This window comes from Enterobacteriaceae endosymbiont of Donacia simplex, from assembly GCF_012568645.1.
In the GTDB taxonomy this organism is placed as follows: domain Bacteria; phylum Pseudomonadota; class Gammaproteobacteria; order Enterobacterales; family Enterobacteriaceae.
Map to the genome: position 1 here is coordinate 1,981 of NZ_CP046192.1, position 230,686 is coordinate 232,666.

194 protein-coding genes, 15 tRNA genes, 2 rRNA genes, 1 other RNA gene and 2 pseudogenes (1 of these 214 cut by a window edge) are annotated in these 230,686 nt (G+C 19.9%); 107 read left to right on the forward strand and 107 right to left on the reverse strand.

The genetic code is table 11. The features are described from left to right. The first annotated feature begins 25 nt into the window (after nt 1-25). The 3 genes from GJU00_RS00015 (at nt 26) to murB (ending at nt 4,213) form a co-directional block, all read left to right on the forward strand. Nucleotides 26-2,959: ribosomal RNA gene (locus GJU00_RS00015) — 23S ribosomal RNA — on the forward strand. Nucleotides 2,960-3,016: 57 nt separating this feature from the next. After that, nucleotides 3,017-3,133: ribosomal RNA gene (rrf, locus tag GJU00_RS00020) — 5S ribosomal RNA — on the forward strand. Nucleotides 3,134-3,151: 18 nt separating this feature from the next. Next, nucleotides 3,152-4,213: a UDP-N-acetylmuramate dehydrogenase gene (gene murB, locus GJU00_RS00025; RefSeq protein WP_168893291.1), complete on the forward strand. Its 1,062-nt coding sequence runs from the start codon at nt 3,152-3,154 to the stop codon at nt 4,211-4,213. A 20-nt stretch (nt 4,214-4,233) separates the two neighbouring features. On the opposite strand, the gene aroQ is transcribed toward murB, so the two are convergent. Further along, on the reverse strand, nt 4,234-4,692 hold the full coding sequence (aroQ, locus tag GJU00_RS00030) for a type II 3-dehydroquinate dehydratase (RefSeq protein ID WP_168893679.1): 459 nt from the start codon (nt 4,690-4,692) through the stop codon (nt 4,234-4,236). A 216-nt stretch (nt 4,693-4,908) separates the two neighbouring features. On the opposite strand from aroQ, the gene GJU00_RS00035 reads away from it, so the two are divergent. The 3 genes from GJU00_RS00035 to mreD are packed head-to-tail and all read left to right on the forward strand — an operon-like array spanning nt 4,909 to nt 7,295. Then, on the forward strand, nt 4,909-5,955 hold the full coding sequence (locus tag GJU00_RS00035) for a rod shape-determining protein (protein ID WP_168893292.1): 1,047 nt from the start codon (nt 4,909-4,911) through the stop codon (nt 5,953-5,955). Nucleotides 5,956-5,981: 26 nt separating this feature from the next. Beyond that, nucleotides 5,982-6,803, forward strand: coding sequence for a rod shape-determining protein MreC (gene mreC / locus GJU00_RS00040; RefSeq protein WP_168893293.1), 822 nt, complete (start codon nt 5,982-5,984; stop codon nt 6,801-6,803). Between the two features lie 3 nt (nt 6,804-6,806). Continuing rightward, entirely contained in the window at nt 6,807-7,295 is a 489-nt protein-coding gene (gene mreD / locus GJU00_RS00045; RefSeq protein ID WP_168893294.1) for a rod shape-determining protein MreD, read from the forward strand. 14 nt (nt 7,296-7,309) lie between these two features. Here mreD and GJU00_RS00050 read toward each other — a convergent pair whose 3' ends face one another. Further along, on the reverse strand, nt 7,310-7,603 hold the full coding sequence (locus GJU00_RS00050; RefSeq protein ID WP_168893295.1) for a TusE/DsrC/DsvC family sulfur relay protein: 294 nt from the start codon (nt 7,601-7,603) through the stop codon (nt 7,310-7,312). A 37-nt stretch (nt 7,604-7,640) separates the two neighbouring features. Further along, nucleotides 7,641-7,725: transfer RNA gene (locus GJU00_RS00055), tRNA-Ser, on the reverse strand. 97 nt (nt 7,726-7,822) lie between these two features. Here GJU00_RS00055 and rsmI point away from each other — a divergent pair. After that, nucleotides 7,823-8,683: a 16S rRNA (cytidine(1402)-2'-O)-methyltransferase gene (gene rsmI, locus GJU00_RS00060; protein ID WP_168893296.1), complete on the forward strand. Its 861-nt coding sequence runs from the start codon at nt 7,823-7,825 to the stop codon at nt 8,681-8,683. Nucleotides 8,684-8,717: 34 nt separating this feature from the next. Next, nucleotides 8,718-9,062: RNase P RNA component class A (rnpB, locus tag GJU00_RS00065), an RNA gene on the forward strand. Between the two features lie 22 nt (nt 9,063-9,084). Here rnpB and folD read toward each other — a convergent pair. Beyond that, nucleotides 9,085-9,942, reverse strand: coding sequence for a bifunctional methylenetetrahydrofolate dehydrogenase/methenyltetrahydrofolate cyclohydrolase FolD (gene folD / locus GJU00_RS00070; protein ID WP_168893297.1), 858 nt, complete (start codon nt 9,940-9,942; stop codon nt 9,085-9,087). Nucleotides 9,943-10,043: 101 nt separating this feature from the next. On the opposite strand from folD, the gene GJU00_RS00075 reads away from it, so the two are divergent. Next, nucleotides 10,044-10,117 (forward strand) — tRNA-Arg (locus tag GJU00_RS00075). Nucleotides 10,118-10,437: 320 nt separating this feature from the next. Here GJU00_RS00075 and GJU00_RS00080 read toward each other — a convergent pair. Together GJU00_RS00080 and GJU00_RS00085 are read right to left on the reverse strand one after the other, a co-directional pair. Continuing rightward, nucleotides 10,438-10,510 (reverse strand) — tRNA-Lys (locus GJU00_RS00080). 36 nt (nt 10,511-10,546) lie between these two features. Continuing rightward, a tRNA-Val gene (locus tag GJU00_RS00085) sits at nt 10,547-10,619 on the reverse strand. A gap of 141 nt (nt 10,620-10,760) precedes the next feature. Here GJU00_RS00085 and gltX point away from each other — a divergent pair. Then, nucleotides 10,761-12,167 (forward strand): glutamate--tRNA ligase, encoded by a 1,407-nt coding sequence (gene gltX / locus GJU00_RS00090; RefSeq protein ID WP_168893298.1) that lies wholly within the window; start codon nt 10,761-10,763, stop codon nt 12,165-12,167. A gap of 62 nt (nt 12,168-12,229) precedes the next feature. On the opposite strand, the gene hspQ is transcribed toward gltX, so the two are convergent. Further along, complete coding sequence (gene hspQ, locus GJU00_RS00095; protein WP_168893299.1) at nt 12,230-12,550, reverse strand: heat shock protein HspQ; 321 nt, start codon at nt 12,548-12,550, stop codon at nt 12,230-12,232. A 210-nt stretch (nt 12,551-12,760) separates the two neighbouring features. Between hspQ and alr the strand changes: the two genes are divergently transcribed. Then, nucleotides 12,761-13,840 (forward strand): alanine racemase, encoded by a 1,080-nt coding sequence (gene alr / locus GJU00_RS00100; protein WP_168893300.1) that lies wholly within the window; start codon nt 12,761-12,763, stop codon nt 13,838-13,840. A 52-nt stretch (nt 13,841-13,892) separates the two neighbouring features. Here the strand turns inward: alr and metG are convergent, their stop codons facing one another. The 6 genes from metG to ftsY all read right to left on the reverse strand — a co-directional run bounded on the left by metG (nt 13,893) and on the right by ftsY (nt 20,636). Beyond that, a complete protein-coding gene (metG, locus tag GJU00_RS00105; RefSeq protein WP_168893301.1) occupies nt 13,893-15,521 on the reverse strand; it encodes a methionine--tRNA ligase in 1,629 nt (542 codons plus the stop codon). A 66-nt stretch (nt 15,522-15,587) separates the two neighbouring features. After that, nucleotides 15,588-16,109, reverse strand: a complete 522-nt coding sequence (locus tag GJU00_RS00110) for a metal-dependent hydrolase (protein ID WP_168893302.1) — start codon at nt 16,107-16,109, stop codon at nt 15,588-15,590. Nucleotides 16,110-16,129: 20 nt separating this feature from the next. Beyond that, entirely contained in the window at nt 16,130-18,073 is a 1,944-nt protein-coding gene (locus GJU00_RS00115) for an exoribonuclease II (protein WP_168893303.1), read from the reverse strand. A gap of 44 nt (nt 18,074-18,117) precedes the next feature. Further along, nucleotides 18,118-18,636 carry a single-stranded DNA-binding protein gene (gene ssb, locus GJU00_RS00120; protein ID WP_168893304.1) on the reverse strand — a complete coding sequence of 173 codons (519 nt, stop codon included), beginning with the start codon at nt 18,634-18,636 and terminating at the stop codon, nt 18,118-18,120. A gap of 86 nt (nt 18,637-18,722) precedes the next feature. Then, the gene (gene rpoH, locus GJU00_RS00125) at nt 18,723-19,613 is read right to left on the reverse strand and encodes an RNA polymerase sigma factor RpoH (protein ID WP_168893305.1); all 891 of its coding nucleotides are present in this window, start codon (nt 19,611-19,613) and stop codon (nt 18,723-18,725) included. Nucleotides 19,614-19,685: 72 nt separating this feature from the next. Continuing rightward, the gene (ftsY, locus tag GJU00_RS00130; RefSeq protein WP_168893306.1) at nt 19,686-20,636 is read right to left on the reverse strand and encodes a signal recognition particle-docking protein FtsY; all 951 of its coding nucleotides are present in this window, start codon (nt 20,634-20,636) and stop codon (nt 19,686-19,688) included. A 123-nt stretch (nt 20,637-20,759) separates the two neighbouring features. Between ftsY and rsmD the strand changes: the two genes are divergently transcribed. Then, nucleotides 20,760-21,341, forward strand: coding sequence for a 16S rRNA (guanine(966)-N(2))-methyltransferase RsmD (gene rsmD / locus GJU00_RS00135; RefSeq protein ID WP_168893307.1), 582 nt, complete (start codon nt 20,760-20,762; stop codon nt 21,339-21,341). A gap of 6 nt (nt 21,342-21,347) precedes the next feature. Here rsmD and GJU00_RS00140 read toward each other — a convergent pair whose 3' ends face one another. Continuing rightward, nucleotides 21,348-21,602 (reverse strand): sulfurtransferase TusA family protein, encoded by a 255-nt coding sequence (locus GJU00_RS00140; protein ID WP_168893308.1) that lies wholly within the window; start codon nt 21,600-21,602, stop codon nt 21,348-21,350. A gap of 115 nt (nt 21,603-21,717) precedes the next feature. On the opposite strand from GJU00_RS00140, the gene recA reads away from it, so the two are divergent. The 5 genes from recA to GJU00_RS00165 all read left to right on the forward strand — a co-directional run bounded on the left by recA (nt 21,718) and on the right by GJU00_RS00165 (nt 25,950). Further along, entirely contained in the window at nt 21,718-22,713 is a 996-nt protein-coding gene (gene recA, locus GJU00_RS00145; RefSeq protein WP_168893680.1) for a recombinase RecA, read from the forward strand. Between the two features lie 72 nt (nt 22,714-22,785). Beyond that, nucleotides 22,786-25,425 carry an alanine--tRNA ligase gene (gene alaS / locus GJU00_RS00150; RefSeq protein WP_168893309.1) on the forward strand — a complete coding sequence of 880 codons (2,640 nt, stop codon included), beginning with the start codon at nt 22,786-22,788 and terminating at the stop codon, nt 25,423-25,425. An 82-nt stretch (nt 25,426-25,507) separates the two neighbouring features. After that, a complete protein-coding gene (csrA, locus tag GJU00_RS00155; protein ID WP_168867846.1) occupies nt 25,508-25,699 on the forward strand; it encodes a carbon storage regulator CsrA in 192 nt (63 codons plus the stop codon). A 78-nt stretch (nt 25,700-25,777) separates the two neighbouring features. Then, nucleotides 25,778-25,864: transfer RNA gene (locus GJU00_RS00160), tRNA-Ser, on the forward strand. A gap of 13 nt (nt 25,865-25,877) precedes the next feature. After that, nucleotides 25,878-25,950: transfer RNA gene (locus GJU00_RS00165), tRNA-Arg, on the forward strand. Between the two features lie 92 nt (nt 25,951-26,042). Here the strand turns inward: GJU00_RS00165 and dapD are convergent. The 8 genes from dapD to hisS all read right to left on the reverse strand — a co-directional run bounded on the left by dapD (nt 26,043) and on the right by hisS (nt 36,988). Further along, nucleotides 26,043-26,873 carry a 2,3,4,5-tetrahydropyridine-2,6-dicarboxylate N-succinyltransferase gene (gene dapD, locus GJU00_RS00170; RefSeq protein ID WP_168893310.1) on the reverse strand — a complete coding sequence of 277 codons (831 nt, stop codon included), beginning with the start codon at nt 26,871-26,873 and terminating at the stop codon, nt 26,043-26,045. 81 nt (nt 26,874-26,954) lie between these two features. Continuing rightward, a complete protein-coding gene (gene ligA / locus GJU00_RS00175) occupies nt 26,955-29,042 on the reverse strand; it encodes an NAD-dependent DNA ligase LigA (RefSeq protein WP_168893311.1) in 2,088 nt (695 codons plus the stop codon). Continuing rightward, complete coding sequence (gene cysS / locus GJU00_RS00180; protein WP_168893312.1) at nt 29,024-30,430, reverse strand: cysteine--tRNA ligase; 1,407 nt, start codon at nt 30,428-30,430, stop codon at nt 29,024-29,026. Before cysS ends, ligA begins: the two co-directional genes overlap by 19 nt. A gap of 119 nt (nt 30,431-30,549) precedes the next feature. After that, nucleotides 30,550-31,953 (reverse strand): replicative DNA helicase, encoded by a 1,404-nt coding sequence (gene dnaB, locus GJU00_RS00185; protein ID WP_168893313.1) that lies wholly within the window; start codon nt 31,951-31,953, stop codon nt 30,550-30,552. A 47-nt stretch (nt 31,954-32,000) separates the two neighbouring features. Further along, nucleotides 32,001-32,981, reverse strand: a complete 981-nt coding sequence (gene dusA / locus GJU00_RS00190; protein WP_168893314.1) for a tRNA dihydrouridine(20/20a) synthase DusA — start codon at nt 32,979-32,981, stop codon at nt 32,001-32,003. A gap of 76 nt (nt 32,982-33,057) precedes the next feature. Then, nucleotides 33,058-34,428 carry a ribosome biogenesis GTPase Der gene (gene der / locus GJU00_RS00195; RefSeq protein ID WP_168893315.1) on the reverse strand — a complete coding sequence of 457 codons (1,371 nt, stop codon included), beginning with the start codon at nt 34,426-34,428 and terminating at the stop codon, nt 33,058-33,060. 18 nt (nt 34,429-34,446) lie between these two features. Then, complete coding sequence (locus GJU00_RS00200) at nt 34,447-35,622, reverse strand: outer membrane protein assembly factor BamB family protein (protein WP_168893316.1); 1,176 nt, start codon at nt 35,620-35,622, stop codon at nt 34,447-34,449. A gap of 82 nt (nt 35,623-35,704) precedes the next feature. Continuing rightward, nucleotides 35,705-36,988: a histidine--tRNA ligase gene (hisS, locus tag GJU00_RS00205; RefSeq protein WP_168893317.1), complete on the reverse strand. Its 1,284-nt coding sequence runs from the start codon at nt 36,986-36,988 to the stop codon at nt 35,705-35,707. A 186-nt stretch (nt 36,989-37,174) separates the two neighbouring features. On the opposite strand from hisS, the gene tadA reads away from it, so the two are divergent. The 3 genes from tadA to GJU00_RS00220 all read left to right on the forward strand — a co-directional run bounded on the left by tadA (nt 37,175) and on the right by GJU00_RS00220 (nt 39,530). Continuing rightward, nucleotides 37,175-37,642, forward strand: coding sequence for a tRNA adenosine(34) deaminase TadA (gene tadA, locus GJU00_RS00210; RefSeq protein WP_168893318.1), 468 nt, complete (start codon nt 37,175-37,177; stop codon nt 37,640-37,642). 12 nt (nt 37,643-37,654) lie between these two features. Next, nucleotides 37,655-38,899, forward strand: coding sequence for a serine hydroxymethyltransferase (glyA, locus tag GJU00_RS00215; RefSeq protein ID WP_168893319.1), 1,245 nt, complete (start codon nt 37,655-37,657; stop codon nt 38,897-38,899). A gap of 64 nt (nt 38,900-38,963) precedes the next feature. Continuing rightward, nucleotides 38,964-39,530, forward strand: a complete 567-nt coding sequence (locus GJU00_RS00220) for a DJ-1 family glyoxalase III (protein WP_168893320.1) — start codon at nt 38,964-38,966, stop codon at nt 39,528-39,530. Nucleotides 39,531-39,616: 86 nt separating this feature from the next. On the opposite strand, the gene nusB is transcribed toward GJU00_RS00220, so the two are convergent. Genes nusB through ribD form a run of 3 tightly spaced genes read right to left on the reverse strand, consistent with a single transcriptional unit; the run spans nt 39,617 to nt 41,679 of the window. Next, a complete protein-coding gene (nusB, locus tag GJU00_RS00225; protein WP_168893321.1) occupies nt 39,617-40,036 on the reverse strand; it encodes a transcription antitermination factor NusB in 420 nt (139 codons plus the stop codon). Beyond that, the gene (ribH, locus tag GJU00_RS00230) at nt 40,033-40,533 is read right to left on the reverse strand and encodes a 6,7-dimethyl-8-ribityllumazine synthase (protein WP_168893322.1); all 501 of its coding nucleotides are present in this window, start codon (nt 40,531-40,533) and stop codon (nt 40,033-40,035) included. The genes nusB and ribH overlap by 4 nt, the downstream gene beginning before the upstream one ends. A gap of 33 nt (nt 40,534-40,566) precedes the next feature. Then, nucleotides 40,567-41,679: a bifunctional diaminohydroxyphosphoribosylaminopyrimidine deaminase/5-amino-6-(5-phosphoribosylamino)uracil reductase RibD gene (ribD, locus tag GJU00_RS00235; RefSeq protein WP_168893323.1), complete on the reverse strand. Its 1,113-nt coding sequence runs from the start codon at nt 41,677-41,679 to the stop codon at nt 40,567-40,569. A gap of 213 nt (nt 41,680-41,892) precedes the next feature. On the opposite strand from ribD, the gene leuA reads away from it, so the two are divergent. The 6 genes from leuA (at nt 41,893) to dapA (ending at nt 48,259) form a co-directional block, all read left to right on the forward strand. After that, a complete protein-coding gene (gene leuA, locus GJU00_RS00240; protein ID WP_168893324.1) occupies nt 41,893-43,437 on the forward strand; it encodes a 2-isopropylmalate synthase in 1,545 nt (514 codons plus the stop codon). Between the two features lie 26 nt (nt 43,438-43,463). Continuing rightward, nucleotides 43,464-44,555 (forward strand): 3-isopropylmalate dehydrogenase, encoded by a 1,092-nt coding sequence (gene leuB, locus GJU00_RS00245; RefSeq protein ID WP_168893325.1) that lies wholly within the window; start codon nt 43,464-43,466, stop codon nt 44,553-44,555. A gap of 18 nt (nt 44,556-44,573) precedes the next feature. Beyond that, complete coding sequence (leuC, locus tag GJU00_RS00250) at nt 44,574-45,965, forward strand: 3-isopropylmalate dehydratase large subunit (protein ID WP_168893326.1); 1,392 nt, start codon at nt 44,574-44,576, stop codon at nt 45,963-45,965. A 7-nt stretch (nt 45,966-45,972) separates the two neighbouring features. Continuing rightward, nucleotides 45,973-46,575 carry a 3-isopropylmalate dehydratase small subunit gene (gene leuD, locus GJU00_RS00255; RefSeq protein WP_168893327.1) on the forward strand — a complete coding sequence of 201 codons (603 nt, stop codon included), beginning with the start codon at nt 45,973-45,975 and terminating at the stop codon, nt 46,573-46,575. A gap of 17 nt (nt 46,576-46,592) precedes the next feature. Further along, nucleotides 46,593-47,264 carry an adenylate kinase family protein gene (locus GJU00_RS00260; protein ID WP_168893328.1) on the forward strand — a complete coding sequence of 224 codons (672 nt, stop codon included), beginning with the start codon at nt 46,593-46,595 and terminating at the stop codon, nt 47,262-47,264. Between the two features lie 116 nt (nt 47,265-47,380). Then, nucleotides 47,381-48,259: a 4-hydroxy-tetrahydrodipicolinate synthase gene (gene dapA, locus GJU00_RS00265; protein ID WP_168893681.1), complete on the forward strand. Its 879-nt coding sequence runs from the start codon at nt 47,381-47,383 to the stop codon at nt 48,257-48,259. Here the strand turns inward: dapA and glyS are convergent. Beyond that, complete coding sequence (gene glyS, locus GJU00_RS00270; RefSeq protein WP_168893329.1) at nt 48,251-50,323, reverse strand: glycine--tRNA ligase subunit beta; 2,073 nt, start codon at nt 50,321-50,323, stop codon at nt 48,251-48,253. The genes dapA and glyS overlap by 9 nt on opposite strands. 28 nt (nt 50,324-50,351) lie before the next feature. Further along, nucleotides 50,352-51,230, reverse strand: coding sequence for a glycine--tRNA ligase subunit alpha (gene glyQ, locus GJU00_RS00275; RefSeq protein WP_168893330.1), 879 nt, complete (start codon nt 51,228-51,230; stop codon nt 50,352-50,354). A gap of 175 nt (nt 51,231-51,405) precedes the next feature. On the opposite strand from glyQ, the gene GJU00_RS00280 reads away from it, so the two are divergent. The 3 genes from GJU00_RS00280 to rplY are packed head-to-tail and all read left to right on the forward strand — an operon-like array spanning nt 51,406 to nt 53,665. Continuing rightward, on the forward strand, nt 51,406-52,344 hold the full coding sequence (locus tag GJU00_RS00280) for a cation diffusion facilitator family transporter (protein ID WP_168893331.1): 939 nt from the start codon (nt 51,406-51,408) through the stop codon (nt 52,342-52,344). A gap of 40 nt (nt 52,345-52,384) precedes the next feature. Next, on the forward strand, nt 52,385-53,347 hold the full coding sequence (gene pfkA / locus GJU00_RS00285) for a 6-phosphofructokinase (RefSeq protein ID WP_168893332.1): 963 nt from the start codon (nt 52,385-52,387) through the stop codon (nt 53,345-53,347). 21 nt (nt 53,348-53,368) lie between these two features. Continuing rightward, the gene (gene rplY, locus GJU00_RS00290; protein WP_168893333.1) at nt 53,369-53,665 is read left to right on the forward strand and encodes a 50S ribosomal protein L25; all 297 of its coding nucleotides are present in this window, start codon (nt 53,369-53,371) and stop codon (nt 53,663-53,665) included. Between the two features lie 61 nt (nt 53,666-53,726). Here rplY and dapB read toward each other — a convergent pair whose 3' ends face one another. The 3 genes from dapB to ileS are packed head-to-tail and all read right to left on the reverse strand — an operon-like array spanning nt 53,727 to nt 57,780. After that, on the reverse strand, nt 53,727-54,503 hold the full coding sequence (dapB, locus tag GJU00_RS00295) for a 4-hydroxy-tetrahydrodipicolinate reductase (protein WP_168893334.1): 777 nt from the start codon (nt 54,501-54,503) through the stop codon (nt 53,727-53,729). 15 nt (nt 54,504-54,518) lie between these two features. After that, nucleotides 54,519-55,019 (reverse strand): signal peptidase II, encoded by a 501-nt coding sequence (gene lspA, locus GJU00_RS00300; protein ID WP_168893335.1) that lies wholly within the window; start codon nt 55,017-55,019, stop codon nt 54,519-54,521. Further along, nucleotides 54,994-57,780, reverse strand: a complete 2,787-nt coding sequence (ileS, locus tag GJU00_RS00305) for an isoleucine--tRNA ligase (RefSeq protein ID WP_168893336.1) — start codon at nt 57,778-57,780, stop codon at nt 54,994-54,996. Before ileS ends, lspA begins: the two co-directional genes overlap by 26 nt. A gap of 149 nt (nt 57,781-57,929) precedes the next feature. On the opposite strand from ileS, the gene rpsT reads away from it, so the two are divergent. Genes rpsT through gpmA form a run of 3 tightly spaced genes read left to right on the forward strand, consistent with a single transcriptional unit; the run spans nt 57,930 to nt 59,301 of the window. After that, nucleotides 57,930-58,193: a 30S ribosomal protein S20 gene (gene rpsT / locus GJU00_RS00310; RefSeq protein WP_168893337.1), complete on the forward strand. Its 264-nt coding sequence runs from the start codon at nt 57,930-57,932 to the stop codon at nt 58,191-58,193. A gap of 38 nt (nt 58,194-58,231) precedes the next feature. After that, the gene (erpA, locus tag GJU00_RS00315) at nt 58,232-58,567 is read left to right on the forward strand and encodes an iron-sulfur cluster insertion protein ErpA (protein ID WP_168893338.1); all 336 of its coding nucleotides are present in this window, start codon (nt 58,232-58,234) and stop codon (nt 58,565-58,567) included. A 35-nt stretch (nt 58,568-58,602) separates the two neighbouring features. Further along, the gene (gene gpmA / locus GJU00_RS00320; protein WP_168893339.1) at nt 58,603-59,301 is read left to right on the forward strand and encodes a 2,3-diphosphoglycerate-dependent phosphoglycerate mutase; all 699 of its coding nucleotides are present in this window, start codon (nt 58,603-58,605) and stop codon (nt 59,299-59,301) included. A 16-nt stretch (nt 59,302-59,317) separates the two neighbouring features. Here the strand turns inward: gpmA and pta are convergent, their stop codons facing one another. Both pta and GJU00_RS00330 read right to left on the reverse strand, forming a co-directional pair. After that, complete coding sequence (gene pta / locus GJU00_RS00325) at nt 59,318-61,441, reverse strand: phosphate acetyltransferase (protein WP_168893340.1); 2,124 nt, start codon at nt 61,439-61,441, stop codon at nt 59,318-59,320. Nucleotides 61,442-61,478: 37 nt separating this feature from the next. Beyond that, complete coding sequence (locus tag GJU00_RS00330; protein ID WP_168893341.1) at nt 61,479-62,684, reverse strand: acetate kinase; 1,206 nt, start codon at nt 62,682-62,684, stop codon at nt 61,479-61,481. 151 nt (nt 62,685-62,835) lie between these two features. Between GJU00_RS00330 and GJU00_RS00335 the strand changes: the two genes are divergently transcribed. Further along, nucleotides 62,836-62,907, forward strand: a tRNA-Cys gene (locus GJU00_RS00335). A gap of 30 nt (nt 62,908-62,937) precedes the next feature. Then, nucleotides 62,938-63,024, forward strand: a tRNA-Leu gene (locus GJU00_RS00340). Nucleotides 63,025-63,225: 201 nt separating this feature from the next. On the opposite strand, the gene GJU00_RS02285 is transcribed toward GJU00_RS00340, so the two are convergent. Together GJU00_RS02285 and truA are read right to left on the reverse strand one after the other, a co-directional pair. Beyond that, nucleotides 63,226-63,357, reverse strand: coding sequence for a hypothetical protein (locus GJU00_RS02285; RefSeq protein WP_281351900.1), 132 nt, complete (start codon nt 63,355-63,357; stop codon nt 63,226-63,228). Between the two features lie 284 nt (nt 63,358-63,641). Then, entirely contained in the window at nt 63,642-64,469 is an 828-nt protein-coding gene (gene truA / locus GJU00_RS00345; RefSeq protein ID WP_168893342.1) for a tRNA pseudouridine(38-40) synthase TruA, read from the reverse strand. A 153-nt stretch (nt 64,470-64,622) separates the two neighbouring features. Here truA and GJU00_RS00350 point away from each other — a divergent pair, with 153 nt between their 5' ends. From GJU00_RS00350 to lipA, 3 genes are all read left to right on the forward strand, one after another. Beyond that, nucleotides 64,623-65,837 carry a serine hydrolase gene (locus tag GJU00_RS00350; RefSeq protein WP_168893343.1) on the forward strand — a complete coding sequence of 405 codons (1,215 nt, stop codon included), beginning with the start codon at nt 64,623-64,625 and terminating at the stop codon, nt 65,835-65,837. 44 nt (nt 65,838-65,881) lie between these two features. Continuing rightward, the gene (gene lipB, locus GJU00_RS00355; RefSeq protein WP_168893344.1) at nt 65,882-66,514 is read left to right on the forward strand and encodes a lipoyl(octanoyl) transferase LipB; all 633 of its coding nucleotides are present in this window, start codon (nt 65,882-65,884) and stop codon (nt 66,512-66,514) included. A gap of 83 nt (nt 66,515-66,597) precedes the next feature. Next, nucleotides 66,598-67,467 carry a lipoyl synthase gene (gene lipA / locus GJU00_RS00360; RefSeq protein WP_168893345.1) on the forward strand — a complete coding sequence of 290 codons (870 nt, stop codon included), beginning with the start codon at nt 66,598-66,600 and terminating at the stop codon, nt 67,465-67,467. A gap of 185 nt (nt 67,468-67,652) precedes the next feature. On the opposite strand, the gene cspE is transcribed toward lipA, so the two are convergent. Continuing rightward, nucleotides 67,653-67,862 (reverse strand): transcription antiterminator/RNA stability regulator CspE, encoded by a 210-nt coding sequence (gene cspE, locus GJU00_RS00365; protein WP_168820769.1) that lies wholly within the window; start codon nt 67,860-67,862, stop codon nt 67,653-67,655. Nucleotides 67,863-68,073: 211 nt separating this feature from the next. Here cspE and GJU00_RS00370 point away from each other — a divergent pair, with 211 nt between their 5' ends. The 3 genes from GJU00_RS00370 to GJU00_RS00380 all read left to right on the forward strand — a co-directional run bounded on the left by GJU00_RS00370 (nt 68,074) and on the right by GJU00_RS00380 (nt 71,936). After that, nucleotides 68,074-68,847: an enoyl-ACP reductase FabI gene (locus GJU00_RS00370; protein WP_168893346.1), complete on the forward strand. Its 774-nt coding sequence runs from the start codon at nt 68,074-68,076 to the stop codon at nt 68,845-68,847. A 133-nt stretch (nt 68,848-68,980) separates the two neighbouring features. Then, nucleotides 68,981-70,522, forward strand: a complete 1,542-nt coding sequence (locus GJU00_RS00375; protein ID WP_168893347.1) for a Re/Si-specific NAD(P)(+) transhydrogenase subunit alpha — start codon at nt 68,981-68,983, stop codon at nt 70,520-70,522. A 13-nt stretch (nt 70,523-70,535) separates the two neighbouring features. After that, nucleotides 70,536-71,936 (forward strand): NAD(P)(+) transhydrogenase (Re/Si-specific) subunit beta, encoded by a 1,401-nt coding sequence (locus GJU00_RS00380; protein WP_168893348.1) that lies wholly within the window; start codon nt 70,536-70,538, stop codon nt 71,934-71,936. A gap of 87 nt (nt 71,937-72,023) precedes the next feature. On the opposite strand, the gene GJU00_RS00385 is transcribed toward GJU00_RS00380, so the two are convergent. After that, nucleotides 72,024-74,495: an Rne/Rng family ribonuclease gene (locus GJU00_RS00385; RefSeq protein WP_168893349.1), complete on the reverse strand. Its 2,472-nt coding sequence runs from the start codon at nt 74,493-74,495 to the stop codon at nt 72,024-72,026. 342 nt (nt 74,496-74,837) lie between these two features. On the opposite strand from GJU00_RS00385, the gene GJU00_RS00390 reads away from it, so the two are divergent. The 11 genes from GJU00_RS00390 to GJU00_RS00440 all read left to right on the forward strand — a co-directional run bounded on the left by GJU00_RS00390 (nt 74,838) and on the right by GJU00_RS00440 (nt 83,099). Continuing rightward, entirely contained in the window at nt 74,838-75,776 is a 939-nt protein-coding gene (locus GJU00_RS00390; RefSeq protein ID WP_246208888.1) for an RluA family pseudouridine synthase, read from the forward strand. Between the two features lie 98 nt (nt 75,777-75,874). After that, on the forward strand, nt 75,875-76,054 hold the full coding sequence (gene rpmF / locus GJU00_RS00395; RefSeq protein WP_168893350.1) for a 50S ribosomal protein L32: 180 nt from the start codon (nt 75,875-75,877) through the stop codon (nt 76,052-76,054). A 16-nt stretch (nt 76,055-76,070) separates the two neighbouring features. Further along, the gene (locus tag GJU00_RS00400) at nt 76,071-76,517 is read left to right on the forward strand and encodes an ACP S-malonyltransferase (RefSeq protein WP_168893351.1); all 447 of its coding nucleotides are present in this window, start codon (nt 76,071-76,073) and stop codon (nt 76,515-76,517) included. A gap of 182 nt (nt 76,518-76,699) precedes the next feature. Beyond that, nucleotides 76,700-77,026 (forward strand): ACP S-malonyltransferase, encoded by a 327-nt coding sequence (locus GJU00_RS00405; protein ID WP_168893352.1) that lies wholly within the window; start codon nt 76,700-76,702, stop codon nt 77,024-77,026. Between the two features lie 22 nt (nt 77,027-77,048). After that, nucleotides 77,049-77,789 (forward strand): 3-oxoacyl-ACP reductase FabG, encoded by a 741-nt coding sequence (fabG, locus tag GJU00_RS00410; RefSeq protein ID WP_168893683.1) that lies wholly within the window; start codon nt 77,049-77,051, stop codon nt 77,787-77,789. Between the two features lie 64 nt (nt 77,790-77,853). Next, a complete protein-coding gene (gene acpP / locus GJU00_RS00415) occupies nt 77,854-78,096 on the forward strand; it encodes an acyl carrier protein (RefSeq protein ID WP_168893353.1) in 243 nt (80 codons plus the stop codon). 88 nt (nt 78,097-78,184) lie between these two features. After that, nucleotides 78,185-79,429 (forward strand): beta-ketoacyl-ACP synthase II, encoded by a 1,245-nt coding sequence (gene fabF / locus GJU00_RS00420; protein WP_168893354.1) that lies wholly within the window; start codon nt 78,185-78,187, stop codon nt 79,427-79,429. Nucleotides 79,430-79,597: 168 nt separating this feature from the next. Continuing rightward, complete coding sequence (gene tmk / locus GJU00_RS00425; protein WP_168893355.1) at nt 79,598-80,218, forward strand: dTMP kinase; 621 nt, start codon at nt 79,598-79,600, stop codon at nt 80,216-80,218. A gap of 1 nt (nt 80,219) precedes the next feature. After that, nucleotides 80,220-81,236, forward strand: coding sequence for a DNA polymerase III subunit delta' C-terminal domain-containing protein (locus tag GJU00_RS00430; protein ID WP_168893356.1), 1,017 nt, complete (start codon nt 80,220-80,222; stop codon nt 81,234-81,236). Between the two features lie 41 nt (nt 81,237-81,277). Then, nucleotides 81,278-82,735: a PTS glucose transporter subunit IIBC gene (gene ptsG / locus GJU00_RS00435; protein WP_168893357.1), complete on the forward strand. Its 1,458-nt coding sequence runs from the start codon at nt 81,278-81,280 to the stop codon at nt 82,733-82,735. Nucleotides 82,736-82,748: 13 nt separating this feature from the next. Then, nucleotides 82,749-83,099, forward strand: a complete 351-nt coding sequence (locus GJU00_RS00440) for an HIT domain-containing protein (RefSeq protein ID WP_168893358.1) — start codon at nt 82,749-82,751, stop codon at nt 83,097-83,099. A gap of 64 nt (nt 83,100-83,163) precedes the next feature. Here the strand turns inward: GJU00_RS00440 and gap are convergent, their stop codons facing one another. The 7 genes from gap to GJU00_RS00475 form a co-directional block, all read right to left on the reverse strand. Beyond that, on the reverse strand, nt 83,164-84,162 hold the full coding sequence (gap, locus tag GJU00_RS00445) for a type I glyceraldehyde-3-phosphate dehydrogenase (RefSeq protein WP_168893359.1): 999 nt from the start codon (nt 84,160-84,162) through the stop codon (nt 83,164-83,166). A gap of 68 nt (nt 84,163-84,230) precedes the next feature. Beyond that, nucleotides 84,231-86,027 carry a signal peptide peptidase SppA gene (gene sppA / locus GJU00_RS00450; RefSeq protein ID WP_168893360.1) on the reverse strand — a complete coding sequence of 599 codons (1,797 nt, stop codon included), beginning with the start codon at nt 86,025-86,027 and terminating at the stop codon, nt 84,231-84,233. Nucleotides 86,028-86,059: 32 nt separating this feature from the next. Next, nucleotides 86,060-86,866: an exodeoxyribonuclease III gene (gene xthA, locus GJU00_RS00455; protein WP_168893361.1), complete on the reverse strand. Its 807-nt coding sequence runs from the start codon at nt 86,864-86,866 to the stop codon at nt 86,060-86,062. A 64-nt stretch (nt 86,867-86,930) separates the two neighbouring features. After that, nucleotides 86,931-88,403 carry a cardiolipin synthase gene (gene cls / locus GJU00_RS00460; RefSeq protein WP_168893362.1) on the reverse strand — a complete coding sequence of 491 codons (1,473 nt, stop codon included), beginning with the start codon at nt 88,401-88,403 and terminating at the stop codon, nt 86,931-86,933. Nucleotides 88,404-88,462: 59 nt separating this feature from the next. After that, nucleotides 88,463-89,512 carry a redox-regulated ATPase YchF gene (gene ychF / locus GJU00_RS00465; protein WP_168893363.1) on the reverse strand — a complete coding sequence of 350 codons (1,050 nt, stop codon included), beginning with the start codon at nt 89,510-89,512 and terminating at the stop codon, nt 88,463-88,465. Nucleotides 89,513-89,525: 13 nt separating this feature from the next. Then, entirely contained in the window at nt 89,526-90,110 is a 585-nt protein-coding gene (pth, locus tag GJU00_RS00470; RefSeq protein WP_168893364.1) for an aminoacyl-tRNA hydrolase, read from the reverse strand. Between the two features lie 23 nt (nt 90,111-90,133). Continuing rightward, nucleotides 90,134-91,081: a ribose-phosphate pyrophosphokinase gene (locus tag GJU00_RS00475; RefSeq protein ID WP_168893365.1), complete on the reverse strand. Its 948-nt coding sequence runs from the start codon at nt 91,079-91,081 to the stop codon at nt 90,134-90,136. 220 nt (nt 91,082-91,301) lie between these two features. On the opposite strand from GJU00_RS00475, the gene prfA reads away from it, so the two are divergent. From prfA to tyrS, 10 genes and pseudogenes are all read left to right on the forward strand, one after another. Beyond that, the gene (gene prfA / locus GJU00_RS00480) at nt 91,302-92,372 is read left to right on the forward strand and encodes a peptide chain release factor 1 (RefSeq protein WP_168893366.1); all 1,071 of its coding nucleotides are present in this window, start codon (nt 91,302-91,304) and stop codon (nt 92,370-92,372) included. 19 nt (nt 92,373-92,391) lie between these two features. Next, nucleotides 92,392-93,234 (forward strand): peptide chain release factor N(5)-glutamine methyltransferase, encoded by an 843-nt coding sequence (gene prmC / locus GJU00_RS00485; protein ID WP_168893367.1) that lies wholly within the window; start codon nt 92,392-92,394, stop codon nt 93,232-93,234. Between the two features lie 197 nt (nt 93,235-93,431). Further along, nucleotides 93,432-94,640: pseudogene (gene thrS / locus GJU00_RS00490) on the forward strand (threonine--tRNA ligase); the annotation flags it as partial. Nucleotides 94,641-94,652: 12 nt separating this feature from the next. After that, on the forward strand, nt 94,653-95,192 hold the full coding sequence (infC, locus tag GJU00_RS00495; protein ID WP_168893684.1) for a translation initiation factor IF-3: 540 nt from the start codon (nt 94,653-94,655) through the stop codon (nt 95,190-95,192). 31 nt (nt 95,193-95,223) lie between these two features. Then, entirely contained in the window at nt 95,224-95,421 is a 198-nt protein-coding gene (gene rpmI, locus GJU00_RS00500; protein WP_168893369.1) for a 50S ribosomal protein L35, read from the forward strand. 48 nt (nt 95,422-95,469) lie between these two features. Continuing rightward, complete coding sequence (gene rplT, locus GJU00_RS00505; RefSeq protein ID WP_168893370.1) at nt 95,470-95,817, forward strand: 50S ribosomal protein L20; 348 nt, start codon at nt 95,470-95,472, stop codon at nt 95,815-95,817. An 85-nt stretch (nt 95,818-95,902) separates the two neighbouring features. After that, on the forward strand, nt 95,903-96,898 hold the full coding sequence (gene pheS, locus GJU00_RS00510) for a phenylalanine--tRNA ligase subunit alpha (RefSeq protein WP_168893371.1): 996 nt from the start codon (nt 95,903-95,905) through the stop codon (nt 96,896-96,898). Beyond that, the gene (gene pheT / locus GJU00_RS00515) at nt 96,895-99,381 is read left to right on the forward strand and encodes a phenylalanine--tRNA ligase subunit beta (RefSeq protein ID WP_168893372.1); all 2,487 of its coding nucleotides are present in this window, start codon (nt 96,895-96,897) and stop codon (nt 99,379-99,381) included. Before pheS ends, pheT begins: the two co-directional genes overlap by 4 nt. A 91-nt stretch (nt 99,382-99,472) precedes the next feature. Further along, entirely contained in the window at nt 99,473-100,129 is a 657-nt protein-coding gene (locus tag GJU00_RS00520; protein WP_168893373.1) for a riboflavin synthase, read from the forward strand. Continuing rightward, complete coding sequence (gene tyrS, locus GJU00_RS00525) at nt 100,113-101,396, forward strand: tyrosine--tRNA ligase (protein WP_168893374.1); 1,284 nt, start codon at nt 100,113-100,115, stop codon at nt 101,394-101,396. Before GJU00_RS00520 ends, tyrS begins: the two co-directional genes overlap by 17 nt. Before the next feature lie 35 nt (nt 101,397-101,431). On the opposite strand, the gene GJU00_RS00530 is transcribed toward tyrS, so the two are convergent. Together GJU00_RS00530 and GJU00_RS00535 are read right to left on the reverse strand one after the other, a co-directional pair. Then, nucleotides 101,432-101,504 (reverse strand) — tRNA-Val (locus tag GJU00_RS00530). A 36-nt stretch (nt 101,505-101,540) separates the two neighbouring features. Next, nucleotides 101,541-102,887 carry an MATE family efflux transporter gene (locus tag GJU00_RS00535; protein WP_168893375.1) on the reverse strand — a complete coding sequence of 449 codons (1,347 nt, stop codon included), beginning with the start codon at nt 102,885-102,887 and terminating at the stop codon, nt 101,541-101,543. A gap of 117 nt (nt 102,888-103,004) precedes the next feature. Here GJU00_RS00535 and grxD point away from each other — a divergent pair, with 117 nt between their 5' ends. After that, entirely contained in the window at nt 103,005-103,319 is a 315-nt protein-coding gene (grxD, locus tag GJU00_RS00540; RefSeq protein ID WP_168893376.1) for a Grx4 family monothiol glutaredoxin, read from the forward strand. 19 nt (nt 103,320-103,338) lie between these two features. Here the strand turns inward: grxD and rnt are convergent, their stop codons facing one another. Next, nucleotides 103,339-103,977 (reverse strand): ribonuclease T, encoded by a 639-nt coding sequence (rnt, locus tag GJU00_RS00545; RefSeq protein WP_168893377.1) that lies wholly within the window; start codon nt 103,975-103,977, stop codon nt 103,339-103,341. 186 nt (nt 103,978-104,163) lie between these two features. Here rnt and minC point away from each other — a divergent pair, with 186 nt between their 5' ends. Genes minC through minE form a run of 3 tightly spaced genes read left to right on the forward strand, consistent with a single transcriptional unit; the run spans nt 104,164 to nt 106,061 of the window. After that, nucleotides 104,164-104,931: a septum site-determining protein MinC gene (minC, locus tag GJU00_RS00550; RefSeq protein WP_168893378.1), complete on the forward strand. Its 768-nt coding sequence runs from the start codon at nt 104,164-104,166 to the stop codon at nt 104,929-104,931. A gap of 34 nt (nt 104,932-104,965) precedes the next feature. Then, nucleotides 104,966-105,775: a septum site-determining protein MinD gene (gene minD / locus GJU00_RS00555; RefSeq protein ID WP_168893379.1), complete on the forward strand. Its 810-nt coding sequence runs from the start codon at nt 104,966-104,968 to the stop codon at nt 105,773-105,775. 1 nt (nt 105,776) lies between these two features. Next, nucleotides 105,777-106,061 carry a cell division topological specificity factor MinE gene (gene minE / locus GJU00_RS00560; protein WP_168893380.1) on the forward strand — a complete coding sequence of 95 codons (285 nt, stop codon included), beginning with the start codon at nt 105,777-105,779 and terminating at the stop codon, nt 106,059-106,061. Between the two features lie 9 nt (nt 106,062-106,070). Here minE and tsaB read toward each other — a convergent pair whose 3' ends face one another. Then, on the reverse strand, nt 106,071-106,751 hold the full coding sequence (gene tsaB / locus GJU00_RS00565) for a tRNA (adenosine(37)-N6)-threonylcarbamoyltransferase complex dimerization subunit type 1 TsaB (protein WP_168893381.1): 681 nt from the start codon (nt 106,749-106,751) through the stop codon (nt 106,071-106,073). 242 nt (nt 106,752-106,993) lie between these two features. Here tsaB and hslV point away from each other — a divergent pair, with 242 nt between their 5' ends. Together hslV and hslU are read left to right on the forward strand one after the other, a co-directional pair. After that, nucleotides 106,994-107,521, forward strand: coding sequence for an ATP-dependent protease subunit HslV (gene hslV, locus GJU00_RS00570; RefSeq protein ID WP_168893382.1), 528 nt, complete (start codon nt 106,994-106,996; stop codon nt 107,519-107,521). A 24-nt stretch (nt 107,522-107,545) separates the two neighbouring features. Then, nucleotides 107,546-108,865 (forward strand): ATP-dependent protease ATPase subunit HslU, encoded by a 1,320-nt coding sequence (gene hslU, locus GJU00_RS00575; protein WP_168893383.1) that lies wholly within the window; start codon nt 107,546-107,548, stop codon nt 108,863-108,865. Nucleotides 108,866-108,922: 57 nt separating this feature from the next. Here hslU and hisIE read toward each other — a convergent pair whose 3' ends face one another. The 9 genes and pseudogenes from hisIE to rnhA all read right to left on the reverse strand — a co-directional run bounded on the left by hisIE (nt 108,923) and on the right by rnhA (nt 116,629). Continuing rightward, nucleotides 108,923-109,531 carry a bifunctional phosphoribosyl-AMP cyclohydrolase/phosphoribosyl-ATP diphosphatase HisIE gene (hisIE, locus tag GJU00_RS00580; protein WP_168893384.1) on the reverse strand — a complete coding sequence of 203 codons (609 nt, stop codon included), beginning with the start codon at nt 109,529-109,531 and terminating at the stop codon, nt 108,923-108,925. Further along, on the reverse strand, nt 109,525-110,304 hold the full coding sequence (gene hisF, locus GJU00_RS00585) for an imidazole glycerol phosphate synthase subunit HisF (RefSeq protein ID WP_168893385.1): 780 nt from the start codon (nt 110,302-110,304) through the stop codon (nt 109,525-109,527). Before hisF ends, hisIE begins: the two co-directional genes overlap by 7 nt. Then, entirely contained in the window at nt 110,286-111,026 is a 741-nt protein-coding gene (locus tag GJU00_RS00590) for a 1-(5-phosphoribosyl)-5-[(5-phosphoribosylamino)methylideneamino] imidazole-4-carboxamide isomerase (RefSeq protein WP_168893386.1), read from the reverse strand. Before GJU00_RS00590 ends, hisF begins: the two co-directional genes overlap by 19 nt. Nucleotides 111,027-111,034: 8 nt before the next feature. Then, nucleotides 111,035-111,625, reverse strand: a complete 591-nt coding sequence (gene hisH / locus GJU00_RS00595; protein ID WP_168893387.1) for an imidazole glycerol phosphate synthase subunit HisH — start codon at nt 111,623-111,625, stop codon at nt 111,035-111,037. Next, nucleotides 111,622-112,689: a bifunctional histidinol-phosphatase/imidazoleglycerol-phosphate dehydratase HisB gene (gene hisB / locus GJU00_RS00600; protein WP_168893388.1), complete on the reverse strand. Its 1,068-nt coding sequence runs from the start codon at nt 112,687-112,689 to the stop codon at nt 111,622-111,624. The genes hisH and hisB overlap by 4 nt, the downstream gene beginning before the upstream one ends. A 28-nt stretch (nt 112,690-112,717) precedes the next feature. Then, nucleotides 112,718-113,845, reverse strand: a complete 1,128-nt coding sequence (gene hisC, locus GJU00_RS02275) for a histidinol-phosphate transaminase (protein ID WP_281351902.1) — start codon at nt 113,843-113,845, stop codon at nt 112,718-112,720. Next, nucleotides 113,840-115,129 (reverse strand): annotated as a pseudogene (gene hisD, locus GJU00_RS02280) (histidinol dehydrogenase); the annotation flags it as partial. The gene hisC and the pseudogene hisD, both read right to left, overlap by 6 nt. A gap of 5 nt (nt 115,130-115,134) precedes the next feature. Continuing rightward, nucleotides 115,135-116,034 (reverse strand): ATP phosphoribosyltransferase, encoded by a 900-nt coding sequence (hisG, locus tag GJU00_RS00610; RefSeq protein WP_168893389.1) that lies wholly within the window; start codon nt 116,032-116,034, stop codon nt 115,135-115,137. A 130-nt stretch (nt 116,035-116,164) separates the two neighbouring features. Then, nucleotides 116,165-116,629, reverse strand: a complete 465-nt coding sequence (gene rnhA / locus GJU00_RS00615) for a ribonuclease HI (protein WP_168893390.1) — start codon at nt 116,627-116,629, stop codon at nt 116,165-116,167. A 38-nt stretch (nt 116,630-116,667) separates the two neighbouring features. Between rnhA and dnaQ the strand changes: the two genes are divergently transcribed. Both dnaQ and GJU00_RS00625 read left to right on the forward strand, forming a co-directional pair. Further along, nucleotides 116,668-117,402 carry a DNA polymerase III subunit epsilon gene (gene dnaQ, locus GJU00_RS00620; protein WP_168893391.1) on the forward strand — a complete coding sequence of 245 codons (735 nt, stop codon included), beginning with the start codon at nt 116,668-116,670 and terminating at the stop codon, nt 117,400-117,402. A 57-nt stretch (nt 117,403-117,459) separates the two neighbouring features. Further along, a tRNA-Asp gene (locus GJU00_RS00625) sits at nt 117,460-117,533 on the forward strand. Nucleotides 117,534-117,571: 38 nt separating this feature from the next. Here GJU00_RS00625 and GJU00_RS00630 read toward each other — a convergent pair. The 4 genes from GJU00_RS00630 to tkt all read right to left on the reverse strand — a co-directional run bounded on the left by GJU00_RS00630 (nt 117,572) and on the right by tkt (nt 122,823). Next, nucleotides 117,572-118,405, reverse strand: coding sequence for a mechanosensitive ion channel domain-containing protein (locus GJU00_RS00630; protein ID WP_168893392.1), 834 nt, complete (start codon nt 118,403-118,405; stop codon nt 117,572-117,574). 62 nt (nt 118,406-118,467) lie between these two features. Further along, nucleotides 118,468-119,547, reverse strand: coding sequence for a class II fructose-bisphosphate aldolase (gene fbaA / locus GJU00_RS00635; RefSeq protein ID WP_168893393.1), 1,080 nt, complete (start codon nt 119,545-119,547; stop codon nt 118,468-118,470). Between the two features lie 74 nt (nt 119,548-119,621). Beyond that, nucleotides 119,622-120,776, reverse strand: a complete 1,155-nt coding sequence (locus GJU00_RS00640) for a phosphoglycerate kinase (protein ID WP_168893394.1) — start codon at nt 120,774-120,776, stop codon at nt 119,622-119,624. A 34-nt stretch (nt 120,777-120,810) separates the two neighbouring features. Continuing rightward, entirely contained in the window at nt 120,811-122,823 is a 2,013-nt protein-coding gene (tkt, locus tag GJU00_RS00645) for a transketolase (RefSeq protein WP_168893395.1), read from the reverse strand. 215 nt (nt 122,824-123,038) lie between these two features. Between tkt and metK the strand changes: the two genes are divergently transcribed. Beyond that, on the forward strand, nt 123,039-124,196 hold the full coding sequence (gene metK, locus GJU00_RS00650) for a methionine adenosyltransferase (RefSeq protein ID WP_168893396.1): 1,158 nt from the start codon (nt 123,039-123,041) through the stop codon (nt 124,194-124,196). 19 nt (nt 124,197-124,215) lie between these two features. Here the strand turns inward: metK and gyrA are convergent, their stop codons facing one another. The 3 genes from gyrA to GJU00_RS00665 all read right to left on the reverse strand — a co-directional run bounded on the left by gyrA (nt 124,216) and on the right by GJU00_RS00665 (nt 130,207). Further along, nucleotides 124,216-126,750, reverse strand: coding sequence for a DNA gyrase subunit A (gene gyrA / locus GJU00_RS00655; protein ID WP_168893397.1), 2,535 nt, complete (start codon nt 126,748-126,750; stop codon nt 124,216-124,218). A gap of 228 nt (nt 126,751-126,978) precedes the next feature. Continuing rightward, a complete protein-coding gene (gene mutS / locus GJU00_RS00660; protein WP_168893398.1) occupies nt 126,979-129,363 on the reverse strand; it encodes a DNA mismatch repair protein MutS in 2,385 nt (794 codons plus the stop codon). 109 nt (nt 129,364-129,472) lie between these two features. Next, nucleotides 129,473-130,207, reverse strand: coding sequence for a Bax inhibitor-1/YccA family protein (locus tag GJU00_RS00665; RefSeq protein ID WP_168893399.1), 735 nt, complete (start codon nt 130,205-130,207; stop codon nt 129,473-129,475). A gap of 125 nt (nt 130,208-130,332) precedes the next feature. Here GJU00_RS00665 and rsmH point away from each other — a divergent pair, with 125 nt between their 5' ends. From rsmH to GJU00_RS00705, 8 genes are all read left to right on the forward strand, one after another. Continuing rightward, a complete protein-coding gene (gene rsmH, locus GJU00_RS00670) occupies nt 130,333-131,265 on the forward strand; it encodes a 16S rRNA (cytosine(1402)-N(4))-methyltransferase RsmH (RefSeq protein WP_168893400.1) in 933 nt (310 codons plus the stop codon). A gap of 62 nt (nt 131,266-131,327) precedes the next feature. After that, nucleotides 131,328-132,830 carry a UDP-N-acetylmuramoyl-L-alanyl-D-glutamate--2,6-diaminopimelate ligase gene (gene murE, locus GJU00_RS00675; protein ID WP_168893401.1) on the forward strand — a complete coding sequence of 501 codons (1,503 nt, stop codon included), beginning with the start codon at nt 131,328-131,330 and terminating at the stop codon, nt 132,828-132,830. Continuing rightward, on the forward strand, nt 132,827-134,200 hold the full coding sequence (locus tag GJU00_RS00680; protein WP_168893402.1) for a UDP-N-acetylmuramoyl-tripeptide--D-alanyl-D-alanine ligase: 1,374 nt from the start codon (nt 132,827-132,829) through the stop codon (nt 134,198-134,200). Before murE ends, GJU00_RS00680 begins: the two co-directional genes overlap by 4 nt. After that, nucleotides 134,191-135,276, forward strand: coding sequence for a phospho-N-acetylmuramoyl-pentapeptide-transferase (gene mraY / locus GJU00_RS00685; protein WP_168893403.1), 1,086 nt, complete (start codon nt 134,191-134,193; stop codon nt 135,274-135,276). Before GJU00_RS00680 ends, mraY begins: the two co-directional genes overlap by 10 nt. 11 nt (nt 135,277-135,287) lie before the next feature. Continuing rightward, entirely contained in the window at nt 135,288-136,604 is a 1,317-nt protein-coding gene (gene murD / locus GJU00_RS00690; protein ID WP_168893404.1) for a UDP-N-acetylmuramoyl-L-alanine--D-glutamate ligase, read from the forward strand. A 68-nt stretch (nt 136,605-136,672) separates the two neighbouring features. Further along, nucleotides 136,673-137,731, forward strand: coding sequence for an undecaprenyldiphospho-muramoylpentapeptide beta-N-acetylglucosaminyltransferase (gene murG / locus GJU00_RS00695; protein WP_168893405.1), 1,059 nt, complete (start codon nt 136,673-136,675; stop codon nt 137,729-137,731). Nucleotides 137,732-137,767: 36 nt separating this feature from the next. After that, the gene (gene murC / locus GJU00_RS00700; RefSeq protein ID WP_168893406.1) at nt 137,768-139,225 is read left to right on the forward strand and encodes a UDP-N-acetylmuramate--L-alanine ligase; all 1,458 of its coding nucleotides are present in this window, start codon (nt 137,768-137,770) and stop codon (nt 139,223-139,225) included. A 44-nt stretch (nt 139,226-139,269) separates the two neighbouring features. Further along, entirely contained in the window at nt 139,270-140,193 is a 924-nt protein-coding gene (locus GJU00_RS00705; protein WP_168893407.1) for a D-alanine--D-alanine ligase, read from the forward strand. A 6-nt stretch (nt 140,194-140,199) separates the two neighbouring features. Here the strand turns inward: GJU00_RS00705 and GJU00_RS00710 are convergent, their stop codons facing one another. Further along, nucleotides 140,200-140,664 carry a DUF721 domain-containing protein gene (locus tag GJU00_RS00710; RefSeq protein WP_168893408.1) on the reverse strand — a complete coding sequence of 155 codons (465 nt, stop codon included), beginning with the start codon at nt 140,662-140,664 and terminating at the stop codon, nt 140,200-140,202. A 114-nt stretch (nt 140,665-140,778) separates the two neighbouring features. On the opposite strand from GJU00_RS00710, the gene secA reads away from it, so the two are divergent. Continuing rightward, entirely contained in the window at nt 140,779-143,526 is a 2,748-nt protein-coding gene (gene secA / locus GJU00_RS00715) for a preprotein translocase subunit SecA (RefSeq protein WP_168893409.1), read from the forward strand. A 55-nt stretch (nt 143,527-143,581) separates the two neighbouring features. On the opposite strand, the gene dnaJ is transcribed toward secA, so the two are convergent. After that, nucleotides 143,582-144,685, reverse strand: coding sequence for a molecular chaperone DnaJ (dnaJ, locus tag GJU00_RS00720; protein ID WP_168893410.1), 1,104 nt, complete (start codon nt 144,683-144,685; stop codon nt 143,582-143,584). Nucleotides 144,686-144,806: 121 nt separating this feature from the next. Next, nucleotides 144,807-146,717: a molecular chaperone DnaK gene (gene dnaK, locus GJU00_RS00725; protein ID WP_168893411.1), complete on the reverse strand. Its 1,911-nt coding sequence runs from the start codon at nt 146,715-146,717 to the stop codon at nt 144,807-144,809. Between the two features lie 311 nt (nt 146,718-147,028). Between dnaK and GJU00_RS00730 the strand changes: the two genes are divergently transcribed. From GJU00_RS00730 to aroC, 7 genes are all read left to right on the forward strand, one after another. Then, the gene (locus GJU00_RS00730; protein WP_168893412.1) at nt 147,029-148,519 is read left to right on the forward strand and encodes a leucyl aminopeptidase; all 1,491 of its coding nucleotides are present in this window, start codon (nt 147,029-147,031) and stop codon (nt 148,517-148,519) included. Nucleotides 148,520-148,572: 53 nt separating this feature from the next. Further along, nucleotides 148,573-151,347: a valine--tRNA ligase gene (locus GJU00_RS00735; RefSeq protein WP_168893413.1), complete on the forward strand. Its 2,775-nt coding sequence runs from the start codon at nt 148,573-148,575 to the stop codon at nt 151,345-151,347. A 45-nt stretch (nt 151,348-151,392) separates the two neighbouring features. After that, the gene (gene argF, locus GJU00_RS00740) at nt 151,393-152,421 is read left to right on the forward strand and encodes an ornithine carbamoyltransferase (protein WP_168893414.1); all 1,029 of its coding nucleotides are present in this window, start codon (nt 151,393-151,395) and stop codon (nt 152,419-152,421) included. A gap of 352 nt (nt 152,422-152,773) precedes the next feature. After that, nucleotides 152,774-153,799 (forward strand): extracellular solute-binding protein, encoded by a 1,026-nt coding sequence (locus GJU00_RS00745; protein WP_246208890.1) that lies wholly within the window; start codon nt 152,774-152,776, stop codon nt 153,797-153,799. 135 nt (nt 153,800-153,934) lie between these two features. Next, nucleotides 153,935-154,007, forward strand: a tRNA-Asn gene (locus tag GJU00_RS00750). Nucleotides 154,008-154,099: 92 nt separating this feature from the next. Beyond that, nucleotides 154,100-155,008 (forward strand): 50S ribosomal protein L3 N(5)-glutamine methyltransferase, encoded by a 909-nt coding sequence (prmB, locus tag GJU00_RS00755; RefSeq protein WP_168893416.1) that lies wholly within the window; start codon nt 154,100-154,102, stop codon nt 155,006-155,008. A 53-nt stretch (nt 155,009-155,061) separates the two neighbouring features. Beyond that, nucleotides 155,062-156,132 (forward strand): chorismate synthase, encoded by a 1,071-nt coding sequence (gene aroC / locus GJU00_RS00760; protein ID WP_168893417.1) that lies wholly within the window; start codon nt 155,062-155,064, stop codon nt 156,130-156,132. Nucleotides 156,133-156,137: 5 nt separating this feature from the next. Here aroC and GJU00_RS00765 read toward each other — a convergent pair whose 3' ends face one another. The 6 genes from GJU00_RS00765 to GJU00_RS00790 form a co-directional block, all read right to left on the reverse strand. Next, nucleotides 156,138-156,743 (reverse strand): peroxiredoxin, encoded by a 606-nt coding sequence (locus tag GJU00_RS00765; RefSeq protein ID WP_168893418.1) that lies wholly within the window; start codon nt 156,741-156,743, stop codon nt 156,138-156,140. Between the two features lie 925 nt (nt 156,744-157,668). After that, nucleotides 157,669-158,715, reverse strand: a complete 1,047-nt coding sequence (locus GJU00_RS00770; RefSeq protein ID WP_168893419.1) for a methyltransferase — start codon at nt 158,713-158,715, stop codon at nt 157,669-157,671. Between the two features lies 1 nt (nt 158,716). Further along, nucleotides 158,717-159,553, reverse strand: coding sequence for a symmetrical bis(5'-nucleosyl)-tetraphosphatase (locus GJU00_RS00775; protein WP_168893420.1), 837 nt, complete (start codon nt 159,551-159,553; stop codon nt 158,717-158,719). 25 nt (nt 159,554-159,578) lie between these two features. Then, nucleotides 159,579-159,959: a Co2+/Mg2+ efflux protein ApaG gene (gene apaG / locus GJU00_RS00780; RefSeq protein ID WP_168893421.1), complete on the reverse strand. Its 381-nt coding sequence runs from the start codon at nt 159,957-159,959 to the stop codon at nt 159,579-159,581. Nucleotides 159,960-159,963: 4 nt separating this feature from the next. Continuing rightward, nucleotides 159,964-160,764, reverse strand: coding sequence for a 16S rRNA (adenine(1518)-N(6)/adenine(1519)-N(6))-dimethyltransferase RsmA (gene rsmA, locus GJU00_RS00785; protein ID WP_168893422.1), 801 nt, complete (start codon nt 160,762-160,764; stop codon nt 159,964-159,966). 79 nt (nt 160,765-160,843) lie between these two features. Beyond that, the gene (locus tag GJU00_RS00790) at nt 160,844-162,133 is read right to left on the reverse strand and encodes a peptidylprolyl isomerase (RefSeq protein ID WP_168893423.1); all 1,290 of its coding nucleotides are present in this window, start codon (nt 162,131-162,133) and stop codon (nt 160,844-160,846) included. Between the two features lie 132 nt (nt 162,134-162,265). On the opposite strand from GJU00_RS00790, the gene djlA reads away from it, so the two are divergent. After that, nucleotides 162,266-163,156 carry a co-chaperone DjlA gene (gene djlA, locus GJU00_RS00795; protein ID WP_168893424.1) on the forward strand — a complete coding sequence of 297 codons (891 nt, stop codon included), beginning with the start codon at nt 162,266-162,268 and terminating at the stop codon, nt 163,154-163,156. Between the two features lies 1 nt (nt 163,157). Here the strand turns inward: djlA and acpS are convergent, their stop codons facing one another. The 11 genes from acpS to orn all read right to left on the reverse strand — a co-directional run bounded on the left by acpS (nt 163,158) and on the right by orn (nt 174,262). Beyond that, the gene (gene acpS / locus GJU00_RS00800) at nt 163,158-163,529 is read right to left on the reverse strand and encodes a holo-ACP synthase (RefSeq protein WP_168893425.1); all 372 of its coding nucleotides are present in this window, start codon (nt 163,527-163,529) and stop codon (nt 163,158-163,160) included. 46 nt (nt 163,530-163,575) lie between these two features. Further along, entirely contained in the window at nt 163,576-164,403 is an 828-nt protein-coding gene (era, locus tag GJU00_RS00805) for a GTPase Era (protein ID WP_168893426.1), read from the reverse strand. A 25-nt stretch (nt 164,404-164,428) separates the two neighbouring features. Next, entirely contained in the window at nt 164,429-165,109 is a 681-nt protein-coding gene (gene rnc / locus GJU00_RS00810) for a ribonuclease III (protein WP_168893427.1), read from the reverse strand. A 49-nt stretch (nt 165,110-165,158) separates the two neighbouring features. Next, nucleotides 165,159-165,956: a signal peptidase I gene (lepB, locus tag GJU00_RS00815; protein WP_168893428.1), complete on the reverse strand. Its 798-nt coding sequence runs from the start codon at nt 165,954-165,956 to the stop codon at nt 165,159-165,161. Nucleotides 165,957-166,035: 79 nt separating this feature from the next. Beyond that, nucleotides 166,036-167,826 carry a translation elongation factor 4 gene (lepA, locus tag GJU00_RS00820; protein WP_168893429.1) on the reverse strand — a complete coding sequence of 597 codons (1,791 nt, stop codon included), beginning with the start codon at nt 167,824-167,826 and terminating at the stop codon, nt 166,036-166,038. Between the two features lie 62 nt (nt 167,827-167,888). Next, complete coding sequence (locus GJU00_RS00825) at nt 167,889-169,931, reverse strand: M3 family metallopeptidase (RefSeq protein ID WP_168893430.1); 2,043 nt, start codon at nt 169,929-169,931, stop codon at nt 167,889-167,891. A gap of 103 nt (nt 169,932-170,034) precedes the next feature. Further along, nucleotides 170,035-170,790, reverse strand: a complete 756-nt coding sequence (gene rlmB / locus GJU00_RS00830; RefSeq protein ID WP_168893431.1) for a 23S rRNA (guanosine(2251)-2'-O)-methyltransferase RlmB — start codon at nt 170,788-170,790, stop codon at nt 170,035-170,037. Between the two features lie 65 nt (nt 170,791-170,855). Next, complete coding sequence (gene miaA, locus GJU00_RS00835) at nt 170,856-171,800, reverse strand: tRNA (adenosine(37)-N6)-dimethylallyltransferase MiaA (protein WP_168893432.1); 945 nt, start codon at nt 171,798-171,800, stop codon at nt 170,856-170,858. Nucleotides 171,801-171,808: 8 nt separating this feature from the next. After that, nucleotides 171,809-173,530 carry a DNA mismatch repair endonuclease MutL gene (gene mutL, locus GJU00_RS00840; protein ID WP_168893433.1) on the reverse strand — a complete coding sequence of 574 codons (1,722 nt, stop codon included), beginning with the start codon at nt 173,528-173,530 and terminating at the stop codon, nt 171,809-171,811. Nucleotides 173,531-173,571: 41 nt separating this feature from the next. Continuing rightward, a tRNA-Gly gene (locus GJU00_RS00845) sits at nt 173,572-173,645 on the reverse strand. A 68-nt stretch (nt 173,646-173,713) separates the two neighbouring features. Then, nucleotides 173,714-174,262: an oligoribonuclease gene (gene orn / locus GJU00_RS00850; protein WP_168893434.1), complete on the reverse strand. Its 549-nt coding sequence runs from the start codon at nt 174,260-174,262 to the stop codon at nt 173,714-173,716. A 108-nt stretch (nt 174,263-174,370) separates the two neighbouring features. On the opposite strand from orn, the gene asd reads away from it, so the two are divergent. Next, nucleotides 174,371-175,243 (forward strand): archaetidylserine decarboxylase, encoded by an 873-nt coding sequence (gene asd, locus GJU00_RS00855; RefSeq protein WP_168893435.1) that lies wholly within the window; start codon nt 174,371-174,373, stop codon nt 175,241-175,243. A gap of 19 nt (nt 175,244-175,262) precedes the next feature. Here the strand turns inward: asd and epmA are convergent, their stop codons facing one another. Beyond that, nucleotides 175,263-176,237 (reverse strand): elongation factor P--(R)-beta-lysine ligase, encoded by a 975-nt coding sequence (gene epmA / locus GJU00_RS00860; protein ID WP_168893436.1) that lies wholly within the window; start codon nt 176,235-176,237, stop codon nt 175,263-175,265. Between the two features lie 24 nt (nt 176,238-176,261). After that, a complete protein-coding gene (gene efp, locus GJU00_RS00865; RefSeq protein ID WP_168893437.1) occupies nt 176,262-176,828 on the reverse strand; it encodes an elongation factor P in 567 nt (188 codons plus the stop codon). 65 nt (nt 176,829-176,893) lie between these two features. Between efp and GJU00_RS00870 the strand changes: the two genes are divergently transcribed. Continuing rightward, entirely contained in the window at nt 176,894-177,871 is a 978-nt protein-coding gene (locus GJU00_RS00870) for a KamA family radical SAM protein (RefSeq protein WP_168893438.1), read from the forward strand. Nucleotides 177,872-177,970: 99 nt separating this feature from the next. Here the strand turns inward: GJU00_RS00870 and groL are convergent, their stop codons facing one another. Together groL and GJU00_RS00880 are read right to left on the reverse strand one after the other, a co-directional pair. Further along, on the reverse strand, nt 177,971-179,614 hold the full coding sequence (gene groL / locus GJU00_RS00875) for a chaperonin GroEL (RefSeq protein ID WP_168893439.1): 1,644 nt from the start codon (nt 179,612-179,614) through the stop codon (nt 177,971-177,973). Between the two features lie 75 nt (nt 179,615-179,689). Next, a complete protein-coding gene (locus GJU00_RS00880) occupies nt 179,690-179,980 on the reverse strand; it encodes a co-chaperone GroES (RefSeq protein ID WP_168893440.1) in 291 nt (96 codons plus the stop codon). Between the two features lie 298 nt (nt 179,981-180,278). Between GJU00_RS00880 and GJU00_RS00885 the strand changes: the two genes are divergently transcribed. After that, a tRNA-Phe gene (locus GJU00_RS00885) sits at nt 180,279-180,351 on the forward strand. 96 nt (nt 180,352-180,447) lie between these two features. On the opposite strand, the gene GJU00_RS00890 is transcribed toward GJU00_RS00885, so the two are convergent. The 10 genes from GJU00_RS00890 to GJU00_RS00935 form a co-directional block, all read right to left on the reverse strand. After that, a complete protein-coding gene (locus GJU00_RS00890) occupies nt 180,448-181,773 on the reverse strand; it encodes an OmpA family protein (RefSeq protein WP_168893441.1) in 1,326 nt (441 codons plus the stop codon). A gap of 87 nt (nt 181,774-181,860) precedes the next feature. After that, nucleotides 181,861-182,850, reverse strand: a complete 990-nt coding sequence (gene ygfZ / locus GJU00_RS00895) for a CAF17-like 4Fe-4S cluster assembly/insertion protein YgfZ (RefSeq protein ID WP_168893442.1) — start codon at nt 182,848-182,850, stop codon at nt 181,861-181,863. 63 nt (nt 182,851-182,913) lie between these two features. After that, a complete protein-coding gene (gene carB, locus GJU00_RS00900) occupies nt 182,914-186,138 on the reverse strand; it encodes a carbamoyl-phosphate synthase large subunit (RefSeq protein WP_168893443.1) in 3,225 nt (1,074 codons plus the stop codon). Between the two features lies 1 nt (nt 186,139). Beyond that, the gene (gene carA, locus GJU00_RS00905; protein WP_168893444.1) at nt 186,140-187,297 is read right to left on the reverse strand and encodes a glutamine-hydrolyzing carbamoyl-phosphate synthase small subunit; all 1,158 of its coding nucleotides are present in this window, start codon (nt 187,295-187,297) and stop codon (nt 186,140-186,142) included. 213 nt (nt 187,298-187,510) lie between these two features. Further along, nucleotides 187,511-188,998: a ketol-acid reductoisomerase gene (ilvC, locus tag GJU00_RS00910; protein ID WP_168893445.1), complete on the reverse strand. Its 1,488-nt coding sequence runs from the start codon at nt 188,996-188,998 to the stop codon at nt 187,511-187,513. Between the two features lie 248 nt (nt 188,999-189,246). Next, a complete protein-coding gene (gene ilvD / locus GJU00_RS00915; RefSeq protein WP_168893446.1) occupies nt 189,247-191,103 on the reverse strand; it encodes a dihydroxy-acid dehydratase in 1,857 nt (618 codons plus the stop codon). A gap of 35 nt (nt 191,104-191,138) precedes the next feature. Continuing rightward, a complete protein-coding gene (locus GJU00_RS00920) occupies nt 191,139-192,068 on the reverse strand; it encodes a branched-chain amino acid transaminase (protein WP_168893447.1) in 930 nt (309 codons plus the stop codon). Between the two features lie 45 nt (nt 192,069-192,113). After that, nucleotides 192,114-192,347, reverse strand: coding sequence for an acetolactate synthase 2 small subunit (ilvM, locus tag GJU00_RS00925; RefSeq protein ID WP_168893448.1), 234 nt, complete (start codon nt 192,345-192,347; stop codon nt 192,114-192,116). Continuing rightward, nucleotides 192,347-194,020, reverse strand: coding sequence for an acetolactate synthase 2 catalytic subunit (ilvG, locus tag GJU00_RS00930; protein ID WP_168893449.1), 1,674 nt, complete (start codon nt 194,018-194,020; stop codon nt 192,347-192,349). Before ilvG ends, ilvM begins: the two co-directional genes overlap by 1 nt. A gap of 148 nt (nt 194,021-194,168) precedes the next feature. Then, nucleotides 194,169-194,241 (reverse strand) — tRNA-Trp (locus tag GJU00_RS00935). Between the two features lie 266 nt (nt 194,242-194,507). Between GJU00_RS00935 and GJU00_RS00940 the strand changes: the two genes are divergently transcribed. Further along, on the forward strand, nt 194,508-195,257 hold the full coding sequence (locus tag GJU00_RS00940; protein WP_168893450.1) for an FAD-binding oxidoreductase: 750 nt from the start codon (nt 194,508-194,510) through the stop codon (nt 195,255-195,257). Nucleotides 195,258-195,283: 26 nt separating this feature from the next. Beyond that, complete coding sequence (gene tpiA / locus GJU00_RS00945; protein ID WP_168893451.1) at nt 195,284-196,066, forward strand: triose-phosphate isomerase; 783 nt, start codon at nt 195,284-195,286, stop codon at nt 196,064-196,066. Here the strand turns inward: tpiA and lysS are convergent. The 4 genes from lysS to GJU00_RS00965 all read right to left on the reverse strand — a co-directional run bounded on the left by lysS (nt 196,052) and on the right by GJU00_RS00965 (nt 200,403). Then, a complete protein-coding gene (gene lysS / locus GJU00_RS00950) occupies nt 196,052-197,572 on the reverse strand; it encodes a lysine--tRNA ligase (protein WP_168893452.1) in 1,521 nt (506 codons plus the stop codon). The genes tpiA and lysS overlap by 15 nt on opposite strands. Nucleotides 197,573-197,589: 17 nt before the next feature. Beyond that, nucleotides 197,590-198,691 (reverse strand): peptide chain release factor 2 gene (gene prfB, locus GJU00_RS00955; RefSeq protein WP_425482633.1). Its coding sequence is split into 2 segments (ribosomal slippage): nt 197,590-198,624 and nt 198,626-198,691, totalling 1,101 coding nucleotides; the frame shifts between segments, so codons are not numbered across the junction. A 121-nt stretch (nt 198,692-198,812) separates the two neighbouring features. After that, a tRNA-Ile gene (locus GJU00_RS00960) sits at nt 198,813-198,885 on the reverse strand. 66 nt (nt 198,886-198,951) lie between these two features. Beyond that, complete coding sequence (locus GJU00_RS00965) at nt 198,952-200,403, reverse strand: Do family serine endopeptidase (RefSeq protein WP_168893454.1); 1,452 nt, start codon at nt 200,401-200,403, stop codon at nt 198,952-198,954. Between the two features lie 256 nt (nt 200,404-200,659). On the opposite strand from GJU00_RS00965, the gene rpiA reads away from it, so the two are divergent. The 12 genes from rpiA (at nt 200,660) to lpdA (ending at nt 220,982) form a co-directional block, all read left to right on the forward strand. Continuing rightward, nucleotides 200,660-201,331, forward strand: coding sequence for a ribose-5-phosphate isomerase RpiA (gene rpiA / locus GJU00_RS00970; protein ID WP_168893455.1), 672 nt, complete (start codon nt 200,660-200,662; stop codon nt 201,329-201,331). 61 nt (nt 201,332-201,392) lie between these two features. Continuing rightward, nucleotides 201,393-202,217 carry a diaminopimelate epimerase gene (gene dapF / locus GJU00_RS00975; RefSeq protein ID WP_168893685.1) on the forward strand — a complete coding sequence of 275 codons (825 nt, stop codon included), beginning with the start codon at nt 201,393-201,395 and terminating at the stop codon, nt 202,215-202,217. Nucleotides 202,218-202,249: 32 nt separating this feature from the next. Beyond that, nucleotides 202,250-204,439, forward strand: a complete 2,190-nt coding sequence (locus tag GJU00_RS00980) for a UvrD-helicase domain-containing protein (protein ID WP_168893456.1) — start codon at nt 202,250-202,252, stop codon at nt 204,437-204,439. 89 nt (nt 204,440-204,528) lie between these two features. Further along, nucleotides 204,529-205,485 (forward strand): magnesium/cobalt transporter CorA, encoded by a 957-nt coding sequence (gene corA / locus GJU00_RS00985; RefSeq protein ID WP_168893457.1) that lies wholly within the window; start codon nt 204,529-204,531, stop codon nt 205,483-205,485. A gap of 733 nt (nt 205,486-206,218) precedes the next feature. Then, the gene (locus GJU00_RS00990) at nt 206,219-208,924 is read left to right on the forward strand and encodes a 2-oxoglutarate dehydrogenase E1 component (RefSeq protein WP_168893458.1); all 2,706 of its coding nucleotides are present in this window, start codon (nt 206,219-206,221) and stop codon (nt 208,922-208,924) included. Nucleotides 208,925-208,947: 23 nt separating this feature from the next. Next, a complete protein-coding gene (sucB, locus tag GJU00_RS00995; RefSeq protein WP_168893459.1) occupies nt 208,948-210,123 on the forward strand; it encodes a dihydrolipoyllysine-residue succinyltransferase in 1,176 nt (391 codons plus the stop codon). Nucleotides 210,124-210,247: 124 nt separating this feature from the next. Beyond that, nucleotides 210,248-211,816 (forward strand): cytochrome ubiquinol oxidase subunit I, encoded by a 1,569-nt coding sequence (locus tag GJU00_RS01000; protein WP_168893460.1) that lies wholly within the window; start codon nt 210,248-210,250, stop codon nt 211,814-211,816. Nucleotides 211,817-211,825: 9 nt separating this feature from the next. Then, nucleotides 211,826-212,968, forward strand: a complete 1,143-nt coding sequence (gene cydB, locus GJU00_RS01005) for a cytochrome d ubiquinol oxidase subunit II (protein WP_168893461.1) — start codon at nt 211,826-211,828, stop codon at nt 212,966-212,968. A gap of 356 nt (nt 212,969-213,324) precedes the next feature. After that, nucleotides 213,325-215,244, forward strand: coding sequence for a DNA topoisomerase IV subunit B (gene parE, locus GJU00_RS01010; protein WP_168893462.1), 1,920 nt, complete (start codon nt 213,325-213,327; stop codon nt 215,242-215,244). A 122-nt stretch (nt 215,245-215,366) separates the two neighbouring features. Then, nucleotides 215,367-218,030 carry a pyruvate dehydrogenase (acetyl-transferring), homodimeric type gene (gene aceE, locus GJU00_RS01015; RefSeq protein WP_168893463.1) on the forward strand — a complete coding sequence of 888 codons (2,664 nt, stop codon included), beginning with the start codon at nt 215,367-215,369 and terminating at the stop codon, nt 218,028-218,030. A gap of 13 nt (nt 218,031-218,043) precedes the next feature. Beyond that, on the forward strand, nt 218,044-219,516 hold the full coding sequence (locus GJU00_RS01020) for a 2-oxo acid dehydrogenase subunit E2 (RefSeq protein WP_168893464.1): 1,473 nt from the start codon (nt 218,044-218,046) through the stop codon (nt 219,514-219,516). Nucleotides 219,517-219,569: 53 nt separating this feature from the next. Beyond that, nucleotides 219,570-220,982, forward strand: a complete 1,413-nt coding sequence (gene lpdA / locus GJU00_RS01025; RefSeq protein ID WP_168893465.1) for a dihydrolipoyl dehydrogenase — start codon at nt 219,570-219,572, stop codon at nt 220,980-220,982. Between the two features lie 97 nt (nt 220,983-221,079). Here lpdA and dapE read toward each other — a convergent pair whose 3' ends face one another. The 6 genes from dapE to GJU00_RS01055 form a co-directional block, all read right to left on the reverse strand. Further along, complete coding sequence (dapE, locus tag GJU00_RS01030) at nt 221,080-222,237, reverse strand: succinyl-diaminopimelate desuccinylase (RefSeq protein WP_168893466.1); 1,158 nt, start codon at nt 222,235-222,237, stop codon at nt 221,080-221,082. Nucleotides 222,238-222,262: 25 nt separating this feature from the next. Then, entirely contained in the window at nt 222,263-224,596 is a 2,334-nt protein-coding gene (lon, locus tag GJU00_RS01035; protein WP_168893467.1) for an endopeptidase La, read from the reverse strand. Nucleotides 224,597-224,681: 85 nt separating this feature from the next. After that, nucleotides 224,682-225,935, reverse strand: a complete 1,254-nt coding sequence (gene clpX / locus GJU00_RS01040; protein ID WP_168893468.1) for an ATP-dependent Clp protease ATP-binding subunit ClpX — start codon at nt 225,933-225,935, stop codon at nt 224,682-224,684. 64 nt (nt 225,936-225,999) lie between these two features. After that, on the reverse strand, nt 226,000-226,632 hold the full coding sequence (clpP, locus tag GJU00_RS01045) for an ATP-dependent Clp endopeptidase proteolytic subunit ClpP (RefSeq protein ID WP_168893469.1): 633 nt from the start codon (nt 226,630-226,632) through the stop codon (nt 226,000-226,002). A 43-nt stretch (nt 226,633-226,675) separates the two neighbouring features. Next, nucleotides 226,676-226,951 carry a BolA family protein gene (locus tag GJU00_RS01050; protein WP_168893470.1) on the reverse strand — a complete coding sequence of 92 codons (276 nt, stop codon included), beginning with the start codon at nt 226,949-226,951 and terminating at the stop codon, nt 226,676-226,678. 66 nt (nt 226,952-227,017) lie between these two features. After that, nucleotides 227,018-227,803 carry an inositol monophosphatase family protein gene (locus GJU00_RS01055; protein WP_168893471.1) on the reverse strand — a complete coding sequence of 262 codons (786 nt, stop codon included), beginning with the start codon at nt 227,801-227,803 and terminating at the stop codon, nt 227,018-227,020. A gap of 170 nt (nt 227,804-227,973) precedes the next feature. Here GJU00_RS01055 and GJU00_RS01060 point away from each other — a divergent pair, with 170 nt between their 5' ends. From GJU00_RS01060 to GJU00_RS01070, 3 genes are all read left to right on the forward strand, one after another. Continuing rightward, nucleotides 227,974-228,549, forward strand: coding sequence for a NifU family protein (locus GJU00_RS01060; RefSeq protein WP_168893472.1), 576 nt, complete (start codon nt 227,974-227,976; stop codon nt 228,547-228,549). Between the two features lie 120 nt (nt 228,550-228,669). Then, nucleotides 228,670-229,560 (forward strand): homoserine O-succinyltransferase, encoded by an 891-nt coding sequence (locus tag GJU00_RS01065; protein ID WP_168893473.1) that lies wholly within the window; start codon nt 228,670-228,672, stop codon nt 229,558-229,560. Between the two features lie 29 nt (nt 229,561-229,589). Beyond that, nucleotides 229,590-230,686, forward strand: the 5' portion of a protein-coding gene (locus GJU00_RS01070) for a proline--tRNA ligase (RefSeq protein ID WP_168893474.1). The gene runs 658 nt beyond the window's last position; the window shows 1,097 of its 1,755 coding nt (coding positions 1-1,097); it begins with the start codon at nt 229,590-229,592; the stop codon falls past the right edge of the window.

A 230,686-nucleotide genomic window follows, 5' to 3' on the forward strand; every position in this document is an offset into this window, starting at 1 on the left:
TTTATTAAACGATTGTGGGTTGTAAGGTTAAGTAAATAAGCGTATATGACGGATGCCTTGGCAGTCAGAGGCGATGAAGGACGTGTTAATCTGCGAAAAGCATCGATAAGTTGATTTAAAACATTATTAGTCGGTGATATCCGAATGGGGAAACCTAATATATATAATTATATATTATCGTTGTTTGAATAAATAGAATAACGAAGTAAACCAGGAGAACTGAAACATCTAAGTATCCTGAGGAAAAGAAATCAATAGAGATTTCCTTAGTAGTGGCGAGCGAAAAGGAAAAAGCCCAGAGATATATATAATTATTATGTTAATAGAAATAACTGGAAAGTTATACAATATAGGGTGATAGTCCCGTATATTAAAATATAATAATTATAATCTCAACGAGTAAAACGAGACACGTGAAATCTTGTTTGAATATAGGGGGATCATCCTCTAAGGCTAAATACTACTGACTGACCGATAGTGAACTAGTACCGTGAGGGAAAGGTGAAAAGAACCCCGGTTAGGGGAGTGAAATAGAACCTGAAATCATATACGTACAAGCAGTAGGAGCATTTTGAAAAAAGTGTGACTGCGTACCTTTTGTATAATGGGTCAGCGAGTTATATTTTGTAGCAAGGTTAACTGTATAAGGAAGCCGTAGGGAAACCGAGTCTTAAAAGGGCGTTTTAGTTGCAAGATATAGACCCGAAACCCGGTGATCTAACCATGAGCAGGTTGAAGGTTTGGTAATGCTTACTGGAGGACCGAACCGACTAATGTTGAAAAATTAGCGGATGACTTGTGGTTAGGGGTGAAAGGCCAATCAAACCGGGAGATAGCTGGTTCTCCCCGAAAGCTATTTAGGTAGCGCCTCGTGTAATTCATATTCGGGGGTAGAGCTCTGTTTCGGTTAGGGAATCTTCCAGATTTACCAATCCGATGCAAACTTCAAATACCGAATAATGTTATCACGGGAGACACACAGCGGGTGCTAACGTCCGTTGTGGAGAGGGAAACAACCCAGATCGCTAGCTAAGGTCCCTAAGTTATAATTAAGTGGGAAACGAAGTGGGAAGGCAAAAACAGCCAGGATGTTGGCTTAGAAGCAGCCATCATTTAAAGAAAGCGTAATAGCTCACTGGTCTAGTCATCCTGCGCGGAAGATGTAACGGGGCTAAATTATACACCGAAGCTGCGACAATAAAGATTTATTTATTGGGTAGGGGAGCGTTCTGTAAATTGTTGAAGATAAATTGTGAAGTTTGTTGGAAAGATCAGAAGTGCGAATGCTGACATGAGTAACGATAAAATAGGTGAAAAACCTATTCGCCGAAAGACTAAGGGTTCCTATCCAACGGTAATCGAGGTAGGGTAAGTCGACACCTAAGATGAGGCTGAAAAGCGTAATCGATGGACAACAGGTTAATATTCCTGTACTCATTATTATTGCGAAGGGGGGACGAAGAAGGTTAAATTAGCCAAGTGATGGTAGTCTTGGTTTAAGCGTGTAGATGAATTATTTAGGAAAATCCGAATAATTATAAACATTGAGGCGTAATAACGAGATACTTTACTGTATTTAAGTAATTGATACCCTGCTTACAGGAAAAGCCTCTAAGCTCTAGATAATATTGAATCGTACTCTAAACCGACACAGGTAGTCAGGTAGAGAATACTAAGGCGCTTGAGAGAACTCAGGTGAAGGAACTAGGCAAAATAGTGCCGTAACTTCGGGAGAAGGCACACTGATTGTAGGTAGAGAGATTTACTTTCAAAGCTGAAATCAGTCTAAGATAATAGCTGACTGCAACTGTTTATTAAAAACACAGCACTGTGCAAACACGCAAGTGGACGTATACGGTGTGACGCCTGCCCGGTGCCGGAAGGTTAATTGATGGAGTTATTATTTTAATAAGAAGCTCTTGATCGAAGCCCCGGTAAACGGCGGCCGTAACTATAACGGTCCTAAGGTAGCGAAATTCCTTGTCGGGTAAGTTCCGACCTGCACGAATGGCGTAATGATGGTCAGACTGTCTCCACCTGAGACTCAGTGAAATTGAAATTGCTGTGAAGATGCAGTATACCCGCGGCAAGACGGAAAGACCCCGTGAACCTTTACTATAGCTTGATATTGAATAATAAATATTAATGTGTAGGATAGGTGGGAGACAATGAAATATTAGCGCTAGTTAATATGGAGTCATTCTTGAAATACCACCCTTTAATATTTATTATTCTAACCTTGGCCCGTTATCCGGGTCAGAGACAGTGTCTGGTAGGTAGTTTGACTGGGGCGGTCTCCTCCTAAAGAGTAACGGAGGAGTACTAAGGTCAGCTAATCACGGTCGGAAATCGTGAGGTTAGTACAAAGGCAAAAGCTGGCTTAACTGTGAGAATGACAATTCAAACAGATGCGAAAGCAGGTCTTAGTGATCCGGTGGTCCTGTATGATAAGGCCATCGCTCAACGGATAAAAGGTACTCCGGGGATAACAGGCTAATACCGCCCAAGAGTTCATATCGACGGCGGTGTTTGGCACCTCGATGTCGGCTCATCACATCCTGGGGCTGTAGTAGGTCCCAAGGGTATGGCTGTTCGCCATTTAAAGTGGTACGCGAGCTGGGTTTAGAACGTCGTGAGACAGTTCGGTCCCTATCTGCCGTGGGCGTTGGAAGATTGAAAGAATTTGCTCCTAGTACGAGAGGACCGGAGTGAACGTATCTCTGGTGTTCGGGTTGTTATGCCAATAGCATTGCCCGGTAGCTAAATACGGAAAAGATAAGCGCTGAAAGCATATAAGCGCGAAACTTATCTTAAGATTAATCTTCCCTGAATTTTTGTTAATTATTTACAAAAATTCCTTAAGGGACGTTAAAGACTATGACGTTGATAGGCTGGATGTGTAAGCATAGTAATATGTTGAGCTAACCAGTACTAATAAACACCCGTGAGTCTTAACCTTACAACACCAGAATCGTTTAGATTTAATTATTAATTATTTATAACTTAATTAAATATTCCTGGTATAAATAACGCAATGGTACCACCTGAATCCATTCCGAACTCAGAAGTGAAACGTTGTAGTGCCAATGGTAGTGTGAGGTTTACCTCATGTAAGAGTAGGTAAATACCAGGAATTAATATATATAAAAAAATGATTTTTTGTAAATATTCACTAAAAAAATTAAATACTTTTAACATAAATGTTAATGCAAGCAAAGTTGTAAAAGTTAAAGATTTAACACAACTATGTAAATTATGGAAAAAATATAAACAGAAAAAAAAACCTTGTCTAATTATAGGAGAAGGAAGTAATGTTTTATTTTTAAAAAATTTTTGTGGTTTAGTAATGATTAATAGAATAAAAGGTATTTATATAAGTGAATCTAAGAAATATTGGCATTTACATATAAATTCTGGAGAAAATTGGCATAAACTAGTAAAATTTACAATAAAACATAAAATTTATGGTTTAGAAAATTTAGCATTAATACCTGGACGTGTAGGCTCGGCACCTATTCAAAATATTGGTGCTTATGGTTCTAGTATACAAAATTTTTGTGCATATGTAGACATAATTAATCCAATTAATAAAAACATTAAAAGAATTAATAAGGAAAAATGTAATTTTAAATATAGAGATAGTATTTTTCAACATAGTTATAAAAGTTATATAATAATTTCTGTAGGTTTATTACTGCCTAAAAAATGGGTTCCAAATTTAAATTATTTTAATTTTAAAAAATTAAAAAATAATATTAATATTAATACTACTCCTAAAAAGATTTTTAATTATGTTTGTAATATTAGAAAAAAAAAAATTCCCTATCATAAAATTTATGGAAATGCAGGAAGTTTTTTTAAAAATCCAATAATTTCTCCTAAATTAGGAAAAAAATTATTAAAAATGTTTTCCAATATGCCTTACTCTTTAGAAAATAATTTTTTTAAATTATCAGCAGGATGGTTAATAAATAAGTGTAATTTTAAAGGATATATAAGAAAAGGAGTAATGGTTCATTCTAAACAATGTTTAATTCTTTTAAATAGATTTAATAACGCATCAGGTATGAATATACTTAATTTAGCTATTAAAATTTATAATTCAGTTGGAAAAAAATTTGGAATCTGGTTAGAACCAGAAGTAAAAATTATAGATAATTACGGAGAAATTAATCCTTATATTTATTTTAAAAAAATAAAAAAATTAAAATGATTTTTTTATTAAATAAAATTTTAGTTTAATAATCTTTTAAAAATCATTTTTAATGCTAAAATATAACCATATGTCCCTAATCCTAAAATTATTCCATTAGAAATATCAGAAAAAAAAGATTTATTTCTAAAAATTTCTCTTTTATATATATTTGTAATGTGTACTTCTATAAAAGGAATATTAATCCCTAATAAAGTATCACGTAAAGCAATACTAGTGTGAGTAAAAGCTCCAGGATTAAAAATAATATAATTAACTCTATCTTTATATGTTATTAAATAATTAATTAATTTATGTTCTGCGTTAGACTGAAAATGACTTAGTTTAAAATTTTTTTTTTTTGCTTTTTTTAATAAAATATTAATAATATCTTTTAAAGATTTATTACCATATTTTTCAGGTTCTCTAATACCTAAAAGATTTAAGTTAGGACCATTTAACACTAAAATATGATATTTTTTTTTTACTTGTTTATGCATAATCATTTCTTAAATTAATTAAATATATTTAAAACTAGTATATAATAATTTTACTTTAAATCTATAAAGGAAATAAAATTTTTTTTAAATATATTATTTATTATAAATAAATAATATATTTATTATAAATATAATGTTATTATTTATTAATAAAAGAATATAATAAATTACATTTAATTAAAATAACTATAAAATATAAAATCGGGTTTTTTTATCATGTTAAAAAAATTTCGGGGAATGTTTTCTAATGATTTATCTATAGATTTAGGAACAGCAAATACTTTAATTTATGTTAAAGGACAGGGGATTGTTTTAAATGAACCTTCTGTAGTAGCAATTAGACAAGATAAAGCAGGTTTTCCTAAAAGTGTAGCGGCTGTAGGATATAATGCAAAAAAAATGCTAGGAAGAACACCAGGAAATATTTCTGCAATTAGACCTATGAAAGATGGAGTTATCGCTGATTTTTTTATAACTGAAAAAATGTTACAACATTTTATTAAACAAGTACATAGTAATAGTTTTATGAGACCTAGTCCTAGAGTATTAGTATGTGTTCCTGTTGGGGCTACTCAAGTAGAAAGAAGAGCAATACGTGAATCAACACAAGGAGCTGGAGCTAGAGAAGTTTTTTTAATAGAAGAACCAATGGCAGCAGCAATTGGTGCTGGATTGCCTGTATCAGAAGCAACAGGTTCAATGGTTATTGATATAGGAGGTGGGACTACTGAAGTTGCTGTTATATCACTTAATGGAGTAGTATATTCTTCTTCTGTAAGAATAGGTGGAGACAGATTTGATGAAGCAATTATTAATCATGTAAGACGTAATTATGGTTCTTTAATTGGAGAAGCTACAGCTGAAAAAATTAAACATAGAATTGGGTCAGCTTATAATAATGAAGAAGAATTATTAGAAATAGAAGTAAGAGGAAGAAATTTAGCTGAAGGAGTTCCAAGAGGATTTACACTAAATTCAAATGAAATTTTAGAAGCTCTTCAAGAACCTTTAATGGGAATAGTTAGTGCTGTAATGATTGCATTAGAACAATGTCCTCCAGAATTAGCTTCTGATATAGCGGAAAGAGGTATGATTTTAACAGGTGGAGGTGCGTTATTAAAAAATTTTGATAAATTATTAATAGAAGAAACAGGCATACCAGTTTCTATTGCAGAAGATCCATTAACTTGTGTAGCAAGAGGTGGAGGAAAAGCTTTAGATATGATTGATATACATGGAGGTGATTTATTTAGTGAAGAATAAGATTATAATTTTAAGATAATATATTTATGAAATTAATTTTTAATAAAAAACCTATTTTTAAATCAAGAATAATTATTACTATTATTATTTCTATAATAATTTTAATTATAGATATATATTCAAATTTTTTTATAAAATTGAGATACTATATTAATAATAAAATTAGTCCAATTTATTTTATTTTAAATAAACCATTCTATATATATAGAAATACATTTGATTATTTTGTAAAAAATGATATTTTACAAAAAAAAAATAAAAATTTAAACAATAAAATCTTACAACAAAACATTAAATTATATAATTTACAAAAAATTAAATATGATAACGACAACTTAAGAAATATTTTACAATTACCTATTTTAAAAGAAAAAAAAAATATTTTAGCAGAAATAATACCTATCTATTTTCCTATAAATAAAGATATAATATTTATTAATAAGGGATTAAAAGATAATATAAAACCAGGTACAATAGTACTTAATAATCAAGGTATTGTTGGACAAGTAATATCAAGTAAAAATAAAAGTAGTCAAGTTTTATTAATTTGTAATAAAAATTTCTTTTTACCAGTACAAATACAAAATAGTGATATTAAATTCATAATTAATGGAAATGGATGTACAAAAAATTTAAAATCTGAATATATATCTACAGATATTAATCTTCATAAAGGAGATATATTAATTACATCTGGATTAGATACACAATATCCTATTGGTTATCCAGTAGGTATAATTACTAAGATATTTTTTGATAAAAGAAAAAATTTTAATATAGCATATATAAAACCATTTTTACAAATAGAAAAAATAAAATATTTAGTATTATTAATAAATTTAGAATAAAATATGAAAAATTATTTTTTAAAATTATTTATTTATATAACTTTTATAATATCATTATTTTTACAAATTTTATTTATTAAAAATAATAATATTATATTACATATATCATGGTTAATATTAATTTTAATATATTGGATTATAACATATCCTTATATTATTAACGTAAGTTCAAGTTTTTTTATAGGATTAATGATAGACTTTTTTACAAATTATATATTAGGAATACATAGTTTATTATTATGTATATTAACATATTTTATATCATACAATTATAGATTTATAATAAATTTACATATAATAAATAAATTATTATTTATAATATATGTGACATTTATTATAAATAGTATTATTTATTATATAAACGATATTAATTTTAATTATTTAGAATTACTTTTACAAAGTATTTTAAATAGTTTTATTTGGGTAATTATATATTTTTATATAGAAAAAATTTATTATAAATGTCAAAAATATTTTTTTAAGAAAATTTAGTATAAAAATAATTTTTATAAACAAATATTACTTGTTGGTAAACCAGCAATATTAGAAGCTTGTTTTATAGTACCATGAGGAAATAATTTAAAAAGAATAATGCTATCCCAATATACCTCTCTGTGTTTTTTTTTAAGTGTATTAATTAATATACGTAAATTAGGATGTATATTATATTTTATATATAAAAAACGTAACGTATATATTACTTTCCAATGATTGGTAGTTAAAATAATATTTTCTAAAGAAGAAATTTTTATTGCTAATTTTTCGTTCCATAAATTTTTTTTTTTTTTATGTAAATACATATTTATATGACTAATTTAAATTTAAAAAACTTTTAATAGGAGGAAGAGAGATTCGAACTCTCGAATAGTTTCCTATTTCCGGTTTTCAAGACCGGTGCCTTCAACCTCTCGGCCATTCCTCCATTTTATATTTATAAAACTATATATTACAGCTTGTATATTAATACATTTTATCAAATAATTAAAGTAAATATTTTAAATAATAAATTAACTCAAAATATGAAAAATAAAGACTTTAAATCAGGTAATTTGTATGTTATTGCTACTCCTATAGGTAATTATGATGATATCAGTAAAAGAGCTTTAATTATTTTAAATAAAGTAGATTATATTTTAGCAGAAGACACTAGAAAAACAGGAATATTATTAAAATATTTTAAAATAAAAAAAAAATTATATTCATATTATGAGTATAATGAAAAAAAAAATTCAAAAATTTTTTTAAAAAAAATAAAACAAGGATATAATATTGCATTAGTTTCAGATTCAGGAACACCATTAATTAGTGATCCTGGATATAGAATTGTTAAATTATGTAATCAAAAATACATTAATATTATACCTATTCCAGGACCATGTTCTGCTATTTTAGCATTAACTATATCAGGATTACCAACAAACAGATTTTGTTATGAAGGATTTTTATCACATAAAAAAAATAAAAGAATTCAAAGATTAAATGAACTAAAATTAGAAAATAGAACATTAATTATTTATGAATCAACACATAGATTATTAAAATGTTTATATGATATAAAAAAAATTTTTGGGAAAGAAAGATATATAGTTCTTGCTAAAGAATTAACAAAAAAATGGGAAAATATATATGGAAATAATATATCTAATTTAATTAAATGGATTAAATTAGATTTAAATAGAATAAAAGGAGAATTAGTATTAGTTATTAGTGGATATAATTATTCTAAATTAAATAATTATGAAATATCTCCTAAAATAATTAAAACATTTTTAAATTTAAAAAAAGAATTATCAATAAAAAAAGCAATACAAATAACTTCTGATATTTTTTCTATTAAAAAAAATTTATTATATAAATTTTATATAAAAAAAAAATATTAATTACTATTATTATGATATATAATCTATAATTCTTTAGTTAATTAAAACAGTCGCTTTTATTAATTAATAAAAGAGGAAAGTCCGGACTCCGCAGGGTATTGGTGCCAGATAATTACTGGGAAGTTAAAACTTACGAATAGTGCAACAGAAAAAATACCGCCATATTTAAAAATATGGTAAGGGTGAAAAGGTATGGTAAAAGCATACCGATATATTAGTAATAATATATGTCAATGTAAACTCCACCAGGAGCAAGGCTAAATAAGATTCGTATTTACCCGTACTATGAATCTGGGTAAGCTGCTTGAAATAATAAGCGATTATTATTCTAGATAAATGACTGTTCTAGACAGAATCCGGCTTAATAATTAACTTTATTATAAATATTAAGCATAATTTTTTTATAAAAAATTATGCTTTTCATAAGCATATAAAATATTTTTCATTAAAGTAGCTACAGTTACAGGACCTACTCCTCCAGGTACAGGTGTAATATATGAAGCTCTTTTTTTAGCTAATTGAAAATCAACATCACCTACTATTTTATTTTTACTTATTCTGTTAATCCCGACATCAATTATAATTGAACCAGTCTTAATCCAATTTCCTGGTATAAAATTAGGTTTTCCAACAGCTACAATTAATAAATCTGCATATTTTATATAATGTTTTAAATTTTTTGTAAAGCGGTGAGTAATAGTAATAGTACATTTATTTAATAATAATTCCATAGCCATTGGACGTCCAACTATATTAGAAGCACCAACAATTACTGCATTTAATCCACATGTATCAATATTATAATATTTTAATATTTCTAATATTCCTAAAGAAGTACAAGGACGGAATAAAGGAACTCTTTGACATAAACGTCCTATATTATAAGGATGAAACCCATCTACATCTTTTAATGGATGTATTTTCTCTAAAATTTTAATTTTATTAATTTTTTTAGGTAAAGGTAACTGAATTAAAATACCATCAATAAATTTTTTCTTATTTAAAAAATTAATAATATTAATTATTTTTTTTTCACTAATATTTTTAGACAAACTATATTTATAACAAAAAAATCCTAATTTTTTACAAATTTTCAATTTATTTTTAACATAAATTTCTGAAGCTGGATTATTACCTATTAAAATAATTCCTAAACCTGGTTTTCTTTTTTTATTTAATAAAATTATTTCCATTTTTTGATTAATTTTATTATATATTTTATTAGCAATAATATTCCCATTAATAATTTCAGCATTCATTTTACATACTCATTTTAAAATAAAATAACAAATAAAATTTATTTAATTAATTTGAATCTATATTGTAATAGTGATATCATTACTTACATATAATATATTTTGCGCCCTTAGCTCAGTAGGATAGAGCAATAGCCTTCTAAGCTATTTGTCACAGGTTCAAATCCTGTAGGGCGCAAAAATATAAAATATATGAGATTTTATTAATAAAATATATGTAAAATTTTTACAAAAATTTTTAAATTTTAATATTTTACCTTATAAAAATAAGCAAATATCTAATATTTTATTTATATATATTAATAAAAAATTTATAAATTTTTTATTAATATATATAAATAAAATATTTTATTAAATTTATTTTTTATTAATAATAAAAATACGTAAATAATTAAATATTAGTTTATTAATATTTATTAATATATAATATGTTATAAATTAATTTATAAAATTAATTAATATTTTAAATTTAAAATTTTTATAAAAAATATAATTTATTGGGTCGTGCAGGATTTGAACCTGCGACCAATTGATTAAAAGTCAACTGCTCTACCAACTGAGCTAACGACCCAAAATATATATTTTTATATATTACTTATAAATTTTATGGGTGATGACGGATTTGAACCGCCGACTCCCTCCTTGTAAGGGAGGTACTCTACCAGCTGAGCTAATCACCCAAAACATAACTCTTATATGCTATATTTTTTAATACTATAATGTCAATGTTTTTTATTAAAAATGTTTAAAATAAAAATAAAATAATTTATATTATATATTATATATAAAATTATTAATCTATATAAAAAAATTTTAAAATTATGAAAATAATAACTAGATTTGCACCCAGTCCAACTGGTTATCTACATATAGGAAATATTCGTACTGCTTTGTATTCATGGTTATTTGCAAGAAAAAATAAAGGTAAATTTATATTGCGAATTGAAAATACTGATTTTAAAAGATCAAAAACAATTTTTATTAAAAATATTATTGATACTTTACAATGGTTAAATATTGATTGGGACGAAGGACCTTATTTACAAAGTGAAAGAATAAATAGATATAATAGTATTATTAGTAAAATGTTACATAATAAAAAAGCTTATAAATGCTATTGTTCTAAACAAGAATTAGAAAAAAATAAAAAAAAACAAATAATGCATGGTGAAAAAATCAAATATAATGGTAATTGTCGTAATAATAAATTAATAAATAATAAAAAATTACCTTATACAATAAGATTACGTATACCTAAAAATAAACATATTACATTTATAGATACAATTAGAGGTAAAATAAAATTTAATAATAATGAATTAGATGATTTTATAATTCAAAGAACAGATGGAATTCCTACTTATAATTTTTGTGTAGTAATAGATGATTGGGATATGAAAATTACGAATATAATTAGAGGGGAAGAACATATAAATAATACTCCTAAACAAATACATATTATTAATGCTATTGGAGCAAATATTCCTATATACACCCATGTATCTATAATTACAGATAAATCAGGAAAAAAAATTTCTAAAAGAGATAATAATTTTGATATTTTAAAATATAAGAAAAATGGTTATTTAGCAATTACTTTATTAAATTATATTTTACGTTTAGGATGGTCTTATGGAAATAAAGAAATTTTTTCACAGGAAGAAATGAAAAAATTATTTAATTTAAAAAATTTAAATAAATCATCTAGTATTTTTGATATAAACAAATTAAATTGGTTAAATAAACATTATTTAAGTAAATTATCAAAAGATGATATGATTAATTATTTAAAAAAAATTTGTATTACAAATAATATTAATGTTAATAATGGACCTAAACTAAAAGATTTATATAAAATTTTTCATAAAAGATGTAATTCAATAAATGAAATAAATAATCTATTTTTTATTTTTTATAAAAATCCAGACTATAAAAATATTATTTTAATTAAAAATTATCTAAATATAAAAACTAAAAAAATTTTAAAAACATTTAAAAAAAAATTAGTTAATATTAACATATGGTCTATAGAAAGTATAAATAATGTTTTAAAAAAAATAATATTTATATTAAATATATCTCTTAAAGAAGTAGCTATGACTTTACGCGTAGCTATTACTGGATTAAAGAATAGCCCCCCTATTAATTATATAATTTATTTAATGGGTAAAAAAAAAATTGTATTTCATATTAAAAATGCAATAAATTTTATTAAATTTAATATATAATAGGGATATAAAACTATAATTTATAGTATATAATAATTAATATTTTTTCCCTATTATTTATATTAATTTCTTAATCTAGGTGTTATTAATTGTTTTTTTATTGCATCTGCTAATTCATCTAATGATGAATTTTCTGGATGTTCGTTTTCTAATGGTTCTCCTGATAATTGTGCTTCTGCTAAATATGTATGTATTGGTTGTCCATTATCATCTTCCATTACTACATGGTACCATGGTTTACTACGTAATGTTATACTTTCTGCAACTTCATCAATTTTAGGATCACTTAAAGAATATTCAGGATCAACATCAACTATAACTCCTAAAAAACCTAATAATTTATGTCTTACTTGTTGACCAATACCAAATTTACTGGTAATCATTATTAAGATCCTTTCTAAGAAATATTACAGTTCTCTATAATTAATTATATAATAAACTTCTCTTAAGTTAAATATTAATTTGTACTAAAATATAAAATTATATTAATTTTATATTAAAATATAATTTTTTATATATAAAATATATAAATAAAAAATTTTCTATTTTAATTTTAATATTTCAAAATTTTATTTTAAAAGAGTGATTAATATATGATAAGACCAATCTATGCTATTATTAATACTAATGCTGTAAAAAATAATTTTAAAATAATTAAAAATATTGCATATAAATCTAAAATTTGGTCCGTGTTAAAAGCAGATGCTTATGGACATGGTATTAAAAATATTTTTCCTATTATTAAAAATGATACTGATGGTTTTGCCGTTTTAACATTAGATGAAGCTATAATTTTAAGAGAAAATGGTTATAATAAACCTATTCTTTTATTAGAAGGTTTTTTTAATAAAGAAGAATTATCTTTAATTTATAAATATTTTCTAACTATTACTTTACATAATAAATGGCAACTTAATAAATTAATTAAATATAAAGCAAAATATCCTATTAACATATATATTAAAATTAATAGTGGAATGAATAGATTAGGATTTTCAGTAAAAGATATTACACAAATAATTAATATTATTAAAAATCAAATTAATATTTGTAAAATTACTTTAATGACACATTTTTCTGATGCATCAAAAAATTCTAATTTTATAAAAAAACAAATAAATAATATAAAAAAAAATATTCATAATTATTATAATTTTTCATGTTCATTTGCTAATTCGGCAGCAATACTATGGCATTCATATAGTCATTATAATTGGATTAGAACTGGAATTATTTTATATGGAGCATCGCCAACTGGTAATTGGAAGGATATTTCTAAAAAAAATATAAAACCTGTTATGACATTAAAAAGTAAAATAATATCTATACAAAAAATCTCCCAAGGAGAGACAATAGGATATAATTGCAAATATTATACAAATAAAAAACATAGAATAGGTATTATTGCATGTGGATATGCAGATGGTTATCCGAGGAATATTAATAATAAAACATATGTTTTAGTAAAAGGTATTAAAACATTAATATTAGGAAATGTATCTATGGATATGATTGCAGTAGATTTAACAAATATTCCAGCAGCAAAAATAGGTAGTTCAGTAGAATTATGGGGAGAAAATATTAAAATAGACGATATTGCTAAATCTTCTGGTACTATTGGCTATGAATTAATGTGTTCTGTTTCTAAAAGAGTACCTAGAATTTTAAAATAATTTTTTTATAATTTTAAAAATTAAAATATAAATAAAATAATAAATTTTACAATTACTTATCTATTATTTTATGTAAATCTTTTATATTTATTCTAAAAAATAATGGTTTAAATTTATTAATTTTTCTATTAATTAAAGGAAATATAATATTATTAATACATAATTTATATTTTAAAAATAACTCTGTATTTTTAGATAAAATAGGCATAATTGGTTTCATATATATCATTATTACACGAAACATATTAATACCCATAGAACAAATATTTTGAACTTGATTTTTTTTCAAATTATCTTTAATTAATATCCATGGTTTATATTTATCAATATAATAATTAGCTATATCTGATAAAACTATTATTTGTTTAATAACATGACTAAATTTACATTCTATAAAATATTTATGAATAATTTCTGATTTTTTAACAAATTTTAAATAAAAAGACATATCAATATTTTTAGATAAATTATCATCAAAATAATTATTAATAAAATAAGCATTTCTTGATGCTAAATTAACAATCTTATTAACAATATCTCCATTGATTTTATACGCAAAATCAGAAAAATTAAAATCAATATCATTGATATCAGATGATAATTTAGAAGCATAATAATAACGTAAACTATCAGAATCTAAAACATCCAACCATTTTTTTGCAGTAATAAAATTACCTTTAGATTTAGACATTTTATATCCATTTAATGTTACATGACCATGAACAAATAATTTAGTAGGTTTTCTAAAATTACTTCCTTCTAACATTGCTGGCCAAAATAAACTATGAAAATAAATAATATCTTTTCCAATAAAATGATATAATTCTGTATTAGAAGTTTTTTTCCACCACTCATAAAAATTTAACTGTTTATTATCACATAAATTTTTAAAAGTACTTATATAACCTATTGGAGCATCTAACCATACATAAAAATATTTATTAATAGTTTTAGGTATTTTAAAACCAAAATATGGACCATCTCTAGTAATATCCCATTTTTTTAAACCTAAAATAAACCATTCTTGTACTTTATTTTTTATTTTTTCATTTAAAACACCAGAATTAATCCAATTTTTCAAGAAATTAAAAAATTGAGGTAAATCAAAAAAAAAATGTTCAGAGTTAAATAATATAGGAGTTTTGTTAGATAAAATAGAAATTGGATTAATTAAATTAATAGATGAATATGTTGTACCACAATTCTCACAGTGATCACCATATTGATTTATAGAAAAACAATTAGGACATGTTCCCTTTACAAATCTATCAGGTAAAAACATATTATAAATAGAATCATATAATTGCTGAATAATTTTTTTTTTAATAAATTTTCCTTTTTTTAAACGATTAAAAATTAATTTAGAAAAAAAAAAATTTTCATTACTATGTGTAGTATAGTAATTATCGTAACTAATGTTAAACTGTTTTAAGTCAGTAATATGTTCATTATATATTTTATTAATCATATTTTCTGGACTTATTTTTAATTTTAAAGATTTTAACATGACAGGAGTACCATGTGCATCATCAGCACAAATAAAATATATTTTATTTCCATGCATACGATGATACCTAACCCAAATATCTGCTTGTATATGTTCTAACATGTGTCCTAAATGAATACTACCATTAGAATAAGGTAAGGCACAAGTAACTAACATCTTTTTTTTTAATAACATAATATTTTATTATCTTTATATAATTAAATAAAAAACTAAAAATTTAATTAATATTTTAAAAATATATTAATAGAAAAATTTTATTATAATATTATTACAAATAGGATACAATAAATACAAAGAAAATATTAAATATAAATAACAAAAAATATCTTCCTTAAGAAATTTTTTTGTAATAAGTGGTAATTTAAATTTTTTTTTATAAGGCCATAATAATGGAACACCAGATGGTGTTAATATATCTGCAATAATATGACTACAATAACCTATAATTAAACCTAATTTAACATCAAACACACAATTTAATTTTAAATGAATAGAAAAAATTATATAACTTAAACTTAAAACTGATAATAAACTATGTGTAAATCCTCTATGACCAAATATTTTGTTAATTAAATATGATAAAATTTTAATTTTACGTCCTAAAATAGATTGAGGATTATCAATATCAGGTAATAAACATGTAATAATAGAAACAGGAATAATACGCCACCAATCATCGTGATACATAAGATTAGAAAATACAAAATGTTGTATTAAAATACTACTAGCTATTGTAAATATTATATGTCCTTTAACTGTCATATATACTTACCTAATATAAATTAAATGATTTTAGCAATAATACCACTAATACTTACTTCTTTTATAATAACCTTTATTTTATCAGTAATTTTAAAAAATAATTTATTTTTATTAAAAATAACTCCTTTTTCTTGATTAATACTAATATTATCTATATTATTACACAAAAATTTTTTAGGAACAAAAGCATAAGCACCATTTTTAATTAATCTTATTTTTATACCATAATAAAATATATCAATTATCTCAGATATAAAAATTTTACTACGAATAGATATATTTTTAAAGTATTGTAAATATAAAAAATTAGATAAATCATTTTTTGCTTTTTTATGTAAATAACGTTTTTTATTCATATTAATAAATATATCATTAAAAGGTTTTTCTATATTATATTTTTTATTTATAACTGATTTAATTAATCTATGATTAATCATATCTCCAAATTTACGGATAGGAGATGTCCAAGTAGCATATCTTTTTAATCCTAAAGAAAAATGAGGACCTGGTTTTATATTAAATAACGTAATTAATTGATATTTCTTTATTCTATTTAAAATAAAAGACGCATTTAACTTATATAATTTATTATATATTTTTTTATAACCTTTTAAAGTCATCAAAAATAATTTATCATATTTAATATTATATTCATTTAATAATTCCATTATTTTATTTATTTTATTTATATTAAAACCATAATATATATTATATATTCCAAAACCTAATTTTTTATATAATATTTCGGATGCACATATATTTGCTGTAATCATTGCAGTTTCAATTATTTTATGTGCTATTCTTTTTTTTTCTATTATTACATCTATTATATGTCCTTTATCACCAAAAATAAATTTATAATTGGTATTATTAAAATATACAATATTTTGATTATTCCATTTTTTACGGTATAAATAAAATTTATATAAAAAAATAATTTGTTGTTTTATTTTATCATTATCAGGTTTCCAATTACCTATTTTTTCTAACCAATTAGAAACATCATGATAATTTAATTTTGCATTTGATTTTATCCAACCTGTAAAAAAAATTATTTTTTTAGATAAAACACCATTTTTATGAATTATCATTTTACAAATTAAAACAGGTCTTTTTTTATTAGGATTTAAAGAACAAAAATTTTCTGACAAAATTTTTGGTAATAAAGGAATTGTTAATCCTGGTAAATAATTAGTAAACATTCTTTTTGAAGCTATTTGATCTATTTCATTATCTTTTTTAATATAAGCAGTAGGATCTGCAATAGCCACATAAATTAATAATCTATCTTCAGATATTTGTTCTATATATAATGCATCATCTATATCCTTAGTATCTTTATTATCTATTGTAATAAAACATAATTTAGTTAAATCTTTTCTATATATATTATTATCTAGAAGTTTTATTTCTTTACATAAATTATTACTAGGAGAATTAATTGAAAGATTATATTTTAATAAAATAGTCCACCATGGAATTAAATATTTATTATCTTCATTTAATAATTCCGTTATTTCAGCTATGAACATATCATTTCCCCTTTTTAAGGGATGTTGAATAATTTTTGCAATTACTTTATCTCCATTTTTAATAATATTTTTTATATTTTTTTTTATATTACATTTTATTATATTTTTATATAAAATTTTTTTTTCTGGAATTATATAAATAATATCATTTTTTTTTTTAATTATTCCTTCAAAAACATTAATATTAGATTCTAGTAATTTAATTGGAATAACTCGTAATTTACCATTATCATCATTTTTTATATTAGCTAAAATATAATCTCCTTCCATTATATATTTTAAATAAATACAAGATATATAATATATATATTTTTGATCTGTTTCTAAAATTCCTGTTTTTTGATTTAAAATTTTAACAAAACCTTTAATAGGAGGTAAATGTTTTGTAAATTTTTTTTTGAGTTTTAAAAGTAAAAAATTATTATAAAGCATAATATTAATTATTAATTATTTTTTTTAATTATTTTTTTTAATTATTAAAATGGTATATCATCTTCAAAATCAAGAATATTTTCATTTTTATTAATAGATGATTCATCATCATTATTTTTCTCTATATTATTATCCATATTAATTTTCTTCTTCCAATTATTTTTAATTTCTTTAGAATTTTTTTCTTTATTTAATAAATTATTATCTTGTTGACGTAAATTATTTAACATTTGCATAGTACCTCCTACACTTACAATTATTTCAGTTATATAATTATCTTGACCATTTTTATTTTGCCATTTTCTAGTTTGTAAATAACCTTCAATATATACTTGAGATCCTTTTTTTAAATATTCATTAGAAATTTCTGCTAATTTTCCAAAAATTACAATACGATGCCATTCAGTTTTTTCTTTATTTTCTCCAGTATTTTTATCTTTCCAATTATTTGAAGTAGCAACTATAATATTTACAACAGGATTGCCATTAGGCATATAACGTATTTCAGGATCTTTACCTAAAAAACCAATAATAATTACTTTATTAATACCTCTACTAGCCATTTTAATCCTTTTTATAATTAAATTTAATATATTTTTAAAATTATTAATTAAATTATTATTACATAAAAATGTTAAAAAAATATAAATTATATTAAAAATAAATTTCCAATAATAAAACGTAACTTTTTCATTGCATTTTTTTCTAATTGTCTTATACGTTCTGCAGATATACCATAATAATTTGCTAATTCTTGTAATGTAGTTTTTTCTTTATTTTTATTTAACCATCTTAAAGTAATAATATTACGACTACGATAATCTAATTTTAACATAGCTTTATATAGTTTATTTGAAATAAATTTACTCCAATTATCTTTTTCAATTATATTTGCAAAATTAGAATTATGATCTTTAAGAAAGATATTAGAATTATCTTTTTTATTCTTAAAATCATCTTTAATATTATTATTATTATCATTACTCATGTCTTGAGCTGACATACGTGATTCCATTTCACAAACATCTTTTACAGATACTCCTAATTCTTTAGCAACCATTTTAATTTCATCTTGATTAAACCAACCTAATCTTTGTTTTGCTTTTCGTAAATTAAAAAATAATTTTCTTTGTGCTTTAGTAGTAGCAACTTTTACTATTCTCCAATTACGTAAAACGTATTCATGTATTTCTGCTTTAATCCAATGAATAGCAAAAGATACTAATCGTACCCCAATTTCTGGATTAAATCTACGTACAGCCTTCATTAAACCTATATTACCTTCTTGAATAAGATCTGCTTGTTGTAATCCATATCCTGAATAATATTTAGCTACATGTATTACAAATCTTAGATGTGATAAAATTAATTTTTTTGCAGCTTCTAAATCTCCTTTATAATATAATTTTTTTGATAAATCTTGTTCTTCATCAGAAGTTAATATTGGATAATTATTTGTAGCATATATATAAGAATCTAGTGTACCTATAGGTACAATAATAGAAGATCTTAAGTTAGAGGTAAATATATTTTTATACATTAATTCCTCCAAAAATAAAAAATTATTAATACATTGGTAATTAATTTAAAAAATAATATTAATAAAGATTAATTAATAATCTATAAAAATTGCATTAATAAAATCTTTTGCATTAAATAAATGTAAATCTGTTATTTTTTCTCCACAACCTATAAATCTTATTGGAATATTAAATTCATTTGCTAATGAAAAAATAATTCCACCTTTTGCTGTTCCGTCTACTTTAGTTAAAGTAATACCAGTTACTCCAATATGATTATGAAATGTTTTTAATTGATTAATAGAATTCTGTCCAATAGTTGCATCTAAAATTAACATAATTTCATCAACAACCATATTATTATTTTTTTTTATTACACGTACAATTTTTTTTAATTCTTCCATAAGAAAGATATTATTATGTAATCTTCCTGATGTATCAGCAATTAAAATATCTATTTGTTTTTTTTTAGCTTGTAAAATTGCATCAAAAATAACGGCTGAACTCTCTTTTTTTTTAGAATTATATATAAAACAACTATTACTTTTTTTACTCCAGGAAAATAATTGTTCATGTGCACCTGCTCTAAAAGTATCTCCAGAAGCTAACATTACAGATTTCTTTTTTTTATAAAAATAATATGCTAATTTTCCTATTGTAGTTGTTTTACCTACTCCGTTAACACCTATTATTAATATTATAAATGGTTTTTTTATATTTTTATTAATTACTAGAGGAGTTTCTACTGATAATAAAATATTTAACAATTCTATTTTTAAATATTTATATAATTGAGAAGAATCTTCTAATTTATTTAATTGTATATATTTTTTTATTGAATTAATAATTTTTTTTGTAGTATGTATACCTATATCAGAAATAATTAATTTTTCCTGTAATTTATCAAATAATTTTTTGTCAATAGTATTTGTTTTTTTAAAAATTTTAATAATTTTTTTACTAATATTTTTACTTGTTTTAATTAATTTTCTTTTCAAATAACTAAAAAAACTTATTTTTTTTTCATTTTTTTTATTTATCATTTTTTTACAAATTTTTAAATTATCTAGTAATAAAATTACTTGATATAATTAAATAATTATTTAAATAATATATCAAAAATACTTTTAAAGTAATTATTATTACTAAGTTATTTTACATAAATTATGAAAAAAAAAAAATATTTTAATACTATTAATATTACATCTGGTAAATGGAAAGGTAAAAAAATAAAAGTTATAGATAACAAAATATTAAAACCTACCATGTGTTTTATTCGTGAAAATTTATTTAATTGGCTTATGAAAAATGATTTACATCTGTTTAATTGTTTAGATTGTTATGCTGGTACTGGAATTTTAAGTTTTGAAGCTTTTTCTAGAAATATCTTATTTGCTACATTAATTGAAAATAATAAAAAAATATTTCAACAATTAAAAAAAAATATTTTTTTATTAAAAATACAAAATATTTCTTTAATTTATAAAAATACTCTAAAATTTTTATCAAAAAAATCAAATATAGAATATGATTTAATTTTTATAGACCCTCCATTTTGTAAAAAAAATATTTTATTACAAAAAACTTGTATTTTATTAGAAAAAAATAATTGGTTAAAAAATAATGCTAACATTTTTATTGAATATAAAACTAAAAGTAATAAAATTTTTTTACCAAAAAATTGGATAAAATATAGAGAAAAAAGATTTGGTATTGTTACATATCTTTTATGTAAACGAATTTTATGAAAAAAACTATAATTTTTTTATTAAAAATAAATATGGTGGTATATTATATATTTTTTTATAAATTATGTTATAATTCATAAAATAACAAAAGTTTTTTATATCTGTATTAACTAATAAATCATCGGTAATAATTAACAAAGTTTCATGTTTTTTAATCCGAAGTGTTTTTTTTCTAATCATCATAATAGTTGTTGGACACTGTAATCCTTGTATATCTAAAATATAATTTGCATTTTTATAAAGATTATTTTTTTTAAACATTTTAATATATTATTAATAATAAATTTATATGAATAATTTTATTATAATAAAAAAATTTTTTTTATAAAATTTCTAATTAAATTTATTATTTTAAAATATAAGGTAAATGAATATTATGGATTTAAATAAAAAAAAAATAGCTCTTGAAGATGCTATTATTCAAATAGAAAACCAATTTGGTAAAGGTTCTATTATGAGATTAGGTGATAATAGAACTATGGATATAGAATCAATATCAACAGGATCTATATCTTTAGATATAGCTTTAGGTATTGGTGGTTTACCAATTGGAAGAATAGTAGAAATATATGGTCCAGAATCTTCTGGTAAAACTACTTTAACATTACAAATTATAGCTGAAGCCCAAAAATTGGGGAAAATTTGTGCTTTTATTGATGCAGAACATGCACTAGATCCTATATATGCTAAAAAATTAAATGTTGATATCAATAAATTATTATGTTCACAACCTGATACTGGAGAACAAGCATTAGAATTATGTGATTCATTAGCTAAATCAGGAGTAATTGATGTTATTATTGTAGATTCTGTAGCTGCCTTAACTCCTAAAGCAGAAATAGAAGGAGAAATAGGAGATTCTCATATAGGACTAGCAGCAAGAATGATGAGTCAAGCTATGCGTAAATTAGCAAGTAATTTAAAACAATCAAATACACTTTTAATTTTTATTAATCAAATTCGCATGAAAATTGGAATTTTATTTGGTAATCCTGAAGTAACAACTGGAGGTAATGCATTAAAATTTTATGCTTCTATAAGATTAGATATTCGAAAAATTGGTAATGTTAAAAAAGGAGATGATATCATTGGTAATGAAACTAGAGTCAAAGTTGTTAAAAATAAAGTTGCCGTGCCTTTTAAAAAGGCAGAATTTCAAATTATTTATGGTAAAGGTATTAATATTTATGGAGAATTATTAGATTTAGGAGTGAAAGAAAAAATAATTGAAAAATGTGGATCATGGTATAGTTTTCATAATAAAAAAATAGGACAGGGAAAAATTAATGCTATAAATTTCCTAAAAAAAAATAAAAAACAATCTATAGAAATCGAAAAAAAAATAAGAGAAATTTTTTTTAAAAAAAAATAATATAATTAAATATTTTATTTTTTATAATTAATTTATATACTATTTTAATTGTAATTAAGGATAATTTATAATATGGGAAATAAATTAGAAGAAGTTCGTCAAATGTTTTTAGAATTTTTCTATAAAAAAAAACATAAAATAATAGAAGGAAGTTCCTTAATACCTAATAATGATCCATCATTATTATTTACAAATGCAGGTATGAATCAGTTTAAAGAATATTTTTTAGGATATAAAAAATCTCCTTATTCAAGAGTTACTACAATTCAAAAATGTATGCGAGTAGGAGGAAAACATAATGATTTAGAAAATGTTGGTTTTACAAATAGACATCATACATTTTTTGAAATGTTAGGAAATTTTAGTTTTGGAGATTACTTTAAACAAGAAGCAATTTCTTATGCATGGGAATTATTAACTGATTCAAAATGGTTCAATTTAAAAAAAGAAAAAATATATATAACTGTATATTATACAGATATAGAAACATATAATATTTGGCATAAAAATATTGGTATTTCTAAAAAAAATATCTTTTTAATAAAAGATAAAAATAATAAAATATATAATTCTGATAATTTTTGGCAAATGTCAGATACGGGGCCTTGTGGACCTTCTACAGAAATTTTTTATGATTTAGGTTATAATTTAAAGGGAAATATTAAAAATAACTTGTTAGGCGATCGTTTTATTGAAATATGGAATATTGTATTTATACAATTTAATAAAAATTTAACAGGAGAATTAATACCTTTATCGATAAAATCAGTTGATACAGGTATGGGATTAGAACGTATTAGTTCTATTTTAGAGGGAGTTAATTCAAATTATCAATTATATTTTTTCAGAAAAATAATCAAAAATATAAATAATCTTATTAAAAATAAAGATTTAGAACATAATTCATTAAAAGTTATAGCTGATCATATTAGAGCTTCTATATATTTAATCTTAGAAGGTATTTTACCTAGTAATGAAAAAAGAGGATATGTATTAAGAAGAATTATTAGAAGAGCTATAAATCATGGTATAATATTAGGTACAAAAGAAGTATTTTTTTATAAATTAGTAAAAATATATATTAAATATATTAATGATAAAGAAAAAAATATTTTATATAAAAAATATGATAATATTATTAATATAATTAAAAATGAAGAAGAAAATTATAATAAAATTATAAAATCAGGAATTTTATTATTAGATAGGGAAATTAAAAAATTAAAAAAAAAATATTTATCAGGAAAAAAAATATTTTATTTATATGATACATTTGGATTATCTCCTGATTTAATAGAAAATATATGTATAAATAAAAAAATTAGTATTAATAAAAAAGAATTTATGAAATATATGGATATTCAAAAACAAAATTCAAGAAAAAAAAATTTTTTTGGAAAAAAAAATTTTTTTTATTATAAAAATAAAATATCAAAATTTAATGGATATGAAAAGTTTATTGTTTATAGTAAAATAATTGATATATATTTAAATGAAAAATTAGTAAATAAAATAGTTACAGGCGATCAAGGAGAAATAATATTAGATATTACCTCTTTTTATGGAGAATCTGGAGGACAAATAGGTGATATAGGATTCTTAGAAAAAGATAAAAAAAATATATTTCAAGTTTATAATACAAAAATACAAGGGAATTTAATTATTCATATTGGTAAAATGATTTTAGGATCACTTAAAATTAATGATTATTTGTATTCTAAAATAAATATATCAAATCGTATAATAATTAGTAGAAATCATTCTGCAACACATTTATTACATTCTGTCTTACGTAAAAAATTTGGTAATGATGTACAACAAAAAGGATCTTTAATTACAAATAAATATTTAAGATTTGATTTTTCATATAATAATTCTCTAGAATTAAAAGATGTTTTTGATATTGAAAAAAAAATTAATACTTATATATTTAGAAATATACCTATAAAAACATATTTAAAAGAAAAAAAAAAAATACAAGACAAAAATATTATTGCTTTGTTTCATAAACAATATGATAATATTGTAAGAATTGTAGATATTAAAAATATTTCAAAAGAATATTGTTGTGGAACACATGTATCAAATACTCAAGAAATTGGTTTTTTTATAATTACAAAATTTTTAAATATTGCCAGTGGCATAAAACGTATACATGCTATTACTCATAATTTAGCATTAGAATATATACAAAAACAAAATACAAATATTAAATCTATTTCTAATATATTTAAAACAGATGAAAATAATTTAATAAAAAATATTTTATTAAACAAAAAAAAAATTAATATATTAAAATCTAATATTAAAGAATTAGAAAAATATATTATTTTAAAAGAAGAAATATTATTATTAAAAAATAATATAATATTAAATAATATTAATTTAATAATAAGTAAAATATATAATTTTAATCCAAAATTATTTAATTATATTATAAAAAAATTATTAAAAAATTTTAAAAAAGTAATAATTTTTTTATCTACAAAATGGGAAAATAAAATATTTTTTGTAATAAAAATTACAAAAAATCTTTCTAAACATATAAATGTTATAGAAATCATTAAAAAAAATTTAGATAAAAATGTTTGTAAAATAAATGGATGTGTTAATATGGCACAAGGAAATATTAATCTTAATGAAGATAAATATTATTTTTTCTTATCTAAGATAAGATTATTTATTTTAAACAAAATAAATAAATTAATTTAAGTTTAAATTTAAAATTATTATTTTAAATAAATACTAATATAATAAATATTTTATTATATTTTATTTTTTTAAGGAGAAAAGGATGCTTATTCTTACTCGCCGAGTAGGCGAAACACTTATGATAGGTGATGAAGTTATAGTAACAGTATTAGGAATAAAAGGGAATCAAGTTCGAATAGGTGTTAATGCTCCTAGAGAAATTGCTGTTCATCGCGAAGAAATATATCAACGTATACAAGCAGAGAAAAATCAAAAAACAAATTCGTTAAAATAAATTTATTTTTTTATAAAAAATAATTAATTTGACAAAGTTTTTATAAAAGATATAATATTATATCTAGTTAATATAATTGGTGAGATGGCCGAGTGGCTTAAGGCGCACCCCTGCTAAGGGTGTATGTGGTTTTCTACATCGAGGGTTCGAATCTCTCTCTCACCGAAAAATATTAGAAGCATCCGTAGCTCAGGGGATAGAGCACTCGGCTACGAACCGAGTGGTCGGGGGTTCAAATCCTCCCGGATGCAGATAAAATAAAATTAAATATTTTAAATTTTTAATTTAAAGTAAAAATTAATTGATTTATTTAAAATATTAAATAATTAATTAGTTATTTTGGTTATATTTTTTCTTCACGTAAAATATCATTAATTTCAGTTTTACTTAAAGTTTTTTTGTCTACTTTTTTAACTATTATTACACAATATAAATTATATTTACCATCTTTAGATGGTAAACTACCAGGTACTACAACTGAATAACTAGGAATTACCCCATAGTGGATTAAACCTGTTTCTCTATTATAAATTTTGGTACTTTGTCCTATATATACTCCCATTGAAATTACTGATCCTTTTTTTACAATTACTCCTTCTACTATTTCTGATCTTGCTCCTATAAAACAATTATCTTCTATAATAGTAGGTCTAGATTGTATTGGTTCTAAAACACCACCTATTCCTACTCCTCCTGAAATATGAACATTATCGCCTATTTGAGCACAAGAACCAATTGTAGACCAAGTATCTATCATAGTTTTTTTACCAATAAAAGCACCAATATTAATAAATGAAGGCATTAATATTGTATTTTTAGAAATAAAAGCACCATATCTCACTACAGTCGGAGGTATAATACGACATTTTATTTTTTCAAAGTCATTTTTTTTAAAATTATTATCAAATTTTAAAGGTATTTTATCATAAAAATTGTTATATGTACCTTTTAATATTAAATTTTGATTAATACGAAAATATAATAATATTGCTTTTTTTATCCATTCGTATACTATCCAATTTTCTTTAATATTTTCAGCTACTCTAATTTTACCTTTATCTAAGAATTTAATTACTTTATTAATATTATTAATAACTTCTTTATTTTTTAATAAATTATTATTTTTTTCATATTCTGAAAAATAATTTTCTATAATATTTTTAATATATTTCATATAATTTTATTATTAAAATTTTTAATTAAAATATGCGTATTATTTAATAACAATATCATTTATTTTATAAATAAACAAATTTTAATATTTTTCAAAATTATTTATTTGATTGAGTAAATAAATTATTTTATTTTCATTAATAATTTTAATATTAAATTTAATTGCTTTTAATAATTTAGAACTTGGGTTTATACCTACAATTAATATATTTGTTTTTTTACTAATATTAGTATTTATGATAGCTCCTAATATCATTAATTGATTTACAAGATTATGTCTTGTAATAAATTTTAATTTACCAGTAATAACTATTTTTTTTTGATAAAAAAAATTTTTTTCTGAAATATTATTAGGATAAATAATATCTATTTTTTTTAATAAATTTTGAATAATATTTATATTATGTTTTTTTTTAATATAATTTAATATATTTAATGAAGTTTTTTCCCCTATACTTGTAATATTTTGTAATTTAATTAAATTAGTATTTAAAAAATCTTCTAATGTTTTAAAAAAAAACGATATAATATTAGATGTTACTATACCTATTTCAGGAATTCCTAAAGAAAATAAAAATTTATTAAATGTTACTTTTTGTTTTTTTTTTAAAAATTTTAAAATTTTTTTAATAGATTTATTTCCTAAATTTTCTACTTTAGATAAAGTAAAATTATTTAAATTTAATAAATCTACAGAATTTTTTATTAAATCTTTATCTACTAACTTATCAATTAATTTTTCTCCGATAAAACTTATATTTATAGCATTTCTTGAGATAAAATGTTTTAAATATGCTTTTAATTGAGCTTTACAAAATAATTCTGATGTACAATATAAAATATTATTTTTTTTTTTTTTTAAAATAGAATTACAACTAGGACATATTTTAGGTATTAAAATATTTTTTCTTTTTTTGATAGATTTTTTACTAATTATTACATTAGTAATTTTAGGTATTACATCACCACATCTTTGTATTACAATATTATCTCCAATTTTTAAATTTAATCTTTTTATTTCATTAATATTATATAATGTTGCAAAACTAATATTTACTCCATTAATATTTACTGTATTAAAATTAGCAATTGGAGTAAGAATTCCTGTACGTCCAATTTGAAAATTTACTTTTTTTAATAATGTTAATTTTTCCTGTGAAGGAAATTTATAGGCAATAGCCCATTTAGGTGCATGATTAGTATATCCAAAAATATTTTGTTTTTTTATATTATTTATTTTAATAACAATACCATCAATATTATAAGGTAAAAGATGTCTATTTTTTTTAAAATATTTATAAAAATTAACAATTTTATAATAAGAAGAATAAATTTTTGTATGTTTACATGTAGGAATTCCATAATATTTTAATTTTTTTAATATTTCTTGTTGATTTAAAAAAAAATTTTTATTTATAAAACCAATACCATAACTTAAAAAATTAAATAAATTAAAAATTTTTTTATTAATATTTTTATTTAATTTTAATATTCCTAATACAGCACTTCTTGTATTACTAAATAATTTATTTTGATTTAATTTTTTTTGATTTAATAATTTAAAATTTTTTTTTGTTATAAATATTTCACCCCGTATTTCTAATATTTTTGGTAAATTTTTTCCTTTTAAAATATGAGGTATATTTTTAATTTGTAATATATTTTGTGTAATATTTTCTCCAATAATACCATCTCCTCTTGTTATAGCACTAACTAAATAACCATTTTTATATAATAAATTAATTGCTATACCATCAAATTTTAATTCACAACAAAAACTAGATTTATTTATTATTTTATTAATAGGAAAAAAAAATTTTTTAAATAAATCATTTTCATTAAAAACATTATTTAACGATAACATTGGTATTTTATGATTTTTTTTTTTAAAAAATACAAATGATTTATATTTAGCACCTACTAATTGAGTAGGAGAATATTTATCTTGTAAATAAGGATATAAATTTTCTAATTTTATTAATTGAGTTAATAATTTATCATATTGATAATCAAGAATATTAGAATTATTTAATATATAATATCTATAATTGTAACTATTAATTATTTTACGTAATTTTATAATTTTTTTTTTTAAATAAAAAAGTTTATAAATTTTATATAAAATTTTTATTAATCTGATTATATGAAATTTTAAATTTTTCTTTTCCATATTGTTCCAATATCTGTATCTTCTAAAAGAATATTTTTATTTTTTAATTGATTTCTAATAAAATCAGCTTTGTCCCATAATTTATTTTGACGAGCAATATTACGTTTTTTAATTAATTTTTTAATTTTATCTTTACTATAAAAATTACATAAATCTTTATTATCTTGTAAATATTTTTTAGGATTATGAAATAAAATTCCTAAAATATTACCTAACTTTTTTAATTTTAAAATATAATAATTAGCAATTAAATATTTTTTATTTCTATAATAAATATTAATTTTTTTAGATATTTTAAATAATATACTATATGCTTTAGGAGTATTAAAATCATCATTCATAGCATTATAAAATTGTTGTTCTAATAAAAAAAAACTATTTTTAGTATTTTTTATATTAAAAGATTTTTTTTTATAAAATAAAGAAGTATATAACTTTTTCATAGTTATTTGCGCTTGTTTTAATTTAGTTTCATTAAATAGAATAGGACTACGATAATGAGTGGCAGTTAAAAAATATCTAATAACTTCTTCATTATATTTTAATAATAAGTCTTTTATTTTAAAAGTATTTTGTAAAGATTTAGACATTTTTTTATTATTAATTATAATCATCCCTGTATGTATCCAATAATTAACATAAAATTCTGGATCAATACAAGAAGATTGTGCAAGTTCATTTTCATGATGAGGAAATATTAAATCATTACCTCCACCATGTATATCAAAACATTTTCCTAAATATTTTCGACTTAAAGTTGAACATTCTATATGCCATCCTGGACGTCCATATCCCCAGGGAGAATTCCAACCAATATTTATTTTATTAGTTAATTTCCATAAAATAAAATCTTTATAATTTTGTTTAAAATTAATATTCTTAATTCTTATATTTGATTGTAATAAATTTATATTTTGTTTAGATAAAATTCCATATTGTGAATATTTTTTAATAGAAAACATAATATCACCATTCTTGGCAACATATGCAGTATTATTTATTAACAATTTTTTTATTACAGATATAATATCTTGTATATGATCAGTAACTTTAGGTTCAAAATTAGGAAATAATATATTTAACTTATTAAAATCTTTTGATATTTTATCAATTATGTTTTTTGTAATAGAATATATATTTTTATTTTTTTTATTTACTAAATGTATAATTTTATCATCAATATCAGTAATATTTCTTATATAATAAACTTTATAATTTAAAAATTTTAAATATCTGATAATGATATCAAAAACAATAAAAGTTCTTCCATGCCCAATATGACACATATCATATGGAGTCACACCACATACATAAATTTTTACTTTTTTTTTATCAATAGAATTAAATACTTCTTTTTTTCTACTTAATGTATTAAAAATTTTTAACATTTCTTTTTTCTTAATTAACTTATATAAATAATTTTATATTAATTATTTTATTATGTAATATTTTTTTTATAAAAATTTATTTTTTATTAAAAATTAATTAAATTATTTTAAAGAAAATTTCAAATATTTTCATTATTATAATAACCTGAATAATTATCAAAACGTGTAATTTGATTATTAAAAATTAATTTTATAGTTCCAATAGGTCCATTTCTTTGTTTTCCTATAATAATTTCAGCTATACCATGTAAATTAGTATTTTCATTATATACTTCATCTCTATAAATAAACATAATCAAATCGGCATCTTGTTCTATTGAACCAGATTCTCTTAAATCAGAATTCATTGGTCTTTTATCAGATCTTTGTTCTAAAGATCTATTTAATTGAGATAAAGCAACAACAGGAACATGTAATTCTTTAGCTAATGATTTTAAAGAACGGGAAATTTCAGATATTTCTAGTGTTCTATTAAAAGATAAAGAAGGTACTTTCATTAATTGTAAATAATCTACCATTATTAAACTTAAACCATTATGTTCTCTAAATATTCTTCGAGAACGTAATCTAATTTCTGTTGGAGTTAATTCAGAAGAATCATCAATATATATATTTTTTTTTTTTAGTAAAATTCCCATAGTATTAGATATTTTTTTCCAGTCATTATCATTTAACTGCCCTGTTCTAATTTTACTTTGATTTACGCGTGAAAGAGATGCTAACATACGAATCATAATTTGTTCACAAGGCATTTCTAAACTAAAGATTAATACAGGTTTATCTTGAGAGATTGCTGTATATTCACAAATATTCATTGCAAGAGTAGTTTTACCCATAGCAGGACGTGCAGCAATTATTATTAAATCAGAATTTTGTAATCCTGATGTTTTTTTATTTAGTTCATGATAACCAGTATCTATTCCGGTAATTCCTTTTTTAGGAGCATTGTAAAATGATTCAATTTTAGAAATTGTAACCTCTAAAATTTCTTCTAAATTTTTAGGTTTAGTATTTTTATGAAATCTTTTTTCGGCAATTTTAAATACACGAGATTCTGCTAAATTTAATAAATCTTCACTATTTCTCCCATTTGGATAATATCCAGCTTCTGCTATTTCATTAGCAACAGATATCATTTCTCTAATTATAGCACGTTCATGAACAATATCGGCATAAGCATATATATTTGATATACTAGGAATATTTTTTGATAATTCAGCTAAATATGCAAATCCTCCTACTTGATTTAATTTTTTTTTATTTTCTAAAGATTCAGATAATGTTATTAAATCTATAGGTTTTCCTAATTCTATTAAAGAATTCATTTCATTAAAAATTATTTTATGTGATAAAATAAAAAAATCATCTACTATTATTTTTTCTATAATACGATCCCAGCGATTATTATCTAACATTAAACCTCCTAATATTGATTGTTCTGCTTCCAATGAATAAGGAGGAGTTTTTATATTTTCAATTTGTAAATCTTTTTTAAATTGTTTCATTAAATTATTTATTACCATTTATAAATATAATTTTTAATTTATTTAAAAAATAAAAATAAAATATATTATTTATATTTTATATAGAATAAAGCTTCTTTTAATACATCTAAATTATTATTTTTTAAAGAATTTCTTTTATTAAAAATAAAATTTTTAAAATTATGTGATCCATTAATACCATAAAAAATATTTAATAAAGGGTTAATAATGGTTATTAATGGAACCCCCTTATTTAATTCTTTTTTTATATAAGAAAACATAGATTTTACTATTATTAAAGGATCTTTAATAATAGGTTTAATATTATAAATATGTCTATCTATATCTATTAATATCATTGGATTTTTAAAAATTTCTCTACCGATCATAACTCCATCAACATATTTTAAATGTTCTTTTATATTTAATAAAGTTTTAATACCACCATTAATTGATATTTTTATATTCGGAAAATTTTTTTTTATTTTATAAATAATTTTATAATTTAATTTAGGAATTATTAAATTTTTTCTTGTATTAATTTTCTTATAAAGTAATGCTTTTCTTGCATGAATAATAAATCTTTTACAACCACTCTTTATCATTAAATCAATAAACTTATGCAGAAAATTATAATTATCATTATTATTAATACCAATACGCATTTTTATAGTAATAGGTATGGAAACACTATCACTCATAGATTTAATACAATCTGATACAATTGTAGGTTGAGATATTAAACATGCTCCAAAATTACCTTTTTGAGATCTTAAAGAAGGACATCCTAAATTTAAATTTATTTCTTTATATCCTATTTTTTCTGCCTTTTTAGCACATAAAGATAATAATTTTGGTTCATTACCAGCTAACTGTAATGCAAGATTATTTACATTATTATTTTCTAATAAAATTATTTCATTATTTTTAATTAAATTAGAATGAATCATCTCAGTATATAAAAGTGATTTTTTCGTTAATTTACGATAAAAATATCTACAATATTTATTAGTTTTTTTAAACATTGGAGCTACTTCGAATTTGAAATATGGAATATTTTTTTTCATATTTATGTATCAATAAATGTAAATATTATTTATTTAAATAATATATTATAAAAAAATAAATATTCATCTTAATAAATTAATTATATGGATTTTTATTTTCTTGAAATTTTAAATTTATAACATTACCCATACATTGTAATTTTTTATAAAAAAAATTTAATAAATAACGTTTATAATTATTATTTAATTTTTTTAACTGATTACCGTGTATTTTAAATATTAAAGGAGTATTATTTATTTGATGTATATATTTTAATTTTATACGTCTACCATTATATATGGGAGGTAAAACTGATTTAGTTGCTAAATTTAAAATTTTCATAAGTTTAGAAGTTTTATATATTTTAGTAGATATATTATATATTTTATATATTATTTTAAAAATATTTTTTAAATTTATAGTAAATTTAGCAGAAATAGAAATTATAGGAAAAAATTTAAATTTTATTTTTATAAGTTTTTTTATCAAATTAATATCTTTTAATTTTATAAGATCTATTTTATTTATTACTAAAATAATTGGTTTTTTTCTAGAAATAATATAATTTATTATGGTTATATCTTGATTACAAAAAATTTTTTTTTCTCCATTAATTACATATAAAATAATATTAGATTGTTTAATAATTTTATAAGATTCTAAAATAGAAATTTTTTCTATTTGATTTTTAATTTTATTTTTTTTTTTGATACCTGCTGTATCAATTATAGTAATATTTTTATTAAATTTATTTAATAATATAGCAATACTTTCTCTTGTTGTTCCCGGAATATCACTAATAATTACTCTTTTTTCATTGATTAATTTATTTATTAAAGTAGATTTACCTACATTAGGCATACCTATAATAGATAATTTTATATTACTTTTACTTTTACTTTTACTTTTATTTTCATTTTTATTTTTATTTTTTATACATAATTTATTATATGATTTACTTGTATTTAGTTTATTTATGGAAATTTTTTTAATATAAGAAAATAATATTTTTTTTAATTTTAAAATATCGTTATTATCTATAATATTTATTTGATAAAAATCTAAACCTAAAGAATAAAATTCAGTATCTAAAAATTTTTTTTTTTTAATATTTAATATTATAATTACTTTTTTACCATATTTTCTAATACTATCAATAATTTTATAATCTATAAAATTTAATTTATCTCCTTTTATTATTAATAAAATAAGACTTGATTTTTTAATTAATAATAAAATTTGTTCTTTTATTAAAGAATTTTTTTTATCAAATTTATTATAACTAACTGTATCTATACAAATAAATTTTAAATTTTTAATCTTAGCATTACTATATCTGGTATCTATTGTAAAATTTGGTATTTTATTTACTAATGAATCATTTTTTTCAATTAAAATATTATATAAAGAAGATTTTCCTACATTATTATCACCTAATATAGTAATATTAGGATATTGAAGTGTCATTTTTTTCTCTTTTATTTATTATATTGTTAAAATTTTAAATAAATATATTTTATTATATATAGTTTGTATAACTAATTTATTCTTTATTACTAAAATATGATTTATTTTATATTTATCAATTTTTTTACTTCCAAGAAGAATTCCTTTTTTAAGATCTATCCAATAAAGAAAACCTTTATTATTTGTAAAAAAAATTTTTTTATTATATATAAATAAATTATTAATTTTATTATTTTTAAATTTATCTATTATCCATATTAAATTACCATTTTTAGCATTTAAGGCAAAAATTCTATTTAATGGATCTATTAAATAGATAATATTATGATTTATAATAAAATTTTTATGAGTAAAATATATTTTTTCCCAAATAATATCACCCGTACTTAAATTAATAGCCATAAAATTACCATTATAAGAGGATACATAAACAATTCCTTTATATATAATTGGTTGTATATCAATATCATTTATACCAATAAAATTTTCTTTATTATTCATTCTTAGTAAATTTTGTTCCCAAACTGATAATCCGTTAGTAATTATGTGAGAACTAACTAAACCATTATCACTACCTATAATTACATTATCAAAAAAAAGTACAGGGTCAGATAAACCTCTTATAGATAATAAATTTGAATGTCCTAAATGTACTGTCCATAAAATTTTACCATTATTTTTATCTAATCCCTGTAAAATATCATTCATACTATGAACTATTAATATATTTTTTCTAATAACAAATTTAGATAATATTTCATTAAATATATTTTGTTTCCAAATAATAGATTTATTCTTGATATTTATTGCAAAAATTTTTCCTTGCTTATTACCAACATATAAATAATTATTAGAAATTATAGGTCCAGATGTAAGATACTCATATCTACAAGATGAGAAAAAACAATATTTATTTATTAAATTAATATACCAAATAATTTTACCTGTTTTTATATTTATACAATAGATAAATCCATTTTTATTAGCTAAGTATAAAAATCCTTTACTATAAAAAGGATTTAATTTTTTAAAAGAAAGATTATTGTTTCCTATATTATTTTGCCATATTAATTTAACTCTTATTTTATTAGATTTATATAATGGATTATTATTTTTTTCATATGTACATGAAGTTAAACAAATAGAACAAAGAATAAATATTAACATTACAAATTTTGATAATTTTATTTTCATATTTTACTCTTTTATAATTAAAATTTATTTTTTAGTAATTTTAATATTTAACCAGATAAAATCTTTTCAATGAAAAAATTTATTAAAATATTTTTTCTAAATGTAATATTAATTTATCCTCTGGTATAATTATTTGTTTTTTAAAATATAAATCTTTAATAATAATTGAAGAATCTTTTATTTCTTTTTGACCTATAATAATGATAAAATGTGATTTATATTTATTTGCTTGAATAATTTGTTTTTTTAAATTTTTAAAAAGATAACTAGTAACTATTCTAAGTTTAGGAAAATATTTTCTAATTAATTCTCCAATAACTAAAATTTTTTTTAAAATATGATTATTTTCCATTGGTATTAAAAAAATATCAATTAGATATTTAGTATCTAATTTAATAGATTTCATATTTTCAACTAATAAAATTAAACGTTCTATCCCTATAGCACATCCAATTCCACTATTAATTTTTTTATTACTCATATTATTAATTAATTTATCATATCTTCCTCCTCCACATATAGTTTTAGGATTTCCTGTTCCTATATTATTAGTTTTCCATTCAAATACTATATCATTATAGTAATCTAATCCTCTAACTAAATAATCATTTATAATAAATTTTATATTCATAAAGTTTAAAATTTTACATAATTCCTCAAATTTATGTATACTATGTTCATTAAGAAAATCTTTTAGTTTAGGTGCATTAATTAATAATTTTTGAATATTTTTATTGTTACTATCTAAAATCCTTAAAGGATTTGTATATATTTTTTTTCTATCTTTTAAATCTAAAAAATGTGAATTTTTTTCTAAAAAAAATATTAATTTTTTTATATATTTTTCTCTGTCTATTATAGAACCAATAGTATTAATTTCTAAAAAAATATTTTCTGTAACATTTAATTTTTTCCATATATTATTTGTAAGAATAATAATTTCAGCATCAATATAAGGAGATTTTAGACCGAGTATTTCAATACCAATTTGATTAAATTGTCTATATCTTCCTTGTTGAGGTCTTTCATAACGAAACATAGGACCATTATACCAAAAACGTTTATTGTTATAAAAAATATTATGTTCTATTATTGCTCTAATAAATCCTGTAGTTCCTTCTGGACGTAAAGTTAAAGAATTTTTATTTTTATCTAATAAAGTATACATTTCCTTTTCTATAATATCTGTATTCTCACCAATAGTTTTATTAAATAATTCACTTTTTTCTAAAATAGGTAATTTAATTTCTTGATAACCATAATTACTTAAAATATCTTGAATAATATCTTCAATATTTTTCCATAATAAAGTATTTGGAAATAAATAATCATGCATACCATAAATTGATGTAATTTTTTTTATCACTATAAATTCTCTTTATTAATATTAATATTAATTTTAATTATTTTTAGCATTTTTATAAAATTTTAAATGTATTAATATTATACTAATAACAATTATTTTTAAAAATAAAATATATATTCTTTATATATTTTTATATAATAAAATTAACTTTTAATTAATATAATTAAACTTAAAATATATATTTTAATGAAAAATGATATTTATTGGATGAAATACGCTTTGAGTTTTGCTAAATTAGCAAAAAATACTGGAGAAATACCAGTTGGAGCAATTATTGTAAAAAATAATAAAATAATTTCTTATGGCATGAATAATTCAATTAAAAGAAATGATCCTACGGCACATGCTGAAATAATAGCTTTAAGAAAAGCGGGGAAATATTTAAAAAACTATAGATTATTAAATACAACTATGTATGTCACATTAGAACCATGTTTAATGTGTTCCGGCGCTATAATTCTTAGTAGAATTTCTCGGTTAGTATTTAGTGTTTATAATAAAAAATATAGCAATATAGGATCTTTTATAGATTTATTAGGTATTTATAATATAAACTATAAAATAAAAATAAATTCTGGAATTTTACGAAAAGAATGTACAAATATAATAAAAAAATTTTTTTTTTTAAAAGAAAAAAAAATAATTTTTTTTTAAAAGGTAATTAATTTGATAAAAAATAAAAAAATATTTAACTATGATATAGAATTATTAAATATTTTAAATAAAGAATCAAAAAGACAAGAAGAAAGTATTAATTTAATAGCTTCTGAAAATTATACATCATATAATGTAATGTTTTTCCAAGGATCTAAATTAACTAATAAATATGCTGAAGGATATCCTAAATATAGATATTATGGAGGTTGTAAATATATTGATCAAATTGAAAATATTGCTATACAAAGAGCTAAAAAATTATTTAATGCAGATTATGTTAATGTACAACCACATTCAGGATCACAAGCTAATTTTGCTGTTTATATGGCTTTATTGAAACCTGGAGATATTATAATGGGATTAGAAAATTCACATGGAGGTCATTTAACACATGGTTCTAAAGTAAATTTTTCAGGAAAATTTTATAAAAATATATCATATAAAATTAATGAACAGGGAATAATTGATTATAATAATTTATTACAATTAGCAAAAAAATACAAACCAAAAATGATTATTGGAGGTTTTTCATCATATTCAAGAATATGTGATTGGGCTAAAATGAGATATATTGCTGATATAATAAATGCATATTTTTTTGTTGATATTTCACATATTGCTGGATTAATTATTGCAGGATTATACCCTAATCCATTACCTTATGCTCATGTCGTAACTAGTACAACACATAAAACATTATCTGGACCGAGAGGAGGTATTATATTATCATTAAAAAAAAATAAATATTTATTTCAAAAATTTGACAAATCTATTTTTCCCGGTAGTCAAGGTGGTCCGTTAATGCATGTAATTGCAGCTAAAGCTGCTGCATTTAAAGAAGCATTAAATCTTAATTTTATTTTATATCAAAAACAAATATTAAAAAATGCTAAATTAATGGTTAAAATTTTAAAAAAATATCATTTTAAAATAGTATCTAATTGTACTGAAACTCATCTATTTATTATAGATTTAACAAATAAAAATATGACAGGAATAGAAGCTGAATTATTATTAGAAAAACATAATATTATTGTAAATAAAAATAGCATACCTAATGATGTAAATCCTCCTTCTATTACATCTGGAATAAGAATAGGGACACCTGCTATTACAAGAAGAGGTTTTAAAGAGCGAGAAATATATTTATTATCTAAATATATCATAAATATTTTAAATAAAAAAAATAAATATTGTAAAAATATAAAAAATAATGTTATTAAATTATGTAGGATATTTCCTATATATAAATAATATATTTTTTAATAATATATTATTTAAAATTTTAGTTTTTAAATAAAATTAGGAGAATTTTATAATGATAAAATGTGATTCTGTTTTTATCTGTGTTACAGATGGTATTGAAGATATAGAAACAGTATCTTCAATAGATATTTTAACTAGAAGTAATATAAATGTTGTATTAGTTAGTATAAATAATAAACGAGAAATAGTATGTGCTCATGGTACAAAAATCATAAGTGATATTTTTTTTAATAATATAGAAAATATTAATATCAAAAATGTAATAGCAATGATTCTTCCTGGTGGGTTACAAGCATCTGAAAATTTTCAAAAAAATTATTTTTTATTAAAATATTTAAAAAAAATTAAAAACTCTAATCGGATAATAGGTGCAATATGTGCTGCACCTGCTATGGTTATTAGTGCAAATAATTTATTTCCTAATGCAAAAATGACTGGATATTTAGGATTAAAATATTTAATACCAAATCAACAGTGGATAAAATATCCAGTTTATTGGGATAATAAATATAAATTATTAACAGGACAAAGTGTAAAATATGCTATTCAATTTAATTTAAAATTAGTACAAATTATTTTAGGAAAAGAAGTATCGCGAAAAATAGAAAATGAATTATAAATAAAAAATTTTATAAAAGATTAATATATTTAAAATATTTATAGTTTTATTATATAAATAATTATTAAAAATAAAAATTTTAATTATTAACTTCTGAGTTTATTTGCTATTTTATCTAATACACCATTAATAAATTTATAACTATTCTCTCCTCCTCCAAATTTTTTTGCAAGACAAATACTTTCATTTATTACAACTTTATATGGAACATCTAAACGATTAATTAATTCATATAGAGAGAGCCGTAAAATTGCTTTTTCAACTTGTCCTAATTCAAATAATTTACGAGATAAAAATGGTTTCATTACATTATCTAAATAAAAACTATTAATTATTACACCATTTATTAAATCATTAAAATAATCAATATCAATATTTTTAATGTTTTTTATTGATTCATTTAAAAAATAATATTGGATCTCATTAAAATTATTTTTAGATAATTGCCAAGAGTAAATAGCTTGTAAAGCATATTTTCTAGATTGATATCTTTCAGTAAATTTCACTTAACTTCCTTTTTACTTTTTATATGTAATAATTGTATTGATTTAAATATATTAATCATTTCTAATAAAGTTAAAGCTGCTTCAGTACCTCTATTACCTATTTTAACTCCTGATCTTTCAATTGCTTGTTCAATATTATCTGTCATCAAAATACTAAAAGAAATTGGAATATTATTTTGTACTGATAAACTAGATATTTGAGAACAAACTTCTTGAGATAAATATTTAAAATGAGATGTTTTTCCCTTAATAATAGTTCCAATTGCTATTATACCATCATAAATATTTTTTTGTATTAATAAATTTATAACTGATGCTATTTCATAACTTCCTGGTACCCAACATATAGTTATATTTTTATCTTGGACCATTCCTATTCTTTGTAAAGTATCAATAGTAGCATATAATAAATTTTTATTTATAAATGTATTATATCTTGATATAACAATTGCTATAAAAGCATTAGGTGCTATAATATTTTCATCAATAATTTTCATAATATATTATTTATATCCTTTTTTTTTATAAAATTATTTAATAGGTTTTAATATTAATTTTAAATCTGATCCTAATTTCTTTATTTTTGTAAAATAAAAATGAGGTACATTAATTATATTTGTAAATTTATGTATATTACATAAATTTAATGACATATTTCCTAATAATTTAGGAGCTAAATATATAATTAATTCATCTATTAAATTATAATTAATTAAAGATCCTGATAGAATACTACCTGCTTCTATAAGAAGAGAATTAATCCCTCTATTACCTAATATTTTAAATAAATTTTTTAAATTAAAATAGTTATTAATTTCAGGAATAATAATTTGCTCTACATAATTAGGCCAATTTTCAAAAGTATATTTTGATTTTACTAAAATTATTTTTCCAGGAGATAAAATAATGTTATTATTAGGTTTAATTTTATTTAATCTATCTAAAATAATTCTAATTGGTTGTCTTAATGATTTTTTAGGATATATTTTTTTTATTTTATAAGATAATTCATTCCATTTAACTAATAAAGTAGAATTATCTTGTAAAATAGTTTTACTTGTACTTAAGATAGCTGTACTTTTTGCACGTAATGTTTGAACATCTTTTCTCGAAATAATGGAAGATATCCATTTACTATTCCCATTTAGCAATGCAATTTTACCATCTAAAGATGATGCTAATTTAAGTTGTATCCAAGGTATACCTGTGTTCATTCTTTTAAAAAATCCATAATTTATAGATTTAGCTTTTTTTGATAAAATATTATTAATTATTTCAATTCCTTTATTTTTTAAAAATTTTAATCCTTTACCATTTACTTTTGGATTAGGATCTTTTGAAGCAACTACTAATCTTTTTATCTTAGCATTAACTAATGCTTTACAACAGGAAGGTGTTAAATTTTTATAATTACAAGGTTCTAATGTTACATAAACTGTTGCTCCTTTAGCATATTGACCTGCCATTTTTAATGCATTAATTTCTGCATGAGGTTTACCTGTTTGAAAATGATATCCTTTGCCAATAATTTTTTTATTATTAACAATAATACATCCTACATTTGGATTAGGAGTTGTAGTAAAAATTCCTAATTTAGCTAATTTAATTGCATGCATCATATAAAATTTATCTATTGAATACATAATAACCTTAAAAAATGTTTAATATTAATATAATTAGATAAATATTTATAAAAAATAATTTTTTATTTAAATATTTAATAAATATAAATTATTATAATTATATATTAATATATATATAAAACATAATTTTTCTAATTATTTAATTAATTATTAAAATAGTTTTAATATAAAAAAATATTTTTAATAAATTTTCTTTTAAGAGATAATATTTATATGAAAAAAAAAATAATTCTTTTTGATACTACATTACGTGATGGTGAACAATCACTAAAATCTAATTTAAATACTAACGAAAAAATAAAAATAGCATTAGCATTAGAATCGATGGGTATCGATATTATCGAAATTGGATTTCCTATTTCTTCTCCTAATGATTATCAAACTTCTAAAAAAATATCAAATATTATAAAAAATAGTAAATTATGTGGTTTAGCGAGATGCAAAGAAAAAGATATAGATATGGTATATAAAGCATTAAAAAAATCTCAAAATTTTAGAATTCATCTTTTTTTAGCAACTTCTCCTATACATATTATTACAAAATTAAAAACTACTTTGAATAAAATAATAGAAAAAATATCCTTTATGATAAAATATGCACGTAAATATACTGATGATATTGAATTTTCTTGTGAAGATGGAAGTAGAACACCTATTAATGATTTATGTTTAGTTGTACAAACAGCTATTAATGCAGGAGCTACAACTATTAATATTCCAGATACAGTAGGTTATACATTTCCTCAAGAATATTATAATATAATTTCTCATTTAAAAAAAAAAGTAGATAATATAGACAAATGTATTCTTTCAGTTCATACACATAATGATTTAGGTATGGCTGTTGGTAATGCTATTACGGCAATAAATGCAGGAGCGAGACAAATAGAAGGAACTATTAATGGAATAGGAGAAAGAGCAGGAAATTGTGCGTTAGAAGAAATAATTATGGCTTTATATACAAGAAAAAAAAATATGAATTTTTATACTAATATAAATTATGAAAAAATATATTATACAAGTAAAATAGTAAGTAGAATTTGTAATATCCCATTAGCTATTCATAAAGCTATTGTAGGAAGTAATGCTTTTTCTCATTCTTCTGGAATTCATCAAGATGGTATGATAAAAAATAAAAAAACTTATGAAATATTAAATCCAAAAAATATAGGTTTAAATAAAACAAAAATTAATCTTACTTCTAAATCAGGAAGAGCTGCAGTTAAATATCATATGAATTTAATGGGATACAAAAAAAATACATATGATATTAACATATTATATAATAAATTTATTAAATTAGCTGATAAAAAAGGACAGATTTTTAACTATGATTTAGAATCATTAGCTTTTAATAATGAAATAGAAAATAAAACAGAATATTATTCATTAATATATTTTAATGTACAATCTAATTCTAATATTTCTATTGCAACAATAAAATTAAAATGTGGGAAAATAATAAAGTTAGAAGCAGCAACAGGATTAGGACCCGTTGATGCAATATATAAAACAATAATTAGAATAACAAATTATGATATAAAACTTATAAAATATATACTAAAAGCTAAAAATCATACTGAAGAATCAATAGGTCAAGTTAATATTAAAATAAAATATAAAAAAAAATTTTTTTATGGAATTGGTTTATCTAAAGATATTATTAAAGCTTCAGTTATTTCAATTATTAATTGTCTTAACAGTATTTGGAAATCTGATAGAGTACAACAAAATATATTAAAAATTAATAAATTTTAAAATTTTAAAATTTTAAGGAATAATTTATGTCAGATATATTTAAAATAGCTATTTTACCTGGAGATGGTATTGGTCCGGAAGTAATGAAACAAGCATTAAAAATATTAGAAAAAATTAAAAAATATATAAATAAAAAAATATTTATTGATAATTATGTTGTAGGTGGAATAGCTATCAATAAATATGGTAATCCTTTACCTAAAAAAACACTATATGGTTGTGAAAATTCTAATGCCATATTATTTGGATCTGTTGGAGGTCCTGAATGGGATTATTTACCTTTAAATAAACGACCAGAAAAAGGATCATTATTAAAATTAAGAAAACATTTTAATTTATTTGCAAATATACGTCCTGCTTTTTTTTATAAAAATTTAAGTATTTTAAGCCCATTAAAAGAAAAAATTTTAAATAAAGGTTTTGATATTATTTGTATTAGAGAATTAACAGGAGGTATATATTTTGGAGTACCTAATGGTAGAAAAAAAAAAGGTATAGATGAATATGCATTTGATACTGAAATTTATTCAAGATTAGAAATAGAAAGAATTGCACATATTGCTTTTAATTTAGCATTAAAAAGAAAAAAAAAAATATGTTCTATTGATAAAGCAAATGTTTTAAATACATCAATATTATGGCGTGAAGTTGTAACAGATATATCTAAACAATATACATCAGTAAAATTAGAACATATGTATATTGATAATGCTGTTATGCAATTAATGAAAAATCCTTCTCAATTTGATATTATATTATGTTCAAATTTATTTGGAGACATAATATCTGATCAATGTGCAATGATTACCGGATCAGTAGGTAATTTACCTTCAGCTAGTTTTAATCATGATTATTTTGGTTTATATGAACCGTCAGGAGGTTCTGCTCCTAATATTGCAGGAAAAAATATAGCTAATCCTATTGCACAAATATTATCACTAGCAATGTTAATTGAATATTCTTTAAAAGAAAGAAATATAGCTCAAAAAATAAAAAATGCTATTCAAAAAGTATTAGATTTAGGTTATAGAACTAAAGATTTATTTACAAATAGTAAAAATGAAAAAATTGTTACAACTGATGATATGGGAACATTAATTATGCAATCTATTATATAAAGAATATAGGTAAAATTTATGGGAAAAACATTATATGAAAAAATATATAATAGACATATTATTTGTAATATAAAAAATAATATTAATTTATTATATATTGATAGACATTTTATTCATGAAGTAACTTCACCTCAAGCATTTAAAGCTTTGAAAAATAAAAATAGAAAAGTTTATAAATCAAATAAAACTTTTGCAACTATGGATCATAATGTATCTACTAAAATAAAAGATATAAATGCATCTGGTTATATAGCTAAAAAACAAATGGAAACACTTATAAAAAATTGTAATGATTTTAATATTAAATTATATGATATTTATCATCCCAAAAATGGGATAGTACATGTTATAGGACCAGAACAAGGAATAACATTACCAGGAATGACTATTGTATGTGGAGATTCACATACTTCTACTCATGGAGCATTTGGATCATTAGCTTTTGGGATAGGTACTTCAGAAGTTGAACATGTTTTAGCAACTCAAACATTAAAACAAGATCGTGCTAAAAATATGTTAATTAATATTAATGGTAATATATCTAAAAATATTACAGCAAAAGATATAATATTATCAATAATTAGAAAAGTTGGTATTAGTGGAGGAAATGGATATATTATTGAATTTAATGGTGAAGTTATAAAAAAATTAAGTATGGAATCTAGAATGACAATTTGTAATATGTCTATTGAAATGGGAGCTAAAGCTGGATTAATTGCACCTGATAATATAACTTTATCATATTTAAAAAATAAAAAATTTACTCCTAAAAAAGATTTATGGAGAAAAGCTTTAAAATTTTGGAAAACATTATATAGTGATGATGATGCTAAATTTGATAAAATTATAAATATTAATATTACAAAATTAACTCCTCAAATTTCTTGGGGTACTAATCCTGAACAAATAATTGGTATAAATGAAAATATTCCGTTAATAAATTCCTATAAAAATCATAATAAAAAAAAATTAGCTATAAAAGCTTTAAAATATATGGATTTACATGAAGGTATTAAATTAATTAATTTAAAAATTAATAAAGTCTTTATTGGTTCTTGTACAAATTCTAGAATTGAAGATTTAAGATTAGCTGCAAAAATAGTTGTAGGAAAAAAAATTGCTCCTCATGTTACAGCAATAGTTGTTCCAGGATCTAATATAGTAAAACAACAAGCAGAAAAAGAAGAATTAGATAAAATTTTTAAGAATGCAGGTTTTGAATGGAGATATGCAGGATGTTCTATGTGTTTAGCAATGAATAATGATAAATTACAACCAGGAGAAAGATGTGCTTCTACTAGTAATAGAAATTTTGAAGGTCGTCAAGGTCGTGATAGTAGAACACATTTAGTAAGTCCTATTATTGCCGCAATAACAGCTTTATATGGTTATTTTACTAATATAAATTGAGATATATATGAAAAAAAAAAAATTACAATATAATGGTATTATAGCTCCTTTTAATATATCAAATATTGATACAGATGTCATTATACCAAAACAATTTTTACAAAGAAATAATAAAACAGGATTTGGAAAAAATTTATTTAATGATTGGAGATACTTAGATGATAAAAATAAAATAATTAATCCTAATTTTATTTTAAATAAAAAAAAATTTCAAAATTCAAAAATTTTATTAACTAGAGAAAATTTTGGTTGTGGTTCGTCTAGAGAACATGCTCCGTGGGCATTATTAGATTTTGGTTTTCATACTATTATTGCTTCTAGTTATGCAGATATATTTTATAATAATGCTATAAATAACAAATTATTATTAATTATTTTAAATAAAAAAATAATTGATCAATTATTTTTTATAGTAGAAAAATTTCCTGGTATTTTATGTTATATAAATTTATTTCATAAAAAAATTATGATAAATAATCAATTTTTTAATTTTAAAATTAGTGAAGATACAATTAATTTTATTACAAATGATTTAGATCAAATAGATTTAACAATGAAATATTCTAAAGAAATTAATATCTTTGAAAAGACATATTTTAAGTTTTTTTAAAATGAGAATATTATTAAATGCGTATAATATTATTAGGTCCTCCAGGAGTAGGAAAGGGAACTTATGCTAGGTTTATATCTGAAAAATATAATTTACCTAATATTTCTATAGGAAATATATTAAGAAATTATATTTTAAATAATAAAAACTCTCTTTTAACTAATAAAATAAAAAATTTTATTAAAAAAGGAATAATGGTTCCTGACAATATAACAATTAAAATTATTAAAAATAGATTATACAATATAGACTGTAAAAAAGGTTTTTTATTAGATGGATATCCTAGAAATATTGTACAAGCTAATATTCTAAAAAAAGAAAATATAAAAATAGATATAATTTTAGAATTTTATATACCAAAAAAACAAATTATTAAAAGAATTATAGGTAGGAAAATACATCTATCTTCAGGTAGAACCTATCATATAATTTTTAATCCTCCAAAAATAAAAGATAAAGATGATATAACAGGAGAAACATTAATAACTAGAACAGATGATAACCTTATTACTATTAAAAATCGTTTAAAAGAATATTTAAAACAAACTAAACCATTAATTAAATATTATTACGAAGATTATATAAATAAAAAAGTTATTTATAAAAAAATTAACAACACATTATCTATTTTAGATGTAAAAAAAAAAATAAATAATTTTTTAAAAAAATTTAATATAAAAAAAAAATAATTTTTATTTTTTTTATTAAAATTTTAAATGAATAAAATTATAATAATTTGTTTATTTACTTTAAATTTGTTATGATTATTTAATAATTAACATTAATTAGTATGGATTATAGTCTAATGTTTACTGGAAGTATTGTAGCACTCATAACTCCAATGGATATTAAAGGAAATATTTGTAAAAAAAGTTTACAAAAATTAATTAAGTATCATATTAATAATGGCACCAAGGCTATTGTTATTATGGGTACAACAGGAGAATCTGCTACATTAACATATAACGAACATATAGATATTATAATGTATGCATTAGATTTTTCAGAAAATAAAATACCTATTATAGCTGGAACAGGATTTAATTCTACATCTAAAAGTATAGCAATAATATCTATTCTTGAGAATTCGGGAATTATCGGTTGTTTAAATGTTACTCCTTATTATAACCGTCCTACACAAGAAGGTTTATATCAACATTTTAAAGAAATTGCGAATAATACTAAATTACCACAAATTTTATATAATGTTCCTTCAAGGACAGGATGTGATTTGTTACCAGAAACAATTTATAAATTATCAAAAATAAATAACATAATGGGAATAAAAGAAGCAACTGGAGATTTATCTCGTATAAATAAAATTAAAAATTTAGTTAAAAAAAAATTTTTTTTGATTAGTGGTGACGATAAAACTTCCTTTGAATTCATGTTACTAGGTGGTGATGGTATTATATCTGTTACAGCTAATATTGCTGCATTAAAAATGAGTAAATTTTGTAATTATATGAAAGAAAAAAAAATAAATAAAGCAAAAAAAATTAATAAAGATTTAATTTTATTACATAATCAATTATTTATTGAGTCTAATCCAATACCAGTAAAATGGGTAGCAAAAAGATTAGGACTTATCAATAATGATAAAATGAGACTTCCTATGACACAACTTACAAAATATAATCAGAAAGTTATAGAAAATACATTAAAAAAATTAAAATTAATATAAATTACTAATGTTAATTACTTTTAAAAAATATTTTTTTATATGATATAGGATTAAAATTCTATTTTTTTTAATTTTTTTATCTTTATGATTAATTATTACCTTTTTAAAAAAATTATTTATTGGATAATATAATTCTGATAATATTAATAATATATTGTAATATTCATTATTTTTAATTTTTAAAATAAATATTTTAGATAATTTAAGAATATGTTTAAATAATATAATTTCTTCTTTATCTTTTAATAAAGAGATATCTATCTTATTAAGATTATCGATATATTTTATATTTTTTAATAAAATTTTATTTATTCTTTTATAAGTAAAAATTAAAAAATTACTTTGTTTTATTTCATTTTTAAAAAATAAATCTAAAGCTTTTATTTTATAATCTAAAATTAATAAATTATTAATCTCATTATCTAAAATAGAAGAAATAATATTTTTTTTATAACCTAAAGATATATACCAATTTTTACATCTCTTTTTTATAAAAAATAAAATTTGCTTTAATATTTTTTTTTTATCAATTATATTTTCTTTATATAAAGATAAACTAAAAATAATTAATTTAGTTAAATTAATCTTTATTTTTTTTTCGATAATAATACGTATAATAATTAATGTTACATATTTTAAAGCAAAAGGATCTTTATCTCCAGTGGGTATTAATGATATGCTAAAAATTCCTGTTATAGAGTCTATTTTATCAGCAATAAATAAAATACAAGAAACTATATTTTTAGGTATTGAATTATCTTTTTTATATTGATACTGTTCTTTAATAGCTTGTATTACATTTTTATTTTCTTTATTATATTTTGCATAATACATTCCAATAATTCCTTGTAAATCAGGAAATTCATAAACCATTTGTGTTGCTAAATCACATTTAGATAATTTACTAGCTCTAATACAATCTTGAATATTAACTGTTTTAATATTTTTTCCTATATATTGAGATATATTATTTATACGCATAGTTTTTTCAAATAAATTACCTAATTTATTTTGGAAAATAATATTTTTTAATTTATCTAAATATTTATCAAATTTTATTTTTAAATCATTTTTAAAAAAAAATTGAATATCTTTAAATCTTGATTTAATTACTTGTTCATGATTATAAATAATTATTTTATTATTATTAGTTTCTATATTTATTAATATAATAAAATAAAATGATAAATTTTTTTCCTTATCATATAAAGGAATATATTTTTGATAATTAATCATAATATATTCTAAGATTTCTGATGGTAATGTCAAAAATTTTTTATGAAATTTACCTATTAATAATATAGGCCATTCAACCATAGAAGATAATTCTTCTAAAAAATTTTTATTTATTTTAGAAATAAGATTTAAATTATTTGCTATTTTTTGTATTTTATTAAAAATAAAATTTTTTCTTTCATTATAATCAACAATAACTTTTCCTTTTTTAAATAATAATTTATTATATTCTTCCGCATTTTTTAAAATTATTTTTTTTGAACACATAAAACGATGTCCTTGAATAATATTATTAGATTGAAGATTTAATAAATTTTTTTTAATATTTTTTTTACCTAAAACTAATACTATATTTCTTATAGGTCTAATAAATTTAAAAAAAGTTTTATCCCAGAACATAAAATTTGGAATAGAAATAATATTTTTTAAAGAATTAATTATCATATTTGATAATAAATCTTCAATACGTAATCCTTTAATTATTTTTTTATAAAAAAGATATTTATTTTTAAAAAAAATATCTTTTTTATTTTTAATATTATATTTTTTTATCCATAATTTTACTATTTTGTTTAAAAAAATATTTTTTTCATTAGATATAAAAGGTCCTTTAATAGTATAAAAATAATCATTTTGTTTAATGTTTATTAAATATATTTGTAATGCAATACGTCTAGCAGTAAAAAAACATTTTATTTTTTTATATTTAAAAGAATTTTTTTTTAATTCGTTTTTAAAATTTATTAAAATTATTTTAGATAATTTTAATAAATAATTAGAAGGTATTTCTTCTATACTAATTTCTAATAATAATATATTATTACACATAACATTATATTACCTAACTAAATAATTTTTATTTTATATAATTATAATATTTTGTAACTATTAATTTTGTCATATTACGTAATTTTAAAACATACCTTTGTCTTTCAGTATGTGATAAAAATCTACGTGCTTCTAATAAATTAAAACAATGAGATGCTTTTAAAAGTTTTTCATATGCAGGGAAAATTAATGGTTTTTCTAATTTTAATAAATAATTTATTTCAGATTCATAATTTTTAAAACAATATATAAGAAAATTAATATTTGTATATTGAAAATTATACATAGATTGTTCTATTTCATTTCTATAAAAAATATCTCCATAAGTAATACAACTATGTTTATCTTTATTCCAAATTAAATTAAATATATTTTTTTCACCTTGTATGTTCATTGCTAATCTTTCTAAACCATAAGTAATTTCTCCTGTTATTGGATTACATATTATACCACCCATTTGTTGAAAATATGTAAATTGAGTTATTTCCATACCATTTAACCATATTTCCCAACCTATTCCATAGGCACCTAATGTAGGATTTTCCCAATTATCATCAATAAAACGAAGATCATTTTGTCTTAAATTTAATTTTAATTTTTCTAAAGATTTTAAATATAATATTTGAATATTATAAGGAGGTGGTTTTATTATTACTTGAAATTGATAATATTGTTGTAACCTATTAGGATTATTACCATATCTTCCATCAGATGGTCTTCTTGATAATTGTATATAAGCTAATTTAATAGGTTTTTCCCCTATTGCATATAAACATGTCATAGGATGAGATGTTGCTGCTCCAACTTCAATATCAATCGGTTGAATAATACTACAACCTTGTTTTGCCCAATAATTTTGTAAAATAAAGATCATTCCTTGAAATGTTTTTTCGTTAAATTTTTTCATTTTTTTATATTTAGTATTTAAATATAATTATTTTATATAATTTTTCATAAAAATATAAATTAAAATTTAACATATTTTTAATAGAATAAAAATTAATGTTAAAATAATAAATTATTTTAAAATATAAAAAATTTTATACTATATTATAAAATTTTAATATGGATTAAATATAAACATGAATAATATATCTAAACAAATTTATTTTAAAGAAAAGAAAAATGAATATAATAAATTAATAAAAAAAGCTACAAATTTAGCAATTTTATTATCTTTAACATTATTAACACTAAAACTATTAGCTTGGTGGCAAACAAAATCAATAAGTATGCTTGCTGCTTGTGTAGATTCCTTAGTAGATATTACTTCTTCATCAATTAATTTATTAATTATATATTATTCTTTACAACCTGCTGATGTAGAACATACATTTGGTCATGGTAAAGCTGAAGCATTATCTGCTTTAACACAAAGTATATTTATTTGTATTACAGCAATATTTCTTTTTTTAAATAGTTTAAAATATATATCTCATCCTACAAAAATATATTATCCAGTAATAGGCATATTAGTTATAATAATTTCATTTTTTTTAACTTTAATATTAGTTCTTTTTCAAAAAAAAGTAATAGCTAAAACGAATAGTCAAGCTACTCATGCTGACATGATGCATTATGAATCAGATATTTTAATTAATAGTGCAATTTTATTAGCTTTAATTTTAAATTATTTTAATATAAAACAAGCAGATTCTTTAATAGCATTAATTATAAGTATATTTATTTTTTATAATGCTTTTAAAGTAGGATATAAAGCAATACAATCTCTATTAGATAGATCTTTACCAGAAAATGAAAAAAAAATTATAATAGATTTAATTACTTCTTGGCCTAAAGTAAAAGGAGCACATCAATTAAAAACCAGACAATCTGGTCCTACACGTTTTATACAACTTCATTTAGTATTAGAAGATAATTTACCTTTATTAGAATCACATTCAATTGCAAAAAAAATAGAAAACGCTCTAAATAAAAAATTTCCTTATTCAGATATAATTATACATCAAGATCCATATTCTATAGTTTCTAAAAAATATAAAGGTTTTTTTAAAAATTAATTTTATTAATAAAATATCATATATTTTAATGAGGTATCATATGATTAAAAAAATTGGTGTACTTACAAGTGGTGGAGATGCTCCGGGAATGAATGCTGCTATTAGAGGTGTTGTGAGAACAGCAATAGGTTATAATATTGAAGTTTTTGGAATATATAATGGTTATTTAGGATTATATAATAATAATATTATTCAATTAAATAGATTTAGTGTATCTGATATTATTAATAAAGGAGGTACCTTTTTAGGATCTGCTCGTTTTACTCAATTTAAAAATAAAAAAGTACGTTCTGTCGCTATAAATAACATGAAAAAACATGGTATTAATGCATTAGTTGTAATAGGAGGAGATGGTACATACATGGGAGCTAAATTATTAACAGAAATGGGTTTTCCATGTATAGGAATTCCAGGAACAATTGATAATGATGTTGCAGGTACTGATTATAGTATAGGTTATTCTACCGCTTTAGAAACTGTTGTTCAAGCTATAGATAAATTACGAGATACTTCTACTTCTCATCAAAGAATATCTATTGTTGAAATTATGGGTAGACATTGTGGTGATTTAACATTATCAGCAGCTATTGCTGGAGGTTGTGAATTTATAGTTTTACCAGAAATTAATTATAATCAAGAAGATTTGGTAAAAGAAATAAAATTAGGTATAAAAAAAGGTAAAAAACATGCAATAGTATTGATTACAGAATTTATTTGTGATATTAATAAACTAGCTAAATTTATCCAAACTAAAATTAAACGTGAAACTAGAACTACAGTTTTAGGATATATCCAAAGAGGAGGTTCTCCTGTTGCATATGATCGTATTTTAGGTTCTCAAATGGGTTCTTTTGCAGTTGAATTATTATATAAAGGATATGGTGGAAGGTGTATAGGTATTCAAAATAATCAAATGATTCATCATGATATTATTGATGCTATTTTAAATATGAAAAAAATTTTTAAAAAAGATTTATTAGATATTGCTAAAAAATTATATTAATTATCTAAAAAGAGATAGAATATGTATAACATAAAATTTTTAAAAAGAGTACAAACAGGTAAAAAGTTTAGTAGACGTTTAAGAATAAATAATCAATTTCCAGCCATAATTTATGGGAAAAAAAAAAAAGAAGTACCTATAATTTTAAATAATAATGATGTAGTTAACATTAATTTTAAAAAAATTTTGAAAAAAAAATGTGATATAATTAATTTGATAGATGAAAAAGAAAAAATTTATAAAGTGAATATTATTGATATTCAATATCATCCTTTTAAAAATACTAAAATATACCATATAGATTTTTTATTTATATAATAATTTTTTATTTATAAAATATTTTTTCTAAAATACCTAATCAAGTATATTAATTTTAATATTATATTTCTAATACGTCATTCATATTATATATACCTGATTTTTTGTTATTAAGCCAAATAGCTGCCTTAATCGCGCCTTTTGCAAAAGGAATTCTGTTAGATGCTTTATGAATTAATTCTATTTGTTCTCCAATAAAAGAAAATAAAATATTATGTTCTCCATATAAATCAGCAGCTCTAATAGAGTGACATGTAATTTTTTTTAAAATATTAAATTTTTTGTAAGTTTGAATAATAGTATTTTGTAATGATAAAGCAGTTCCTGATGGTAAATCTATTTTTTTTTTATGATGTTTTTCTATTATATCTATATCTAAATTATTTATTTGTTTATTTTTACATAAAATTGTAATTATATTTTCTATTATTTTTGATAAAATATTTATACCTTGACTAAAATTAGAAGATAAAATAACAGCTATATTTTTTGATATTTTTCTAATTATTAGTTTTTGTTTTTGAGTAAAACCTGTGGTTCCAATAACAATTTTTTTATTATATTTTTCACAAATATTTATATTTTTTAATGTTGTTTGTGGATTTGTAAAATCTATTAAAATATCAAATCTATCTATAATATCTATTATATTAGATTTAATATCTAAAAAATTAGATTTATATAAAATTTTATTTACATTTTTTAGAGATGTTTCACTTTCTGTAACTCCATTTAATAAAATATTATTTGTTTTTTCTTTATTTAGTACTCTTAAAATATTTTGACCCATACGACCATTAATGCCTGATACAGCTAACCGAATTTGATTATTTTTCATATAAAAACCTATATATTATTTTAATATTTTAAAATTATCTTTTATAATTAATATTATACCAATAAAAATTAAAATATCTGCAATATTAAAAATAGGAAAATGATGATTTAATATATGTATATCTATAAAATCTATCACAAAACCATATTTAATTCTATTAATTAAATTACTTAATATTCCACTAAATATAATAGTATAAGATAATTGATTACAATTTTTTTTAATAAAAATTAATATCATTAATATTATTAATATAATAATATTAATTGTTATTAAAAAATAATTAATATTTTTAAAATTTTTTAAAAAACCAAAAATAATACCATAATTTCGTAAATAAATAAAATTTAAATAAGAACAAATATAATAAAATTTATATAGTTTTATTTTTTTTATTATTAAATTTTTACTAAAAAAATCTATTAAAATTAATAATAAAAAATATATATTTAATATTTTTATTTTTTTTTTAATTATTTTAAGAAAAATGTTAAATAAATAAACGAGTTTCACCATTACCTATTGTATTTAATCTACAACGATCACAAATATCATTAATTATATTTTTATAATAATACCAACAACGTTTACATTTAAAATATTTTGATTTAGTAATTTTAAAACTTTTTATTAATTTATTTGTAGACATTTGTAGTTCTTCATAAATAGAAATATTAGATACTAATAATAAAAAACGTAATTCTGAACCTAACATTATCAATTTTTTATAAATGTTTTTATTTACAAAAACAGTAATATTAGCTTCTAAAGAACTACCTATAATTTTTTTATTTCTTGCATATTCAATAATTTTATTTATTTTATTTTTAAAAATAAAAATTTCATTCCAATATTCATTATTCATTATACAATTTAATGGTAAATAAAATAATTTAGAATACCATTCTTCTGTAAAAATATATTTAGATCTTGTTCCAGGAATATAATTCCAAATTTCATGTGCTGTAAAAGATAATATTGGTGTTATCCATCTTACTAAAGATTCAAGAATCATATATAAAGATATTTGACAACTTAATCTTTCTATACTCAATTTTTTAAATGTATATTGTCTATCTTTTATAATATCAAAATAAATTGAACCTAAATCTATAGAACAAAATTGCATAATTTCTTGAACTACATTTTGTATATTATATTCATTATAATATTTTATAATTTTATTTTGTGTGATTTTTGTCTTATGTATAATCCATTTATCTAAAACTAACATTTGTTCTATTTTAATTGTATTTTTTTCTGGTATAAAATTATTTAGATTAGATAATAAAAATCTAACTGTATTTCGAATACGTCTATAAATTTCTGTAATTCTTTTTAAAATATTCGAGGAAATATTTATTTCATTAGTATAATCTGTAGAAGCTACCCATAATCTTAAAATATCACTACCTAAAGTATTTACTATACTCTGAGGTTTAATAATATTACCTAAAGATTTAGACATTTTTTTTCCCTTTTCATCAACAGTAAATCCATGACTTATTACTGTTTTATATGGAGCATCATTATGTATTGCTGTTGAAATAATTAATGAAGAAATAAACCAACCTCTATATTGATCATTACCTTCTAAATATACATCAATTTTATTTTTTTTAAATTTTTTAATTTGTTTAATAATTGAATTATAAGTAGATCCAGAATCAAACCAAACATCTAATACGTCTATAACTTTTTCATATAAAATAGCATCTTTACCTAAAAATTCATTAATATTTAAATCCCACCATGCTTGTATACCTTTTTTTTCAATCATACAAGCTACTTTTTCAATAAATTTTAAAGAATTAATATGTATTTTTTGTGTTTTTTTATGAATAAATAAAGGAATCGGGATTCCCCAAATTCTTTGTCTAGAAATACACCAATCAGGTCTTTTATCTAACATTAAAAACATTCTTTTATAACCCCAATCAGGTATCCAATTTACTTTTTTTATTACTTTTTTTGCTAAATTTCTAAGATTTTTCTTATCTATACTAATAAACCATTGTGGTGTAGATATATATATGATTTGTGTTTTATGGCGCCAACAATATGGATAATTATGTATATAATTTTCTAATAAGAATAATGTGTTTGTTTTTGTTAAAATTTTTATAATTATTTCTTTAGAAGAAAAGATGCTAATTTTATCTAAATTAGGATGTACACCTTTTATAAAAAATCCTTTTTCATCTATAATATTTTCTAAACATTTTATATTATTTTGATAACATATCTTATAATCTTCTAATCCATGATTAGGAGCCATATGAACAATTCCAGTACCTGATTTTTCAGAAACATAATCACTTATAATTACAGAAGAAATTTTATTATTAATCGGGTTTTTTATTAATATATTTTTTAAATATTTACCTTTTATTTCTAATAAAATTTTCCATGTTATAATTTTTGCTTTATTCATAATTATATTAACCAAATTTTTGGCTATTATAATAATATTTTTCTTATTAATTTTAATTAATTGATAAGATGTTGTATAATTTACTGCAATTGCTCTATTTGCTGGTATAGTCCATGGTGTTGTAGTCCATATTAAAAATGAAATATTATAATTTTTTATTTCTATATTTAAAATTTTTTTAAAAAAATTAATATTTATTATGTTAAACATAACATAACATGTTAATGTTTTTTTTTTAACATAATTAACTTCAGCTTCTGCTAAAGAAGAAAGACATTTTGTACACCAATATACTGGTTTTTTACCTTTATATATATAATTATTTTTAATAACTTTCCCTAAAGTACGAACAATATTTGCTTCTGTTTTAAAATCCATTGTTAAATAAGGATTTATCCAATCGGCAAATATTCCTAATCTTATAAAATCTTTTTTTTGTTTTTCAATTTGTTTAAAAGCATATTCTCTACATTTAATTCTAAATTTTTTTTTAGAAATTTTTTTATTTTGTTTTTTTAAAATTTCTTCTACTTTTTGTTCTATAGGTAAACCATGACAATCCCATCCAGGAATAAAAGAAGTATAATATCCATCCATATTTTTAAATTTTATAATAATATCTTTTAAAATTTTATTAAAAGCATGCCCAATATGAATATTACCATTGGCATATGGTGGTCCATCATGTAAAATAAATATTTTTTTATTTTTTTTTATATTTAGTATTTTTTTATATACATTATCTTTTTCCCATTGTTTTAATGTAATTAATTCATTTTCCGTTAAACATGCTTTCATTGGAAATTTTGTTTTTGGTAAATTTAAACTAAATTTATTTTTCATACTAATTATCTTTAATTCATTACTATGTTAATAAAAATTAATAAATATAAATTTTATTTATACATAGATATTATATATAATAATATTTTATGTAAATAAATAATTTTATAAAAAATAAAAATTATTCATACAATTAAAAAGGTTGTTATATGGCGAATATAAAATCAGCTAAAAAAAGAATTTTAAAATCAGAAAAACAAAGAAAACATAATATTAACTATCGTTCAATGTTAAAAACATTTATTAAGAAAGTTAATAATGCTATTTTACATAAAAATATAAAATTATCAAAAAAAAATTTTCAAATAATGCAATCTATTATTGATAAACAAGTACAAAAAAAATTAATTCATAAAAATAAAGCATCACGTTATAAATCTAGATTATATAATAAAATTATTAATCTTACTTAATTAAAATTAATTTAATAATAATTGTTAAAATTAAAATAATGGATATTAACTCAAAAAATATTTCTATCTCTTTAACAAAGAGAGCTGTAAATAAAATAAAAAAATTATATTTTAAAAATAGAAATTTTAGAATATTTATTTTAGGTGGAGGATGTAGTGGATTTAAATATGATTTTATTTTAGATAAAAAAATAAAAAAGAATGATATTCTTATAAATTTATCAGGTATAAATATTATAATAGATAAAATAAGTATGCAATATTTAAATGGAAGTATTGTTGATTATATAGAAAGTATTGAAGAATCTAAATTTATTATTAAAAATCCATACATGAAAAATACATGCAGTTGTGGTTCTTCTTTTGATATTTAATATAAAAAAATATTTTTATATAAGGAAAAAAAATTATGTCTTATACAAAATTAGTATTACTACGTCATGGACAAAGTGAATGGAATAAAAAAAATTTATTTACTGGTTGGCATGACGTTAAATTATCTCCAGAAGGAAAAATTGAAGCAATACAAGCAGGAAAAATATTAAAAATAAATAATTTTAAATTTGATTATGCATATACTTCTGTTTTAAAAAGAGCAATCCACACTTTATGGTTAACTTTAAAAGAATTAAATCAACTTTGGATTCCTATTAAAAAAACATGGAGATTAAATGAAAGACATTATGGAAAATTACAAGGAATGAATAAAAATCAAATTACTCATAAATTTGGTAAAAAAAAAGTACAAGAATGGCGTCGTAGTTTTAAAATTGAACCACCAGCATTATCTACTAATGATATTAGATGGTCTAGATTTGATGAAAAATATTCTAAATTAGAAGATTATCAATTACCTTTATCAGAAAGTTTATGTAAAACATTAGAACGAGTAATGTATTTATGGAAAAATAATATATCAACTAAAATTATAAATGGAGAACGAATTCTTATTGTTGCACATGGTAATTCACTAAGAGCTTTAATTAAACATATTGAAAATATTAATGATAATGATATTGTTAATTTAAATATTGCTACTGGTATGCCTATAGTTTATGAATTTGATAGTAATTTAAATTATAAAAAAAAATATTATTTAAATAATTAATATATGAAATAATATTTTATTTTTTTGTATACTGAGATTGAATAACTGTTACTGCAATTGTATAGATTATATCTTCAATTGATGCACCTCTTGAAAGATCATTAATAGGTTTTTTTATACCCTGTAAAATAGGTCCTATAGAAATTATTTTAGATGTTCTTTGTACTGCTTTATAAGTAGTATTACCTGTATTAAGATCAGGAAATATAATAATATTAGCTTTTCCAGCAACTAAAGATTTTGGTGCTTTATATTTACCAATTTTTTTTACAACAGCAGCATCATATTGCAATGGTCCATCTATTATTAAATTTGGTAATTTATTTTGTACTAATTTAGTTGCTTTGTAAACTTTTTCAACTTCAATTCCTTTACTAGAATTACCTGTTGAATAAGAAATCATTGCAATTTTAGGTATTAAATCAAATAATTTACTAGTATTAGCTGATTGTATTGCTATTTCAGATAATTGTTTGTAATTAGGATTAGGATTAATTGCACAATCTCCATATATTAATACATTTTTATGTAATAACATTATAAATATTGATGAAATTATAGAATATTCTGGTAGAGTTTTAATTATTTGTAATGCTGGTCTTATAGTTTTTGCTGTTGTTGTATTAGCTCCAGATACTATACCATCAACTTCATTATTTTTTAACATCATAGTTGCTAAAAACATATTATCTTTTAATAATTTTATTGCATTATTTTTGTTTAATAATTTATCTTTTCTTATATACATTAATTGTTCTATATAATTATTTCTAATAGAATTAGGATTGATAATATCAATATTTTTTAAATTTATATTATTAATTTTAGCTATGTTAATAATTTCTTTTATTTCACCTAATAATATACATTTAGCTATATTTTTTTGAGAACATATTGATGCTGCTTTAAGTATACGTAATTCATTACCCTCTGGTAATAAAATTGTTTTATGAAGTTTATTTGCTTTATTAATTAAATTATATTTGAATAAAAATGGTGAAATATAAAATTTATAATTTTTAAATTTTTTATTAAAAATATGAGTAGGAATATATAAATTAATATAATTAATTATATTTAATATTAATTTCGAATCATGAGTAGGGAAATTATTTTTATAAATACTTTTTAATTTTAAATTAATTTCATAAAAATTGTTTTTTGTATATAAAATATATATACCATAATTTTTAATAATTTTAATAATTTTTTTTATAAATAAATTAAAATTTTTTTGTATACAATTTGTAAATAATATAGCTTTAAAAAAAATGTTTTTAGATAACATATTATTTATTTTTTTTAAATTTTTATTATCTTTTATAGAAATAATAATTAAAGATTCAGTAAAAAAAAATTTATTTATAAACATTTGTATATTTAAAAAAATAATATATTTAATATTTGTATATTTAAAATTATCAGATATATTACAATTTAAATATTTACATATAATTTTTAAATCTATTCCAAATACAAAATTTGTTAACCATGGAACAAAAATATAATTATTTGTATTTAAAGATAATAAATTACAATTTATGATATCTTTTTTTAAAAAAATATTTTTAAATATGTTTATTTTATAAAAAAAAGGATTATTATTAATATATTTATCTTTAATAAAAAAAAAGGTATTATTTACTGTTAAATTATGTAATTTTTCTTTAAAAAAATTATTAATAATAGATTTTGTTTTTTCTAAAGTTTCATTTTTTGAAAATTTAGATGTAACAAAAATAATTTCTGAATTAAATATATTTGCTATATCACAATTTAATTTAAATATTATTTGTTCAAAACAAAATGGAATTATTCCTTCTATAAAAATAATTTCTGTATTATTTATGTTTTTAAAATATTTTTCTATTATTTTTTCAATAATATTATTATATTCAGTTTTATTATTTAGTAAATTAAAATCATTAATTTTTAACGAATTGATAGATTTAATATTTAATTTATATTTATTTAAAATATTATTAGTATAATTAATATCATAATTTTCTATTTGAGAAATAGGTTTAAAAAATTTACATTTTAATTTTTTATTTTTTATATTATTTAATAATCCAATATTTATACTAGTAAAAAAATGCATATCAACATTAACAGGTATGGACATAATTACTTTTAACATTATTATTCACCTTTTAAAATAAATAATTTTTATAATATTATTCATTAATTATAATATTAAATGTATCTTTTGCTATCATTAATTCTTCATTTGTAGGAATAACTAATATTGGAATACTATTATCCTTATTTATCAAACCAACTTTACCAAATTTTATTTTATTATTTAATTTATGATTAATAAAAAAATTTAAAATTTTTAACTTTTCTATTGTTTTTTCTCTAATTAAAACACTATTTTCTCCAATACCTCCTGTAAAAATAATTGCATTTATTTTATTTTCCATTAAGACACTATAAGAAGCAATATATTTAACTAAAGAATGTATAAAAATATCTGTAGCTCTTTTTATTTTAAAATTATTTAAATAATTATTTTCAATATATCTAAAATCACTAGTTATATTTGTTAGTCCTAACATACCTGATTTTTCAGTTAGAATTTTATATATCTTATCTATTTTAAAATTTAATTTGTTAAACATATAAAAAATAATTGCAGGATCAATATTTCCACATCTAGTACCCATAACTAAACCTTCTAAAGGAGTTAATCCCATCGAAGTATCAACACTTTTACCATTTTTAATAGCAGTAATAGATGAACCATTACCTAAATGACATGAAATACAATTTAATGAATTTAATGGGATATTTAATATTTTTGCAGCTTTTCTACTAACATATTTATGACTGGTACCATGAGCACCATAACGGCGTATTTTATATTTTTCATAAAATTTTATTGGTAAAGCATATAAATATGATGTTTCAGGCATTGTTTGATGAAAAGAAGTATCAAATACAGCAACTTGTTTATTTTGTAAATGAGGCAATATTTTTATAATTTCGCTAATACCTATTAGTTGAATAGGATTATGTAAAGGTGCAAAAATAGATGCTTTTTTTATTGCTTCTATAACTTTTTTTGTAATAATAACAGATTCTGTAAATTTTTCTCCTCCATGAACTATACGATGACCTACTGCAATTATATTATTATATAATAAAGTTTTTTTTAAAATATTTTCTATTAAATAATTTAATATTATTTTATGATTAATTTTTAAATAAAAATTTTTTTTTTTCTTTTGATTATTAAAATTCCATTTAATATAAGAATTTGTGTTTTTAAAATTTTCTGATAAACCAGATAATAAAATTTTTTTTTTTAAAACATTTATAACTGAAAATTTTAAAGAAGAACTACCACAATTAATAACAAGTATTAACTTATTTATCATATATTGTCCTAAAATAAAATATTATTAAGTAAGTAGAATTTAATTATATATAAAAAAATTATAAAATTATATATAAGATAAATTATAAATTTTTTTTTAAAATAAAATATAATATATACAGAATTAATAATTTAATATATTATATGAAAATGGCGCATTGGCAGAATGGTTTATGCAGAGGATTGCAAATCCTTTTATTTCGGTTCAATTCCGGGATGCGCCTCATTTAAAAAAGTTTATTTTTTTTTATTTTGCCCAGATGGTGGAATTGGTAGACACAAGGGACTTAAAATCCCTCGGCATTTATACTGCTATGCGGGTTCAATTCCCGCTCTGGGTATTAAATTCTTATAAAATATGTTTATATTTTTATAAAATATTATTAAAATAAGTAAAAAAAATCATTTTTTAAAATTAAAAAATAATTATATAAATTTCTGTCTATATTATTTTATGAATATAAAAAAAATGAAATTATTAAACATCCTTTAAATATTCCGAAAAATAATTCTAATATATTATTAGTATTTTTTATATGATACTAATTAGTAATTTTTTGATTTAAATATTTTTTAATAATATTTCTTGATATTAAAATTAATATAAAATAAATAGATAATAAAAAAATTTTTTTAAAATTAAAATTAAAATTAATTATTTCTTTATGTTTCATAAAGATAATATAATTATAATATTTTTTATATAAATAAAATGATATAAACTAAGTAAATATTGTAAAAATTTATTTTATAAATTCTCTAAAATAACTAAATATTATATAAAATAATAATATTAATATAAATTAATAATTAATAATAAACATATTTTTTACATAAATTTTTTGTTTATATGAAATTATTTGAAATTTAAAAAATTTTAAATAATTTTAAAATAATTAAAATAAAATGAATTATACAATTTATTTAAAATAAAATTTTCTTTTAATAAAAATTTTTACTAAATTAAATTTTTTAAAAAAAAATGTAAATTATAATTTATACTGGGAATATAAAAATGTTTTGGATATTCAACTTCTACTAAAAATAAACCATTTGGTTTAACAGTAGCTGCCGCTTTAGTCCTATCTTTCATTTTTATTAATTTTAATAACCAATCTTCTTTTTTATTACCAATACCTATTTCTAATAAATTTCCGACAATATTTCTAACCATATGATATAAAAAAGCATTAGCTTTAATATCAATTAAAATATAACTTCCATATTTTTTAATATTACAATGTAAAATTCTTCTATAAGAAGAACCAATTAATTTACTACCAGATCTAAAAGATGAAAAATCTTGTTCTCCTAAAAGATATTTCATTGCATTTTTTATTTTTTTTATATTTAAATTATAATTATATAAAGTAACTAAATTATTTAATACAGCAGGTCTATACTTATTATTATAAATAATATAAAAATATCTACGTGATAAAGCACTAAATCGAGCATGAAATTCTTTATTTACAGGTATTATCCAATTAATAACTATATCTTTAGGTAATAAACTATTTATACCTAAAATCCAAGATTTTTTTTTTCTAAAACTATATGTTTCAAAATGAACAACTTGTCCTAAACTATGTACACCAATATCAGTTCTACCAGCACAAAAAACTACTATATTATGATTTGCTATTTTAGAAATAGCATTTTCTAAACATCCTTGTATAGTATTTTTGTAATGTTGTTTTTGTTTTTGCCATCCATGATAATTAGAACCATTATATTCTACTCCTAATGCAAATCTATATTTTTTTATAAATTTAAAATTTACCATATTATATTTTAATTAATTTATATTTTTTATAATATTATATTTTACTAAAAATTAGTTACATTTTTAAAAAAATTATATAAAATAATATTTTAATAAAAAAAATTTTAATAATTTTAATAAAAAAATACATATTTATGTGTGAGTAAAAATATAATGAAAATATATAAAAAAAATAATAAATCTATTAATAATATATTAAAATTAATTATTATTGTATTTTTAGTATATTCAACAGTTATACATGCAAATGAAAATATATTTAATATTACATCTCAACCAAATATTGATGTTCAATCATATATTTTAATAGATTACAATACAGGTATTATTTTAACTGAAAAAAATTCGAATGAAATTCAAAAACCAGCTAGTTTAGTAAAAATTATGACTAGTTATGTAATAGGAAAAGCATTAGTAAAAGGAAAATTACATAGAAATGATATAGTTATTGTGGGTAAAAATGCTTGGGCAGCAGGTAATGATGAATTTAATGGTTCATCACTAATGTTTTTAAAAATAGGAGATCGTATTTCTGTAAAAAATTTAATAAAAGGAATTATATTACAGTCAGGAAATGATGCATGTGTTGCCATTGCAGAATACATATCTGGTAATCAACATAATTTTGTAAATTTAATGAATTTCTATGCTAAAAAAATAGGATTAAAAAATACTCATTTTAAAAATGTACATGGATTAGATGAAATAGGACAATATACGTCTGCAAAAGATATTGCTATTATGGGAAAATGTCTAATACGTGATTTTCCTTACGAATATTCTATTTATAAAGAAAAATATTTTACTTTTAATCATATTTCTCAAAAAAACCGTAATTTATTATTATGGGATAAAACATTAAATGTAGATGGAATTAAAACAGGTCATACTGAAAATGCTGGTTATAATATAATTGCTTCTGCAATAAAAAATAATATGAGATTAATTGTTGTTATTTTAGGAGATAAAACAGAACAAGACCGTAAAAAAAATAGTAAAAAACTATTAAATTGGGGTTTTGAAACATTTCGTACAATTAATCCAATAAAAAAATATCAGAAAATAGCTTCTATTCCAATTTTATATGGTAAACATAGTTACGTAAGAATTGGTATTAAAAATAATGTTTTTTTAACAATTCTTAAAAATCAAGAAAAGAAAATTAAAATTTTATATCATATTAAAAATAATAAAATTTTTGCTCCAATTTATAGAAATCAAATATTAGGTCATTTAACTTTCATGATTAATAATCACATAATTGGTAATTATCCATTAATTGCTTTAGAAAATATACCAAAAGGTAATGTTTTTGTTTGTTTTTTAGATTATATAAGATTATTATTAAGTAAATGGATTCATCAATAATTATTTATATTTTAAATAAAATACAACATTTCAGTAAAATATAAATGTATAAAAAAAAATTTATTATAAGAGATTTAGGAATAGAATCATGGAATACAACTTGTAAAAAAATGTATTATTTTAATTATATAAGATCTCTTAATACATTAGATGAAATATGGTTAGTTGAACATAATCCTGTTTTTACTCAAGGAAAATTATCAAAAGGAAAAGATATTCTATCTTATAATCATAAGATACCAATATTTAATACTGATAGAGGAGGAAAAATTACTTATCATGCTCCAGGACAACAAATTATATACATTTTAATTAATTTAAAAAAAAGAAAAATACAAATTAAATCATTAATTACTATTTTAGAACAAACTATTATTAATATATTATTATATTTTAATATTACACCTGATTATTCTTTTAATCATACTCCTGGTGTATATATTAATAATAAAAAAATCGCATCTATCGGAATTAAAATCTCAAAAGGATTTACTTCACATGGAATGTCATTTAATATTGACATGAATATGTTACCTTTTAAATATATTAATCCATGTGGTTTTTATAAATTAAAAATGACTCAATTAAAAAATTTTATTCCATATATAAAAAAAAATATAATTAAAAAATTATTAATAAAAGAATTATTATCATTAATAAATGATATTCAAGATTAATTAAATTTATTTTTTTTTTAAAATTTTTCTTTTATAATATTAAATATATTTTTTAAATATATAATTTATGAAATTTATATAATATGAAACAAAAAATTTTAAAAAAACCTAATTGGATTAAAATTAAATTTTCAATAAAACATGTTAATAAAATAAAAAAAATTAAATCTATTTTAAAAAAAAATAAATTATATTCAGTTTGTGAAGAAGCATCTTGTCCTAATTTAATAGAATGTTTTGGTAAAGGACAATTAACTTTTATGATTTTAGGTAATATATGTACAAGAAATTGTCCATATTGTGATGTAATTCATGGCAGACCAAAAATTAAATATAATAAAAATGAAGCTTCTAATTTAGCTAATATTATTTTTAAAATGAAATTAAAATATGTTGTTATTACTTCAGTTAATAGAGATGATTTACATGATGGAGGTGCAAATCAATTTATTGAATGTATAAAAAAAATACGTAAAAAAAATTCTAATATTAAAATAGAGATTTTAGTACCTGATTTTAAAAATTGTATGGAAAAAGCTTTAAATATATTTAGTTATTCATTACCTGATGTTTTTAATCATAATATAGAAACAGTGCAACGTTTATATTATAAAATACGTCCTTCTGGTAAATATAAAAAATCTTTAATGTTATTAAAAAAATTTAAAAATTTATTTCCTAATATTTTAACTAAATCAGGTTTAATGGTAGGTTTAGGAGAAACAAGAAAAGAATTATTTAATACTATAAAAGATTTAAAATATAGTCAAGTTGATATTTTAACTATAGGACAATATTTACAACCTAGTAAAAATCATATACCTGTTTATAAATATATTAGTTTAAATGAATTTGCACAAATTCAAAAAGAAGCAAAAAAACTTGGTTTTAAAAAAGTCATATGTGGTCCATTTATTCGTTCTTCATATAATGCAGAAAAATTTTCTTTTTAAATTTTATATAATAAATATGCCTCTGATAAAATTTAAAAATTTTATGTTTAATTATTTAAAATTAATAAAGTAATTAAAATTTTTTATTTATTTGTTAAAATAATAAATATTTAAAATAATTTTAATAAAATAAATTTTTTTCAGAGGCATATTTTATTTAACCTTTTCTTACTAACTAACGAAATTTAAAGAGCAACAACATTAGCAGCAGAAGGTCCTTTGGCTCCGTTAGTAATCTCAAATTCTACTCTTTGGCCTTCGGTTAATGTTTTAAAACCACTACTTTGAATTGCAGAAAAATGTACAAAAACATCTTTACTACCATCTTCAGGAGTAATGAAACCAAAACCTTTAGATTCATTAAACCACTTAACGTTACCTTTAATCTTGGACATCAATTATTACCTTTACATAAAAATAGACACTAAATTTGTGTCATTTAAAAGTACATCAATTAATAATACATTTGTCTAGTGAAACAAATCAAAAAAGTGAGAGATATCGAGTTTTTAAATATTTTTTTAAAAAAATATTTAATTTTTTTATTATTATTAATAATTTTGTTAAATTTATTGATAAAATTTTGATTATTTTAGGATTAAAATTATGTGTTTATTATTAGGAAAAAAAATATTAATTACTGGTATTTTAAATAAATTATCTATTGCATATGGTATAGCTCGTGTTATGCATAAGCATAAAGCAAATTTAATTTTTACATATCAAAAAAAAAAAAATAAAGATAAAATAGAAAAATTAGTAAAAAAAATGACAAAAAATCCTATTATAAAATGTGATGTATCTAAAGATAAAGATATAAAATCTCTATTCTTAAAAATATCTAAAATATGGAATAAATTTGATGGTTTTGTTCATTCTATTGCATTTACTCCTAATAATACTTTAAAAAAAAATTTTATTCAAAATACATCTCGTTTAGTATTTCAAATTTCTCATGAAATTAGTTCATATAGTTTATTAGGTATGGTAAAAGAATGTGTTAATATATTAAATAATAAATCTTCAATTATAGTATTAACTTATTTAGGATCAAGACGTGTTATACAAGATTATAATATAATGGGATTAGCAAAAGCTTCATTAGAAGCTAACATCCGTTATATAGCCTGTAATATTGGTAATAAAAATATTAGAATTAACGGTATTTCTCCAGCACCAATCAGAACAATTGCATCTTCAGAAATAAAAAATATTTACCAATTAATAAAATTATATAAAAAGAATAGTCCTTTATCAGAAAAAATTTCTATAAATCATATAGGTAATGTAGCTACTTTTTTAGCTTCTGATTTATCTTTAGGTATTACAGGAGAAATAATCAACTTAGATTCAGGATTTAACATAAAAATAAATTATTAATCATTTATTTTTATATTAAAATAAAAATTTGAAAAATAAATTAATAAATGATAGTTTTTAATTTTAAATAAATATTTTTTATTTTATTTAATTTTATTAAATAAATAAATTTTCTTATATTCAAGGAATAAATATGATAATTGGAATACTAAAAGAAAAATATTTAAAAGAAACTAGAATAGCAATGACTCCTTTAAATATTAAAAAATTAATAAAATTAGGATTTAAAGTATATGTTGAAAAAGATGCAGGTAATCTTTCTTATTTTAAAAATCAAGATTTTATAAATGAAGGTGCAAAAATAGTAGAAAATAAAAAAATTTGGGAATCAAATATAATAATAAAAATTCATCCTCTTGATATAGAAGAAATTAAATTAATAAAAAATAATAGTATATTAATTAGTTTTATTTGGCCAAATAAAAATAATTTATTATTAGAAACTTTAGCAAAAAAAAATATAACTACTATTGCAATGGATACAGTACCTAGAATTTCTAAAGCTCAATCTTTAGATGCATTAAGTTCAATGAATAATTTATCAGGTTATAGAAGTATTATAGAATCTATAAATTTATTACAAAGAACTCCAAATGGACAAATAACAGCTGCAGGTAAAATATTACCAGCAAAAATAATGGTTATTGGAGCAGGAGTAGCAGGATTATCAGCAATAGGAACCGCTAAAAGTTTAGGAGCAAAAGTAATTGCTTTTGATAAAAGAAAAGAAGTAAAAGAACAGATTCATAGTATGGGTGCTGAATTTTTAGAATTAAAATATTATCAAGAAGATAATGATAATGAGTATCAAACATTATCTTCAAAAAAAAAAATACAATTAGAACAAAATTTTTTTAATAATATTGTAAAAACAACAGATATTATAATTACAACAGCCGTCATTTTGAATAAAAAAGCACCTATTTTAATCACGAAAGAAATAGTTAAATTAATGAAACCAGGTAGTATTATTTTTGATCTTGCAATTGAAAGTGGGGGTAATTGTGAATTAACAAAAATTAATAAAATGATTATTACAGATAATAATATTAAAATATTAGGATTTACTAATTTACCTAGTAAACTAGCTCCACAAGCTTCTCAATTATATAGTACAAATATTGTTAATTTAATAAATTTATTATCTAAAAATAATTTAGGTAAAATTAATATTGATTTAAAAAATGAAATTATTAGAAATATGACTATTGTTTATAATAGTAAAATTATTTGGCCTGCACCAGAAATTAAATTAAAAAAAACAAAAAAAAACATAGAAAAAAATAATGATTTTAAAAATAAAAAAAATATTACAGAAAAAAAAACATGTTTTTTTAGAAGTAAATATTTTTCATATATTATAGGACTATTTTGTATTTATTACATAACACAATCTGTTCCACATGAGATAATACCACATTTTATTATTTTTTTATTATCTTGTATTATAGGATACTATGTTGTATGGAATGTTGATCATAAATTACACACACCTTTAATGTCTGTGACTAATGCAATTTCTGGTATTATTATTATTGGATCTATATTACAAGTAAATAGTGATTATTATACTATAATTATGTTTTCATTTTTAGGAACTTTATTATCTAGTATTAATATTTTTGGTGGTTTAACTATTACTCAACGTATGTTACAAATGTTTCGTAAAAATTAAGGAGAATCTATAAATGTTTGATAGGTCATTAATATTTATATATACTATATCTGCAATATTATTCATATTAAGTATTGCTAGTCTTTCAAAAAAAAAAACCTCTAAAAGAGGTAATTTACTTGCTATTTATGGAATGCTTATTGCTATTATTATTACTATATTAAAATCATCAATAAATAATATAGGTTTTGTATTAGGAGCAATTTTTTTAGGTTCAATTATAGGTATTATTATTTCAAAAAAAATTGATATGACTAAAATGCCTCAATTAATTGCAATATTACATAGTTTTGTAGGATTAACTGCCATTCTTGTTGGATTTAATAATTATTTATTATTAATTTATAATAAAATTTTATTTTATAAAAATATTCATATTCAATTAATAGAAATATTTATTAGTATTTTTATTGGTTCAATAACTTTAATAGGTTCTATTGTTGCTTTTAGTAAATTATCAGGATTTATTAAATCAAAAACTTTAAACTTAAAATATAAAAATTATATACATATTTGTACTTTAATCATATCATTTATTTTTATGATGATATTTTTAAAAACCCATAATATAATATTACAAATTATATCATTAGGATTAGTCTTTTTAGTTTCACTAATATTTGGTTTTCATTTAATAATGAGTATTGGTGGAGCAGATATGCCTGTAGTAATTTCAATGTTAAATTCTTATTCAGGATGGGCAGCTGCATCTTCAGGATTTATGTTAACTAATGATTTATTAATTATAACTGGAGCATTAGTTGGTTCTTCTGGTGCTATACTTTCATATTTAATGTGTAAAGGTATGAATAGATCATTTATTAATGTACTTCTTGGAGGAAATAATAAATTTTCTCATAAAAATGTTATTACAACAAAAAAAAATATACAAAATTTTAAAAAAATATCTATTGAAAATACAGTAGAAATGTTGAAAAATTCTAATAGAATTATTATTGTTCCTGGATATGGATTAGCTGTATCTCAAGCACAATATCCACTTTCAGAAATAGTAAAAAAATTACGTTTATTAGATATTATCGTAAAATTTGCAATTCATCCAGTAGCAGGACGGTTACCTGGACATATGAATGTATTATTAGCCGAAGCTAATATACCATATGATATAGTATTAGAAATGGATGAAATTAATAAAGATTTTATTAATACAGATACCGTATTAGTCATAGGTGCTAATGATACAGTTAATCCATTAGCTCAAGAAGATATTGAAAGTCCTATATCAGGTATGCCTGTATTAGAAGTTTGGAAAGCTAATAATATTATCATTCTTAAAAGAAGTATGAATCAAGGATATTCAGGAATTAGTAATCCTTTATTTTATAAAGATAATAGTTATATGTTATTTGGTGATGCTAAAGATATAATAAATAAAATTTTAAAAATTATCTAATAGTAAAGTTTACTCATTGTATATAAATAAAATACTAGAGTAAACTTTATAATTTATTAAAATAATATATTTTTTATATAAAAAAAATTATGGTCTTTTTACTGGAGATGTAGCATATCTTTTAGCTGCATGTCCTCCTGCACCTTTTTTATTTTTCGAATTAAATGATGAATTGATTAATTTATTATTAAAATAATTTGTAAAATTATTGTGTATTTTTTTACCATTTGGTAAAATATAATTTTTATATATTTTTTTTTTTGTCAAAAAATGATTATTTTTAATTTTAAAATGATTTTTATTAACAAAATCAGGAATAATTATATTTGTTTTAGATATTAAATTTTTTTTACAATGTAATTTTACTTTATCTAATATTATTTTATTAATTTTAACAGGATTTTTAAATTTATTAAATTCTATTTTATTTTCTATAGAAAATTTAGATATATTGTTTTTTTTATTATCAGTAAAAATATTACTTTTTTTAAAAATATTTTTGATATATTTTTTTTTATTAAAATAAGAGTTTTTATTTATTTGTATTTTTAAAAATTTTTTTAATTTTAAATTATTAAAATTATTTTGATTATTTTTTTCATTTTTATAGATTAATTTAGCATCTAATTTTACTGGTTTTAATGTATTTTTTATTATTTTTAAATTATAAATTGGCACAGTTTTTTTTTTATAAAAATTTAAAATTTCTTTTTCTTTATTTAAATTTATTTTATTTAAAGAATTATTAATATTTTGAGTTAAATTATTTTTTTTATTATAAAATAAATATTTATTAAATATATTTAAAATAATTTTATTTATAAATATTATTTTTTTGATAAAAAAATTTTTAAACTTCTTTAAATAAATCTTTTTTTTTTTTGAAAAATTAAATAATTTATATTTTTTAAAAAAAGAATGATTTTTTTTATCTATTATTGACTGATTATATACTTTTAATGTTTTAAGTCTAATATCTTTATTAATTAAAATTTTATTTGAAAATTTATTTTTAAAATAACGATAATTATTAATATTTAAATTTAATTTATTAATTTTTTTTATAAAAAAATAAACATTTTTTTTATCTTCTCCATGTTTAATTCTTAAAATAGAATAATTAGGTGTATTTAATTTATCATTAGGAATGATAAATGTTCTAATTTTTCTATTTTCAATTGCATTTACTACATTTCTTTTTTCATTTAATAAATAAGATGCTATTTTCACAGGAACTATAGCATATACTTCTTTTGTATTTTCTTTAAAAGATTCTTCTTCTATTAATCTTAAAATAGATAAAGATAAAGATTTACTATTTCTTAAATTACCATTACCTAAACATCTAGGACATAAATAATAACTAGATTCTTTTAAAGATGATTTTAATCTCTGACGTGACATTTCTAATAATCCAAATTTTGAAATATTATTTATTTGAATTTTAGCTCTATCTTGACGTATATTATATAATAATCTTTTTTCAATAGTTTGTTTATTTTTTAAAAGAGACATATCAATAAAATCTATAACAATTAATCCGCCTACATCTCGTAATCTTAATTGTCTAATAATTTCATCTGCAGCTTCTAAATTAATATTTAATGCTGTTTCTTCAATATCTATACCTTTAGTCGCTTTAGAAGAATTAACATCAACTGATGTTAATGCTTCTGTAGTATCAATTATAATTGATCCACCTGAAGATAATTCAACTTTTCTTTGAAAAGCAGTTTCAATTTGTGATTCTATTTGATAATGACTAAATAAAGGAATAGTTCCTTTATATAACTTAATTTTATGTTTTAAATCTGATCTTCCTAAAATATTAATATGTTTCTTAGCTAATTTTAATATTTTAGGATTATCAATTAAAATTTCATTAATATCTTGACATAAATAATCACGTAATGCTCTTATAATTATATTACTTTCCTGATATATTAAAAATGGGGCAGATTTATTTTTAGCTATTTTTTTTATTATTTCCCAATGTTTTAATCTAAATTTTAAATCTAATTTAAATGTTTCTATATTTTTTCCTAATCCAGCTGTACGAATAATTAAACTCATATTACTGGGTAAGTATAATAATGATAAAATTTTTTTTAAATATTTTCTATCATCACCTTCTATTTTTCTTGATATTCCACTTGAATTAGGATTATTAGGCATTAAAACTAAATAGCTTCCAGCTAAACTAATAAATGTTGTTAATGATGCTCCTTTATTACCCCGTTCTTCTTTATTTATTTGTACAATAATTTCTTTACCAATTAATAAAGAATTTTTAAAATTTAATTTATTATATAAAATTTGATTAGATAAATATTCTTCTGTAATTTCTTTAATTGGTAAAAAACCATGTTTATCTACTCCGTAATCTACAAAAACAGCTTCTAAACTTGGTTCAATACGTGTAATTTTACCTTTATATATATTAGATTTTTTTTGTATATTATTGGAATTTTCTATATCTAAATCATATAACCTTTGTCCATCAACTAAAGCAACACGTAGTTCTTCATGTTGAGTAGCATTTATTAACATTCTTTTCATAATGACTTACTCATGTATTTTTTTATAAATTAATTAATATTTTATATAAACATATAAAATTATATAATAAGAAAATTATATTTAATATTTAATGAATTGAATAGGTTAAAAACTAAAATATCAATTATTTTATAATAAAATATACTTTATAATTATGTATATTTTATAAAAATTTTATAAAAAATTATTTACTAAAATAATATTAACATAAATTTTTATTTTCAAATAATGATTTTATATGAAAGAATATTAAAAAAAATTAAATATTATTATATTTTTTGATAATTTTTAATTATATTAATATAATTATTAATTTATTTTTATAAATATTTTTTTGATATTATGTACAAAATAATAATTGTTTCATCTATTATTGATATACAGCGAATTGATAATTTTTTAATAAATAAATTTAAAAATGTACCTAAAAGTATGTTATATAGAATGTTAAGAAAAGGAAAAATAACAGTTAATAAAAAAAAAATACTACCTAATTTTAAAATTAAATCTCAGGATATAATAAAAATTCCTAATATATATATAAATAAAATAAAACCAATTAAATATAAATTAACTTTAAATAAAATAAATTTTTTAAAAAAAACAATTATTTTTGAAGATAAATATATTTTAGTTATAAATAAACCTTCTGGTATAGCAGTACATGGCGGTAGTGGAATTAACTATGGTATTATTGAAAATTTTAGATGTTTATTTAAACAAAAAAAATTTTTAGAACTTGTACATAGAATTGATAAAGAAACCTCTGGTATTTTATTACTAGCTAAAAAAAGATCATCATTAAAAATGTTACAAAAACAGTTAATGGAAAAAAAAATAATTAAAGAATATATAGCTTTAGTTAAAGGTAATTGTTTTGAAAAAAAATATATTTATATTAAAAATTTTTTATTAAAAGATTTTTCAAATAAAAAAATTAAAGTAAAAATAGATAATAAAGGTAAATATGCAGAAACTAAGTTTAAAATAGTTAAAAATTATAAAAATATTATGTTAATAAAAATTAATCCTATAACAGGTAGAACACATCAAATTAGAGTTCATATGTCTCATTTAAATTTTCCTATAGTTAACGACCAAAGATATGGTGATGATAATTTAAATTTTCAATTTAAAAAATATTATCATTTAGAGAGATTATTTTTACATGCTAAAAGTATTACATTTATACATCCAAAAAATAATAAAAAAATTAAAATTTTTGCTCCATTAAGTAAAGAATTAAATAATTGTTTATTAAAACTAAAATATAATAAATAATATTGCAAATATAAATAAACATATTTATAATAAAATTTATTTTAACGATATAATATAAAATATTATTTTATAATACAAAAGGTATATAAATAAATAATATGGCTGTACAAAAACATAAAAAATCAAGATCTAAACGAAATATGAGACGTTCTCATGATAAATTATCTAATAATAAAATTTTATTAATTAATAAAAAAACAGGGAAAAAATATTTATATCATCATATGACTGATGATGGTTTTTATAGAGGAAAACATATCATTAATAAGTTAAAATAAATATTTAATATAAAATATGAAAAAATTTGCTGCTATTTTTCCTGGCCAAGGAACTCAATTTACTGAGATGATATCTTGCTTATATATTAAATATAAAATTATAAGAGAAACTTTTTATTCTGCTTCAGAAATACTAGGATATGATCTGTGGAAACTTATTCAAAATGGACCATTAAAAAAATTAAATACAACATATTATACACAACCTGCAATTTTAGTTACATCTATAGCTATATATAAACTATGGATACAAAAAAATAATATATTACCAAGTATAGTTACTGGTTATAGTTTAGGAGAATATACAGCTATGGTATGTAGTAATCTTATTAGTTTTATAGATGCTATTAGAATAGTAGAATTTAGAGGGAAATTAATGTATAAAATAGCATCTAATTTAAATGATTTTAAAATTAATGGATATTATATGCAAACTATTATTGGATTAAAAAAAAAAAAATAGAAAATATTTGTAAAAAAATATCTATAAGTAATAATATTATATCAATATCAAATTACAATTCACCTAATAATATAACAGTTAGTGGAAATAAATTAGCAATAATTAAAGCTATTAAAATATTTAAATCTTTAGGTGCACATATAATCCCTATTAATATTAATATACCTTCTCATTCTCTATTAATGAAACCAATAGCATATAAATTTAAAATTTTTTTAGATAATATTATAATAAATAAACCAAAAATTCAGTTTATTAATAGTGTTAATTGTAAACATGAAAAATCATCTAAAAAAATTAAAAAAAATTTAGTAAAACAATTATATTCTACAATTAATTGGGTTGGATGTATAAATTTTATCGAAAAAAAAAACATATTTAATATAATAGAATTTACTCCTAAAAATATGCTTAAAAAAATATCACAACAAATTACAAAAAATATTAATATAGATTCAATTTATGATGTAAAAACATTTCTTTCAATATCAAAAAAATATAAAGTTTAAAATAAAATATATGTTAAAAAACATTAATTTCAAAAATAAAATAGCTTTAGTTACAGGTGCAAGTAAAGGAATAGGTTATAATATTGCTTATACATTAGCTAATTATGGTGCCTATGTAATAGGTACATCAACTAATATTAATGGAGTAAAAAAAATTAATAATTATTTAGGTAAAAATGGAATTGGTTTAATTCTTGATTTAAAAAATAGATTACCATATATTATTAACAATTTAATTAGATATATTATTAATAATTTTAAAAGAATAGATATACTTATTAATAATGCTGGAATTATATATGATAGACTTGTATTAAATATGACAGACTGTCAATGGAATGATGTATTACAAATTAATTTAACTTCTATTTTTAGAATTTGTAGAGAAGTCATTTATTATATGCTAAAAGAATCATTTGGTCGTATAATTAATATTGGATCTACTATCGGAAGTATTGGTAATATAGGACAAGCTAATTATGCAGCATCAAAAGCAGGGATTATAGGATTTAGTAAATCTTTAGCTAAAGAAGTAGCTTCTAAAGGTATTACCGTAAATGTTATATCTCCTGGTTATATCAAAACTAATATGACATTAAATTTTCAAAAAAAAAATCATGATAGTATCATAGCACAAATTCCATCTAAACGTTTTGGTTATCCTCAAGAAATAGCTGATGCTGTAATTTTTTTATCTTCTGAAAAAGCATCTTACATAACAGGAGAAATACTTAATATTAATGGTGGTTTATATATGGGATAATTATATTATTTTATTTTTTTGTAATAAATTATCTCAAATAATTTTATAGGAAAATACAACAATCATGAGTAATTCCATTACTAAACGTATTAAAAAAATCATTATTAATCAATTAGGAACAAAAAAAAATATTTTTCATTATTCTTCTTTTAAAAAAGATTTAGGTGCAGATTCTCTTGATACTATAGAAATTATAATGGCTTTGGAAGAAGAATTTAATATTGAAATTTTAGATGAAGATGCTGAACAAATTACTTCTCTTCAAGAAGCAATTAATTATATTAATAGTCATAAAAATAAAATTTAATTAGTATTATGGAATTTAGAGTAAAATATATTTTACTCTTTTCCATAAAATAAATATTATAAAATATAATTTATATAGAAGATATATAATGTTTAAACGTAGACGTGTAGTAATTACTGGTATTGGTATGATTACTCCCATAGGAAATTCAATAGAATCTAATTGGTTTAATCTTATTAATGGTAATAGTGGTATTAATTTTATTAATACTTTTGATACTAGTAAATATAAAACGAAAATTGCTGGATTAATAAAAAATTTTAAATATCATAATTATATTTCTGATAAAAAAAAAAAAAATATTGATTTATTTATTCAATATGGTTTAGTAGCATGTAAAGAAGCTATTAAAAATTCTGGTTTAATATTTCATAAATCTTATCACCCTAGATTTGGAATTTCTATAGGTTCTGGGTTAGGAGGTATGAATTTAATAGAAAAAAATACCGATATTTTATATCAAAAAGGTCCTAAAAAAATAACTCCATTTTTTATAACATCAACTCTTATGAATATGTTAACTGGAAATATTGCAATAAATTATAAAATAACAGGACCAAGTTTAACAATTAGTACTGCTTGTAGTTCTGGAATACATAATATTGGAATTGCTTTTAAAATTATCTCATATAATGATGCTGATGTAATGATAACAGGAGCTTCAGAAAAAGCTATTACTCCTTTAATTTTAAGTGGTTTTTGTGCAATGAATGCTTTGTCAAAAAGAAATAATGAACCACAAAAAGCAAGTAGACCGTGGGATAAAGATAGAGATGGATTTGTACTGAGCGATGGTGCTGGTATCATAATTTTAGAAGAATATAATCATGCAAAAAAAAGAAATGCGAATATTCTTGCTGAATTAGTCGGTTTTGGAATGAGTAATGATTCATTTCATATAACTTCTCCTCCTATAAATGGAGAAGGAGCGCAATTAGCAATGTTAAATGCACTTAAGGATGCTAATCTTAATCCTGAAAAAATTAAATATATAAATGCACATAGTACATCAACTATTTTAGGAGATATAGCTGAAGTAAATGCCATTAAAAAAATTTTTAAACATAATTGTTATAAATTATTTGTGAGTTCTACTAAATCAATTACCGGACATTTGTTAGGTGCTGCTGGTGCAATTGAATCTATTTATTCTATTTTATCTTTAAAAAATCAGATAGTACCTCCTACAATTAATTTAGATAATCCTGATAAAAATTTAGATTTAGATTTTGTTCCGAAAATTTCAAGAGATGTTCATAATATGAAATATGTATTATGTAATTCTTTTGGTTTTGGAGGAACTAATGCATCATTAATTTTTAAAAAAATATAATTTTTAATATTTAAAATTTTTATTTTTTTTTAAATTAATATAAAATTTATTTATAAAATATAAATTTTAAATAATTAAATATATATTCAATTATTAAAATATTGTTTATTTATAAAAATAAATATTATATATAATCTAATAATAAATATATTTTTTTAAAAAATAAAAATGAATAATAAAAAGTTTATTGTAGTAGAAGGTATAGATGGTGCTGGGAAATCTACTATTTGTAATTATATAATTAAATTATTAAATAATTCTAATATTAAAAATATCGTTAAAACACATGAACCAGGAGGTACTCCAATTGCAGAAAAATTAAGAAATATCATTAAATTTTCTAAAGGAGAAATATTTTCTTATAAAACAGAATTATTATTAATATACGCAGCTAGATTACAATTATTAGATAATGTTATAAGAAAAAATATTCATATTAATTGGATTTTATCAGATAGATATGATTTATCTACATTTGCCTATCAAATAGGAGGAAGAAATATAAATAAAAAAATTATATTATTTTTACAAAATTTTATTAATAATAATATAAAACCAGATATAGTTATTTATTTAGATGTAAATCCTATCATTGCTTTACAAAGAATAAAATTTAAAATATATGATAGAATTGAGAAAGAATCTATAAATTTCTTTTCTAAAGTTAGAAGTTATTATTTAAAAATAGCTAATAAAAATAAAAATATTAAAATAGTTAATGCAAATAATAATTTAAAAAATGTAAAATTATCAGTTAAAAAAATTATATATAAATTAATATCATCATAAAATGAAAAAATATCCTATACTATCATGTTATCCATGGTTAGATTATTTTTATAAAAAAATAATTTATCAGTTTTTAAATAAAAAAAATTATAAAGCTTATATTTTTTGTTCTTTAAATGGATTAGGTACAAGTACTTTAATTTTTTCTTTAATTAAATGGATTTTTTGTATAAATAAAAAAAAAATATATAGTTGTTCTAAATGTAAAAATTGTATTTTAATCGAAAAAAATATTCATCCTGATTTACATATTATTGAAAATAATAAAGAAAAAATTAGCATTAGTATAGAATTAATTAGAAATATAACTAATATTATATATAAATCATCTTATAAGGATGATGGTAAAATTATATGGTTTCCAAATGCTAGTAAATTAAATATTTCATCTAGTAATGCTATCTTAAAAATTTTAGAAGAACCTATTAATAATACTTGGTTTTTTATACAATGTAAAAATAAAAATGATTTATCACCGACAATATATAGTAGATGTCAATTTTGGTATATATATCCTCCAAATGAAAAAATAGGTATATTATGGTTAAAAAAAAAAATTAAAAATTATAAATTTTTTAAAAAAGAATCTATAAAAACTGCATTACGTATATGTAATAATGCACCAATTTATGCATATAAATTATTAAATAATATAATATGGGAAAAAAGAAGTATTTTGTATAATATTTTAGTTTCTTCTTTAGAAGAAGATATTATGAATTTATTATCTATATTAAATAATAAAAATATTTTGTTATATTTAAATTGGATTTATTTAATTTTATTAGATGTTATTAAAATGCATTTAAATGTAGATAAAAAATTTTTTTATAATTTAGATCAAATATATTTTATACATAAAATATCTAATTTAATTTTAATGGATAAAATCTTATTAATGACAAAAAAAATATTATTTTTTAATAATATTTTAATAAAAATTAATGCAATTAATCATGAACTAGTATTAATTAATTTATTATTTTCTTTAGAAAAAATATATAAATATAATAAATAATAATACTTATTAAATTTCATAATAAAATTAGGATATTTATAATGTTTAATAATACATTCGCTAATATGCAAAAAATAGGTAAATCTTTAATGTTACCAGTATCCGTTTTACCAATAGCAGGAATATTATTAGGTATAGGATCAGCTAATTTTTATTGGTTACCTCATATTGTTTCTAATATTATGGAAAAAACAGGTAGTTCTGTTTTTGCTAATATGCCATTAATATTTTCTATTGGAATTTCTCTAGGATTTACTCAAAATAATGGTGTATCTGCATTGGCATCTGTTGTCTCTTATGGTATTTTAACAAAAACTATTGAAGTTATGATACCTATTTTATTAAATAATAACTTAACACAAGAAATGGTAATTCAAAAACATCTTGCAGATACAGGAGTATTAGGTGGTATTGTGTCTGGTTCAATTGCAGCATATATGTTTAATCGTTTCCATAATATAGAATTAGTAGAATATCTTGGTTTTTTTTCTGGTAAACGTTTTATTCCTATTATTTCTGGATTAACATCAATCTTTATTGGTTTATTATTATCTTTTATATGGATTCCTGTAGGAAAATTTATACAATCTTTTTCATATTGGGCTGCGTATCAAAATCCTATTTTTGCATTTAGTATTTATGGAATTATAGAAAGAACTTTATTACCTTTTGGATTACATCATATTTGGAATGTTCCATTTCAAATGGAAATAGGTTCATTTATGAATATAGTTACTAAACAAATATATCATGGTGATATTGCTAGATATATAGCTGGAGATCCATCTGCAGGAAAATTGGCAGGAGGATTTTTATTTAAAATGTACGGATTACCTGGAGCAGCTTTTGCTATATGGCAAACATCAAAAAAAGAAAATAAAAAAAAAATTGGTAGTTTAATGTTATCAGCTGCATTAACATCTTTTTTTACAGGAATTACAGAACCAATAGAATTTTCATTTATGTATGTTGCACCATTATTATATATAATACATATTATTTTATCTGGTTTATCTTTTCCTATTTGTATAGTATTAGGAATGAGAAATGGAACAAGTTTTTCTCATGGGCTTATTGATTTTATTATTTTAAGTGGTAATGGTTCTAAAATATGGTTATTTCCAATAATAGGTTTTGTTTATTTAATTCTTTATTATTATATATTTAAAATAATAATTATTAAATTAAATTTACAAACTCCTGGACGTGAAAAAATACAAAGTAGTATATATAAAGATAATTATATAACATCAAATTATATTAAAAAATTAGTTGAAGCTTTTGGAGGAGGAAATAATATTACTAATTTAGATGCATGTATTACCAGATTACGTATAAGTGTGATAAATATCAAAAAAGTTGATATAAAAGAATTAAAATTATTAGGAGCTTCTGCTGTTATTATCGCTGGAAATGGTGTTCAAGCTATATTTGGTACTAAATCTGATAATTTAAAAACAAAAATGGATGATTTTATAAAAAAAAATAATTATAAATAAATACAAAACTATTATGAATAATAAAGAAAATATATTTCAACAAATTTTATCTAAAAAAATAATTACTGATATTATTTATAAAGATGATTTAGTAACAGCTTTTAATGATATTAAACCTCAAAGTCCAATACATATTTTAATAATACCTAATATTTTTATAAAAACACTTAATGATGTTAATCACAATCATGAATTAATTTTAGGTAGAATGTTACTAGTTGCATCAAAAATAGCTAAAAAAAAACAGATTAATAAATCTGGATATAGAATTGTTATTAATTGTAATAATCATGGAAATCAAACAATATTTTATTTACACATTCATTTATTAGGAGGAAGACAAGGTATAAAAATTTTTTTTTAAATTTTAAACATATTTTTTATTGCTATGTATTTAATAAAATACATAGCAAGATCATATTTTAATTTTATTTAAAAATATGTAGTATTAAATCTAATACTTTAGAAGAATATCCAGTTTCATTATCATACCAAGAAATTAACTTAAAAAAATTATTATTAATAGCTATACTTGCTTTTTTATCAAAAATAGATATTAATGTTGATCCATTAAAATCACTTGATACAACATCATCTTTTGTATATCCAATAATATCTTTCATATAATTATGAGAAGCAAATTTAATTACTTCATAAATATCTGATAATGTAGTTCTTTTTATAACTTTTACTGTAAAATCAACTACTGAAACATTAGCGATAGGTACTCTTAAAGATATTCCTGTTAATTTATTATTTAATTCTGGTAAAACAACTCCTACTGCTTTTGCAGCTCCAGTACTTGAAGGAATAATATTTTGATATGCACCTCTACCCCCTCTCCAATCCTTACTAGAAGGGCTATCTACTGTTTTTTGTGTTGAAGTTACTGCATGTATAGTAGTCATAAGACCATTTTCGATATTATAATTATCATTAATAATTTTAGCTAAGGGAGCTAAACAATTAGTAGTACATGAAGCATTAGAAATAATATCTTCTCCATTATAACTATTAAAATTTACTCCTCTTACAAACATAGGAATAGAATTATCTTTAGGAGGAGCTGTAATAATAACTTTTTTAGCTCCAGCAATAATATGTTTTTTTGCTAGTTCTTTTGTTAAAAAAATACCTGTAGATTCTACAACAACATCAATTTTTAAATCATTCCATTTTAACTTACTAGGATCTGATTCGGAAAAAATATGTATTATATTTTTATTTATAATAAAGCTATTATTATGAATTTTAATTTTTTTTTTAAAAGGACCATGTGTTGAATCATATTTTATCATATACGCCATATAATTTATTTCTAATAAATCATTAATAGCTATAATTTTAATTTTTGTATTTTTTTGAGCAGCACGAAAAAAAATACGTCCTATTCTTCCAAATCCATTAATAGCAACTCTAATAGACATATAATTATCTCCTATTTACTAATACAAAAAAATTATTTAAAATAAAATTTTTTAATTTATTTATAAATTTATACAACATATAAAGAATATATTTTTTGAGAATTTAAAGATTCTTCATTATTAAAAATGGTATTCATATAATTTTGCATTAAATTGAATAAAATAAATCTATTTGAATTCATTAAAAGATCTAATATAGAAAAAGTATTCGTATCTTCCCATTGTAGGTTTATTCTTTTGATTTTAGTTAATTGTGAAATTTTCATCATTGCACTATCAAAATCACCTATATCATCAATTAAACCATATTTTTTAGCATCTTTACCTAAAAAAATCATACCATTAGCTAATTTTTTAACTTGTTCAATAGATAAATGTCTTTGTTTAGAAATTAAATTAATAAATTTGTCATAACCATTTTTTATATTTAATTCTATTATTTTCTTTTCTATAGGAGATAATTTTTCATTTAGTGCAAGATTAAATCTTTCTGATATACTAACACCATCCCTATTAATACCAATTAAATTTAAAATATTATTAAAATTATTTACAACACCAAAAATACCAATAGAACCAGTTAAACTAACTGGATCAGCAATTATAAAATCAGCTATTGTGGAAATCCAATATGCTCCTGATGCAGCTACTTTACCCATTATAACTACTATTGGTTTATGTACTTTTTTTAATAAAGCTAATTCATTATAAATTGCTTGTGATGCTATGATATCTCCTCCTGGACTATTTATTTTTAATATTAATCCTTTAATTTGTGGATTTTTATAAACTTGATGTATTGCTTTTATAATAATGTCACTTCCATTATCACCATATGTTATAAGTCCATCTATTTTTATAACTGAAATATTACCATTATTTGGAGGGATACCATCATCTATATAAAATTTTATATAATCATTGATATTAATTTTATTATATGTATTTTTATTTTTATCCAAACCAAAATTTTGAATCATCTCTTCTTCAAAATCATTATGATCCGATATTTTATCTACTAATTTATTTTTTAATGCAAATTTAGTTAAATCACCATGAGATTCTTCTAAAGAAATTAAAAAATTTTGATCTGTAGGAAAAATTTCTTCTTTAGTTAATTTTCTATTAATTGAGACAGTGGTTAAATAATCATCCCATAAATTATTAATTAACTTATTCATAACAACTTTATTACAATTAGACATGTTGTTTCTGAAAAAAGGTTCTACAGCAGATTTATATTTTCCTACTCTAAATATATGAGTTTCTATTTTTAGATTTTGCAAAAATTTTTTATAAAAATTTTTTTTAATATTGAAACCATATAATTTTACACTACCATATGGTAATAAAAAAATTTTATTAGCAAAACTAGCTAAATAATATTGATTATGATGATATATATCTGAAATTGCATATATCTTTTTTCCAGTTTTTTTAAACTCATTTAAATATTTACCTATATATCTTAAAGATGGCATATCATCAATATTTAAATTATTAAGTTTTAGTATAATTCCATTTATATTTTTATCTTGTTTTGCATAATTTATAGCATAAGCTATATTTATAGTAGCATCATATCTTTTTTTATTTATAAACTTATCAAATAATTTGAATATTAAATTTTTTTTATAAAAAGGTTCATTATTAAAATTTTCATCAAAATTAATTTCTAATACTTGATGATTCTTTTTTAATATTCTATTATCTATATTGTTTTTATGATGAATATTATATATGTAATAACATAATAAAGATATTAATAATATAAAAATAATATTCATTATTAATGTTCTAGTAAAATTAATTAAGGACCATACATAACAACAAAAAAATTTTACTAAATTCAATAACTTAATCATTTTTCACCTATTTTTTTTTAAACAAAAATTTATTAAATATTTTTAAATTTTACCCAAATAGGAGCGTGATCTGAAGGTCTAATTAAATTACGAATAGAATATTCTATATCTGAATTAAAATAATATTTTATTAATGAATGAGTAATTAAAATATTATCAATTCTTAAACCTTTATTCATAAGAAATCCTTTCGACCTATAATCAAACCAAGAAAATTTATTATTTATTAAAGGATTCATTAATCTCCAAATATCAAATAAACCCCAATTAAGTAATTTATTAATATAAAATCTTTCTTTTGGTAAGAAAGAACATTTTCCTTGCTTTAGCCATCTTTTACGATTTTTTTCTCCTATGCCAATATCAAAATCAGAAATACTAATATTAGTATCTCCCATAATTATAATGTGATTTTTAGGATTTAGATTTTTTTTAATATAAAAATATAAACTTTTAAAAAAGTTAATTTTATAATGAAATTTTATATTATTATTTTGATTATCTCCTTGCGGACAATAACAATTTATAATTTTTATATTACCAATAGAACTATTTAAATCAATCATTATTAATCTTTTTTGATTTTTAAAATTTTTTAAAAAATTTTTTTCGATATGAAAAGGTATTTTTTTACTTAATAAAGCTACTCCATAATATTTTGATTGTCCACATATATAAACATTATATCCTAACTTATGTATTTTTTCTTTAGGAAAATTTTCATTATTTACTTTTATTTCTTGTAGTCCGATTATATCAGGTTTATATATTTTTATAATTAATTTTAATTGATGTATATGTGCTCTTACACCATTAATATTAAATGAAAAAATTTTCATAAAATTTAAATTTTAATTAAAATAACAATATTTTATTATAAAATAAGGATTTATAAAATTTTTTTTATAAAATAAATTTAAATAAAAAAAATAGTTTTTCTATTATTTTTTTCCAATATGGTCTTTTTATCCATAAATTATATTTTAATTTTTGCGATTTTAAAATATATTTATTTTGTAAACATAAAAGTGATTTATTAAAAATAATATCATCTATAATTAAATTAATTTCAAAATTTAAATAAATACTTCTTATATCCAAATTTACAGTACCTATAAAACTAATTTTTTTATCTATGATAATACTTTTTGTATGTAGAAAACCTTTTTTTAATTGATAAATTTTTACTCCTGATTTTAATAATTTATAAAAAAGAAATTTACTTGCCCAATAAATAAAAATTGAATCATTATACTTAGAAATAATAATTTTTACATTTACTCCTCTTTCAGAGGCAATACAAATAGCAGATAATAAATTATTACTTGGTATTAAATAAGGAGTTGTAATAATTAAACTTTTTTTAGATAAAAATATCGCTGTAATTAAAGAATTATATATTATTTTTTTAGATAATTGTAATCCTGAAAATACTACTTGTATTCTATTTATATCATTTTTATTTTTATTTTTATATTTAACTAAATTATTTTTTAATTGATTAATGGATAAAATATATTTTCCTGTTTCAATCTCCCAATCATATGAATAAATAATACTTATTGTATTGACAATAGGTCCTGTTATACGTACCATTAAATCAATGTATTTTATTACTTTAATATTTTTTTTTAAACATGTTGAATCAATCATATTCATACTACCAACATAAGCTATTTTATTATCAATTAATATTATTTTTTTATGTTGTCTTAAATCGATACGAGAAAGAAAACAATTAAAAATTGTAATTTTTAATGATTTAATAATATAAATACCAACTTGGATCATAAGTTGATACCAATAACTATAAAAAAATTTTTTACTTCCAATATAATCTAACATAATATAACATTTTACACCTCTTTTAGCTGCTAATATAATATATTTTGCAATTTTATTTACTAATCCTTCAGGAATCCAGATATAAAATACAATATGTATACTATGTTTTGCTAACTTTATATCTTTAATTAAAGATGTAAACAATTTTAATGATGATTCTAATAATTTTATAGAATTATTAGTCATACTAGATAAATTTTGTTTATTTTCACATAAGAGAAATAATGTTTGTATTTTTTTATTTATATAGATATTTTTCGTATATAATCCATAATATTCTTGTAATTTTTTTAACAAAATACTATAATGAGACCATATTTTCTTCGCTTTTTCAGATTTATACTGTGTTTTTGCATAGATTTCACCAAAAATAAAATAAATGATAATTCCTATTTTAGGAAAAATATACAGAATAAGGTACCATAGTACATAAGATTTTATATCTTTATGTTTAAGAAAAATTCTAATTATAATATAAATTTTTATTATAATATTAATATTTAATAAAATTAAATTTAAAAAATTAATCATACTAATTAAATATAATATTTTAAAAATATAAATTTTATTTATTTTAAAATATTAAAATTTTAAATTTTGAAAAGAAAATGAATAATATCACCATCTTGTATTATATAATTTTTACCTTCTATTTTCATTTTACCGAATAATTTTGCTTTTATTTTACTTTTATAAAGAATAAAATCTTTATAATGAATTATTTGTGCTCTGATAAAACCTTTTTGAATATCACTATGAATTTTTTTAGCAGCTAAAAATGTTGTTGTGCCTTTTGAAATACTCCATGATCTTGTTTCTTTGATCCCAACTGTATAAAAAGTATGTAAATTTAATAACTTAAAACTACAAATTATTATTTTTTTTAAATCATAATTATCATTTATTGATAATAATTTTTGTTTTTTGTAAAGATTTTTAATAGATATTTTTAAAATTAAGTAATTTTGATTAAGAATATTTATTTCTTCTGAAAAAAAATAATCTTTAGTATAAAGATTATTTTTGTCTATATTAGCAATAATAATTATTGGTTTAATTGTTAATAATTTTAAATTGTTTAAAAATTTTATTTCTTCTACATTTAACTTTAATAAATTTAATAATTTACCTTTTTTTAAATGAATTAAACAAATTTTAAATAAATATTCCCATTGATTGAAATATTTTTTATTATTTTTTTGAGAAATATTATGTTGTAATTTATATAATAAATTTATATCAAATTGAATAATTTCATTATTTATAATATAAACATCTTTTAATGGATTATATGATAAATTTAATATATTTTCATTTTTGAAACAACGTACTACATGAATTATAGCATTAACTTCCGATATATTATGTAAAAATTGATTTCCTAACCCTTCTCCTTTTGAAGCTCCTTTTATTAAACCAGCAATATCTACAAAAGTTACTGTTGATTGTATAGTTTTTTTAGATTTTACAATTTTAGATAAATAAAATAATCTATCATCAGGAACACTTACTATACTAGTATTTGGTTTTATTGTACAAAAAGGATAATTTAATGCATCTACATTAGATTTAGTTAATGCATTAAATAATGTTGATTTTCCCACATTTGGTAAACCTATAATACCACATTTTAATTCCATTATATTATCCTTATTATTTTTTAGAATGTAAATAATTAATTGCTGTATTATAATTACTTGTTTTAATTAATATTAATAAAGCTTTTATACTTTTTTTAATTGCAAAATTGATATTTTTTTGTTCAATATTAGTCGGGTAATTTAATACAAAATTATTTACTTGCATTTTATTTCCTGGGTGACCTATACCTATTCTTAATCTATAAAATAATGTATCATTAAAAAATTTAATAACACTATTAATTCCATTATGACCACCACTACTCCCTCCATATTTAAATTTTATAATTCCAGGTAAATAATCTAATTCATCATGAATAATTAAAATGTTTTTTAAAAAAATTTTATAAAATTTAGATACAATAAATATTGATTTTCCTGAATTATTCATAAACGAATTAGGTATTAATAAAATTATTTTTTTATTAAAAATATTAAGATAACCAATATATTCATTTAATTTTTTTATTTTTTCAAATTTTATATTAAATTTATTAGATAATTTTAAAACATAATTAGAACCTATATTATGACGAGTTTTAATAAATTTATTATTAAAATTATTACCTAATCCTACTATCATTTTAATATTATTCAAGTTATTACCTTATTAAGTATAATTTATTTAAACATTATAGAAATTGATTCTTCATTACTGATTCTTCTTATAGCTTCTGCAAGCATATAAGACAAAGTTAATACTCTAACATTATTTAATTTTTTTATCTTTTTTGTTAATGGGATACTGTCACAGACAATAATTTCATCTATTACAGAATTATAAATATTTTTAATTGCATCTCCAGAAAAAATAGCATGAGTAACATAAGCAAAAACTTTTGTAGCTCCATGATTTTTTAATGCTTTTGCAGCCTGACATAATGTTCCTGCTGTATCAATAATATCATCTATTAAAATACAATCTCTTTGATTAACATCTCCAATAATATGCATAATTTCACTACTATTAACATTAGGTCTTCTTTTATCTATTATAGCCATATCTGTACCATTAAATAATTGTTTTGCTATAGATCTTGCCCTTATTACACCTCCAATATCAGGTGAAACTATAATAGGATTATTATATGTATTTTTTGATATATCTCTTAAAAAAATAGAACTTGCAAAAACATTATCAACAGGAACATTAAAAAATCCTTGAATTTGTTCTGCATGTAAATCTACTGTTAATATCCGATTAATACCTACTCGAGATAAAAAATCAGCTATTACTTTTGCAGTAATAGGCACTCTTGCAGAACGTATTCTTCTGTCTTGTCTAGCATAACCAAAATAAGGAATAACTGCAGTTATTCTTCCTGCGGAAGCTCTTTTAAAAGCATCAATCATTATAATTAATTCAATTAAATTATCATTTGTAGGATTACAAGTAGATTGAATAATAAAAACATCACTTCCTCTTATATTTTCATTTATTTTTACAGATATTTCTCCATCACTAAATTTACCTACAAATATTTTTCCTAAATTAATATATAAGTGATTAGCAATTTTTGTTGCTAATTTAGGAATAGCGTTTCCAGAAAATAATTTCATATTAGTCATAAAATTCCTTATAATTATATTTGTAATTATACTCAAAATATATATATTTAAAATATTTAAAAATTAATAAAATTTAATAATTTATATAAAATATTATAATATATTATTATGCAATGTTAATATTATCGTTAATAAGAATATTATTCTTACATAACAATATTATTATGTTTATAATAAGAAATATTTTATTTATAAATTTTTAAATATTAAAATCATAATTATGAATTCTTATTTTCTTAAAAAACTTAATATTTTATATAATAGATATTATGATATATCAAAAAAATTAAGTGATTGTAAAACATATAATAATAATAATTGTTTACGTAATTTATCAAAGGAATATTCCCAATTATCTAATATAATTAAATTATTTAAAAAATGGAAAAAATTACAATTTAATTTAATTAATAATAAAATTTTATTAAAAGAAAAAGATAAAGAAATACATCTAATGGTATTAGAAGATATAGAAAATATTAAAAATAAAAAAAAAAAAATAGAAAAAATACTATATAATTTACTTACTCCTAAAAATAAAGAAGATGATCGTAATTGTTTTTTAGAAATTAAAGCTGGTTCTGGAGGAAATGAAGCAGCAATATTTGTAAAAAATATTTCAAGAATGTATATTAGATATGCAGAAAAAAAAAAATGGAAAACAGATATTATTCATGTCCATTATAGTGAAAATAATAATGGTTTTAAAGAAATTATTTTAAAAATTACAGGAATAGGAGTGTATGGAAAATTAAAATTTGAATCAGGAGGTCATAGAGTACAAAGAATTCCTGAAACAGAATCACAAGGAAGAATACATACTTCTACCTGTATTATTGCTGTTATGCCTGAATTATTAAAAACAGAAATTTTAAAAATAAACAATCAAGATTTAAAAATTGATACGTTTAGATCTTCAGGAGCTGGAGGACAACATGTTAATACAACAGATTCTGCTATAAGAATTACTCATATTCCTACTGGAATTGTAGTAGAATGTCAAGATGAAAGATCTCAACATAAAAATAAATCAAGAGCTTTATCTGTTTTAGCTGCAAGAATAAATAAATTAGAAATAGAAAAAAAAAATAAAGATAATGCAATAAAAAAAAAAATCTTATTAGGTAGTGGAGATCGTTCTGATAGAAATAGAACATATAATTTTATTCAAAAAAGAATAACAGATCATCGTATTAATTTAACAATTTATAAATTAAATGAAATTATGGATGGTGACTTAGATATTTTAATCAAACCAATAATTCATCAATATATTAACAATAAATTATAATTTATTATAAACATAACTAATGATTATTAGTCAATATTTAGAATATTCTTACAATATTTTAAAAAAAAATAAAATTTTAGCATATCAATTAGAATCAGTTATAATATTATCTTTTGTTTTAAAAAAAACTAAATCATGGATTTATGGTTTTAGTGAAACAAAAATAAATAATAAACAATTAAAAACATTACAAAATTTTTTAAAAAGAAGAATTAAAGGAGAACCTATAGCATATTTATTAGGTTTTTGTGAATTTTGGTCATTAAAAATTAAAATATCTCCTTATGTTTTAATACCTCGTAAAGATACAGAAATATTAGTAGATATTGTTTTAAAAAAAATTAATATTAATACAAAAAAAATATTAGATTTAGGTACTGGAAGTGGTGCTATATCATTAGCAATTGCTTCTAAATATAATTTTATTAATATTACTGCTACAGATATTTCTAAAAAAATTATTAGTTTAGCTAAATATAATGCCAATAAATTACATATTAATAATATTAATTTCTTAATAAGTAATTGGTTTAGTAATTTAAAAAATAATAAGTTTGATATTATAATGAGTAATCCTCCTTATATAAGTTGTTTTGAATATTTACTTTTAAAAAAGACACTAAAATTTGAACCAATTAAGTCATTAATATCTTTTAATAATGGATTAGCTGATTTATATCATATTATTTTACATTCTTTTAAATATTTAAATAATTATGGTTGGTTAATATTAGAACATGGATATACACAAGGATATATTTTAAAAAAAATATTTAAAAATAATCAATTTAAAAATATTATGCAATATCATGATATACAACAACATTACAGAGTTATTTGTGGACAAAAAATATTATATTAAATTATATAAAATATTAATTTATTAAATATAATTTTTTATAAAAAATATTTTCTTTAAAAAGAAATTTAAATTAATATTTTTAATATATTTAAAAGAAAATTTTTGTTATTATAATAATATATTTACTATTATGAAAGTAAAAAATGGAACAAAATGATAAATCTAAAAAAGTAAATTTATCTAATAAGATTAAATTATTAAAAATAGATCATAGAATTATAGGAAAAAAATTAAATCTATATCATTTTCAAAATGAATCTCCAGGAATGGTTTTTTGGCATAATAATGGTTATGTTATTTTTAAAGAATTAGAAAAACTTTTACGGTTAAAACTAAATAAATATAATTATTTAGAAGTAAAAACTCCTTTGATAACTGATTTTTCTATTTGGGAAAAAACAGGTCATTGGAAAATTTATAAAGAAGCTATCTTTACTACTTTTTCAGAAAATAGAAATTATTGTATAAAACCAATGAATTGTCCTGGACATATTCAAATTTTTCAACAAAAATTAAAATCATATAGGGATTTACCTTTAAGAATTGCAGAATTTGGAATTTGTCATAGAAATGAACCATCTGGTTCTTTACATGGTTTAATGAGATTAAGAAATTTTACACAGGATGATGCTCATATTTTTTGTACAAAAAAACAAGTTACAAAAGAAATAGAAAATTGCATTAATATGATGTATGATATATATCATATTTTTGGATTTAAAAAATTTCTTGTAAAATTATCTACCAGACCAACAAATAAAATTGGTAATAATATAATTTGGGATAAAGCAGAACAAGATTTATCTTATATTTTAAAAAAACTAAATATTAAATTTGAATATCAAAAAGGAGAAGGTGCTTTTTATGGTCCTAAAATAGAATTTTCTTTTTTTGATTGTTTAAATAGAGAATGGCAATGTGGTACAATTCAATTAGATTTTGTATTACCTAAATGTTTAAATTTATTTTATATCAATACTAAAAATAAACATAGTATTCCAGTAATAATTCATCGTGCTATTTTAGGTTCATTAGAAAGATTTATAGGTATTCTCATTGAAGAATTTTCTGGATATTTACCTATTTGGTTAGCTCCAGTACAAATAATAATTTTAAATATCAGTGAAAAACATAATAAATATGTTATAAAAATATTTGAAATTCTTAAAAAAAATAATTTTCGCGTAAAATATAACATAAAAAATCAAAAAATTTCATTTAAAATTAGGAAATATACTATACAACATATTCCATATATTTTAATTTGTGGAGATCAAGAAATTAAAAATAATAATATTTCTGTAAGAGATTGTTTTGGTAAAAGTTTGGGATTTATGAAAATTCATGATATTATTAATAAAATAAAAAAAGAAATTAATGATTATTATATTAATAAAAGAAATTAAGAGAGGTAAAATATTAAAATTGGAAAAAGAAATATACAATTATTACGACCTAATAAAATTAATGAAAATATTAGAAGTAAAATTGTAAGATTAATAGGATTAAATGGTGAACAAATTGGTATAATTAATATAAAAGAAGCTTTGATAAAAGCAAAAAACACCGGATTTGATCTAGTTGAAATTAGTCCTATTTCTGTACCTCCTGTTTGTCGAATAATGAATTATGGTAAATTTTTATATACGAAAAATAAAGCATCTAAAGAACAAAAAAAAAATCAAAAAATAATACATTTAAAAGAAATTAAATTTCGCCCAGGAACAGATACAGGAGATTATAAAGTTAAATTACGTAATTTAATTCGTTTTTTAAAAAAAGGAGATAAAATAAAAGTTACTTTAAGATTTAGAGGAAGAGAAATGGTTCATACAAAACTTGGATTTTCTATGTTAAATCGTATTAAAAATGATTTACAAAATTTAGCTATAGTAGAATCATTTCCATCTAAAGTTGAAAGTAGACAAATTATAATGATTCTAATACCAAAAAAATAATTATTAATGAATAAATTTGGATTTTAATAATATGAATAAATTAAAGACAGTACGTAGTGTTGCTAAACGTTTTAAAAAAACAGGTAATGGTTTTTTTAAACATAAACAAGCTAACTTAAGACATTTGTTAACAAAAAAAAGTACAAAAAAAAAAAGATCTTTAAGACAGAAAAAAATAGTGACCAAAGGAGATTCATATTCATTAAAAATTTGTTTACCTTATTTATAAAAAAAGTAAACATATAAAAAATATAATAATTACAGGAATTCAAATTATATGGTAAGAATTAAACGTGGAGTTACTGCAAAAGCAAGACATAAAAAAATAATTAAACAAGCAAAAGGATATTATGGATCAAGATCTAGAACTTATAGATCTGCTTTTCAAGCAGTAATTAAATCTGGACAATATTCATACAGAGATAGAAAACAAAAAAAAAGAAAATTTCGTCAATTATGGATTATGAGAATTAATGCAGCAGCACGTAAAAAAAACATATCTTATAATCATTTAATTTTTAAATTAAAAAAAAATAATATTAATATAAATAGAAAAATTTTAGCTGATATGGCTACATTTGATTATTTATCTTTTGAAAAATTAATGAATTTTAAAAGTAATTAATTTAATAAATATAATGTATTAAATTAAATATACTTTTTCTTATATATAAATATTTATATTATATTATATTAATGAGCATATTTATATGTTATTTGATAATATAGTTGTTATTGCAAAAAAAGAAATTTATGCAGTAAAAAATATTAATGATTTAAATAAATTAAAAATTAAATATTTAGGTAAAAAAGGATATATTACAGTACAATTTTTATCAATAAAAAATTTAAATAAAAAAGAAAAAATTAAAAAAAGTATTATATTTAACAAACAAAAAAAACAAATACAAACAATAATAATAAATCGTAAAAAAGAAATAGAATTAGAAAAAAATGATAAAAAATTTTTAAATCAAAAAATTGATATTACATTACCAGGAAAATATATTAAAATTGGTTCTGAACATCCTATAAAAAGTATAATTAATGAAATTGAAGACTTTTTTATAAATATTGGTTTTAAGATAGTGACAGGACCAGAAATAGAAGATGTTTATCATAATTTCGATGCATTAAACATTTCAAAAAATCATCCAATAAGAAAAGAACAAGATACATTCTGGTTAGATAAAAATATTTTATTACGTACTCAAACTTCTAATATACAAATTAGGACAATGAAAAAAGAAAAACCTCCTATACGTATATTAACTTCTGGTAAAGTATATCGTAATGATTACGATAGTAATCATACACCTATGTTTCATCAAATAGAAGGATTATTTATTGATAAAAAGGTAACTTTTACTAATCTTAAAGGGACTTTAAGCTTATTTCTAAATTTTTTTTTTAATAAAAAATATAAAATACGTTTTCGACCTTCTTATTTTCCTTTTACAGAACCTTCTTTAGAAGTAGATATTTTAAATAAAAATAAACAATGGATAGAAGTTTTAGGAGCAGGAATGGTACATCCTAATGTATTAAAAAATATTAAAATAAATTTTTCTAAATATTATGGATTTGCATTTGGTTTAGGAATAGAACGATTAGCTATGTTACGTTATAATATTAATGATATTCGTTTATTTTATGAAAACGATATACGTTTTCTTAAACAATTTAAATTTAATAATTTTATATGATAAAATTTAGTGAATCATGGTTAAATGAATGGTTAAATTATGATAAAGACATTGATTATTTATCAGAAAAAATAACAATGTTAGGATTTGAAGTAGAAAAAATTGAATATTTAAAAAAAAATATAAATTTTAATAATATTTATGTAGGAGAAATAGTTGAATGCTATTTATATAAAACAGATCCTAAAATTTATAAATTAAAAATTTTAGTTAATAATGGGAAAATATTAAAGATATTTTCTAATATAAATAATCTTAAAAATAAAACTAAAATTATTTTAGCAACTAAAAATTCATCTTTATATAAAAAATATATTAATACCCTAGAGTATTCTTTTTTATTAAAATCAGAAGGTTTATTATGTTCTAACAAAATTTTTAATTTATATGAAAATAATTTTTTTAAAAAAAATATTATTAAATTACCTAATAATAGTCTTAATGGAGAAGATGCAAATAAGTATTTGTATATAACTGATAATATTTTACATATTAATATACCGACTAATAGACCAGATTGTTTAAGTATATTAGGATTTACAAGAGACTTATCTGTTTTAAAAAAAAATTTTTCTTTTAAAAAACCATATATTAATAATTTAGGTAAAAAATCAAAAATATATAAAATTAATATTAATTTTAATAAAAATATCGATGATATATTATATCAATATAACTATTGTATAATTAAAAATATTAATTTAAACAAAGAAATCCCATTTTATATTAAAAATAAATTATTACAATCTGGAATTAATATTATATCAGAAAATCCATTATTAAATATTTATAATTACATAATTTTAGAATTAGGATATCCAATTCAATTTTATGATTTTAATAAAATTCAAGGAAATATTTATATAGAAAGTAACAAACAAAATAAAAATAATTTTTTAAATTTTGAAAATCAAAAAATAAATTTAATAAATGATAATTATCTATTATTAATAAAAGATAATCATAAAATAATTTCTATACCAGGAATAATACAAAATAAAGAAGTAATTGTTAACTTAAAAACAAAAGATATTTTTATAGAATGTTTATTTATAAAAAAAGAATATTTTGATTTTTTACTTAATAAAAATTCTTATTTTAATAATAAAAATAATATTTATTATAGATTTCTAGATCCATATCTTCAACAAGAAGTTATAATAAGAACAGTAAATTTAATTTTAAAAATATTTGGTGGAAATAGAAGTAAAATTCATACAATAAATATTAACAATATTAATTATATAAAAAAAAAAATTAAATTATCATTTCAACATATATATAAAATTTTAGGTTTTAATATCTTAAAAAAAGATATAATTGATATTTTAAATAAATTAGGTTTTTTAATAATAAAAAAAACAGTTAATAACTGTTTAATTAAAATACCTAGTTGGCGCAATGATATAAAAATTGAAGAAGATTTAATAGAAGAAATTATACGTGTATATGGATATAATAAAATTCCTAACAAAATAAAAATATATTTAATTAAAAAAAATATTTTAAATAAAAAAAATGTAAAATTAAAATATACCAATATTAATTTTAAAAAGATTAAAAATATTTTAATTAATAAAGGATATCATGAAGTAATTAATTACAGTTTTATTGATCCTAAAATACAATCAATATTATATCCTAATATAAAACATATAAAAATTAATAATCCTCTTACAACTGAAACATCAGTTATGCGTAATTCTTTATCATATGGACTGATAAATAATATTATTTATAATCAAAATAGACAACAAAAAAATTTACGTTTTTTTGAATATGGATTATGTTTTTTAAAAAATTTAAATGAAAAAATCGGCATTTCTCAAAAATTAATGTTATCTGGAATAACAAATGGAAATTTATATTCCAATTATTGGAGTGAAAAAAAAAAATTAATCAATTTTTATGATATTAAAGGTGATATAGAACATATTTTTAACTTTTTTAATAAATCTAATATCATAGAATTTCGTCCACAGTATGACATCAAAATATTACATCCATATATAAGTTCATCAATATATTTTAATAATATATATATTGGTTATTTAGGAATGTTACATCCTAAATTAATTAATTTTTTTAATATAAAATATGATACTTTTTTATTTGAAATTTTTTTTAATAAAATTATTATTAATAATAATTTCAATTTTAAAAAAATTATTAATCTTCCAATAAATAAAAGAGATATATCTTTTTCTATAAAAAAAAATATATATTTTATAGAAATTTTATCTTTTTTAAAAAAACTGAAATTAAAAGAAATAATAAAAATAGATTTAATTGATATATACCAAGGGAATAATATTCCTAGAGGATACAAAAATATTACTTTAAGTTTATTTATACAAAATAAAGATCATACATTAAAAGAACAAGAAATTAACAACATCTTAAATAAATGTATTTTAGAATTAAAAAATAAATTTCAAATTTTATTAAGAGATAAAATTTATATATATAATAAAAATTTTTAATTTATATATAAATTAATTTTATTAATCAAAGTTTTTTTATTATAAATAATATATATTACTATTATAATAAATAAATTTTCTTTATAAAAATATGTTTACAGGTATCATTCAATCTATAGGTATAATTCAAAATATTATTTTTAAAAACAATTTGTATTTTCTATATATAAAAACAAATAAAAATTTTATAAAAAATTTAAAAATAGGAGAATCTATTTCTAATAATGGATGTTGTTTAACAATTATTAAATTATATAATAATATAATGATTTTTAATATAATTAAACAAACATTTAATAATACAACTTTTAAAAAAGTAAAAATTGGAGATCATGTAAATCTTGAAAAACCTATAAAAATTAATAATTTTATAGGAGGACATATAGTTTCTGGACATATTACTAGTATAGCTATTATTACTAATATTAAAAACTATACTTCTTTTAAAATTTTATGGATAAAACTGAAGAATAGTTTACATATGAAATATATTTTAAAAAAAGGATCTGTTTGTATAGATGGTGTAAGTTTAACAATAGATAAAAAATTAAAAAATAAATTTAGTGTAAATATAATACCAAAAACATTATCTAAAACTACATTATCTACAAAAAATATTTATAATTATGTAAATATTGAAACTGATATACATACTAGAATTATTATGAAAACTGTAGAAAGATTATTTAATAATATAAAATATTTAAAAAAAAATAATAAAAGGAATATGAATGTTAAAAAAAAATAAAATAAATATTATAGAAAAGTTAGAAAATCGTAATATTTTATATCAAGTAACTAATAAAATTATTTTATCTAAAATTTTAAATGAAACAAAGATTAATCTTTATTGTGGTTTTGATTTAACTGCAGATAGTTTACATATAGGTCATTTAATACAATTAATTGTACTTAAATATTTTCAAGAATTAGGACATAAACCAATAATTTTATTAGGAGGTGCTACAAGTTTAATTGGAGATCCTAGTTTTAAATTAAAAAAAAGAAAAATTAATCCAATAGATCATATAAATATGTGGTTTCGGAAAATTAGTTCCCAATTAAATAATTTTTTAGATTTTAATTGCGGTAAAAATAGCGCAATTATAATTAATAATTATAAATGGTTTCATAAAATGAATATTTTATTCTTTTTAGAAAAGATCGCAAAATATTTTAGTGTAAACCATATGATAAATAAAGATGCTATAAAAAAGAGAATGATGAGTAATGATATTGAAGGAATTTCTTTTACTGAATTTTCTTATAATTTATTACAATCATATGATTTTGCTTACTTAAATCAAAATTTTAATGTTATACTCCAAATTGGAGGTTCAGATCAATGGGGACATATTGTATCAGGAATAGATTTAATCAAAAAAATAAATAAAAAAAAAGTTTTTGGATTAACTACTAATTTAATTATTAAAAATGATGGAACAAAATTTGGAAAAACTGAAAAAAAAACTATTTGGTTAGATTCTCAAAAAACTAACCCATATAAATTTTTTCAATTTTGGTTAAATATACCAGATTCTATTGTATTTAATTTCTTAAATATGTTTACTAATTATGAATCAGAAATTATTAATATTTTTAATAAAAAAAAAAACAATATTAAAAAAAATAGTCCTCAATATCTTCTTGCAGAATATATGACTAAAATAGTACATGGAGAAAATAATTTAATTATATCAAAAAAAATAACTAATTTACTTTTTTATAAAAATATAAATAATTTTTCAGAAAATGATTTTTTAATATTACTTAAAAATATTAAAAATATTTGTTTAGAAAATAAAAATATTGATTTAATATCAATATTAATTTTAAGTAAATTTGCGTCTTCTAAAAATAAAGCATCTATTTTAATTCAATCAAAATCTATATATATCAATAATGAAAATATATCTCATGTTACATTTTTATTTACAAAATATCACAAAAAATTTAATCATTTTTCTCTTTTACGTAAAGGTAAAAAAAATTTTTGTTTAATTTATTGGAAATAAGAAAAAATTTTATGTTTTTAATTATAAAATCTCTATGCGTTCTAGAGGATTTGAACCTCTGACTTTCACCATGTCATAGTGACACTCTAACCACTGAGTTAAGAACGCATATAAAGATTAAAGCTTATTATATATCATCTATATTTAATAATCAATTTTTTGTATTTTTAAAATACGTAATATAATTAATATTACTGCAATAATCAAACCAATAATAAATCCAATCCAAAAACCAGAAGGACCCATATGATGGGTAATTAAATTAGTAATAGATAAAATATAACCAATAGGTAAACTAATAATCCAATAAGATATAAATGTAATTAAAAAAATAAATTCAGTATCTTTATATCCTTTTAAAATACCTGAACCAATTACTTGAATAGAATCTAAAAATTGATAAATAGATACTAATAATATTAAATTTGATGATAAATGTATAATATTTTTATTACTATTATATAGTGAAGCAATTTTATTTTTAAAAAAAAAACTTAATAAAATAATAATAATAGATATTATTATACCTATAATTTGTGAAATCCAACTAATAGTTTTTGCACTATCTTTATTACCTAAACCTAAATAAAATCCTACTAATATAGTAGTTGCAATACTTAAAGATAAAGGAATAATAAAAACTAAAGAACTAAAATTTAAAGCTATTTGATGACTAATAATATCATCTATCCCCATTTTAGATGATATTAATAAAGATACAATACTAAATAATGTAATTTCAAAAAAAATAGATAATCCAATAGGTAAGCCTAATTTAAATATTTTTTTTAAAATTTTAAAATTAGGTTTATTAAATAAACTAAAACATCTTATTTTTTTAAAATAAGTAGATTTAAACATCCATATTATGGTTATAAAAAATAATATCCAATATATTAATACTATAGATATACTACACCCTAAAATACCTAATGGAGGTATATAAAAGAAACCATAAATAAAAATATAATTAACTGGTATATATATAATTACTCCAATCCAACTAATAATCATATCAGGTATAATTAATTTTAATGATACACATAAACAACGTAATATTTGTAAAAATAAATATCCCGGAATACTCCAAATAATTATATTTAAAAATCTTTTTATTTTAAAAATAAATAATATATTATGAAATAATAAAAATATTAAAAAATTTATTTTATATAAAATAAACATCATTATACATGATAAAATTATTGCTAATAAATATGATTGTTTAATATAATTTATTATTTTTTTTTGATTATTAGATATATATAATTTTGTAATAATAGGTATTAAAGATAAAAAGATACCATGTCCAAATAATATTATTGGTAACCAAATTGACGTTCCTATTGATAATATGGCAATATCAGTTTTATCAAAAGAATTAGACATGATAAGATTTATCATACTTATTAAAAGATAAGCTATTTGTGTTAAAATTATTGGTATAGCAATATTCAATAATTTTTTTATTTCAATTAAATATTTTTGCACATATCTCCTCTTTTAGATGTTAATATTTATTAAAAAAATTTTACTTTTAAAAAAATTTAAATTATTATATATAATTATTTTAATTTTTTTATTATTATAAATAAAGTAGAAAATTTTATGCAAATTTTTGATAAAATTAAAAAACAAATTAATAATAATCATATAATTTTATATATGAAAGGAGATCCTGAAAATCCTCAATGTGGTTTTTCTGATAGAGCTGTTAAAATTATTTTATTTTATAAAATTAAATTTACTTATATTGATGTTTTAAAAAATCCTGATATTAGAAAATATTTACCAAAATATGCTAATTGGCCAACATTTCCTCAACTATGGATTAATAATAAATTAATAGGAGGTTATGATATTTTATATACATTACATAATAATGGTAAATTAAAAAATATTTTAAATTTTGAAAAAGATTAGTTTATATATTTAATTCAAATTAGGAACGAATAGGAGGCCATCCACCTTTTTTTTTCCATTTATTAACTAATTTACAAAATAATTCAGCAGTACGATTTGTATCATATAAAGCTGAATGTGCTTGAGTACTATCAAAAGATATATTTAGTGCAAGACAGGATTTAGCTAAAACAGTTTGACCTAAAATTAAGCCACACATTGAAGCTGTGTCAAATATTACAAAAGAATGAAATGGATTATATTTTTCCATTTTTGTTCTTTTAATAGATTCCATAATAAAACTATGATCAAAACTAGCATTATGTGCTACTATAACTGCTTTTTTACATTTATTTATTTTTATATCTTGAGAAATTTTTTTAAAAATAATTTTTAAAGCTTCTTTTTCAGTTATAGCACCTCTTAAAGAGGTGTTAATATTAATACCATTGAATGCTAATGCTTCTGGAGAAATATTAGAACCCTTAAATGGTAAAATATGAAAATGTAATGTTTTATTTTTCTTTAACCAACCATTATGCATTTTTAATGTTATTAGACTTATTTCTAATATAGCATTATATTTAGAATTAAATCCTGAAGTTTCTATATCAATTACAACAGGATAAAATCCTCTAAATCTATAAGATAAAAGGTCTAATTTTGATAAATTATTCATTTTTATTCTTTAAAATTTTATTTAAAAATATTTCATATTAATATTATATACATAAATAAGTTATACTTTTATAAAAAAAAATACAAGTATAAAATATTTTATATATATTCATATTTTAAAAGATATTAATATTTTTAATAAAATTATTTTAAATAAAAATAATTTTAGTGAATTAAAGGCGATAAAATGTTAAAAAAAATAATTAAATTTAAAAAAAATAATTTTTCATTTTATGTAATTTATTTATATAATAATGAACCTGAACTTATATTTAATGAAATTAAAAAAAAAATAAATCATTCTCCTATATTTTTTAAAAAAATATCAGTTATTATTAATATTTATCATATAAAAAATGAAATAAATTGGGAAAAAGTTTATAATGCTATTATTGCTACAGGAATTAATATTATAGGAGTAAGTGGGTGCAATAATAAAAATATAATTAAAAATATAAATAATACTGGTTTACCTATTTTATTTACAAATAATAAAGATAATAAAAAAATTAATAATATTGATATTAAAAATCAAAACCATATTACTAATAATAAAATACCAAAATCTATTATTAAAATAATAAAAGAAAAAAGATCATTATCATCAAATAAAAATATTACTTTTAATAAAAGTAAAATTATTTTAAATCCTATTAGATCTGGACAACAAATTTATGCTTATAATAGTGATTTAATTATTGTAAATAATGTTAGTACAGGAGCTGAATTAATAGCAGATGGTAATATTCATATTTATGGTTTTATGAGAGGGAAAGCTTTATCTGGAGCTAATGGAGATAAAAATTGTCAAATTTTTTGTAATCAATTATTTGCTGAAATGTTATCTATTGCTGGTGAATATTTACTTCAGGATCAAATTCCTGATAAATTTTTAGGAAAATCATCAAGAATATATTTAAAAAATAAAGTATTAACAATAAAATCATGTAATTAACTTTTATTTACATTTAATATTAAAGGAAATTCTAATGCGTATAATTGTTGTTACTTCAGGTAAAGGGGGAGTAGGTAAAACTACTTCGAGTGCTGCTATAGCTACAGGATTAGCTAAAAATGGTAAAAAAACAGCTGTTATTGATTTTGATATTGGATTACGTAATCTTGATTTAATCATGGGATGTGAAAGAAGAGTTGTTTATGATTTTATTAATGTTTTACAAGGAGAAGCAACATTAAATCAAGCACTAATAAAAGATAAACAAAATAAAAATTTATATATTTTACCTGCTTCACAAACAAAAAATAAAGATGCCTTAACTTATAAAGGAGTAGAAATAATTTTTAAAAATTTATATACTATGAATTTTGATTTTATAATTTGTGATTCACCAGCAGGAATTGAAACTGGAGCTTTAACTGCATTATATTTTGCAGATGAAGCTATTATTACTACTAATCCTGAAATTTCTTCTATTAGAGATTCCGATAGAATATTAGGTATTATTTCTTCACAATCAAAAAGAGCTAAATATAGTGAAGAACCTATAAAAGAATATTTATTATTAACACGTTATAATCCTATTAGAGTAGATTGTGGAGATATGTTAAGTATTGATGATATTGTGGAAATTTTAGGAATTAAAATAATAGGTGTTATTCCCGAAGATCCTTTAGTTTTAAGAGCATCAAATCAAGGTAAAAGTATAATTTTAAATAATAATTCTAATGCTTCACTAGCATATAATGATACTGTAAAACGTTTATTAGGAGAAAAAATTCCTTTACGCTTTATAAAAATTAAAAGAAAAAATTTTTTACAACGTTGGTTTTGGAGATAATATGAATTTTATTAATTTTTTTTTATCAAAAAAAAAAAAAACAGCTAATATTGCGAAAAAAAGATTACAAATTATTATATCAGAAGAATCAAAAACAGGATATATATATCCTTGTTACATAACACAATTAAAACAAGAAATATTAAAAGTAATTTCCAAATATGTTAAAATTAATCCAAATATGATTAATATAGAATTAGATGATAAAAAAAAAAATATATCAAAACTAGAACTAAATATTACATTACCTAAAACAAAAAAATATATTAAAAAAAATATTAAATAAAAGTTATTTTTAAAATATATTTTTAATATAATTAATTTTATAGTCTTTTTTTATTTTTTTTTTATTTAATAAAATATTATTAATAATATTAATAATTTCTTCTGAAAAAAAAATATTATTTTTAATAAAATATATTTTTAAATTTTTATTTAATATTTTTTTTATATCATATTCTAAATATTGATCAGTATTAGATATTAATGACCATATTCCTTTTAATAATAAAATTTTTTTTATAAAATTTGTATAATTTAATAAACATTCATTATTTTTTCCAAACCATAAACCTTTTTTATTTCTTTTATATAAAGAAAAATATAAAAATTCTTTATTGCATTTAATAATTGTTATTATATTTTTAATTCCTGTCATTCTCCAAGATTTTTCTGCTAAAATCATTAAATGTGATAATCCTATTTTAGGAATATTAAAAACGTAAGAAATACTTTCTATTGTTGCTATTCCTATTCTTATACTTGTAAAATTACCAGGTCCTAAATTATATCCTAATAAATTTATTTGAGATAATGACATATTTGTTTTTTTTAAAATATTATTAATTAAAAAAAGTATATATTTCATATGAGAACAAGGACAATATTTAATTTTTTTATAAATAATCCCACTTTTTTTTAAAATAATCGAACAATATTCTGTTGATGTATCAATAGTTAAAATATTTTTATACATGTGATTTTTATTTAATAATAAATTTATTGTTTAAAATTAAAATTATGTTATAATTTTATTGTTTTAATAAAATTCAACTATTATTTTAATAATTATAATATATTATTTTATAAAATAATATATCAAATATTTAAAATTAGAATAAATTTAATAATAACTATATTAAGATAGTTTGAATATAATATTATTCATGTATTGTTATGAGGTATTAAATAATAATAATTGAAGTGAGGAATAAACTCATGACAACAATAGTTTGTGTGAGAAAAAATGGTAATGTAGTTATCGGTGGTGATGGACAAGCAACTCTAGGTCATATTATAATGAAAGGGAATGTAAAAAAAATTCGTAAATTATATCATGATACAGTAATAGCAGGTTTTGCCGGTGGAACTGCAGATGCATTTACTCTTTTTGAACTATTTGAACAAAAATTAGAAGTATATCAAGGAAATTTAACCAAATCAGCGGTAGAATTAGCTAAAGATTGGAGAACAGACCGTATTTTACGTAAATTAGAAGCTTTACTAATAATTGCAGATAAAGTTACTTCTTTAATAATTACAGGTAGTGGAGACGTTATACAACCTGAAAATAATATAGTAACTATTGGTTCTGGAGGACCATATGCGCAAGCGTCAGCTCGTGCTTTATTTGAAAATACTGATTTAAATGCATATGAAATAGTAAAAAAATCTTTAAATATAGCAGGAGATATTTGTATTTATACTAATCATAATTTTACTATTGAAAAATTACAATGTAAATAAATAAGCATGAGGAAAATGCTAATTATGTCTGAAATGACCCCAAAAGAAATTGTTAAAGAATTAGATAAATTTATTATTGGACAAGAAAGTGCAAAAAAAGCTGTAGCTATAGCATTAAGAAATCGTTGGCGTCGTATGCAATTAAATGAAAATTTAAGACAAGAAGTAACACCTAAAAATATACTAATGATAGGTCCTACTGGTGTCGGAAAAACAGAAATTGCACGCAGATTAGCAAAACTAGCTAATGCACCTTTTATTAAAGTAGAAGCAACTAAATTTACTGAAATTGGTTATGTTGGTAAAGAAGTAGATTCTATTATTCGTGATTTAACTGATGTTGCTATAAAAATGATAAGGATACAAGCATTTAATAAAAATTGTAATAGAGCTAGAGAAATGGCAGAAGAAAGAATTTTAAATGTTTTAATTCCAAATAAAAATAATTGGAATCAAGATGATAGTATTGAATCTATTAGGAAAAAATTAAAAACTAAACTTAAAAATAGATTATTAGATAATCAAGAAATTGAAATAAATGTATCTAGTACCCCTATGGGTATAGAAATTATGGCACCTCCAGGAATGGAAGAAATGACTAGTCAATTACAATCATTATTTCAAAATTTAGGAGGTAATAAACAAAAAAAACGTAAATTAAAAATTAAAGATGCTTTTAAATTATTAATGGAAGAAGAAGCAGGTAAATTAATTAACAATGAAGATATTAAACAAAAAGCTATAGAAGCAGTAGAACAAAATGGTATTGTTTTTTTAGATGAAATAGATAAAATTTGTAGAAGAAGTAATAATGTATCTTCTGATATTTCTAGAGAAGGAGTTCAAAGAGATTTACTACCATTAGTAGAAGGATGTACAGTATCAACAAAACATGGGATGGTTAAAACAGATCATATTTTATTTATTGCATCAGGATCATTTCAAATATCTAAACCTTCTGATTTAATTCCTGAACTACAGGGAAGATTACCTATTAGAGTTGAATTAAAAGCATTAACTAGTAATGATTTTGAAAGAATTCTTACAGAACCTGATACATCTATAACAATACAATATAAAGCATTATTAGCAACTGAAAAAGTAAATATCTCTTTTACTAAAGATGGGATTAAAAGAATTGCAGAATCTGCTTGGAAAGTTAATGAAACTACAGAAAACATAGGAGCTAGAAGATTACATACTGTTCTCGAACATTTAATGTCCGATATTTCCTATAATGCTAATGAATATAATAATAAATCTATTATTATTGATAAAAATTATGTAAGTAAACATCTTGATACATTAATAATTAATGAAGATATTAGTAGATATATATTGTAGTATATTTTTTATAATAAAGAATTTTGTAATTCATAATTTTTAAAAAAATTTTTAAAATTAAGAATTTCTTTCTCTTAAAATTTTTATTATATCATATAAATTAATATTTTTTATTTTTAATAAAACTATTAAATGATAAATTAAGTCAGCTGTTTCTTGCATAGTTTCTTTTTTATTATTATCATTTGCAGCTATAATAGTTTCTATAGCTTCTTCTCCTACTTTTTGTGTAATTCTTTTTAGTCCACTTTTATATAAATTATAAGTATATGAAGATTCTATAGATTTTTTTTTTTTATTTAAAATATTTTCTAATAAATATAAAAAAGTAAAATCTGATATAGTTTTTTTAAAACAACTATATTCATTTAAATGACATGTTTTATTTACAGGTTTAACTAAAATAAGTAATGTATCTTTATCACAATCTGTTGTAATTTTTTTTACATATAAAAAATTACCTGTTGTTTCTCCTTTTGTCCATATTTTATTTTTAGTTCTAGAAAAAAACGTAACTTTTTTAGTTTCTAAAGTAATTTTAAGTGATTTTTGATTCATGTAAGCATGCATAAGTATTTGACCTGAAATTTTATGTTGAATAATAACAGGAATTAATCCATTTGTTTTAAGCCAATCTAAATTATTTAAATTATTTTGTATTAACATATTCTTACCTCAATATTTTTTTTATGTAAAAATTTTTTTAATGTATGAATATTAATAATATTCTTATGAAATACTGATGCAGCTAAAGCCCCATCAACATTTATTTTTTTATGGAAAACTTTATAAAAACTATTTAAAGAACCTGCTCCACCAGAAGCTATTAAGGGAATTTTACAAATTTTTCTTACTTTTTCTAATTGTTTTAAATCATATCCTGTACATAATCCATCTTGATTCATCATATTTAATACTATTTCTCCAGCACCTAATTTTTGTACCATTTTAATCCATTCAATTGTTTCCCATTTAGTTATTTGTATATTTTTTTGATTACCAGTGTATTTATATACATAATACTTTCCATTTATTTTGTTATACCAAGAATCTATTCCAACAACAATACATTGTTTTCCAAAATATTTAGATAATTTTGTAATTAAAGAAGGATTATTTAATGCAGGTGTATTTATAGATATTTTTTCAGCACCTAAATATAATATTTTTGCAGCATCTTCTATAGATTGTATCCCCCCTGCTACACAAATAGGTATACTAATTATTTTTGCAATTTGAGATATCCATTTTTTATTTACTAAACGTTTATCAATAGATGCTGTAATATCATAAAATACTAATTCATCAGCACCTTCTTGATCATATTTATGAGCTAATGATAAAATATCTCCTATAATTTTATGATTTTTAAATTTTTTCCCTTTAACTACTACATTTTTATAAACATCTAAACAAGGAATTATTCTTTTTGCCAACATAAATTAGCCTCTTGAATAGTAAATTTTTTTTCTAAAAAAGCTCTTCCTATAATTATATGTTTTACTCCAATATTTTTTAAATTAATAATATCTTGTAATGAAGAAATACCTCCTGATGCTTGAAAAAATATTTCTGGATATTTTTTTACAATTTCAGTATATAAATTTATATTTGGTCCTAAAAAAGTTCCGTCTCTGGAAATATCTGTACATAAAACATTTTTTAATCCTAGATATAAAAATTTTTCAATAATATCTTCAAAAATTATATTACTTTTATTTTTCCATCCATTAATAAATACTATTTTTTTATTATTTTTATTAATTTTAATATCTAATGCTAAAATTATAGAATAAGGATTATATAATTTAAACCATTTTTTAACATTTTCAAAATCTTGTATAATTGAAGATCCTAATATAATTTGAACTTTAGTTGTTAAACTAAAAATTAAATCTATATCTTTTTTAGATCTAATACCTCCTCCTAGTTGTATTAAAGGTAATTTATGTTTAAAAATATTTTTTAATAAAACTATTTGTTTTTTATCTGGATTTTTTGCTCCATCTAAATCTATAATATGGATTTTTTGAGCTCCTTGTTTAATATATTTTTGTATATAGAATAAAGGTTCATGTGAATATTTTCTTTTTAAATTAAATTTTCCTTGATGTAATCTAACTACCTGTCCTTTTATTAAATCAATTGCGGGAATAATCATATTTTATTTTATATATTTAAAAAATTTTTAATTAATTGAATACCATTAATTCCTGATCTTTCTGGATGAAATTGTACTCCAAAAAAATTTTTTTTTTGAATAGCAGAACTAAAAATTTTTTCATAATTAGTAGTAGCTATTGTATATTTATTAATATTAATATTATAACTATGTGAAAAATAAAAATAAGCATTTTGATTAATATTATGAAATAATGGCGATGATATTATATTATTTACTTTATTCCAGCCCATATGAGGAATAGGTGTATATTTATTATTCATTAATTTTACAGAATAATTTAAAATATTTAATGTAGAAATTCCACCATTTTCTTCACTATATTTTCCTAATATTTGCATACCTAAACATATTCCTAAAACATCTGTCTTACACTTTTGAAGTAATTTTATTAAATTATCACTTTTTAATTTTTTTATTATAGAATTAGCAGAACCTACACCTGGTAAAAAAATTTTTTCAGCATTTAAAATTAAATCTTTATTATTTGTAATTTCAGAATTAAATCCTATTTTTTTTATAGTAGATTTTAAAGAGTAAAAATTACCGCATGAGGTATCTATAATAACAATTTTCAAATTAAAACTCCTTTTGAACTAGGAATAGTATTATTAACTATTTTTATAGCTTGTTTTAAAGAACATCCAAATGCTTTAAATAAACTTTCTATTTTATGATGATCATTTTCTCCTGTAACCTTTAAATATATATTACATGCCATAGAATATGATAAAGAATAAAAAAAATGTTTGACCATTTCTGTACTTAAATCACCAACTTTTTTGTATTTAAATTTTACATAATATTGTAAATATGGTCTTCCTGATAAATCCAATGAACATTGAGCTAAAGAATCATCCATTGGTAATAAAAAACCAAATCTATTAATTCCTTTTTTATCACCAATAGCCTTCGTAAAAGCTTGTCCTAGTAATATTGCAATATCTTCTATTGTATGATGATCATCAATATATAGATCTCCTTTACTATAAATATTTAAAATAAATCCTCCATGTACTGCTATTTGTTCTAACATATGGTTTAAAAAATTAATTCCTGTACTAATATTACTTTTACCTTCTTTATTTAAAAATAGTTCAATATGTATTGAAGTTTCTTTGGTTTTCCTTTTTATTATAGCATATCTTTTTATTGGTGTTAAATCAGTTAATATATTTAACCAATTGTATGTTTTTTTATTATATAAAATACCATTAATTCCGATATTTTTAGCTAATTTAATATCAGTTAAACGATCTCCTATAACATAACTATTCTTTTTATCTAAATTATTATTTATATATGAACTTAATAATGTTATATTTGGTTTTCTACAAATACAATTATCATAAGAATGATGAGGACAAATAAAAATATTTTCAAATTTTATATTTTGAGATTTAAAAACATTAATCATAAAATTATGAGGAATATTAAAAGATTCATAAGGAAAATCTGTACTTCCTAAACCATCCTGGTTTGTAATTATAACAAATAAATATGAAAATTTTTTTAATTCTGATAATGCAATAATAACATATTTTTCAAAAAATAATTTATTGATATTATCAACTTGATGATTATTTTTAGGTTCAGATATTAAAGTTCCATCTCTATCTATAAAAAGTATTTTTTTTAGCATATAATAATTTCTTTTTTCTAAAATTTTATTAAGATAATTTTTGTAATTCAAAAAATAATTTTTTACATTCAAATATTGTTCCTATTGTAATTCTTAAACAATTATTTAAATTTTTTTGATTATTTTGATTTCTTACAATAATTTTTTTTTTATTTAATTTTTTAAATATAAAATCAGAATTATAAAATTTTACTAAAATAAAATTAGTTGAACTATTAAATATATATTTAACACAACGACAATTATTTAAATGTTTTATTAACCATTTTTTATTATTAATGATTGTTTTTACATTATTTTGCATAATAACTAAATTTTTTGAATTTAAAGCTTGTATTGCAATATCTATTGAAGGTCCAGATATTGGATATGGTGCAATAACTTTAAGTAAAATATTTATAATATATTCATTTGCTAAAATAAAACCACAACGTAATCCTGCTAATGCAAATGCTTTTGATAAAGTTCTTAGTATAATTAAATTATGATATTTATTTATAAAATAAGTTAAAGTTTGATTTATACAAAAGTCGATATATGCTTCATCAATAACAATAATTGATGTATTTTTTGTTAATTCTAATAATTCTATTATAATATTTTTATTTAAATAATTACCAGTAGGATTATTAGGATTACAAATATAAATAATTTTAACATTATTAAGATTATTTTTAATTTTATTTAAATTTAATTCCCAATTTTTATTACTATTAATAGTTATATATTTTACATCTAATATTTGAGCAGTAACACGATACATATCATATGTTGGGGGACAAAATAAAATTTTATCATTTTCTTGATTACAGAATGTACGCATCACTAAATCAATTCCCTCATCTGCTCCTCTTGTAACTAAAATATTTTTAATATTTAAATTTACATATTTACTATATAAAGTAATTAATTCTTTTGGTTGTGGTTCTGGATATTTATTAAATATTTTTTTATTTAAAGAAAAACAAGAAATTATAGGACATTCATTTGCATTTAATGCAATTAAATTATTATTATTATTATCTTTATACAATAATCTTGCAGATTTATATGGAATTAAATTAATAATATTTTTTTTAATTATTTTATTAATAGTATCTATTGTTTTATTTTTTTCTTGATTTAAATAATTTTTATTGATATATTTTTTTCTTATTGTAACAGAATGACTATGACCTAATAAATTTTCTTTTTTTGCCATAATTTCTACTGTACTAGAAATATTTAATAATCCTCTTTTAGTTAATTTTTGTACAGACATTCTTTTTTGAAAATCTGATATTCCTAAACATGAATATGTTGAGGCATAACCATAAGTAGGTAAAACATGATTAGTTCCTGAAGCATAATCTCCAACTGATTCTGGAGACCAATTACCTAAAAAAATTGATCCTGCATTCATAATTTTAGGTAAAATTTTATCATAATTATGACATTGAATAATAAGATGTTCAGGAGCATATTTATTTATTATATCTATACATTCTTCAATATTTTTTGTTATTATAATATAACTCTTTTTCAGAGACTTTTTTACTATATGTTTTTTAGGTAATTTTTCTAATTGTTTAGAAAGTTTTTCTCTAACTAATTTTGCTATTTTTTCTTCAATAGTAATTAAAAATACTTGTGAATCTATTCCATGTTCTGCTTGTGATAATAAATCAGCTATAATAAAATTATAATTTGCCGATTTATCAGCTAATATCATTAATTCTGATGGTCCTGCTGGCATATCTATAGAAATATTTTTATAATTTATATTTTGATTACTTACTTGCCTTTTAGCTTCTGTAACAAAAACATTCCCTGGCCCAAAAATTTTATTTACTCGATTAATAGATTCTGTTCCAAAAGCCATTGCTGCAATAGCATGAGCTCCTCCTACTTGGAAAATATTTTTTATATTGCATAAATATGCAGAAAATAAAATTTCATTAGATATTGGTGGAGGAGAACATAATATAATATTAGGACATAATGCTAATTTAGCTGGTATTCCTAACATTAAAACAGTAGAAAATAATGAAGATGTACCGCCAGGAATATATAATCCTATTCTAGATATAGGACGAAAAATTTGTTTACAAAATACTCCAGGTATAATTTCTATAATTTTATTTTTTAAAATTTGATATTTATGAAATTTATATATATTATCATAAGCATTTTTTATAGCATTTTTAACTTTTTTATCTACATAAATTTTTGAATTATATATTTTTTCTTTATCTATTTTTAAATTATTAATTTTAATTTTATCAAATAAAAAATTATATTTTTTTAATGCATTATCTCCTTTTTTTTTTACTTGATCTAAAATATCAGTTACATTATCTTTAATTTTTTTATCTATTAAAAATATAGGTCTAGACAATATCTTTTTTTTTTGTTCTTTATTATAATTATTCCAATAAATTAAATTATTTATAATTGTCATTTTATTTACTCCATTATCTTTTCAATAGGTAAAACTAAAATAGAACTGACTCCTAATAATTTTAATTTTTCCATTTTTTCTAAAAATAGTGTTTCACTACATACCATATGGATGGCTACTTTTTTAGTTTCTCCTATTAATGGAAAAATAGTAATATTTTTTATATATGACAATAAAGACATAACATGTTTTAATTTTTTATTAGGAACGTGTAACATTATATATTTAGATTCTCTAGCTTTAATAACTCCTTTAATTCTTGTTAATAATTTATTTATTAATTGTTGCTTAAAATTTGTTATTTTATCATAACGTTGAATTAAACATGCCTGCGAAGTATATATAATTTCAACTTCCTTAATTCCATGCGCTTCTAAAGTTGCTCCTGTTGACACTAAATCACAAATAGCATCTGATAAACCTAATCTAGGTGCTAATTCTACTGAACCATTTAACATACAATATTTAAATTTAATATGATGTTGATCAAGATATTTTTTTAATAAATTAGGATAAGAAGTTGCAATACAAGTATTTTGTAAAGATTGTAAACCTGAATAATGTTTATTAATAGGTATTGCTATAGATAATCTACATACACCAAAATTTAATTTTCGTAATGTTAAATAATTTGCATTATTACCTCTTGATAATCTATTTAAAACTTCTTCTTCTAAAACATTTTTACCAATTATTCCTAAATCAACTACACCTTCCATAATTAATCCAGGTATATCATCATCACGTACTTTTAAGATATCAATCGGCATATTTTCTGCAAAAGCTATTAACTTTTGTTGTTGTAAATTAATTTTAAGACCACAACTTTTTAAGAGTTTACTAGATTCATTACTTAAACGACCAGATTTTTGCATAGCTATGCGTAAACGATTGTTATCTAGCATACTTTTATCCTTTTTTTTATTTTTTACAATTAAATTTAATTTTAAAAATTAATTAATTTCTTTAAACTTAAATAAGTTATAAAAAAATAACAACTATTTTTATTAAAAATTTTATTAAAATGGAAAATACCTATTTTTTTATGTATCCAAAATCTTTATTTATAGGATTATTAGCTGAAATACGAGCTAATTTATCACATTTATTATTCATTTTATTATATGAATGACCTTTAATCCATTTCCAATAAATATTATGATTAGATAATGATAAATCTAATCTTTTCCATAAATCAATATTTTTAACTTTTTTTTTATTATTACGGAACCAATTACATTTTTTCCAATTATATAACCATATTGTAATTCCTTTTTTTAAATAATTACTATCAGTAAATAGATAAATATTACAATTTTCTTTTAAAGATTCTAAAGCAATAATAGAAGCCATTAATTCCATTCTATTATTAGTAGTTAAAAAAAAACTTTTAGTCAAAATTTTTTCATATTTATGATATTGTAATATAGCAGCACATCCTCCAGGACCAGGATTATGTATACAAGAACCATCAGTAAAAATATTTATATTTTTATACATATTATTTTAATAAAATTTATATTATTTATATAACAAATATGAAAAAAATTAATATACGTCAAGTAGTTTTAGATACAGAAACAACTGGGATGAATTTATCATATCCCTATTATATAGGACATCGCATTATAGAAATAGGAGTAATAGAAATTATTAATCGTAATATTACTAAAAACTATTTTCATACATATATAAATCCACAAAAAATTATAAGTAAAGAAGCATTTAATATCCATGGTATTTCTAATAAATTTTTATATAAAAAACCTATTTTTTCTGATATTCTTGATAATTTTCTTAATTTTATAAAAGATTCAGAACTTATTATACATAATGCTCAATTTGATATTAATTTTTTAAATTATGAATTATCATTATTAAATAAAAAATTACCCAAAATTGAAGATATTTGTATTATCACAGATACACTTAAAATGGCTAGAAATATATTTCCTGGGAAAAGAAATTCATTAAATTCTTTATGTTCAAGATTTAATATTAACATAAATAAACGTAATTTACATGGAGCTTTATTAGATGCAAAATTATTAGCTAAAGTTTTTTTATTTATGACTACAAAACAAAATTCATTTAAATTAGATTTTTTAAAAGAAAAAAATAATGTTTTTGATAACCAGTTAAAATTTTTATGTAAAAAATCAAAAAAAAAAAAATTATTAATTTTAAATGCTTCAAATGAAGAATTAAAATTACATAAATTAAAATTAAAATTAATTAAAAATATATGTGGTTTTAATTTATGGAAATCATAAAAAATATAAAAAAGTATTGACGATTAACAATATGGTAGATACTATAATAATAATTATGGTGCGATAGTTCAGTTGGTTAGAATACCGGCCTGTCACGCCGGGGGTCACGGGTTCAAATCCCGTTCGCACCGTGTTATTTATTTTAAAATAAAAAATTAAAATAATAATATTAATCATTATTAATCCATAATACACATGATTTTTGATATAGTTCTAAATTATTTTTTAAAATATCAATTAGATCTGAACAAATTTCTTTTTTATTTATAAAATCATTAATCCAAAAAAAAACGGTAAAATTTATTGAATTATTAGTAATTTCATCAACAATAACATTAACAATTGAATTTTTTATTATTTTATCATTTAATGAAACAGTATCTAATAAAATTTTTTTAATCATATTTATATCTTTTTGTATTAAATTTCTTGCAATACCTAAAGTAATTTTATTTCGATACTCATTAGATTTAGAAAAATTTATTATATTTTCAGTAAGTATTTTCCCGTTAGGAACAGATATAATACTTCCATCAAATGTTTTAAAAAGAGTACAAAAAATTTCAACATTAGTAATCTTACCAGTAACATTACCAATATTAATATAATCTCCTACTTTAAAAATCCGAAAAGTAATAATAAGTAATCCTGATGCTAAATTTGCTAAAGCACTTTGCCAAGCTAAACCTATCACTAATCCTATAGTACCAAATGCAGCAAAAATTGACGATGTCTTCAATCCTATACTACTTAATGCACTAACAATAACAAATACAGTTAAACTATATTTAAAAATATTTGTAAGAAATCCAGTTGTAATAGGATCTATATTTCTTATAGTAAAAACATTTCTTATCGTTTTAGTAAAAATTTTAACTCCCCATAATCCAAAAAATAGAATCATACCAGCTAAAATAAAATGTTCAAATTGATATAAAATAAAAATTTTATTTTGAAATATCGAAGATATTATAAAATCTAATACACTAGTAAATTTATTCATATTATATAATCCATTTTATGAAATAATTCGTATTTTTTTTTATAGTTAAAATAAGTTATTTTTTATAAAATATTAATTGCATTTAATTCTTTAAATGTTTTTTCTAATCTTTTTTGCATAGAAATTTGTGAAGCTCTAATCCATGATCTAGGATCATAATATTTTTTATTTGGTTTATTAAAACCTTGTGGATTTCCGAGTTGTTTTTGTAAATATTTTTTATATTTTTTATAAAATTCTAATATACCTTTCCATGTAGCCCATTGTGTATCCGTATCAATATTCATTTTAACAACACCATAATTTATAGAATCTTTTATTTCTAATAATGAAGATCCTGAACCACCATGAAATACAAAATTTATAGAATTATTAGGAATATTATGTTTTTTACTAATAAATTTTTGTGAATTTTTTAAAATTTTAGGTAATAATTTTACATTACCTTTTTGATATACGCCGTGTACGTTTCCAAAAGAAGCTGCGATAATAAATTGAGAACTAATTAATTTTAATTTTTCATAAGCATAATTAACATCATAGGGATCCGTATATAATGATTTTTTATTTAAATTGCTATTATCAACACCATCTTCTTCTCCACCTGTACATCCTAATTCTATTTCTAATGTCATTTTCATTTTTGACATTCTTTTTAAATAACGACTACATATTTTAATATTATCTTGAATAGATTCTCTAGATAAATCTATCATATGAGATGAAAATAAAGATTTTTTATGTATTAAATAATATTTTTCATTTTCATCTAATAAATTATCAATCCAAGATAATTTATCTTTTGGACAATGATCAGTATGTAAAATAACTGGAATACCATAATATTTAGCAATATTATGAACATGTTTAGCCCCAGATATAGCTCCAATTATTGAAGCTAATTGTGGATTTTTTTTTTCTATTCCTTTTCCTGCAATAAAAGAAGATCCTGAATTAGAAAATTGAATAATTACTGCAGATTTTAATTTTGCTGCAGTTTCTAAAACTATATTAATAGAATCAGTACCTATACAATTAATAGCTGGTAAAGCAAATTTATTTTCTTTTGCTATTCTAAATATTGTTTGTACATCATGACCAACAACAACACCAGGTTTTATAAAATTTAAAATTTTAGACATAATATATACTTTACGTACCTTATTAAAATTTTTTATTGTTAATAATTTTATTATTTTAATTTTTGAATAAAATATTATGAAATATTTTCTAATATAGATATAACAGGTAATTTATTTCCCTCAATATATTTTAAAAAAGATCCTCCACCTGTAGAAATATAAGAAATTTTATTAAACGCGTTAAATAATTCTATTGCAGCTAAAGTATCTCCTCCTCCTATAATAGAAAAAGCATTACTATTTGTAATTGCTTTAATTATTATTTCAGTTCCTTTTCTAAATTGTTTAAACTCAAAAACTCCAATAGGTCCATTCCATAATATGGTTTTAGCTTTTTTTAATTCATTTTTAATTATATTTATAGTTTTATTACCTATATCAAGAATTCTTTCATTTTTTAAAATATTATTAATATCTTTATTCTTTATTAAAGAATTATTATTAATAGATGTACTAACTATACAATCAGTAGGTATAATTATGTTTTTATGTTTTTTAATTATTTCTTGAGCTAATAAAATTGCATTAGGTTCATATAATGAATTTCCAATATCATTATTTAATGATAATAATGTATTTGCTATACCTCCACCTACAATAACTTTATCTGATAATTGAGTTAATTTTTTTAAAATATTAAATTTAGTTGATATTTTAGATCCTCCTATAATAGAGATTATAGGTTTTACAGGATTTTTTAAAAATTTATTTAAATTTTTTATTTCATTTATTAGTAATAATCCTGCGCAAGATTTTTTAGCAAAATTAATAATACCATATGTAGATGAATGAATACGATGTGAAGTTGCAAATGCATCCATTACAAATATATCACATAAAGATGCATATTGTTTAGATAATTTTTCACTATTATCTTTTTCACCAATATTAAAACGTACGTTTTCTAAAAGAATAATTTCATCTTTTTTAAAATTACATCCATCTAAATAATTTTTTTGTAAAGAAACTTTATGATTTAAAATTTTTTCTAAATATATAGCAATTTTTTTTAAAGAAAATAATTTATTATATTTTCCTTCAATAGGTCTTCCTAAATGAGAAGCTATAATTATTTTAGATTTTTTTTTTAAAGCATATTTTATAGTAGGTAATGATAATTTAATTCTAATAGCAGAAGTAATATTACCATTTAGATCTAAAGGTACATTTAAGTCAGATCTAATTAATAAAATTTTATTTTTAATATCTAAATCTAGAATACTTAACATAAGTAATTAATCCTATTATATATAGTTAAAATAATTAATTATATGATTTTAAAAGTTTTTTTATTTTTAAAATAATATTTTCAACAGTAAATCCAAATTTTGTAAATAATTTATTTGCAGAAGCCGAATAACCAAAAGTATTAATACCAATTACACTACCATTTAATCCTACATATTTATACCAAAAATCTTTTGACCCAGCTTCAATAGCTACTTTACATTTAATATTTTTAGGTAATATATAATTTTTATATTCTTTTTTTTGTTTATCAAAAGTATCAGTAGATGGCATTGATATTACTCTAATTTTATATTTTAACAAAGATAGTTTTCTATATACTTCAACAGCTAAAGATACTTCCGAACCTGTAGCTATTAATATAATTTGAGGATTTTTATCAAAACAATCTTTTAAAATATATGCTCCATATGATATAAAGGGTATTATTTTTTTATTTCTTTTTTGTGTAGGTAAACTTTGTCTAGATAAAATTAATATAGTTGGTTTATGTATATTTTCAATACTAATTTTCCATGATATAGCTGTTTCTATTTGATCACATGGCCGCCAAATACTAATATTAGGAATTAATCTTAAACTAGATAGTTGTTCTATTGGTTGATGTGTTGGTCCATCCTCTCCTAAACCTATAGAATCATGAGTAAAAATCATTATATGTCTTATTTTCATTAAAGCAGCCATTCGGATAGCACTACGACAATAATCTGAAAAAACTAAAAAAGTAGCTGTATAAGGTATAAACCCATTATACAAAGAAATACCATTTGCTATTGCTAGCATACCAAATTCTCTTACTCCATAATAAATGTAATTTCCATTAATAAATTTATTAATTGGTTTAGAATTTTTTAAAATAGTTAAATTACTACTAGACAAATCTGCTGAACCTCCTAATAATTCTGGTAATAATTTTGAATATTTTTGTAAAATATACTGAGACGATTGTCTTGTAGAAAAATTAGTATTAATACTATTATTTAATTTGTAAATAAAATTATTAATTTTTTTATCCCAATCTGAAGGAAGTAGATTATTTATTCTTCTTTTAAATTCTTTAGCTAAAATAGGAAATTCATTACAATAATTTTTAAACATATTTTTCCATTTTAATTCTTTTATATTACCTATCTTTTTAGCATCCCATTTTTTATAAATAGACAAAGGAATTTCAAAAGGTTTATAAATCCAATTTAAATTTTTTCTTGTTAAGAAAACTTCTTTTTCTCCTAAAGGAGAACCATGTGAAATATTTTTTCCAGATTTATTAGGTGATCCAAAAGCAATAGTTGTATTACAAATTAATAATGAAGGTTTATCATCTTTTAAAGATTTAACTTGATTAATAGCTTTTTCTATACTTTTAAAATTATGTCCATCTATATTAGATATAACGTTCCATCCATAAGATTTAAATCTTTTTTTTGTATCATCATTAAACCATCCTTTAATATCTCCATCTATAGAAATACCATTATTATCATAAAAAACAATTAATTTTTTTAATTTTAATGTTCCTGCTAAAGAACATACTTCATGAGAAACTCCCTCCATTAAACAACCATCACCTAAAAAAACATAAATATAGTGATCAATAATATTATAATTTAACTTATTAAATTGTGCTGCTAATGTTTTTTCAGATATTGCCATACCAACAGCATTAGCTAATCCTTGTCCTAATGGACCAGTACTAGTTTCAATATTAGGAGTACATCTAAATTCAGGATGTCCTGGTGTTTTAGAATATAATTTTCGAAAATTTTTTAAATCAGAAATTGTTAAATTATATCCAGTTAAATGTAATAAACTATAAATTAACATTACACAATGTCCATTAGATAATATAAATCTATCACGATTAATCCAGGTAGGATTATTAGGATTATGATTTAAATAATTACGCCAAAGTACTTCAGCTATATCTGCCATACCCATCGGTGCACCGGGATGTCCTGATTTAGAATTTTCTATAGCATCTATACTTAAAAATCGAATAGCATTAGCAAGATCTCTTCTAGAAGGCATAATATAAATTACTCCTAAATTTTTAATAAAATATTTTTAAAAATATTCTTTATATAAAGAAATATATACGTAAAATGTTTTAAAATCTATTTTTTATAATTTTAAAAATTTTAGACATATAATTTATTTAAAATAATAACTTTATTTACATTTTATTTTATTTAAATATATACTAATGTAATTAGAATTTTTTATAATTATAAAAGGTAATATTAATGACGGAATATTTATTCACTTCAGAATCTGTATCAGAAGGACATCCTGATAAAGTAGCAGATCAAATTTCCGATGCTATATTAGATGATATAATAAAACAAGATATTAATTCTCGTGTAGCATGCGAAACATATATTAAAAATAATATGGTATTAATTGGAGGAGAAATAACAACAAAAGCTACTCTAAATATAGAAAAAGTAACTAGAAAAACAATAAAAGAAATAGGATATACTAATCCAAATTTAGGATTTAATTATAATACATGTACTATACTAAATATTATTAGTAAACAATCAGAAGATATTAACAAAGGAATAACATCTAACTTAGATATATATAATCAGGGAGCAGGAGATCAGGGTCTTGTATTTGGATATGCAACAAATGAAACAGATGTTTTTATGCCAGCACCTATTATATATGCACATAAATTAGTATATCAACAAGCATTAATTAGAAAAAAAAAAATTTTATCATGGTTAGAACCAGATGCTAAAAGTCAAATTACTTTTAAATATAAAAATAATAAAATTATTAATATAGATTCTGTAGTTTTGTCAACACAAATTTCAAAAGAAATTTCATTTAAAAAATTAAAAGAAGCTATTATGGAAGAAATTATTAAACCAGTTTTACCTAAAATATGGATAAATAAAAAAACAAAATTTTTTATTAATCCTTCAGGTCGTTTTATTATAGGAGGACCTATAGGTGATTGTGGTTTAACAGGAAGAAAAATTATTGTAGATACTTATGGTGGTATGGCAAGACATGGCGGGGGAGCGTTTTCTGGCAAAGATCCATCTAAAGTAGATAGATCCGCTGCTTATGCTGCTCGTTATATAGCAAAAAATATAGTAGCATCATCTTTAGCTTCACGTTGTGAAATACAAATTGCATATATTATTGGAATTTCTAATCCAATTTCAATAATGATAAATACATTTGGTACAGGAAAAGTATCTGATAAAAAAATAATTTCATTTATTCGTGAAATTTTTGATTTAAGACCTTTTAATTTAATTAAAATGTTAGATTTATTAAAACCAATATATAAAAAAACTGCATCTTATGGTCATTTTGGTAGAAATATTTTTTCATGGGAAAAAATAGATAAAATATATAAATTTAAAGATTTTTTTAAAATTAAATAAAAAATTTTATAATTATAAATTAAATTTTTTGAATACTAACAACTTTTTCGTTAAGTTTTGTTTTTATTATGATAACACCTTTAGTATTACGCCCAACAACACAAATTTCAGATATATTAATACGTATTAATGTACCCATATTCGTAATTATAATAACTTGATCATTATCATTTACTTTTAAAGTATCTACTAATTTTCCATTTCTATTATTAATTTTCATAGATATAATTCCTTTTGTTGATCTAGATTTTGTAGGAAAAGCTTTATTATTAGTACATTTGCCATATCCATTTTCTGTTATAGTAAAAATATTTTTTTGAAATTTACTTTTTGTAGTTATTAATGAAACTATATAATCTTTTCTTGTTTTTGAAAAATTAATACCTTTTACACCTACTGTATTTCTTCCTATTGATTTAATTTGAGATTCATCAAATTTCACTACTTTACCTAATGAAGAAAATAACATAATTTTATCATTTTCCTTCGTAATAGCTACTGCTATTAAAGTATCATTTTTTCTTAATTTTATCGCAATAATTCCATTTGCTCTAGGTTTATTAAATTTATTTAAATTTGTTTTTTTTACTTTTCCTTGTGCAGTAACCATAATCAAATTAGAATTATTTTTATAATTATTTATTATAAGAAACGTATTAATAATTTCATTATTTTTTAAAGGAATTAAATTTATAATAGGTCTTCCTTTTGCGTATCTATTAGCTTCAGGTATATTATATACTTTTAACCAATATAAATATCCTTTATTAGAAAAACATAAAATATTATCATGAGTATATGCTATTAATATTTTAGATATAAAATCATTATCTTTTAATTTTACAGCTATTTTTCCTTTACCTCCTCTATGTTGTAAATTATATTCAGTAATTTTTTGATATTTTATATATCCTTGCTTAGAAAGAGTAATGACAACTTTTTCATGATTAATTAAATCTTCTTTTTGAATAGTCGACTGATTATTTAAAATAATTTCTGTTTTTCTTTTATCTCCAAATTCTTTTTTTATTAATATTAATTCATTATATATTACTTTCATTAAATATTCATAATTTTCAATAATTTTAGTTAAATTTGATATTTTATATATTAAATTTTCATATTCTATACATAATTTTTTATGTTCTAAATTTGTTAATTTATTTAATTTTAATTCTAAAATAGCTGTAATTTGTTTATAACTAAAATGATAATTATCATTAAATTTTATTAAATTAGAATTAGTTAAATAGATATTTAATGTTTTTTTTTCTTGTAAATTAAATATTTGAAATATATTTGGTATTTTCCAAGATTGTAAATAAATTTGATTTTTCAAATTTTCTGATATTTTAGATGAACGTATAATTTTTATAATTTTTTTTATATTCAGTAATGCTACTATTAATCCTTCTAAGATATGTGCTTTATTCTGTGCTTTACTTATTTCGTAATTTGTTCTTCTTATTACTATTTCACGTCTATGAGATATAAACGCTTTAATAATTTTTTTTAAAGACATTAATGTAGGTTTACCTTTATATAAAGAAACCATTTTTATACTAAAAGTAGTTTGTAAAGGAGTTAATTTATATAAATTATTTAAAATTACATTAATGGATATATTTTTTTTTATCCTAATTAAAATTCTTATACCATCTTTATCAGATTCATCTCTTAAGGTTTTAATACCTTGAATTTTTTTTTCTTTTATTAAATTTGCTATTTTTTCTATTAATTTAGATTTATTTACTTGATAAGGAAGTTCATAAATTATAATTGTTTTGTATTTTTTTGTTTTATCTTTAATAGTTTTAATACGTCCTCTAAGAAATATTTTTCCTTTTCCTGTAATATATGCATTTTCAATTTCATTAATACCGTAAATAATACCTGCAGTAGGAAAATCAGGACCAGGAATATAATTCATTAATTCTTTAATTGTAATAGTATTATTTTTAATATATGCTAAACAAGCATTAATTACTTCCATAATATTATGAGGGGGAATGTTTGTTGTCATTCCAACCGCTATACCAGAAGATCCATTAATTAATAAATTAGGTATTTTTGTAGGCATTATTTCAGGAATTTTTTCTGTACCATCATAATTAGGTAAAAAATTTACTGTATTTTTTTCCAAATCATTAATAATTTCTTGTGAAATTTTAGACATTTTTATTTCAGTATAACGCATAGCTGCAGCTGAATCTCCATCAATGGAACCAAAATTACCTTGGCCATATATTAATGGATATCTTAATGAAAAAGATTGTGCTAATCTAACAATTGTATCATAAACTGCATTATCTCCATGAGGATGATATTTCCCAATAACATCTCCAACTATTCTTGCCGATTTCTTGTAAGATTTATTCCATGTATTTCCCAATATGTACATAGCGTATAATATACGTCTATGGACTGGTTTTAATCCATCTCTTACATCTGGTAAAGCTCTACCTACTATAACTGACATTGCATAATCTATATAAGAATTTTTTAATTCTTCTTCAATATTAATTAATTTTATTTCTTTGGCAAAAGAATTCATGTAAATAAATATCCTTTTAACTTAATTTTATAAGTTATATATTTGTTATTTATATTTCTAAATTTATAATTTAAATAATTAAATTGATATTTTAAAAAAAATAAATGATAATTTATAATATTAATTTTTATAATTTTATACTCATACAATAAAATTAATTATATTAATATATATAAATTTATACATTTTTATATATTATTATTATTTAAAAAAGTTTAAATTAAATTTTTAATTTTCTAAATGCTTAATTTTTTTTTTAGCTTTGTTAATAACTTCTTTAGGAATTCCTGCTAAAGATGCTACAAATAAGCCATAATTTTTATTAATTGATCCATTTTTAATTTTATGTAAAAAAACAATAGAATTATTAATTTCTATTGCATCAAAATATATATTTTTTATACACTTATTCTTGTCTTTTAATTTTGTTAATTCAATATAATTAGTTGCAAATAAAGTAAGTGATTTATTTTTTTTTGCAATATATTCTGTACAAGACCAAGCTATAGCTAAACCATCATGGGTAGATGTACCTCTTCCTACTTCATCCATTAATACTAAACTTTGTGATGTAGCATTTCTTAAAATATTTGCAGTTTCTATCATTTCAACCATAAAAGTAGATAATCCAGAAGATATATTATCTGTAGATCCTATTCTTGTAAAAATTCTATCTATTGGTCCTATAATAGCTTTGTCCGCTGGAACATAACTACCTATATAAGTCATTAATATAATTAATGCTACCTGTCTCATATAAGTACTTTTACCTCCCATATTAGGACCTGTTATTAACAATACATGTTTTTCTTTTGTTAATAACACATTATTAGCAATAAAAGGTGATTTTACAATATTTTCAACAATAGGATGTCTTGAATTAGTTAAAGATATTCCTATTTTTTTATTCAAAATAGGACAAGTATAATTTAAAGTTACAGATCTTTCAGCTAAATTACACAATACATCTAATTCTGATAAATATAATGATAATTTTTGTAAATTTTTTAAAAAGGGATTAATATAATTAAATAATTTATTATATAAATTTTTTTCTAAATTTAGAAGATCTTCTTTAGAAGAAAAGATATTTTTTTGATATTTCTGTAATTCTGGAGTCGTATATCTATTAAAATTTTTTAAAGTTTGAACTTGAATATATTTATTAGGAAGATGATGTTTATAACTTTTATTAATTTGGATATAATATCCATGAATTGTATTAAATCCTATCTTTAATTTTTCTATTTTTAATAAATTACGTTCTTTATTTTCTAAATAAGATAAATATTTATTTGAATCTTTCGATAATTTTCTTAAATCATCTAATAATAAATTATATCCAGTTGCTATAACATTTCCTTCTTTTAAAGATAAAGCAGGTTTTTCTTTTATAGATTTTTTTAATAAATTTTTTAATAAAGAGAACAATCCTAATTTTAAAATTTTAAATTTTATTTCACAATTATTTATATTTTGTAAAATATTATGAATGTTAGGTAAATAATTTAATGTTTGTCTTAAAGAGACTAAATCATTAGGTTTAGCAGTTCTTAAAGATAATCTAGCAATAATTCTCTCTATATCACCAATTTTTAATAGTATTTTTTTAAAATTAAAATAATATTTTTGTAAAATAGAAATATTTTTTTGCCTATTTGAAATAACTTTAATATCACGTATTGGATTATTTAACCATCGTTTTAATAAACGACTACCCATACTAGTAATTGTATAATCTAATATTTTAACTAAAGTATTATTTTTATCACCAGAAATACTATTAATAATTTCTAAATTTTTACGAGTGTTTTCATCCATAATAATTTCTTTATTATGTCTATCTAAAGAAAGATTATTAATATGAGGTAAATATACTTTTTGTGTATCTTTAACATATTGTATTAAACATCCTGCTGCTCTAATAGCTAAAAATTCTTTTTCAATACCAAAACTTTTTAAATTTTTTGTTTTAAATTGCATATTCAATTGTTGAATAGCTGTATCTATATCAAATTCCCATAATGGTCTACGTCTAATACAACATCTTTTTTTTATTAAATTTATATCTTTAAAATTTTCAGAATATAATAATTCTTTAGGATTTGTTCTTTGTAATTCTCCTGCAATTATATTAATATCTTTATTTTCCATAATTCTAAAATCACCAGAACTAATATTTAATGTAGCATAACCAAATCCTAATTTTACATCTTGATATATTGATCCTAATAAATTATCAATATTATTATTTAATAAAATATCGTCACTAACTGTTCCAGGTGTAATAATACGAACTATTTTCCTCTCTAAAATTTTTTTTTTAGATAAAATTTCCTTACTTTGTATTTGTTCACAAATAGCGATAGATTCTCCTAACTTAATTAATTTTGATAAATAATTATCTATACTATTAACTGGTATACCTGCCATAGGGACAGGTTTTCCATTTAATTTACCTCTCTTAGTTAATACAATATTTAATAATTTTGAAGCTTTTTTTGCATCTTCAAAAAACATTTCATAAAAATCTCCTAATCTATAAAATAATAAAATATTAGGATATTGTTTTTTTAATTTAAAATATTGATCCATCATGGGTGTTATAGACATAATTTTATTACTTTTAATATTAGTTAGTAAAAAACTTGTATATTTTATTTAAATAAAATATTTATATAAAAAAATAATAAATAATATTTATTATTTTAATAAGAAAATACTACTCATCATCATTATTATTATTATTATTATCAATTAAACGCAATATAACAAAAAATAAATTAATAAAATCTAAATACAACATAAGTGCTCCTAAAATAGCATATCTTCTTAAATTATCTTGATCATTTACATTCAAACTAATTTTTTTTGCAATATTTTTTAATTTTTGCGTATCATATGAAACAAGTAATGTAAAAAAAATAACACTAATATAATTTATTATAGAAGATATGAAATTATTTTGTACCCATAAATTTATACATGAAGCTATAATTATACCAAATATCCCCATTAAAATAATATTACCTAAATAACTTAAATCTTTTTTAGTAAAATATCCCCAAATACACATAGCCAAAAAAGTAAATGATGTAGTTATAAATGCCGTAAAAATCGTATTTTGGTTATATGAAGAAAATATTCCAGCTGTAGTTAATCCAGTTAATGATGAATAAAACATAAATAATGTAGTTAATGTTTTTCCAGATAATCTATTTAAAAAATTTGAAATAACAAATACTAATATAAATTGTAAAAAACATAAACTTAATAAAAAAATTTTGTTATTTAATATATAATTTATAACTTGTGTAGTATTAGATACATACCAAGAAATAAATGCTGTTAATAATAAACCACAGGACATCCAGCTATATACTTTTCTAAAATAAATCTGTATATAATTTTTTTCTTGTTTTAAAGTTGTACTTTTTAAATTTGGATATTCTATCATAATTATACCTTTTAAAATTAAACCAAATTTTTTAAGAAATATTTTATTATAAATTTTAATTATTTATATATTATATAATATAATATATAAATTACATAGTAATTAATTTACTTATATAAAATATAATGAGTCATATACCAGTTTTATTAAAAGAATCTGTTAATAGTTTAAATATTAAAGATAATGGCATATATATAGATGCTACTTATGGTTGTGGTGGACATACAAAATTAATTTTATCTAAATTAGGAAATTATGGGAGAATCTATGCAATAGATTGTGATATGAAAACAATATTAAAATATAAAATTATAGATGATAGAATTATTTATATAAATGATAATTTTTCAAATTTAAAAATTATTTTAAATAATAAAATAGGTAAAATAGATGGAATATTATTTGATTTAGGAATTTCTTCTTTTCAATTAAATAATTCGAAAAGAGGATTTTCTTATATGTTTAATGGACCATTAGATATGCGTATTAATCAAGAAAAAGGAATAACAGCTTATAATTTATTAAAAAATATAAATGAAAAAAAATTGTCTGAAATATTGAAAATATATGGTGAAGAAAAATATCATAAAAAAATAGCATATAATATAAAAAAAAATATATTAAATAATAAATTGCATGATACAAAAGATTTATCATATACAATATGTTCTTCTGTTACTAAAAGTAATAAATTTAAACACCCAGCAAAAAGATCTTTTCAAGCTATAAGAATTTTTTTAAATCAAGAAATAGAAGAATTAAAAAAAGTTTTAAATTTATCATTAGAATTACTAAAGAAAAATGGAATCATATCAATAATTAGTTTTCATTCTATAGAAGATAGAATTATTAAATGTTTTATGAAAAAATATAGTTCTTCAAATCAACAAAATATTTATAAAAAATTACCTTTAACTGAAAAAGAAATAAATAATTTTTATTATAAAAATAATAAAATAAAATTAAAAATTATTAATAGAATTTTTCCTAGTGAAAAAGAAATATATCAAAATCCAAGATCTAGAAGTGCAATACTACGTGTTGCAAAAAAAATATAAAAAAATAATTTTATTTATTATTTAATTTTAACAAAATATCTTAAATTAAGGATTGAAAAAAATTGAATTTTTCTCTATTTAGTTTACAAAAATTATTAAATAATTATATAAAAAGCAATTTAATAAAAAATATTTTAATAAATAAAATAGTTTTAGATAGTAGAAAAGTAACAGGGGAAAATTGTCTTTTTATTGCAATAAAAGGATATAAAAAAAATGGTAAAAATTTTATAAAACATGCTATATCAAGAGGAGCTATTGCTGTCTTAACTTATACAGATAATAAAATATCATCTTGTAATATTCTTTTTAAAAAAGATATACCCATTATATATTTACCTAATTTACATAAACATATTTCACATTTTGCTGGAATATTATATGATCATCCAAGTAAAAAAGTACCTGTTATAGGAATTACAGGAACTAATGGTAAAACAAGTATAACCAATTTTTTACTGCAATGGATTAAATTATTAGGAGGTAATCCAGCTATTTTAAGTACTTTAGGTAATGGTTTTCATGAAAAATTAATTAAAACTAATAATACTACAGACTCAGCAATAGAAATACAGTCTACACTAAAAAAATTTATAAATAAAAAAGCAAATATTATAATAATGGAAGTTTCTTCACATGGATTATCTCAATATAGAGTATCTGATATATTTTTTTCTATTGGTATTTTTACTAATTTAACTAGAGATCATTTAGATTATCATCTAAATATGAAAAATTATGAATTATCTAAATGGAAATTTTTTTCTAATCATAAAATAAAACAAAAAATTATTAATATTGATGATAATACAGGATTAAAATGGTTTAAAAAATTACCTAATGTAATTCCAATAACTACTAAAAAAAAATTTTTATATCAATCTAATGTATTTATTTATATAAAAAAAATAACTTATTTATCGAATAAAACAATAGTTATATTTAATTCAAGTTGGGGTAATGGAAAAATAAAAATAAATCTTATAGGAAAATTTAACGTTATAAATATTATCTTAAGTATGGCAGCATTATTAAAATTAAATTATCCTTTAAAAAAATTATTAAAAACAATTTCTAAAATTAAACCTGTTAAAGGACGTATAGAAAAAATTTTTTTTAAAAAAAAATATTCTAATATAATAATTGATTATGCTCATACTCCTGATGCATTAAAAAATATATTATTAACTATAAGACTAAATACTCGTGGTAAAATATGGTGTATTTTTGGTTGTGGAGGTGAAAGAGATATAGGAAAAAGAAAAATAATGGGATATATAGCTACTAAATATGCTGATAATATAATTTTAACAACTGATAATCCTAGAACAGAAAATATAAATAATATTATTAAAGATATAAAAAAAGGATGTATTACATCACATAATGTATTTATTATTTTAAATAGAATTAAAGCTATTGCTTATGCAATATTTAATTTTTCTAAAAAAGACACTATTTTAGTAGCAGGTAAAGGACATGAAGATTATCAAATTATTAATAATAAAATTTTAAATTATTCAGATTTTAATGCTATTCAAAATATATTAAAAAGTACTAAATGAATAACTTAATTAATTTAAAAAAAATATCAAAAATAGTTAATGGAATATTAATTGGAAATAATATTGAAATAATAAATTTTTCAATAAATAGTAAAAAAATTAAAAAGAAATGTATATTTATTGCTATTTATGGAAAAAATTTTGATGGACATGATTTTATTAAAGAAGCAATTAATAATGGAGCATTAGCTATATTAGTAAATAAATTTTGTAATTTTAATATTCCTCAAATAATAGTATTTGATACTATTTTAGGATTAGGAAAATTAGGTTTATGGAAAAGAGAACAATTTAAACATAATATTATAGGAATAACAGGGTCATCAGGTAAAACTTCAGTTAAAGAAATGACAGTATCTATATTAAGAAAAAGATATAATATTATTTATACTAAAAAAAATATGAATAATCATATAGGTATTCCTTTAACATTATTAAATTTAACAAATCATCATAAATGTGCAGTAATTGAAATAGGAGGAAATCAAATTAATGATATATCTTATAATACTAGTTTAGTAAAACCAAATATTGCAATAATTAATAATATATCACCATCACATTTAGAAGGTTTTAAATTATTACAAAATATTATTAAATGTAAAAGTGATATTTTTAATTATTTAACGAGTGAAGGAACTGCTATTCTTAATTATGATGATAAGAATCAAAAACAAATATTTAAAAAACTAATTAATAATAAAAAAATTTTAACTTTTTCTCTATATAATAAAAAAGCTGATTTTTTTACAAAAAATATAATTATTTTATCAAATAAAATTGAATTTGTTCTAATATCTCCTATAGGAGAAATATTAATTCAATTATTTTTAATAGGAGGGGGAATACATAATGTTAGTAATGCATTAGCATCTGCTATATTAGCTTTTACCATTGGATCTTCTTTAGAAGATATAGCTATTGGTTTAAAATACTTTAAAGCAATTGAAGGAAGAATGTCTCCAATTATTATTGATAATAATAAGTTAATTATAAATGATGCTTATAATGCAAATCCTAATTCTGTATATATAGCTATAAATATCTTGAAAAATTTTCATGGTACTAAAATTTTAGTTATTGGAGATATATTAGAATTAGGTATTTATACATTATTTTTTTATAAAAAAATAAAAAATTTAATTTTAAAAACTAATATAAATTATATCTTAAGTATTGGAAAATATAGTAACTATATTACTGAAAATAATATAAATGCAAAACATTTTTCAAATAAAAATTTATTAATAAACGAATTATTTTTAATAATAAAAAAATTAAAAAATTATACAATTTTATTTAAAGGATCACGTAATAATAAAATGGAAATATTAATTAATATTTTATTGGAGAAATTAAAATGTTATTAATATTATTCAAATATTTAGAATTTTTTTCAAAAAATTTAAATTTTTTTTTAATAACTTTTAAAATTCGTTTAATATTCACATTATTAACATCTTTTATTATCACTTTTTTTTTAAATCCATTGTTTATTAATTATCTAAATAAAAAAAAAATTTCCCAAATTATTAGAAAAGAAGGACCTATAACACATTATTCTAAAAATAATACTCCAACTATGGGAGGGTTAATTTTATTATTATCGATTTTTATTTCTGTTTTTTTTTGGTCTAATTTATTTAATAAATATATTTTTTATTCATTATTTCTAATGATATTATATGCAATAATTGGATTTATAGATGATTATTATAAAATTATATTAAATAATTCTAAAGGATTATCTCCATACAAAAAACTTTTTTTCCAATCTATTCCTACTATTTTTATAGTAATATTAATTTATATAAATAATCCAGAAAAATTATATATACAATTTATTATTTCTATTATTAATTTACATATTAAATATAATTTAAATCTAATTTTATATTTAATAATTTCTTATTTTATTATTATAGGAATAAGTAATTCCGTAAATTTAACTGATGGATTAGATGGTTTAGTTATTATGCCTATAATTTTTATTTCTTTAGCATTATCTATATTATGTTATTTTTCAGGAGATATATTTTTTTCTAAATACTTTTATTTTATTTATATAAAAAATGCAAAAGAATTAATAATAATATGTTTAGCTATTGTTGGTTCCGGATTAGGGTTTTTATGGTATAATACTTATCCAGCTAAAATTTTTATGGGAGATATAGGATCATTATCTTTAGGTTGTATTATATCTATAATAGCAATATTAATAAGACAAGAATTTTTATTTCTTATAATGTGTAGTGTATTTATATTAGAAGCAATTTCTGTAATAATTCAAGTTTTAAAATTTAAATATAATAAAAAACGTTTTTTTTTAATGGCGCCTTTACATCATCATTATGAATTAAAAGGAATTCCTGAACCTCGTATTATTATTAGATTTTGGATTATTTCATTAATAATAGTGTTGTTTTCTTTAATTATAATAGTATAAAAATATTTAAAATGAACAAAAAAATACTTATTATAGGATTAGGATTAACAGGTATATCATGTTTAAATTTTCTTTTAAAAAAAAATATTATACCATCCGTTATGGATATATGTAATTCTCCGAAATTTATAAAAAGAATACCATCTTATGTTCCATGCCATTTAGGTTTTTTAAAAAAAGATTGGATATTGAATTCACAACTAATAATTATAAGTCCTGGTATATCAATATTTAATAATCTTTTATTAGAAGCAAAAAAAAAAGGTATTGAAATAATAGGAGATATAGAATTATTTGCACGTTATAATACAACACCTGTAATAGCAATTACAGGTACTAATGGTAAAAGTACTGTTACCAATATGATTGGAAAAATTATGAAAAAGAATAATTTTAATGTTGGTATTGGAGGTAATATAGGATATCCAGTATTAGATTTATTATCCTTTATAAAAGATTTTTATATTTTAGAAATCTCTAGTTTTCAATTAGAAACTATAAAAAAATTGAATATATATATTGCTGTTATTTTAAATATTTCTGAAGATCATATGGACCGATATCCTTTAGGAATACAACAATATCGCAATTTCAAATTAGGTATTTATAAATATGCTTCTGTTTGCATATACAATGCTGATAATTCATTATGTTATCCTAAATGTTTTGAAAAAAAAAAAAAATATATAACTTTTGGTGAGTCTTCTGGAAAATATACATTATATTATGATAAAAAAGACATATATTTACAAATTAATCATCAAAAAATTTTAAATTTTAATAAAACTAAATTAATTGGTATTCATAATTACTTAAATGCTTTAGCAGTATTAGCTGTAACAGATGTATTAAAAATTTCTAAAAAAATTTCTCTAAAACAAATAAGTAATTATTTAAATATGGATCATATATTACAAATTATACATATAGAAAATGGAGTTACTTGGATTAATGATTCAAAATCTACAAATATTAGTAGTACTAAAGCTGCTTTAAAATATTTATATAAAAAAAAAAAAATTTGGTTATTATTAGGAGGATATGATAAAAATTGTAAATTATATTTATTAAAAAAATATTTACAAAAAAAAGATAATATTAATGTTTATTGTTTTGGAATATTAAGAAAAAAAATATTATCTATTTATCCTAAAGTAAAAATAGTAAAAACAATATCTCAAGCAATAGAAAAAATAATTAAATTAGTAAAATATGGAGATGTTGTATTATTATCACCAGCTTGTTCTAGTATTGATCAATTTAAAAATTTTAAACATCGTGGAAAGGAATTTATAAGATTAGTTAAAAAATTTCATAATTCGAAATAATATATTTTTATAAAAAAATATTATATAATTTCAAATATTTTAATTTATATTAATTTTTTTTTTAAAAAATGAAAAAAAATAAAAAAATTCTTATAGTAGCTGGTGGAACAGGAGGACATATTTATCCAGCCTTAAATATAGCATATAAATTTATAAAAGAGGGATGGCAAGTTCGTTGGTTAGGAACTTCATCTAGAATGGAATCTAAAATTATTCCCAAAAAAAATATATATATTTATTTAATAAAATTTTTTAGATTTAAAAATAAAAATATTTTTTCTATAATTATTACTATAATAAAATTATTAATATCAACTTATAAATCAATTACAATTTATAAAAGATATAAACCAAATTTAGTTTTAACAATGGGAAGTTATATTTCTGGACCAAGTGGTTTAGCTGCATGGTTATGTAATATACCCTTAATAATACATGAACAAAATAGTATTCCTGGTATAACAAATAAAATTTTATCTACAATAGCAACAGTAAAAATGCAAGCTTATCCTAATACATTAAATAATGCAATATTAGTAGGAAATCCTATAAGTAAAAAAATTATTAAATTATCTTTATATAAAAGATCTATTTTAAAAATTCATAAACCAATTCATGTTTTAATTACAGGAGGAAGTCAAGGAGCAAATATAATAAATAAAATAGGTATAGAATTAGCTAAAATTTTAAAAAATAAAATATCTATTTTACATCAGGTTGGCAAAGGAAATTTAAAAAAAATATTTTATGAATATAAAAAAAATATTATTGATAATTTAATTTTAAAAGAATATATAAAAAATATAGATAAAGCATATAAATGGGCTGATATTATTATATGTAGATCAGGAGCAATGACTGTAAGTGAAATTACAGCAATAGGTTTACCTGCTATTTTTATACCTTTTCAACATGAAGATAAACAACAATATTTTAATGCAATGAATTTAAAGAAAATAGGAGCTGCTAAAATTTATGAACAAAATAATTTAAATATTAATAAAATTGCTAATACTATATTATCTTTAAATACAAAAAAAATTGTATATATGGGAAGTAAATCTTATAAATTATCTATAATAAACTCTACAGAATTAATTTATCAAGAATTAAATAAAATAAAATAAAATTAATTAATTTATACATAAGATGAAATTTAAAATATGCTTAATCAAAAATTTTTTAATAAAATACCTAAAATGAAAAATATTAATTATATATATTTTATTGGTATTGGTGGTTCTGGGATGGGGGGAATTGCAACAATTTTAGCAAAACAAGGATATAAAATTAGTGGTTCAGATTTATTTTCTAATTTTATTACAAAAAAATTAAATTTATTAAATATAAAAATACATTTTAAACATGATGCTAAAAATATTACAAATAATATAGATCTTATTATAGTATCTGCTGCTATTAAGAATAATAATCCAGAATTAATTGCTGCAAAAAAATTAAATATTATTATACTTAATAGAGCACAAATATTAGCAGAATTAATGAGATTTTTTTATGGGATAACAATTACAGGAACACATGGTAAAACAACAACTACAGCTTTAATTTATAAAATATTTAAATTAGCTAAATTAAGTCCAACTTTTGTTAATGGGGGTATTTTAAAATTTTCTGAAGAATATGCTTATTTAGGTTCAGGTAAGTATTTTATTACAGAAGCAGATGAAAGCGACAAATCTTTTTTATATTTAAATCCTATTATAAATATTATTACAAATATTGAAAAAGAACATTTAAATTCTTATAATAATGATATTGAAATTTTAAAAAAAAATTTTTTACGATTTTTAAAAAAAATACCATTTTATGGATGTATAATTATTTGTATAGATAATTTTCATAATTATGATTTAATAAAAAAAAATAAAAATATTTTAAAAAAAAACATTATTACATATGGATTTAATAAAAATGCTGATATTCAATTATATAATTATCAACAAAATGGTTATAAATGTAAATTTTCTTTATTAGAAAAAACAAAAAATTTATCTGTAGAAATAAATTTAAATATTCCTGGATATCATAATGCTTTAAATGCAACAGCTGCATTTGCAATATCATCTTATATTGGTTTAGATTATACTGTAATTATAGAATCTTTAAAAAATTTTGAAGGAGTTAAAAGAAGATTTGATATTTTAGGAATTTTATTCCCTTATAAAAAAATAAAATATAAAAAAAATATAATTGTTCTTGATGATTATGGACATCATCCAACTGAAATAAATATGACTATTAAAACAGCACGACAAATATGGCCAAATAAAAAATTAGTAATGGTTTTTCAACCTCATCGTTATTCTAGAATTAAAAATTTATTAACTGAATTTGTAAAAATATTATCTAAAGTTGATAAATTATTTATTTTAGAAGTTTATTCTGCAGGAGAAATTCCAATTAAAAATGCTAATAGTAAATATTTAACTAAAAAAATAAAAAAATTAGGTATTATTACTCCTATTTTTATTAAATCAAAAAATTATTATGATATTATCAATAATATATATTTAAAATTAAAAGGTAATACAGTATTAATTTTCCAAGGAGCTGGAGATATAAATAATATCTCATCATTATTAATGAATAATAAATTCTAAAATTTACAAAAATAAATAATTATAATAACTTTAAATTAAAAAATATGTCTAAAAAAATAGCTGTTTTGTTTGGAGGTAATTCTCCAGAAAGAGAAATTTCTTTAAAATCTGGTAAAAAAATTTTAAATGCTTTATTAAAATTAGGAATTAATGCTATTGGTATAGATCCAATAAATTTTCCATTATTATATTTAAGTAAATATAAATTTAAAAAAATTTTTATAGCCTTACATGGGAAAGGAGGAGAGGATGGTACTATTCAAGGAATATTAGATTATCTTAATATTCCTTATACTGGAAGTAATTTATTATCTTCTGCAATTACTATGAATAAATTTCTTACAAAAATTATTTGGCATAAATATGGATTACCGGTCATTTATCCTCATTATCTATTAAATAAAAAAAATTTTATAAAATCAAAGTATTTAGAAATTGAAAAAAAAATTTTGAAATTAAATTTACCTGTATTTATAAAACCTAATTGTAATGGATCTAGTTTAGGTATTTCAAAAGTTAATCATTTAGATGATCTATTTAATGCAATAGAAAAATCATTTATATATAGTGACGAAATTTTAATTGAAAAATATATAAAAGGTGAAGAATACACAGTAGGAATTTTAGATACAAATATTTTACCTCCTATAAAGATAGAATGTCCTGATTCTTTTTATAATTATCAAGCTAAATATTATTTAAATACTACTAAATATTTTTGTCCAAGTGGATTAAATAAAAATAAAGAAAAAGAATTAAAAAATATAGTTTTAAAAGCATGGAATGTAGTAAAATGTAAAACATGGGGTAGAATTGATGTTATTTTAGATGAAAATCAAAGATTTCAATTATTAGAAATAAATACTATACCTGGTATGACCTCTAATAGTTTATATCCAATTGCAGCAAAAAAAATAGGATTATCTTTTTATGATTTAGTTCTAAAAATTTTAAATATAAATAAATAAAAAATTTTATTTAATAAAATTTTTTATTATATGTTTTAATTTTTTAGGGCTTTGTTCTGCAATATTTAATAATAAATCAGTACTATATTTACTTAATATTTTTTTTTTTAATTTATATTTATTAATATTATTAACAAATGTTTTTTTAAAAAAAACAGGATTAATTTTAATATCTATCTCTTTTAAAGATGGAATAATATGTTTTTTTAAATAGCATAAAAGATTTGATTTTTCAGATAAAAATCTAATCATGGAACCAGCATTATATGTTTCTATAATTAAAATATTATTTTTAAAATTTCTTACATTATACCATTTACGTAAATGTATAGGTAAATATTTTTTAAGAAAATTATTAATTTTTATTAAAATATCTGCATGTGTATATATTTTATATAATATGTCTTTAGAAGATGAATAATATTTTTTTTTAAAAATTTTATTAATTAATAGTAATTTATTATTACGCATTATTTAATCCTTTAATTTTTTATAAAAAATTATATATATTTTTTTTATTTTGTTAAGATAAATAATAATTAATATTTATAATTATACAAATATCTTTTTATTAAGAGTATTTATATGTTAAAAAAAATTTTTACTAAAATTTTTGGTAGTAATAATGACCATGTTTTACGACGTATTCAAAAAACAGTAAATATTATTAATGAGATGGAAATAGAATTTGAAAAATTAACTAATTTTGAATTACAAAATAAAACTTTTTTGCTAAAAGAAAAATTAAATAAGAATTATTCTTTAGAAAATATTTTACCGGAAGCTTTTGCAACGGTTAGAGAAGCTAGTAAAAGAATATTTGGTATGCGTCATTTTGACGTTCAATTAATGGGAGGTATTGTATTAAATAATAATTGTGTTGCCGAAATGAAAACTGGAGAAGGGAAAACTTTAACATCTACATTACCAGCTTACCTAAATGCTCTTACAGGTAAAGGAGTACATATTGTTACTGTTAATGATTATTTAGCTCAACGAGATGCTTTAAATAATAGAATATTATTTAAATTTTTAGGATTAACTGTAGGTATTAATATATCATCTATGTCATTAGAAGAAAAAAGAAATTCTTATAAAGCAGATATTACTTACGGAACTAATAATGAATATGGTTTTGATTTTTTAAAAGATAATATGGTTTTTGATTATATAAAAAAAGTACAACGTAGTTTACATTATGCTATTGTAGATGAAGTTGATTCAATATTAATTGATGAATCTCGTACTCCTTTAATTATTTCTGGACCTGCAGAAGATAGTTCAGAATTATATATAAAAATAAATAATATTATACCTAAATTAATTTATCAGTCTAAAGAAGATTCTACTTCTTATAAAGGAAAAGGACATTATTTTATAGATGAAAAATCTCGTCAAGCATATTTAACAGAAAGAGGTTTAATATATTTAGAAAAAATACTTATAGATGAAAAAATAATAAATAAAGGAGAATCTTTATATTCTAGTAAAAATATTATTATTTTACATCATATTATTTCTGCTTTAAGAGCACATAATCTTTTTAAAAGAAATGTAGATTATATTTTAAAAAATAATCAAATAATAATAGTAGATGAACATACTGGAAGATTAATGGAAGGTAGGAGATGGTCAGATGGATTACATCAAGCAATAGAAGCAAAAGAAAATGTAAAAATTAATAATGAAAATCAAACTTTAGCCTCTATTACATTTCAAAATTATTTTAGATTATATAAAAAATTATCAGGTATGACTGGAACTGCTAGTACAGAATCTTTTGAATTTAAAGAAATTTATAAATTAGACACAATAGTAATACCAACTAATAAACCTATGATTAGAAAAGATTTACCTGATTTGATTTATTTAACTAAAAAAGAAAAAATAAAAGCAATAATTAAAGATATAAAAAAAAAACACCTTAAAGGTCAACCTATTTTAGTTGGAACTGTTTCAATTAAAAAATCAGAATTAATTTCTCAAAAATTAAAAAAAATAGGCATAAAACATAATGTTTTAAATGCTAAATTTCATGCTAGAGAAGCAGAAATAATCTCAAAAGCAGGTATGAAATATGCAGTAACAATTGCGACTAATATGGCTGGTAGAGGAACTGATATTGTTTTAGGTGGTATTTTTATATTAGATAATAAATTTAGTTTAAATAAATTAAAAAATTTAAAATTACAATGGAAAATAAAACATGATGAAATTGTAAAATTAGGTGGTTTATATGTTATTGGAACCGAACGTCATGAAGCTAGAAGAATTGATAATCAATTAAGAGGACGTTCTGGAAGACAAGGAGATACAGGTATGTCAAGATTTTACTTATCAATGGAAGATTCTTTAATGCGTATTTTTGCGCCTAAGAATATGTTATTTTTAATGAAAAAATTAGGAATGAAACATAATGATTATATTGAACATCATTGGATAACAAAAGCTATATCTAAAGCACAAAAAAAAGTAGAAAATTATAATTTTGAAATACGTAAACAATTACTTGAATATGATGATGTGATAAATGATCAACGTTTATCAATATATTCACAAAGAAATAAATTATTAAAATCATTTAAAACTGATCAAATAATTAAAAGTTTTAGAATAGATGTATTTACAAAAGTAATAAATAAATATATAAAATCTGATAATTTTATTAAAGAAAAATGGAATTTAAAAGAACTAAAAATTTATTTTTTAAATATTTTAAATTTAAAATTACCAATAAAAAATTGGATAAATATATTTAAAGAAAAAAATAAAAAAACAATTAATAAAAATTATTTATTAAAAAAAATTATTAATTTTGCAGAAAAAGAATATTTAAAAAAAGTAAATAATTTAAAAATAAAAGATATAAAAATTTCTGAAAAAAATATTATTTTAAAAATTTTAGATAATTTATGGAAAGAACATCTTTCTTCAATAGAATATTTAAAACAAGGTATACATTTAAGAGGTTATGCACAGCAAGATCCTAAACAAGAATATAAAAAAGAATCTTTTTATATGTTTAATATAATGTTAAATAATTTAAAAAAAGAAGTTATTATTACTTTAAGTAAAACAGAAGATGAGATAATAAATGATTATTATAAAATTTCAAGTATTTTAGAAAATCCTGAAGTAATTAATAATAATATAAAAAATAATAATTTAACAATTGTAAAAAAAACAGCTAATGCTTATATAAATAAAGATAATAAATATTTAAATAACTTAAATAACATAAATTTTATAAAAAAAAAGATAGGTAGAAATGAAAAATGTCCTTGTTATTCAGGTAAAAAATATAAATTTTGTCATGGGTTAATAATTAGATAATTTTAATAATAGAGAGTATAAAAAATAAATTTATTTTTTATGCCCTCTATTATTATTAATTTGTGATATTATAAAAAAAATTTTTAATATTATTTAAAAATTTTCCTATTTTAGGATTATTTTTATAATTAAAACTTTTATTTAATTGATATAAAATATTTTTTTGTTCATTATTTAAATTAATTGGAGTTTCAACTATTATTTTACATAATAAATCACCAACATTATTATTTCTTCTAATAGATTTTACTCCCTTATTACGTATTCTAAGTATTTTACCAGTCTGAGTACCTTCTGGAATTTTTAATTTTACATAACCATTTAATGTAGGTATTTTTATATTTCCACCTAATATAGCTGTAATAAAATTAATAGGTAATTCACAATATAAATTATTACCATCTCTAATAAAAAGAGAATGTTTTTTAATTTTAATTTCTATATATAAATCTCCTGATTGAGCTCCATTATCTCCTAATTCTCCCTCTCCTTTTAATCTAATACGATCTCCATTATTAATTCCACTTGGAACTTTTATTGATAAAGTTTTATAAGTTTCTAATTTACCCTTACTTTTACAATAAAAACAAGGATTTTTAATGAAATTACCTTTTCCGTGACATCTTGGACATGTTTGTTGAACCGTAAAAAAACCTTGACTCATTTGTATTTGTCCATAACCATTACATGTATTACATTTTTGTAATGATCCTTTAGAACCTGTTCCATTACAGTAATTACAAATTTTTAAAATAGGAATATTTATTTTTTTATTTATCCCTTTTATTGCTTCTTCTAATGAAATTTCAATTAAATATTTTAAATCAGATCCTTTTCTAGATTGATTTTTAGTTCTTGAACTACCTCCAAATATATCTCCAAAAACATCTCCAAAAATATCACCAAAATCAGTTGTATTATTTATATTTTCTTGTTCAAAAGCAGAATGTCCATATTGATCATAAGCAGCTCTTTTTTTCGAATCACTTAAAATTTCATAAGCTTGTTTTACTTCTTTAAACTTATTTTCAGCATTTTTATTTCCAGAATTACGATCTGGATGAAATTTTATAGCTAAACGTTTATATGCTCTTTTAATTTCAAGATCTTCAGCATTTTTAGTAATACCTAAAATATCATAATAATCTTTTTTTGACATAATAAATTATTGTCCTAATCTTTATCTTTAATCCTATAATTTTATTAATATTTTTTATTTATAAAAGACAAATAATACTAATAATATAATTTAATAATTTATTTATAAGATTATTAAATAATTATTTTTTTTTATCTTTAACTTCTTCAAATTCAGCATCAACAACTTCGTTTTCTTGATTTTCTGTTTTTATATTATCTTTTTCTTTATTAGTATTGTCATTATTAGTTAAATTCATAATTTTACTAGATGCTTCAATTAATTTTTGAATTTTTGTTTGGATATCATTTTTATCTTCTTTTTTAAGTGATTTATTTAATTCATTAATTGAATTTTTTATTAATGTTTTGTCTTTTTCTTCAATTTGATTTTCTACTTCTTGTAATTTTTTTTCAGTATTATGTATAAGTTGATCACCTTCATTACGTATTTTTACTAATTCTTCAAAAAGACGATCAGATTCGGTATTAGCTTCAGCATCTCTTATCATTTTTTCTACTTCATCTTTATTTAAACCTGATGATGCTTGTATTGTAATTTTTTGTTCTTGACCACTTTTTTTATCTTTTGCTGAAACATGTAAGATACCATCTGCATCTATATCAAATGTTACTTCTATTTGAGGTATTCCTCGAGGAGCAGGACTAATACCATTTAAATTAAATTGTCCTAAAGATTTATTATCATTTGCTCTTTTACGTTCTCCTTGTAGAACATGTATTGTAACAGAAGATTGATTATTTTCAGCTGTTGAAAAAACTTGACTATGTTTGGTTGGAATAGTAGTATTTTTATTTATTAATGGAGTCATTATTCCTCCAATAGTTTCTATACCTAAAGATAAAGGAGTTACATCTAATAATAAAACATCTTTAACATCTCCTGCTAAAACACCACCTTGTACTGCGGCACCAATAGCTACTGCCTCATCAGGATTAACATCTTTTCTTGGTTCTTTACCAAAAAATGTTGCTACTTTACTTTGTACCATAGGCATACGAGTTTGTCCACCTACTAAAATAACATCATTAATATCTGAAGAGGATAAATTAGCATCTTTTAAAGCTATTTTTAAAGGTTTTATTGATTGATTGATTAAATCTTCTACTAAAGATTCTAATTTAGCTCTAGTTAATTTAATATTTAAATGTTTTGGTCCTGAAGCATTTGCAGTAATATATGGTAAATTAACATCTGTTTGTTGTGTTGAAGATAACTCTATTTTAGCTTTTTCTGCTGCTTCTTTTAATCTCTGCATAGCTAAAGGATCATTTTTTAAATCTATTCCTTGATCTTTCTTAAATTCTGTTACTAAATAATTAATAATACGACTATCAAAATCCTCTCCTCCTAAATGGGTATCACCATTAGTAGATAATACTTCAAAAGTTTTTTCACCATCTACATCATCTATTTCAATTATAGAAATATCAAAAGTTCCTCCACCTAAATCATATACAGCTATTATACGATTACCTTTACCTTTATCTAATCCATATGCTAATGCTGCTGCTGTAGGTTCATTAATAATCCTTTTTACTTCTAATCCAGCTATTTTACCAGAATCTTTAGTTGCTTGACGTTGGGCATCATTAAAATAAGCAGGTACTGTAATAACAGCTTCATTTATTTTAGTCCCTAAAAAATCTTCAGCTGTTTTTTTCATTTTTTTTAAAATTTCAGCTGAAATTTGAGGTGGTGCCATTTTTTTCCCTTTAATATCTATCCAGGCATCTCCATTATCAGATTTAATAATTTTATAAGGCATTATTTTTATATCACGTTGTACTTCTTTATCATTAAATTTACGACCAATTAATCTTTTAATAGCAAAAAGGGTATTTTGGGGATTTGTAACTGCTTGACGTTTTGCTGGTTGTCCTACTAAAATTTCACCATCTTGTGTATAAGCAATAACAGAAGGTGTAGTTCTATCGCCTTCAGCATTTTCTAAAACACGAGGTTTATTTCCATCAATAATTGCTACACAAGAATTTGTTGTACCTAAATCAATACCAATTATTTTACTCATATAAATTATTAACTCCTATAAATTAACTATTTTTTTTTAAAATATAAAATTTATTAAAAAAATTTTGATAATATGTTTTATATATATTATATAAATTATAGTTCCCTAATGAAGGGGAAATGGGGTCACATATTAATGCATCAAGGGGGTCATCTAAATTTTTTTTTTAATATTAAATTTTACTTATTTAAAATAAAAATTTTTTCTTAAAAATAATGTTATATATTAAATTATATATTTTTTTTAAAAATTAATAAAAATAATTATTTTTTATATAAATTAATTTTACTTATAACTATGGAAATTATAACATGCAATATACAGCAGAAAAAATAACTATTTCTAACAAAAGTTCATTTGATTGTATAGTAATACCTATATTTGAACAATATAAATTTTCTAAAATTTCAAAAAAAATAAATGATATATCTAAAAATTATATATTAAATATTTTAAAAAAAAATAATATACAAGGGAAAATTAATCAAAATATAATTTTATATAAAATTCCTAATTTTTTATGTAATAAAATTATTGTTATTGGTTGTGGTATTAAAGATAAATTAAACAGAGAAAAAAATAAATTAATTTTAAATAATATTATTAATCTTTTAAAACAATATTCTATTAAAGAAATTATATGGTGTCTTACAGATTTAAAAATAAATAATTATGAATTATATTGGAATATAAGAGATACAATTGATATTTTTGAAAAAAATATTTATTTATTTAATAAATTTAAAAAGAATAAATCAGTTTTTTCATCAAAAATAAAATTTATTATTCATGATAACAACAAAGATATTTATTTTTCTGCAATTAAACATGGTAAAGCTATTAATTTAGGTATAAAAAAAGCTAAAAATATAGCTAATTTACCGCCTAATATATGTACTCCTAAATACTTATCTATTAAAGCAGAAAAATTAAAAAAAAAATATAAAAATATTTCTATAAAAATTCTTGATGAAAAATGTATGCAAAAAATAGGTATGAATGCTTATTTAGCCGTCAGTAAAGGATCTAAAAATAAACCTTTTATCTCTATAATAAAATATTTTAATGATAAAAAATCACAACCTATAGTTTTATTAGGAAAAGGTATAACTTTTGATTCAGGAGGTATATCTTTAAAACCTAGTAAAAATATGGAAGAAATGAAATATGATATGTGTGGAGCTGCATCTGTGTATGGAACTATATATGCAATAGCAGAATTAAAATTACCTATAAATGTTATTGGTATTTTAGCTAGCGCTGAAAATATGCCTAGTTCTAATGCATATAGACCTAGTGATATTATTAAAACAATGTCTGGTTTTACTGTAGAAATTATAAATACTGATGCTGAAGGACGTTTAATTTTATGTGATATATTAACATATATTGAAAAATATACACCTAAATATGTAATTGATATTGCAACTTTAACAGGAGCATGTGTTATTGCATTAGGTAATAATATTAGTGGTTTAATGTCAAATAATAATATTTTATCTAAAAAAATTATAACAGCTTCATTAGAATCAGATGATCGTGTTTGGAAATTACCTATTAATGATAAAAAATATTTTGACAAATTAAAATCTAATATTGCTGATTTAGTAAATAGTAGTGATGGTATTGCTGGAGCAATAACTGCTGCATGTTTTTTATCTAAATTTACTAAAAAATATAAATGGGCTCATATAGATATAGCTGGAACAGCTTGGGATTATATTAATCAAAAAGCAATGGCTTCTGGAAGACCTATTAATATGTTATGTCAATTTTTAATTAATGAAATATACAATCATTAATAATTTTTTATAAATTTAATACAAATTTTATTATATAAGAGATATTTTTTATTATGGATAAAACATATAATCCAAAAACTTTTGAAAAAAAAATTTATAGTTATTGGGAAAAAAATAATTTTTTAAAAAATAAATTTAATTATTCAAAAAAATGTTTTTCTATTATGGTACCACCACCTAATATTACAGGATCTTTACATATAGGCCATGCGTTACAATATACTTTAATTGATATTTTAGTACGTTATCATCGAATGTTAGGTAAAAATATATTATGTCAAGTAGGAATAGATCATGCAGGTATTGCTACTCAAAATTTAATAGAACAAAAAATTTTTAATGAAACAGGAAAAACTAAAAATAATTATAGTCAAAAATTTTTTTTAGATAATATTTGGAAATGGAAAGACAAATATTGTAATATTATTTATAATCAAATGAAAAGTTTAGGTTTATCTACAGAATGGGAAAAAGCAAGATTTACAATGGATGATAAATTTATTAAATCTGTAAGAGATATTTTTATTATTCTTTATAATCAGGGATTAATTTATAAAAAAAAAAGATTAATACATTGGGATTTAAAACTTAAAACTGTAATTTCTGATTTAGAAGTTGAGTATAAAAAAAATAAAACAAATTTGTGGTATATAAAATATTTTCTTTCAAATCAAATTAAAACTCTTAATAACAAAAATTATTTAATTGTTGCTACAACTAGACCAGAAACATTATTAGCAGATAGTGCAATTGCTATAAATCCTTTAGATCAAAGATATAATTATTTAATTGGTAAATATGTAATTGTACCTATTATTAATCGTAAAATTCCTATTATAGCAGATAATTATGCTAAAATAACAAAGGGTACTGGATGTGTTAAGATTAGTCCTGCACATGATTTTAATGATTATAAAGTTGCTATTAAACATAATTTACCTATAATTAATATTTTTGATTTAAAAGGTAATATTTTAGAAAAATGTCAAATTTTTAATAAAAAACAAAAATTTATAAAATTAAATGATAGTATTCCAAAAATTTTACAAAAAATACATTTTTTAAATGCAAGAAATATTATTCTAAAAAAAATAAAACAACAAGGATTACTAGTTAAATATGAAATAAGAACTAGACTAATACCATTTAGTATGCGTAGTAATACTATTATTATCCCTATGTTAACAAATCAATGGTATTTAAATACTAAAATTTTATCTCAAAAGGCAATAAATGCTGTAAAAGAAAAAAAAATTATATTTTTTCCTAAAAAATATGAAAATATGTTCTATTCTTGGATGAATAATATTCAAGATTGGTGTATATCACGTCAATTATGGTGGGGTCATAAAATACCTGTTTGGTATGATAATAAAAATAATATTTATGTAGGAAAAAATGAGAAAGAAATAAAAAAAAAATATAATCTAGATAAAAATTTTTATTTAAAACAAGATTCTGATGTTTTAGATACATGGTTTTCTTCTAGTTTATGGACTTTTATTACTTTAGATTGGCCTAATAATAAAAAATTTTCTTTTTTTCATCCCACTAATATTATTATAAGTGGTTTTGATATTATTTTTTTTTGGATATCTAGAATGATAATGATGACAATGCATATTGTTAAAAATAAAAATAATATTCCCCAAATACCTTTTAAAAATATTTTAATGACAGGATTATTAAGAGATAATAAAGGAAATAAAATGTCTAAATCAAAAGGAAATGTAATTAATCCAATAGATTTTATTGAAGGTGTTAATTCTATAAAAAATATACGAAATAGTAAAATTTATGGAGCAGATGCATTAAGATTTACATTAGCAGCATTATCATCAACAGGTCGTGATATATATTGGGATATAACTAGATTAGAAGGATATCGTAACTTTTGTAATAAAATTTGGAATGCTAGTATTTTTATTTTAAAAAATATTAATTATAAATTTATTAATGAAAAAAAAAACTTGTCTGTAATAGATAAATGGATTTGGTCTGAATATTATTTAGTTGTAAAATATTATATAAAAGCATTAAACGAATATCGTTTTGATTCTGCTACGAATATTTTATATAATTTTATATGGAATAAATTTTGCGATTGGTATTTAGAATATTCTAAAATAATTTTTCAAGAAAAAGATCAAAACAAAAATACTGGAACACATTACACATTATATCATCTTTTTGAATCAATATTAAGATTATCTCATCCAATAATTCCTTTTATTACTGAAGTTATATGGCAAAAACTAATTAAAAATGATAAAAAATTTTCTAATAGTAGTATTATGATACAATCTTTTCCTAAAGTAAATAAAATACAAATAAATAAAAAAATTATACATATTTTTAATATTTTTATTAAAATTATTACAACTATTCGTAATAATAAAATAGAAATGAATATAAAAAATAATAAAAAAATTAATTTATATATAAAAAATATAAATAATGAATTTGATATTTTTTTAAAAAATAATAAAAAAATTTTAAAAAAATTTGTAAATCTTAAAAAGATAATTTTTATTAAAAATAATATTAATTTTCCAGAAAAAACACTAATAAATAAAATAAATAATATTGAATTTGCTATTCCATTAAATAATTCAATTATTGATCAGAAAAATTTATTAAAAAAAATTAATAATAAGTTAAATAATAACCAAAAAATAATAAATTTATTAAATAAAAATATAATAAATAAAAATTTTTTATCTAAAGCTCCTAAACATATTATAATAAAAAATTTAGAAAGGTTAAAAAATTGTGAAATTTTAAAAAAAGAATTATTACAAAAAATTTCTTTAATTGAAAATTTATAATATTTTTTTTTATATTTAAATTATTTTAAAATAAGGATATGTTGTATGAATGAATTTTATAATAAACATTTTTTAAAATTATCAGATTTTTCAAAACAAAATATTTATGAATTAATTAAAATATCAGAAAAATTAAAATATGATAAAAAAAATTTTAAGGAAAAAAAAAAATTAGTTAATAAAAATATTATTCTTATTTTTGAAAAAAATTCTACAAGAACTAGATGTTCTTTTGAAATAGCATGTTTTGATCAAGGAGCTAATGTTACCTATTTAAATATTAAAGATAGTCATATTGATCATAAAGAGTCTTTAAAAGATTCAGCTAGAATTTTAAGTAATATGTATCATGGATTAGAATATAGAGGAAAATATCAAAAAAAATTAGAAATTATTGCTAATTATTCAACTATTCCTGTATGGAATGGATTAACAAATGAATTTCATCCTACTCAAATATTAGCAGATTTATTAACTATTAAAGAAAATATTAAAAATAAAAAAATTGATCAAATTAAATTATCTTATATAGGAGATATTAATAATAATATTGCATATAGTTTAATAGAAGCATCAAGTATAATTGGTTTTAAATTATTTTTAATTTCACCACAAAAAATTAAATTAGGTAATAATATATATATTAATAATATAATAAAAAAAGTTATTACTCATAGTAATATTAATATTACCGATAATATTGATTTAGGTATTAAAAATTCAGATTTTATTTACACAGATATTTGGTTATCTATGGGAGAAAAAAAATCTTTAAAATTATGGGAAAAAAAAATTAAAAAACTACATAATTATCAAGTTAATAGATTATTACTTGAAAAAAGTCAAAATAATAATGTTAAAATTATGCATTGTTTACCTTCATTACATTTATATAAACATTATAAAAATTTATTTACTAAAGAAATTATTTCAAAATATAATTTATATAATGGATTAGAGATAACGGATGAAATTTTTGAATCCAAAAATAGTATTATATTTCAACAAGCAGAAAATAAAATTCATACTATTAAAGCTATAATGATTGCTTCTTTACTAAAAGAACAATATTAAAATATTAATAATATTATATTTATAAATAAATTTAAAAATTTTTATGAAAAATAATAATAAGTTATTTATTAATAAAAAAAAATTTTATGAAAAATATATTTATTTCTATAAAACTATATAAATAAAATATTAATTTTTTTTAAAATATAAATAACTTATAAATAATAACTTCTATTTATAAAAAAATATTTTTAAAATATAATAAGTTTATTAAATTAAATATATATAAAATATATAACTTTATAAAAATATAAAAATTTAAATTAAAGTTTTTTAATAAAATATAGATAATATATTAATAATAAGGTTTAATAAAATGTTTTTATTTTTTAGATTAATATGTATTGTTTTTATAATATTATTATTACCAATAACAAAAAAATATTTAAATTTTACAAAGTCTATTCAAAATACTATTTTTTTTTATAATTGGACAGAATATGTTCCTCAAGAAATTCTAGCTCAATTTACTAAAGAAACTGGTATTAAAATTATTTATTCTACATACGAATCTAATGAAAGTATGTATGCTAAATTAAAAACCTATAAAAAACAACCTTATGATTTAGTTGTTCCTTCTACATATTTTGTAGCAAAAATGAAAAATGAAGGTATGATACAAAAAATAGATAAAAAAAAAATACCTAATTTTTCTAATTTAGATTCTAAATTTTTAAATAAATCTTTTGATTTAAATAATGAATATTCTATTCCATATATGTGGGGTGCAACAGCTATAGGAATTAATACTAATATAATAAAACCAGATTCTATAAATAGCTGGAGTGATTTATGGAATCCAAAATATTATAAATCTATTTCTTTAATAGATGACGCTAAGGAAGTATTTCAAATGTCACTAATAAAATTAGGTTATCCTGGAAATACAACTGATATTAAATATATAAAAAAAGCTTTTATAGATTTAAAAAAATTAATGCCTAATATTATTTCATTTAATTCTGATAATCCTGGATATCCTTTTATTGAAGGTTCTGTAAATATAGGAATGATTTGGAACGGTTCTGCTTATTCTGTTCAAAAATTAGGTATTCCTTTAAAATTTATTTGGCCAAAAGAAGGAGGTATTTTTTGGATGGATAGTTTTGTTATACCTAGTAATGCTAAAAATATTAAAGGTGCTCTTAAATTAATTAATTTTTTACTAAGACCTGATATTGCTTCAAAAATAGCTAAAAAAACAGGTTTTTCTACTCCAAATTTACAAGCACAAAAATTATTACCATTAGATATGATTAATAATAATATTTTATATCCTAATAATCAAATAATTAATAAAGGTATTTGGCAAAATGATGTTGCTATGAGTATAAGTAAAAAATATGAATTTTTTTTTCAAGAATTAAAAAATTTATAATATTAAATATATCTTTTATTTTAAAAATATTATTTTTGAAGTTATTATTCATTCATTATATATTTTATAAAATATAATTTTCTTGACATATACATAATATGTATATTAATATTATTAATTAATAGTTTATAAAGATCCTCTGTAGTTCAGTTGGTAGAACGGCGGACTGTTAATCCGTATGTCACTGGTTCGAATCCAGTCAGGGGAGTTAAAATTATTAAAATTTTTATATCATAAAATATATTTTTATGTTTTTTATATTATTAACAAATATTATACTATAGGATATATATATATTATATGGTAATAAAATTTAAATATTTATTTAATGAAGAAATTATAAACGAATTGTTATCTATTCAAGATATAGTACGTTGGATAACAAGTTGTTTTAGTGTTTCAAATTTATGGTATGGACATGGAAGTAATAATCCATGGGATGAAGCTTTAAATTTAGTTTTACCCTTATTAGGATTACCTCCTTATTTATGGAATAATGTTCGTGAATCTAAATTATCTTTTAAAGAACGAAAATTAATTTATCAATTAGTATTGAAACGTATAAAAAAAAGAATTCCAGTAGTATATTTAACAAAAAAAACTTGGTTTTGTGGACATGAATTATATATTGATAATAGAGTATTAATACCTAGATCTCCAATTGCTGAATTAATTAATAATAAATTTAAATCTATTATTTTCCCATATAAAAAACCTAAGTATATATTAGATTTATGTACTGGTAGTGGCTGCATAGCTATTGCTTGTTCATATCTTTTCCCTAATGCACATATAGATGCAGTAGATATTTCTTTAGATGCGATTAATGTAGCAGAATATAATATCCAATTACATGGATTAGAAGATCGTATTACTCCTATATATAGTAATTTATTTGATAAATTAAAAAAATCAACTTATGATTTAATAATAACTAATCCTCCATATGTAGATAAAAAAGATATAAAATTTTTACCAAAAGAATATTTATATGAACCTAAAATAGGATTATTTTGTAAAAATAATGGTATAGCAATTATTGAAGAAATAATATCTAAATCACCTCTTTATCTGAAAAAGAATGGTATTTTAATTTGCGAAGTAGGAAATAAAATGTTAAATATTATAGAAAAATATCCTAAAATTAGTTTTCAATGGATTGATATAAAAAATGGAGGTATAGGAATATTTAAACTAGAAAATATTTAATATATTAAATTATTTTATAAAAATAATATTTATAAATATAGGAGTAAATATTCATGTCTGGTAATAGTATTGGAAAATTATTTAAAGTTACAACTTTTGGGGAATCACATGGAAAGTCATTAGGATGTATAATAGATGGAGTTCCTCCTAAAATTCCTTTAAAAATAAAAGATATACAAAAAGATTTAGATAGACGTAAACCAGGATTATCAAAATATACTTCTCCTCGTAAAGAATTAGATCAAATACAAATTTTATCAGGTGTATTTAATCATTTAACAACAGGAACAAGTATCGGATTATTAATAAATAATATAGATATACGATCTCAAGATTATAATAATATTAAAAATATTTTTCGTCCTGGTCATGCTGATTATACTTATGAAAAAAAATATGGAATAAGAGATTATAGAGGTGGTGGACGTTCATCAGCTAGAGAAACAACTATGCGTGTAGCAGCAGGAGCAATTGCTAAAAAATATTTATTAATAAAATATAATTTAAAAATTAGAGGATATTTATCTCAAATAGGTGATATAATTTGTGATTTTGATAATTGGGAAGAAGTAAATAAAAATCCTTTTTTTTGTCCAAATAAACATCAAATAAAATATTTACAAAACATGATAAATAATTTAAAAAAATCTGGTAATTCTATAGGTGCTAAAATTACTATTATTATAGAAAATGTGCCAGTAGGATTAGGAGAACCTGTATTTGATAAATTAGATGCTGAATTAGCTCATGCAATAATGAGTATTAATGCTGTTAAAGGAATTGAAATAGGGGATGGTTTTAATTCTGTAAATAAATTAGGAAGTAATTATAGAGATGAAATAAGAGAAAATGGATTTCAAAGTAATAATTCTGGAGGAATATTAGGAGGTATTAGTACAGGACAAAATATAATTATACATTTTGTAGTAAAACCAACTTCTAGTATTTCCATTCCAGGAAAAACAATTAATTTATTAGGAAAAGAAACATACTGTATTACACAAGGACGTCATGATCCTTGTGTAGGTATTAGAGCGGTTCCAATAGGAGAAGCAATGGTTGCTATAATTTTAATGGATCATTTATTACGTTATCGCGCGCAATGTATTGATATTATAAATTGATAAAATTAATATAATTCATTTATATTATTGGATAAATAATTAACAATTCCTTGAGAAGTAGGTGCTATACTTTTTTTACCTTTTTCCCATTGTGCAGGACATACATCGCCATATTTTTCATAATGTTTTAAAGCATCAATTGTACGAATTATTTCATTTATATTTCTTCCAAATTGAAGATCATTTATTAACTGATGTCTTATTATTCTTTTTTTATCTATTAAAAATAAAGCTCTTAAAGCTACACCTAACTGAGGATGTTCAATACCATAAGATCTTTGTATATTTTTTGTAATATCAGATATCATTATAAACTTTACATGTCCTATTCCTCCTTTACTTATTGGAGTATTTCTCCATGCTTGGTGAACAAATTGTGAATCACATGATATACCTAATAAATTAATATTTCTTTTTTGAAAACTATTAAAATGTTGATTTAAAGATATAATTTCTGTAGGACAAACAAATGTAAAATCTAAAGGCCAAAAAAATAATACAGTTATCTTATTTTTTGAATATTTATATAAATTAAAATTATCAATAATTGAACCATTTGCTAAAACAGCAGAAGCATTAAAATCAGGAGCTTTTTTAGTTACTAAAATCATATTTTTCTCTTTAAATTTACTTATTATAAAATAATAATATATTATATATAGAATTTTTATAAAATATGAAAATATTATTAATTTAAAATTTTATTTTAAAAATATTTTATTATTTGTATTTAAAATAATTTTTTATTAAATATTTATAATAATAATATTTCAATTATTAAAATATACTTTTTAAAAATTTTAATATTAATTAAATTTAAAAAAATAATTTAATTTATATTAAAGTATATTTATATAAAAAAGGATAAAATTATAATTTAATAACATTTAAAATTAATTAAATATATATAAAATTATTAATAATAATAAAATTATCATATATTTAAATAATAATATATAAAAAAAATAAAGAAATTGATTATGGAAAAAAATATTAATATATTCTAAAATAGAATACTTTAATAGGTAATATTACTGATATTATAGAAAAAAGAAATTTAAATAACATAATTGTATAATTACTAGTAATATAAAATATAAAAAAAGTAAAAGATATATTAGGTAAATATTTACACTAAAATTTTATTTAACTTATAAAGATAATTTTAATAATAAAAATAAGAAAATAAAAATAAAAATATTATAATATTATAAGATATAATAATTATATTTTTATTATTTTAATAAATTTAATTAAAATTTGGATTTTAATAGTATTGATTATTTAATATAATATTATTTTTTTTATTATATTAATAATTAATTATTTTTTAAATAAACAACTAGAAAAAATATCATTATTTTATTTATATTATTAATAATATTATTAAATTTATATTTCTTTTAGAATAATTTTCTTAAAAAAATTTTATATTTATGATAATAATTTGTGTAATAATAAATATAATTTTCATAATATATATTATATTATTAATAATTTTAATAATATGTATTAATAAAAAATAAAATCTTAAATTTATATATTTTTTATCCTATATACAGAAAATGTTTTATTTTTAGATAAAATAGAAATTTTTAATGGAAAATTATTAAAAATTTTTTTATATGATATGAAATTATTAATTACAAATAGTAATTCTCCTTTATAACGTACATTTTTTATAAATTTAGTTATCATTTGATAAATAAATATTAAAGAAAAATTTGAATTTTCATGAATAGGGGGATTAGATATAATAAAATTAAATTTTTCTTTAATATTAGAATAAATATTACTAGGAAAGACTTTTACATTTTTTATTAAATTTTTGGTTAATGTTTTTTTAGTCGAATAAATTGCTTTTGCATCGATATCAATAGCATATATTGAATATTTTATTTTATATTTTTCTAAATTACTATTTATAATAGCTGTAATAATTCCAGATCCACAACCTAAATCTAATATTTTTCCTTTTATTAAAATATTACTATTATTAATAATAGTCGAAATTAATAATTTACTCCCATTATCAATTTTATTGCCACTAAATATTCCAGGTAAATTATATATTTGATAATTATTATAATAATAATAATTCCAGTAATTATTTATATTAAAATAAATATTTTTAGTTAAAATTCCATGAAAAATAATATGTTTTCTTGCATTAATAATTTTTTTTAAATTTATTATTTCTAATTCTTTTATACAATCGATTTTTTTTACACCACTATTATTAGAACCGATAATAAATATTTCAACTTTTAAAGATAAAAAAGATAAAATATTATTTAATATAAATAAAGATTCTTGCTTATTTCTTAACCAAAAGAATATGAGAATATTAAAATTATATTTTTTATATTTTTTACTCATTATGCCATAATAAATATTATTATTTACTTTTTTTTTAAACCATATATAATAATTATAATTATGAGTATTTACAAAACTTAATAAAGTATTTAAATAAATAGGTATTTTATCTTTAATATCTCCAGCAAAAATAACTTTTTTATTTAAAAATTTATTTTTAAATAAACGTAAAAAATATTTGTTTATTGGTAATAATGTATACATTTTAAATTTTACAATCTATACTATAAAATTGTCTTTTTTCCCATGAATAAACTGTTAATTTTTTTCCCCAACAACATCCAGTATCTAAACCTATTATATTTTTTGGAGTATATCCTCCTCCTTGTAAATCAGACCAATGACCAAAAAATATTGTATATTTATTATATAAAATATTTGAGATCCAAAACCATGGTTTTAATATTTTAGTATTTATATCATTGGGAGCTTTTTTAGTAAACATTTCTAAAGTACCATCTAGATAACAATATCTCATTTTAGTTAATGCATTAATAGTATAATTAAAACGTTGAAAACCTATTAATGTATTTTTCTTCCAATCATTTACTTGATATTTTTCATTATCTATATAATTTAAAAAAAAACTATTTTTTTCCCTCGAAATAATTTTTTGTGCTTCATTTGAAGCAGATAAAATAATATTAATATTATCCCATTGAGGAGGAATCCCTGCATGTGACATTAAAATTTTTTTATTTTTATCATACTGTATTAAAGGTTGGTATTTTAACCAATTATTTACAATAAATATTATTTTTTTATCTTTTAATAAATTTAAAATTTTTGGATCATCAACATTGTAATTATCAGAACTTAAAATTAAGAAAATTAGATATAAATCATGATTTCCCAAAACTAATTTTATAGATTTTTTAATAGAATATAAAAAATATAAAACTTTAATGGAATCTGGTCCTCTTGCTATAAGATCTCCTGTAATCCATAGTTTATCATTTTTATAATCAAAATTAATTTTTTTTAATAAGGAAATAAGTTCATTATAATAACCATGAATATCTCCAATAAAATAAGTAGTCATATTTTTTATAAATTAGTTATATTAATTAATGAATATGTGTTTTAATTGCTAAACGAAAAATAGGAATCTCTACATGATAAACATTATTATTTTCATCTATTATAATATAATGTCCTTCTATAATTCCAATTGGAGTTTCTAAAATAATTATATTAGTATGATTAAAATTATTACCTGGTTTAACATAAGGTTTTTTTCCTATTATTCCTCCATCATATACTTGAATTTTTTTACCGTTACCATTAGTTATACTCCAATAACGACTAATTAATTGTAAAATTTTTTTTCCTAAATTATGAATAGTTATTGTATATGTAAATACATAATGATTAGTTGTAGGTATTGATTGGGATTTTATATAAATACTACTTCCTTTTATATAAACTTGAGATAACAATGATTTCATAAATTTATAACCTTTTGTTATTTAACTCTAACCAATTAGCTAATTGACAATATTCTGATATTGAAACATTTTCAGCACGAATTTTATAATCAATACCTAAATAATCTAATTCTTCTTCAGAAAATAAATTTATTAAACTATTTCGTAAAATTTTTCTTCTCATACTAAAAGCTTGTTTTACAATTTTTTTTAAAAAAAAAATATTATTTAAATTATAAGGATTATTTATATAAGGTCTAATATATACCATATTAGACATAATTTTAGGTTTAGGAAAAAAATTACTTGCTTTAATTTCCATTAAAGATCTTATTTTACAAAATAATTGTGTTATTATACTTAAACAACCATAATTTTTTCTCCCTGGATACGCAATTAATCTATTTACTACTTCTTTTTGCATAATAAAATGCATATCTTTAATATTTTTTAAATATCTAAATAAATAAAAAATTACTTCAATAGAAATATTATACGGTAAACTACCAAATATACGTATCCTTTTTTTATATTTTTTTGCTAAGACTAAAAAATTAAAATCTAATATATTATTTAAAATAATATTAATATTTGCGTTTATTAAAATTTTATTTTTTTTTAAAATATTAACAAAATGTTTATCTATTTCAATAATAGAAAGATTTTTATTATATTTTATTATTGGAAAAGTTAATGCTCCTAATCCAGGTCCTATTTCAACCATTATTTGATAATATTTTGGATTTATGAAAGAAATAATTTTTTTAATAATTTTTTTATTAGTTAATATATGTTGTCCATATTTTTTTTTTAAAATAATTTTCATATATGATCTTTTTTTATAAAAATTTTATTATTTTATATATTTATAGTATTAGCTATTAATTAAATAATATTTTTTATTATTAATTTATATTTTTTATATATATATTTTTAGCATATTCATAAATAAAAAGTTCAGATTCTCTTTCTATCTTTTCTCTTAAAATAATTTCATATGCTTTTTTCTTTAAAAATAATTTACTATTTTGAATATTTTTTTTATCTAATAATTGTATTATAAAAAAACTATCAGATTCTTGAATCGGTAAACTAAATTCGTTTATTTTTAATTTTTTTATAATTTTACGAAATTTTGGAGAGAAATTATTTAATGACATCCAATTTTTATTATCTCCAAATTTATTTGTTAATATATCATTAGAAAATAATTGAATTGCTTTTTTAAAAGTAATTTTTTTTTTTAAAAGATCAAAATATATATTTCTAATTTTATTATTAAAATCTTTATTATTTAGATTATTTTTTTTTATATAAATAAATTGTAATAAAACTTTTTCATTATCTATATTATCTTCTATAAAAAGATTATTTATTTTTATAAGAAATAATTGTGAATTTAAATATATTGGTCCTATTATATCGTTCTTTTTAGAATTATCTAAATAATTAATAATATCTTTTGATAATTGATTTTCTCTTTTATTTTTTAAAATTTTTTTTTTTATATTAAAATGAGAAATAAATGTTTTTTCATTATATTTTTTAAAATTATTATTTAATTTTTTTTTTTGTAAAATATATATTAATTTATTTAATAAAAAAATTTTATGATTAAATTTATCTTTTAAAGGATTATTATTAATAATAAAAGAAAATATAGTAATATCATAAATTTTATGATTTTTTAATTTTAAATATAATTGATTAGTTAATGACTCAACTTCTTCATCATAAATATTAATATTTTTTGGTAAAAATTTGTTTTTTACTACATTAATAAATATAATATTTTTAAAAATTTTATAAAATTTTTTATAATTAATATTATAATCAAAAAATTGTTTTTTTAACATATCTTCAGAAACATTATTTGTTTTATATATTTCTAAAATAAGGTTATTTAAATCTTCTTCTGATAAAAAAAAACCATGATCTTTTATTATTTGTAAAAAAATAAAATATTTTATTACATCTTTTATATTTTTAATATTTAAAAAATAATATAATTGTAAATATTTATTATTATAAATTTTTTGTGTAATAGATAAAATTTCATTTACATGTTTTTGTAAAATTATATCATTATTTATAATTATTTTAATATTATTAGTATTTTGCATAGACATACATTTAGAAATATTACATAAATAAAAAGATAATATTAAAATATAAATTACTTTTTTAGTTATCATTTTTCATCCTACCACTAATTAAATTATTAAATAATAAATATTAAAAATATTATTTAATGATTGCAAATTCATATAATAATTAACTATTATAGATAATTAAATTATAGTTTAAATATATTTATTGAGGAATATATGTTTTCTTATTTAGAATTATTATTCTTTTTAATAAATTTAGTTATTAACTATTATATAAGTTTTAATTTATTAAATATAATAATAATTATATTAATTAGTTTTATAATTAATAAAATAATAAAATTTTATAATAAAAAATATAATTTTAACTGTATTAGTAATACAAGAAAATTATTTCTTCAAATAAATTTTGAAGTTATGGGTTATATCAGTAAATCTAAAGGTTTTATTAGTAATAATGATATAAATTTTGCTGTTAAATTAATTAAAAAAATGAATTTAAATAATGAAGAAATAATTTTTGTAAAAAAAGCATTTAAAAATGGGAAAAAAATAAATTATCCTTTAATTTATAAATTAAATAATTTAAATTATTTAATTTATAAAAACAAAAATTTAATAAATAAATTTTTAGAAATACAAATTGAATTATCTTTTATAAATAATTTTTTACATTATAATACTAAAAAAATCTTAAATATTATTTTTCAAGAACTTAATATTTCATCCAATAAGATTTTATTTATAATAAAAAAATTAAAATTTAAAAATAATTTTATTAATGAAAAAGATTTATTTTTTTATAATTTTTTTCAAGAAAAAAGAAAAAAATATTCTAATAATACTTATAATTTTTATGAAGAAAAAAATAAATTTCAAAATAAAAATGATTATAAGTTAGAATTAGATAAAGCATATAAATTATTAGGAATTAATTATAATGATAATTTATTAACTATAAAAAGAGCATATCATAAACTAATTAGTAAATATCATCCAGACAAATTAATATCAAAAGGATATTCATCTAAACAATTAGAAATAGCAAAAATTAAAACACAAAATATACATAAAGCATATAGTATTATTAAAAAACATATAACATAAACTAAATATTATTTTTTTCAATTATAACTATTGCACAAGCATATTTTTTTTCATCTGAAAATGAAACATGAATATTATATTTATAAATTATATTTTCTAAAAATTTTAATTTTGGTTTACCCATAGTAAAATTAGATAATTCTATTTGACTAAAAAAAATCTTACTAGAAATACTAGTACTTAAAGCTTTTATTGCTGCTTCTTTAACTGAAAAATATTTTGCTAAAATCTTTATTTTATTATTACTTTTTTTATATATAGATAATTCATATTTAGTTAATATTTTATATGCAAAACGGTCACCAAAACGTATAAAATTTTTTTTAATTCTATTTATTTCGATAATATCAATACCAATACCAATAATTTTCATATTTATAATTTTAACTTTAATTTTAATATATTTATTATAAAAAATATTATTTTACTTTTATCCATAAATTTATATTTATTTTTTTTTTAAAAAAATTTTTTATATTTTTTTCAGATCTATATTTAATTAATTTTAGTATTATAGAATTTTTACCTATTATTATTTTTTTTTGTCTTATGTTATTTATAAATAAAAAAATATTTATTTTATCTGGTAAATTTTTTAATTTTTTTGGATAATTTATTTTAATTATTATAGAATAAGGTAATTCTTGATGAATATATTTTATAATACTTTCTCTTATAATTTCTTTCAAAATAAATTTTTTTGTTTGATTAGTAATATAATTATTAGGGTAATAATGTTTTTTTTTAGGTAATTTTTTACAAATTATATTATTAATATTATTAGTATATAATTTATATTTAGCAGAAATAATAAATAAATAAACAAATTTAATTTTTTGTTTAAGAAAACTAATATAAGGTAATAAAATATTTTTATTATTTAATTTATCAACTTTATTAATAATTAAAATTATTGGTATAGTAATTTTATTTAAAATTTTCGTAAATTTTTCTTCTATATAATTCCATTTATTACGATCTAAAATAAAAAAAATATAATTATATTTATTATTTTTTAATAAATCTAAAATTTTATTATTATAAAATATATTTCCTGGAGTATCAATATATTCTATTTGATAAGATTTTTTATTATATATACCTATAATATTATTATTAGTAGTATTTATTTTATGAGAAATTATAGATATTTTTTTTCCTATTAAGGTATTTAATAAAGTAGATTTTCCTACATTAGATCGCCCTATAATTAAAATACTACCATAGTATGAAGATATTGTTTTCACAAAAATAACCTTTGTTATAAAATAATTATTCTAAACCAAGTTTTTTTAAAGCTTTTTCTGCTGCTGATTGTTCCGCTTTTCTACGACTAGATCCTATTCCTATAATTATAGTTGATATACCACTAATTTTACATTGTATAGTAAATTTTTGATTATGTACTTCACCATTTATTTGTATAATAAAATAATAAGGTAAAGGAAGATGTGACCTTTGTAAATATTCTTGTAATCTTGTTTTAGGATCTTTCTGATTATTACCTGGTAATATTTTTTTTAATCTAATCTGATACCACAATAAAATAATTTTTTCTACAACTTTTATATTACTATCTAGACAGATACTACCAATTAAAGCTTCCATTGTATCAGCAAGTATAGATTCTCTATTATATCCTCCATTTTTAAATTCTCCAGGACCTAAAAATAAATATTCTCCTAATTTAAATTCTCTTGCAATACTTGCTAATGTATTTCCTCTAACTAAGGTAGCACGCATACGACTCATATTTCCTTCATTTACATCAGGAAATTTATTATATAATGCTTTAGCTATGATATAACTTAATATAGAATCTCCTAAAAATTCTAATCTTTCATTATGTTTACTACTTGCACTTCTATGTGTTAAAGCTTGATATAATAAATCTTGATGATTAAACATATAACCTAATCTTTTTTGCAATTGATTAATCATAATAAAATTCACATAATTGTATTTTAATCTATTATATAAAATAAGTAGTATTTTTAATAAATTAATTAACTTTATGTATTCGATTAAATCTAATTTTTAACAACCATGAATTTGATTTTTTTTGAATATTTAACCAAATTAATATAGCTTTTCCTAATAAATATTTTTCATGAACAAAACCCCAATATCTGCTATCCAAACTATAATCACGATTATCACCCATAACAAAATAACATTTATTTGGAACAATCCATGTATATAATGGAATATTCTTCTGTTTATATATATTTGATGTTTCACTTTCTAATTCAGGAATGAAAAATATTATATGTGATAATTTATTTATATATTCTGTATATTGAAAAAATCTTAATTTTCTAAAAATAGAATATTCTGTTGAATTTTCAGAAGTATTAATAAATGATGTTTTGTTTTTATTTTCAAAAACTTGAATAAATTTACTTTTTTTAAGTTTTTTATATATAAAAACATTTTGTTTTATATATTTTCTATTATACAATGTAATTTGTTTATTTTTATAATTATAAACAATGATATCTCCTGGTAATCCAATAATTCTTTTAATATAATTTATTTTAGTATTTTTAGGATATTTAAAAACTACTACATCTCCCCTTTTAGGTAATTTATTTTTAACAATAATTTTATTATTTAAAGGATTTTTAATTCCATAAATAAATTTATTTACTAAAATAAAATCACCTTCTAGAAAGGTAGGGATCATAGATCCTGATGGTATATAAAAAGGTTCATATATAAAAAAACGAACTATAAAAATTAATATTATTATAGGTAATAGGGAACTTATTTGTTTTATGAAATATTCTTTTTTTAACATATATTTTACATAATTAAGGTTAAATATATTTTTTATAAAAATAAAATAATTTAAAATTTTTATTTTAGAATAAAGTAAATTATTTAGTAGTTTTTAGTACAGAAAGAAAAACTGAAGATGGTAATTTTACATTACCAATATTTTTCATTCTTTTTTTACCTTCTTTTTGTTTCTGAATTAATTTTTTTTTTCTACTAATATCTCCTCCATAACATTTAGCAATTACATTTTTACGTAATTGTTTTATATTTGCACTAGAAATAATTTTTTTTCCAATTGCAGCTTGAATTATAATATTAAACTGTTGTCTGGGAATTAATTTTTGAATTTTTTCTACTAATATTTTACTATAAGAATAAATGTTATTTTTATAAGTTATTGTTGTTAATGCATCAACACGTTTTTTATTAATTAAAATATGAATACAAGTTAAATTAGATTTTTTAAATTTTAAAAAATTATAATCTAATGATCCATAACCTTTTGTAATAGATTTTAATTGATCAAAAAAATTTATAATTACTTTAATCATAGGTATCTCGAAAATTAGTATAACTTGATTTCCATGATACATTATATTTTTTTGTATACCATTTTTAGTAATACATAATTGAATAATTTTCCCGATATATTTTATTGGAGCAAGTATTTTACATTCTAAAATTGGTTCTCTAATTTCTTTTATAAAATGAGATGGAGGAAATTTAGATAAATTATCTATATATAAAAGATCTTTATCTATTGTTTCTATTTCATATTTTACAGAAGGCATAGTTGTAATAATATTTATATTATATTCTTTTAATAAACGTTGTTGTACAATTTCCATATGTAATAAACCTAAAAAACCACATCTATATCCATGTCCTAGTATTTCTGAATTTTCTGGTTCAAAAAATAAAGAAGAATCATTTAAACTTAATTTTTTTAATGCATTACTAAAAATTTTATATTCATCTGATATTATAGGAAATAAACCAGCAAAAACTTTAGGAATACTTTTTTTAAATCCTGGTAATAATATATTAGATGGTTCTGTATATGATGTAATAGTAGCTCCAACTGGAGCTTCATTTATATTTTTTATACCTAATACTATCCAACCAACATCTCCACATTTTAATATATTTAAATCTATTTTTTTCGGTGTAAAAATACCTATTTTTTCTACAAAATATTTTTTTTTAGTATTTAAAATAATTATTTTCATTCCTTTATAAATTTTACCATTTTTAATACAAATTAAAACTATAACTCCTAAATATTTATCAAACCATGAATCTATAATAAGAGCTTGTAAAGAAATATGAATATTACCTTTAGGTGAAGGAATATTTTTAATTAAATCTTCTATTATTTCGGTTATTCCTAATCCATTTTTAGCTGAACATTTAAGAATTTTTTTAGACTTAATACCTATAATATTAGATATATCTTTTTTTATTTTTTCAATATTTATAGTTAATAAATCAATTTTATTAATAACTGGTAATACCTTTAATCCCATTGTAATAGCTGTATTATAATTAGATAAAGTTTGAGCTTCTATTCCTTGTGAAGCATCTATTAATAATAAAGCTCCTTCACATGCAGCTAAAGATCTGGAAACTTCATAAGAAAAATCTACATGTCCAGGAGTATCAATAAAATTTAATTTATAAAAATTATTATTTTTTGCTTTATAATTTAAAGATACACTTTGTGCTTTTATTGTAATACCTCTTTCTCTTTCTAATGACATACTATCTAATACTTGTGAGATCATTTCTCTTTTAGATAAACCACCACAAATTTCAATTAGTCTATCTGCAAATGTTGATTTACCATGATCAATATGAGCAATAATTGAAAAATTTCTTATATTTTTCATAAAATAATTTTTTAAAAACCTATAAATATAGAAAATTAATTTTTATAATATTAATATATTAATTATGTTTTAATTCCTCTTTGTATAAGTAAAGAATTAATATTTAATTTATTACCTCGAAATTTTTTAAATAAAATAATAGGATCTTCAGAACTACCTAAAGATAAAAGATTATTTAAAAATTTTTTTCCTATTTTTAAATTAAATAATCCATTTTTTTTAAAATATAAAAAAGCATCTGCAGCTAATTGTTCTGACCATAAATAACTATAATATCCAGCAGCATATTCTCCTCCAAATATATGATTAAATACATTAGTATATTTATTCCAAATAGGAATAGGAGATATTGTAATTAAATTTTTTCTTATTTCTTCAATTAAATCTGATATTTGATTATTTTTTTTTAAATTAAATTCTTTATGTATCCTTATATCAAATAAACTTAATTCTATTTGACGCATAAGAGATAAAGCAGAATTATATTTTTTAGATTTAATTAATTTATCCATCATATCTACTGGAAAATTATTTTTATTTTTATAATGTTGTGAAATTAATTTTAAAGATTCATGTTCCCAACACCAATATTCCATAAATTGACTAGGGAATTCCACAATATCTAAGGGTATTCCATTAATTCCTGATATATTAGGTATATTTATTTTTGAAGTAATATGATGTAAAGCATGACCAAATTCATGAAATAAAGTTAAAACTTCATTATGATTAAGTAAAAAAAAATTATTAATAGAAGGAGTAAAATTACAATTAACATAAGCTATTGGATATTGAAGTATTCCATTTTCTTTTAATATTCTTGATTGACATATATCCATCCAAGCGCCACTACGTTTTTCTGAACGTATATATAAATCAAAATAAATACTACCATATAATTTATTATTAGAATTAAACACATCAAAAAATATAATATTATTATGCCAAACTGATACTTTTCTTTTTTTAAAACTTAAACCATATATTTTTTTAATAATTTTAAACATTCCTTCCATTACAATATTAATTGGAAAATAATTACGAATAATATTATCATTTATTCCATATAAATAAAATTTATATTTTTCTGCAAAAAATGATATATCCCATGGATCTATTTTAATTAAATTATATTTTTTTTTAATAAATTTTTTTAAATTTAAAACTTCTTTTTTAGCTTGTTTTTTTGATAATTGTATTAATTTATATAAAAAATCTAAAACTTTGTAAACTTTTTCAGCAGATTTAACTGCTAAAGATTGTTCAGAATAAGAATTATATCCTAATAAATTTGATAATTTTAAACGTAATGATAATTCTTTTATTATAATAGGTTCATTATTAAATTTAGATGAATTAAGATCTAAAGAAGATGCTCTTGTATTATACATATAATATATTTTTTTTCTTAAAATATTATTTTTACAAAATGTTATAATTGATAAATAAATAGGAATATCTAAAGTAATTAAATATCCTTTTTTATTTTTAAATAAAGCATTTTTATGCATAATACTCATTATATGATCTGGTATTCCATCTAATTCTTTTTTATTAAGAATATTTTTTTCCAATTTTTGAGTACTATCAAAAATATTATTATTAAAAGTATTTTGTAATTTTAATAAACGATTAATAATTTGGACATATATATTTTTTTTTTCTTTAGATAATAAAATTCCTGAAAGTTTAAAATCACGTATTATATTACTAAGAGATCTAATTTTTAATTTATCAAAATTTAAATTTTCTTGATTATTTTGTACTTGTATATAAGCATTATATATACATTTATTTTGCTTAAACCATAAATTATAATTAGTTATTATTTTAATAATAATTTCATAAATTTTTCTTATTTCACTATTATTACAAACATAATTTAAATGATTTATTGGTGAAAAAATACGATATAAATTTTCATCTAATTCTAAGATTTTTTGACAGAAATTATTCCAATTATAATTATTTTTATGTTTGTTTAAAATTCTATTTATTTCTTTTTTAGAATTATTAATTGTAATTTTTATTGCAGATAACATGCAATCATGAGTTATTTTATCAAAAGGAGGTAAAAGGAAATCAGATAATAAAGGATTATTCATAATAAATTTCCAATGTATGTATACATATAATTAAATAATAAAAATATTTATTAAATAATAAGTTTATTTAATAAATTATATTTTATATAAATTAGTAATAAAATTAAAAAATATTATTTTGTCTAGTTATTTCAAATAAACAAATTCCAGTAGCTACAGAAACATTTAAAGAATTTAAATTATTAAACATAGGTATAGAAAATAATAAATTACAATTTTTTTTAATAATAGGTCTTATTCCTTTATCTTCAGATCCAATAATTAAACATATTGGATATTTTAATTTATTATCATAAATAATATTACTTTTTTTATTATTATCAGCTCCAATAATATAAATTTTATTAGATTTAAAAAAATTAATAATATTGATTAAATTTTTTACAAAAATTATAGGTATATATTCTGATGTCCCACAAGATATTTTTTTTACAATAGCATTAATTTTAACAGAATATTTTTTAGGTAAAATAATCATATTAACACCAAAAGCAACAGCACTTCTAATACATGCACCTAAATTATGAGTATCTGTAAGACGGTCTAAAATAAGAATAAATATCTTTTTTGATTTATTTATAATTTTATAAATATCTTTTTCTTTAAAAGATTTTGATATATTTATTATCCCCATAATTCCTTGATGGATACTATTATTAGTTTTTTGATCTAACCATTTTTTACTAACTTTATCTATGTTAATATTATATTTATTTATATATAAAAATAATTCTTTAATTCTATTAGATTTTTTTTTACTATTTAAAATAAATATTTTTTTTAAACAAAAAGGATTTTTTTTTAAAATACTAATAACAGAATGTATACCAAAAATAATATCTTTCATATTATTAATCATTATTTTTATAAATTAAATATATTATAATATAAAAATCTAATTTTAAATTTTTTATTTAAAATAAATTATTTTTTTTTAATAAATTTTGTAATATAATCATAAGCCTTATAAATATATTTACTATCAAACCAATATATATTTTTCCAATAACGTAACCAAGTTAATTGTTTTTTTGCTAAATGACGTGTTGCAATAGTAGTTTGTTGTATCATTTCATTATAATTAATTTTATTTAAAATATATAAAAACATTTGTTTATATCCAATACAACGTATTGCCGGAAAACTAATTTTTAAATATTTATTTTTAATAAGATTTTTTACTTCTTCTTCAAAACCTAATTCTAACATTTTTAAAATTCTATCTTCTATATTTTTATATAAAATTTTACGATCAAAATAAGTTAATCCAAATTGATATATATCATAGGGAATTTTATTACCTGGAATTTTTTTTATTTCACTTAAAGTTTTTCCTGTTAAAAAAAATATTTCCAAAGCTCTTAAATTTCGTTGTATATCATTACAATGGATTTTATTTGCAGATACAATATCAATTTTTTTTAACATATCATGATATGATTTATATAATTTGTTTTTTATTTTATTAGTAATTATATTACGTATTTTAAAATTAGATGCAGGTAATAAAGGAGACATAGTATTAATTAATATATTATAATAAAACATGCTTCCTCCAACTAATAAAGGAATTTTCCCTTTTTTAGTAATTTTATCCATAATATTTAAAACATCATTATAAAATTCTATTACAGAATATGTTTGATAAGGTTCTTTAATATCAATTAACCAATGTTTTGTATAAAAAGTATCATTTTTTTTTGGTTTATCTGTTCCTATATTTAATCTTTTATAAATTAAAGAAGAATCTACGCTAATTAATTCAACGGGTAAAATTTTAGCTAATCTACTAGCTAAATAAGTTTTTTTAGAAGCTGTAGTGCCCATTAAAAAGATAGCTATTGGTAATTTTTTATTTTTTTTATTCATAATAAAAATTATATATTAATTATATAAAATAATTTTTTTATTGAAAAATTATTTTTTTCTAATTTTAATAATTCTAATTCCATTAATAAATTTATAATTTTTGAAGAATTCCATTCTTCATTTATATTAATCATATAATTAATAATCCATTTTTTAATTTTATTTAAAGAAATTATTTTTATATTTATAAAATACTTTAATAAATATAAAAATAATTTTTTTACATTATAATAGGATAAAAATATAGGTACATATAAAATATGTATTATATCTTTTTGATTTATTTTTAATTTAAAACCTAATTTTTTTAAAAAATTTTTTATTTTATATAAAATACAATATTCTTTTTTTTCTATATTTATGAATATATTAATCTTAATACTATTTATAATATTTTTATTTTCTAAATGTAATTTAAATTTTGTCTTTAATAATAAAAAAAATATTTCTTTTATTAAAATAAAATATAAAAGATTATTTTTTTCTATGATAATATAAGTATTTTTTAAAACTGTTAAAAATTTACCAAAATTTTTAAAATTAAAAATTGGCAAGTTTTCTAAATATACTAAATTTTTTTTTTTTATTTTATTAAATAATAATTGATTTTTTACAGAAAGTTTGTTTTGAGTAAAAAAATACTCTACATTTCTTAATTTTAATTCATTTTTGTTATTATTTTTTATTAAATTAATATTTATATCATTATTAATTTTTTTAATAAAATTATTATCACATAGTAATTTTGTTATATTTTGAAATATAAAATTATATATTATTTGTATATTATAAAAACATATATCATTTTTTTGTGGATGTATATTTATATCAATTTGATTAGGTTCTATCTTTAGATAGAAGATGAAAGAAAATTTGTAATTATTATTAAATTTATTATATAATATTTCTTTAATAATACGACAAATAAAATTAGTATATACTATACGATTATTAACATAAAAATATTTAAATAAATTATTTATTAAATTATTTTTTTCATATATAATTATCCAACCATATAATTCTAATTTTTTATTAATAAAATTAATTTCTAATGAATTTTTTAAAAAATTATTACCACAAATAACTTTTATACGATTTATATAAGAAATATTATCTGTTACTTTTTTAAAATTATAAATAATTTTATTATTATATACAAATTTAATTCCTATACCAAGTCTCATTAAAATTACTTTTTTAATTATATTTTTAATATAAATAAACTCTATACTTTCATTAGAAAGAGATAATCTTCTTGCAGGAAAATTATAGAAAAGATCAGATAAAATTATAGTTGTCCCGATTGGATGAGAAATTGGTTTTAAATAAATTATTTTTTCATTAAATCCTTCTGTATATAATTGCCAAGCAATTTTTTGTTTAAATGTTTTAGATGTAATAGTCATTCTAGATATAGCTTTTATACTAGTTAAAGCTTCACCTCTAAAACCAAAACTCTTAAAAGAATCTAAATCATTTAAATTAAATATTTTACTTGTAGCATGTTTTTTTATACATAAATTTAAATTTTTTTTATTCATTCCTATTCCATTATCATTTATATAAATATATTTAATTCCTCCTTTTTCTATAAATAAATTTATTTGTGAAGCTTGAGCATCAATACTATTTTCGATTAATTCTTTAACTACAGTTGCAGGTCTATCTATTACTTCTCCAGCAGCAATTCTTTTTATAACATTTTTTGGTAAAATTTTAATATGCATTATTTTTAATATTAATAAAGGAATTTATTTACTTAAAATAGAGCGGGAAACGAGATTCGAACTCGCGACCCCAACCATGGCAAGGTTGTGCTCTACCATACTGAGCTATTCCCGCTAAATATAAATAATTTAATTAATAATATGTAATTTCAGTTTTATTTGTCAATATATTTATATAAAATATTATTTATTATTAAAAATAAAATTTTTATAAAATTTTAATTCATTTATAGATTCATATATATCATAAAAAGCACTATGTTTGTTTTTTTTCTTCTTTAAACGAGAATAAATTATAGGGTTCCATCTTTTCACAAGTTCTTTTATTGAACTAACATCAATATTACGATAATGAAAATATTTTTCTAGTTTAGGCATATAATTATATAAAAATATACGATCTTTATAAATACTATTACCACATAAAGGAGTACTGTTAGGTTTAATCCACAATTTTAAAAAATTTAAAATATATATTTCTGCTTTTTTTTCATTAAATTTACTATTTTTAATTTTTTTAATTAAACCAGTTTTTTTATGTATATTTTTATTCCATAAATTCATATTATTTAAAATATTATCTGTTTGATATATTGGTATAACTATTTCTTTATTTATAATTTCTAAATTAGAGTTAGTAATAATAATTGCAATTTCAATTATACGGTCTAGTTTAGGATTAAGACCTGTCATTTCTAAATCTAACCATATTAAATTATTATCTATTTTCACAAATAATATCCTTATATTAAATTTTTTATAAAAATTTAAATTTTAAATACTATTAAATAATATTTTTTTGTATTATATTTAAATATTTCATAAAAGATTATTTATAAAATGAAAAAAAAAATTTATTTATATATACAAAATATATTACCACAATTTTTAATTACAAAATTTTTTAGTTATTTTTCAAAAAAAAAACTTAGTATAATTACTACTTCTATAATATTTTTATTTATTAAAATATATAAAATAAATATGAAAGAAGTAAAATATCCTAATATTTTTCATTATAAAACTTTTAATAAATTTTTTATAAGAAAATTAAATATGAATAAAAGACCAATTGATAATAATAAAAATCATATTATTCAAAATACAGATGGAACAATTAATGAAGTAGGTATTATAAAAAAAAATACACTTTTTCAATTTAAGGGTTGTAATTATTCTCTTTATAATCTTATAGGGAAAGATTCTAAAATAAATAAAATTTTTACTAATGGATTTTTTATAAATGTATATTTATCACCTAAAGATTATCACAGAGTACATATGTCTTGTAATGGTACTTTATTAAAAATGATATACATTCCAGGAAAATTATTTCCAGTTAATAATATAGTATCTAATAATTTATGTAATCTATTTATTTTAAATGAAAGAGTAATCTTTATTTTTAAAACATCTTTTGGATTTATAATAAAAATTTTAATTGGTGCTCAAATAGTAGGTGGAATTTATACTTCTTGGTATGGTTCAGTTATTTCTTCTAGAACAAATAATATTAAAATTTGGAATTGGCCATACATAAATAATTTTTATAAAAGAGATTTTATTTATTTAAAAAAAGGTGAAGAAATGGGTTATTTTAATATAGGATCAACTGTTATTACTTTATTTCCTCCTAAAACAATTAAATTTAATCCTATATTAAAAAAAGGATTAAAAATTAAAATTGGAGAATTATTAGCATATATTATTTAAAATAAAAAATTATTATATACTAAGAATTTTTTATAGAAAAACTAATAGATTTATGAATAGATTTTGTTTTTAATAAGAACATAATAAATCTATCTAAACCTATAGCCATACCTGAATAATTTGGAAGACCATATTTCATTGCTTTTAACAAATAATTATCTACCCTCTTTAAGGGTAAACCAATTAATTTTCTTTTATTATTATCTTCATTAAATCTTTTTTTTTGTTCTTTATAATTAGTTAATTCGTGAAATCCATTACCTAATTCAACTCCCTTAAAAAATACTTCAAATCTATTCGCTATATTTTTATTTTTTTTATTTATAGTTTCAGTAGTTTTTTGTGATGATGGAAAATTATATATTAATGTTGGAGATATAAATCCTAATTTAGGTACAATATATAAATCAAATAATAGTTGTACATAATCATCTTTTACAAAAAAATTATTATTTTTTTTTTCTTTTACAAAACCTATTTTTTTTACTAAAAATAATAATTTTTTTTGATTTATATTAAAAGGATTTATTTTTAAATATTTTAAAAAAATTTTTTTATATGAATAATTTTTAATTTTATTAAATCCAAATGTTATAAAAAAATGATTAACTTCTAACATTAATTGTTTTAAATTATAATTTTTATGATACCATTCTAACATAGTAAATTCTGGATTATGATATCTACCAAATTCTCCATTACGGAAACTATGACATATTTGATAAATTGAATGATTTATTCTAGATGCAAGTATTCTTTTCATATGATATTCAGGACTAGTAATTAAAAATAATTTTTTTTTATTTTTAAAATGAAAAAAATTTGTATTAAATTGCTGTAAATAAATATTTGTATTTTCAAATTTAGTTAATATTGGTGTTTCTACTTCAATAAAATTTTTTTTATCAAAAAAATTTCTTATTTTTTTTATTATAGTAGCACGTTGAATTAAATCATTTATTTTAGCACTAGTTAAGTAATTAAAGTTTTTCATATTATTTTAAAATTAATAATTTTATTATTTAAATCGAGAAATATATTTTTTTTTTCTTGTATCAATTTTAATTACATCTCCAATTTTAATAAAAGATGGAACTTTTATTATTTCTCCATTACTGATTATAGCTTTTTTATTATTATTTATAATACTTCCTTTTAAAATTATACTTGTATTTATTACTTTTAATTTTATAAAATTAGGTAATGTTAAAAATATAGGTAATTGATTCCAAAATGTTATAATATAATCATATTGAGAAATTAGCCATTTTTTTTTTTTTTTTATAATTTTATTATTAATAATAGTTTGTTCAAAATTATTTTTATCCATAAAATAATAAAAATAATTTTTTTCATTATATAAATATCTTAATTTTTTTTCTAGAATATCTGCAGTATCTAAATTATCAGTTGATTTAAAAGTTTTATCAATTAATTTTTCTGTAATTAAATTTCTCATTTTTATTCTTACAAATGCTTGTCCTTTCCCAGGTTTAACAAATTCATTAGATTCAATAATATAAGGTTGATTTAAAAATATAAATTTCATTCCAATCTTAAAATTATTACTACAATAGTTAATCATGTTTTCTTTTTTTTTTAAAAATATTAATTTATAATAATATTATATTTATAAAATAAAATTATTCTATGAAAGAATTATGGTTAAAACAATTATCTAATAATATTGATAATAATTATGATCTTATTAAGATATTAAAAATTAAAAAAGAGGATAGTCATCCATTTTTATATAAAAAAAATAATATATTCTTTAAAGTTAAAATACCTTTAATTTTTATAAAAAGGATTGAAAAAAAAAATTATAAAGATCCAATCTTATTACAATTTATTTTTAATAAAAAAGAATTAATTAGTCATAACAAATATAATAATCATCCATTAAATGAATATTTTATTATCCCAGGTATGATACATAAATATAAAAATAGAGTATTAATATTAATTACAGGAATTTGTGCAGTACATTGTAGATATTGTTTCCGTAAAAATACTAAACATATTAATTCAATTAAAATATGTGACTGGAATAAAATAATTTATTATATAAAAAAAAATTTAGAAATTAATGAAATTATTTTTTCTGGAGGAGATCCATTAATTTTAAATGATAGTAAAATTAATTTACTTCTTAATGATATAAAAACAATATCTCATATTAAAATATTAAGAATACATAGTAGATTATTATGTATTCTTCCTGAAAGGATTTCTATAAATTTATTAAAAATATTTAGTAAATGTAAATTTCATATTGTAATAGTGACTCATATTAATCATCCTAATGAAATTAGTGAGAAATTATCTGATAAAATTTATTCTTTAAGAAGAATAGGAATAACTATTTTTAACCAAAGTGTTTTATTAAAAAATATAAATGATAATCATAAAATTTTAATTAAACTAAGTAATACTTTATTTAGTATTGGAATTATTCCTTATTATTTACATCTTTTAGATAAAGTAAATGGTAGTAAACATTTTAATGTTTCTGAAAATAAAGCGAAGAAAATTATGAAAAAAATATTATTATCATTATCTGGTTTTTTAGTTCCTAAATTAACTAAAGATATTTATGGAGGGAAAAATAAAAAATTTATTATTTAAAATAATAAAAAAAGCTGTGCTATTAATGCACAGCTTATATTAATATATTAATAGAATTATAGTTTAAATAAATTTAAAAATTTTTTTAACAAAAACAAATTACATCATACCACCCATACCTCCACCCATACCACCTGTTGGTGTTGATATTTCTGATTTTTCTTCTTTTGGTAAATCAGTAACCATACATTCTGTTGTAATCATAAGACCCGCTACAGATGCTGAATATTGTAATGCTGATCTTGTAACTTTAGTTGGATCTAAAATACCAAATTTAATCATATCTCCATATTCTTCGTTTGCAGCATTATATCCATAATTACCATGACCATCTTTTACATTATTTGCTACTACTGATGGTTCTTCTCCTGCATTAGAAACTATTTGACGTAAAGGAGCCTCCATTGCTCTTAAAGCTACTTTTATACCCATATTCTGATCTTCATTTTGACCAGTTAAATTTATTAATTTAGCAGCTACACGTACTAATGCAACTCCACCACCTGCTACAACACCTTCTTCTACAGCAGCTCTAGTAGCATGTAACGCATCTTCTACTCTAGCTTTTTTTTCCTTCATTTCTACTTCAGTTGCAGCACCAACTTTTAAAACAGCTACTCCACCTGCTAGTTTTGCTACTCTTTCTTGAAGTTTTTCACGATCATAATCAGAAGTTGCTTCATCTATTTGTTGTCTTATTTGATTAACACGCCCTGAAATATCACTTTGTTTTCCAGTACCATCTATAATAGTTGTGGTATCTTTATTTATAACTATACGTTTTGCTTGTCCAAGATCTTCTAATGTAGTTTTTTCTAATTCTAAACCAATTTCTTCTGAAATAACATTACCACCGGTAAGGATAGCAATATCTTGTAACATAGCTTTACGACGATCTCCAAAACCAGGAGCTTTAACAGCAGCAACTTTTACTACACCGCGCATAGTATTAACAACTAGTGTTGCTAATGCTTCTCCATCAACATCTTCAGCTATAATTAATAAAGATTTACTTGATTTAGCAACCATTTCTAAAACTGGTAAAATTTCTCTAATACTTGAAAGTTTTTTATCTACTAAAAGTATATAGGGATTATCAAGTTCTACAGTACCAGATTCAGATTTATTAATAAAATATGGTGATAAATAACCTCTATCGAACTGCATACCTTCAACAACATCTAATTCATCTTGTAATCCTGTACCTTCTTCAACTGTAATTACTCCTTCTTTCCCTACTCTTTCCATTGCTTGTGCAATTAAATTACCTACAGTTTCATCCGCATTTGCAGAAATAGTTCCTACTTGAGCTATGGATTTTGAATCAGAACATGGTACAGAAATTACTTTTAATTCTTCTACAGCGGCAATAACAGCTTTGTCTATTCCTCTTTTTAAATCCATAGGATTCATACCAGCAGCAACAGCTTTTAAACCTTCACTTACAATAGATTGAGCTAATACACTAGCAGTAGTTGTTCCATCACCTGCAACATCATTAGCTTTAGATGCAACTTCTTTAACCATTTGTGCACCCATGTTTTCAAATTTATCTTCTAATTCTATTTCTCTAGCAACTGTTACTCCATCCTTAGTTATAGCTGGTGCTCCAAATGATTTATCTAATACTACATTTCTACCTTTTGGTCCAAGTGTAATTTTAACTGCATCTGCAAGTACATTTACACCTTTTAACATTTTTACACGTGCATCATTCCCAAATTTTACATCTTTAGCTGCCATTTTAAATATTCCTTAAATTCATTTATATTAAATTAATTAAATTTTTTAAAAAATTTTATTTAATGACAAATTTTGTTATTTAACAATAGCTAAAATGTCATTTTCAGACATTATAAGAACTTCTTCATCATCAATTTTTTCTGTTTTAACACTATAACCATCATTAAATATAATTGTGTCTCCTTTTTTTACATCTAATGGTTTTACAACACCATTATCTAATATACGTCCTTTTCCTACGGCTAGGACTTCTCCTCTAGTAGATTTTCCAGCAGCAGAGCCTGTTAATACAATCCCTCCTGAAGATTTAGATTCAACTTCTTTCCTTTTTACAATAACACGATCATGTAATGGACGAATATTCATTTAATAATTCTCCTTTTAAGAAGTTTAACTATTATAAATTAATATTAATTTATTTTAAATAATGTGCACTGAAAGATAAGGACATATAGTCCTTGTTTCAAGTACTATTTTAAAAAATTTTATTTATAAAAAAAAATTTAAAAAAAAACAATAAAAATAATTCATATATTAATATGATGTTATCATAATTCATAATAATTAATCATTTATATAATAATTTTATTTCATTTTTTTAATAAAAAATATTGACGTTTACTTATAAATATTGTCATAATAAGAACATATTTTTTTTATATATGCCCGAATAGCTCAGTTGGTAGAGCAGTGGACTGAAAATCCCCGTGTCGGTGGTTCAATTCCGCCTTCGGGCATGTTAAAGTTTATTATACAAAATATTTTTTATATTTTTTTATTATAAATAAAAAATGCAGAAAATTTATATTTTCTGCATTTTTTTTATTTATAATTTATATAAAAAAATTACTTATTATTTCATTTATTAAATATAATTCCTTTTGTATTTGATAAATTTTTTTAAATTCTCTTCTATAAATAGAATTACATGAATAACTAAATTTTTTATATATAAAAAATTTATTATTATGATTATTCATTTGATTATTTAAGTAATCATCATGATCATAATTATGATCCATTAAAGAATGTTTTTTATATAAAATATTTTTTTTAATAATTTTAGGAGTTTTTAAAATTTTTATTTCTACATAACGATCTATAACTAAACAATTTTTTAAATTTTTATAATTTTTTATTTTTTGACAATTTTTATTAATGGACAAATTACTACCTAATCCTTTAATAAGAATTATTTTATTAAATAAATCTTTATTTTTTAATGATAAATATTCAGCAATTTTTTGAGCTCTTTTTTGTGATAAAGCATAATTATTATCATTATCTTTTTCTAAATAATCAGAATGACCTAAAATAATTATTTTAGTTTCATTATCTTTATCTAAATTTTTATTTTTAATATTTTTATCTAATATTTTATTTAATTTTTTTCTATTTTGTTTTCCCAAAATACTTTTATTAAAATTAAAATAAACTTTTGTTTTTGATAAAACATCATCATTACTATAATTATTATAGTAATGTGTTTTAGCTTTATGTATTAAATTTTTAATTGAAGGTAAATGATATTTATCAGTAAAATTATATACTAAACTAATAGTAAACATGGAATTATTTGTTTTTTGGCCTAAATTATTAATATCATTATTTCCTATTTTCCCGGAAAATTGATACTCTACTCTTGATGAAAAAAATCTATTTATTTGAAATTCTCCTCCCATTACTATTAATGGATATAAACCATATTGTATATTATTTATATTTTTTCTATAATAATTATTTTTATTATATTGTTGATTAATTGATTGAGTAAATAAACCACCTAAACGACTATATAAATATATATTTTTATACACAGGATATCTGATATTGGATGTTAATTGTATTCCTTTAGATTCAAAAAAATTTATAATTCCTTCTTCCTTAATATTTTTTTTAATAGCTCCTAACCAATCAAAACCTAGTTCAAAACCTAAAAAATTATTTGATTGATATCCAAAAAATACTCCAGTTCCTATTTTATTAAAAACATTATATTCTTGATTATCAATATCTTTCCCTAATAATTTAATATGATCATATCTTGATAAACCAAATTTAGAACCAAAATACCAATAATCTTGAAAGTTAGATTCAGCATTTGCAACATTATAAATGTTCATTATAATCATAATAAAAATAATAGTTATTTTTTTCATTTTTATATAAACCTTTCATTATTAAATGAATAATATTCAAATTTATATTTCTAAATATTTTACTTATTTATTTAAAAATTTACAATTTTAAAAAATTTTAATAATAGAAAAAATACTTTTTTGATCTCTATTTAATCTAATTAAAGAATATTTTAAAATATTATTTTTTAATATAACTTGTATCCAAATTAAATTAGACTTAAGTACTAGTGATTTTAAAATAATACTACCTCTTATTATTTGCCATTTTTTAGTTTTATGATTTTGTATTTCTAATAAATCATTATATAATGGTAAAAAATTAGCTTTACCTTCTAGTAAAAATAATTTTTTATTTTGTTTGTTTTTAAATTTTAAAGTACTAATTATTTCTTGTCCTAAATAACAACCTTTATTGAAATCAATAGCATGAAATTTTTCCATATTACTTTGTTGAGGAAAAAATAAATTACAGTTATGATTAACATCAATAATAGGAAATCCTATCTTCATATAAAATTTATTCCAAAAATTATTATTTATAATATAAATTATTTTTTTAGGGTAAAATTCTTGCATAAAAACTTTAATATTTTTTTGCGATAACACTAAAAAATAATAATAATTAGAATAACAAAATTTTAAGAAAATATCTTTTTTAAAAAAAAATAATGTTTTTTTAGTTGATAAAATATTATTTTTTTTAAAAATTTTAGAAATAATTGTTTCTAAATTTATACTTGATAATCCAAAAATTTTTTCTTTTGAATTTAAAAAAATTTTTATATTATAAAATGTAGTATATTTTTTAATATTTTCTAAATATACGTCTAATATATTTTTTTGAATAATATATTTATAATAATTATCAGAATTTTTTAAAATATGCATATTTGTTAATATTCTTCCTTGAGAATTACAATGTAAAGCATTTAAATAATTTTTATTATCTAATTGATTTATATTAATAGTTAATTGATTTTGTAAAAAAATTTTACTATCAGGACCTTTGATATTTAAAATTTGTAAATTATTTAAATTAAAAATCTTTAATAAATTATTTACATTATATTTTTTTTTTTCAATATTATTTAACATATAATTTTATAAAAATAACGTTTTTAAAAATTAAAATATTTATTATTAAAATAATAAAATTTTTTATTTTAATAGAAAACTATGTAATTCTTGTAAAGAAAATATTCTTTTTTTAAAATTATTTTTCATAGCCATTACACTGGCTATAGCTCCATTAATAGTTGTATTATAATAAACATTATTTTTTAAAGCTAATATTCTAATTAAATTAGAATTATTAGTTAATTTTTTTTTTTCTCCAGTATTAATTATATAAGTATATCTTTTATTTTTAATAAAGTTAACTATATTTGGTTCTTTTTCAGTAGATTTTCTAACTTTTTTAACTAATATATTTAATTTTTGTAAAAACTGAGCAGTACCATATGTTGCTTCAATTTTAAAACCATAATTTATTAATTTTTGTACTATTGGAAAAATAAATTTTTTATCTTTATTTTGTATAGATATTAATATAATACCTTTTTTTTTTATAAAAATTTTAGTTCCTAACATTGCCTTATAAAATGCTTCAGCAAAAGAAAATCCAATACCCATAACTTCTCCTGTAGATTTCATTTCAGGACCTAATATAGGATCTATATTATCAAATTTATTAAAAGGTAACATTACTTCTTTTACGGAAAAATATGGTGGAATAATTTCTTTATTAAGATTTAAATCTAATAAAGTTTTACCTACCATAACTAATGCACCCATTTTTGCTAATGGTATATTTATTGCCTTAGAAATAAACGGTACTGTTCTAGATGCTCTAGGATTAACTTCTATTATATAAATTTCTTTATCTTTTATAGCAAATTGAATATTTATTAATCCACATACATTAATTCTAGTAGCTAGTTGCTTTGTTTGAATTTTAATTTTATTTAGAATATTTTTACTTAAAGTACGTGTCGGTAAAGAACAAGCAGAATCTCCAGAATGAATTCCTACATATTCAATATGTTCCATAATACCTCCTATAAAAATATTTTTTCCATCACAAATAGCATCAACATCAACTTCTATAGCATCTTTTAAAAATTTTTCTAATAAAACAGAAATATTATTATGTATATTTAATAAATAATAATTTTTTAAATTTTTTTCATTATATATTATTTCCATAGATCTTCCACCTAAAACATAAGAAGGTCTGACTATAATAGGAAAACCTATAATTTTTGCTTTTATTAAAGCTTCATTAAAATTATTTACTATATAATTAGGAGATTGTTTTAATTTTAAAGAATTAATAATACATTGAAATTTTTTTCTATCTTCAGCAAGATCTATAGATTCTGGACTAGTACCTATAATATTAATATTTTCTTTTTTTAATTTTTTAGCTAAATTTAGTGGAGTTTGTCCCCCATATTGTATAATTACTCCTTGTGGTTTTTCTATTCTAATTATTTCTAATACATGTTCTAATGTAATAGGTTCAAAATATAAACGATCAGAAATATCATAATCAGTAGATACAGTTTCTGGATTACAATTAATCATAATTGTTTCAAAATTATTTTTACGTAATATTATTGATGCATGTACACAACAATAATCAAATTCAATGCCTTGCCCTATTCTATTAGGACCACTTCCTAAAATTACAATTTTTTTTTTATTTTTACTAGGTTTAGCTTCACATTCTATTTTATATGTTGAATATATATAAGCAGTATCTGTTTTAAATTCTGCAGAACATGTATCAACCCTTTTATATACTGGATGTATATTTAATTTATATCGTAGTTTTCTTATTTTATTTTCAGATATATTTAATAAATTTGCTAATCTAGCATCAGAAAATCCTTTTTTTTTTAAATTAAAAAAATTTTCTTTATTATATAAATACTTAATACCTATTTTTTTTACTTTATTTTCAATAATAATAAGATCTTTTATTTGTAATAAAAACCATTTATCTATTTTTGAATAATGATAAATATCTTTTATTGACATATTTAATCTTATAGCATCTGCAATAAATCTGATTCTATCAGGACCAGGATTTTTTAATTCTTTTATAATTAAATTAAAATTTTTTTTATTCTTAATTAAATTAATTTTAGAATTAAAACCATTAATTCCTGTCTCTAAACTACATAATGCTTTTTGGATTGATTCTTGGAATGACGTACCTATAGACATAACCTCGCCTACTGATTTCATTTGTGTTGTTAATCGATCATTAACATTATAAAATTTTTCAAAATTAAATCTAGGTATTTTAGTAACTATGTAATCAATAGAAGGTTCAAAAGCTGCAGTAATATGATTACTTGTTATGTCATTTACTAATTCATCTAATGTATATCCAATAGAAAGTTTTGCTGATATTTTTGCAATTGGAAACCCTGTTGCCTTAGATGCTAATGCGGATGATCTTGATACACGAGGATTCATTTCAATTACTACTAATTTTCCTGTTATTGGATTAACAGCAAATTGAACATTAGCACCTCCTGATTCCATTCCAATAGAATTCATAATTAATATTGAAGCATTTCTCATTATTTGATATTCTTTATCAGATAAAGTTTGTGCTGGTGCTACAGTAATTGAATCTCCTGTATGAATACCCATAGGATCTATGTTTTCAATAGAACATACAATAATAGAATTACTATTTTTATCTTTTATAACTTCCATTTCATATTCTTTCCATCCTATTAATGATTCATCAATAATTAATTCATGATTTGGAGATAAATTTAAACCATTTTTACAAATTTTTTTAAATTCTGTTATATTATTTGCAATTCCTCCTCCACTTCCTCCCATAGTAAATGATGGTCTAATAATACATGGAAAACCAATTTTTTTAATATTATTTAATGCTTCATCCATATTATGGATAATAAATGAATTAGGTAAATTAAACCCTAATTCTTTTATAATATTTGCAAAAGATAGGCGATTTTCTGCTTTATTTATAGTTTCAATTGATACTCCAATTGTATTAACATTAAATTTATTTAAAACATTATTTTTTTCTAAATCTAAAATACAATTTAATGCTGTTTGACCTCCCATGGTTGGTAAAATTACGTCAGGTTTTTCTTTTTCTATGATTTTAGCAATACTTTCCCAATTCATAGGTTCTATATAAGTAATATTAGAAATATCAGGATCAGTCATAATAGTAGCAGGATTAGAATTTACTAAAATTAAATTATATCCTTCTTCTTTTAAAGCTTTGCATGCTTGTGTTCCTGAATAATCAAATTCACAAGCTTGACCAATAACAATTGGTCCTGAACCTAAAATCATAATATTTTTTATATCAGTACGTTTTGGCATTTTATAATCTCTTATATTTTTTTTTACAATATATTTGAATTAATTTTATAAAATAATCAAATAAAATAGATGCATCATGTGGACCAGGACTAGCTTCAGGATGTCCTTGAAAACCAAAAACAGGTTTATTAATCAAACGAATTCCTTGTATAGTATTATCAAATAAAGATTTATGTGTGATTTCTATATTTTTAGGAATATTCTTTTTATCAATAGTAAAACCATGATTTTGAGTAGTAATTAATACTTTATTATTTTGTAAATCTTTAACAGGATGATTACTTCCATGATGACCAATATCCATTTTTTTAATTTTTGCTCCACTTGCAATTGCTAATATTTGATGACCAAAACAAACACCAAAAATTGGAATATTTGTTGTTAAAATTTTTTTTACTGTATTTATTATAGAAAAACAAGGAGTAGGGTCTCCTGGACCATTAGATAAAAAAATACCATCAGGATTTAATAAAATTATATTTTCATAACTAGTAAAAGCTGATACAACAGTAATTTTACATTTTCTATCTATAAACATTTTTAAAATACTTGTTTTTACACCAAAATCTAATATTATAATATGCATAGAAAATTTATAATGTTTAATTACTTTAATATTTTTATTACCTTTAATCCAAGAATAATTTTTTTTTGTTGTAATATCTTTAATTAAATTTAATCCTTGTAGTCCATTATACTTATTAATTTTTTTAATAATATTTTCATAATTAAAATATTTTTTGGTAACAATTAATGCTATTTTTTTAATTTTTTTATTACGTATTAATCTAGTTAAATATCGAGTATCTATCCCTTCAATAGCAACAATATTATTTTTTTTAAGAAATACATCTAAATTTTCAGTACTACGATAGTTACTTGATATTTTTGATAAATTATTAATAATAATTCCTTTTAAATAAATTTTTGATGATTCATTATCTTCTAAATTTGTACCTACATTACCAATATGTGGATATGTAAAAGTTACAATTTGTTTATAATAAGAAGGATCAGTAATTATTTCTTGATAACCAGTAATAGCTGTGTTAAATACTATTTCTCCTATAACTATTCCATTAACTCCCACAGATTTTCCAAAAATTTTAGTTCCATCTTCCATTAATACTATGGCTTTATTATTCAATTCATACTCCATAATTTATATAAAATACATTAAAATAATTATGTATTATTTATATATTTATATTATTTTATTATATAAATATTCTATATGAGAATTTTATATAATAAAATAAAATTTATAATTAAATAATAATTTTTTTAAAATAAAAAAAATCACTTATTATTAATTTTAAATAAGATTTAAAATAAATTACTCTCTTTATTTAATAAAAAGAGAGTAACTCTTTTATTTTTTAATATTAGTTAAAGATTTCATATGAATCATGTAATTTCTTAAAATATAACCTACTTTTTCAATAGGATGATTTCTAATATTATAATCTAAATCACGTAAATATTTATTGTTAATAAATTTATTTTTTATTTTTACAATACCTAAGTCTTCTGATGTAAGATTATTGATAAAATTTTTTAATAACGGGATAGCATTATTAGAAAATAAATAACTACCATATTCAGCTGTATTTGATATTACTTTATTCATTTCATATAATTTTTTTCTTGCAATAGTATTAGCTATTAAAGGTAATTCATGTAATGATTCATAATATGCTGATGCAGCAGATATACCAGATTCTATCATTAATTCAAATGATAATTCAATACTACTTTTAATAATAGCAATCATTATAATTCCTTTATCAAAATATTCCTGTTCTTCTATATTATTATTTTTAATATTTTTAGTATTTTCAAAATTATTATTTTTGTATATTTTTCTCCATTTTATTAAATTAATATTATTATTCTTCCAATCTTCCATAAGTTCTTTAGCAAATTTACCTGAAATTATATTATCAATATGTAATGTAAATAAAGGTTTTAATTTTTTTTTTAAAATTAATGATAATTCATAAGCACGTATTTTACTAATATTATTTAATCTATCCATCATTAAACTAATTCCTCCCTGTTTTAAAGATTCTGTAATATATTCCCACCCAAATTGAATTAATTGTGAAGCATATAATGGATCAATATTTAATTTTAATAATTTATCAAATAATAAAATAGATGTTGTTTGTAACATACCACATAATACTGTTTGTTCTCCCATTAAATCTGATTTTACCTCAGCAGAAAAAGATGATTCTAATACACCAGCTTTATGACTTCCAATTGAAAAAGCCCATGATTTAGCTATATTAAATCCATTAATATTATAATTTTTACTATTTTGATGAACAGCTATTAAAGCTGGTACACCAAAATTTCTTGTAAATTCTTCTCTTACTTCAGTACCAGGACATTTAGGAGCTACCATAATTACAGTAATATCTTTAGGGATATTTTCTCCCTCTTCAATAATATTAAAACCATGAGAATATCCTAATGTAGCTCCTTTTTTTATTAAATATTTAATATTTTGTAAAACATTATGATGGTTATTATCAGGAGTTAAATTAATTATTAAATCTGCCTCAGGTATTAATTCCTTATAAGAACCAATACGAAAATTATTTTTATATGCTCTTTGCCAAGATAAATTTTTATTTTTTATAGATTCTTTTTTTAATGCATAGGAAATATTTAGTCCAGAATCTCTCATATTTAATCCTTGATTTAATCCTTGAGATCCACAACCTATAATAACAATATTTTTATTTTTTAAATATTTTATACCTTCTATAAATTCTTCAAATCTCATTAATCTACATTTTTGTAAATTTTTTAATTTTTTACGAAAATTTAAATTATTAAAATAATTATTCATTTAGTAATCCTTTATTATAATAAAAATAAAAATAATATTTAATTAGTTTAATAAATATTTTGATAAAAAATTTATCAAATCTGAATAAATATTATTTTATTATTGAATTAAGAAACTGATATATATTTTATATTAAAGTTATTTTCTTATTGTTGTAACATATAATTAATTTTTTGATAAAAAAATATTTTATTTTAAAGTTTAAATTTTAATAATCTTTTTTTAATAAAAAAGAGTTTATTATTAATTTAATTTAATTTATCTTTATCTCTTACTGCTCCTTTATCAGCACTAGTAACTAAACAAGCATATGCTTTAAGTGCAAAAGAAATTTTTCTTTTTCTTTTTAATAAAGGTGTATATGCTAAATTACCTCTGTTTTTTTCTTCATTTCTTCTATTATTTAATTCATAAGATGAAATATCTAAATTTATAGATCTTTTTGGAATATTAATGTTAATAATATCTCCATTTTTGACTAAAGCTATAGTTCCTTTACTTGCAGCTTCAGGAGAAATATGACCTATAGATAATCCAGAAGTACCTCCAGAAAATCTTCCATCAGTAATTAAAGCACAAGTATTATTTAATTTCATTGATTTTAAATAAGATGTAGGATATAACATTTCTTGCATACCTGGACCTCCTTTAGGTCCCTCATATCTTATTATAATAACATCTCCAGGAAAAATTTTTTTATTTAAAATTGCATGTACTGCTGATTCTTGACTATCAAATACTTTTGCTTTTCCTTTAAAAATGAGTAGTTTTTTATTTACACTAGCAGTTTTTACAACACATCCATCTTTAGAAAGATTACCATATAAAACTGCTAATCCTCCATCTTTACTAAATGCATATTTATATGAACGTATACAACCTTTTTCCCGATTAATATCTAAATTATCCCACATTTTATTTTGCGAAAAAGGATATATTGTTTTTATATTACCAGGAGCTGATTGATAATAGTTTTTTATTTTTATATTTTTTGTAATTGTTATATCATATTTATTAATTGTTTCTTCTATTGTTAAACCTAATATATTTTTAGCATCTTTATTTATTAATCCTATTTTATTTAATTCTCCTAAAATTCCAATAACTCCACCTGCTCTATGAAAATCTTCCATATAAAATTTATTTGTACTTGGAGAAATCATACATAACCATGGTGTTTTTTTTGATAATTGATCAATTTTTTTTAAATTAAATGATACTTTAGTTTCTTGTGATAAAGCTAACATATGTAATATTGTATTTGTTGATCCACCCATTGCAATATCTAACATTGTTGCATTTTCAAATGCTTTTTGATTAACAATATTTTTTGGTAAAAAATTAATTTTATTTTTTAAATAATATTTTTTTGTAATTTCTACTATTTTATGAGCAGATTTTATACATAATTTTTTACGATTAATATGTGTAGATAATAATGATCCGTTTCCAGGTAATGCTAAACCTAAAGCTTCTACTATACAATTCATAGAATTAGCTGTAAACATTCCAGAACAAGAACCACAAGTAGGACATGCATTTAATTCAATATTTTTTATATATTCTTTTGATTTTTCTGATATTCCCGATTCAACCATAGCATCTACTAAATCAATTTTTTTAATTTTTGTAGTTCCTTTTATATTAATTTTACCAGTTTCCATTGGACCACCAGATATAAATACGGTAGGTATATTTAATCGTAAACTAGCCATTAACATTCCTGGAGTAATTTTATCACAATTAGATATACAAATCATAGAATCAACACAATGTGCATTTATAACATATTCTACAGAATCAGCAATAAGTTCTCTAGAAGGTAGGGAATATAACATACCATTATGTCCCATAGCAATACCATCATCTATTGCTATAGTATTAAATTCTTTTGGTACTCCTCCATTCTTTTTGATTTCATTAGCAATAATTTTGCTTAATGTTCGTAAATGTATATGTCCAGGCACAAATTCTGAAAAAGAATTAACTATTGCGATAATAGGTTTATTAAAATCTTCATCATTCATACCTGTAGCTCTCCAAAGAGCTCTTGATCCAGCCATATTACGGCCTTTTGTTGTAGTAAATGAACGATAATTAGGCATAATATTATTCTTCTTTTAAAATTAGTATAAAACTATTATTTTTTAATATGATCTAACCAATTCCATTTATCTTTTATTTTTCCTTTAAGTAAATATAAAAATTCTTTTTGTATATTTTTTGTAATTTCCCCTCTTTTCCCATTATTAATTAATATATTATCTATACTACAAACAGGAGTAATTTCAGCTGCTGTTCCTGTTAAAAATATTTCATCAGCTAAATATAAAGATTCTCTTAATATTAAACATTCTTTAATTTTGAAATTTAAATTTTTTGCTATTTTTAAAACTGAATCTCTAGTAATTCCTGGAAGGATAGATGAAGTAATTGGAGGAGTAAATAAAATATTATTTTTAATTTTAAATATATTTTCTCCAGCTCCTTCTGAAACAAAACCTAAACTATCTAAAGCGATACCTTCATCGTATCCATTACGACGTGCTTCACTTCCAATTAATAAAGATGATAAATAATTACCACCTGCTTTAGCTAAACTAGGTATCGTATTAGGTTTCATTCTATTCCAAGAAGATATCATAGTATGAATACCATTTTTTTTTGCATTATTACCAAGATAATTTTTCCATGGAAATGTGCTAATCATTATATCTGTATAATAATTTTTAGGAGGAGTGATACCTAATCCTACATCTCCTATAAATACTAAAATTCTAATATAAGCCTCATTAAGATTATTAATATTAATTAATATATGAACAGCATTCATTATTTCTTTTATAGTAAATTTTAACGGAAAGCGATAAATTTTAGCAGAATTATATAAACGAGTAATATGATCTTTATGACGAAAAATAGCAGGTCCTTTATATGATTTGTAACATCTCATTCCTTCAAAAACAGATGTTCCATAATGTAATGCATGAGTCATAACACTAATTTTAGCATCTTCCCATTTTATAATATCACCATTTAGCCAAATAAAATTTGCCTTTTTTATAGACATTATTATATTTCCTTATTATATGTAAAAATAATGTTATCATAAAATTTATGATATTATAACTACATCTAATACATCTATTAATTTTTTAATTTGATTAACTAAAAAATTAATAGATTTATAACTTTTTACTATTAATTTAAAATTAATATTTTTTAATTTATTTACTACATCAATATTTATTGTTTTAATTAAAAATCCTCTATGACGAATAATTCTTATTATTCTTTCACTAATGTCAGGACTAATGTTTGTTTTAATAAATAATTTATATTTTTTCATTAATCTTTCTCCATCATATTATCGTTACTATATCCTGGAGGAACTAAGGGCCAAACATTATCATATTCATTAATAGAAACATGTAATATATAAGATTTATTTATAAAAAAAATTTTTTTTAAACTTTTTTCAACTTCATTTGTACAACTAATACTATGTCCTGATATCCCAAAAGATTGAGCTAATTTTATAAAATCTGGATTATCATATAAAGTAGTTTCACTATATCTTTTACTGAAAAAAAGTTGTTGCCATTGTCTTACCATACCTAATCTTTTATTATCTAATAATATAATTTTTATAGGTAATTTTTTTCTTTTAATTGTACTTAATTCTTGAATATTCATTATAAATGAACCATCTCCTGTAATACATATTACATTGTTATGAGGTTTAGCAATTTGAGCTCCAATAGCAGCAGGTAAGCCAAAACCCATTGTTCCTAATCCAGCAGAAGTAATAAAATTTTTAGGATTAGAAAAAGTTATATGTTGAGCTACCCACATTTGATGTTGTCCTACATCAGTAGTAATAATAGTATTTTTATTTTTATTTTTATTTTTAATATCTGATAAATTTTTAAGTAAAAAAGGAGCGTAAATTTTATTATTTTTTATAAATAAGTTATATTTATAAGAATATTTTTTTTTAATTTTTTTTATATAATTTTGCCATTTTAATATATTTTGAGGTATTTCCAATAATGGAATTAAACTATTTAAATTTCCTAATAATTCAACTTGTACTTTACAAATTTTATTAATTTCAGCTGGATCTATATCCATATGAATAATATTTGCAGAAGGTGCAAATTTTTTTATATTTCCTGTTACTCTATCATCAAATCTAGCACCAATAGCTATTAATAAATCACATTTTTGTACAATATAGTTAGCCGCTTTACTTCCATGCATACCTAACATTCCTAAATAATATGGATCATTATTATCTATAGTTCCTAAAGCTTTTAAAGTTACAACTGTAGGTATTTTAGAATTTTTAACAAATTTTCTTAATGTTTTAACTGCATTACCTATATTAACACCACCACCTATATATAATATAGGCATATTAGATTTTTTTAATAAGTAATTAGCTTTAATAATTTTTTTTTTTGAAAATTTTAATTTTTCAATAAAAAATTTTTTTTTATTTTTTGATTTAATAATTTTTGGTAAATTAGATAATTGTATATCTTTAGGTATATCTATTAATACAGGTCCAGGTCTATTAGATAATGCTATAAAAAATGCTTTTTGTATTGTTGAAGATAAATCTAGTGATGAAGTAATTAAAAAACTATGTTTAGTACATGATAAAGACATACCTATAATATCAATTTCTTGAAAAGCATCAGTACCAATTAATGAAAGTGAAACCTGTCCTGTAATAGCAATAATAGGTACAGAATCTACCATAGCATCAGCAATTCCTGTAATTAAATTAGTAGCACCTGGTCCAGAAGTAGCAATACAAACTCCTACTTTTCCAGTTACTCTAGCATATCCAATCGCAGCTATAGCAGCTCCTTGTTCATGCCTACATAAAACATGTTCAATATTGCCATCATATAATGCATCATAAAGAGGCATAATAGCTCCACCAGGATACCCAAATACTGTTTTAACATTTTGGTTTTTTAATTCTTGAATTATACATTGTGCTCCATTCATATTTAAACCTCTTTCATTTTATTAGATAATATGCATAATTCAACGTAATTTATTGAAGTTTTAAAAATATGGTTTTTTTATTTTATTTGATATGCTATAAACTTTTAGAAAATTATTTAAATTTTAATATAAAATATATTTATATTTTCAGGGGTGGAGGGATTTGAACCCTCAACCATTGGTTTTGGAGACCAATATTCTACCAATTAAACTACACCCCTTTTCATATTAATATAAAAAATATATCTAATATTATCTAATAGTAAATTATTACTATAATTGATTCAATAAAAATTTATATAAATAAATATTTAAATTAATAATATTTTTTATAAACAAGATTAATAAAAAAATTAAATTTTACAAAAATATTTCTAAAATTTAATAAAAAATTTTTATTTATTAATTTTTTATATAATATATATGATATATATTATTTATGATATATTTTTTTAATAATATTATTATATTAAATAAAAGGTAAAACATGACAGAATGGAGTATTGGCAAAATAAAAAAAATAAAATACTGGACAGAAAATTTATTTAGTATTATTATAAATGCAAAAATTAATAATTTTTCTGCAGGTCAATTTACCAAATTAGCATTAGATATTAATGGTAAAAAGATACAAAGAGCATATTCTTATATCAATTCCCCAAATAATCAAAATTATGAATTTTATATTTCTAATATTAAAAAAGGAAAATTAAGTCCATATTTATATAATTTAAAAATTAATGATAAAATTTTTATTTCTAAAAATTCATCAGGTACTTTTATTTTAAATAATATTCAATCTTGTAAAAATTTATGGATGTTATCAACAGGTACTGGTATCGGTCCTTATCTTTCAATATTGCAGGATAAAGTTTGTTTTAAAAAATTTGCAAAAATAATTTTAATACATTCTATTAGATACATAGAAGATTTTAATTATTTAAATTTAGTTAAAAGTATAGAAAAAAATTATTATAATAAATTAATTGTTCAAATTATTTTAACTAGAAATACTAATATTAATAATTTTTTATATGGTTATATTCCTAATTTAATTAAAAATGGACAACTAGAAAAAAAAATTGGAATAAAAATTAGTCCTAGAAATAGTCACATAATGTTATGTGGTCATCCAGAAATGATACAACAAACACAAAATTTTTTAGAAAAAAATAGAGGTTTTTCTAAAAATTTAAAAAATCAAAATGGTAATATAACATCTGAAAGATATTGGTAAAATAATTTATTATAGAGAGGATAAAGATGAAAAAATTTTTAATTATTGCTAATTGGAAATTAAATGGTAATTTAAAATTTATTAATAAAAATATTAATTTAATTAAAGAAAATATAAATAATTCATTATCTTTTTGTAATTTATCTATAGCTCCTCCTTATATTTATATAAATCATATAAAAAATTTTTTAAAAAATACATCTATATCTTTAACAGCACAAGATGTTGATATTCATGTAAAGGGATCTTTTACGGGTGAAACATCAATTAGTATGTTAAAGGATGTTGGTGTTAAATATATTATAATTGGACATTCCGAAAGAAGATTATATCATAATGAAAATAATGATTTAATATCTAAAAAATTTATTTTAATTAAAAATAATGGCTTAATTCCAATTTTATGTTTAGGAGAAACAAAAAAACAAAAAAAACAAAATCAAACAGAAAAAGTTTGTATTCAACAAATTAATGATATAATTAAAAATAGTAATATTAATATTTTTAATAACACAATCATAGCTTATGAACCTATTTGGGCTATTGGATCAGGAAAAAGCGCTAATATTTATAAAATACAAAAAATTATTTTATTTATAAAAAAATATATATCATCATTAAATGATGAAGTAGCAAAAAATATACATTTTTTATATGGTGGATCTGTTAATTATTCTAACATAGAAACTTTTTTTAAAACAAATAATATTAATGGATTTTTAATAGGCAAAGCATCTTTAGAAATAAATAACTTTATATCTTTAGTTAAAAAATCTGAAAAAATAATAAGTCTATTAAATAGACCTTAACATTGGAAATAAAATTACGTCTCTAATTGATTTTGTATTAGTAAATAACATAATTAGTCTATCTATACCTATACCTAACCCAGCTGTAGGCGGTAATCCATGTTCTAATGCTTCTATATAATCTTGATCATAAAAATTTTTATTAATGTTTTTATCACTATTTATATCTTTTAAATTTTGTTGTTCTTGAAATCTTTTTTTTTGTTCTTCAGGATCATTAAGTTCAGAAAAACCATTAGCTATTTCCATTCCACAAATAAAAAATTCAAATCTATCAGCAAATAAAGGATTTAAATTATTATTTCTTGATAATGGAGAAATTTCAATAGGATATTCTGTAATAAATGTTGGTTCTATAATCTTATCTGAAATTTTTACTTCAAAAATTTCAGAAATAATTTTACCTTGACTCCAATTTTTATTTATTTTAACTTTTAATAAATCAGCAATTTGTATTAATTTTTTAGTATTTTCTAAATTTTCTAAAGAAAAATTAGGATAAAAATATATAATAGATTCTTTCATAGTTAATTTTTTAAATTTTTTATTTAAATCAAAAATATGATTATTATATTTTAAAAAATAATTTTTAAATATTGTTTTATATATTGTTTTAAACAATTTTTCAAATAAAATCATTAAATCTTGATAATCAGAATATGTTATATATAACTCCATCATAGTAAATTCAGGATTATGTTGAGTTGAAATTCCTTCATTTCTAAAATTTCTATTAATTTCAAAAATTTTATTAAAACCACCGATTATAAGACGTTTTAAATAAAGTTCAGGAGCAATTCGTAGATATATATTTTTATTATAAGTATTATGATATGTTATAAATGGTCTTGCTAAAGCGCCTCCAGGAATATTATGCATCATAGGTGTTTCTACTTCAATAAAATCTTGTTTATGCATAAAATTACGAATATTTAGTATAATTTGAGATCTTTTTTTAAAAATATTACGTGTTTTTTTATTAACAATTAGATCTAAATATCTTTTTCTATATTTTATCTCTTTATTTTGTAAACCATGATATTTATCAGGTAGTGGGCGAATTGCTTTGGTTAATAAATAGATTTTTTGACACAAAATAGATAAAATATTTGTTTTAGTTTTAAAAACATAACCAATTATACCTACAATATCTCCAAGATCATATTTTGCTAAAAATTTTTTATATTCTTTTAAAGAAATTCCATTTTGAGAAATGTAAATTTGTATTTTTCCATGATAGTCTTGAATATTAATAAAAGAAGCTTTACCCATAATTCTTAAATTTACTATACGTCCAGCAATATGAAATAATTTTTTTTTTAGAAAATGATTTTTATGACCATATTTTTTATATATTTCATTTAATGAAATATTAATTTTAAAATTATTAGGAAAAACTATATTATTATTGTTTCTTAATTCTTTTAATTTTTTATGTCGAAATTTTATTTCATTATTATTAATATTTTTAATATTATTATTAAATTTCTTTTTATTTTCAGACATAATAAATAATCCTATATTTATAAACCTAATTTTAAACTAGCTTGAATAAATTTATCTAAATTACCATCAAGTACTGATTGTATATCATTAATTTCAATTCCTGTTCTTATATCTTTAATTCTTGAGTTATCTAATATATAAGAACGTATTTGATACCCCCAACTAATATTAAATTTTTTTTTTTCTATTTTTTTTTGTTTTTTTTGTTTTTTTTTATTTTGTAATTCATATAATTTAAATTTTATTTGTTTCATAGCTTGATCTTTATTTTTATGTTGTGATCTATTATTTTGACATTGTGTTACTAATCCAGTTGGAATATGTGTAATACGTACAGCAGATTCAGTACGATTTACATGTTGTCCTCCTGCTCCAGAAGACCGATATACATCAATACGTAAATCTTCTAAATTAATAGACATATTAATATTTTCTTGAATTTCTGGATATATAAATGTTGATACAAAAGATGTATGTCTTCTTTTTGATGAATTAAAAGGACTTTTTCTAACTAAACGATGAATACCATTTTCAGTACGTAACCATCCAAAAGCATAATGTCCAATAATATGTAATGTGGATGATTTTATTCCTCCTATAATATCTCCAGGAGATTTATTTACTACATTTACCTGAAATTTTTTTTTTTCTGCCCATTTTATATACATTCTCATTATTATTTTTGCCCAATCTTGAGAATCTATCCCACCAGATCCAGCCTGTATATCAATAAAACAATTTTTTCCATCATTTTTTTTTACAAAAATTTTTTTTAATTCTAAAATATTTATTTTATTTTTTATATTAAATAATATTTTTATAGATTCTTTTAATATTTTTTTATCATTAGTATTAATAGCTAAATTAATTAATTCATTAATATCAATAATTTCTTGATTAATATCATCTAATGATGATAATAAATTTTCTATATTTGTTTTTTTTTTATTTAAAGAAAGTATATGATAAAAATCATTCCAAATATTAGGATTATTTAGTTTATTTTTTATTATTAATAATTTTTTTTGATATTTTGAATAATTAAAGAAACCCCCTAATAAAAATGTTTTTTTTTTTTATTTCTTTTAATTTATTTAGTATTAAATGGATTTCTAACATATTTTCCTAATTTTAAAATTTAAATAAAAATTAATTTTAATTGAATTAAAAATTACATTAAAATTAGTATTAATTTACTTAAAATTAACATGAACAAAAAAATATATATTTTAATAAAAACTGGCCCTTGTTGGATTTGAACCAACGACCTAACGATTATGAGTCGTTTGCTCTAACCACTGAGCTAAAGGGCCATTATCATTTTAATTATTATGTTATATTTTAAAATTTATTTCAATTAAATTTATATTTTTTTTTAATTAATTAAGTAGATAAAATCTTTCTTCTCCTCTAATAATATATAAGAGAATTAATATTGGATGTTGATCTAAAATTTCCTTAACATCTTGTATATTTTTTGTACGTTTCTTATTAATAGATAATATTATATCACCTTTTTTTAAACCTATCATTGCTGCTGGAGAATTAGGAATTACTTTTACAACTTTTACTGCATTTTTTTTAAATTTTTTGAAAAAGAAAATTTCTTTTTTTAAAATAATATTATTTAAATATCCTCCTTCTATTCCATAATACATAATATGTTTTTCAGAATAATTATTACAATAATCATTTAATTTTATATTTATTTTTTTAAAAAAACCTTTTCTTATAATTCCTAATCGAATAATTGTACCCCTCATTAGGGTACTTATTTTTGCTTTTAATAAAGTAAAACTATGTATTTTTTTACCATTTAATGTAACAATAATATCACCAGGTTGTAATTTATTGTTTTTAAATGATTCAGTTTTTCTTATAAAAATACCTTTACTTACATTAGAAGCATGCATAGCTTTAGCTATGTGAGAATCAAGATCTATTCCATAAATTCCTAAAGAACCTCTTTTAACTTTACCAAATTTAATAAATTGTTTAATTAAATTATTAATAGTATTGCTAGGTATAGCAAAGCCAATTCCAATATTACCTTCATTAGGAGTTAAAATAGCAGTATTTATTCCAATTAAATCTCCATTTAAATTAACTAATGCACCTCCAGAACTACCTCTATTAATTGCAGCATCTGTTTGAATAAAATTTTCAAAATTTTCAATATTAAGCCCTGTTCGTCCTAATCCAGATATAATTCCTGATGTAACAGTTTCTCCTAAACCATATGGATTACCTATTGCTATAGTATAATCACCAACTTTTAAATTATCAGAATTAGCTATTTTAATACTTTTTAAATTTTCTGTTTTATCTTTAATTTGTATTAAAGCTATATCTGTTTGTGGATCTTTTCCTATAACTTTAGCTTCATAAGTTTTTCCATTATTTAATTCTACTGAAATATAATTAGCATGATCAATAACATGATTATTAGTAATAATAAAACCTTTTTTCGAATTTATAATTACACCAGATCCAATTGAATGAAATTTTTGTTCAAGAATATTATTATTATTTCCACAAATAGGAGTATTTTCATATGGGGAACCTTCTTTACATAATGAAAAATTTTTGTTTAAATATTCTTGTATTTTAAAAGGTAATTGAAATTGTGTTATAAAAGTACTTCCTTGTACATTAATACTAACAACAGAAGGTATTACTTTTAATAATATTTTAGATAAACTTGGTAATGATTGATTACTATATTTTTTCGTTAAATTTAAAGGTAATAATTTAGCATTAACATTTTTATATGTTATAGTTATTAAACTAATAAAAAAAAGTATACAAAAAATTTTTTTTAATTTTTTCATAAAAAATCTCATAATATGATTTATTAAATAAAATTTATATAAAATTAATAAATTTAAATAAATTATTATTAGTAATAATAAATTTATATTAGTATTTATAATTTTATATAATTATATGAAGTATTTTGTTAAAATACAAAATATATAATAAATTTACATTTTAAAAAATTTTAAACAATTAAAATATAATAATTTTTTACAAATTATTATACTTAATATAATATAAATCTTATCTTATATAAAGATATAAATATGTATGTTTAATAAATTAAAAAATATTGCAGCTAAATTTGCAATAAAATATATTAAAAATAACAATATTATTGGTATTGGTTCAGGAACTACAATATCCCATTTCATTGACATTTTATCTACTGAAAAACATAATATTAAAGGAATAGTATCTGCTTCTGAAAATTCTACAAAAAAATTAAAAAAATATAATTTTAATATTTTAAATATTAATGAAATAAAAAAAATTAGTATATATTTTGATAGTGCTGACGAAATTAATTATAAAATGCAAATGATAAAAGGAGGAGGAGCTGCATTAACTAACGAAAAAATTATATCAAATTTATCAAAAACATTCATCTGTATTATTGATGAATCTAAATATGTAAAATATTTAGGTATACATCCTGTTCCTATAGAAATTATACCTTTAGCAAAAAATTTTATTATTGAAAAATTATCTTACATAGGAGCTATTGCAAAACTTCGTATAAATACAATTACAGAACATGGTAATTTAATATTAGATGTATATAATTTAAATTTAGAGAATCCAGTTAAAATTGAAAAATATATAAATAATATTCCTGGAATTGTAACAGTTGGTTTATTTACACAAAAATGTGCAGATATAGTAATAATAGGAAATAAAAATTTTACAGTATCTGTAATAAATAAAAAAAATAAATTTTAATATAAATTTATTTTTTTTTTTTGAAAATTTAATTTTATAATTTATAATATTTTATATGAAAATAAAATTTACTAAAATGCATGCATTAAGTAACGATTTCGTTATTATAAATAATATTAAAAAAAATTTTGTTTTAAAAAAAAAAATAATACAAAAATTATCTAATAGATATTTAGGTATAGGATTTGATCAATTATTATTAGTAGAATTATCATTAAATAAAAATATTGATTTTCATTATAGAATTTTTAATGCTAATGGGAATGAAGTAGAACAATGTGGTAATGGAGCACGTTGTTTTGCCTTATATTTAAAAATAAAAAAATTAACATTAAAAAATAAAGTATGTGTAAGTACAAAAAATCGCTTAATATATTTAAAATTTTTGAATAATAACATTATTTCTGTAAATATGGGGGTTCCTTTATTTAATCCTAAAGAAATCCCATTTATTACTAATAGTATTAAAAATACTTATAAACTTTTTTTTCAAAACAGATTTATTTATTTTAGTATTGTTTCTTTAGGGAATCCACATTGTGTTATTCAAGTTAAAGATATATCTAATACTTCAGTATCATTAATAGGTTCATTTTTTGAAAATCATAAATTATTTCCAAAAAAAATTAATGTAGGTTTTATGCAATATTTAAATATTAATAACATTAAAATAAGAGTTTTTGAAAGAGGAGTAGGAGAAACTAAATCTTGTGGTTCAGGTGCTTGTGCTGCTGCTGCTATAGGAATTCAAAAAAATATTTTATTAAATAAAGTGTATGTACATCTCCCTGGAGGGATTATAACCGTTTATTGGAAAGGAAATAATAATAATTTATATATGGAAGGAACTGCTAATTATGTTTATGATGGTAAAATAATATTATAATAAATTTTATTTTAATTATGGTATTTCAGTCCATGAAAAACGTCGATTTGTTAAAAAATCTAAATAGTAAACAAAAAGAAGTTGTATCTGAAATTAGAAAAAATTTATTAATATTAGCTGGAGCTGGTAGTGGTAAAACACTTGTATTAATTCGTAGAATAGCATGGTTAATTTATAAAGAAAATTGTTCTCCTAAGTCTATTTTAGCTGTAACTTTTACAAATAAAGCAGCATTAGAATTAAAAAATAGAATTACATTATTAATAAAAAATTATACAAAAAATGATATTTGGATAGGAACATTCCATAGTTTTGCTTATTATATATTGAGAATTCATTATATAGAAGCAAAATTAACAAAAAATTTTCAAATTATAGATACTTTTGATCAAAAAATATTAATTAAAAAAATTTTAAAAAAATTATCTTTACAAGATAAAAATTATTCAATAGATAATATTTTAAAATATATAAATAATTTTAAAAATAATTTCTTTAACAAAAAAAAAAATGATATTTATGGAAATAATATAAATAATATTCATTTACTTAAAATATATGATGAATATCAAAATTATTGTAAAATTATAGAAGTTATTGATTTTAATGATTTAATATTATGTTTGTATAAATTATTTTTATATAATCCTCATATATTAAAAATATATCAAAAAAGATTTCAAAATATTTTAATTGATGAATTTCAGGATACAAACGATATACAATATAAATTTATTTCTTTATTATATAATAAATATTATAATACTAAAATTATTCTTGTTGGTGATGATGATCAATCAATTTATGGATGGCGAGGTGCACAAATTGAGAATATGAATCTTTTTTTAAAAGATTTTGATAATGTTAAAACAATTTTATTAGAACAAAATTATCGTTCTACTTCAAATATTTTAAAAGCTGCAAATAAATTAATTTCTAATAATAATATTAGATTAAAAAAAAAATTATGGACTCAAAAAGAAGATGGTAAACTTATTTCTATATATTTTGCATTAAATGAATTTGATGAGGCTCAATATATTGCAAAATATATAAATAAAAATTTTATAAATAAAAATATAAAATTAGATAGTTGTGCAATTCTTTATAGAAATAATGTTCAATCTCGTATTTTAGAAGAAATGATGTTAAAATTTTGTATTCCTTATAAAATTTACGGAGGAATACGTTTTTTTGAACGTCAAGAAATAAAAGATGTTTTGTCATATTTAAGATTTATATCTAATTATAATGATGATAATTCTTTCGAAAGAATTATAAATATTCCTAAAAGAGGGATTGGAGATAACACAATAAATGTAATAAAACATGTTTCTAAAAAATATTTTTTAACATTATGGAAATCTAGTCTTTATATTTTAAAAAATAAAAAATATTTAAAAACTACATCATTTAATGCATTAAAAAAATTTATTATATTAATTAAATCTTTAAAAACTAATTTAAAAAATAAATCATTACCAATAATTATTAAAGAAACTATAAATAGTTCTGGATTATGGACAATGTATAATAAAAGTTGTTTTTCTGAAAAAAATTTTAATAAAATAAATAATCTAAAAGAATTAATTAATGCTGCTGATTATTTTACAAAAATTTCATTAAAACATACAAATAAATTATGTTCTAAAAATACTTTATTAGTAGATTTTCTTTCACAGACATTATTGACAACAGAAGATATTAATTTAAATAAAATAAATAAAAATACTAATAATTATATACAAATGATGACTATTCATGCATCAAAAGGATTAGAATTTTCTGAAGTATTTATGATAGGGATGGAAGAAGGGATCTTTCCTAATAAAAGTGCTTTTACAAATAATAATATAAATGAAGAAAGACGTCTAGCTTATGTAGGTATTACCAGAGCAAAAAAAAAATTAACATTAACTTATACAAAAAAACGTTATTTATATGGTAAAGAAATTAATTCTATACCATCAAGATTTATTAATGAATTACCAGAAAATTGTATCAGAAAAATTAGTTATTTAAAAAAAACTATTTTTTTTAAACCAAATAATATTTTAAATAAAAAAAAATATTTTATAGGCCAAATAGTGTATCATCAAATTTTTGGTAAAGGAATTATTCTAAAAATAGAAATTATTAAAAATAATAAAAAATTACAAATTAAATTTAATAATACACTAATAAAATGGATAATGTCTAATTATGTACAATCTTATATATAAAAAAGTAAATATATTTGTAAAATAAAACTTAAAAAATATATATATTTATTTAAATATTAATTTAAATAATATCCTAATTAGGAGTTATTATGTTAAATGCGTATAAAATATATAATAAACATTTAATTTATTTAAAGTTAGATAATAATTATAATAATCTTTTAGATGCAATTTGGATTGATTTAATAAAACCTGAAAGTATTGAAAGAAAAAAAATTTATTGTTTATTAGGACAAAATTTAGCTACTAGACCAGAATTAGAAGATATAGAAGCATCAGCAAGATTTTTTGAAAATCAAGAAGGATTACATATCCACTCTTTCTTTTTTTATAAAAATAAAGATGAACATGCTGGTACAACTACAGTAGCATTTACCATTAAAAATGGTAGATTATATACTTTAAGAGAAAAAGAGTTATCTGCTTTTCGTTTATATAGAATACGTATGCATAAAAATAATATCATGATTTATGGAAATCCTTATGAATTACTATTAGATATATTAGATACTAAAATTGAACAGTTAGCTGATGAAATAGAAAATATATATAGTCATTTAGAATCTCTTAGTTGTATTATTATGAAAGGACATAAAAATGATCAATTTAATAACGCACTTTCTACTTTAGCTGAATTAGAAGATATTGGTTGGAAAGTAAGATTATGTTTAATGGATACACAAAGAGCAGTAAATTTTTTAATGAGAAAAACTAGATTACCAAAAATTCAAATAGAACAAGCTAGAGAAATTTCAAGAGATATTGAATCTCTTTTACCTCACAATGAATCATTATTTCAAAAAGTAAATTTTTTAGTGCAAGCTGCAATGGGTTTTATTAATATAGAACAGAATAGGATCATAAAAATTTTTTCATTAGTATCAGTTATTTTTTTACCTCCTACTTTAGTTGCATCTAATTATGGTATGAATTTTTCTATTTTACCAGAATTAAAATGGAAATACGGTTATTTATATGCCATTATTATAATGGTAATTTCAGCTTTAGCTCCTTATTTTTATTTTAAAAGAAAAAAATGGTTATAATATAAAAAATATTCTTTAATTTATATAATTTTAATATTTAAACATAGATGATTATGTAATAAAATATTCATTAAAATTATATAAAATAAAAATAATTTTATTAATAATTAATATTTTTTTTAAATTTCATTTCACTAGGTGAATTAATTATATTATAATTCACCTATATAATTTTTTTAAAAAAATTATATATAAAATATAATATATTTATAAACAATAAAATATTTTATTTTCATAAAATTTAATATTTTATATTAATATAATAATTAATATAAATAATTATTAATAAACATGATATTTTTATTAAATTTCATAATATATTTAATATATTAAAATTATAATTTATTTTATAAAATATATTTGATCAAAATATTTTATTAATAAAAATTTTTTAAAATATAAAATATATTATTAATTTATATATTTATAGTTTATTATTACTAATAATTTTATTATATGTAGATAACATGTTAAATTTAAAATTTTTTTATTTACCATTTATTTTCAATAGTAAATTAAATAATATTTTTATATTATTTTGAAAATTTTTCTAATAAAATTTAAAAAATATAATTTATTTTTTAAATTTAATATTAATCAATTTAATAAATTAATTATTTTAAAAATTTTACAAAAATATTTTTATAAATTATATTTTCATATATTAATATATTGTTTTTTTATATTATTTTAAAATAAAATAAGTATTATTTTATTTTAATAAGAGATTATAATGAATAATTATTACTTTAAAAAAAATATTTCATATGAAAATATTGTGTATATTGAGAAATTATATCAAAATTTTTTAATAAATCCTAATTCTGTAAATAAAAATTGGTATAATATTTTTATAAATTTTCAAAAAAAAAATAAAAATTTAACTCAAAATAATAAATTAAAGAAAAATTTTTTTTATGAAAAAAAATTTTTAATAGAAAAAATTAATCAATTAATAAATAATTTTAGAGAATTAGGACATTACTATGCAAATATAAATCCGTTAATTTTAAATAAAATAAAATTAAATAACATTTTACAATTAGAAAATTATCATTTTAATGAAAAAGATTTACAAAAAGAAATTACATTAAATAATTTTTTTAAAAATAAAAAAATAATTAGTATTTATAATTTTTTTAAAAAAAAATATTGTGGTTCTATAGGTATAGAATATCATCACTTATTAAATAATGAAAAATATTGGATACAAAAAAATATAGAATATAAACAAAATAATTTAAATTCAAAAGAAAAAAGAATATTTTTAGAAGAATTAATTGCAGCAGAAATTTTTGAAAAAAATATAGGAAAAAACTTTCCAGGCGCTAAAAGATTTTCTTTAGAAGGTTGTGATGTTTTAATTCCTTTAATAAAAGAAATAATACGTTATTTAAGTATATTAAAAAATAAAACAAAAAAAATAATTTTTGGTATGGCACATAGAGGTAGATTAAATTTTTTAGTAAATATAATGGGTAAAAAAATTAAAGATATAAATAATGAATTTTCAAACATTTCTTCAAAAGAAAATAATATAGATGATGTAAAATATCATTTAGGGTATTCTTCTCTTATTGAAATAAATCAACAAAAAATAGAATTACAACTAGCATTTAATCCTTCTCATTTAGAAGTTATTAATAGTGTTACGATGGGTATCGCTAGATCTCAAAATGATATTTTAAAAAAAAAAAATATTTATATTTTACCTATAAGTATACATGGAGATGCATCTTTTAGTGGTCAAGGAATAGTACAAGAAATTTTAAATTTATCTCAAACTAGAGGATATGGAGTTAATGGTACTATTCATATTATTATTAACAACCAAATTGGTTTTACTACATCAAAAATTACTGATATGAGATCTAGCTATTACTGTACTGATATAGCAAAAATGATTCAATGTCCTATTTTCCATGTTAATGCTGATGATCTAGAAAATGTTATCTTTATAACAAGATTAGCATTAAATTATAGAAATATCTTTCATAAAGATGTTTTTATTGATTTAGTTTCATATAGAAGACATGGTCATAATGAAATAGATGATCCATTTATTACACAACCATTAATGTATAATTATATTAAAAATCATAAAAAAATACAAGATTTATATTTTAATCAATTATTATCAGAAAATATTATAAATAATCAGAAAAAAATAGATTTATATCAAAAATATCAAAATTTATTTAATAAAAATAAATATTTTATAAAAACATCTCATCTTCCTATTAAAAAACAATATAAAAAAAAAATATATAAAAAAATAAAAATTAATAAATTAAAAAAATTACTTTTTAAAATTAGTCATTTACCTAAAAAATTTAATATTCATCCTAGAGTAAAAAAAATTTATTTAGATAGAATTAGTATGAGTAAAGAAGAAAAAAAATTAGATTGGGGGGCAGCAGAAAATTTAGCATATGCAAATATTTTAACTCAAGGAATATCTTGTCGTTTATCCGGAGAAGATATTAAAAGAGGTACTTTTTCTCATAGACATGCAGTTATATATGATCAACAAAGTGGAATTTCATATATACCTTTAAAAAATATTGAATTACAACAAGGTAATTTTTATATTTATAATTCTATTTTATCTGAAGAAGCAGTTTTAGGTTTTGAATATGGTTATTCTTTAGATAATATTAATTATGTCCTAACAATATGGGAAGCACAATTTGGAGATTTTATTAATGGAGCTCAAATTATTATAGATCAATTTATTAGTTCTGGAGAAAAAAAATGGAATTATAAGAGTGGATTAATAATTATTCTTCCACATGGACATGAAGGACAAGGTCCAGAACATTCATCATCAAGAATAGAAAGATTTTTACAATTATGTGCTGAAGAAAATATGAAAATTTGTATTCCTTCTAATGCATCTCAAATCTATTATTTATTATGTGAACATGCATTTAATTCTATAAAAAAACCACTTATTATAATTTCTCCAAAATCTCTTCTGAGACATCCATTAGCTTGTTCTTCATTAAAAAATTTTGTAAATAATTATTTTAAATTAATTATAGATGAAATAGATATACAAATTAATATTAAAGATATTCAATATATTATTTTCTGTTCTGGAAAAATATATTATGATTTATTAGAACATAGAAATACTATAAAAAATAATAATATAATTATTATTAGAATAGAACAATTATATCCATTTCCAAAAAAAAATTTACAAAAAATAATTAAAAAATATATAACAATAAAAAATTTTTTTTGGTGTCAAGAAGAACCAAAAAACCAAGGAGCATGGATATATATTAAAAACTGTTTTAAAAATCAATTAAATTGTAATATTAACTATATTGGAAGAAATAAATCTGCTTCCACTGCAACAGGACATTTTAATATTTATAAAAAACAACAACATAAAATAATAAATTCTATTTTTAATATTGATACAAAATAAAAATTAATTTATAAGGATAAAAAATGGATAATATTAATATTATTGTTCCTGAATTACCTGAATCAATAAATAATGCAATTATAATTAAATGGTTTAAAAAACCAGGAGAAAAAATAAAAATTGATGATATTCTTCTAGAATTAGAAACAGATAAAGTAGTATTGGAAATACCATCAACTATTAATGGTATTTTAGAAAAGATTTTAGTTAAACAAGGAGAAACAGTAAAATCACAACAGATTATTGGTATTTTAAAAAAAGTAAAATTTTTAAAAAATACAGAAGATAATAATAAAAATGTTATAAAATATTCAGAATTTTTTAATTCTATTAAAAATCAAAAAAAAATCTTAAAAAAATTAAATAATTTTAGTCCTTCTATAAGAAGGAACATGAAAAAAAAAAATTTTTCAGTTAAAGAATTAAATAATTTTGATAATAAAATTAATTTAAATTCTGAAAATTTAAATAATATAAAAAAAAATAAAGAACAATTTTTTAAAAATAATAATTTTGAAAAAAAAAAAATGAGTCCGATAAGAAAATATATTTCTAAAAAATTAATGGATTCTAAAAATAATACAGTTATGTTAACAACTTTTAATGAAGTTAATATGAAAAAAATTATTAATATAAAAAATAAATACAAAAACTTCATTTATGAAAATTATAATATTAAATTAGGATTTACTTCTTTTCATATTAAAGCTATCACACAAGCATTAAAATCTTTTAAAAAAATTAATGCATTCATTGATGGAGAAAATATTATTTATAATAATTATTATAATATAAATATTGCAATTGCAACAGAAAGGGGTTTAATTACACCAATTATTTATAATACAAATAAATTATCATTAATAGATATTGAAAAAAAAATTAAAAAATTAATTATAAAAAGTAATAAAAATCAATTATCTATTGAAGATTTAGTCAGTGGTACATTTACCATTACTAATGGAGGCGTTTTTGGTTCTTTAATGTCAACACCTATTATTAATCCACCACAAAGTGCTATATTAGGTATGCATGTTATTAAAGATAGACCTGTTGTTATTAATAATAAAATATGTATTATGCCTATGATGTATTTAGCATTATCATATGATCATCGATTAATAGATGGAAAAGATGCCATAGGTTTCCTTATATTAGTAAAAACATTATTAGAAGACCCTATAAAATTATTTTTATAAATTTTATTTAGTTATTTATTATTAAATTTTTTATTAAAAAATTTGATTTTAACAAAATAATTAAAATATTTATAAATTTTTTTAAAAAATATTATAAATATTTTTAAATATATAAGGATTTATAATGTTAAATGTTATTGATTTATCAAGATTACAATTTGCATTAACAGCAATGTATCATTTTATATTTGTACCACTAACATTAGGACTTTCTTTTTTATTAGCTATAATGGAAACAATATATATTATATCTAAAAATAGAATATATAGAGATATGACCCAATTTTGGGGTAAATTATTTGGAATCAATTTTGCCTTAGGAATAGTAACAGGTATAACCATGGAATTCCAATTTGGAACAAATTGGTCATATTATTCTCATTATGTAGGAGATATTTTCGGTGCTCCATTAGCTATAGAAGGTTTAGTTGCATTTTTTTTAGAATCAACTTTTGTTGGTTTATTCTTTTTAGGATGGGATCGTTTAAATAAAAAACAACATTTACTTGTAACATGGTTAGTTGCTATAGGATCTAATCTTTCTGCTATTTGGATTTTAATTGCTAATGGATGGATGCAAAATCCTATTGCTTCTTCCTTTAATTATCAAAATATGCGAATGGAGATGAATAATTTTTGGAAATTAATTTTTAACCCTATAGCACAAGTAAAATTTGTTCATACTATAACAGCTGGATATACAACAGGTTCAATATTTATTATTGGAATTAGTGCATATTATCTATTAAATAAAAGAGATATAGAATTTTCTAAAAAATCTATAGTTATATCTTCTTGTTTTGGTTTATTTTCTATTCTTTCTGTAATAATATTAGGAGATGAATCAGGTTATCAATTACGAAATACACAAAAAATTAAATTAGCTGCTATTGAAGCAGAATGGGAAACACAAAAACCACCAGCAGCATTTAATATAATATGTTTACCTAATCAAAAAAAAGAATTAAATAAATATTCTATAAAAATTCCATATTTACTAGGTATAATTGCTACAAGATCTTTACATATACCAATTTTAGGTATAAAAGATTTAATTAAAAATAACGAATTAAAAATTACAAATGGATTAAAAGCATTAATTGCTCTTAAAAAAATAAAAAATAGAAATTTTAAACAAAATAATATAAAAATATTTAATCAAAATAAAAAATATTTAGGATATGGATTTTTATTTCAACAATACTATAAAGATATTCATAATATAAATAATACACAGATAAAAAAAGTTGCTAAAATGTCAATTCCGATAATTAGTCCTTTATTTTTTTCTTTTAGAATTATGGTTTTATCCAGTTTAATTTTATTTATCATATTAATATTAGTTTTCTATTATAGTATTATAAAAAATAATATTGAAAAAAAAAAATATTTATTAAAAATATGTTTATATACAATCCCTTTACCATGGATTGCATCTGAAACAGGATGGTTTATTGCTGAATATGGTAGACAACCATGGGCTATAAAAGATATATTACCTACATATATGGCGGGATCTTCTTTACAATTTATAGAAGTACTATTTTCATTAATCATAATTTTTATTTTTTATACAATTTTATTAATAATAGAATTATATTTAATGTATAAAATTTCTAGTATAGGTCCAAGTATTTTAAAAACTGGTAAATATTTTTTTGAAAAAAATATTAAAAAAAAAAAAATTAATTAGGTTATTTTAATGTTAAATTATAAATTTTTATGTTTAATTTGGTCAATAATAATTGGTATATTAATTACAGGATTTATGATTACTGATGGATTAGATATGGGAGTTGGTATTTTATTATTTATAATAGGTAAAAATAATATTGAACGTAGAATTTTAATAAATACAATTGCTCCTCATTGGGATGGAAATCAAGTATGGTTAATTACAACTGGAGCGGCATTATTTGCAGCATGGCCTATTGTTTATGCCACTCTATTTTCTCATTTTTATATAGCTATGATATTATTATTAGTATCATTATTTTTACGTCCTATAGGTTTTGAATATAGATCTAAAATTAAAAATGAAATATGGCAAAAAACATGTGATATATGTATATCAATAGGTAGTATAATACCTCCGGCAATAATAGGAATAGCATTAGGTAATATATTAAAAGGTATACCCTTTTATCTTAATAAGTATTATATTATTTATTCTAAAGAACATTTTTTAAAATTATTTAATTTATCTAGTATAATGATTAGTATTACTACTGTAATTTTAGTTATAAATCATGCTGCTACTTATTTACAAATTAGAATAAAAGATCTTATTATCAATCGTAGATTAAATTTACTTTTAAAAGTATCTTCTATATTATTAATAATTTTTTTTATTTTATCATTTACTAATGTTTTATTTTTTATAAAAGGTTATAAATTTAAAACTCTTGTATGTCAAAAAACAAATATAATTTATAAAACTCATAATATTATATATGAAAAAAAAGCATGGATGAATAATTTTCAAAATTTTAAATACTTATATTTATTGCCTTTATTGAGTATAATTTTACCATTTTTAATAATTTTAACATCTATATATAAAAAGAAAATAATAACATTTATTTTTTCTATTTTTACTATTATTAGCATTATATCAACCATAGGTATTATAATGTTTCCTTTTATTATTCCTTCAAATATAAAATATTATCAAAGTTTAACTATTTGGAATTCTACATCAAGTCAATTAACCTTAAATATAATGTTATATGTAGTAATGATATTTATGCCTATTATTTTAACGTATACTTTTTGGTGTTATAAAAAAATGTTTTTTTATATTAATAAAGAAGAAATTAAAAAAAAATCTGATTTTTATTATTAAAATTATTTTAAATTTAAAAATGGATATAAATTAATGTGGTACTTAATATGGTTGTTAATGATATTATTTTCATGTAGTCTTACTATTTTAATATCACTAAAAAAAGACTATAAAAAAATATAAGAAATAAATATTTTAAAATTATTTATTTTAAAATACCGAAAAAAATAGGTTATATTTTTTTATATAAAAATGTGTTATAATTAATAATATTGAGTTTTTACTTTATATTTTAAAAATAATATGATCAATAATATCAAATTATTTATTTATATAATAAATATCTATTAAAATTAATTGACTTAAAATGGATTTTTTTTATATTTTAAATATAAAATTATTATATACTTAATAAAATGAACCATTTAAATCAATATAATGCTGATTCTATAGAAGTTTTAGAAGGTTTAGATCCTGTAAGACGCAGACCTGGAATGTATACTGATCTTACTAGACCTAATCATTTAGCTCAAGAAGTAATAGATAATAGTGTAGATGAAGCATTAGCAGGTTATGCTAAAAATATTTTTGTTACTTTATATAAAGATCAATCATTAGAAGTTATTGATGATGGTAGAGGAATGCCTACTGATATACATTCCCAAGAAGGTATTCCTGCTATTGAACTTATTTTATGTCGATTACATGCTGGTGGAAAATTTTCTAATAAAAATTATAATTTTTCTGGAGGATTACATGGTGTAGGTATTTCTGTCGTCAATGCTTTATCAAAAAGATTAGAAGTTAGTATTTTCCATAAAGAAAAAATTTATACAATAATTTTTGAAAATGGATATAAAATACAAAATTTAAATTCTTATAAAAATATAAGTAGTCAAAAAAATGGAACAAAAATTAGATTTTGGCCAAATGAAAAATTTTTCGAACATCATACTTTTTTAGTTTCTAGTTTAATTAATTTATTAAAAGCAAAAGCAGTTTTATGTTCAAAATTAACAGTATATTTTACGAATAAGAATACTAAAGACAAGTATTATTGGAATTATAAAAATGGATTATCCGAATATTTAATTAATTCATTAGAAAATATTATTACTGTACCTAGTACACCATTTATAGGTAAATATTTTAATGATATTAAACATTTAAACTGGGCATTATTTTGGATTACAGGTAATAATCATAATATTATTACTGAAAGTTATGTTAATTTAATTCCTACTACTTATGGAGGTACACATGTAAATGGATTACGTTTAGGATTATTAGATGCAATACGTCATTTTTGTAATTTTCATAATTTATTACCTAGAAATATAAAATTATTAGGAGAAGATATTTGGAATCAATGTTCTTATGTTTTATCTATTAAAATTCAAGATCCTCAATTTACAGGACAAACAAAAGAACGTTTATCTTCTAGACAATGTACTGTATTTGTTGCAAACATAGTAAGAGATGCTTTTATTTTATGGTTAAATCAAAATTTTAAAATAGGTACAGTTTTAGTTGATATTTTTATTACAAATGCCCAAAAACGTATTAGAGAATCCAAAAAATTTATAAAAAAAAAAAATTATAATACAAATTCAATTTTACCTAGTAAATTATCTGATTGTATTATTCATGATAAAAAAAAAACAGAACTTTTTTTAGTAGAAGGTGATTCTGCGGGTGGATCAGCAAAACAAGCAAGAAATAAAAATTTTCAAGCTGTTATGCCATTAAAAGGAAAAATTTTAAATACGTGGGAAATAAATTCTGAAGAAATTTTATCTTCACAAGAAATATATGATATTTCTTTAGCAATAGGAATTTATCCTAATAATGAAGATTTAAAAAAATTAAGATACAATAAAATTTGTATTCTTGCTGATGCTGATTCAGATGGATTACATATTGCTACTTTATTATGTGCTTTATTTACAAAACATTTTTTACCATTAGTAAAAAAAGGACATATTTATGTTGCAATGCCTCCTTTATATCGTATAGATATAGGAAAAAAAACTTTTTATGCTTTAGATGAAAATGAAAAAATTAAAATTTTAAAACAAAATTATAATAAAAATAATAATCAACAAACAAATGTACAAAGATTTAAAGGATTAGGTGAAATGAATCCAACTCAATTAAGAGAAACAACTTTTAATCCAATTAGTCGCCGATTAATACAATTAATAATAAATAATACTGAAAAAGAAATAAAAAAAACATTTTCTATTATGGATATGTTATTAGCAAAAAAAAGAGCAGAAGATCGTCGTAAATGGTTACAAAAAAAAGGTGATATTACAACAATAATAAATATTTAGAAATATAATATTTATAAAACTATAAATAATGTTTTTTTAAAAAATTAATTATAAAAATAAAATAAATAAATAAAATTCAAGTATATGTTATTTAATTTCTATTAAAATAAGGAATAATAACCATGTCAGGTAATTATATATTTTATAATGACGTGGATCCAATTGAAACAAGTGATTGGATACAATCAATAGATTCTGTAATAAAAGAAGAAGGAATTGAAAGAGCTAAATTTTTATTAAAAAAAACTATAGTACATCTTTATAATAAAGGAATTATTTTTGATATAAATGATAACAATTATGTTAATTCTATTTCTAGAGAACAAGATGATATATATCCTGGAAATTTAATTTTAGAAGAAAAAATAAGATCTTTTATTAGATGGAATGCCATAATGATTGTTTTGAGAGCTTCAAAAAAAAACCTAGATTTAGGTGGTCATATTTCTTCTTATCAATCATCTTCATATATTTATGAAGTTTGTTTTAATCATTTTTTTAAAGCATCTAATAATACAAATAACGGAGATATTATTTATTTTCAAGGACATATATCACCTGGAATATATGCCAGATCATTTTTAGAAGGACGTATAAGTATTGATTATTTAAACAATTTTCGACAAGAAGTATTTGGTAAAGGCTTATCATCATATCCACATCCTAAGCTTATGCCTAATTTTTGGCAATTTCCTACTGTATCTATGGGATTAGGAGCAATATCTGCAATATATCAAGCTAAATTTATTAAATATTTAGAAAATAGAGAATTAAAAAAAAAAACAAATAATAAAATTTTTGCATTTTTAGGTGATGGCGAAATGGATGAACCAGAATCTAAAGGAGTTTTAAATATAGCTTCAAGAGAAAAACTTAATAATTTAATTTTTGTAATAAATTGTAATTTACAAAGATTAGATGGTCCTGTATATGGTAATGGTAAAATTATTAATGAGTTAGCTAATCTTTTTAAAGGATCTGGATGGGAAGTTATTAAAGTTATTTGGGGTGATACTTGGGAAAATTTATTATATAAAGATAAAACTGGTAAATTAATTAAATTAATTAATGATACTTTAGATGGGGATTTTCAAAATTTTAATTCTAAAAATGGAGCTTATATTAGAAAAAATTTTTTTGGGAAATTCCCAGAAACATTAAAACTTGTTGAAAATTTAACTGATAGAGAAATAGAATTATTAAATTATGGAGGTCATGACCCTAAAAAAATTTATACAGCTTTTAAAAGAGCTTATAAAATTAAAAATAAACCTATAGTAATATTATTTCATACAATAAAAGGTTTTGGTTTAGGTAAAATAGCTGAAAGTAAAAATATTGCACATCAAATTAAAAAAATTGATATAAATACAATTAAATATATACGTAATAATTTAAATATTCCTATAAATGATGAAGATTTATATAAATTACCTTATATTTCTTTTAAAAAAAATTCTTTAGAATATCAATATTTACATAAACAACGTAAAAAATTAGGAGGATATATTCCATTTCGCAGAATAAATTTTACAGAAAAATTAATATTACCTAAATTAAAAGATTTTAATTCTTTATTTAAAGAACAATATAAAATATCAACAACAATTGCTTTTGTACGTATATTAAATATTTTACTTAGAAATAAAAATATTAATACTAGAATAGTACCAATTATAGCTGATGAAGCTCGTACTTTTGGTATGGAAGGTTTATTTAGACAAATAGGGATATATAATTCAAATGGCTTAAAATATACTCCTCAAGATAAATCATTATTAACATATTATAAAGAAGATATTAAAGGACAAATTCTACAAGAGGGTATTAATGAATCTGGAGCTTTTGCATCATGGTTAGCTGCTGCTACTTCTTATTCAACAAATAATCTTCCCATGATTCCATTTTATATTTATTATTCTATTTTTGGTTTTCAAAGAATTGGAGATTTTTGTTGGGCTGCTGGAGATCAGCAAGCAAGAGGATTTTTAATTGGAGCTACTTCTGGACGTACTACTTTAAATGGTGAGGGATTACAACATGAAGATGGACATAGTCATATTTATTCTTTAACAATTCCTAATTGTATCTCATATGATCCTACATATGCATATGAATTAGCCGTTATTATACATGATGGTTTGAAAAGAATGTATGAAAAACAAGAAAATATATATTATTATATAACTACTATGAATGAATATTATAATATGCCAGTAATGAATATAAAACATAAATATGGTATTTGTAAGGGAATATATAAAATTCTTTCAGTTAAAAATAATAAAAAAAAAATAACTATACAATTATTAGGTTCGGGATCAATTTTAAGAAATATGATTAAAGCTGCTAATATATTATATGATGAATATGATATTAATTCAGATATTTTTAGTGTAACTTCTTTTACTGAAATTGCTAGAGAAGGACAAGACTGTGATCATTGGAATTTATTACATCCTTCTGAAAAACGTCGTATTCCTTACATTACCAGTATAATGAAAAATTATCCAACTGTAGCAGCTACAGATTATATGAAACTTTTTGCTGAGCAAATTCGTAAATATATACCAACAAATCACTATTTTGTATTAGGAACTGATGGCTATGGCAGATCTGATAGTCGAAAAAATTTACGTAATTTCTTTGAAATTAATGAATTATATGTAGTACTTACTGTATTAAATATATTTTTAGATTTAAATTTAATTAGTTTAAAAAAAATTTTACACTTTATTAAAAAATATAAAATTAATGTAAATAAAAACAATCCTAGAATTTCATAGAAAAAGAGATAATATGTATAAAAAAATAATACTTCCTGATACAGGAATAGAGGAGATGAAAATTACTGATATTTTAGTAAAGGAAGGAGACGAAATTTTAAAAGAACAACCTATTATTACAGTAGAAAGTGATAAAACATCTATGGAAATACCTTCTAATCAAAAAGGAATAATTAAAAAAATTTTAATATCAATAGGAAATAAAATACATAAAGGAGATGTAATATTAGAAATATTAAATAATGAAAAAAATAATTTAATTAAAAATTCTAAAAAAATATTAGAGAAAAATCAACTAGAATTAAAAGAATTACTAATTCCTGATATAGGAAATCAAGAAATGAAAGTTTCTAATATTTTAATAGAAGAAAATAGTACAATAAAAAAAAATCAATCGTTAATAATAATTAATAATAATAATAATAATTTTGAAATAGCTTCTTTATATGAAGGAATAATTAAAAAAATTAACGTAAAAATAAATGATATTATACACACTAATAGTGTGTTTATGTATATTTCTTCAAAAAAACAACAAAATTATAAAATAAATACATTTATTAAAAATAAAAATTTAAGAAAAAATAATATTTTAAATATTCAAAAATATATACATGCTTCACCTATTATACGTAAGATGGCAAGAAAATTAAATATAAATTTATTAAATATAAAAGGAAGTGGTTTAAAAAATAGAATTACCAAAGAAGATTTATTACAATATAATAAAAATAATTTACAAAAAAATTATTTTAAGAAATTTGTATCAATTTATGAAAAATTTGGTTCTTGTGAAAAAATTATTTTAAATAATATACAAAAAATTTCTAGTAAAAATTTATCTAATAATTGGAAAAATATTCCTCATGTCACTCAACATATTGAAACTGATATCACAGAATTAGAAAAATTTAGAATTAAAAAAAATAATGAGTATTATAAAAAACAAAAAAATATTAAATTAACTTTACTAAATTTTATAATTAAAGTATGCGCACATGCTTTACATAAATATCCTAATTTTAATGCTTCTTTATCTGATTCTAATGAAAATTTAATAATAAAAAAATATTTTAATATTGGAATAGCTATTAATACAAAACAAGGTTTGTTTGTTCCTGTAATATTTGATGTTTTAAATAAAAATATTAATAATTTATCTGAAATATTACGTAATTTAGTAAATAAGGCAAAAAATAATAAATTACATCCTCTTGATATGCAAGGAGGTTGTTTTACAATATCTAATTTAGGACAATTTAAAGGTAGTTTTTTTACACCTATAATTAATGCTCCAGAAGTAGCAATTTTAGGTGTATCTCAAGCAAATATTAAACCAATATGGGAAAATAATAAATTTATACCAAAACTTATGTTACCATTATCATTATCTTATGATCATAGAGTAATTAATGGAGTTGAAGCTATTAATTTTTTAAATTATATTTGTATTTTAATATCTGATATTAGAAATATATTAATATAGTTTTTTAAAATTAAAATTTAATATTATTAAAGATATCTAATAGGAGTTAATTTATGAAAAATATAATAAAAACACAAGTTGTTGTAATAGGAGGAGGTCCTGCAGGATATTCTGCAGCTTTTCGTTGTAGTGATTTAGGATTAAAAACAATAATAGTAGAAAATTATCAAAATCTAGGAGGAGTTTGTTTAAATGTGGGTTGTATTCCATCTAAAACATTATTACATATAGCAAAAATTATTAAAGAAAATAAAAATTTTTTTAATCAAGGAATATTTAATAATCAACCAGAAATTAATATAAGTAATATTATTAAGTTTAAACAAAATATTATTAATAAATTAACTAATGGTTTAAATTTTCTTGCTAAAAAACGTAATGTAGATGTTATAAATGGTCTTAGTTTTTTTGAAACAGAAAATTGTTTAAATGTTATTAATAAAGATAAGATACAAATTATTTTTGAAAATGCAATTATAGCTACTGGTTCACATCCTATAAAATTACCATTTATTCCTTATAAAGATAATAGAATCTGGGATTCTACAGATGCATTACTTTTAAAACAAATTCCTAAAAAAATGATGATTTTAGGAAGTGGTATTATTGGTTTAGAAATAGCAACAATATATCAATCTTTTGGTTCTAAAATAGATATAGTTGATATTGCAAATAATTTTTTATCAGAAGTTGATGATGATATTATTAATATTTATAAAAAAAATATTAAAAAAAAATTTAATTTTATACTAGGAACAAAAGTTTTATCAATAGATAATAATGAAGAATTACTCCAAGTACATATGACAAGTGATAATAATAAATCAATATATTCTAAAGAATATAATAATATTCTTATAGCTATAGGGAGAAAACCTAATTCTCATTATATTAATAAAAAATTTAATAAAATTTCAATTAATGATTTTGGTTTTATTAATGTAGATAGTCAAATGAGAACTAATATCCCTAATATATTTGCAATAGGAGATGTTATTGGAAATCCTATGCTTGCACATAAAGGTATACATGAAGGTCATTTAGCTGCAGAAGTTATTGCTGGAAAAAATCATTACTTTGTTCCTAAAATAATACCATCTATAGCATATACTAATCCAGAAATAGCTTGGGTAGGAATAACAGAAAAATATGCTATAAAAGATAATATAAAATATAAGACTTCTTCTTTTTCTTGGAATTCATTAGGAAGAGCAGTTTCCTCTAATGAAGAAGATGGATTAACTAAATTAATTATAGAGAAAGATTCTAATAGAATTATAGGTGGTAGTATTGTTGGTTATAATGCAGGAGAATTATTAGGAGAAATAAGTTTAGCTATTGAAATGGGTTGTGATATAGAAGACATAGCATTAACTATTCATGCACATCCAACTTTTTATGAGTCTATTGGAATAGCTGCAGAAATATATACAGGATCAGTAACAGATATTATTAATAATAAATAATTTTTTATAAAAAAAAATAAATTTATATTATTATTTTTTATATCAAAAAATATTTATTAAAATAAATATTTTTTAATTTTTAAATTAATTTTTTTTTTTAAAAAAGAAAAATTTTTTTTATTATTTGATAATAAATTTTATATAAAATATATAAATCATTTATTTTCACACATTCATTAACTTTATGAATAGTTGAATTAATTAAGCCTAATTCAACAATTTGTGCTTTTGTTTTTATTATAAAACGTCCATCAGAGGTACCTCCATCATTTATTAAAGTAGGATATACATTATTAATTGAATAAATACTTTTTTTTACTATTTCTACTAAATTTTTTTCTATTATATAGTTTTTATTAATACTTAAAAAAGGTAATCCAGATAATTGCCATGTCATTTTATAGTTAATAATATATTTTTTTATAATATTATTTAAAATTTTTAATATATTTTTATAATATATTTCATTATTAAAACGAAAATTTATATAAATAATAATATTTCCTGGTATTATATTATTATTTTCTATATCTGAACTAATTTTTGTTATTTGCATACTAGTTTCTGGAAACAAATCATTTTTTTTACTCCATTTTATTAATAATAATTTATTAAGTAATGGTATTATGATGTGAATTGGATTTTTAGCTAATTTATGATATGCAACATGTCCTTGAACACCTATTATTTTTAATTGAATATTTAATGAACCTCTTCTCCCATTTTTAATATTATCTCCCACAAATTTATTACTTGTAGGTTCTCCTAAAATACAAAAGTTTATTTTTTCTTTTTTTTTTAATAAATTATTAATAACTTTAATAGTCCCATTTGTTGCTTTTCCTTCTTCATCTGAAGTAATAAGAAAAGCGATACGACCATTATAATTATGATATTTTTTGATAAATTTTTTAGCCGCAAAAATCATTGCGGCTAAGGAGCCTTTCATATCACAAACACCTCTTCCATATAAAATATCATTATCTAAAATAGCTTTAAAAGGATTAAATATCCATTTTTTAATATCTCCAGGGGGGACTACATCTGTATGACCAGCAAAAACTAAAGTATTGGTCATAAATTTATTATTATGAACTGCCCAAAAATTATTTGTATCTTTAATATTCATTAATTGGATATTAAAATCTAATTTTTTTAAAATTTTTATTAAAATATTTTGACATCCTGAATCCATAGGACTAATAGAATGACATTCTACGAGTTTTTTCGTTAAATTAATTATTTGTTCTAACATATAATTTTTATTTTAAATTCTAATATTAAAATGGTTTATTTTGTAAAGCTATTAATAATACTTCTTCAATATTTTTTACTGTTAATATTTTTAAATCTGTAATGATATTTTTTGGTATATCTTCTAAATTTCTTTTATTTTGTTCAGGAATTAAAACAATATTAATACCACCTCTGTGCGCAGCTAATAATTTTTCTTTTAATCCACCAATAGCTAAAACTTGGCCTCTTAATGTAATTTCTCCGGTCATTGCTACATTTGCTTTTACAGGATTATTAGTTAAACTAGAAACTAAAGCTGTACACATAGATATACCAGCACTTGGTCCATCTTTTGGTGTAGCCCCTTCAGGGACATGAACATGAATATCTATATTTTTATAAAATTCAGTATTAATATTTAATTTTTTTGTTCTTGCTTTTACTACAGTTAAAGCAGTTTGTATTGATTCTTGCATAACTTCACCTAGAGAGCCTGTATATGTTAATTTACCTTTACCTGGTATACATACAGTTTCAATAGTTAATAATTCTCCTCCTACTTCTGTCCATGCTAATCCAGTAACTTGACCTATTAAATTTTCATTTTCTGCTTTACCATAATCAAATTTTTTTACACCTAAATATTTTTTTAAATTTAAATGATCTATTTTAATAGATTTAATATTTTTTTCTATTAAAATAGCTTTAACAGTTTTTCTACATAATGTAGATAATTCTCTTTCTAATCCTCTAACACCAGACTCTCTGGTATAATATCTAATTATATCTATAATTGCTCTATTATTGATAATTAATTCTTCTTTTTTTAAAGCATTACGGCTAAATTGTTTAGGTAATAAATATTTTTTTGCTATATTTAATTTTTCATCTTCTGTATAACCAGTAATTTTAATAACTTCCATTCTATCTAAAAGAGGTAATGGTATATGTACAGATGAATTTGAAGTTGCTACAAACATAACATTTGATAAATCATAATCGATTTCAAGGTAATGATCATTAAAAGCAATATTTTGTTCTGGATCTAAAACTTCTAATAAAGCTGCCGCAGGATCTCCTCTCATATCATATGAAATTTTATCTATTTCATCTAATAGTAATAATGGGTTTTGTACTTTTACTTTTGCCATTTTTTGAATAATTTTACCAGGCATAGATCCAATATATGTTCTACGATGTCCTCTTATTTCTCCTTCATCTCTTATACCACCTAATGCTATTTTAATAAATTTTCTTCCTGTAGCTCTTGCAATAGATTTACCTAATGAAGTTTTTCCTACACCAGGAGGTCCTACTAAACATAAAATAGGTCCTCTAATTTTATTAGATCTATTTTGTACAGCTAAATATTCTAAAATATGTTCTTTTACAGATTCTAAACCAAAATGATCTTGATCTAATATTTTTTTTGCTTTACATAAATTTTTTTTTAACCTGCTTTTTATATTCCATGGAATTTGTATCATCCATTCTATATATCCTCTAACAACAGTTGCTTCTGCTGACATAGGAGCCATCATTTTTAATTTTCTTAGTTCGGCAAAAGTTTTTTCTTTTGCTTCTTTTGGCATTTTTGCTAATTTTATTTTTTTTTTTAAAATTTCATTTTCATCAGGATGTTCATCTATTTCTCCTAATTCTTTTTGAATAGCTTTCATTTGTTCATTTAAATAATATTCCTTTTGACTTTTTTCCATTTGATTTTTAACTCTATTTCGAATTTTTTTTTCTACTTGTAATAAATCAATTTCTGATTCCATTAAAGCCATCAAATATTCTAATCTTTTATCTATATTAGACATTTCTAATATTAATTGTTTATTAGATAATTTTAATGGCATATGAGCAGCTATAGTATCTGCTAATTTAGCAGCATCATGAATATTATTTAATGAACTTAATACTTCTGGAGGAATTTTTTTATTTAATTTTGAATATCCTTCAAATTGATTAATAGCTGTTCTTATTAAAACTTCTTGTTCTTTTATTTTAAGTATGGGAGAAGATAAATATTCTATTTGTGCTGTAAAATAATTATCATTATCTATTAAATTAATTAATTTTGCTCTTTGTAATCCTTCTACTAAAATTTTAACTGTACCATCAGGTAATTTTAACATTTGTAAAACAGAAGTAATTGTTCCAACAGTAAATAAATCTTTAATACTAGGATTATCATTAGAAGCTTCTTTTTGTGCTACTAACATAACCTTCTTATCATTATTCATAGCAGCTTCTAAACAACGAATAGATTTATTTCTTCCAATAAATAAAGGTATTACCATATAAGGATATACAACTACATCACGTAATGGTAATACAGGTATTATAATATGTTCTGAATTCTGAGAATTCATAGATTACTCTCTTTTTTATTATAACATGTTAAAAAATATATTTTTATATATAAAAAAATAGTTAATATTATTAAAATAATTAATTTTATTTATATTTTATAATAGGTTCAGATAAATTATTAATAACTTTCTTATCAATTTGAATTTTATCAATATTTTTCTTTGAAGGTATGTCATACATTATATTTAATAATATTTTTTCTAAAATAGATCTTAATCCTCTAGCTCCAGTATTTAATAAAATTGCTTGTTTAGCAATTTCTTTAATAGCGTTATTATCAAATTCTAATTTAATATTTTCATATTCAAATAAAATTTGATATTGTTTTATAAGAGAATTTTTAGGTTTTAATAAAATTTGTGTTAATTTATTTTCATCTAATTTATTTAATGAAACTATAATAGGTAAACGTCCTATAAATTCTGGTATTAATCCAAATTTTATTAAATCTTCAGGAAGTACTTGATTTAAAAGTTGATCTCTATTTGTAATTTTATTAATATTTTTTTTTATTTTTGAATGAAACCCTATATTATTAGAAGTATTAATTCTATTAGAAATAATATCTTCTAGTCCATAAAAAGATCCAGCACAAATAAATAAAATATTTTTAGTATTTACTTGTATAAAATCTTGTTGTGGGTGTTTACGTCCTCCTTTTGGTGGTATAGAAGCAATTGTACCTTCAATTAACTTTAATAAAGATTGTTGAACTCCTTCACCTGAAACATCTCGAGTTATAGAAACATTTTCTGATTTTCTTGCAATTTTGTCAATTTCATCAATGTATATTATACCATATTGTGTTTTTTTTATATCATAACTAGCATTTTGTAATAACTTTTGTATAATATTTTCTACATCTTCTCCTACATATCCTGCTTCTGTTAAAGTAGTGGCATCTGTAATTACAAATGGTACATTAAGAAAACGTGCTAATGTTTCAGCTAATAATGTTTTTCCACTACCCGTAGGGCCTAATAAAAGAATATTACTTTTTTCAAGTATATTATTTTTGTTATTGTAATTATTTAATTTTTTATAATGATTATATACAGAAACTGCAAGTATTTTTTTAGCTTGTGATTGACTAATAATATAATCATTCAAATAATTAAAAATTTTATGTGGTGTTAGTAATTTAAAATTTTCATTATTAAAAAAATTATTATATTTATTTATATTTTTTTTTTCTAAAATATCATTATATAATTTAACACATTTATCACAAATGAAAATTGATCTACCTCCTGAAATTAATTGATTTACTTCATTTTGATTCTTTTTACAAAAAGAACAACAAAATATTGTATTTAAATTTTCCTTTTTATCTATCATTACAAACCTCATTTAAATAAATAAAACAATAAATTTTTTAAAAATATTTTTATAAATTTAAATATTAACATTTTTTTTTATTAAAAATAATACTATCTACTAATCCATATTCTATTGCTTCTTGAGCAGATAAAAATCTATCTCTATTTGTATCTTTTTCAATAATTTCGATAGATTTACCTGTATGTAATGACATAAGTTTATTTATAAAATTTTTAATTCTTAAAATTTCTTGAGTTTGAATTTCAATGTCAGTTACTTGTCCTTGATAACCTCCTATTGGTTGATGTATCATTACTCTAGCATGAGGTAGGCAAAATCTTTTTTTTTTTTTCCCAGAAGCTAATAAAAAAGCAGCCATGGAACATGCTTGTCCTATACAAAGTGTACTAACATCTGAATTTACAAATTGTATTGTATCATAAATAGACATTCCTGATGTAATCACACCTCCTGGACTATTAATATAAATAAAAATATCTTTATTTGAATCTTCTGAATCTAAAAATAAAATTTGAGCAACTATTAAATTTGCCATATTATCTTCAATAGGTCCTGTTAAAAAAATAATACGTTCTTTTAAAAGTCTGGAAAAAATATCATATGATCTTTCACCTCTAGAAGTATTTTCAATGACAATAGGAATTGTATTCATTTGATTTTTTTCAATATTTTTATTATTTTTTATATATAACATTATAATCCTTTAATAAAATTTTATAATTTTAGTTTTAAATTTTTTATATATTTTTAAATTTTTTCCACTCAGATAATGTATAAGTATTTAATGATAATGAATGAATATTTTTAAATTTATTTCCTATAATATGGTATATTAATCTATGACGAGTAATTAGTGATTTATTATTAAATAAATTGCTTACAATAATAATTTCAAGATGAGTTATCAAAAAATTATTTTTTTTATTATCATGATTCTGACTAGTATTATTAATTTTTAAATATATAGGTTTTAATTTAGATATTATCTTATTTTCTATTCTTTTTATAATCATTATTATATATATCCGAAATTTTATTTTTTATAAAAAAAGCATATTTTTTACATTACAAATAAAATATTATAAAATATTTTCAATGTTAGACATTACTAACTTTATAATATTAGAATTACCAGCTAACATATTTGAAGAATTTTTATAATTATAATGTCCAATAAAATTTGTTATTAATCCTCCTGCTTCTTTTATAATTAATTCGCCAGCAAGTAAATAATTAAAATTTTGTACATTATTATTAATATAACAATCAATTTTATTTGCTGCTAAATAAGCTAAATCTAAAGATGTAGAACCACTTATTCTTATTGAAATAAAATTTTTTTTAAATAATTCAAATAAATTAATATTTTGTTTTTTAAAAAAAAAATAATTAGTATTTAACGCAAATATTAAAATTTTTTTTTTATATATATCACAACGCAATTTATAACCATTTAATTGAGCGTTTTGTCCTCTTATTGCAGTAAATAAATCATTTTTTAATGGATCATATATTAAAGAAATTTCTGTTTTTCCTTGTATACAAATAGCTATTGAAATTGAAAAATGGGGTAATTTTTTTAAAAAATTAATAATTCCATCTATAGGATTAATAATCCATATAGTTTTTTTATATTTAAAAATAAAAAAATTTTCTTTATTTAAAATAACGATATTTTTAGAATATATATTATAAAATATTTTAGTAATTATATTAATTAAGTTTTTATTAATTTTTTTTATTAAAATATTACTATCATAATTATTATTATATATATTTGCATTCTGCATCTCATAATTTTTTATAATAATATTACCAATATTACGTATTATACGTATAGCGATATTAAGCATTGGAGAACGCATATATTATTTCTCATTTATATTCATTCTTATATTTTAAACTAAATAACTAAATAATATTTTTATTTTATAATAAAAAAATAATATTTAAAATATTTATTTAAAATATTGTTTTTTTTTAAAAAACATATATTATTTAAATAAATATTTTAAATATTATTTTTTTATTAATTATGTTAAAAATTACAAAATTAGCTCAAGAATATTTTTTAAAATTATTATCTAAAAAAAAGAAAAATATATGTATTAGAATTTCTGTTTTTATAAAAAATAATATATTTAAAGGTAATATTGCTTTTTGTGATATAAAAAAAATTAAAAATAATGATATTAAATTAAATTTTAACAAATTAAATATATTTATAGAATTTAATAGTTTAAAATTTCTAGAAAATATTAAAATAGATATTGTAAAAAAAGAATTATCTAAAAAATTAAAATTTATAGTTTTAAGTAAAAATAATATTACAATTAAACAAAATATACAAAATTTAAAAAAAGATATTAATAATTTTTTAAAAAATATAATTAATCCTAAATTATTACATCATGGTGGATTTATTATATTAAAAAATATAACAATTAATTATATTTTATTAGTAGAATTTCATGGTGGTTGTCAAGGATGTTCGATGAGTAATTATACTCTTCAAAATTGGATAAAAAAAGAAATATTATATAATTTTCCAGAAATTAAAGAAGTACATGATGTTACTTTACATAAAAAAAATGAATTATCTTATTATTAAATAAATAAATATATCATTTTTTATTTAAATATTTTATGATTTTTAAAAATATATATTAAGTAATTTAATAATTTAAAAAATATTTATATATTTAAATATTTAAATAAGGAATAAAAATATATGCCTGTAATAGTTCCTAAAAAATTACCTGCTATTAATTTTTTAAAAAAAGAAAAAATATTTTTATTAACAAAATCTGAAAAATATAAAAAATATTCAAATAAATTAAAAATACTTTTTTTAAATTTAATGTTTAAAAAAATTGAAACAGAAAATCAACTTATTAGATTATTATCAAGTTCTTCTTTATTAATTGATTTATCGTTATTATCTGTACGTGATAATAAATCATCCAATAATATATCTATTAATCATATTAATAAGTATTATCTAAATTTAGATCAAATATATAATAAATATTATGATGGTTTAATTATTTCAGGTGCTCCCTTAGGATTAATTAATTTTACAGATATAAGATTTTGGAAAGAATTTGTAAAAATTATACATTGGGCACAAGAACATGTAAATTCTATTTTATCTATATGTTGGTCTGTACAAGCAATACTCAATATATTATATAATATTCCAAAAAAGATTAATCAATCAAAATTATTAGGTATATTTAAACATAAAATATTATTAAAAAAAAATTTTTTAGTACAAGGATTTGATGATTATTTTTTTGTTCCTCATTCTAGATATTCTGATTTTTCTTTAAAATTTATAAAATATTATACTAACTTAAAAATTATTTCTTATTCAGAAGAAGCAGGTGTATATATTTTTACGAGTGATAAAAATAAATATATATTTATTACTGGACATCCGGAATATGATGCTTTAACAATAAATAAAGAATATTTAAATGATATAAAAAATAATTTAAACGTTCATATACCTTATAATTATTACCCTCAAAATAATAAACAATTAATACCTAAAATTACTTGGAGAAGTCATGGTAATTTATTATTTTTAAATTGGTTAAATTATTTATTTTATAAATAAAAAAATATTTAATTTTAAAAGGAGTTTTTATGTTAACTACTAAATATTTATTTTTTACATCTAAAAATAAAATATATGATAATAATATTAATAGTTATTTTTTAATGATTAAATCAGGAATGGTAAGAAAATTATCTTCTGGAATATATACTTGGTTACCTACTGGGTTAAGAGTAATTAATAATTTTAAAAAAATAATACGTTATTTTATGACAGATATAGATGCAATAGAATTATTATTACCTATTTTACATCCAAGTAACATATGGGAAAAAAGTGGCCGTATAAATGAATACGGGGAAGAATTATTAAAAGTTTTAGATCGTAAAAAAAGAAATTTTCTTTTAGCACCTACACATGAAGAAGTTATTACTTATTTAATAAATAATGAAATAAAATCATATAAATCTATACCTATTCATTTATATCAAATACAAACAAAATTTAGAGATGAAATAAGATCACGTTTAGGTGTTATACGTGCTAAGGAATTTTTAATGAAAGATAGTTATTCTTTTCATATAAATAATTTTTCTTTAAAAGAAACTTATAATATTGTATTAAAAACTTATAAAAAAATATTTGATTTTATGAATATAAAATATTTAATTGTAAAAGCTGATAATAATATTATTGGTGGTGATATTTCTCATGAATTTCACATTTTATCTAAAAATGGAGAAAATTCAATTGTTGTATCCAAAGATAAAAAATATATTTCTAATAAAGAATTAAAAGAATATTTTTTTTATAAAAAATATAATTTAAATAAAAGAAAATTTCTTACAAGAAAAATACTAATTTTAAAAAATTGTTTAAATTATAAAAAATTAGCTAAAATTTGTAATTTATCTATAAAAAATATTATTAAAACAATTATTGTTAAAACATTAGATAAAAAAAATCCTTTTATTGCTTTATTAATTAGAGCAGATTATGAATTAAATTTTCATAAAATTAAGAAAATTAATAATAAAATAACAAAAATTTTATCAAATATAGAAGTAGAAAAAATTTTTAAAATAAATATACATTCAATAGGACCTTTTAATCTAAAAATTCCTATTATAGGAGATTATTCTATAATTAACATGTATAATTTTATTATAGGAGCTAATATTAGATA

Coding starts and splice junctions, on each gene's coding strand:
- murB (WP_168893291.1), top strand. CDS start 3,152: ATGATTTTTTGTAAATATTCACTAAAAAAATTAAATACTTTTAACATA.
- aroQ (WP_168893679.1), bottom strand. CDS start 4,692: ATGCATAAACAAGTAAAAAAAAAATATCATATTTTAGTGTTAAATGGT.
- GJU00_RS00035 (WP_168893292.1), top strand. CDS start 4,909: ATGTTAAAAAAATTTCGGGGAATGTTTTCTAATGATTTATCTATAGAT.
- mreC (WP_168893293.1), top strand. CDS start 5,982: ATGAAATTAATTTTTAATAAAAAACCTATTTTTAAATCAAGAATAATT.
- mreD (WP_168893294.1), top strand. CDS start 6,807: ATGAAAAATTATTTTTTAAAATTATTTATTTATATAACTTTTATAATA.
- GJU00_RS00050 (WP_168893295.1), bottom strand. CDS start 7,603: ATGTATTTACATAAAAAAAAAAAAAATTTATGGAACGAAAAATTAGCA.
- rsmI (WP_168893296.1), top strand. CDS start 7,823: ATGAAAAATAAAGACTTTAAATCAGGTAATTTGTATGTTATTGCTACT.
- folD (WP_168893297.1), bottom strand. CDS start 9,942: ATGAATGCTGAAATTATTAATGGGAATATTATTGCTAATAAAATATAT.
- gltX (WP_168893298.1), top strand. CDS start 10,761: ATGAAAATAATAACTAGATTTGCACCCAGTCCAACTGGTTATCTACAT.
- hspQ (WP_168893299.1), bottom strand. CDS start 12,550: ATGATTACCAGTAAATTTGGTATTGGTCAACAAGTAAGACATAAATTA.
- alr (WP_168893300.1), top strand. CDS start 12,761: ATGATAAGACCAATCTATGCTATTATTAATACTAATGCTGTAAAAAAT.
- metG (WP_168893301.1), bottom strand. CDS start 15,521: ATGTTATTAAAAAAAAAGATGTTAGTTACTTGTGCCTTACCTTATTCT.
- GJU00_RS00110 (WP_168893302.1), bottom strand. CDS start 16,109: ATGACAGTTAAAGGACATATAATATTTACAATAGCTAGTAGTATTTTA.
- GJU00_RS00115 (WP_168893303.1), bottom strand. CDS start 18,073: ATGCTTTATAATAATTTTTTACTTTTAAAACTCAAAAAAAAATTTACA.
- ssb (WP_168893304.1), bottom strand. CDS start 18,636: ATGGCTAGTAGAGGTATTAATAAAGTAATTATTATTGGTTTTTTAGGT.
- rpoH (WP_168893305.1), bottom strand. CDS start 19,613: ATGTATAAAAATATATTTACCTCTAACTTAAGATCTTCTATTATTGTA.
- ftsY (WP_168893306.1), bottom strand. CDS start 20,636: ATGATAAATAAAAAAAATGAAAAAAAAATAAGTTTTTTTAGTTATTTG.
- rsmD (WP_168893307.1), top strand. CDS start 20,760: ATGAAAAAAAAAAAATATTTTAATACTATTAATATTACATCTGGTAAA.
- GJU00_RS00140 (WP_168893308.1), bottom strand. CDS start 21,602: ATGTTTAAAAAAAATAATCTTTATAAAAATGCAAATTATATTTTAGAT.
- recA (WP_168893680.1), top strand. CDS start 21,718: ATGGATTTAAATAAAAAAAAAATAGCTCTTGAAGATGCTATTATTCAA.
- alaS (WP_168893309.1), top strand. CDS start 22,786: ATGGGAAATAAATTAGAAGAAGTTCGTCAAATGTTTTTAGAATTTTTC.
- csrA (WP_168867846.1), top strand. CDS start 25,508: ATGCTTATTCTTACTCGCCGAGTAGGCGAAACACTTATGATAGGTGAT.
- dapD (WP_168893310.1), bottom strand. CDS start 26,873: ATGAAATATATTAAAAATATTATAGAAAATTATTTTTCAGAATATGAA.
- ligA (WP_168893311.1), bottom strand. CDS start 29,042: ATGGAAAAGAAAAATTTAAAATTTCATATAATCAGATTAATAAAAATT.
- cysS (WP_168893312.1), bottom strand. CDS start 30,430: ATGTTAAAAATTTTTAATACATTAAGTAGAAAAAAAGAAGTATTTAAT.
- dnaB (WP_168893313.1), bottom strand. CDS start 31,953: ATGGTAATAAATAATTTAATGAAACAATTTAAAAAAGATTTACAAATT.
- dusA (WP_168893314.1), bottom strand. CDS start 32,981: ATGAAAAAAAATATTCCATATTTCAAATTCGAAGTAGCTCCAATGTTT.
- der (WP_168893315.1), bottom strand. CDS start 34,428: ATGACACTTCAATATCCTAATATTACTATATTAGGTGATAATAATGTA.
- GJU00_RS00200 (WP_168893316.1), bottom strand. CDS start 35,622: ATGAAAATAAAATTATCAAAATTTGTAATGTTAATATTTATTCTTTGT.
- tadA (WP_168893318.1), top strand. CDS start 37,175: ATGAAAAATGATATTTATTGGATGAAATACGCTTTGAGTTTTGCTAAA.
- GJU00_RS00220 (WP_168893320.1), top strand. CDS start 38,964: ATGATAAAATGTGATTCTGTTTTTATCTGTGTTACAGATGGTATTGAA.
- ribH (WP_168893322.1), bottom strand. CDS start 40,533: ATGAAAATTATTGATGAAAATATTATAGCACCTAATGCTTTTATAGCA.
- ribD (WP_168893323.1), bottom strand. CDS start 41,679: ATGTATTCAATAGATAAATTTTATATGATGCATGCAATTAAATTAGCT.
- leuA (WP_168893324.1), top strand. CDS start 41,893: ATGAAAAAAAAAATAATTCTTTTTGATACTACATTACGTGATGGTGAA.
- leuB (WP_168893325.1), top strand. CDS start 43,464: ATGTCAGATATATTTAAAATAGCTATTTTACCTGGAGATGGTATTGGT.
- leuC (WP_168893326.1), top strand. CDS start 44,574: ATGGGAAAAACATTATATGAAAAAATATATAATAGACATATTATTTGT.
- leuD (WP_168893327.1), top strand. CDS start 45,973: ATGAAAAAAAAAAAATTACAATATAATGGTATTATAGCTCCTTTTAAT.
- GJU00_RS00260 (WP_168893328.1), top strand. CDS start 46,593: ATGCGTATAATATTATTAGGTCCTCCAGGAGTAGGAAAGGGAACTTAT.
- dapA (WP_168893681.1), top strand. CDS start 47,381: ATGTTTACTGGAAGTATTGTAGCACTCATAACTCCAATGGATATTAAA.
- glyS (WP_168893329.1), bottom strand. CDS start 50,323: ATGTGTAATAATATATTATTATTAGAAATTAGTATAGAAGAAATACCT.
- glyQ (WP_168893330.1), bottom strand. CDS start 51,230: ATGAAAAAATTTAACGAAAAAACATTTCAAGGAATGATCTTTATTTTA.
- GJU00_RS00280 (WP_168893331.1), top strand. CDS start 51,406: ATGAATAATATATCTAAACAAATTTATTTTAAAGAAAAGAAAAATGAA.
- pfkA (WP_168893332.1), top strand. CDS start 52,385: ATGATTAAAAAAATTGGTGTACTTACAAGTGGTGGAGATGCTCCGGGA.
- rplY (WP_168893333.1), top strand. CDS start 53,369: ATGTATAACATAAAATTTTTAAAAAGAGTACAAACAGGTAAAAAGTTT.
- dapB (WP_168893334.1), bottom strand. CDS start 54,503: ATGAAAAATAATCAAATTCGGTTAGCTGTATCAGGCATTAATGGTCGT.
- lspA (WP_168893335.1), bottom strand. CDS start 55,019: ATGGTGAAACTCGTTTATTTATTTAACATTTTTCTTAAAATAATTAAA.
- ileS (WP_168893336.1), bottom strand. CDS start 57,780: ATGAAAAATAAATTTAGTTTAAATTTACCAAAAACAAAATTTCCAATG.
- rpsT (WP_168893337.1), top strand. CDS start 57,930: ATGGCGAATATAAAATCAGCTAAAAAAAGAATTTTAAAATCAGAAAAA.
- erpA (WP_168893338.1), top strand. CDS start 58,232: ATGGATATTAACTCAAAAAATATTTCTATCTCTTTAACAAAGAGAGCT.
- gpmA (WP_168893339.1), top strand. CDS start 58,603: ATGTCTTATACAAAATTAGTATTACTACGTCATGGACAAAGTGAATGG.
- pta (WP_168893340.1), bottom strand. CDS start 61,441: ATGTTAAAAGTAATTATGTCCATACCTGTTAATGTTGATATGCATTTT.
- GJU00_RS00330 (WP_168893341.1), bottom strand. CDS start 62,684: ATGATAAATAAGTTAATACTTGTTATTAATTGTGGTAGTTCTTCTTTA.
- GJU00_RS02285 (WP_281351900.1), bottom strand. CDS start 63,357: ATGAAACATAAAGAAATAATTAATTTTAATTTTAATTTTAAAAAAATT.
- truA (WP_168893342.1), bottom strand. CDS start 64,469: ATGGTAAATTTTAAATTTATAAAAAAATATAGATTTGCATTAGGAGTA.
- GJU00_RS00350 (WP_168893343.1), top strand. CDS start 64,623: ATGAAAATATATAAAAAAAATAATAAATCTATTAATAATATATTAAAA.
- lipB (WP_168893344.1), top strand. CDS start 65,882: ATGTATAAAAAAAAATTTATTATAAGAGATTTAGGAATAGAATCATGG.
- lipA (WP_168893345.1), top strand. CDS start 66,598: ATGAAACAAAAAATTTTAAAAAAACCTAATTGGATTAAAATTAAATTT.
- cspE (WP_168820769.1), bottom strand. CDS start 67,862: ATGTCCAAGATTAAAGGTAACGTTAAGTGGTTTAATGAATCTAAAGGT.
- GJU00_RS00370 (WP_168893346.1), top strand. CDS start 68,074: ATGTGTTTATTATTAGGAAAAAAAATATTAATTACTGGTATTTTAAAT.
- GJU00_RS00375 (WP_168893347.1), top strand. CDS start 68,981: ATGATAATTGGAATACTAAAAGAAAAATATTTAAAAGAAACTAGAATA.
- GJU00_RS00380 (WP_168893348.1), top strand. CDS start 70,536: ATGTTTGATAGGTCATTAATATTTATATATACTATATCTGCAATATTA.
- GJU00_RS00385 (WP_168893349.1), bottom strand. CDS start 74,495: ATGAAAAGAATGTTAATAAATGCTACTCAACATGAAGAACTACGTGTT.
- GJU00_RS00390 (WP_246208888.1), top strand. CDS start 74,838: ATGTACAAAATAATAATTGTTTCATCTATTATTGATATACAGCGAATT.
- rpmF (WP_168893350.1), top strand. CDS start 75,875: ATGGCTGTACAAAAACATAAAAAATCAAGATCTAAACGAAATATGAGA.
- GJU00_RS00400 (WP_168893351.1), top strand. CDS start 76,071: ATGAAAAAATTTGCTGCTATTTTTCCTGGCCAAGGAACTCAATTTACT.
- GJU00_RS00405 (WP_168893352.1), top strand. CDS start 76,700: ATGAAACCAATAGCATATAAATTTAAAATTTTTTTAGATAATATTATA.
- acpP (WP_168893353.1), top strand. CDS start 77,854: ATGAGTAATTCCATTACTAAACGTATTAAAAAAATCATTATTAATCAA.
- fabF (WP_168893354.1), top strand. CDS start 78,185: ATGTTTAAACGTAGACGTGTAGTAATTACTGGTATTGGTATGATTACT.
- tmk (WP_168893355.1), top strand. CDS start 79,598: ATGAATAATAAAAAGTTTATTGTAGTAGAAGGTATAGATGGTGCTGGG.
- GJU00_RS00430 (WP_168893356.1), top strand. CDS start 80,220: ATGAAAAAATATCCTATACTATCATGTTATCCATGGTTAGATTATTTT.
- ptsG (WP_168893357.1), top strand. CDS start 81,278: ATGTTTAATAATACATTCGCTAATATGCAAAAAATAGGTAAATCTTTA.
- GJU00_RS00440 (WP_168893358.1), top strand. CDS start 82,749: ATGAATAATAAAGAAAATATATTTCAACAAATTTTATCTAAAAAAATA.
- gap (WP_168893359.1), bottom strand. CDS start 84,162: ATGTCTATTAGAGTTGCTATTAATGGATTTGGAAGAATAGGACGTATT.
- sppA (WP_168893360.1), bottom strand. CDS start 86,027: ATGATTAAGTTATTGAATTTAGTAAAATTTTTTTGTTGTTATGTATGG.
- xthA (WP_168893361.1), bottom strand. CDS start 86,866: ATGAAAATTTTTTCATTTAATATTAATGGTGTAAGAGCACATATACAT.
- cls (WP_168893362.1), bottom strand. CDS start 88,403: ATGATTAATTTTTTAAATTTAATTTTATTAAATATTAATATTATAATA.
- ychF (WP_168893363.1), bottom strand. CDS start 89,512: ATGGAATTAAAATGTGGTATTATAGGTTTACCAAATGTGGGAAAATCA.
- GJU00_RS00475 (WP_168893365.1), bottom strand. CDS start 91,081: ATGACTAATATGAAATTATTTTCTGGAAACGCTATTCCTAAATTAGCA.
- prfA (WP_168893366.1), top strand. CDS start 91,302: ATGAATTCTTATTTTCTTAAAAAACTTAATATTTTATATAATAGATAT.
- prmC (WP_168893367.1), top strand. CDS start 92,392: ATGATTATTAGTCAATATTTAGAATATTCTTACAATATTTTAAAAAAA.
- rpmI (WP_168893369.1), top strand. CDS start 95,224: ATGAATAAATTAAAGACAGTACGTAGTGTTGCTAAACGTTTTAAAAAA.
- rplT (WP_168893370.1), top strand. CDS start 95,470: ATGGTAAGAATTAAACGTGGAGTTACTGCAAAAGCAAGACATAAAAAA.
- pheS (WP_168893371.1), top strand. CDS start 95,903: ATGTTATTTGATAATATAGTTGTTATTGCAAAAAAAGAAATTTATGCA.
- pheT (WP_168893372.1), top strand. CDS start 96,895: ATGATAAAATTTAGTGAATCATGGTTAAATGAATGGTTAAATTATGAT.
- GJU00_RS00520 (WP_168893373.1), top strand. CDS start 99,473: ATGTTTACAGGTATCATTCAATCTATAGGTATAATTCAAAATATTATT.
- tyrS (WP_168893374.1), top strand. CDS start 100,113: ATGTTAAAAAAAAATAAAATAAATATTATAGAAAAGTTAGAAAATCGT.
- grxD (WP_168893376.1), top strand. CDS start 103,005: ATGCAAATTTTTGATAAAATTAAAAAACAAATTAATAATAATCATATA.
- rnt (WP_168893377.1), bottom strand. CDS start 103,977: ATGAATAATTTATCAAAATTAGACCTTTTATCTTATAGATTTAGAGGA.
- minC (WP_168893378.1), top strand. CDS start 104,164: ATGTTAAAAAAAATAATTAAATTTAAAAAAAATAATTTTTCATTTTAT.
- minD (WP_168893379.1), top strand. CDS start 104,966: ATGCGTATAATTGTTGTTACTTCAGGTAAAGGGGGAGTAGGTAAAACT.
- minE (WP_168893380.1), top strand. CDS start 105,777: ATGAATTTTATTAATTTTTTTTTATCAAAAAAAAAAAAAACAGCTAAT.
- tsaB (WP_168893381.1), bottom strand. CDS start 106,751: ATGTATAAAAATATTTTAACTATTGATACATCAACAGAATATTGTTCG.
- hslV (WP_168893382.1), top strand. CDS start 106,994: ATGACAACAATAGTTTGTGTGAGAAAAAATGGTAATGTAGTTATCGGT.
- hslU (WP_168893383.1), top strand. CDS start 107,546: ATGTCTGAAATGACCCCAAAAGAAATTGTTAAAGAATTAGATAAATTT.
- hisIE (WP_168893384.1), bottom strand. CDS start 109,531: ATGTTAATACAAAATAATTTAAATAATTTAGATTGGCTTAAAACAAAT.
- hisF (WP_168893385.1), bottom strand. CDS start 110,304: ATGTTGGCAAAAAGAATAATTCCTTGTTTAGATGTTTATAAAAATGTA.
- GJU00_RS00590 (WP_168893386.1), bottom strand. CDS start 111,026: ATGATTATTCCCGCAATTGATTTAATAAAAGGACAGGTAGTTAGATTA.
- hisB (WP_168893388.1), bottom strand. CDS start 112,689: ATGCTAAAAAAAATACTTTTTATAGATAGAGATGGAACTTTAATATCT.
- hisG (WP_168893389.1), bottom strand. CDS start 116,034: ATGCTAGATAACAATCGTTTACGCATAGCTATGCAAAAATCTGGTCGT.
- rnhA (WP_168893390.1), bottom strand. CDS start 116,629: ATGTATAAAAATATAAATATTTTTACTGATGGTTCTTGTATACATAAT.
- dnaQ (WP_168893391.1), top strand. CDS start 116,668: ATGAAAAAAATTAATATACGTCAAGTAGTTTTAGATACAGAAACAACT.
- GJU00_RS00630 (WP_168893392.1), bottom strand. CDS start 118,405: ATGAATAAATTTACTAGTGTATTAGATTTTATAATATCTTCGATATTT.
- fbaA (WP_168893393.1), bottom strand. CDS start 119,547: ATGTCTAAAATTTTAAATTTTATAAAACCTGGTGTTGTTGTTGGTCAT.
- GJU00_RS00640 (WP_168893394.1), bottom strand. CDS start 120,776: ATGTTAAGTATTCTAGATTTAGATATTAAAAATAAAATTTTATTAATT.
- tkt (WP_168893395.1), bottom strand. CDS start 122,823: ATGCCTTCTAGAAGAGATCTTGCTAATGCTATTCGATTTTTAAGTATA.
- metK (WP_168893396.1), top strand. CDS start 123,039: ATGACGGAATATTTATTCACTTCAGAATCTGTATCAGAAGGACATCCT.
- gyrA (WP_168893397.1), bottom strand. CDS start 126,750: ATGAATTCTTTTGCCAAAGAAATAAAATTAATTAATATTGAAGAAGAA.
- mutS (WP_168893398.1), bottom strand. CDS start 129,363: ATGTCTATAACACCCATGATGGATCAATATTTTAAATTAAAAAAACAA.
- GJU00_RS00665 (WP_168893399.1), bottom strand. CDS start 130,207: ATGATAGAATATCCAAATTTAAAAAGTACAACTTTAAAACAAGAAAAA.
- rsmH (WP_168893400.1), top strand. CDS start 130,333: ATGAGTCATATACCAGTTTTATTAAAAGAATCTGTTAATAGTTTAAAT.
- GJU00_RS00680 (WP_168893402.1), top strand. CDS start 132,827: ATGAATAACTTAATTAATTTAAAAAAAATATCAAAAATAGTTAATGGA.
- mraY (WP_168893403.1), top strand. CDS start 134,191: ATGTTATTAATATTATTCAAATATTTAGAATTTTTTTCAAAAAATTTA.
- murD (WP_168893404.1), top strand. CDS start 135,288: ATGAACAAAAAAATACTTATTATAGGATTAGGATTAACAGGTATATCA.
- murG (WP_168893405.1), top strand. CDS start 136,673: ATGAAAAAAAATAAAAAAATTCTTATAGTAGCTGGTGGAACAGGAGGA.
- murC (WP_168893406.1), top strand. CDS start 137,768: ATGCTTAATCAAAAATTTTTTAATAAAATACCTAAAATGAAAAATATT.
- GJU00_RS00705 (WP_168893407.1), top strand. CDS start 139,270: ATGTCTAAAAAAATAGCTGTTTTGTTTGGAGGTAATTCTCCAGAAAGA.
- GJU00_RS00710 (WP_168893408.1), bottom strand. CDS start 140,664: ATGCGTAATAATAAATTACTATTAATTAATAAAATTTTTAAAAAAAAA.
- secA (WP_168893409.1), top strand. CDS start 140,779: ATGTTAAAAAAAATTTTTACTAAAATTTTTGGTAGTAATAATGACCAT.
- dnaJ (WP_168893410.1), bottom strand. CDS start 144,685: ATGTCAAAAAAAGATTATTATGATATTTTAGGTATTACTAAAAATGCT.
- dnaK (WP_168893411.1), bottom strand. CDS start 146,717: ATGAGTAAAATAATTGGTATTGATTTAGGTACAACAAATTCTTGTGTA.
- GJU00_RS00730 (WP_168893412.1), top strand. CDS start 147,029: ATGCAATATACAGCAGAAAAAATAACTATTTCTAACAAAAGTTCATTT.
- GJU00_RS00735 (WP_168893413.1), top strand. CDS start 148,573: ATGGATAAAACATATAATCCAAAAACTTTTGAAAAAAAAATTTATAGT.
- argF (WP_168893414.1), top strand. CDS start 151,393: ATGAATGAATTTTATAATAAACATTTTTTAAAATTATCAGATTTTTCA.
- prmB (WP_168893416.1), top strand. CDS start 154,100: ATGGTAATAAAATTTAAATATTTATTTAATGAAGAAATTATAAACGAA.
- aroC (WP_168893417.1), top strand. CDS start 155,062: ATGTCTGGTAATAGTATTGGAAAATTATTTAAAGTTACAACTTTTGGG.
- GJU00_RS00765 (WP_168893418.1), bottom strand. CDS start 156,743: ATGATTTTAGTAACTAAAAAAGCTCCTGATTTTAATGCTTCTGCTGTT.
- GJU00_RS00770 (WP_168893419.1), bottom strand. CDS start 158,715: ATGTATACATTATTACCAATAAACAAATATTTTTTACGTTTATTTAAA.
- GJU00_RS00775 (WP_168893420.1), bottom strand. CDS start 159,553: ATGACTACTTATTTTATTGGAGATATTCATGGTTATTATAATGAACTT.
- apaG (WP_168893421.1), bottom strand. CDS start 159,959: ATGAAATCATTGTTATCTCAAGTTTATATAAAAGGAAGTAGTATTTAT.
- rsmA (WP_168893422.1), bottom strand. CDS start 160,764: ATGAAAATTATTTTAAAAAAAAAATATGGACAACATATATTAACTAAT.
- GJU00_RS00790 (WP_168893423.1), bottom strand. CDS start 162,133: ATGATAACTAAAAAAGTAATTTATATTTTAATATTATCTTTTTATTTA.
- djlA (WP_168893424.1), top strand. CDS start 162,266: ATGTTTTCTTATTTAGAATTATTATTCTTTTTAATAAATTTAGTTATT.
- acpS (WP_168893425.1), bottom strand. CDS start 163,529: ATGAAAATTATTGGTATTGGTATTGATATTATCGAAATAAATAGAATT.
- lepB (WP_168893428.1), bottom strand. CDS start 165,956: ATGTTAAAAAAAGAATATTTCATAAAACAAATAAGTTCCCTATTACCT.
- lepA (WP_168893429.1), bottom strand. CDS start 167,826: ATGAAAAATATAAGAAATTTTTCAATTATTGCTCATATTGATCATGGT.
- GJU00_RS00825 (WP_168893430.1), bottom strand. CDS start 169,931: ATGAATAATCCTTTATTATCTGATTTCCTTTTACCTCCTTTTGATAAA.
- rlmB (WP_168893431.1), bottom strand. CDS start 170,790: ATGATTAATAATATGAAAGATATTATTTTTGGTATACATTCTGTTATT.
- miaA (WP_168893432.1), bottom strand. CDS start 171,800: ATGAATAAAAAAAATAAAAAATTACCAATAGCTATCTTTTTAATGGGC.
- mutL (WP_168893433.1), bottom strand. CDS start 173,530: ATGCATATTAAAATTTTACCAAAAAATGTTATAAAAAGAATTGCTGCT.
- asd (WP_168893435.1), top strand. CDS start 174,371: ATGAAAAAAAAAATTTATTTATATATACAAAATATATTACCACAATTT.
- epmA (WP_168893436.1), bottom strand. CDS start 176,237: ATGAAAAACTTTAATTACTTAACTAGTGCTAAAATAAATGATTTAATT.
- efp (WP_168893437.1), bottom strand. CDS start 176,828: ATGATTAACTATTGTAGTAATAATTTTAAGATTGGAATGAAATTTATA.
- GJU00_RS00870 (WP_168893438.1), top strand. CDS start 176,894: ATGAAAGAATTATGGTTAAAACAATTATCTAATAATATTGATAATAAT.
- groL (WP_168893439.1), bottom strand. CDS start 179,614: ATGGCAGCTAAAGATGTAAAATTTGGGAATGATGCACGTGTAAAAATG.
- GJU00_RS00880 (WP_168893440.1), bottom strand. CDS start 179,980: ATGAATATTCGTCCATTACATGATCGTGTTATTGTAAAAAGGAAAGAA.
- GJU00_RS00890 (WP_168893441.1), bottom strand. CDS start 181,773: ATGAAAAAAATAACTATTATTTTTATTATGATTATAATGAACATTTAT.
- ygfZ (WP_168893442.1), bottom strand. CDS start 182,850: ATGTTAAATAATATTGAAAAAAAAAAATATAATGTAAATAATTTATTA.
- carB (WP_168893443.1), bottom strand. CDS start 186,138: ATGCCAAAACGTACTGATATAAAAAATATTATGATTTTAGGTTCAGGA.
- carA (WP_168893444.1), bottom strand. CDS start 187,297: ATGGAGTATGAATTGAATAATAAAGCCATAGTATTAATGGAAGATGGA.
- ilvC (WP_168893445.1), bottom strand. CDS start 188,998: ATGAATAATTATTTTAATAATTTAAATTTTCGTAAAAAATTAAAAAAT.
- ilvD (WP_168893446.1), bottom strand. CDS start 191,103: ATGCCTAATTATCGTTCATTTACTACAACAAAAGGCCGTAATATGGCT.
- GJU00_RS00920 (WP_168893447.1), bottom strand. CDS start 192,068: ATGTCTATAAAAAAGGCAAATTTTATTTGGCTAAATGGTGATATTATA.
- ilvM (WP_168893448.1), bottom strand. CDS start 192,347: ATGAAAAAATATAAATTATTTATTAAAACAAACATTAGTCCTGACATT.
- ilvG (WP_168893449.1), bottom strand. CDS start 194,020: ATGAATGGAGCACAATGTATAATTCAAGAATTAAAAAACCAAAATGTT.
- GJU00_RS00940 (WP_168893450.1), top strand. CDS start 194,508: ATGACAGAATGGAGTATTGGCAAAATAAAAAAAATAAAATACTGGACA.
- tpiA (WP_168893451.1), top strand. CDS start 195,284: ATGAAAAAATTTTTAATTATTGCTAATTGGAAATTAAATGGTAATTTA.
- lysS (WP_168893452.1), bottom strand. CDS start 197,572: ATGTCTGAAAATAAAAAGAAATTTAATAATAATATTAAAAATATTAAT.
- GJU00_RS00965 (WP_168893454.1), bottom strand. CDS start 200,403: ATGAAAAAATTAAAAAAAATTTTTTGTATACTTTTTTTTATTAGTTTA.
- rpiA (WP_168893455.1), top strand. CDS start 200,660: ATGTTTAATAAATTAAAAAATATTGCAGCTAAATTTGCAATAAAATAT.
- GJU00_RS00980 (WP_168893456.1), top strand. CDS start 202,250: ATGAAAAACGTCGATTTGTTAAAAAATCTAAATAGTAAACAAAAAGAA.
- corA (WP_168893457.1), top strand. CDS start 204,529: ATGTTAAATGCGTATAAAATATATAATAAACATTTAATTTATTTAAAG.
- GJU00_RS00990 (WP_168893458.1), top strand. CDS start 206,219: ATGAATAATTATTACTTTAAAAAAAATATTTCATATGAAAATATTGTG.
- sucB (WP_168893459.1), top strand. CDS start 208,948: ATGGATAATATTAATATTATTGTTCCTGAATTACCTGAATCAATAAAT.
- GJU00_RS01000 (WP_168893460.1), top strand. CDS start 210,248: ATGTTAAATGTTATTGATTTATCAAGATTACAATTTGCATTAACAGCA.
- cydB (WP_168893461.1), top strand. CDS start 211,826: ATGTTAAATTATAAATTTTTATGTTTAATTTGGTCAATAATAATTGGT.
- parE (WP_168893462.1), top strand. CDS start 213,325: ATGAACCATTTAAATCAATATAATGCTGATTCTATAGAAGTTTTAGAA.
- aceE (WP_168893463.1), top strand. CDS start 215,367: ATGTCAGGTAATTATATATTTTATAATGACGTGGATCCAATTGAAACA.
- GJU00_RS01020 (WP_168893464.1), top strand. CDS start 218,044: ATGTATAAAAAAATAATACTTCCTGATACAGGAATAGAGGAGATGAAA.
- lpdA (WP_168893465.1), top strand. CDS start 219,570: ATGAAAAATATAATAAAAACACAAGTTGTTGTAATAGGAGGAGGTCCT.
- dapE (WP_168893466.1), bottom strand. CDS start 222,237: ATGTTAGAACAAATAATTAATTTAACGAAAAAACTCGTAGAATGTCAT.
- lon (WP_168893467.1), bottom strand. CDS start 224,596: ATGAATTCTCAGAATTCAGAACATATTATAATACCTGTATTACCATTA.
- clpX (WP_168893468.1), bottom strand. CDS start 225,935: ATGATAGATAAAAAGGAAAATTTAAATACAATATTTTGTTGTTCTTTT.
- clpP (WP_168893469.1), bottom strand. CDS start 226,632: ATGTTATATATAAAAAATAATAAAAATATTGAAAAAAATCAAATGAAT.
- GJU00_RS01050 (WP_168893470.1), bottom strand. CDS start 226,951: ATGATTATAAAAAGAATAGAAAATAAGATAATATCTAAATTAAAACCT.
- GJU00_RS01055 (WP_168893471.1), bottom strand. CDS start 227,803: ATGCGTTCTCCAATGCTTAATATCGCTATACGTATAATACGTAATATT.
- GJU00_RS01060 (WP_168893472.1), top strand. CDS start 227,974: ATGTTAAAAATTACAAAATTAGCTCAAGAATATTTTTTAAAATTATTA.
- GJU00_RS01065 (WP_168893473.1), top strand. CDS start 228,670: ATGCCTGTAATAGTTCCTAAAAAATTACCTGCTATTAATTTTTTAAAA.